At 71.5% G+C, this 212,433-nt stretch carries 193 protein-coding genes, 1 tRNA gene and 5 pseudogenes (1 of these 199 only partly in view); 125 read left to right on the plus strand and 74 right to left on the minus strand.

Annotation, left to right across the window (positions count from 1 at the left end; all coding sequences use genetic code 11):
• The 3 genes from murA to purD all read right to left on the minus strand — a co-directional run.
• On the minus strand, positions 1–956 hold the 5' portion of the coding sequence (gene murA / locus HHX41_RS06680; protein WP_182905198.1) for a UDP-N-acetylglucosamine 1-carboxyvinyltransferase. Its footprint begins 322 nt before the window's first position; the window shows 956 of its 1,278 coding nt (coding positions 1–956); its start codon is at positions 954–956; its stop codon lies beyond the left edge, outside the window.
• 177 nt (positions 957–1,133) lie between these two features.
• The gene (locus HHX41_RS06685; RefSeq protein WP_182905199.1) at positions 1,134–1,982 is read right to left on the minus strand and encodes a phosphoribosylaminoimidazolesuccinocarboxamide synthase; all 849 of its coding nucleotides are present in this window, start codon (positions 1,980–1,982) and stop codon (positions 1,134–1,136) included.
• A gap of 55 nt (positions 1,983–2,037) precedes the next feature.
• Positions 2,038–3,279 carry a phosphoribosylamine--glycine ligase gene (gene purD / locus HHX41_RS06690; RefSeq protein ID WP_182905200.1) on the minus strand — a complete coding sequence of 414 codons (1,242 nt, stop codon included), beginning with the start codon at positions 3,277–3,279 and terminating at the stop codon, positions 2,038–2,040.
• Positions 3,280–3,736: 457 nt separating this feature from the next.
• On the opposite strand from purD, the gene corA reads away from it, so the two are divergent.
• Entirely contained in the window at positions 3,737–4,855 is a 1,119-nt protein-coding gene (corA, locus tag HHX41_RS06695) for a magnesium/cobalt transporter CorA (RefSeq protein WP_169985607.1), read from the plus strand.
• 128 nt (positions 4,856–4,983) lie between these two features.
• On the opposite strand, the gene HHX41_RS06700 is transcribed toward corA, so the two are convergent.
• Entirely contained in the window at positions 4,984–5,367 is a 384-nt protein-coding gene (locus HHX41_RS06700; RefSeq protein WP_396794121.1) for a hypothetical protein, read from the minus strand.
• Positions 5,368–5,549: 182 nt separating this feature from the next.
• Between HHX41_RS06700 and sigJ the strand changes: the two genes are divergently transcribed.
• The 3 genes from sigJ (at position 5,550) to HHX41_RS06715 (ending at position 8,033) form a co-directional block, all read left to right on the plus strand.
• A complete protein-coding gene (gene sigJ, locus HHX41_RS06705) occupies positions 5,550–6,476 on the plus strand; it encodes an RNA polymerase sigma factor SigJ (RefSeq protein ID WP_182905201.1) in 927 nt (308 codons plus the stop codon).
• A gap of 145 nt (positions 6,477–6,621) precedes the next feature.
• Positions 6,622–7,818 (plus strand): cytochrome P450, encoded by a 1,197-nt coding sequence (locus tag HHX41_RS06710; protein WP_182905202.1) that lies wholly within the window; start codon positions 6,622–6,624, stop codon positions 7,816–7,818.
• Between the two features lie 20 nt (positions 7,819–7,838).
• Positions 7,839–8,033, plus strand: a complete 195-nt coding sequence (locus tag HHX41_RS06715; protein WP_182905203.1) for a ferredoxin — start codon at positions 7,839–7,841, stop codon at positions 8,031–8,033.
• A 188-nt stretch (positions 8,034–8,221) separates the two neighbouring features.
• Here HHX41_RS06715 and HHX41_RS06720 read toward each other — a convergent pair whose 3' ends face one another.
• From HHX41_RS06720 to fbaA, 4 genes are all read right to left on the minus strand, one after another.
• A complete protein-coding gene (locus HHX41_RS06720; RefSeq protein ID WP_182905204.1) occupies positions 8,222–9,148 on the minus strand; it encodes a glycerophosphodiester phosphodiesterase family protein in 927 nt (308 codons plus the stop codon).
• Positions 9,149–9,221: 73 nt separating this feature from the next.
• Positions 9,222–10,505 (minus strand): adenylosuccinate synthase, encoded by a 1,284-nt coding sequence (locus HHX41_RS06725; RefSeq protein ID WP_169985619.1) that lies wholly within the window; start codon positions 10,503–10,505, stop codon positions 9,222–9,224.
• 151 nt (positions 10,506–10,656) lie between these two features.
• On the minus strand, positions 10,657–11,079 hold the full coding sequence (locus HHX41_RS06730; RefSeq protein ID WP_169985621.1) for a DUF3151 domain-containing protein: 423 nt from the start codon (positions 11,077–11,079) through the stop codon (positions 10,657–10,659).
• A gap of 154 nt (positions 11,080–11,233) precedes the next feature.
• On the minus strand, positions 11,234–12,256 hold the full coding sequence (gene fbaA, locus HHX41_RS06735) for a class II fructose-bisphosphate aldolase (RefSeq protein ID WP_182905205.1): 1,023 nt from the start codon (positions 12,254–12,256) through the stop codon (positions 11,234–11,236).
• Between the two features lie 178 nt (positions 12,257–12,434).
• On the opposite strand from fbaA, the gene HHX41_RS06740 reads away from it, so the two are divergent.
• Positions 12,435–13,115 (plus strand): DedA family protein, encoded by a 681-nt coding sequence (locus HHX41_RS06740; RefSeq protein ID WP_310741802.1) that lies wholly within the window; start codon positions 12,435–12,437, stop codon positions 13,113–13,115.
• Positions 13,116–13,214: 99 nt separating this feature from the next.
• Complete coding sequence (locus tag HHX41_RS06745; protein WP_182905206.1) at positions 13,215–13,664, plus strand: hypothetical protein; 450 nt, start codon at positions 13,215–13,217, stop codon at positions 13,662–13,664.
• On the opposite strand, the gene HHX41_RS06750 is transcribed toward HHX41_RS06745, so the two are convergent.
• A complete protein-coding gene (locus tag HHX41_RS06750; protein WP_169985627.1) occupies positions 13,636–14,178 on the minus strand; it encodes an orotate phosphoribosyltransferase in 543 nt (180 codons plus the stop codon). The two genes, HHX41_RS06745 and HHX41_RS06750, sit on opposite strands and share 29 nt — an antisense overlap.
• A gap of 189 nt (positions 14,179–14,367) precedes the next feature.
• On the opposite strand from HHX41_RS06750, the gene HHX41_RS06755 reads away from it, so the two are divergent.
• Complete coding sequence (locus HHX41_RS06755; RefSeq protein WP_182905207.1) at positions 14,368–17,853, plus strand: sigma factor; 3,486 nt, start codon at positions 14,368–14,370, stop codon at positions 17,851–17,853.
• Positions 17,854–18,124: 271 nt separating this feature from the next.
• Positions 18,125–19,636 carry an NYN domain-containing protein gene (locus tag HHX41_RS06760; protein ID WP_182905208.1) on the plus strand — a complete coding sequence of 504 codons (1,512 nt, stop codon included), beginning with the start codon at positions 18,125–18,127 and terminating at the stop codon, positions 19,634–19,636.
• Positions 19,637–19,714: 78 nt separating this feature from the next.
• On the opposite strand, the gene HHX41_RS06765 is transcribed toward HHX41_RS06760, so the two are convergent.
• Together HHX41_RS06765 and HHX41_RS06770 are read right to left on the minus strand one after the other, a co-directional pair.
• Complete coding sequence (locus tag HHX41_RS06765; RefSeq protein ID WP_182905209.1) at positions 19,715–20,341, minus strand: two-component system response regulator; 627 nt, start codon at positions 20,339–20,341, stop codon at positions 19,715–19,717.
• Between the two features lie 3 nt (positions 20,342–20,344).
• Positions 20,345–24,556 carry a HAMP domain-containing protein gene (locus HHX41_RS06770; RefSeq protein WP_182905210.1) on the minus strand — a complete coding sequence of 1,404 codons (4,212 nt, stop codon included), beginning with the start codon at positions 24,554–24,556 and terminating at the stop codon, positions 20,345–20,347.
• Between the two features lie 268 nt (positions 24,557–24,824).
• On the opposite strand from HHX41_RS06770, the gene HHX41_RS06775 reads away from it, so the two are divergent.
• Positions 24,825–26,249, plus strand: a complete 1,425-nt coding sequence (locus HHX41_RS06775) for a PP2C family protein-serine/threonine phosphatase (protein WP_259400658.1) — start codon at positions 24,825–24,827, stop codon at positions 26,247–26,249.
• Positions 26,250–26,268: 19 nt separating this feature from the next.
• Here the strand turns inward: HHX41_RS06775 and HHX41_RS06780 are convergent.
• Positions 26,269–26,950 (minus strand): annotated as a pseudogene (locus HHX41_RS06780) (hypothetical protein); the annotation flags it as partial.
• Positions 26,951–27,490: 540 nt separating this feature from the next.
• Here HHX41_RS06780 and HHX41_RS06785 point away from each other — a divergent pair.
• From HHX41_RS06785 to HHX41_RS06800, 4 genes are all read left to right on the plus strand, one after another.
• Positions 27,491–27,898, plus strand: a complete 408-nt coding sequence (locus tag HHX41_RS06785) for a hypothetical protein (RefSeq protein ID WP_182905212.1) — start codon at positions 27,491–27,493, stop codon at positions 27,896–27,898.
• Positions 27,899–28,119: 221 nt separating this feature from the next.
• Positions 28,120–28,995, plus strand: coding sequence for a helix-turn-helix transcriptional regulator (locus HHX41_RS06790; protein ID WP_182905213.1), 876 nt, complete (start codon positions 28,120–28,122; stop codon positions 28,993–28,995).
• Between the two features lie 185 nt (positions 28,996–29,180).
• Positions 29,181–30,563, plus strand: a complete 1,383-nt coding sequence (locus tag HHX41_RS41610) for a GDSL-type esterase/lipase family protein (protein ID WP_182905214.1) — start codon at positions 29,181–29,183, stop codon at positions 30,561–30,563.
• Positions 30,560–32,590, plus strand: coding sequence for an FG-GAP-like repeat-containing protein (locus HHX41_RS06800; protein ID WP_182905215.1), 2,031 nt, complete (start codon positions 30,560–30,562; stop codon positions 32,588–32,590). Before HHX41_RS41610 ends, HHX41_RS06800 begins: the two co-directional genes overlap by 4 nt.
• 19 nt (positions 32,591–32,609) lie before the next feature.
• Here HHX41_RS06800 and HHX41_RS06805 read toward each other — a convergent pair whose 3' ends face one another.
• Positions 32,610–34,430, minus strand: a complete 1,821-nt coding sequence (locus HHX41_RS06805) for a prolyl oligopeptidase family serine peptidase (protein ID WP_182905216.1) — start codon at positions 34,428–34,430, stop codon at positions 32,610–32,612.
• A 110-nt stretch (positions 34,431–34,540) separates the two neighbouring features.
• The gene (locus HHX41_RS06810; protein ID WP_182905217.1) at positions 34,541–37,279 is read right to left on the minus strand and encodes a helix-turn-helix transcriptional regulator; all 2,739 of its coding nucleotides are present in this window, start codon (positions 37,277–37,279) and stop codon (positions 34,541–34,543) included.
• 136 nt (positions 37,280–37,415) lie between these two features.
• On the opposite strand from HHX41_RS06810, the gene HHX41_RS06815 reads away from it, so the two are divergent.
• Positions 37,416–38,144 carry an ABC transporter ATP-binding protein gene (locus tag HHX41_RS06815; RefSeq protein ID WP_182905218.1) on the plus strand — a complete coding sequence of 243 codons (729 nt, stop codon included), beginning with the start codon at positions 37,416–37,418 and terminating at the stop codon, positions 38,142–38,144.
• A complete protein-coding gene (locus HHX41_RS06820) occupies positions 38,138–40,597 on the plus strand; it encodes an FtsX-like permease family protein (protein WP_182905219.1) in 2,460 nt (819 codons plus the stop codon). The genes HHX41_RS06815 and HHX41_RS06820 overlap by 7 nt, the downstream gene beginning before the upstream one ends.
• 23 nt (positions 40,598–40,620) lie before the next feature.
• On the opposite strand, the gene HHX41_RS06825 is transcribed toward HHX41_RS06820, so the two are convergent.
• Positions 40,621–41,436: a putative RNA methyltransferase gene (locus tag HHX41_RS06825; RefSeq protein ID WP_182905220.1), complete on the minus strand. Its 816-nt coding sequence runs from the start codon at positions 41,434–41,436 to the stop codon at positions 40,621–40,623.
• A 118-nt stretch (positions 41,437–41,554) separates the two neighbouring features.
• Between HHX41_RS06825 and HHX41_RS06830 the strand changes: the two genes are divergently transcribed.
• From HHX41_RS06830 to HHX41_RS06845, 6 genes and pseudogenes are all read left to right on the plus strand, one after another.
• Positions 41,555–41,701, plus strand: a complete 147-nt coding sequence (locus HHX41_RS06830; protein WP_169985646.1) for a hypothetical protein — start codon at positions 41,555–41,557, stop codon at positions 41,699–41,701.
• A 298-nt stretch (positions 41,702–41,999) separates the two neighbouring features.
• Positions 42,000–42,347 (plus strand): annotated as a pseudogene (locus tag HHX41_RS42235) (FG-GAP repeat domain-containing protein); the annotation flags it as partial.
• Between the two features lie 112 nt (positions 42,348–42,459).
• Positions 42,460–42,645 (plus strand): annotated as a pseudogene (locus HHX41_RS42240) (FG-GAP-like repeat-containing protein); the annotation flags it as partial.
• 137 nt (positions 42,646–42,782) lie between these two features.
• The gene (locus HHX41_RS40245) at positions 42,783–43,511 is read left to right on the plus strand and encodes an MBL fold metallo-hydrolase (RefSeq protein ID WP_259400659.1); all 729 of its coding nucleotides are present in this window, start codon (positions 42,783–42,785) and stop codon (positions 43,509–43,511) included.
• A gap of 74 nt (positions 43,512–43,585) precedes the next feature.
• A complete protein-coding gene (locus HHX41_RS06840; RefSeq protein ID WP_310741803.1) occupies positions 43,586–43,861 on the plus strand; it encodes a DUF1778 domain-containing protein in 276 nt (91 codons plus the stop codon).
• A complete protein-coding gene (locus HHX41_RS06845; RefSeq protein WP_182905223.1) occupies positions 43,858–44,460 on the plus strand; it encodes a GNAT family N-acetyltransferase in 603 nt (200 codons plus the stop codon). The genes HHX41_RS06840 and HHX41_RS06845 overlap by 4 nt, the downstream gene beginning before the upstream one ends.
• 16 nt (positions 44,461–44,476) lie before the next feature.
• Here the strand turns inward: HHX41_RS06845 and HHX41_RS06850 are convergent, their stop codons facing one another.
• The 4 genes from HHX41_RS06850 to HHX41_RS06865 all read right to left on the minus strand — a co-directional run bounded on the left by HHX41_RS06850 (position 44,477) and on the right by HHX41_RS06865 (position 51,917).
• Positions 44,477–45,715: an MFS transporter gene (locus HHX41_RS06850; protein ID WP_310741804.1), complete on the minus strand. Its 1,239-nt coding sequence runs from the start codon at positions 45,713–45,715 to the stop codon at positions 44,477–44,479.
• Positions 45,716–45,808: 93 nt separating this feature from the next.
• The gene (gene fxsT / locus HHX41_RS41615; protein WP_182905224.1) at positions 45,809–49,039 is read right to left on the minus strand and encodes an FxSxx-COOH system tetratricopeptide repeat protein; all 3,231 of its coding nucleotides are present in this window, start codon (positions 49,037–49,039) and stop codon (positions 45,809–45,811) included.
• A 14-nt stretch (positions 49,040–49,053) separates the two neighbouring features.
• Entirely contained in the window at positions 49,054–49,527 is a 474-nt protein-coding gene (locus HHX41_RS06860) for a toll/interleukin-1 receptor domain-containing protein (protein ID WP_182905225.1), read from the minus strand.
• Between the two features lie 146 nt (positions 49,528–49,673).
• Entirely contained in the window at positions 49,674–51,917 is a 2,244-nt protein-coding gene (locus HHX41_RS06865) for an MMPL family transporter (protein WP_182905226.1), read from the minus strand.
• A 160-nt stretch (positions 51,918–52,077) separates the two neighbouring features.
• Here HHX41_RS06865 and HHX41_RS06870 point away from each other — a divergent pair, with 160 nt between their 5' ends.
• The 3 genes from HHX41_RS06870 to HHX41_RS06880 all read left to right on the plus strand — a co-directional run bounded on the left by HHX41_RS06870 (position 52,078) and on the right by HHX41_RS06880 (position 55,359).
• A complete protein-coding gene (locus HHX41_RS06870; RefSeq protein ID WP_182905227.1) occupies positions 52,078–52,551 on the plus strand; it encodes an NUDIX hydrolase in 474 nt (157 codons plus the stop codon).
• A 73-nt stretch (positions 52,552–52,624) separates the two neighbouring features.
• Entirely contained in the window at positions 52,625–52,849 is a 225-nt protein-coding gene (locus tag HHX41_RS06875; RefSeq protein ID WP_169985661.1) for a hypothetical protein, read from the plus strand.
• Between the two features lie 107 nt (positions 52,850–52,956).
• Entirely contained in the window at positions 52,957–55,359 is a 2,403-nt protein-coding gene (locus HHX41_RS06880; protein ID WP_259400660.1) for a LuxR C-terminal-related transcriptional regulator, read from the plus strand.
• On the opposite strand, the gene HHX41_RS06885 is transcribed toward HHX41_RS06880, so the two are convergent.
• Positions 55,322–55,870, minus strand: coding sequence for an ATP-binding protein (locus tag HHX41_RS06885; RefSeq protein WP_182905229.1), 549 nt, complete (start codon positions 55,868–55,870; stop codon positions 55,322–55,324). The two genes, HHX41_RS06880 and HHX41_RS06885, sit on opposite strands and share 38 nt — an antisense overlap.
• A 91-nt stretch (positions 55,871–55,961) precedes the next feature.
• Entirely contained in the window at positions 55,962–56,153 is a 192-nt protein-coding gene (locus HHX41_RS06890; protein WP_169985668.1) for a DUF5999 family protein, read from the minus strand.
• Between the two features lie 259 nt (positions 56,154–56,412).
• On the opposite strand from HHX41_RS06890, the gene HHX41_RS06895 reads away from it, so the two are divergent.
• Both HHX41_RS06895 and HHX41_RS06900 read left to right on the plus strand, forming a co-directional pair.
• Positions 56,413–56,874, plus strand: a complete 462-nt coding sequence (locus HHX41_RS06895; RefSeq protein ID WP_182905230.1) for a PPOX class F420-dependent oxidoreductase — start codon at positions 56,413–56,415, stop codon at positions 56,872–56,874.
• Positions 56,875–56,879: 5 nt separating this feature from the next.
• Complete coding sequence (locus tag HHX41_RS06900) at positions 56,880–58,046, plus strand: MFS transporter (protein WP_220503764.1); 1,167 nt, start codon at positions 56,880–56,882, stop codon at positions 58,044–58,046.
• Between the two features lies 1 nt (position 58,047).
• Here HHX41_RS06900 and HHX41_RS06905 read toward each other — a convergent pair whose 3' ends face one another.
• A complete protein-coding gene (locus tag HHX41_RS06905; protein WP_310741805.1) occupies positions 58,048–58,875 on the minus strand; it encodes an AraC family transcriptional regulator in 828 nt (275 codons plus the stop codon).
• 95 nt (positions 58,876–58,970) lie between these two features.
• Here HHX41_RS06905 and HHX41_RS06910 point away from each other — a divergent pair, with 95 nt between their 5' ends.
• Positions 58,971–59,381: a DUF2000 family protein gene (locus tag HHX41_RS06910; RefSeq protein WP_182905231.1), complete on the plus strand. Its 411-nt coding sequence runs from the start codon at positions 58,971–58,973 to the stop codon at positions 59,379–59,381.
• Here the strand turns inward: HHX41_RS06910 and HHX41_RS06915 are convergent.
• Positions 59,365–60,018 carry a GNAT family N-acetyltransferase gene (locus HHX41_RS06915; protein WP_182905232.1) on the minus strand — a complete coding sequence of 218 codons (654 nt, stop codon included), beginning with the start codon at positions 60,016–60,018 and terminating at the stop codon, positions 59,365–59,367. The two genes, HHX41_RS06910 and HHX41_RS06915, sit on opposite strands and share 17 nt — an antisense overlap.
• A 160-nt stretch (positions 60,019–60,178) precedes the next feature.
• Between HHX41_RS06915 and HHX41_RS06920 the strand changes: the two genes are divergently transcribed.
• The 8 genes from HHX41_RS06920 (at position 60,179) to HHX41_RS06955 (ending at position 70,423) form a co-directional block, all read left to right on the plus strand.
• The gene (locus HHX41_RS06920) at positions 60,179–61,039 is read left to right on the plus strand and encodes a GNAT family N-acetyltransferase (protein WP_182905233.1); all 861 of its coding nucleotides are present in this window, start codon (positions 60,179–60,181) and stop codon (positions 61,037–61,039) included.
• A gap of 186 nt (positions 61,040–61,225) precedes the next feature.
• Positions 61,226–62,842 (plus strand): class I adenylate-forming enzyme family protein, encoded by a 1,617-nt coding sequence (locus tag HHX41_RS06925; RefSeq protein WP_182905234.1) that lies wholly within the window; start codon positions 61,226–61,228, stop codon positions 62,840–62,842.
• Between the two features lie 65 nt (positions 62,843–62,907).
• On the plus strand, positions 62,908–64,476 hold the full coding sequence (locus tag HHX41_RS06930; protein ID WP_220503765.1) for an NAD(P)-binding domain-containing protein: 1,569 nt from the start codon (positions 62,908–62,910) through the stop codon (positions 64,474–64,476).
• Positions 64,477–64,481: 5 nt separating this feature from the next.
• Positions 64,482–65,525, plus strand: a complete 1,044-nt coding sequence (locus HHX41_RS06935) for an alpha-hydroxy acid oxidase (protein WP_220503766.1) — start codon at positions 64,482–64,484, stop codon at positions 65,523–65,525.
• A complete protein-coding gene (locus HHX41_RS06940; protein WP_182905235.1) occupies positions 65,519–66,874 on the plus strand; it encodes a cytochrome P450 in 1,356 nt (451 codons plus the stop codon). The genes HHX41_RS06935 and HHX41_RS06940 overlap by 7 nt, the downstream gene beginning before the upstream one ends.
• 69 nt (positions 66,875–66,943) lie before the next feature.
• The gene (locus tag HHX41_RS06945; protein WP_182905236.1) at positions 66,944–68,266 is read left to right on the plus strand and encodes a cation:proton antiporter; all 1,323 of its coding nucleotides are present in this window, start codon (positions 66,944–66,946) and stop codon (positions 68,264–68,266) included.
• Positions 68,267–68,366: 100 nt separating this feature from the next.
• A complete protein-coding gene (locus HHX41_RS06950; RefSeq protein ID WP_220503767.1) occupies positions 68,367–69,056 on the plus strand; it encodes a response regulator transcription factor in 690 nt (229 codons plus the stop codon).
• Positions 69,053–70,423, plus strand: coding sequence for a HAMP domain-containing sensor histidine kinase (locus tag HHX41_RS06955; RefSeq protein ID WP_182905237.1), 1,371 nt, complete (start codon positions 69,053–69,055; stop codon positions 70,421–70,423). Before HHX41_RS06950 ends, HHX41_RS06955 begins: the two co-directional genes overlap by 4 nt.
• Here the strand turns inward: HHX41_RS06955 and HHX41_RS06960 are convergent.
• Complete coding sequence (locus tag HHX41_RS06960; protein ID WP_310741806.1) at positions 70,401–71,021, minus strand: TetR/AcrR family transcriptional regulator; 621 nt, start codon at positions 71,019–71,021, stop codon at positions 70,401–70,403. The two genes, HHX41_RS06955 and HHX41_RS06960, sit on opposite strands and share 23 nt — an antisense overlap.
• Before the next feature lie 86 nt (positions 71,022–71,107).
• On the opposite strand from HHX41_RS06960, the gene HHX41_RS06965 reads away from it, so the two are divergent.
• Entirely contained in the window at positions 71,108–71,566 is a 459-nt protein-coding gene (locus HHX41_RS06965) for a nuclear transport factor 2 family protein (protein ID WP_182905238.1), read from the plus strand.
• 15 nt (positions 71,567–71,581) lie between these two features.
• Here HHX41_RS06965 and HHX41_RS06970 read toward each other — a convergent pair whose 3' ends face one another.
• Entirely contained in the window at positions 71,582–72,682 is a 1,101-nt protein-coding gene (locus HHX41_RS06970; protein WP_220503768.1) for a ThiF family adenylyltransferase, read from the minus strand.
• A gap of 144 nt (positions 72,683–72,826) precedes the next feature.
• Here HHX41_RS06970 and HHX41_RS06975 point away from each other — a divergent pair, with 144 nt between their 5' ends.
• From HHX41_RS06975 to HHX41_RS06995, 5 genes are read left to right on the plus strand one after another with little or no spacing between them, the layout of a single operon-like run.
• Positions 72,827–73,330 (plus strand): hypothetical protein, encoded by a 504-nt coding sequence (locus HHX41_RS06975; protein ID WP_182905240.1) that lies wholly within the window; start codon positions 72,827–72,829, stop codon positions 73,328–73,330.
• A complete protein-coding gene (locus tag HHX41_RS06980) occupies positions 73,330–74,757 on the plus strand; it encodes a hypothetical protein (RefSeq protein WP_182905241.1) in 1,428 nt (475 codons plus the stop codon). Before HHX41_RS06975 ends, HHX41_RS06980 begins: the two co-directional genes overlap by 1 nt.
• Positions 74,754–76,412, plus strand: a complete 1,659-nt coding sequence (locus HHX41_RS06985; RefSeq protein ID WP_310741807.1) for a VWA domain-containing protein — start codon at positions 74,754–74,756, stop codon at positions 76,410–76,412. Before HHX41_RS06980 ends, HHX41_RS06985 begins: the two co-directional genes overlap by 4 nt.
• 13 nt (positions 76,413–76,425) lie before the next feature.
• Complete coding sequence (locus HHX41_RS06990; protein ID WP_182905242.1) at positions 76,426–77,541, plus strand: AAA family ATPase; 1,116 nt, start codon at positions 76,426–76,428, stop codon at positions 77,539–77,541.
• Positions 77,538–80,345, plus strand: a complete 2,808-nt coding sequence (locus HHX41_RS06995) for a DUF5682 family protein (protein ID WP_182905243.1) — start codon at positions 77,538–77,540, stop codon at positions 80,343–80,345. The genes HHX41_RS06990 and HHX41_RS06995 overlap by 4 nt, the downstream gene beginning before the upstream one ends.
• Positions 80,346–80,361: 16 nt before the next feature.
• Here HHX41_RS06995 and HHX41_RS07000 read toward each other — a convergent pair whose 3' ends face one another.
• The 3 genes from HHX41_RS07000 to HHX41_RS07010 form a co-directional block, all read right to left on the minus strand.
• Complete coding sequence (locus HHX41_RS07000) at positions 80,362–81,231, minus strand: arginase family protein (RefSeq protein WP_182905244.1); 870 nt, start codon at positions 81,229–81,231, stop codon at positions 80,362–80,364.
• 134 nt (positions 81,232–81,365) lie between these two features.
• On the minus strand, positions 81,366–81,842 hold the full coding sequence (locus HHX41_RS07005) for a hypothetical protein (RefSeq protein WP_169985697.1): 477 nt from the start codon (positions 81,840–81,842) through the stop codon (positions 81,366–81,368).
• A 396-nt stretch (positions 81,843–82,238) separates the two neighbouring features.
• On the minus strand, positions 82,239–83,258 hold the full coding sequence (locus HHX41_RS07010; RefSeq protein ID WP_182905245.1) for a hypothetical protein: 1,020 nt from the start codon (positions 83,256–83,258) through the stop codon (positions 82,239–82,241).
• A gap of 649 nt (positions 83,259–83,907) precedes the next feature.
• Here HHX41_RS07010 and HHX41_RS07015 point away from each other — a divergent pair.
• Positions 83,908–84,384 (plus strand): hypothetical protein, encoded by a 477-nt coding sequence (locus tag HHX41_RS07015; RefSeq protein WP_182905246.1) that lies wholly within the window; start codon positions 83,908–83,910, stop codon positions 84,382–84,384.
• A 135-nt stretch (positions 84,385–84,519) separates the two neighbouring features.
• Positions 84,520–84,888: a hypothetical protein gene (locus HHX41_RS07020; protein WP_182905247.1), complete on the plus strand. Its 369-nt coding sequence runs from the start codon at positions 84,520–84,522 to the stop codon at positions 84,886–84,888.
• Between the two features lie 148 nt (positions 84,889–85,036).
• Here HHX41_RS07020 and HHX41_RS07025 read toward each other — a convergent pair whose 3' ends face one another.
• The 5 genes from HHX41_RS07025 to HHX41_RS07045 all read right to left on the minus strand — a co-directional run bounded on the left by HHX41_RS07025 (position 85,037) and on the right by HHX41_RS07045 (position 88,673).
• Positions 85,037–85,339, minus strand: a complete 303-nt coding sequence (locus HHX41_RS07025; RefSeq protein ID WP_182905248.1) for a hypothetical protein — start codon at positions 85,337–85,339, stop codon at positions 85,037–85,039.
• A 476-nt stretch (positions 85,340–85,815) separates the two neighbouring features.
• Positions 85,816–86,142 (minus strand): hypothetical protein, encoded by a 327-nt coding sequence (locus HHX41_RS07030; protein WP_182905249.1) that lies wholly within the window; start codon positions 86,140–86,142, stop codon positions 85,816–85,818.
• Between the two features lie 316 nt (positions 86,143–86,458).
• Complete coding sequence (locus tag HHX41_RS07035) at positions 86,459–87,430, minus strand: sporulation protein (protein ID WP_182905250.1); 972 nt, start codon at positions 87,428–87,430, stop codon at positions 86,459–86,461.
• Between the two features lie 215 nt (positions 87,431–87,645).
• Positions 87,646–88,308 (minus strand): DedA family protein, encoded by a 663-nt coding sequence (locus HHX41_RS07040; protein WP_182905251.1) that lies wholly within the window; start codon positions 88,306–88,308, stop codon positions 87,646–87,648.
• A gap of 44 nt (positions 88,309–88,352) precedes the next feature.
• Complete coding sequence (locus HHX41_RS07045) at positions 88,353–88,673, minus strand: neutral zinc metallopeptidase (RefSeq protein WP_259400662.1); 321 nt, start codon at positions 88,671–88,673, stop codon at positions 88,353–88,355.
• Between the two features lie 271 nt (positions 88,674–88,944).
• On the opposite strand from HHX41_RS07045, the gene HHX41_RS41620 reads away from it, so the two are divergent.
• Complete coding sequence (locus tag HHX41_RS41620) at positions 88,945–92,889, plus strand: metallophosphoesterase (RefSeq protein WP_182905252.1); 3,945 nt, start codon at positions 88,945–88,947, stop codon at positions 92,887–92,889.
• A gap of 142 nt (positions 92,890–93,031) precedes the next feature.
• On the plus strand, positions 93,032–94,156 hold the full coding sequence (locus tag HHX41_RS07055) for a HupE/UreJ family protein (protein WP_182905253.1): 1,125 nt from the start codon (positions 93,032–93,034) through the stop codon (positions 94,154–94,156).
• Between the two features lie 63 nt (positions 94,157–94,219).
• Here the strand turns inward: HHX41_RS07055 and HHX41_RS07060 are convergent, their stop codons facing one another.
• Positions 94,220–95,206 (minus strand): PLP-dependent cysteine synthase family protein, encoded by a 987-nt coding sequence (locus HHX41_RS07060; RefSeq protein ID WP_220503769.1) that lies wholly within the window; start codon positions 95,204–95,206, stop codon positions 94,220–94,222.
• 87 nt (positions 95,207–95,293) lie between these two features.
• Here HHX41_RS07060 and HHX41_RS07065 point away from each other — a divergent pair, with 87 nt between their 5' ends.
• From HHX41_RS07065 to HHX41_RS07110, 10 genes are all read left to right on the plus strand, one after another.
• A complete protein-coding gene (locus tag HHX41_RS07065; protein WP_182905254.1) occupies positions 95,294–95,971 on the plus strand; it encodes a winged helix-turn-helix transcriptional regulator in 678 nt (225 codons plus the stop codon).
• 132 nt (positions 95,972–96,103) lie between these two features.
• Positions 96,104–96,922, plus strand: coding sequence for a class I SAM-dependent methyltransferase (locus HHX41_RS07070; protein WP_182905255.1), 819 nt, complete (start codon positions 96,104–96,106; stop codon positions 96,920–96,922).
• 81 nt (positions 96,923–97,003) lie between these two features.
• Positions 97,004–98,791: a BTAD domain-containing putative transcriptional regulator gene (locus HHX41_RS07075; RefSeq protein WP_182905256.1), complete on the plus strand. Its 1,788-nt coding sequence runs from the start codon at positions 97,004–97,006 to the stop codon at positions 98,789–98,791.
• A 117-nt stretch (positions 98,792–98,908) separates the two neighbouring features.
• Positions 98,909–99,406, plus strand: a complete 498-nt coding sequence (locus HHX41_RS07080; protein ID WP_182905257.1) for a hypothetical protein — start codon at positions 98,909–98,911, stop codon at positions 99,404–99,406.
• A 124-nt stretch (positions 99,407–99,530) separates the two neighbouring features.
• Positions 99,531–100,127 carry a class I SAM-dependent methyltransferase gene (locus HHX41_RS07085; RefSeq protein ID WP_169989062.1) on the plus strand — a complete coding sequence of 199 codons (597 nt, stop codon included), beginning with the start codon at positions 99,531–99,533 and terminating at the stop codon, positions 100,125–100,127.
• A gap of 81 nt (positions 100,128–100,208) precedes the next feature.
• The gene (locus tag HHX41_RS07090) at positions 100,209–100,619 is read left to right on the plus strand and encodes a molybdopterin-binding protein (RefSeq protein WP_182905258.1); all 411 of its coding nucleotides are present in this window, start codon (positions 100,209–100,211) and stop codon (positions 100,617–100,619) included.
• Between the two features lie 8 nt (positions 100,620–100,627).
• Positions 100,628–101,407 carry a molybdate ABC transporter substrate-binding protein gene (gene modA, locus HHX41_RS07095; RefSeq protein WP_182905259.1) on the plus strand — a complete coding sequence of 260 codons (780 nt, stop codon included), beginning with the start codon at positions 100,628–100,630 and terminating at the stop codon, positions 101,405–101,407.
• 35 nt (positions 101,408–101,442) lie between these two features.
• A complete protein-coding gene (gene modB, locus HHX41_RS07100) occupies positions 101,443–102,213 on the plus strand; it encodes a molybdate ABC transporter permease subunit (RefSeq protein WP_182905260.1) in 771 nt (256 codons plus the stop codon).
• Complete coding sequence (locus HHX41_RS07105) at positions 102,210–103,241, plus strand: ABC transporter ATP-binding protein (protein ID WP_182905261.1); 1,032 nt, start codon at positions 102,210–102,212, stop codon at positions 103,239–103,241. Before modB ends, HHX41_RS07105 begins: the two co-directional genes overlap by 4 nt.
• A gap of 74 nt (positions 103,242–103,315) precedes the next feature.
• Entirely contained in the window at positions 103,316–104,176 is an 861-nt protein-coding gene (locus tag HHX41_RS07110) for a TIGR03619 family F420-dependent LLM class oxidoreductase (protein ID WP_182905262.1), read from the plus strand.
• Positions 104,177–104,238: 62 nt separating this feature from the next.
• On the opposite strand, the gene HHX41_RS07115 is transcribed toward HHX41_RS07110, so the two are convergent.
• Positions 104,239–105,288, minus strand: a complete 1,050-nt coding sequence (locus HHX41_RS07115; RefSeq protein ID WP_182905263.1) for a helix-turn-helix transcriptional regulator — start codon at positions 105,286–105,288, stop codon at positions 104,239–104,241.
• A 174-nt stretch (positions 105,289–105,462) separates the two neighbouring features.
• Between HHX41_RS07115 and HHX41_RS07120 the strand changes: the two genes are divergently transcribed.
• The 3 genes from HHX41_RS07120 to HHX41_RS07130 all read left to right on the plus strand — a co-directional run bounded on the left by HHX41_RS07120 (position 105,463) and on the right by HHX41_RS07130 (position 107,459).
• A complete protein-coding gene (locus HHX41_RS07120) occupies positions 105,463–105,924 on the plus strand; it encodes a cupin domain-containing protein (protein ID WP_169989068.1) in 462 nt (153 codons plus the stop codon).
• Positions 105,925–105,988: 64 nt separating this feature from the next.
• Positions 105,989–106,918, plus strand: coding sequence for an AfsR/SARP family transcriptional regulator (locus HHX41_RS07125; RefSeq protein WP_182905264.1), 930 nt, complete (start codon positions 105,989–105,991; stop codon positions 106,916–106,918).
• A 4-nt stretch (positions 106,919–106,922) separates the two neighbouring features.
• Positions 106,923–107,459, plus strand: a complete 537-nt coding sequence (locus HHX41_RS07130; RefSeq protein WP_310741810.1) for a cupin domain-containing protein — start codon at positions 106,923–106,925, stop codon at positions 107,457–107,459.
• Here HHX41_RS07130 and HHX41_RS07135 read toward each other — a convergent pair.
• Positions 107,410–108,054, minus strand: a complete 645-nt coding sequence (locus HHX41_RS07135; protein WP_220503770.1) for a helix-turn-helix domain-containing protein — start codon at positions 108,052–108,054, stop codon at positions 107,410–107,412. The two genes, HHX41_RS07130 and HHX41_RS07135, sit on opposite strands and share 50 nt — an antisense overlap.
• A gap of 129 nt (positions 108,055–108,183) precedes the next feature.
• Here HHX41_RS07135 and HHX41_RS07140 point away from each other — a divergent pair, with 129 nt between their 5' ends.
• The 8 genes and pseudogenes from HHX41_RS07140 to HHX41_RS39625 all read left to right on the plus strand — a co-directional run.
• The gene (locus tag HHX41_RS07140) at positions 108,184–109,335 is read left to right on the plus strand and encodes an acyl-CoA dehydrogenase family protein (protein ID WP_182905267.1); all 1,152 of its coding nucleotides are present in this window, start codon (positions 108,184–108,186) and stop codon (positions 109,333–109,335) included.
• 884 nt (positions 109,336–110,219) lie between these two features.
• On the plus strand, positions 110,220–111,299 hold the full coding sequence (locus HHX41_RS07145) for a DUF418 domain-containing protein (RefSeq protein ID WP_182905268.1): 1,080 nt from the start codon (positions 110,220–110,222) through the stop codon (positions 111,297–111,299).
• 228 nt (positions 111,300–111,527) lie between these two features.
• A complete protein-coding gene (locus tag HHX41_RS07150; protein ID WP_259400664.1) occupies positions 111,528–112,367 on the plus strand; it encodes an ABC transporter ATP-binding protein in 840 nt (279 codons plus the stop codon).
• Positions 112,355–113,374: an ABC transporter permease subunit gene (locus HHX41_RS07155; RefSeq protein ID WP_182905270.1), complete on the plus strand. Its 1,020-nt coding sequence runs from the start codon at positions 112,355–112,357 to the stop codon at positions 113,372–113,374. The genes HHX41_RS07150 and HHX41_RS07155 overlap by 13 nt, the downstream gene beginning before the upstream one ends.
• A gap of 176 nt (positions 113,375–113,550) precedes the next feature.
• Entirely contained in the window at positions 113,551–114,699 is a 1,149-nt protein-coding gene (locus HHX41_RS07160; protein ID WP_310741811.1) for a histidine kinase, read from the plus strand.
• Complete coding sequence (locus HHX41_RS07165) at positions 114,696–115,352, plus strand: response regulator transcription factor (RefSeq protein ID WP_182905272.1); 657 nt, start codon at positions 114,696–114,698, stop codon at positions 115,350–115,352. The genes HHX41_RS07160 and HHX41_RS07165 overlap by 4 nt, the downstream gene beginning before the upstream one ends.
• Before the next feature lie 666 nt (positions 115,353–116,018).
• Positions 116,019–117,500: an RICIN domain-containing protein gene (locus tag HHX41_RS07170; protein ID WP_220503771.1), complete on the plus strand. Its 1,482-nt coding sequence runs from the start codon at positions 116,019–116,021 to the stop codon at positions 117,498–117,500.
• Positions 117,501–117,768: 268 nt separating this feature from the next.
• Positions 117,769–118,285 (plus strand): annotated as a pseudogene (locus HHX41_RS39625) (IS5 family transposase); the annotation flags it as partial.
• Here the strand turns inward: HHX41_RS39625 and HHX41_RS07180 are convergent.
• The 4 genes from HHX41_RS07180 to HHX41_RS07195 form a co-directional block, all read right to left on the minus strand.
• Positions 118,257–118,958, minus strand: a complete 702-nt coding sequence (locus tag HHX41_RS07180) for a transposase family protein (RefSeq protein WP_310741812.1) — start codon at positions 118,956–118,958, stop codon at positions 118,257–118,259. The pseudogene HHX41_RS39625 and the gene HHX41_RS07180 overlap by 29 nt on opposite strands.
• 564 nt (positions 118,959–119,522) lie before the next feature.
• Positions 119,523–120,977 (minus strand): hypothetical protein, encoded by a 1,455-nt coding sequence (locus tag HHX41_RS07185; protein ID WP_182905274.1) that lies wholly within the window; start codon positions 120,975–120,977, stop codon positions 119,523–119,525.
• Positions 120,974–121,810, minus strand: coding sequence for an undecaprenyl-diphosphate phosphatase (locus tag HHX41_RS07190; RefSeq protein WP_182905275.1), 837 nt, complete (start codon positions 121,808–121,810; stop codon positions 120,974–120,976). The genes HHX41_RS07185 and HHX41_RS07190 overlap by 4 nt, the downstream gene beginning before the upstream one ends.
• A 124-nt stretch (positions 121,811–121,934) precedes the next feature.
• Entirely contained in the window at positions 121,935–122,591 is a 657-nt protein-coding gene (locus HHX41_RS07195; RefSeq protein WP_182905276.1) for a DedA family protein, read from the minus strand.
• A 130-nt stretch (positions 122,592–122,721) separates the two neighbouring features.
• Here HHX41_RS07195 and HHX41_RS07200 point away from each other — a divergent pair, with 130 nt between their 5' ends.
• The 3 genes from HHX41_RS07200 to HHX41_RS07210 are packed head-to-tail and all read left to right on the plus strand — an operon-like array spanning position 122,722 to position 124,785.
• Positions 122,722–123,111 (plus strand): BlaI/MecI/CopY family transcriptional regulator, encoded by a 390-nt coding sequence (locus tag HHX41_RS07200; RefSeq protein ID WP_182905277.1) that lies wholly within the window; start codon positions 122,722–122,724, stop codon positions 123,109–123,111.
• Positions 123,112–123,120: 9 nt separating this feature from the next.
• Positions 123,121–124,056, plus strand: a complete 936-nt coding sequence (locus HHX41_RS07205; protein WP_182905278.1) for a M56 family metallopeptidase — start codon at positions 123,121–123,123, stop codon at positions 124,054–124,056.
• Between the two features lie 30 nt (positions 124,057–124,086).
• Positions 124,087–124,785, plus strand: coding sequence for a response regulator transcription factor (locus HHX41_RS07210; RefSeq protein WP_182905279.1), 699 nt, complete (start codon positions 124,087–124,089; stop codon positions 124,783–124,785).
• On the opposite strand, the gene HHX41_RS07215 is transcribed toward HHX41_RS07210, so the two are convergent.
• Positions 124,730–125,995: a HAMP domain-containing sensor histidine kinase gene (locus HHX41_RS07215; RefSeq protein ID WP_182905280.1), complete on the minus strand. Its 1,266-nt coding sequence runs from the start codon at positions 125,993–125,995 to the stop codon at positions 124,730–124,732. The genes HHX41_RS07210 and HHX41_RS07215 overlap by 56 nt on opposite strands.
• Before the next feature lie 67 nt (positions 125,996–126,062).
• Here HHX41_RS07215 and HHX41_RS07220 point away from each other — a divergent pair, with 67 nt between their 5' ends.
• From HHX41_RS07220 to HHX41_RS07245, 6 genes and pseudogenes are all read left to right on the plus strand, one after another.
• Positions 126,063–127,274 (plus strand): MFS transporter, encoded by a 1,212-nt coding sequence (locus HHX41_RS07220; protein WP_182905281.1) that lies wholly within the window; start codon positions 126,063–126,065, stop codon positions 127,272–127,274.
• Between the two features lie 245 nt (positions 127,275–127,519).
• On the plus strand, positions 127,520–128,782 hold the full coding sequence (locus HHX41_RS07225; protein WP_220503774.1) for a hypothetical protein: 1,263 nt from the start codon (positions 127,520–127,522) through the stop codon (positions 128,780–128,782).
• A 1-nt stretch (position 128,783) separates the two neighbouring features.
• A pseudogene (locus HHX41_RS07230) lies at positions 128,784–129,600 on the plus strand (transposase).
• Between the two features lie 10 nt (positions 129,601–129,610).
• Complete coding sequence (locus HHX41_RS42245) at positions 129,611–129,961, plus strand: XF1762 family protein (RefSeq protein ID WP_396794173.1); 351 nt, start codon at positions 129,611–129,613, stop codon at positions 129,959–129,961.
• Positions 129,958–130,176 (plus strand): site-specific DNA-methyltransferase, encoded by a 219-nt coding sequence (locus tag HHX41_RS40265; RefSeq protein ID WP_182905380.1) that lies wholly within the window; start codon positions 129,958–129,960, stop codon positions 130,174–130,176. Before HHX41_RS42245 ends, HHX41_RS40265 begins: the two co-directional genes overlap by 4 nt.
• A 53-nt stretch (positions 130,177–130,229) precedes the next feature.
• Entirely contained in the window at positions 130,230–131,033 is an 804-nt protein-coding gene (locus HHX41_RS07245) for an integrase core domain-containing protein (RefSeq protein ID WP_310741827.1), read from the plus strand.
• A gap of 33 nt (positions 131,034–131,066) precedes the next feature.
• On the opposite strand, the gene HHX41_RS07250 is transcribed toward HHX41_RS07245, so the two are convergent.
• A tRNA-Pro gene (locus HHX41_RS07250) sits at positions 131,067–131,143 on the minus strand.
• Positions 131,144–131,178: 35 nt separating this feature from the next.
• Positions 131,179–132,111: a metallophosphoesterase gene (locus tag HHX41_RS07255; RefSeq protein WP_182905284.1), complete on the minus strand. Its 933-nt coding sequence runs from the start codon at positions 132,109–132,111 to the stop codon at positions 131,179–131,181.
• Positions 132,112–132,191: 80 nt separating this feature from the next.
• Between HHX41_RS07255 and HHX41_RS07260 the strand changes: the two genes are divergently transcribed.
• Positions 132,192–132,647, plus strand: coding sequence for a GatB/YqeY domain-containing protein (locus HHX41_RS07260; protein ID WP_182905285.1), 456 nt, complete (start codon positions 132,192–132,194; stop codon positions 132,645–132,647).
• Positions 132,648–132,734: 87 nt separating this feature from the next.
• On the opposite strand, the gene HHX41_RS07265 is transcribed toward HHX41_RS07260, so the two are convergent.
• Positions 132,735–134,984, minus strand: a complete 2,250-nt coding sequence (locus HHX41_RS07265; protein WP_310741813.1) for a transglycosylase domain-containing protein — start codon at positions 134,982–134,984, stop codon at positions 132,735–132,737.
• 258 nt (positions 134,985–135,242) lie between these two features.
• Here HHX41_RS07265 and HHX41_RS07270 point away from each other — a divergent pair, with 258 nt between their 5' ends.
• The gene (locus HHX41_RS07270) at positions 135,243–135,539 is read left to right on the plus strand and encodes a WhiB family transcriptional regulator (RefSeq protein WP_030506755.1); all 297 of its coding nucleotides are present in this window, start codon (positions 135,243–135,245) and stop codon (positions 135,537–135,539) included.
• 47 nt (positions 135,540–135,586) lie between these two features.
• Here HHX41_RS07270 and HHX41_RS07275 read toward each other — a convergent pair whose 3' ends face one another.
• Both HHX41_RS07275 and HHX41_RS07280 read right to left on the minus strand, forming a co-directional pair.
• On the minus strand, positions 135,587–136,726 hold the full coding sequence (locus tag HHX41_RS07275) for an ArsA family ATPase (protein WP_169980815.1): 1,140 nt from the start codon (positions 136,724–136,726) through the stop codon (positions 135,587–135,589).
• Positions 136,727–136,778: 52 nt separating this feature from the next.
• Positions 136,779–137,819, minus strand: a complete 1,041-nt coding sequence (locus tag HHX41_RS07280) for an ArsA-related P-loop ATPase (protein WP_310741814.1) — start codon at positions 137,817–137,819, stop codon at positions 136,779–136,781.
• Positions 137,820–138,006: 187 nt separating this feature from the next.
• On the opposite strand from HHX41_RS07280, the gene HHX41_RS07285 reads away from it, so the two are divergent.
• The 4 genes from HHX41_RS07285 to HHX41_RS07300 all read left to right on the plus strand — a co-directional run bounded on the left by HHX41_RS07285 (position 138,007) and on the right by HHX41_RS07300 (position 140,327).
• Positions 138,007–138,159 (plus strand): DUF4177 domain-containing protein, encoded by a 153-nt coding sequence (locus HHX41_RS07285; RefSeq protein WP_143737071.1) that lies wholly within the window; start codon positions 138,007–138,009, stop codon positions 138,157–138,159.
• Entirely contained in the window at positions 138,159–138,620 is a 462-nt protein-coding gene (locus tag HHX41_RS07290) for a RidA family protein (protein ID WP_182905286.1), read from the plus strand. The genes HHX41_RS07285 and HHX41_RS07290 overlap by 1 nt, the downstream gene beginning before the upstream one ends.
• A gap of 94 nt (positions 138,621–138,714) precedes the next feature.
• The gene (locus tag HHX41_RS07295; protein ID WP_182905287.1) at positions 138,715–139,539 is read left to right on the plus strand and encodes an NUDIX domain-containing protein; all 825 of its coding nucleotides are present in this window, start codon (positions 138,715–138,717) and stop codon (positions 139,537–139,539) included.
• On the plus strand, positions 139,536–140,327 hold the full coding sequence (locus HHX41_RS07300) for an MBL fold metallo-hydrolase (protein ID WP_310741815.1): 792 nt from the start codon (positions 139,536–139,538) through the stop codon (positions 140,325–140,327). The genes HHX41_RS07295 and HHX41_RS07300 overlap by 4 nt, the downstream gene beginning before the upstream one ends.
• Before the next feature lie 28 nt (positions 140,328–140,355).
• Here HHX41_RS07300 and HHX41_RS07305 read toward each other — a convergent pair whose 3' ends face one another.
• Positions 140,356–141,036 (minus strand): Crp/Fnr family transcriptional regulator, encoded by a 681-nt coding sequence (locus tag HHX41_RS07305; RefSeq protein WP_169980823.1) that lies wholly within the window; start codon positions 141,034–141,036, stop codon positions 140,356–140,358.
• A gap of 352 nt (positions 141,037–141,388) precedes the next feature.
• Here HHX41_RS07305 and nth point away from each other — a divergent pair, with 352 nt between their 5' ends.
• The 3 genes from nth to HHX41_RS07320 all read left to right on the plus strand — a co-directional run bounded on the left by nth (position 141,389) and on the right by HHX41_RS07320 (position 144,158).
• On the plus strand, positions 141,389–142,126 hold the full coding sequence (gene nth / locus HHX41_RS07310; protein WP_182905288.1) for an endonuclease III: 738 nt from the start codon (positions 141,389–141,391) through the stop codon (positions 142,124–142,126).
• Between the two features lie 78 nt (positions 142,127–142,204).
• The gene (locus HHX41_RS07315) at positions 142,205–142,879 is read left to right on the plus strand and encodes a CoA pyrophosphatase (RefSeq protein ID WP_169981489.1); all 675 of its coding nucleotides are present in this window, start codon (positions 142,205–142,207) and stop codon (positions 142,877–142,879) included.
• An 88-nt stretch (positions 142,880–142,967) separates the two neighbouring features.
• Complete coding sequence (locus HHX41_RS07320; protein WP_169980827.1) at positions 142,968–144,158, plus strand: MarP family serine protease; 1,191 nt, start codon at positions 142,968–142,970, stop codon at positions 144,156–144,158.
• Positions 144,159–144,169: 11 nt separating this feature from the next.
• On the opposite strand, the gene HHX41_RS07325 is transcribed toward HHX41_RS07320, so the two are convergent.
• From HHX41_RS07325 to acs, 4 genes are all read right to left on the minus strand, one after another.
• Positions 144,170–144,652 (minus strand): DUF309 domain-containing protein, encoded by a 483-nt coding sequence (locus tag HHX41_RS07325; RefSeq protein WP_182905289.1) that lies wholly within the window; start codon positions 144,650–144,652, stop codon positions 144,170–144,172.
• A 263-nt stretch (positions 144,653–144,915) separates the two neighbouring features.
• Positions 144,916–145,836, minus strand: coding sequence for an alpha/beta fold hydrolase (locus HHX41_RS07330; RefSeq protein WP_182905290.1), 921 nt, complete (start codon positions 145,834–145,836; stop codon positions 144,916–144,918).
• Positions 145,826–146,323 (minus strand): phage holin family protein, encoded by a 498-nt coding sequence (locus HHX41_RS07335; protein WP_182905291.1) that lies wholly within the window; start codon positions 146,321–146,323, stop codon positions 145,826–145,828. Before HHX41_RS07335 ends, HHX41_RS07330 begins: the two co-directional genes overlap by 11 nt.
• A gap of 259 nt (positions 146,324–146,582) precedes the next feature.
• The gene (gene acs, locus HHX41_RS07340) at positions 146,583–148,559 is read right to left on the minus strand and encodes an acetate--CoA ligase (RefSeq protein ID WP_182905292.1); all 1,977 of its coding nucleotides are present in this window, start codon (positions 148,557–148,559) and stop codon (positions 146,583–146,585) included.
• Between the two features lie 260 nt (positions 148,560–148,819).
• Between acs and HHX41_RS07345 the strand changes: the two genes are divergently transcribed.
• The 10 genes from HHX41_RS07345 (at position 148,820) to HHX41_RS07390 (ending at position 158,593) form a co-directional block, all read left to right on the plus strand.
• Positions 148,820–149,596 carry a Fic family protein gene (locus HHX41_RS07345; protein ID WP_182905293.1) on the plus strand — a complete coding sequence of 259 codons (777 nt, stop codon included), beginning with the start codon at positions 148,820–148,822 and terminating at the stop codon, positions 149,594–149,596.
• Between the two features lie 925 nt (positions 149,597–150,521).
• The gene (ssd, locus tag HHX41_RS07350; protein WP_169980839.1) at positions 150,522–151,607 is read left to right on the plus strand and encodes a septum site-determining protein Ssd; all 1,086 of its coding nucleotides are present in this window, start codon (positions 150,522–150,524) and stop codon (positions 151,605–151,607) included.
• Positions 151,604–152,782, plus strand: coding sequence for a TadA family conjugal transfer-associated ATPase (locus HHX41_RS07355; RefSeq protein WP_182905294.1), 1,179 nt, complete (start codon positions 151,604–151,606; stop codon positions 152,780–152,782). Before ssd ends, HHX41_RS07355 begins: the two co-directional genes overlap by 4 nt.
• Entirely contained in the window at positions 152,779–153,528 is a 750-nt protein-coding gene (locus HHX41_RS07360) for a type II secretion system F family protein (protein WP_259400773.1), read from the plus strand. The genes HHX41_RS07355 and HHX41_RS07360 overlap by 4 nt, the downstream gene beginning before the upstream one ends.
• Before the next feature lie 24 nt (positions 153,529–153,552).
• Positions 153,553–154,311, plus strand: a complete 759-nt coding sequence (locus HHX41_RS07365) for a type II secretion system F family protein (protein ID WP_182905295.1) — start codon at positions 153,553–153,555, stop codon at positions 154,309–154,311.
• Between the two features lie 234 nt (positions 154,312–154,545).
• Positions 154,546–155,124 carry a DUF4244 domain-containing protein gene (locus tag HHX41_RS40270; RefSeq protein ID WP_259400666.1) on the plus strand — a complete coding sequence of 193 codons (579 nt, stop codon included), beginning with the start codon at positions 154,546–154,548 and terminating at the stop codon, positions 155,122–155,124.
• An 80-nt stretch (positions 155,125–155,204) separates the two neighbouring features.
• Positions 155,205–155,618, plus strand: coding sequence for a TadE family type IV pilus minor pilin (locus HHX41_RS07375; protein WP_310741817.1), 414 nt, complete (start codon positions 155,205–155,207; stop codon positions 155,616–155,618).
• 142 nt (positions 155,619–155,760) lie between these two features.
• The gene (locus HHX41_RS07380) at positions 155,761–156,150 is read left to right on the plus strand and encodes an Rv3654c family TadE-like protein (protein ID WP_259400667.1); all 390 of its coding nucleotides are present in this window, start codon (positions 155,761–155,763) and stop codon (positions 156,148–156,150) included.
• An 11-nt stretch (positions 156,151–156,161) separates the two neighbouring features.
• Entirely contained in the window at positions 156,162–156,518 is a 357-nt protein-coding gene (locus tag HHX41_RS07385; protein ID WP_182905298.1) for a hypothetical protein, read from the plus strand.
• 191 nt (positions 156,519–156,709) lie between these two features.
• Entirely contained in the window at positions 156,710–158,593 is a 1,884-nt protein-coding gene (locus HHX41_RS07390; RefSeq protein WP_182905299.1) for a hypothetical protein, read from the plus strand.
• Positions 158,594–158,679: 86 nt separating this feature from the next.
• On the opposite strand, the gene HHX41_RS07395 is transcribed toward HHX41_RS07390, so the two are convergent.
• Complete coding sequence (locus tag HHX41_RS07395; RefSeq protein ID WP_310741818.1) at positions 158,680–161,118, minus strand: DEAD/DEAH box helicase; 2,439 nt, start codon at positions 161,116–161,118, stop codon at positions 158,680–158,682.
• Between the two features lie 403 nt (positions 161,119–161,521).
• On the opposite strand from HHX41_RS07395, the gene HHX41_RS07400 reads away from it, so the two are divergent.
• The 5 genes from HHX41_RS07400 (at position 161,522) to HHX41_RS41625 (ending at position 167,916) form a co-directional block, all read left to right on the plus strand.
• Positions 161,522–161,872 (plus strand): STAS domain-containing protein, encoded by a 351-nt coding sequence (locus HHX41_RS07400; protein WP_030506779.1) that lies wholly within the window; start codon positions 161,522–161,524, stop codon positions 161,870–161,872.
• A 19-nt stretch (positions 161,873–161,891) separates the two neighbouring features.
• The gene (locus HHX41_RS07405; protein ID WP_169980855.1) at positions 161,892–162,320 is read left to right on the plus strand and encodes an ATP-binding protein; all 429 of its coding nucleotides are present in this window, start codon (positions 161,892–161,894) and stop codon (positions 162,318–162,320) included.
• Between the two features lie 439 nt (positions 162,321–162,759).
• Complete coding sequence (locus HHX41_RS07410; RefSeq protein WP_182905301.1) at positions 162,760–165,099, plus strand: sodium-translocating pyrophosphatase; 2,340 nt, start codon at positions 162,760–162,762, stop codon at positions 165,097–165,099.
• Positions 165,100–165,267: 168 nt separating this feature from the next.
• On the plus strand, positions 165,268–165,741 hold the full coding sequence (locus HHX41_RS07415; protein WP_169980859.1) for a histidine phosphatase family protein: 474 nt from the start codon (positions 165,268–165,270) through the stop codon (positions 165,739–165,741).
• Positions 165,742–165,792: 51 nt separating this feature from the next.
• Positions 165,793–167,916 carry an FUSC family protein gene (locus tag HHX41_RS41625; RefSeq protein WP_182905302.1) on the plus strand — a complete coding sequence of 708 codons (2,124 nt, stop codon included), beginning with the start codon at positions 165,793–165,795 and terminating at the stop codon, positions 167,914–167,916.
• A gap of 32 nt (positions 167,917–167,948) precedes the next feature.
• On the opposite strand, the gene serB is transcribed toward HHX41_RS41625, so the two are convergent.
• Complete coding sequence (serB, locus tag HHX41_RS07425; protein ID WP_310741819.1) at positions 167,949–169,172, minus strand: phosphoserine phosphatase SerB; 1,224 nt, start codon at positions 169,170–169,172, stop codon at positions 167,949–167,951.
• Between the two features lie 188 nt (positions 169,173–169,360).
• Here serB and HHX41_RS07430 point away from each other — a divergent pair, with 188 nt between their 5' ends.
• Positions 169,361–170,095, plus strand: coding sequence for a GNAT family N-acetyltransferase (locus tag HHX41_RS07430; RefSeq protein WP_182905303.1), 735 nt, complete (start codon positions 169,361–169,363; stop codon positions 170,093–170,095).
• Positions 170,092–171,018: a lysophospholipid acyltransferase family protein gene (locus tag HHX41_RS07435; RefSeq protein WP_220503776.1), complete on the plus strand. Its 927-nt coding sequence runs from the start codon at positions 170,092–170,094 to the stop codon at positions 171,016–171,018. The genes HHX41_RS07430 and HHX41_RS07435 overlap by 4 nt, the downstream gene beginning before the upstream one ends.
• A 124-nt stretch (positions 171,019–171,142) precedes the next feature.
• On the opposite strand, the gene HHX41_RS07440 is transcribed toward HHX41_RS07435, so the two are convergent.
• The 3 genes from HHX41_RS07440 to HHX41_RS07450 are packed head-to-tail and all read right to left on the minus strand — an operon-like array spanning position 171,143 to position 173,651.
• Positions 171,143–171,772: an alpha-2-macroglobulin family protein gene (locus HHX41_RS07440; protein ID WP_182905304.1), complete on the minus strand. Its 630-nt coding sequence runs from the start codon at positions 171,770–171,772 to the stop codon at positions 171,143–171,145.
• A complete protein-coding gene (locus HHX41_RS07445; RefSeq protein WP_182905305.1) occupies positions 171,772–172,992 on the minus strand; it encodes an S-adenosylmethionine:tRNA ribosyltransferase-isomerase in 1,221 nt (406 codons plus the stop codon). Before HHX41_RS07445 ends, HHX41_RS07440 begins: the two co-directional genes overlap by 1 nt.
• The gene (locus HHX41_RS07450; RefSeq protein ID WP_169980869.1) at positions 172,989–173,651 is read right to left on the minus strand and encodes an SDR family oxidoreductase; all 663 of its coding nucleotides are present in this window, start codon (positions 173,649–173,651) and stop codon (positions 172,989–172,991) included. The genes HHX41_RS07445 and HHX41_RS07450 overlap by 4 nt, the downstream gene beginning before the upstream one ends.
• 124 nt (positions 173,652–173,775) lie before the next feature.
• On the opposite strand from HHX41_RS07450, the gene HHX41_RS07455 reads away from it, so the two are divergent.
• Both HHX41_RS07455 and HHX41_RS07460 read left to right on the plus strand, forming a co-directional pair.
• The gene (locus tag HHX41_RS07455; protein ID WP_310741820.1) at positions 173,776–174,990 is read left to right on the plus strand and encodes a GAF domain-containing sensor histidine kinase; all 1,215 of its coding nucleotides are present in this window, start codon (positions 173,776–173,778) and stop codon (positions 174,988–174,990) included.
• Positions 174,987–175,607, plus strand: coding sequence for a response regulator transcription factor (locus tag HHX41_RS07460; RefSeq protein WP_310741821.1), 621 nt, complete (start codon positions 174,987–174,989; stop codon positions 175,605–175,607). Before HHX41_RS07455 ends, HHX41_RS07460 begins: the two co-directional genes overlap by 4 nt.
• A gap of 30 nt (positions 175,608–175,637) precedes the next feature.
• On the opposite strand, the gene HHX41_RS07465 is transcribed toward HHX41_RS07460, so the two are convergent.
• Positions 175,638–176,903: an amidohydrolase family protein gene (locus tag HHX41_RS07465; RefSeq protein WP_182905306.1), complete on the minus strand. Its 1,266-nt coding sequence runs from the start codon at positions 176,901–176,903 to the stop codon at positions 175,638–175,640.
• Positions 176,904–177,081: 178 nt separating this feature from the next.
• Here HHX41_RS07465 and HHX41_RS07470 point away from each other — a divergent pair, with 178 nt between their 5' ends.
• A complete protein-coding gene (locus HHX41_RS07470; protein ID WP_169980875.1) occupies positions 177,082–177,552 on the plus strand; it encodes a MarR family winged helix-turn-helix transcriptional regulator in 471 nt (156 codons plus the stop codon).
• A 123-nt stretch (positions 177,553–177,675) separates the two neighbouring features.
• Here the strand turns inward: HHX41_RS07470 and HHX41_RS07475 are convergent, their stop codons facing one another.
• The gene (locus tag HHX41_RS07475) at positions 177,676–178,407 is read right to left on the minus strand and encodes a hypothetical protein (RefSeq protein ID WP_310741822.1); all 732 of its coding nucleotides are present in this window, start codon (positions 178,405–178,407) and stop codon (positions 177,676–177,678) included.
• Between the two features lie 64 nt (positions 178,408–178,471).
• On the opposite strand from HHX41_RS07475, the gene HHX41_RS07480 reads away from it, so the two are divergent.
• From HHX41_RS07480 to HHX41_RS07490, 3 genes are read left to right on the plus strand one after another with little or no spacing between them, the layout of a single operon-like run.
• On the plus strand, positions 178,472–179,260 hold the full coding sequence (locus HHX41_RS07480; protein WP_169980879.1) for an ABC transporter ATP-binding protein: 789 nt from the start codon (positions 178,472–178,474) through the stop codon (positions 179,258–179,260).
• Between the two features lie 59 nt (positions 179,261–179,319).
• Entirely contained in the window at positions 179,320–180,069 is a 750-nt protein-coding gene (locus HHX41_RS07485; protein WP_169980881.1) for a sulfite exporter TauE/SafE family protein, read from the plus strand.
• 6 nt (positions 180,070–180,075) lie between these two features.
• The gene (locus HHX41_RS07490; protein ID WP_205830246.1) at positions 180,076–180,321 is read left to right on the plus strand and encodes a hypothetical protein; all 246 of its coding nucleotides are present in this window, start codon (positions 180,076–180,078) and stop codon (positions 180,319–180,321) included.
• 82 nt (positions 180,322–180,403) lie between these two features.
• Here HHX41_RS07490 and HHX41_RS07495 read toward each other — a convergent pair whose 3' ends face one another.
• The 3 genes from HHX41_RS07495 to HHX41_RS07505 all read right to left on the minus strand — a co-directional run bounded on the left by HHX41_RS07495 (position 180,404) and on the right by HHX41_RS07505 (position 182,344).
• Positions 180,404–181,312 (minus strand): Rieske (2Fe-2S) protein, encoded by a 909-nt coding sequence (locus HHX41_RS07495; protein ID WP_169980883.1) that lies wholly within the window; start codon positions 181,310–181,312, stop codon positions 180,404–180,406.
• A gap of 124 nt (positions 181,313–181,436) precedes the next feature.
• A complete protein-coding gene (locus HHX41_RS07500) occupies positions 181,437–181,988 on the minus strand; it encodes an HD family hydrolase (RefSeq protein ID WP_182905378.1) in 552 nt (183 codons plus the stop codon).
• A 149-nt stretch (positions 181,989–182,137) separates the two neighbouring features.
• The gene (locus HHX41_RS07505) at positions 182,138–182,344 is read right to left on the minus strand and encodes a hypothetical protein (RefSeq protein WP_169980885.1); all 207 of its coding nucleotides are present in this window, start codon (positions 182,342–182,344) and stop codon (positions 182,138–182,140) included.
• A 539-nt stretch (positions 182,345–182,883) separates the two neighbouring features.
• On the opposite strand from HHX41_RS07505, the gene HHX41_RS07510 reads away from it, so the two are divergent.
• A complete protein-coding gene (locus tag HHX41_RS07510) occupies positions 182,884–183,741 on the plus strand; it encodes a helix-turn-helix transcriptional regulator (protein ID WP_182905307.1) in 858 nt (285 codons plus the stop codon).
• 63 nt (positions 183,742–183,804) lie between these two features.
• Positions 183,805–184,011, plus strand: a complete 207-nt coding sequence (locus HHX41_RS07515) for a DUF397 domain-containing protein (protein ID WP_030506801.1) — start codon at positions 183,805–183,807, stop codon at positions 184,009–184,011.
• Between the two features lie 155 nt (positions 184,012–184,166).
• On the opposite strand, the gene HHX41_RS07520 is transcribed toward HHX41_RS07515, so the two are convergent.
• Together HHX41_RS07520 and HHX41_RS07525 are read right to left on the minus strand one after the other, a co-directional pair.
• A complete protein-coding gene (locus HHX41_RS07520) occupies positions 184,167–185,615 on the minus strand; it encodes a catalase (RefSeq protein WP_182905308.1) in 1,449 nt (482 codons plus the stop codon).
• A gap of 110 nt (positions 185,616–185,725) precedes the next feature.
• Entirely contained in the window at positions 185,726–186,178 is a 453-nt protein-coding gene (locus HHX41_RS07525; RefSeq protein WP_182905309.1) for a Fur family transcriptional regulator, read from the minus strand.
• Positions 186,179–186,287: 109 nt separating this feature from the next.
• Here HHX41_RS07525 and HHX41_RS07530 point away from each other — a divergent pair, with 109 nt between their 5' ends.
• Both HHX41_RS07530 and HHX41_RS07535 read left to right on the plus strand, forming a co-directional pair.
• Positions 186,288–187,379 carry a CapA family protein gene (locus HHX41_RS07530; RefSeq protein WP_310741824.1) on the plus strand — a complete coding sequence of 364 codons (1,092 nt, stop codon included), beginning with the start codon at positions 186,288–186,290 and terminating at the stop codon, positions 187,377–187,379.
• 212 nt (positions 187,380–187,591) lie between these two features.
• Positions 187,592–188,242 carry a TetR family transcriptional regulator gene (locus tag HHX41_RS07535; protein ID WP_169981498.1) on the plus strand — a complete coding sequence of 217 codons (651 nt, stop codon included), beginning with the start codon at positions 187,592–187,594 and terminating at the stop codon, positions 188,240–188,242.
• A gap of 37 nt (positions 188,243–188,279) precedes the next feature.
• Here the strand turns inward: HHX41_RS07535 and HHX41_RS07540 are convergent, their stop codons facing one another.
• Positions 188,280–188,675, minus strand: coding sequence for a hypothetical protein (locus HHX41_RS07540; protein WP_182905311.1), 396 nt, complete (start codon positions 188,673–188,675; stop codon positions 188,280–188,282).
• 172 nt (positions 188,676–188,847) lie between these two features.
• Here HHX41_RS07540 and HHX41_RS07545 point away from each other — a divergent pair, with 172 nt between their 5' ends.
• Entirely contained in the window at positions 188,848–189,378 is a 531-nt protein-coding gene (locus HHX41_RS07545; protein WP_169981500.1) for a hypothetical protein, read from the plus strand.
• A gap of 276 nt (positions 189,379–189,654) precedes the next feature.
• Here HHX41_RS07545 and HHX41_RS07550 read toward each other — a convergent pair whose 3' ends face one another.
• The 8 genes from HHX41_RS07550 to HHX41_RS07585 all read right to left on the minus strand — a co-directional run bounded on the left by HHX41_RS07550 (position 189,655) and on the right by HHX41_RS07585 (position 199,038).
• Positions 189,655–190,926: a hypothetical protein gene (locus tag HHX41_RS07550; RefSeq protein ID WP_182905312.1), complete on the minus strand. Its 1,272-nt coding sequence runs from the start codon at positions 190,924–190,926 to the stop codon at positions 189,655–189,657.
• A gap of 97 nt (positions 190,927–191,023) precedes the next feature.
• Positions 191,024–193,615: an ATP-dependent chaperone ClpB gene (gene clpB / locus HHX41_RS07555; RefSeq protein WP_169980898.1), complete on the minus strand. Its 2,592-nt coding sequence runs from the start codon at positions 193,613–193,615 to the stop codon at positions 191,024–191,026.
• A 23-nt stretch (positions 193,616–193,638) separates the two neighbouring features.
• The gene (locus HHX41_RS07560) at positions 193,639–193,986 is read right to left on the minus strand and encodes a heat shock protein transcriptional repressor HspR (protein ID WP_142563365.1); all 348 of its coding nucleotides are present in this window, start codon (positions 193,984–193,986) and stop codon (positions 193,639–193,641) included.
• 4 nt (positions 193,987–193,990) lie between these two features.
• Entirely contained in the window at positions 193,991–195,169 is a 1,179-nt protein-coding gene (gene dnaJ / locus HHX41_RS07565; protein ID WP_169980900.1) for a molecular chaperone DnaJ, read from the minus strand.
• 126 nt (positions 195,170–195,295) lie between these two features.
• A complete protein-coding gene (grpE, locus tag HHX41_RS07570) occupies positions 195,296–195,937 on the minus strand; it encodes a nucleotide exchange factor GrpE (RefSeq protein WP_182905313.1) in 642 nt (213 codons plus the stop codon).
• The gene (gene dnaK, locus HHX41_RS07575) at positions 195,934–197,796 is read right to left on the minus strand and encodes a molecular chaperone DnaK (protein WP_182905314.1); all 1,863 of its coding nucleotides are present in this window, start codon (positions 197,794–197,796) and stop codon (positions 195,934–195,936) included. The genes grpE and dnaK overlap by 4 nt, the downstream gene beginning before the upstream one ends.
• 193 nt (positions 197,797–197,989) lie before the next feature.
• On the minus strand, positions 197,990–198,457 hold the full coding sequence (locus HHX41_RS07580) for a hypothetical protein (protein ID WP_182905315.1): 468 nt from the start codon (positions 198,455–198,457) through the stop codon (positions 197,990–197,992).
• Positions 198,458–198,528: 71 nt separating this feature from the next.
• Complete coding sequence (locus HHX41_RS07585) at positions 198,529–199,038, minus strand: GNAT family N-acetyltransferase (RefSeq protein WP_182905316.1); 510 nt, start codon at positions 199,036–199,038, stop codon at positions 198,529–198,531.
• Positions 199,039–199,158: 120 nt separating this feature from the next.
• Between HHX41_RS07585 and HHX41_RS07590 the strand changes: the two genes are divergently transcribed.
• The 13 genes from HHX41_RS07590 to HHX41_RS07650 all read left to right on the plus strand — a co-directional run bounded on the left by HHX41_RS07590 (position 199,159) and on the right by HHX41_RS07650 (position 210,892).
• Entirely contained in the window at positions 199,159–199,887 is a 729-nt protein-coding gene (locus HHX41_RS07590; protein WP_249349805.1) for an ABC transporter ATP-binding protein, read from the plus strand.
• Entirely contained in the window at positions 199,884–200,618 is a 735-nt protein-coding gene (locus HHX41_RS07595; RefSeq protein ID WP_169980909.1) for an ABC transporter permease, read from the plus strand. The genes HHX41_RS07590 and HHX41_RS07595 overlap by 4 nt, the downstream gene beginning before the upstream one ends.
• Before the next feature lie 97 nt (positions 200,619–200,715).
• Positions 200,716–201,510: a pyrroline-5-carboxylate reductase gene (gene proC, locus HHX41_RS07600; RefSeq protein WP_169980911.1), complete on the plus strand. Its 795-nt coding sequence runs from the start codon at positions 200,716–200,718 to the stop codon at positions 201,508–201,510.
• 70 nt (positions 201,511–201,580) lie between these two features.
• Entirely contained in the window at positions 201,581–202,975 is a 1,395-nt protein-coding gene (locus HHX41_RS07605; protein WP_259400777.1) for an efflux RND transporter periplasmic adaptor subunit, read from the plus strand.
• The gene (locus HHX41_RS07610; protein WP_182905318.1) at positions 202,972–203,706 is read left to right on the plus strand and encodes an ABC transporter ATP-binding protein; all 735 of its coding nucleotides are present in this window, start codon (positions 202,972–202,974) and stop codon (positions 203,704–203,706) included. Before HHX41_RS07605 ends, HHX41_RS07610 begins: the two co-directional genes overlap by 4 nt.
• Entirely contained in the window at positions 203,703–204,887 is a 1,185-nt protein-coding gene (locus HHX41_RS07615) for an ABC transporter permease (RefSeq protein ID WP_169980917.1), read from the plus strand. Before HHX41_RS07610 ends, HHX41_RS07615 begins: the two co-directional genes overlap by 4 nt.
• Before the next feature lie 103 nt (positions 204,888–204,990).
• A complete protein-coding gene (locus HHX41_RS07620) occupies positions 204,991–206,154 on the plus strand; it encodes an acetoin utilization protein AcuC (protein WP_182905319.1) in 1,164 nt (387 codons plus the stop codon).
• A gap of 45 nt (positions 206,155–206,199) precedes the next feature.
• Positions 206,200–206,979, plus strand: coding sequence for a phosphatase (locus HHX41_RS07625; RefSeq protein ID WP_169980921.1), 780 nt, complete (start codon positions 206,200–206,202; stop codon positions 206,977–206,979).
• A 312-nt stretch (positions 206,980–207,291) separates the two neighbouring features.
• Positions 207,292–207,495 (plus strand): helix-turn-helix domain-containing protein, encoded by a 204-nt coding sequence (locus HHX41_RS07630; RefSeq protein ID WP_030456159.1) that lies wholly within the window; start codon positions 207,292–207,294, stop codon positions 207,493–207,495.
• Between the two features lie 155 nt (positions 207,496–207,650).
• Positions 207,651–207,749 carry a 30S ribosomal protein bS22 gene (locus HHX41_RS07635; protein WP_018654693.1) on the plus strand — a complete coding sequence of 33 codons (99 nt, stop codon included), beginning with the start codon at positions 207,651–207,653 and terminating at the stop codon, positions 207,747–207,749.
• Between the two features lie 71 nt (positions 207,750–207,820).
• Positions 207,821–208,864 (plus strand): NAD-dependent epimerase/dehydratase family protein, encoded by a 1,044-nt coding sequence (locus HHX41_RS07640; RefSeq protein WP_182905320.1) that lies wholly within the window; start codon positions 207,821–207,823, stop codon positions 208,862–208,864.
• Entirely contained in the window at positions 208,864–209,754 is an 891-nt protein-coding gene (locus HHX41_RS07645; RefSeq protein WP_182905321.1) for a lysophospholipid acyltransferase family protein, read from the plus strand. Before HHX41_RS07640 ends, HHX41_RS07645 begins: the two co-directional genes overlap by 1 nt.
• 115 nt (positions 209,755–209,869) lie before the next feature.
• Positions 209,870–210,892: an alpha/beta fold hydrolase gene (locus tag HHX41_RS07650; protein WP_169980927.1), complete on the plus strand. Its 1,023-nt coding sequence runs from the start codon at positions 209,870–209,872 to the stop codon at positions 210,890–210,892.
• Positions 210,893–210,955: 63 nt separating this feature from the next.
• Here HHX41_RS07650 and HHX41_RS07655 read toward each other — a convergent pair whose 3' ends face one another.
• Positions 210,956–211,825: an HAD family phosphatase gene (locus HHX41_RS07655; RefSeq protein WP_169980930.1), complete on the minus strand. Its 870-nt coding sequence runs from the start codon at positions 211,823–211,825 to the stop codon at positions 210,956–210,958.
• A gap of 66 nt (positions 211,826–211,891) precedes the next feature.
• A partial coding sequence (locus tag HHX41_RS07660) for a DUF5667 domain-containing protein (RefSeq protein WP_182905322.1) occupies positions 211,892–212,433 on the minus strand: 542 nt, incomplete at its 5' end.

Here is a 212,433-nt window from a genome sequence, read left to right on the forward strand (position 1 = left end):
GCGAGGCAGGCGACGGTCATCAGCGGCGACTGCAGGTCGGTCGCGAAGCCGGGGTAGGTGTCGGTGATGACGTTGATCGGGCGCAGCGGGCGGTTGCGGCGCACCTGCAGTACGGCGCCGTGCTGCTCGAATTCGACGCCCATCTGCTCCAGCTTCCACCGAACCACGCCGAGGTGCTCCAGCGATGCGCCGACCAGGCTCACGTCGCCGCCCGTGATCGCCGCGGCCATCGCGAACACGCCCGCGTCGAGCCGGTCCGGCATGACCGTGTGCTCGACCGCGGTCAGCTCGTCCACGCCCTCGACCGTGATGAAGCCCGTGCCGCCGCCGCGGATACGCGCGCCCATCCGGCTCAGCATCGTGATGACGTCGAGCACCTCGGGTTCGAGGGCCGCGTTCTCGATGACGGTGGTGCCCCGCGCCAGCGCGGCGGCCATGATCAGGTTCTCGGTGCCGGTGTGCGACGGGGTGTCGAGGTAGAGCGGAGCGCCGACCAGGCCGCCGGCCTTGATGTGGATGACCGACTCGCCCTCGTCCACCATCGCGCCCAGGCGCTTGTAGCCCAGGTAGTGGAAGTCGAGGTTGCGGCTGCCGAGGTTGCACCCGCCGATGCCCTCGATGATCGCCTCGCCGAGGCGGTGGAGCAGCGCGGGGACGAACAGCACCGACCCCCGGAACCGGCGGGCGATTTCCGCGGGCAGGACCGGGCTGGTCAGGCGGGAGGCGTCGATGACGAGCGTCCGCTCGCTCTCGTGGAACTCCACCTTCGCGCCCACGGCCTGGGCGAGTTCGACGGCCCGGCGCACGTCCTCGATGACGGGCACGTTCCGGAGCACCGTGCGGCCCTCGGACGCGAGCAGCGCCGCCCCGATCATGGGCAGTACGGCGTTCTTCGCGCCCTGGATGAAGGCGGTTCCACGCAGTACATTGCCACCGCGCACGCGGTAACGGACCATGGGTTCGACTCCTATGTATGGGGGAAAGGCGGGGGACTCCCGTCAGCCGGCGGCCGAGTCGTCGGCGAGGACGATCGGCCTAGAGTAGCCGCTGTGCCGGGAGTTTCGGGGGTGGAACTACCCCCGGAACACGCGGGGGAACGGGTCACTTGAGACTACTTGTGTGACCTGTGTGATTCAGCCGCGGAAGCGCTCTCCGGTGAGCCGTTCGTACGCCTCGACGTAGCGGCTGCGGGTGCGCTCGACGATCTCGTCGGGCAGCGGCGGGGGCGCCTCGCCGGACGACCTGTCCCAGCCCGACTCGGGGGACAGCAGCCAGTCTCTGACGAACTGCTTGTCGAACGACGGCTGGGAGCGGCCCGGCTCCCACTGGTCGAGGGGCCAGAAGCGGGAGGAGTCCGGCGTCAGCACCTCGTCTCCCAGCGTCAGCACGCCGTCGGCGTCGAAACCCAGCTCGATTTTGGTGTCGGCCAGAATGATGCCGCGTTCCAATGCGATCTCGGCCCCGCGGCTGTAGACGTCGAGGGTGATCCGGCGCAGCCGCTCGGCCACGTCCCCGCCGACCTCCGCCACGACCTCGTCGTACGTCATGGGCTCGTCGTGCTCGCCCATCGGGGCCTTGGAAGACGGTGTGAAGATCGGCTCGGGCAGCCGCGAGCCGTCGGTGAGCCCTTCCGGGAGCCGCACGCCGGAGACGACGCCCTCCCTGCGGTAGTCCACCAGGCCCGAGCCGGTGAGGTAGCCGCGCGCCACGCACTCGACCGGCACCATCCGCAGTCTGCGGCACAGCACTCCGCGACCGGCGAACTCCGCCGGGACGTCGGTCGAGACCACGTGGTGCGGAACGACGTCCTTGAGCTGCTCGAACCACCACAGCGACAACCGGGTGAGGATCTCTCCCTTGTCGGGGATGCCGGGTTCGAGCACGTAGTCGAAGGCCGAAATGCGGTCGGACGCGACCATCAGCAGCAGCCCGTCGGGCATCTCGTAGAGGTCGCGTACCTTGCCGGAGTGCAGGTGCTTCACAGTCCCATCTTCCCAGCTCTCCCACCCGTGTTGAGCAGGGGGGAGAGCCGGGGTGTCAGGACGACGCGGCGGCGAGCGCGATGTCGGAGCGGTGGTGGGAGCCGCGCAGCGTGATCTGCTCCAGGGCCTCGTACGCCCGCGCCCTGGCCTGGGCGACGTCCGCGCCCGTGCCGACCACGTTGAGGACCCGTCCGCCGTTGGACACCAGCCGGTTCTCCGCGTCGAGGGACGTGCCCGCGTGCAGCGCGTACGCGCCCTCGACCGTGACCGGCAGCCCCGCGATCGGGTCGCCCTTCACCGGGTCGGCCGGGTAGTTCTCCGCGGCGAGCACCACGGTCACGGCGGCGCCGTCACGCCACCGCAGCGGCGGGTGCCCGGCGAGCGTGCCGGTCGCGCACGCCAGCAGCAGCCCGCCGAGCGGGGTCTCCAGCCGGTCGAGCACGACCTGGGTCTCCGGGTCGCCGAACCGCGCGTTGAACTCGATCACCCGGGGACCGGCCGAGGTCAGCGCCAGCCCGGCGTACAGCACTCCCGCGTACGGCATGCCGCGCCGGGACATCTCGGCCACGGTCGGGCGCACGATCTCTTCCATGACCCGCTCGGACAGGTCCTCGGGCGCCCAGGACAGGGGGGTGTAGGCCCCCATGCCGCCGGTGTTGGGGCCCTTGTCGCCGTCGTAGGCCCGCTTGAAATCCTGGGCCGGCTGCAGCGCCACGGCGTCCGTGCCGTCGCACAGCGCGAACAGCGACACCTCGGGGCCGTCGAGGTACTCCTCGATGACGACCCGCCCGCACGCCCTGGCGTGCTCCAGGGCCTCCTCGCGGCTGTCGGTCACGACCACGCCCTTGCCCGCGGCCAGGCCGTCGTCCTTCACGACGTACGGCGCGCCGAACGCGTCGAGCGCCGCCGCGGCCTCGTCCTCCGTGGTGCAGGTGTACGCGCGCGCGGTCGGCACTCCGGCGGCGGTCATCACGTCCTTCGCGAACGCCTTGGATCCCTCGATCTCCGCCGCCCGCGCCGACGGCCCGAAGCAGGCGATCCCGGCCTCCCTGACGGCGTCGGCGACGCCGGCGACCAGCGGCGCCTCGGGACCGATCACGACGAGGTCGGCGCCCAGCCGCTCCGCGAGCGCGGTCACCGCCGCGCCGTCGGTCGCCGTGACCTGGTGCAGGGTGGCCACGTCGGCGATGCCGGCGTTGCCGGGAGCACAGTGGACCTCTTCGACGGCGGGGTCGAGCCGCAGGGCCCGGCACAGAGCGTGCTCGCGGCCCCCGGAACCGATGACAAGTACGCGCACCCGTCCATTGTCGCAGTGTTTCCCGCCTCGCTTCGCTCGGCTGCTCGGGCGCCTTGAGGTCACCTCAGTCCAGACCACGGTCGCGCCCCTCGCGGCTCCCGCGGGCGCCTCAGGGTTGTCTTGAGTGGGGTGGTTCAAGTGGGGATACACACCGATGGCTAGTTTGCTCGGGTTGTTTTTGGCAAGAAGTGCATGATCGACGGCACTTGACGCGGGTACTCTGGAAAAGCCGCCGAGCGGCAATGTGGTAAGTTAGCCAGGCTTCACGCTGTCTCGTGGCGATTGGAGGTGGTCTGGGATGAATTCTGGTGATCCCGTCAGTACGTGCTCGCGCACGTACGTCGTGCGCATTCCCGACCACTCCGAAACTGAAGCCCGAGGGGCAGCTCACGCCTGTATGAAGGGGTGACATCACGTCGCGCGTAGAGCGTGCCGGCTCGGGCGGGAAGGGACCGCCATGCGCTCCTCTCTGCTCTTTCCCCGCATCAACAGGCACACCCGTGTGCTGCCCACGCACATCGGCGCCGCGTCGATGAACGCCGAGCCCGTCGTCCGCTGCGTGCCGCCGAGCAACTCGCTCGTCGAGTTCGGCGCCTATGTCGCAGGCAAGAAGGTCGCCGCCGGTGGCATACCGGAGGCCGTGCGGCTGGTCCGCGAGCACAACGAGGCCAACGAGATGCCCGACGCGTACGTCTGGGTCGGTCTGCACGAGCCCGCCGCGCCCGAGGTCGAGTGGCTGGCGGAGGTGTTCGGCCTGCACCCGCTCGCCGTCGAGGACGCCATCAAGGCCCACCAGCGGCCCAAGGTGGAGCGGTACGGCGACTCGCTGTTCGTGGTGCTCAAGACCGTCGAGTTCCTCGACCACGAGGTGTCGACGGCGAGCAGCGAGATCATCGGCACCGGCGAGATCATGGCGTTCGTCGGGCCCGACTTCGTGGTGACCGTACGGCACGGCCGCTACTGCCCGCTGGGCGAGATCCGCGAGAAGCTCGAGTCGAAGCAGAAGCTGATCAACCGCGGCCCGACGGGTGTCCTGCACGCCATCGCCGACCACGTCGTGGACAGGTACCTGCAGGTGGCCGACCTCATGCAGGCCGAGCTCGAAGAGGTCGAGGCGGCCGTCTTCGCCGAGGTCAGCTCCCGCGACATCAACAGGATCTACCAGCTCAAGCGCGAGATGCTGGAGCTCAAGCGGGCGGTCGGACCGCTCCAGACCCCCTTCAACGCCCTTCCCCAGCGGCGCAGCATCCCCTCCGAGATGCGTGAGTACTTCCGCGACGTCGGCGACCACCTGTCCCGCGTGTGCGAGCAGGTCCAGGCGTCCAACGAGCTGTCCGACTCGATCCTCCAGGCCGCGCTGGCGCGCTCCAACGCCCTCGCGAACGAGGACATGCGCAAGATCTCCTCATGGGTGGCGATCATCTCGGTCCCCACGATGATCGCCGGGATCTACGGGATGAACTTCGACCACATGCCCGAGATCAAGTCCGTGTACGGCTACCCCGTCGTGCTCGGCGTGATGGTCGTCGCGTGCACGCTCCTGCACCGCGCCTTCCGCCGTAACGGCTGGCTCTGACCGCCCTTCCCCCGGGGACGCGCCCGGAGGCGTGCCGTCAGCCTCGGCCGCCGCCCACGCGCGTCCCGGTGGGCGTCTCCCCCTCTCCAGGACGCGCCTGTGCCGGATCAGGCATCGGCAAGTGCCGATCAGGCGGCGCGGCCGCCCTTCAGCAAGGCCGCGGTGCGGGCGACGCGGCGGGCCTGGTGACGGGCCGCCTGCAAGGACACCTCGCCGGGTGCGCCCTCACCGGACACGTGAGAGGTGCCGTACGGATTGCCTGACTTGAACTGGACGGGGTCGGTGTAGCCGGGGGGCACGATGACGCCGCCCCAGTGGTAGAACGTGTTCCCCAACGCCAGGAGGGTGGATTCCTGTCCGCCGTGGGCGGTGCTGGAGGCGGTGAAGGCCGAGTACACCTTGTCCGCGAGCTTGCCCTGGTACCACAGGGGGCCGCAGCCGCACGTGTGCGCCGGTCTTCTCCGCGCCCTCGGCGGCGGCTCGCGCCAAGGCGTGCACGGTGCCCGTGGCACTGTAGTAAATGATCGCGACGTTCACGGGCTCCATGATCGGTTTCCTCTCCACCGGGGTCGGTCTCAGCGGTACGACGACACACCCCCTCGCTATGTGAGGCGACGCCGCGACCTCACAGTTGGGCCGGACGTCTCGTCGAACCCAGTGAGGACGGATGCGACCAAGGGGGGCCGGAGACACCATGACGATCCAGTCCGAGCCGGAAGGGCTCGACCCGAGCCTGGGCGTGATCATGAACGAGCGGCGCAGGCTGATCAACCTCGCGTATCGGCTCCTCGGCTCCCTGGCCGACGCCGAGGACGTCGTGCAGGAGACCTACGCCCGCTGGTACGCCATGTCGCGGCAGCGGCAGGAGGCCGTCGAGTCCCCCGGCGGCTGGCTGACGACGGTCGCCAGTCGCATCTGCCTCGACCTGCTCGGCTCGGCACGGGCCCGGCGGGAGCGCTACGTGGGGGAATGGATTCCCGAGCCGCTGCCCGAGCCCGCGGAGTGGACCGACGGGCGGCCGGGCATCACCGCCGACCCGGCCGACCGGGTCACCCTGGACGAGTCGGTCAGTATGGCGTTCCTCGTCGTGCTCGACTCGATGACCCCGGCCGAGCGGGTCGCGTTCGTCCTGCACGACGTCTTCCGCTACTCCTTCGCCGAGGTGGCCGAGATCGTCGGCCGCACCCCGGCGGCCTGCCGCCAGCTGGCCTCCTCGGCCCGCCGCCGCATCCGTGACGCACAGGCCCCCGCGACCCCGGCGGCCCGGCGCGCCGGCATCGTGAGGGACTTCAAGCAGGCGTGGGAGGCCGGGGACATCGACGCCCTCATCGGCCTTCTCGCCCCCGGCGCCACGGCGACCGGCGACGGCGGCGGACTCGTCGGCGCCGAGCCCCGTCCGGTCGAGGGCGCCGAGCGGATCGCCCGGTTCTTCGTGGATCGGGCCAGTGCGGTGCCCGGGGTGACGATCCTGGAGTGCACGGTCAACGGCCAGCCCGGTCTGGTGGCCCGGCAGGAGGGCGTCACCGTGTCGGTGATGGCGTTCGATATCGCAGGCGACCGGATCACGCACATCTGGGCGATCCTCAACCCCGACAAGCTCCGGCCGTGGACGACGCGCTGACAACCAGCGGTATTCGCCTCAACACGTACGCTTCATGACCGCAATCATGAGCAATCGGTCATTGCGGTATGTCAGATGATGTTGTTAGGTGGGGGGAGCGGGCCGCTCGACACATCGACCGTTTCCACTCTCGCAGGAGCGTGTCATGACAGAGGCGACACCCCGGTTGGCGACTTTCCCCCTGGCGCGCGAACGTGCCTTCGATCCACCGGACGAACTGGCGCGCCGCCGCGACGAGGCGCCGGTCCAGCGGATGACGTACGCGGACGGGCACGAGGGCTGGCTGGTGACCGGCTACGCCGAGGCACGCGCGATCCTGGCCGACAACCGCTTCAGCACCCGCCCCGAACTGCTGCACTCGCCGATCCCCCAGCGCGGCGAGTTCAACAAGGAGCCGCTGACCCCGGGGTTCTTCCTGCGCATGGATCCCCCCGAGCACACCCGCTACCGCCGCCTCCTGACCGGCCAGTTCACCGTACGGCGGATGAAGCAGCTCGAACCGAGGATTCACGAGATCACCGAGAGCCGGCTCGACGCGATGGAGCGCGAGGGCGCCCCCTCCGACCTCGTCGAGTCCTTCGCACTGCCCATCCCCTCGCTGGTGATCTGCGAGATGCTCGGCGTGCCGTACGAGGACCGGGAGAAGTTCCAGCGCGACTCGGCGGTGCTGGTGAACCTGGACTCGTCGATGGAGGACGTCCGGGCGGCGGTGCAGGATCTGCTCTCCTACCTGCACGGCCTCGTCGCGTTGAAGGCGAAGGAGCCGGACGACGACATGCTGAGCGGTCTGGTCATGGGCGGGGAGCTGACGACCGAGGAGCTCGGCGGCGTGGCGCTGCTGCTGCTCATCGCAGGGCACGAGACGACCGCGAACATGCTCGGCCTCGGCACGTTCGCGCTGCTGACCAACCCCGGACAGCTCGCCGTCGTGCGGGACGACCCGGCCGCCGTCGACAACGCGGTGGAGGAACTGCTGCGCCACCTCAGCATCGTGCACATAGGGCCGACCCGTACGGCCCTGGAGGACGTGGAGATCGGCGGCGCCCTGATCAGGGCGGGCGAGTCGGTGACGCTGTCCCTGGGGGCGGCGAACCGCGATCCCGGGCGGTTCGAGGGCGGTGACAACCTCGACGTGACCCGGCCGGCGCACGGGCACCTGAGCTTCGGGCACGGCATCCACCAGTGCCTGGGCCAGCAACTCGCCCGGATCGAGATGCGCATCGCCTATCCCGCTCTGCTGCGCCGCTTCCCCAACCTGCGCCTGGCCGTGCCGGCGCGGGAGGTGCCGCTGCGGTCCAAAATGGCGATCTACGGTGTGCACCGCCTGCCGGTGCTCTGGTGAGGAAAGTCGCTGGGGGAACGATGAAGATCAAGGCGGACGCCGGCCGGTGTGTCGGTGCGGGGATGTGCGCGCTCACGCTGCCCCAGGTGTTCGACCAGAGCGAGGACGACGGGACGGTCGTGGTGCTCGACGCCGAGCCCCCGGCCGCCCTCGGGCCCGCCGTGAACAGGGCCGTCCAGCTCTGCCCGTCCGGCGCGCTCTCCGTGGAGGAGTGACCGTGGAGGAGTGAACGCGCGCGACACGCCGGCCCGGGTGACGCTCAGCGACTTGACGCGCACGGTCCGATGCTGTTGGCTGGTAATCGGCTGTGCAAGCCATTCTTGTGGGTGACCCTGGAGCCCCGTCCCGGCCGTCGAAGGCCCGGGCGGGGCTCTTCCCCTGTCCGGCCGCGGAGGGCTGGGCCTCAGGCTCCCACTGTCCTCAGCGGGGTCACGGGATCGGGCAGCGACAGGCCGCGGGCCTTCCACAGGCGGCGCATGCGGTCGGGGTAGTCGGTGACGATGCCGGCCACGCCCATGTCGATCAGGCGGGCGGCCTCGTCGGGCTCGTTGACCGTCCACACCACGACCGGCAGGCCCTGCCGGGCCGCCCCGGCCATCAGCGCCTCGTCGACGAGCACGCGGTCGGGGGACAGCGTCGTCGCCCCCACCGCCGCGGCCGCCGCCGCGAGGTCGCCGCCGGCCTCGCCGAGGCGGATGCCGTTCATCCAGGCGGGAGTCATCGTGTCGCGCTCGACCAGGGCGTAGCGCCGCTCGACCATCGGCCTGGCGATCTCCAGGACGCGCCAGTCGAAGCTGAGCAGGGACGCCCTCGACAGCCGGTCGTGCCGGTCGAGTTCGTGCACGACCTCCTCGACGAACCGGCGCGGGTCGGCGCACAGGTCGGGACGGGTGGGATCGGACTTCAGCTCGACGTGGAGGCGCACGTGATCCGCGCCGAGCGCGCCGATCAGGCCGAGCACCGCTCCGAGCGTCGGCATCCGGGTGTCCGGCAGCGGCACCTGCGTGAGCGCGAAGCGGTCGTCCGGCCGCTCCGGCAGGCGTACGCCGACGTCGAGGGTCCGCAACTGGGGCAGTGCGAGCGCGATGATCGGCTTGCCGACGTAGGGGAACATCTCGTCCCCCGGCGCGGCCATCCCGGTGTCGGCGCTGGTCACCGGGGACACGTGCAGGTCGTGGGTGAGCACGAGCTGCCCGTCCGCGGACATGGCGACGTCGAACTCCAGCGCGTCGACCCCCAGCTCCAGCGCGAAGGCCAGGCCGGGCAGGGTGTTCTCGGGCCTCAGGCCCCGGGCTCCACGATGCCCGTGCAGCTCAACGTATCCATGCACAGCGGCGTACCTTACCGCCTCGCCCGTCCGCGGCCCGGAACCCTCCGATTCCGGGCGCGTACGCCACGAATCATCAGATGAGGGAACGGATCTGGATGGTCTGGGTCCGGCCCGGGCCGACGCCGATGGCGGAGATCGGGGCGCCGCTCATCTCCTCCAGCGCCCTGACGTACGCCTGCGCGTTCGGCGGCAGGTCGTCGAACGTCTTGGCGCTGGTGATGTCCTCCTGCCAGCCGGGCAGCTCCTCGTAGACCGGCGTGGCGTGGTGGAACTCGGTCTGCGTCATCGGGATCTCGTCGTGGCGGACGCCGTCGACGTCGTAGGCGACGCAGACCGGGATCCGCTCCAGCCCGGACAGCACGTCGAGCTTGGTCAGGAAGAAGTCGGTCACGCCGTTGATCCGGGTGGCGTACCGCGCGATGACCGCGTCGAACCAGCCGCAGCGGCGGTTGCGGCCGGTGGTCACGCCGTACTCGCCGCCGGTCTGGCGCAGCCAGTCGCCCTGCTCGTCCAGCAGTTCGGTCGGGAACGGCCCGGAGCCCACACGGGTCGTGTACGCCTTCAGGATGCCGATGATCCTGGTCAGGCGGGTCGGCGGGATGCCCGAGCCGGCGCAGGCGCCGCCCGAGGTGGGCGAGCTGGAGGTGACGAAGGGGTAGGTGCCGTGGTCGATGTCGAGCAGCGTGCCCTGCCCGCCCTCCAGCAGCACGACCTTGTCCTGGTCGAGCGCCCGCGAGAGCACGAGCGAGGTGTCGGCGATGTGCGGGCGCAGCCGCTCGGCGTAGCCGAGGTACTCCTCCAGCACCTTCGCCGGGTCGAGCCCACGGCGGTTGTAGATCTTGGTGAGGATCTGGTTCTTCTCGCCCACCGCGGCCTCGATCTTCTTGCCGAGGATGCCGGGGTCGAGCAGGTCCTGCACCCGGATGCCCATGCGGTAGATCTTGTCGCCGTACGCCGGGCCGATGCCGCGGCCGGTTGTGCCGATCTTGGCCTTGCCGAGGAAGCGCTCGCTGACCTTGTCGATGGCCTTGTGCTGCGGCATGATCAGGTGCGCGTTGGCGGAGATCAGCAGCCGCTCGCAGGAGATGCCCCGCTCGGCCAGCCCGTCGATCTCGCTCAGCAGCACGCCGGGGTCGACGACCACCCCGTTGCCGATGACCGGCACCACGTCGGGCGACAGCACACCCGTCGGGAGCAGGTGCAACGCGTACTTCTGGTCGCCGATGACGACGGTGTGGCCCGCGTTGTTGCCACCCTGGTAACGCACGACGTAGTCGACGTCACCACCCAGCAGGTCGGTGGCCTTCCCCTTGCCCTCATCGCCCCACTGGGCGCCAACGAGAACGACAGCCGGCATGGTCTAACTCCCGCACCAAGACGAAAGCCCCTGACGCAAGCGCGCAGGGGCCTCTTGCACACAGAGACTACCCGAGGGGCATGCCGCGGGTGAACGCGGTCTTAACTCGCGAGACGGGGACCGCGGCCGGGGCTCCGTGTACGGAAGTCCGTCAGTGATTGGCCGTCAGCGCCTCCGCGGCGGCCGTGCTGCTGTCACGCAGGAACTGGGCGCAGCGCTCGGCCTCGTCCCTCTCGCCGATGGCGTTCGCGGCCCGGGCGAGGGCGTTCAGGCAACGCAGGAACCCCTGGTTCGGCTCGTGCTCCCAGGGGATCGGCCCGTGGCCCTTCCAACCGGCCCGGCGGAGCTGGTCGAGCCCTCGGTGGTAGCCGGTACGCGCGAAGGCGTACGAGGTGACGGCGTGGCCCGCCGCGAAGTAGTCGTCCGCCAGGGCGCCCCAGGCCGCGGAGTAGGCGGGGAAGCGCGCGGCCACGTCGGCCGCCTTGGCACCCGACTCGAGCATCTGCCGCGCCTCGGGGTTGTCCGGCAGCAGGGTGGGCGGCGGGCCGGCAAGGAGGTTCTCGTGCGTTTCCATGTGGACAGTTCTACCTGCCGAACACGCACAGGGGTATGGGCCGCCCGGCGGGAACGGAGATCGATACAAGAATGGATCTTCCGTTCCCGCCTTTTCCCTGGTCCTGCGTCCGGGGCGGGTGGCACGGTCCCCGGCCGTACGGCCGGGGAGGGCGTCACTTGAGCTTGGTGCCCGCGGACTTGAGCTGCTGGCACGCCTCGACGATGCGCGCGGCCATGCCGGCCTCGGCCGACTTGCCGTACGCGCGCGGGTCGTAGGCCTTCTTGTTGCCGACCTCGCCGTCGACCTTCAGCACGCCGTCGTAGTTGCGGAAGATGTGGTCCACGATCGGGCGGGTGAAGGCGTACTGCGTGTCGGTGTCGATGTTCATCTTCACCACGCCGTACGAGATCGACTCGCGGATCTCCTCCAGGGTGGAGCCGGAGCCGCCGTGGAAGACCAGCGAGAACGGCTTCTCCTTGCCGTACTTGGCGCCGACGGCGTCCTGGATCTCCTTGAGCACGCTCGGGCGCAGCTTGACGTGGCCCGGCTTGTACACGCCGTGGACGTTGCCGAACGTGGCGGCCACGATGTAGCGGCCGCGCTCGCCCAGGCCGAGGGTCTCGGCGACGGCCAGCGCGTCCTCCGGCGTCGTGTAGAGCTTCTCGTTGATCTCGCCGACGATGCCGTCCTCCTCACCGCCGACGACGCCGATCTCGATCTCGAGGACGACCTTGGCGGCGGCGGTCTTGTCGAGCAGCTCGGAGGCGATCTGGAGGTTCTCGTCCAGCGGCACGGCGGAGCCGTCCCACATGTGCGACTGGAACAGCGGGTCCTGGCCGCGCGCGACGCGCTCGGCGGAGATCTCCAGCAGCGGGCGGACGAACGAGCCGAGCTTGTCCTTCGGGCAGTGGTCGGTGTGCAGCGCCACCGTCACCGGGTACTTCTCGGCGACCACGCGGGCGAACTCGGCGAACGCCACCGACCCGGTGACCATGTCCTTCACGGTGGTGCCGGAGAGGAACTCCGCGCCACCGGTCGACACCTGGATGATCCCGTCGCTTTCCGCCTCCGCGAAGCCGCGCAGCGCGGCGTGCAGGGTCTGCGACGAGGTCACGTTGATCGCCGGGTACGCGAAGCCGCCCTCTTTGGCGCGGTCGAGCATCTCGGCGTAGACCTCTGGAGTCGCGATAGGCATGCGAAGTCATCTCCTTCTGACGGTATGCGGCGTGGCAAGTATCCCGAAGGCCGGGCCGATCGGGAAAGCCGGGCCGGTTCACGGCGCCGGGAAAGCCGCGGTCATTCCGCGATTCACGGTTTTCCACAGCTCTGCCGCTTCTCAGTCTCATCTCATCGGGGACAGGTAGGCTCGCCCCGTGGACGTGCTCTTGGACCTTATTGACCCGAAGTGGTGGCTGAGCATGCTCGGCGCCTTCGCGACGATCGGCGTCATCGCCATCGTATTCGCAGAGACGGGGCTGCTCGTCGGGTTCTTCCTGCCCGGCGACTCGCTGCTGGTGACCGCTGGAATTTTCAGCACCGCGGCCGCGGCGCACGGATTCGGGATCGCGCCCCTGTCGCTGCCCACCCTGCTGATCGGCGCGCCGCTGGCGGCGGTCGCGGGGGCGCAGCTGGGCCACTTCCTGGGGGCGAAGGTCGGCAGGAGGATGTTCGACAAGCCCGACTCGCGGTTGTTCAAGAGGGAGCACGTCGAGAAGGCGGAGTACTACTTCGAGAAGTTCGGCCCCGCCAAGGCCGTGGTCGCCGCGCGGTTCATGCCGATCGTCCGCACCTTCATGAACCCGGTGGCCGGCGTCCTGGAGATGGACGCGCGACGGTTCTTCGTCTGGAATGTCGTCGGCGGCGTCGTCTGGGTCGAGGCGCTGCTGCTGCTCGGTTATTTCCTGGGCAGCAAGGTCGAGGGCATCGACAGGTTCATCCTTCCCGGTGTCTTCGTCATCGTCCTGCTGTCGGTCATCCCGATCGTGCGCGAGGTGATGAAGAACCGCCGGGCCGCCACCGCCGTCCCCAAGGGCCGCCACCACGCCGACCGGTGACGTCGCTCCTCGCAGGCGGGTGACCTGCGGGAAGTGCTAACGCACAAGAAGTGACCGACGAGTACTGAGATATGCCTCACAACCGCTACTCTCCCGGTTGTGGGACGCCACAGGTCTGATCCCCTCGGTATAGCCAGGCTGGCGCTGGTCGGCCTGGCGGTCGTGCTGCTGCTCGCCGTCGTCGTGATCGGCGCGAGGGCGCTGCTGTCCACGCTCGGATCGGAGGAGCCCGCGGCCGGCGCGTCCTCCACCCCGTCGGCGCAGCCCTCCGCCGAGCCTTCCGCGGAGCCCTCCGCGCCCCGCGTGCCCACCGTGCGCGTGGTGTGCCAGTCCGACCGGTGCCCCGTGTTCGTCCGGGTGCCCGGCGGCGACGTGCTCATCGACCGGGACCTGGCCCGGGGCGAGCAGGCGTCCTACTTCCAGCCCGAGCTCGACGTCGTCCTCGACGACGCGAGCACGGTTCAGGTCTTCGAGAACGGAACCGCCAGATCCCCCGGGCCGCCCGGCGAGCGGCAGGCGTTCAGTGTGAAGCGATCCCCAAGTCAGTGAGGGAGTAGGCGGAGCGATACGGCACACCGGTGGCGGCCAGCGCCTCGTCGCCGCCCCGGTGCACGATCGTCGCGATGCCCACGACCTGGGCGCCGGCCTCGCGCAGCGCCTCCACGGCGGTGAGCACGGACCCGCCCGTCGTGGTCGTGTCCTCCACCGCCAGCACCCGGCGTCCGGCGACGTCGGGGCCCTCGATCCTGCGCTGCAGGCCGTGCGCCTTGCCCGCCTTGCGCACCACGAACGCGTCGAGCGTGCGTCCGCGGGCCGCCGCGGCGTGCAGCATCGCCGTCGCCACCGGATCGGCGCCCAGCGTGAGACCGCCGACCGCCTCGTAGCCCAGGTCCTCGGTCAGATCCAGCATCACGCGGCCCACGAGCGGCGCCGCCACCCCGTCCAGGGTGATGCGGCGCAGGTCGACGTACCAGTCGGCCTCCTTGCCGGAGGACAGCACGACCCGGCCGTGCACGATGCCCTTGTTCTTGATCTCGTCCAGCAGTCTCTCGCGGTCACTCATGAGGCTCAGCGTACGGCCGGTCACGCCGTGCGGGCCGTACGGGTCCGGCGGCCGGACGGCGGCGTGCGACGACTACGGAGAGTAAAGAGGTCTCAGCGGTTTAGCCAGGACACGGACTGCGGAATGTATCGCCGTGCAACTCATCGTAATCGCGAGGTCGCAATGCGTAGAGAAGTCCGGCATACCGACATGGAACTGCTCGAGGCCGTGCGGGGAGGGGACACGGCGGCCTTCGGGACGCTCTACCGGCGGCATTCGGTCGCCGCGCGGTCGCTGGCGCGGCGGATCGCGCAGAGCGAGGACGCGGTGGAGGACCTCCTCGCCGAGACCTTCGCGAGGGTCCTGGAGGTGGTGCGGCGGGGCGACGGCCCCGCGTCCGCGTTCCGGCCCTATCTCCTCGGGTCGCTGCGTCGCTACGCCGCCACCGGAGTGGTCGACCTGGCCGACGGTGACTCCCTCTACGTGGATCCAGAACTCGCCGGGCTGGAGCGCTCGCCGCTCGCCCGGGCGTACCGCTCGTTGCCGGAGCGCTGGCGCGCGCTGCTGTGGCACGTGGAGATCGAGGGCGGCGGTCCCGCCGACGCGGGCCCGCTGGTCGGCCTGTCGGGCAGGGCCGCGGCCGACCTCACCCGGAGGGCCCGCCGGGGCCTGCGGGAGGCGTACGTGCGGCTGCACCTGGAGGACGGTCCCCGGGCCGAGTGCCGGCCGATCGTGTCGATGATCCTTCGTTATCTCGAGAGCGGTCTGCCCAAGGGGGAGGCCGCCGCGGTCGACGCCCACGTGGCCGAGTGCATCGACTGCCGGTCGGTCTTCCTCCAGCTGGTCGATCTCACCCAGGAGTTGCGGGCCGTCGTCGGCCAGCTGGTCGCCGGGCCGGCCGTGGACGACTACCTCGCCGATCTCGCCACCGCCACCACCGCGCGCTCGCGGTCGTACGGCGGGGCACGGGCGCGGCTGGAGGCGGCCCGCCACCACGTGGGGATGGTGAAAAGCCGTGCGGACCGCCGCATGAGGAGAGTCCTGCGGGGCGCGCGGGACCGGCCCGCGGGGCGGGCGCACGCGCTGCTCCGAGAGGCGTACGGCAGGGCGCGGACGACGGCCCGGCGTCTGTACGGGAAGGCGGGCGCGCTGCCGGGGGCGGCATACGGCGGGACGCGGACGACGATCCGGCGCGTGTACGGGAAGGCCGGCGCGCTGCCGAGGGCGGCGTACGTCCGGGTGCGGGCGGCGCTGGCGCGGCTGTCGGCACTGGTGCGGAGCATGCCGACGCCGCATCGGGCGGTGCTGGGAGGCATCGCCGTGGCCGGCCTCGCGACCGCCGCCTTCCTGCTCGTCGCCCAGCCGATGGAGACGCTGTCCGCGGGCCGCTCCGGGGAACGGGCCCTGGACCGTCCGCGGCCCGCGGACGGCGCCGCCTCTTCGCGGACCGCCGCCGGTGACACCGAATCCGCGGGGACTCCGTTTCCGTACGACCGGCCGAGGCCGCACCCGAGGACGTCCGGGAGCGCCGCCGACCAGCCGGGCGCGGGCATCGCCCTCGGCATGCCCGAGATCACCGGCAGGGCCGGCCCGGGCACCGATCGGCGGTCACCGCGCGAGGAGACCACGGGAACGCCGCCCGCCTCCGGCCACGCGGGTGAGGATCGCCCCGGCCGCGAGGGCGGAGAGCACGCGGCTGCCGGCGCAGACGGCGGGGGACGGGCGAACCGGCGTCCGGCGAGCGGCCGCCCGGTGCGGGAGCCCAGGACGGTCACGGCCCTCCCGCGCCGCGAGCAGGGTTCCGGCCACGCGGACGCTGCGCGGGGTCCGGTTCCCGAACGGCAACGGGTGCGGGGTCAGCTCTCCCGGCATCCCTACCAGGAACATCCCGAGCAGGCCCGTGCCCAGGCCGGCACCCGGGCTGAGGCGCAGGGCGGCGCGCGGGCGGGGTCGCGGCAGGAGCCGGGGGCGACTCGTGACCGGCGCGAGCCACAGGCCCGCCACGCCGCCACACGGCGCACCCCGCTCGCACGGCCGGGCGGCTCGCAGGCCGGGGAGCGTGCCCGATCGACGGGCCGGAGCGACACCGGCGCCCAGAAGGCCGCAGGCAGCCTGGGAAAGGCGAAGGGAGCAGGGAGCCCGGGGAAGGCGAAGGGAGCAGGGAGCCCGGGGAAGGCGAAGGGAGCAGGGAGCCCGGGGAAGGCGAAGGGAGCAGGGAGCCCCGGGAAGGCGAAGGAGGCGCTCGCCGTCGCCGTCGATCCGCTCGGCGCCCTGCTGCGCGGCCAGCCCGGGCTCGTCGCCGTACGGCTGCGCAACGCGGGCGACGCCGCCACCGGTGACGTCACCGCGACGGTGACCTTGCCACCCGGCGTCCGCTACCTGGACCAGGACGGGCGCGGCGGGCGGGGCCACGAGGCGAAGCCGGGCGCCCTCGGGCAGAACCACCCGCGGCAGGACGGCGTGCGGGAGGACGGCGCGGCGAGTGACAGCGCCGATCAGGAGCGCGCGGCGGGTGGGGGCGCGGACCCAGCCCAGAACGAGGCGATGCGGAACGACGCGCGGCAGGACGGCGTGCGGAAGGACGGCGCGGCGCGTGACAGCGCCGATCAGGAGCGCGCGGCGGGTAGGGGTGCGGGCGACGCGCGGACGCGGAGCGGAGCGGGCGACGGCTGGTCGTGTGAGGCGTCGGGACGTCTGGTGCGGTGTGCTCGGGGACCGCTCGCCGCCGGTGAGGTCACGGCGATCTTCCTGAAGGTGGCGGTGGCCGCGGACGCGCCCACGGGACGGGCGTTCACGGTGCGGGTGCGGGCGGGGCGGCTGGAGAGCACCGCCCAATCGACCGTGGGAGTGCGCGCCTCGGGCGCGGCGGCGCGCTTCGCCGCGGACGGCCGCCTCGCCGCCCGGGTCGTCGGCAACGTGCTCGTGGGCTCCGCCGCGTCGTCCGGCCCCTGCGGAGCCGCCTCGGGCGGCCGCGGCCGGAGCCCGGGCGTCAGCGTGCCGGTCGATCTCGACAGGGACCCCTCGACGGGCACGTCCAGTTGCGCCGATCTCGACCTGCCGGCCGGAGGCCACGTGCTGTGGGCGGGCCTCTACTGGGCGGGCGGCGGCCGGGGGGCGGTTCCCGCGCAGGACATCCGGGTGCGCGCTCCGGGAAGGCCCGGATACGCGACCCTGCACGCCGCCGAGGTCGCCCGGCGGGACCTGCCGAGCGGTTCCGGTTATCAGGCGTTCGCCGAGGTGACCTCTCTCGTCCGTGCGGCGGGCGGGGGCCGCTGGTGGGTCGCGGGCGCCCCGGCGCGTGCGGGTACGGTCCGGCACTCCGCCTGGGGCCTGGTGGTGATGGCCGCGGACGTGCGGCAGCCGTACACGCGGGCGGTGGTGCTGGACGCCGCGGCGGTGATCGGGAACGAGGAGAGGGCCCTGCGGCTCCCCCTCGACGGCCTCGCCCCGGACGGCGCGCCCGCGCGGATCGATCTGATGGTCTGGAACGGCGAGGGGGTCAGGGCGGGCGTCGTCACCATGGGGGATCGTGAGGACCGGCGCGGTTCGGGCGTCCTGGGCCGCGCGGATCCCGGAGGTGTCGCGGTCGACACGCTCCACGCCCTCCTGGGACCCCACCCCGCGCTCCAACTGGCCACCAGACGCGACCCCGTCTTCTTCGGCGTCGCGGTCGTGAGCGCACGGACGTGGTCTTGACATCCCCTGACTGGGATGCCCGACCGTCACCGTCCGGCGTGTTCACGGGCTCCGCGGCCCGTATCCGTCCAAGGGCGGTCGTGCGATAACAAATTGGTGGGAGGCGATACCTGGACAAACTGGTACGGTCGGCGTGAACGCTTCCGACCCCAGGGGTGTTGGCGTCCCGATCCCCCCACCAGGCGGGCGAGGGCTGAATCGCCGGGAATCAGCCTCGCGGGAACACACGCTTGACTACCCTGAGAGGGCCACGTAGGAAGGGCGGTGTCGCGTGGATCGCTGCGCGCTGTTCGTTGACGCCGGCTACTTGCTGGCAGACGGCGCGATGGCCGTCCATGGGACCCGCCATCGCGAGGCCGTCTCCTGGGACTATCCGAGCCTGCTGCAGTTCCTGACGACCTTGTCAAGAGAGCGGACGGGCCTGCCGCTTCTGCGCTGCTACTGGTACGAGGCGACCGTCGAGGGCCGCCGTACGCCGGAGCACGACGTGCTGGCGGACATCCCCGGGCTCAAGCTCCGTCTCGGCCGCATCCGGCCGGGCCGCAGGGAAGGCGTGGACGCCCAGGTTCACCGTGACCTCATGACGCTGGCGCGCAACAACGCGGTCTGCGACGCGGTCGTGGTCAGCGGCGACGAGGACCTCACCCAGGTGGTGAGCGACGCGCAGGACCTCGGCATCCGCGTCACCGTCATGCAGATCGCCACCGACGGCGCATGGTCGGCGGCGCGCACCCTGCGGCAGGAGTGCGACGACCTCATCGAGATCGGGAGCGGCCATCTCCGGCCGTTCGTCACGATGCTCACCGGGGCGGACCCGAGCCCCGGCGTCGGCAACGGCCAGTCCCACGGCAACGGCCTCGTCCCCCACGGCGGAAACGGCTCGCTGTCCAACGGGACCCACCTCAACGGTTCCCACCAGAACGGGACACCCTCGCAGGGTAGCCACGCCACCGGCCTGCACGGTGGGGCGGTGACGGGAGCGCACGGCACCCCGCCGCAGGACCACCTGAGCGCTTCCGGAGCGGCCTCGAACGCCACCCAACCGCACCCCACGGGGACACACACGGGGACACCGGGCACGGGAAGCCACAGCGCCGGGTCGCACGGCGTGGGCAGCCACGGCAGCGGCGCCCACGGCAGTGACTCCCACGGCGCCGGCTCTCAAGGCATCGGCTCCCAGGGCGCGGGCGCACACGGGACGGGTGCACACAGCGGCGGGCGGTCCTCCGCCGCCCACGCGCGTCCGGCTCTTCCGGCGCAGCCGTCCCCGCCGGCCTACAACGGGTACTCGCCGGAGTCCCAGCAGCCGCCCGCCCAGCCCGCTCCGCCGCGCCAGGCTCAGCCGTCCGTGAGCACACCGCTGCCGGCTCCCCGGGCGTCCACCCCGCCGTCGCCGCCCCCGGGGGCACAGCCGCCGCCGAGCAGCCCGGTGCAGAGCCAGCAGTACGGCTCCGGCCACGCCGCCTACTCTCCCTCACAGCTGGGGCCGTACACGGGCCCGCAGCCCGCTCCGGTGCCCGTGCAGACCGGAGGCACCACGACGCTCGCCGAGGCGGTCAAGGCGGCGCACAAGGAGGGGCACGACTTCGGCGAGTCGGTCGCCCGCGACGCCCCCGCGCTGTGGCTGGAGGCCGTGCTCGCCCGCAAGCCCCGGATGCCGTCCGACCTCGAGGCCCGCCTCCTGCAGGGGTCCTCGCTGCCGATCGACTTCCTGCTGCACGACGAGGTCAGGCACGCCCTGCGCCGCGGCTTCTGGGACGCCCTCGAGCGCGCCCGCCGCTGACCCGGCGGCTGTCCTTGCCAGGGCGGCCCATGGCGCGGCGCACCCCGCGCCCGTACGTCAGGTCACGGCACGTGTGGCTCAGCCGAGGGCGTCGAAGCCGGCCCGGAGCTGGGCGACGCGTTCGGTCAGTTCGGCGACCGCGCCGTTGAGGGGCGCGTCGGCGGACTTGTCCGCCAGTTCGCGCACCCGCCGCAGCTCGTCCTCGACGGCGGTGACGCGGCCGGCCAGCTCGGCCAGTACGGAGGCGTGGTCGCCGCCGTCCGGCAACTCGTTCGACAGGCGTTCGCGCAGCAGTGCCGCCTGCTCGGAGAGCCGCCGGTTCATCGTGTAGAGCTCCACGAACACGGCGACCTTGGCGCGCAGCACCCAGGGGTCGAACGGCTTGGTGAGGTAGTCGACCGCCCCGGCGGCGTACCCACGGAAGGCGTAGTCGGGGGCGCTGTCGACCACGGTCAGGAAGATGATCGGGATGTTCCTGGTGCGCTCTCTCCGCTTGATGTGCGCGGCGGTCTCGAAGCCGTCCATGCCCGGCATGCGTACGTCGAGCAGGATGAGGGCGAAGTCGGTCGACAGGAGGGCTTTCAGCGCCTCCTCCCCGGACCGGGCCCGTATGGGCACGACGTCCAGCGAGCTGAGGATCGCCTCCAGAGCGATCAGGTTCTCCTCGCGGTCGTCGACCAGCAGGACCCTGGCGCGGTCAGCCATCGATCACGTCTCCTGGGCGTCTCGGGACTCCGGGGCCGGCACGCCCCTCGTTCGTTCTGTGCCCCCGCCGCGGCCGCGCATGAGCCATCCGCGCAGCCGCTCGAGCAGCCGGTCGACGTCGACGGGCTTGGGCACGTAGTCGGACGCGCCGGACGCGATGCTCTTCTCGCGGTCGCCCCGCATGACCTTCGCCGTCAGCGCGATGATCGGCAGGTCGGCGAACTGCGGCATCGTGCGGATCGCCGAGGTCGTGGCCCAGCCGTCCATCTCGGGCATCATGATGTCCATCAGCACGAGCGCCACGTCCTCGTTGCGTTCGAGCTGCTCGATGCCCTCGCGGCCGTTCTCGGCGTACACGACGGTCGAGCCGTGCCGCTCCAGCACGCTGGTCAGCGCGAAGACGTTGCGGATGTCGTCGTCCACGATGAGGATCTTGGCCCCGGTCAGCGGGTCGTCCCCCTGCCAGTCATGGCCGTCCACCAGCGGCGTGTACTGCGGGACCGGCAGGTCGGTCGGGAGCGGGATCTCCGGGAGGATGTCCTTGATGTGCAGGTCGGGCACCTCGTCCTCGCGTCCCTCCGGTTCGGTGGGCGTGGCGATCGCTCCGCCGTCGGGTGCGGCGAGCGGCCCCGAGTAGTTCGGGGGCAGGTACAGCGTGAACGTGCTGCCCTCTCCGGGGACGCTCTGGACGTGGATCTCGCCGCCGAGCAGGCGGGCGATCTCCCGGCAGATCGACAGGCCGAGGCCGGTGCCGCCGTACTTGCGGCTGGTCGTGCCGTCGGCCTGGCGGAACTGCTCGAAGATCACTTCCAGCTTGTCCGGCGCGATGCCGATGCCGGTGTCCACGACCCTGAAGGCCAGCATGTCCTCCGGCGAGCCCTGCAGCTTCTCGTCCACGTAGGGGACGTCGACGGGTGCGCGGGTCACCTCCAGCCTGACCTCGCCCTCGTGGGTGAACTTCACCGCGTTGGACAGCAGGTTGCGCAGCACCTGCTGCAGCCGCTGCTCGTCGCTGCGCAGCTCGTGCGGCACGGAGGGGTCGACCTGGACCGCGAACGACAGGCCCTTGTCCTGCGCGAGCGGGGCGAAGGTCGCCTCCATGTAGTCGACCAGCGCGGACAGCGACATCCCCTGCGGATGGATGTCCATCCGGCCCGCCTCGACCTTGGACAGGTCGAGGATGTCGTTGATCAACTGCAGCAGTGCCGAACCGGCGTCGTGGATCGTCCGGGCGAACTCGACCTGCTGCGGCGTGAGGTTGCCCTCGGTGTTCTCCGTCAGCAGCTTGGCGAGCACGAGCAGGCTGTTGAGCGGGGTGCGCAGCTCGTGGGACATGTTCGCGAGGAACTCGGACTTGTAGCGCGAGGAGACCGCGAGCTGCTCGGCCCGTTCCTCCAGCGTCCGCCGGGCCTGCTCGATCTGGAAGTTCTGGATTTCGATGGCGCGGTTCTGCTTGGCCAGCAGCGCCGCCTTGTCCTCCAGCTCGGCGTTGGACCGGCGCAGCTCCTCCTGCTGGCGCTGGAGCTCGTCGGAGCGCTCCTGCAGCTCGATCGCGAGCCGCTGTGACTCGGTGAGCAGGTCCTCGGTCCGGGAGTTGGCCATGATCGTATTGATCGTGACGCCGATGGTCTCGACGAGCTGGGTGAGGAACGCCAGGTGGACCTCGCTGAACTGCCGGAACGAGGCCATCTCGAGGACGCCGAGCACCTTGTTCTCGAAGAGGATCGGCAGCACGACGATCTGGGCCGGGTTCGACCGGCTGAGCCCGGTCTCGACCGTGATCGAGTCGACCGGCACGTTCTCCAGGATGATCTGGTCGGCCTCCAGCGCGGCTTGACCGATGATGCCCTCGCCCAGTTCGAAGCTCGGCTTGGGAGCCGAACCGGGCTGGATGCCGTACCCGGCGATGAGGTTGAGCCGGCCGTCGTCGTACAGGTAACAGGCGCCGTGGCTGGCCGAGACGAGCGGGGTGAGCTCGCTCATGATCAGCCGGGCGACCTCCATCAGGTCGCGGTGGCCCTGCATCAGGCGGGAGATCCTGGCCAGGTTGGACTTGAGCCAGTCCTGCTCCTGGTTGGTCTTGGTCGTCTCGCGCAGGGTGGCGACCATCGTGTTGATGTTGTCCTTGAGCTGGGCCAGCTCGCCCGGCGCCTCCACGGTGATCGACCGGGTGAGGTCGCCCCTGGCGACCGCGCTGGTCACCTCGGCGATCGCGCGGACCTGGGTGGTCAGGTTGCCGGCCAGCTCGTTAACGCTCTCGGTGAGCCGCTTCCAGGTGCCCTCGACACCTTCGACCCGGGCCTGGCCGCCGAGCTGGCCCTCCGAGCCGACCTCGCGGGCGACGCGGGTCACCTCGGAGGCGAAGGACGACAGCTGGTCGACCATGGTGTTCATGGTGCTCTTGAGCTCGAGGATCTCGCCCTGGGCGTCGACGTCGATCTTGCGGGTCAGGTCGCCGTTGGCGACGGCGGTGGTGACCTGGGCGATGTTGCGCACCTGGTAGGTGAAGTTGTTCGCCATCGAGTTGACGTTGTCGGTGAGGTCCTTCCAGACGCCCGACACGCCGGGGACGCGCGCCTGGCCGCCCAGGCGTCCCTCGGTGCCGACCTCGCGGGCGACGCGGGTCACCTCGTCGGCGAAGGCGGACAGCTGGTCCACCATCGTGTTCATCGTGTCCTTGAGCTCCAGGATCTCGCCCTGGGCGTCCACGGTGATCTTCTTGGACAGGTTGCCCTGCGCCACGGCGGTGGAGACGACGGCGATCTGACGAATCTGCGACGTCAGGTTGTTGGCCATGAAGTTGACGTTGTCGGTGAGGTCCTTCCAGATGCCCGACACGCCGCGCACCTGCGCCTGGCCGCCCAGGCGTCCTTCGGTGCCGACCTCGCGGGCGACGCGGGTCACCTCGGAGGCGAAGGACGACAGCTGGTCGACCATGGTGTTCATGGTGCTCTTGAGCTCGAGCATCTCGCCCTGGGCGTCGACGTCGATCTTGCGGGTGAAGTCGCCGTTGGCGACGGCGGTGGTGACCTGGGCGATGTTGCGCACCTGGTAGGTCAGGTTGTTCGCCATCGAGTTGACGTTGTCGGTGAGGTCCTTCCAGACGCCCGACACGCCCTTCACCTCGGCGCGGCCGCCCAGCTTGCCCTCGGTGCCGACCTCGCGGGCCACGCGGGTGACCTCGTCGGCGAACGCCGAGAGCTGGTCGACCATCGTGTTGAGGGTCTCCTTGAGCTCCAGGATCTCGCCCTGGGCGTCCACCGTGATCTTCCTGGACAGGTCGCCCTTCGCCACGGCGGTGGAGACGACGGCGATCTGCCGCACCTGCGAGGTGAGGTTGTTGGCCATGAAGTTGACGTTGTCGGTGAGGTCCTTCCAGACGCCCGACACGCCGCGCACCTGCGCCTGGCCGCCCAGCTTGCCCTCGGTGCCCACCTCGCGGGCCACCCGGGTGACCTCCTCGGCGAACGCCGAGAGCTGGTCGACCATCGTGTTGACGGTGTGCTTCAGCTCCAGCATCTCGCCGACGGCGTCGACGGTGACCTTGCGGCTCAGGTCGCCGAGGGCGACCGCGGTCGTCACCTCGGCGATGTCGCGGACCTGCGCGGAGACGCGGTCGGACATCGTGTTGACGGCCTCGGTGAGATCGCGCCAGCTGCCCGACATGCCGCGCAGGTTGGCCCGGCCGCCCAGACGGCCCTCGGTGCCGACCTCGCGGGCCACGTGAGTCACCTCGGAGGTGAACAGCGAGAGCTGGTCGACCATGCCGTTGATGGCCTTGCCCAGCCGCCGCACCTCGCCCCGCGCCGCGCGGTTCACGTCGATCCGGCGGGACAGGTCGCCCTTGGCGACGGCGTCGATGACGTCCGCGGCGCCGCTGACCGGCGTCACGATGGCGTCGATGAGGTCGTTGACCGAGCCCACGCTCTCCGCCCACGCGCCGACGCCCGGCCCCGGGCTCAGCCGTTCGGTGAAACGGCCCTCCTTGACGATCTCACGGCGCACCCGGGCCAGCTCGTTGGCCAGGTGCTCGCGCCGGTCCGCCACCTCGTTCAGCAGCAGCCGGATCTCACTGAGGATTCCCGGCGGGGCGTGGGACACGCGTCGACGGAAGTCGCCGTCCCGCCATGTGATGAGCGTCTCCAGGAAGGGGACGAGGTCGGATTCGCGGTAGACCCGTTCGGTCCCGGCCAGCTCGGCGTTGGCGGGCGACATTTAGCCTCCTTTACCCCGATCGGGGCTGACGCGACCAAGGCATATGGCCTCATACGGCCTGTCCAGCCGCGGACTCCATGCCAGTCTGTCACGTTCGGCGGGATGCGGGGCCCCCTTGCTTGACCCGAGGTCAGCCGGAAGTGTGGTAAGCACAATGGTGGTGACAACTACCCCTCGAGCCGTTCTGGCGGCGTCCTTCACGCCGGGCCAGACGGCCGTACCCGAAGCGAAGCGGTTCACGCGCGAAGTGATGACAGCGTGGGCCGCCATGTCGGTGTACCCCGAGGCCGAGCGCCTGGTGGGGGAACTCGTCGTGGAGGCGGCGGGCGCGCCCTTCGAGGTCGTGTGGCTCCACCACGGCGAGTCCATCCAGGTGGAGGTCAGGGAGAAGGCGGACGGCCAGGATTTCGGGCCGCCGGCCGACGTCGTCACCTGGGGTGTCACGTTCACCTCGTCGCTGCGCACCCGCTGGGCCCGTCTGGAGCTGCCGGGCGGGGAGCCGGTGCAGAGCGACGAGTGGCTGCTCGAGGCCGCGCACGGCCCGGGCTGGCTGGGCTTCCTCGCGGACGCGAGCGACCTGCTCGCGGGCACGCTCAACCCGGAGATGGTCCCGGCGATCGTCGCGCAGATCGTGGTGCCGCGCCTGGCGAGCTGGTGCGCCGTCTACACCGCGCAGGACGGGTCGGGGGAACTGCGGCCCGCCTATCTCTGGCACGCGGACGAGACCCAGATCGACGCCATGCGCGACGAACTGGAGGAGATCTCGCTGCCCGCGGACGACGACCCCGCTGTGCTGCCGATGAGCGAATGGCAGGCGCTGGCGTACCCGCTGACCGCGCGGGGGCGGCGGCTCGGTGTGATGTGCCTGGGCCGGCGCGACCGCTTCCCCGACGAGGCCATGCAGATCGCCGAGGACCTCAGCCGCCGCGCGGCGCTGGCGCTCGACAACGCGCGCCTGTACGCCCAGCAGGCGGCGGCCAACCGGGCGCTCCAGCGCAGCCTCCTGCCGCCCGACGAGCCCACCACCCCGGGGCTCGACTTCCACGTGATCTACGAGCCGGCGGGGGAGAACAACGAGGTCGGCGGCGACTTCTACGACCTGTTCCCGATCGCGGAAGGAGTCTGGCGCTTCGCGATCGGCGACGTCTGCGGCACCGGGCCGGAGGCCGCCGCGGTCACCGGGCTGGCCCGTCACACGCTCCGGCTGCTCGCCCGCGAGGGGTACGGCGTGGCCGCCGTCGTGGGCCGGCTCAACCAGGCCATCCTGGAGGAGGGGGAGCGCGCCCGCTTCCTGACCCTGCTGCACGGCCAGATCACGGTCATGCCGGAGGGCCTCGACATCCGTCTCGTCTCCGCCGGGCATCCGGAGGCCCTGCGGCTGCGGCCGAACGGCGACGTCGAGGTCGTCGCCTCGCCGCAGTCGCTGCTCGGGGTGTTCCCCGAGGTGAAGTTCCAGGAGGACAGCCTGCGGCTCACTCCGGGCGACGTGCTGCTGGGCGTGACCGACGGGGTCACCGAGCGGCGGTCGGGCAACCGGCTGCTCGACGACGACGGCGGCCTGGCCAAGCTCCTGGCCGAGTGCGTGGACCTGTCCGCCCGCGCGGTGGCCGAGCGCATCCGCCGCGCCGTACAGGACTTCGCGCCCGTGCCGAGCGCCGACGACCTGGCCATCCTCGTCCTGCGCGCACCCTAGGGCGCGTATTTGGTTGTGATCAAGGGGTGGCGCGGGCGAGGTCTTTGATCCAGATCATCGCGGCGCGGAGGTGGAGGCCGGCGAGGTAACTCGCAGGGGTCTTGTCGTAGCGGGTGGCGATGCCTCGCCAGGCCTTCAGCTTGTCGATCAGGCGCTCGACGGTGTTCCTCTCCTTGTACAGGTCGGCGTCGTGGCTGACGGGCCGGCCGCCCTTGCTGCCCTTCTTCTTCCGGTTCGCGGCCTGGTCCCTCTTTTCTGGGATGACCGCCTTGATACGCCGTTTCCTGCCAACGGGCGGCACTTGCGGTCGGCGGCAAGGTGGACCTTGCTGGTCTGCCCGCCCCTGGAGCGTCCGAGCAGGGCAGCTTTCAAACGGAGCTTGCGCCGTTACCGGACGCGTCGCCGTTCTTCTGCCCCGGCGTCGTTTGCGGCGTTGTGCTCCTGATGTCCTTCCGACTCGCCCCCTTGTGCTCTTCGACGGCCTTCTCCAGGACGGCGACAAGGTCTCCACCCAGGTGCATCCCGGCGGCGTCGTGATGAGCCCGGGCGGTGGTGGAGTCCACGCTTACCAGGGACAAGTCCACCTCCCCGCGGGTGGCGGCTTCCGCGATCGCCCCTTCCAGCAAGGCCTCGAAGACGCCGGCGTCTCTCCACTGCCGGAAGCGGTTGTGGACGGTCGGCCAGCTGCAGAACCACCTGGGCGGCCCCACCGGGCTGAACGCCGGCACCGTACGGGCGTTGCTGCAGGCCGGGGCGGTGCTGGTGGCCACCATCTGGCCCGACCGCTACCACGCCTTCACCGCCCTGCCCCAGCCCGGTCAGGCCGATCCGTACGCCACCGAGCGGAAATTGCTGGGCCTGGCCGACGTGGTGCACCTGGACGCCGCATTCACCCCCGCCGAGCGGGAACGCGCACGGGCGGCCGCGCGGGCGGGGGGACGCCCGTATCGCCCTGGCGTTGCAGTCGGCCGGCTACGGGCTGACGCAGGTGATCGCCGCCGCGCCGCACCTGGTCGCCCGCTGGCAGGAGGCCGGGCCGTACGCCGCCGCGGTGCTGAACGCCGCTATCGACGCCACCCGCCTGGGCGTGCGCTCCCCGCTCAGCGCCGAGCTGCTGCGGGCGGCCGCCCCCGGTTACTGCACCCCTCGGCCAATGGGCCGCCACCCCCGCGAACTGGTTCGACGCCGCCCTGGCCTACGCCACCGAAATCCTGCACGGCGCCACCGCCGCGCTCGCCCCTGTGGCCACGGCCGCGATGGAGATGGGCCAGGCCGCCGGCTACCAGGTCGCCGACTACCTTCAGCAGCACGCTGGGGCCCGGCGCCGCATGGTCAAGGTGCCGGCCACCTGCTGGCAGGCCCTCTGCGACCACCTCACTTACCCGGACGACCAGCGGCGCGCTGGAAACGCCGCCATGGACCGGCTGCTCTACCGCTACGCCGAACCCCCTCCTCAGCGATGCCGCCGACATCGGCGACAGGCTAGCCGCCTCTCGGTTGGTGGGCTGTTGGCCGAGCAGGGGCGGGTGGAGGAGGCGCTGGCGGTGCTGCCGGTGCGGGCCGATGCCAGCAAGGTTCAGGGGCTTGACCCTCCGCACGATCGGCCGGCCGGGCTCCTGGGGCTTCCGGACTCGGCCGGTGAAACGTGACGTAGCTGAGCGACGTGCGCGTCGGAGATCCCCGGACACCAGCTCGACCTGCCGGCACGTTCGACGAGGGCGGCCCGCAGCCTGGAACGGCGATTGACAGGACGTCCCGGAGGGCGTCGGTTCCGGGGTCGAGGCGTTCGTCGTTGCCGGTCAGGGACCATGCCTGCCTGGGCATGACAGGACCACCCGGATTCGGGTGTTTGCCGTATACCGTCGCATACGTGGTCCGTGATCGAACTCAGTTGGCGGCCTTCCTGCGCTCGCGACGGGACCGGCTCACCCCTGGGCAGGCCGGCATCAGCCCGCTGCCCGGCGAGCGCCGGGTGCCGGGCCTGCGCCGGGGGGAACTGGCCATGCTCGCCGGGATCAGTGCCGACTACTACAGCCGACTGGAGCAGGGCCGCCAGGCCAACATCTCCCGCGAGGTGCTCGACGCGTTGGCCGGGGCACTACGCCTGGACGAGGTCGAGCGCGCCCACCTGTACGACCTCGCCGCGCCCGGGTCACCCCGCGGGCGGTCGACCGCCTATCGCGCGCAACGGCCGGATCCTGGCTTGCTCCGGGTGATCAGCATGCTCGACCACCTGCCCGCCCTCGTGATCGGACGACGCGGGATCGTGCTGGCGCGGAACGCCTTGTTCTGCGCCGTCTACGGGCACCCCATGGAGCCGGGGACGTCCTACACCCGATACCTGCTGCTCGACCCGGACGCACGCGAACGCATCGTCGACTGGGCTGCCGCTGCCCACGCGGCCGTCGCCGGTCTGCGTCGCGAGGCCGCACGGCACCCGCAGGACCGCCGCCTGCGGCACGACATCGCCGAGCTCCGCCGAGCCGATCCGAACGTCGCGCGCTGGTGGGACGACCATCCCGTCGGCGAGTACTCCTCGGCCCCACGCCGCATCCGGCACCCGGTCGGGGGTGATCTCACGTTCGATGTCGAGTTGCTGGTCGCGCCGCAGGTAACCGATCAGCACATCGTTCTCTACACCGTCGAGCCGCACTCCCGGACAGCGCGCACCCTGCCGCTGCTCGCCGCCTGGGGCGCGGAACCTGCGGCACGGGTCGTGACCACCGAGAACACCGGCGAGCCGTGAGCAGCCGGAGCTGAACCACCACTCCCGTCGCGGTTGCCCACCCCCTTGTCCGCCTGCGGGGTACTGCTCGCGTCGCGACCTGCCTGCCGGGCTCGACGGGCTGCACGTTGAAGGACCGCCGTCCGCTTCCTGAGCCATCCGCAGTGCCTTGGAAAGGCCTCCGTCCACCTGGAAGGACCACGACCGTGCAGCGGTGGAGAACTGGTCACCTCGTCGCCCTACTGCTCTGCCTCGCCGTGGCCGTCGCCGGTCCGGCCCGGCCGACCGTCGCCGCCGCCGCCGCTGCCGGGCAGTGCGCCCGGATCACCTCGCCGTTCGCCGGCTCGCCCGCCGGGGACGGGGGCTTGACGCTGCGGGTCGGCTGCGCGAGCGAGGCGGGAAGCCTCCGGTCGCTGGCCGGCAACGACAACGACCTCGTCGCGGCGCTCGACTTCGACACCAGCGAGCGACCGGAGCAGTGGCAGACGCTGATCAACCAACAGGTCGCCGCCGTCCGCGCGGACCAGACGGGCGGGCTCTCGCTGGGCCAGTCGCTGGTCAAGCAGAGCCGGGTGAACGGTCCGGGCCTCTATCAGGCCCCGGACAACGGCGTCGACTACAACGGGAGCATCCAGGTCGTCGGTTCGAGCATCGTGATCGTGGTGCCCGCGGGCGACATCGCCGTCTCCGGGGTCTGGGACGGTGTCTGGAGGAAGTTCCTGGTCGGCATGGTCAATCTCGCCGTCGCCGTCAGCGTCAGCGCGCTCTGCCTGATTTTTTCCGCCCCGGAGGCGCCCGTCACCGCGCCGTTGTGCGCCGCCCTCGGCGCCGGTTTCGGCGCGGCCTTCGGGGAGCTCCTCAGCGCCCGTCTGGACGACGTCCCCATCGACGGGACCGTCTGGGGCAACGCGTTGGGCGCCGCGCTCGCGGCCGCCATCGCCGTTGGGACCCTCGGCTTAGCGGTCACCTTTCTCACCAGTGCCGGCCGCCAACTGGCCAGCTCCCTCCATGCGACCGTGAAGAGCTGGGCGCCCCAGATCGGCACCTCGATCGTGGACAAGCTCAAGGAAGTGATCAACGAGGGCACGATCGGCATCATCAAGAGGACGCTCGAACGGCACATGCGCGGGCTCCAGCCGTCCGGAGCGTCGCTGCGGGTGATGGCCTTGGGTGATTCGATCACCGCGGGGGTCGGCAGCACGGCGATGAACGGTTACCGCGTACCGCTCCAGGATCGGTTGCGGGCGGCCGGCGTGACGTTCGACTTCGTGGGCTCCCAGGCGAACGGCGTGTCCACCGCGGACGTCCAGCACGAGGGTCACTCCGGCTGGCGGATCGACGAGATCGCCGCGCGCCTGCCGGACTGGCTGAGCACCTACCGCCCCGAGCTCGTCACGCTGCACCTCGGCACCAACGACATGATCCAGGACTACCAGACCTCCGGCGCGGTGGAGCGCCTCGGCGGGGTGATCGACCAGATCTTCGCCGGGGACCCGGGGGTGACCGTGGTCGTCTCGTCGCTGGTGCCCTCGCGCACCGCCGCGATCGACGCCCGGATCCGGCAGTTCAACCAGAACTCGGCGGCATGATCCAGCGCCGGATCGACAACGGCCGGCACCTCATCTACCTCAGCATGGCGATGGTCACCACCGCCGACATCGCGGACGACGTTCATCCCAACGACGCCGGGTACGCCAAGATGGCGAGGACGTTCAGCCTCGGCATCCTCAGCGCCTTTTACCGGGGCTGGCTCGACGACGACATCGCCATGCCCGAGACGGCCACGTGCACCCCCGGCGACGCCGGTGGGGGCGGACCCCGGCGAGCAGGTTTCGCGGATCTCAACGGTGACGGCAAGGACGACTACGTGGCCGTCGACCCCGCCACCGGGTCGATGCGTACCTGGTTGAACGTCGGCGCCGACCGTGACGGCGACCACTGGATCGGCTGCGGGATCACGGCGTCGGGCACCGGCACAGGGGTCGCCCTGGACGGCCGGGTCGTCGAGCTCGCGGATCTCAACGGCGACGGCAAGGACGACTACCTGGCCGTCGACCCGGCGACGGGCAACGTGCACGGCTGGCTCAACAACGGCGCCCACCAGTCCGGTGACCACTGGATCGACCGGGGCGTGATCGCCTCCGGCACCGGAACCGGCGTGGGGAAGGGCGCCCGTGAGGTCCAGTTCGCCGATATCGACGGCGACGGCCGGGACGACTACCTGGCCGTCGATCCGGCGACCGGCAACGTGCACGGCTGGCTCAACAACGGCGCGGAGAACGGCGGCGACCGGTGGATCGACCGGGGCGTGATCGCCTCCGGTACCGGAACCGGCGTGGGAAAGGGCGCCCGTGAGGTGCAGTTCGCCGACCTCAACGGGGACAGGCGGGTGGAGTACCTGGCCGTCGACCCCGCCACCGGCTCGACGCACGCCTGGCTCAACAACGGCGCCGAGCGGGGCGGCGACCAGTGGATCGACCAGGGCATCGTCGCCTCGGGCACGAACACCGGGGTGAGCCGGACCGGCCGGAGCGTCCGGTTCGGTGACCTCAACGGCGACCACCTCGCCGACTACCTCGCCCTCGACGAGACCAACGGCGCGACGCACGGCTGGCTCAACGTCGGGGCCCACGTCTCGGGCGACCACTGGCTCTACCGCGGGGTGATCGCTTCCGGCACGAACACCGGCGTCGGCCTGATCGGCACCGTGCCGCCGTCGGTGAAGCTGGGGTTCGCCACCGCCGCGTTCGCCGACCTCAACGGCGACGGCCGGGACGACTACCTCGCCGTGGACGGGAGCGGCACCGTGGCGGCCTGGCTCAACGACGGCGCCGATCAGGGCGGCAATCACTGGGCAAGCCGGGGGATCATCGCCTCGGGCATCGGTACCGGAGTAGCGCCCGGCGGCCGCGTGGTGCGGTGGGCCGACCTCGACGGCGACGGCAGGGACGACTACATCGCGGTCGACCCCGGCACCGGCCTAGCCCAGGGCTGGATCAACAACGGCGCGGACACCACCGGGGACCACTGGATCGACCGCGGGATCATCGCCTCCGGGACCGGAACCGGCGTCGGCAACGGCGTCCAGGTCTACTTCGCGGACATGGACGGCGACGGCCGCGACGACTACCTGGCGGTCGACCAGAGCTCCGGCTCGGCTCACCTGTGGCTCAACGTCGGCGCCGACCGGGCCGGCGACCGCTGGGTCGACCAGGGTGTGATCGCCTCCGGCACCGGCACCGGGGTCCGCACCGGTGGCCCGCAGGTCGCCTTCGCCGACCTCGACGGCGACGGCAAGGATGACTACCTCGCCGTCGACCCCGCCACCGGTGCGGCCCACGCCTGGCTCAACCGCGGCGCCCACACCACCGGCGACCACTGGCTCGACGGCGGGGTCGTCGCGTCCGGGACGAACACGGGGGTCGCCACCTCCGGTCGCCGCGCGTACTTGGCCGACCTGAACACCGACCGGCGAGCCGACTACCTGGCCGTGGATCCGAACAACGGCGACATCCGAGGGTGGCTCAATAACGGCGCCGTGACGGTCGGTGACCACTGGATCGGCCTGGGCACCATCGCCACCGGGAACGGCAGGAACGGCGGGGCAGGCAACTAGACCCCAGGTACGACAGATCCTAGGCACGACCCAGGGCGCGGGCGGCGAAGGCGATGGACGCGGCCATTCTGTGCACCCGCTCCTCGACGGCCGGCGTGCCCGGATCGGCGTCGTACCGGTACACGGCCGCCTCCCTGCCGTGGCCGGCCAGGGCCCGCACATAGCGCTCGACCTGCCGGGCCGGGCAGCGCCGGTCGTTCACCCCCGTGAGGATCAGCAGCGGCGCGGTCACCATGTCGGCGTACGTGATCGGGGAGGACGCGGCGTACCGTTCGGGCACCTCGTCCGGGGAACCGCCCAGCAGCGCCCGGTGCACCGCGCGCATGCATTCGGCCTCGTCCTCGTACGCCGCCGCGTGGTCGGCGATGGGGGCAGCGGCGATCCCCGCCGTCCACGACTTCGGCTGGGTGCCGAGCGCCAGCAGGGTCAGGTAGCCGCCCCACGCCGTGCCGGCGAGCACGAGGCGGTCCGGGTCGGCGATGCGGCGCTCCACCGCCCAGTCGCGCACCGCCGCCACGTCGGCCAGCTCGATGTGGCCGATGTCGCCGCGCAGCGCGTCGCGCCAGGCGGAGCCGTAGCCGGCCGACCCCCGGTGGTTCACCCGGATCACGGCGAAACCGCTGTCGACCCACGCCGCGACCTGCGGCTGGAACGAGTCGTCGTCCTGGCCGCCCGTGCCGCCGCCGAACCCCGGCAGCGTGCTGCGCAGCAGGAACACCGTCGGGTACGGCGCGGCCACCCGCTCGGGCCGGGAGACGAGGGCGTGGATGCGCCCGCCCGGGCCCTCCACGTCGATGTCCTCCAGCGGCACGGACGGCGGCGGCGTGCGCCCGGGGCTGAAGACCACGTGGCCGTTGCTCGACCTGACGACCGGCGGGTGGGCGGCGCTCGACCAGGCGTACTCGACGGTGCCGTCGGGGCGCGGCGCCGCCGCCTCGATCACCCCGTGCGGGCTCTGGATCGGGGTGAGGCCGCCGCCGGCGAGGTCGTAGCGCAGCAGTTCCGTGCGTCCCCGCTGGTTGTGGATGATGAGCAGGGCCCGGCCGTCGTCGTACCAGTCCGCGGAGATCTCGCCGCGCACCCGCAGCCAGATCTCCCGCTGCTCGCCGGTCACCGGGTCCCACACGAGCGGTTCGCGGCGGCCCCGGCGCTCGTGCAGGACGAGCAGGCGCCGGTCGCCGGGGACGGGGGCGAACCTGCAGCCGGTCACGCCTCTGCCCGGTCCGTCGTTCAGCTCGGCGACCGTCGAGCCGTTCGCCCTGATGACCCGTACGGCCGGGTGCAGGGCGTCGCCGTGCTCGCTGTGGTTGACGGCGATGAGCGAGCCGTCGAGGGACATGTCCGCGACCGCGGCGTACTCGTCGTGGCGATACAACGTGACCGGCTCGCTCCCGGGCCGGGCCAGCAGGATCTCGAAGCCGTCCCGGGAGGAACGGCCGACGGCCGCGGCGCCGTCCGAGGCGAGCGCGAGCCCGCACGGGTGGCCGGGCGGTATGGCCAGGGGCTCGTCCGGGCCGCCGTGGAACGGCTGACGCGACCACACGCCGTATCCGTCGCCCCGCCCGTCGCCGTCCGTGTGGCCGTCGCGGCCTGTGTCGCCGTCCGTGTCGCCGAACCACCAGATCCACCGGCCGGCGGGGTCGATCGCGCCGTACCGGGTGCCGCGGGCGCGGTCGGTGACCTGGCGGATCTGCCCGCTCGACCGGTCCCAGGCGTAGATCTCCCACGCGCCGGAGGCGTTGCCGCGGTAGACGGCGCGGTGCGGCGCCTGACGCGCCCACGTGGGCAGGGTCACCCGCGGTGCCCGGAACCTGGCCTGCCAGCGTTCCTCGGCCTTCATGCCGGCCCTCCCCTGCGCTCCTACGGGGTCGGGTTCAGTATGTCCCGCGAGAGATGCAAATGACCGACAAATAGGTGATGTCGGGACACAAGTTGGCGCGGGCGGGCGGGTCAGGACAGGTCCAGACCGGCGAGCTGGGCGCGGCTGGCCACGTTCAGCTTCGGAAACGCCCGGTAGAGGTGATAGCTGACGGTCTTCGGGCTGAGGAACAGCCGCGCGCCGATCTCCCGGTTGGTCAGGCCCTTGGCGGCCAGCCGTACGATCTGCAGCTCCTGCGGCGACAGGGCGGACAGCGCCTCCCCGCGCGCGGCCGGGGAGCCGGTGTCTCCGGTGGCGCGCAGTTCGGTGCTCGCGCGTTCGGCCCACGGACGGGCGCCCAGCCGCTCGAAGGTCTCCCACGCGGCCCGCAGATGCGGCCGGGCACTGCCCTTGTCGCGCTCCCTGCGCAGGCGCTCCCCGAAGGCGAGCCTGGTGCGGGCCGCCTCCCAGGGGCGGCCGCTGCCGGCGTGCAGCCGTACGGCGGTGCGGAAGTGCTCGTGCGCCCGCTCCCCGTCGGGCTCGACCAGGGCGCGGCAACGGTGCAGGACGGCCAGCGCCCAGTCCTGCCCCGAGGCCGTCGCCCACTCCTCGAACCGGCACAGGGGCTCGTGCGCGGGCAGCCCGAGCCGTACGGCCGCCTCGATCTGGTCGGGAGCGAAGTAGACGGCCTGGATCTGATGGCGCACCGGGCCGGTCATGGCGGCGTCGAGCCGGTCCAGCGCCTCGGCGAACCGGCCCCGGCCGAGGTCGAGCAGGGCCGGCGCCCACTCGGCCCAGGCGAGGCCGTTGACGATGTGGTTGGCGTCGAAGCGGTCGCGGCAGCGGGCGGCGAGCTCGGCGCATCGGTCCGCCTCACCCCGTACGGCCGCGAGCCACGCCAGCGTGCCCTCCAGGTAGCCCGCCCGGTTGCGCTGCCCGGTGTCGGAGATGAGCCGCAGGCCCTCGGCCGCGGTGGCCTCGGCGTCCCTGAACCTGCCCAGGTACAGCTCGGCGGCGGCGAGCGTGACGTGGACCAGCGGGAGCTTGCCGACGTCTCCGGCGGCCCGGCACTCCTCCGCCATCGCGGCCGAGATGTCGTGCCCGGTCCGGAAGTCGCCGACGAGCGGAGCCACGAAGGCCGCGTTGATCCGGAAGGTGTGCGCCCCGGAGGTGATCCGGCCGCCGCTGGCGACCATGTCGCGCATGATGGGCACCCCCTGCGCCGGCCCCTGCCGCAGCAGCACGGCCGCGCCGGTCACGGCCTGGACGGCGGGGTCGAGGCCGTCCTCCGGGCGCAGGCCGAGCCCGTGCAGGCGTGCGGCCGCCTCGGCGACCCTGTCCGGATCGCTGAGCTGCCAGGCGTTGCGCGCGGCGTCGGTCAGCATGAGCCCGGCCGCGATCCGGTCCTGACGCGTCTGCCCGCCGGGGCCCTCCTCGTCCGTCCCGGCGAGCGCGGCCAGCTCCTCCGCGCCCTGCATGAGCAGGTCGTGGGCCAGGTAGGGGGCGCCTTCGTCGAACGCGATCCGGGCGCGCAGCTCACAGAGCCGGGCGCGGGAACGGGGGCCGGTGACCAGCTCGGCGGCGCGCTCGACCAGGTGCTTGGCCCGGTCGGCCTGGCCCGCGTCGGCGGCGGCGACGGCGGCCGCGGTCAGCCGCCCCGCCTTGAGCGCGCGGTCCTCGGTGAGCTCGGCGGCCCGTTCGAGTGCGGCGCAGGCAGCCGCGTTGCCGTCGCGGTCCCGGGCGCGCCGCGCGGCCTGCTCCAGCGCCAGTGCCGCCGTCTCGTCGGGGCCGGTGGCGGCGGCGGCCAGGTGCCAGGCCCGCCGGTCCGGCTGGTGCTCAAGCAGCCGCGCCAGGACCGCGTGGACCTCCAGCCGCAGGTCGTAGGTGCCGTGCCGGAAGGCCGCCGCGCGCATGAGCGGGTGGGTGAAGGCCACCCGCCCGCCGTCGATCCTGATCAGGCCGGACTTCTCGGCCACGCCCAGGGCGGCGGGCGCGATCCCCAGCTCACGCCCCGCCCGTACGATCACGTCCAGGTCGCCGCCGTCGGTCAGCGCGGTGAGCAGCAGCGCCCGCTGGGCGTCCGGGGGCAGTCCGGCGATGCGGATCGCGTACGCCTGCTGGATGCGGTCGGGCAGCGGCAGCGGGCTCCGGTCGTAGGCGGGCGGGGCCGTACGCGGGAGTTCGAGCAGGGCGAGCGGATTGCCGCAGCTCTCCTCGATGAGGCGGTCGCGGGTGCCGGGAGCGAGGCCGGGGGCCGCGTGGTCGAGCAGCGCGGCGGCGCTGCCGGCGTCGATGCCCGGCAACCGGTGCTCGGGCAGGCCGGAGGGGTCGAAGCCGTCACGCGCGGCGAAGATCATGACGATGCCCTCGGCGTGCAGCCGGTGGGCCGCGAACCGCAGCGCCTGCGCCGACTCCTGGTCGAGCCACTGCGCGTCGTCCACCAGGCACAGCAGCGGCCCGCCCTCGGCCAGCTCCGCCAGCAGCGACAGCACGGCCAGGCCCGCCAGGAGCCGGTTGGTCACCGGGGCCAGGCCGAAGGCGCCGCGCAGGGCGGCGGCCTGCGGTGCGGGCAGCGCGTCGAGCCGGTCGAGCCCGTGCCAGAGCAGCAGGTGGAGCGAGGCGAACGGGATCTCCGCCTCGGTCTCGACGCCGACGCCGCGCAGCACGCGCATGTCGCGCGTGTCCCGGGCCCGGTCGGCGGCGTACGCCAGCAGCGACGTCTTGCCGATGCCCGGCTCGCCCCGGACCACGAGCACGCCGGACCGTCCGGCACGCGCCCGGTCGAGCAGACCGTCGATCACCGCTTGATCGGTCGCACGCCCCCACAGCACGCCGGAATCCTAGTGGCCCTGATCATCACGCCCGGCCCGACGGCCCGAGGGCCGGTGCGGCCGGTGGCCCTTCCGGTGACGGCACCGGTCATGTGTCCGATACCCCCCGGACATCGGCGTTCCTAGCGTTCTCAGGGTGGACAACACCCAAGCGGTCGATCTCATCGGGGTCACCAAACACTACGCACACGGCGTCACGGCGCTGGACGACGTCACGATCGGGTTCGGCACCGGCACGTTCACGGCCGTGATGGGGCCCTCGGGGTCGGGCAAGTCGACGCTGCTGCAGTGCGCGGCCGGGCTGGACCGGCCCAACGCGGGCCGGGTGGTCGTGGACGGCCGCGACCTGGCCGCACTCGGCGACCGGAAGCTGACGCTGCTGCGCAGAGACCGGATCGGCTTCGTGTTCCAGTCGTTCAACCTGCTGCCCTCGCTCACCGCGGAGCAGAACGTGGGCCTGCCGCTGCGGCTGGCCGGGCGGCGCCTCGACCGGGAGCTGGTGGGGCAGAGCCTGACCGCCGTGGGCCTGGCCGAGCGCGCCGGGCACCGGCCCGCCGAGCTGTCGGGCGGGCAGCAGCAGCGGGTGGCCATCGCGCGGGCGCTGGTCACCCGCCCCGCCGTGCTCTTCGCCGACGAGCCGACCGGGGCCCTCGACGCCAACACCAGCCGCGACGTGCTGCGCCTGCTGCGCACGCTGGTGGACCGGCAGGCCCAGACCATCGTCATGGTCACCCACGACGCCGTGGCGGCCTCGTACGCCGACCGGGTCGTGTTCCTGGCCGACGGCCGTGTGTACGGCGAGCTGCACGAGCCCACCGCCGAGCTGGTCGCCACCCGGATGCTGCAGCTGGAGGCGTCGTGCTGAGGATCGCCTGGTCCACGCTGCGTACGCGCTGGGTCTCCTTCGCGGGCACGTTCGCCGCGCTGGCGCTGGGCGCCGCGCTGATCGCCGCGCTCGGTCAGGTGCTGGCCTCCGGGATCACCTCACCGCCGCGGGGGCCGCAGCGGTACGCCGCCGCACCCGTCGTGGTCGTGCCCGACGACCGCCTCACCGTGGACACCTGGCGGGGCGGCAGCAGCGCGCCCCTGGCCGAGCCGCGCGGCCTCGCGGACGACATCGTCGCCCGTTTCCCCGGCGCGGTGGTGGACCGGGTCTTCCCGGCGCGGCTCTCGGACGGGCCGCCGGCGGTGGGCAGGCCCTGGTCGGCCGCCCGTACGGCCCCGCAGCCGCTCGTCGCGGGCCGCGCACCGTCGGGGGACGGCGAGATCGCGATCAGCGCGGGGACGCGGCCCGGGCGGCGGGGGTCCGCCGCGGCGCGGGCGCTGGTCGGGACGCGGGTGCCCGTGGTCACCGCGACCGGGATCGAGACGTACCGGGTCGTGGGCGTCACGGAGGCGGGGCCGCAACCCACGGTGTTCTTCGCCGACGCGCACGCCGCCCGGCTGTCGCCGCGCGTGGACGCGCTCGCGCTGTGGCGGCCCGCCGCCGAGGTGACGAAGGCGGTCGCGGGGGCGGCGCGGGTGCTGAGCGGGCAGGATCGGGCGCTGGCCGATCCGTTCCGTGAGGCCGACGAGCGGGCGCGCAACAACGCCAACACGATCGCCGGCATCGCCGCCGGGTTCGCCGCCTTCATCGCGATCTTCGTGGTCTCGTCCACGTTCGCGTTCGCGGTGGGGCAGCGGCGGCGCGAGTTCGCCCTGCTGCGGACCATCGGCGCGACCGCGCGCCAGGTCAGACGGATGATGTACGGCGAGGCCGCCCTCGTCGCGGTGGCCGCCTCCGCGGTGGGCGCGTTCCTCGGCCCGCAGGCCACCGGGCCGATCCTCGACCGGCTGACCGCGCTCGGGATGGCGCCGGAATGGCTGGTGCCGTCCGAGTCGTCCGTACCGGCCTGGGTGGCCTTCGGCACCGGAGTGCTGGTCGCCCTGACCGGGGTGGCCGCGGCCGCGCGGCGGGCCGGGCGGGTGCGGCCCGCCGAGGCGCTGCGCGAGGCGGCGGTCGAACCCCGTGCGATGACCTGGGGCAGGTGGATCGCCGGGCTGGGCCTGCTGGGCACGGCACTGGTCGGCATGGCGGTGAACGCGATCGGCGACCCGGCGTCGGCCACGAACAACAAGACCTTCATGCCGATCGTCATGCTGCTCATCGCCGCGCTGGGCCTGCTCGCGCCGGTCTTCGCGCGGCCCGTCACCCGCCTGCTCGTGGCGCCGCTTGAGCGGCTGCGCGGCGCCGGTGGCGTCGTGGTCGCGGGAGGGACGGCGGCCTCGCCCGGGCGCACCGCCGCCACGGCCGCGCCCGTCCTGGTCACCGTGGCGCTGGCGGCCTCGCTGCTGGGCGGGGCCGCGATGACCGACGCCGCCAAGGCCGCCCTGCAGACCCGGCCGGTACGCGCCGACTACCTGGTGCTCCCCGAGGGGGACTCCGGACTGGACCGGCAGCTCGTCCAGCGGCTGCGGGCCGTTCCCGGTGTGATCGTCGCCACCGAGACCGAGACCAGCGTGTACACACTCGAAGGCGACACCCAGCTCATCCGCAGGCCCGCTCAGGCCGTCGAACCCGCCACGCTCTCCACGGCGTTGTCGGTCTCGCTGGTCGCCGGATCGGCGGCCGGACTCCGCGACGACACGATCGTCGTCTCCCGGACCTGGGAGCTGAGCCTGGGGCAACGGGTGCGCATGTGGCGCGCCGACGGCAGCCCGGTCATGCTGACGGTGGCCGGTGTGCTCGGGGACGACTCGCCCGCCGACGCCTACGTCACGCCCGCCCACGCCTTCTCCGCGCTGCCCTCCGTCGCGTACGTGACGCCACGTCCCGGAGCCTCGGCCCCGGCCGTACGGGCCGCGCTGGAGGATGCCGTACGCGGCCACAACGCCCGCGCGGTGAGCAGGGCCGAGTGGGCGCGGGAGTCCGGCGACCGGCGGGCCTCGGCCAGCCGGCTCGGCCTGCTGGCCGTGCTCGGGATCATGCTCTGCTACACCGTGATCGCGCTGGTCAACACGCTGCTGATGGCGGCCTCCGACCGGGCGGCGGAGCGCGGCGGCCTGCGGCTGCTGGGCGCGACGCGGGCGCAGGTGCTGCGGTACGTCGTGGCGGAGGCGCTGGCGGTGATGGCCGTCGGCGTGGTGCTGGGGTTCGCGGCCACGGCACTCGGCCTGCTGGGGCTGGAGGCGGCCCTGCTGCGCCTGGCCGGTCCGTTCGCCTTCGCTGTGCCCTGGAAGCCGGTCGTCGCGGTGATCGCGATCTGCTTCCTACTCGGGGCGGTCGCCGCGGTCACCCCCGCGATCCGCACCAGGGGTGTGGCCGTCCCGCGGTCGTGACCCGCGCGCGCTCTGGGGCGTGGTCAGGTGGGCAGGGCCCAGCGGGTGATGTGGAAGGACGCGGTCACCGGCACCGGGTCGGGCAACGCACCGATCTTCGCGGCCAGTTCCTCCGGGCGCGTGTGCCAGGCGCTCGGGCCCATGCCGACCACCGCCTCGACCTCGTCGTGGCGCAGCGAGAGCGCGATCTCCTCGGTCTCCTCCCCGGTGCGGGCGAACCGGCCGCCCAGGGTGTCCTCCAGGCGGCGGTCCTTGTCCTCGTCCACGCTCAGCAGGCCGAGCCGTTCGACGAGTGGGCTCAGGTGGCCGGGGCCGGGCGTGACGACGACCAGGGAACCGCCCGGCCGCAGCACCCGGGCGAACTCCTCCGCGTTGCGCGGCGCGAAGACGTTGAGCAGCACGTCCACGCGGTGGTCGGCGACGGGGATCGGCCGCCACACGTCCGCGACCACGGCACCGATGCGGGGATGCGCACGGGCGGCCCGCTTCAGCGCGTGCTTGGACACGTCGAGCGCGATGCCCACCGCGGCGTCGCCGAGCGCCGCGGCCAGGTAGTAGCCGGTGCCCGCGCCGGCGTCGGCGACCACGGCGGCGCCCTCGCACAGCCGGGCGAGGCGGCCGGCCAGCGGGGCGTAGTGGCCCGCCTCCAGGAAGCCCGCCCGCGCGGCCACCATGGCGGGCGTGTCGGCCGTGCCGGCCGGGCGGGTGAGCATGTTCACGTATCCCTGCCGCGCCACGTCGAAGGAGTGGCCGCGCGCGCATCTGACCGACCCGTCGGCCAGATGGATCGCCGTCCCGCAGGCCGGGCAGACGAGATGGTCGATGACGTCGGCGAGCACCCGTCCATCATCCACCCCGACCGGGAGTGCGAACCGGCGACAAGTCGACTGCAGGAGTACGGCAAGCCGCCGGAGCTTCCATGGACACGCAAGGAACTCTTCGAGGGGGGAGACCGAGATGACCCGCACCCGCCGCCGCTGCCCGCGCTGCCGTACCGAGCTCGACGAGGGCCCGATCCTCTACCGCTGCGCCCACTGCGAGCGCGCCGTCTACGCCGCCGACCTCGACGTCGACTATGCCCCCGTCCCGGCCGCCGCCCGCTGAACCACGAGGTCGGGCCGGGCGTCCAACAGCCATGAGGTGTCCCGGTCGTACCGCCTCACGGGCGGGCGTCGCGCTGGCCGTCGCGCTCGTTCTCGCTGCGTGCGGCGCTGCCGGCGAGGTACCTCCGCCGCCCCGCGTCGGCGGGGCCGGCGCCTCCGACTCCGCCCCGACCGGCGCCGGGCCGGCCTCCGCCCGGATGGCGCCGGTGACGGCCGACGCGGAAGGCGTGCCGTACGGCGCGGGGAGCGCGCTGCCGGACGACGTCAACGGTGACGGCTATGTGGATGCGGTGATCACGATGGAGACGTCGCCGCAGGTCCCCGTCCTCGCCGTCCTGTACGGCTCGCGCGGCGGCCTCGACGCGGGGCGGCGGACGGTGGTGCGGTTCGGCGGGCAGGAGCTGTTCGACTTCGCGGGACCGCGTCTCCGACGGCCGGACACCGCCGACCTCGACGGCGACGGATACGCCGACATCCCGGTCATACTCCGAGCAGGGCTGCGGATCGTCTGGGGCGGCCCGGCCGGCCCGGCGGGCGAACTGTCCCCCGTGGTGCCGGTGCCCGACGTGGGAAGGATCAAATCGGACTGGCCCGCCATCGGGGACTTCGACGGCGACGGGCACGCCGACCTGGCGCTCGCCGCACCGCACTTGGAAGTCTCCGACATCGGCTATCGGCGCGACGTCCGCGGTCACGGTCTACCACGGGCGGGCGCCGCAGGCCCCGGTCGCGATCGGCGTTCCCGGCATCCACGGCAAGCTGGTCGCCGGGGACGTCGACGGGGACGGCCGGGACGACCTTCTGCTCCAGGGCGGCGGCCGGGTCGAACTGCTCGAGAACGGCCTGACCGCCCGGCGTGGGCTCGGCCCGTTCTCGTGCCACGAGGTCAAGGGGGGCTGGCCGGGAGCGCTGCGCGCCGGCGACTACGACCGGGACGGGCGGGACGAGGTGCTCGTCACCTGCTGGACGACCGGCTTCGGCCCCGATCCGCACCGCCTGTGGGTGTGGGAGCAGGGCGGCCGGGTGACCTTCGTGGACACCACGGGCTTCGCCGGCTGATTAGGTTCTTCTATCGTGGGGCGATGCCGCATGAGCCGAGAATCGTGTCCGGTGTCGAGATCGTCCCGCTCTGCGATGCCGTCGGCCCGATGAAGGAACCGGTCCGCAAGCCGCTGCCCGAGATGTTTCCCGGCGCCACGTTCGCACCTGGCGAGGAGTGGGTGCTGCACTTCCACTGCTACCTGCTGCGCGCGGCGGGCCGTACGGTCCTGGTGGACACCGGGATCGGCGGCGCGCACTCGCTCGCCACCTGGGCGCCGCTGCCCGGACGGATCGGCGCGGAACTGGCCGCCGCCGGGGCCGCCCCGGCCGACGTGGACGTGGTCGTGCTGACCCATCTGCACAGCGACCACGCGGGCGGCGCGGTCGTGGACGGCGTTCCCGCCTTCCCCGGCGCCCGCTACGTGCTGCAGCGGTCGGAGGTCGAGTGGGCCTCCGCCCCGGTGCGCGAGCTGATCCTCGATCCCCTGCGGGACAGGCTCCACGTCGTGGACGGCGACGCCGAACCCGTGCCGGGGGTCCGGGTGCTGCACGCGCCGGGCCACACGCCGGGCCACCAGTGCGTCGAGGTGGGGGATGTGGTCATGAGCGGCGACGCCGTGCTCCACCCCGTCCAGCTCGCCGATCCCGCGATCCCCTACGTGTACGACGAGGACCCCGGCCTCGCCGTACGGACGCGTGAGGACATCCTCGCCCGGGCCGGCGTCCTCGCCCCTTCCCACTTCCCCACCCCTTTCATAAACCTCAAGTAATCGACTGCCTACTCTTCAGCCATATTCTTGTCATGCTCTTGGCTACGGGTGCACAACGTACGTACGCTCTGGTCGTGGGTGGCAAGGATGAGCGCATCAACCTGCGCGTGGACGCGGAGACCAAGCGGCTGCTGGAGAATGCGAGCGAGGTGGCCGGGGACACCGTCTCCTCGTTCGTCCTCGGTGCGGCGACTGCAGCGGCCCGCGAGTTGCTGGTGGATCGCACGGTGTTCCACCTCGACGAAGAGCAGTGGCAGGCCTTCGACGCGGCCCTGTCCCGGGAGCCTCGGGACGTGCCGGGGCTCGCCGAACTTATGAGAACCTCAACGGTTCTGGACGAAGGCCCGTGAAGCTGTCTCCGGTTGCTCCCGTCACGAGGGGCGACGATCTTGACGGCTTCGACTGCGGTTCTCCCGCCCAGAGCGAGTGGCTGGCGCGTCATGCGCTGCAGGCGCACGCGAGCGGGGGATGTCGCGTCTACGTCGTCTGCGACATGGGGTCCGGCAAGGTGGTGGGCTACTACGCGCTCGCGGCCGGGAGCGTCACTCTGGGCGAGGCTCCCGCACGGCTGCTCAAGGGGGCCGGTCGTCACGCACAACCCGTGGTCATCCTGGCCCGGCTAAGCGTTGACAGAGCCGCACAGGGCATCGGGCTGGGACGGGCTCTCGTCGTGGACGCCTTCCGGAGGGTGGCTCGGGTGGCCGACCAGATCGGCGTCCGGGCCATGCTCATCCATTGCGAGAGCGAGGCGGCGCGGGCCTTCTATCTGCGGCTCGCCGCGTTCGAGCAGAGCCCGAGCGACCCGCTGCACCTCCTGCTGCTGATGAAGGACCTGCAACGGGCACTCCCTGGCGGTGCGTGGGATGACGTGATCGGTACGATCCCCGGCTTCACGGAAGCGGTTGACGTGCAGAGCAGCCGCGACAGCTGGCAGTCGAACACCTTCTGAGGTAGGCGGGCTCCGCTCAGGCGGGAGCCGGAGCCGGGGCAGGGGTGGGGTGAACCGCGGCGCGGCGGCGGGCGCGGGTTCTGTATCGGACGACCTGTACGGCCCCGAGCAGCCAGATCGGATACTGCACGGCGAACGCCCAGCGGAAGTCGCCCTGCAGGTCCATGACGACCCCGACGAGCGCGATCAGGGACATCGAGGTGGCGAAGCCGCCGCCGTTGACGATGCCGGTGGCGACGCCGATGCGCTCGGCCGGGTTGAACGTGCGGGCGTAGTCGAAGCCGATGACCGAGCCCGGCCCGTTCGTCGCGAGGGCCAGCATGAGCAGCCCGAGCGTCCACAGCGGGGCATGTCCACCGGGCCACAGCAGCACGAGCGTCCACGCGCCGGCCGTGACGCCGATGACCGTGAGCACCATCCACGAGCGGCGCAGCGGGAAACGCCCGGCCAAGTAGCCGAGCAGCGGCCCGCACGCCATCGCGAGCAGCGTCAGCGCGGTCAGCAGCACCCCGGCCGTACGCGGGGACAGGCCCTGCCCCTGCACGAGGAAGGGATAGCCCCACAGGATCGTGAAGGCCGCGGACGAGCACTGGGTGGCGGCGTGGGTCCACATCCCGAGGCGGGTGCCGGGCTCGGCCCACGCGGCCCGCACTCCGGACGCCGCCGGTAGGCGTTCGGGCCTGCGGTCGCGGAGCCCGGCGGCGACGACGGCCAGCGCCACCACTCCCAGGCCCGCCGCCCACAGGAAGGTCGGCGTCCAGCCGTACGCGTGCAGGGAGCTGATCAGCGGCACGGCCGACACGACCGCGCCGAACTGGCCGATGAGGCCGGTGAGCTGCACGATCAGCGGGTTGCGGCGGGGCGGGAACCAGACGTTGACCACCCGGATCACGCTGATGAACGTCATGGCGTCACCGCAGCCGACCAGCACTCTCCCGGCGGCGGCCGACGCCAGGCCGGTGGAGACGGCGAACAGGAACTGGCCGAGGGCCATGACCGCCGCGCCGATGAGCAGCATGCGCTTGGACCCCAGGCGGTCGACAAGGACGCCGACGGGGATCTGCATGGCCGCGTAGACGAGCAGTTGCAGCATCGCGAGCGTGGACAGCGCCGCCGATCCGACCCCGAACCTCGTCGCCGCGTCGATCCCCGTCACGCCGAGCGACTGCCGGTGGAAGACCGCGACCATGTACGCGAGCACACCGGCGGTCCAGTAGATCAGAGGTTTGCGGCTGTTCTCGCCCGTCTGCACCACGTGCACACATTTTACCGTTATGTACTTCTTGCCCCTTGCGTGCCCCTATCCCTCGGGATCGGCAGGTGGGAGACGACGAGGTGATCGGGGCGGTTACCTCTTGCGTTTGGAAGGGCGGCGTCCGGCCGGCTTACCGCCGCCGAAGAACGCCTTCACGCGCTCTCTGATGCTTTTCTGCTCCCCGGTGAGCCGGTTCGACGGCTCCTTGGTGATCCAGGACAGGTTCTCGATGGCGATCGCCTTCCTCCTGGCCGCCTCGTGCCGTGCGTTGTGCAGGGACACCAGCCTCCAGGCGAGCCAAGTAGTGATCGTGTGCTTCTTGCCGAACGTCCGTTCGCTGGTGGCAAGGGCCGTCACGAGCAGAGAGCGCGCTTGCGGTTTCTCGCCTTGCTCCCAAAGAGTGGCGGCGAGGTTGGCCATCGCCCTGAGCGTGTCGGGATGGTGGTCGCCGAGGAGTCGGCGGCGGGCGTCGAGGACCTGTTTGTTGAGGGTGTGGGCCTGGTTGAGTTCGCCTTGGTCGCGGAGGGTGGCGGCGAGGTTGGCCATTGCGTTGAGGGTGTCGGGGTGGTGGTCGCCGAGGAGTTGGCGTCGGGCGTCGAGGACCTGTTCGTTGAGGGTGTGGGCCTGCTCGAGATGCCCTTGATTGCGAAGGGTGTTGGCGAGGTTGGCCATGGCGGTGAGCGTTTCAGGGTGGTGGTCGCCGAGGAGTTGTCGGCAGGCGTCGAGGACCTGTTCGTTGAGGGCCCGTGCTTGGTCAAGTTCGCCTTGGGCGTAGAGGGTGGCGGCGAGGTTGGCCATGGCGGTGAGGGTCTGGGGGTGGTGGTCGCCGATGAGTTGTCGGCAGGCGTCGAGGACCTGTTTGTTGAGGGCGCGTGCTTGGTCAAGTTCGCCTTGGGCGTAGAGGGTGGCGGCGAGGTTGGCCATCGCGGTGAGGGTGCCGGGGTGGTGGTCGCCGAGGAGTTGTCGGCGGGCATCGAGGACCTGTTGTTCGAGGGCGTGGGCCTGGTCGAGATGCCCCCGTGCGTAGAGGGTGGCGGCGAGGTTGGCCATCGCGTCGAGGGTGTCGGGGTGGTAGTCGCCGAGGAGTCGGCGGCGGGCGTCGAGGACCTGTTCGCTGAGGGCGTGGGCCTGGTCGAGTTCGCCTTGGTCGCGGAGGGTGGTGGCGAGGTTGGCCATCGCGTTCAGGGTGTCGGGGTGGTGGTCGCCGAGGAGTCGGCGGCGGGCGTCCAGCACCTGCTCTTCCAGGTGGCGAGCCTCTTCGTACTGGCCGGCTCCAGACAGGAGGGTCGCCTGATAGGCGATGGCGGTGATGGTTTCGAGGTCCTCCGCGCCAAGTGTCGCGGTGAACTCGTGGACAAGGCGGTCGTGTGATCGCTTGGCCTGTGTCAGGTGACCTTGGCGATAAAGCGCCTCGACCAGGTCCCGGCCACTCCGGAGAGTGTCGATGTGGTCAGGCCCGAGCGTGCGGTGCCGGGCCTCGTAGACCTCCTCCTGGGCCTCCAGGGCCGCGGCGAACCGGCCCTGCGCCAGCAGGAGCAGACCGTGGGTGTTGCGGCAGCGGAGATACTCTGGCCCATCCGGCAGTCGCCCGGCCACGGCCAGGGCGTCCCCGATCACCGACTCCGAATGATCCAACCGCCCGCGCTGCAGCAGATATCGGGCGACCCGTTCCAGCAGGCCGGTCGTTTCCACCGGTGCGACGTCGAGCCGCATGGTGTGCTGGGCGGCGGCGACGGCGTGGGCGAGCATGGCCTCGCAGTCGGGCCAGATCTTCGGATCACGGACGTCGTCGGGGAACGCCGCGGCGACGGTGGCGAGCGCGAGCCCTGCCCAGCGCGGCTCCTCCTCGCCGAGGTCCGTGCGGGTGACCGCCTGCACCATACGGTGGAGGGACAGCAGGCCGTCTTCGGTGTCGGCCAGCGAGTATTGACCCATGACTCGCGTCACATCGTGGCGGCGTAAGGGGTCGGCCAGGGCCTCGGCGAGGTCGGCGGGCATGTCCGGCACCGGGGCGAGCCGGGACAGCGGGATGGCCTCGGCCCCGAGGAACGCGGCGAGGCGAAGCAGGGCGACCGCGGCGACGGACTGGGATGCCAGCCGTTCGAAGGACACCCGCCAGGTCGAGGCGATCGTCGCCTCGTTGTCCCCGTCCCGGCCCCGCGTGAACAGTTCCGGCGACTGCCGCTGCAATTGGGCGAGGTAGTCGGCCGCCGACATGCCTTCGGCGATGACGCCGGCCGCCTGGGCCAGCGCGAGAGGCAGGCCGCCCAGGGCCTCCGCCAGCTCTCGCGCCGTGTCCGCGTTGGTGACCTTGCCCTTCCGCTGCAGGTATTCCACAGCGGCCGCGGTCGGCAGGACCTCCAGGTGCCGCGTCTCCGCATGCCGCCAATTGCGCAACTGGGAAGTGATCAGCACGTGGCCCGTGAGCCGGTCCGGGAGAAGCGGGAAAATCTGCTCCGGGTCCTCGGCATTGTCGAAGATCAGCAACCAGTCGCCCCGGCGGCGCAGCGTCTGGCGGAGCGCCGGGATCGCCTGGTCGTCCTGGTCGAACGGCAGGCCCAGCTCCTTGGCGAGCTCCGCGTAGTCCCCTCGCAGGGTCGTCGGGTCCTCGGCCCGCACCCACCACACCACGTCGTAGGCATTGCCGTACCGGCAGGCGTATTGGATGGCGAGCTGGGTCTTGCCCAGCCCGCCGAGCCCGGTGATCGCTTGGATCGCGGAGGTCGGGCGGTTCGCGCGGAAGGCGCGGTACAGGTCCGTGAGCTCGTCGTCACGCCCGACGAAGTCCGGGTTCGGGCGTTGCCCGCGCAGTTGCCACGCCTCCGGGGCGGCGGCGGGGAACCGGACTTGTTTCCCGGCGGCCTTCCGCCCGGCGCCGGGAAAGCCGCCGCTCGCCACACGCTCCGCGCGGTCGGCCACTCCGGCCAGCAGGCGCCGCCGTGCCTCGTCCCCGCCGTCCTCGCCGCTCACGTCGCGCAGGTCGATCGGCACGTACGCCGCCAGCAGCGGCGGCCTCTCACACTCGGCCAGGAGGACGGGGATCAGGGCCCGGTCCTTGCCCTCCACCTCCTGTAGCTGGGCGGCGGCCTGCGCGGCCGCTTGGACGGCCTCGCCGGCGTCCGACAGCAGGCAGAGCGTGTGACGGCTCTTGGCCAGGGCCTCATCGAGCTTCGCGAGCAGGTTGTGCCCGGGCCGGAAGTCCCACGACTTGAGGACCACGCCGTAGCCGGCGCCTTCCAGCTCTTCCGCGATCCACTCCGCCCACGGCACGTCGGCGTCCGCGTGACAGATGAAGAAGTCCGCGGTGTGGTCGTCGTCCCGCACGTGACCTCCGAGACTCACCGGCGTGCGCCGCCCGGGAATCCGGGTGCGCGTGGCGTTCGGCTCACGGAGGGAGAGACACCGGCCAGGAGACGGTTCCGCGCCTCGGCCTCCTCGACTTCCACCAGGTCGATGTAGACCAGCGGCCCGAGCAACGGGGCGACATCGCATTCGGCCACCCGCACCGGTATGAATCCGCGTTCTTTGCCGAGCAGCGTCTGACGATAGGCCGCGGTCCATTCGGCCTGGGTGAAGATGGAGCTCAGGTAATGGGGAGACAGCACGCCCAGAACGTGGCGGCAGCCGGACAACGCCTTATCCATGCCCGCCATGAAGTTGTCCCCGGGCCGGAAGTCCCAGGCCTGGATGGTCGTGGTGTAGCCGGCGTCCTCAAGGGTGCGCGCGATCCAGGTCGCCCAGGCTTCGTCCTTGCCGTTATAGGTGACGAAGAAGTCCTTTTCCCTGTTTTCGGTCGGGCCGTTCTCCGTCATGACGCCTCCGTCGCTGCCCTGTTATCAAGCGCCCCCGTCGCCGGTAATTTACCGGGAATTTCGCGCGAGAACGGTCCACACGAAAGAGCCCGATGAACGGCGATACGCCGGAACGGCAGGATCACCGTTCCGGCGCACACCGGGTGTCAGACGAGGGCGGGAACCCGCTCCTCGGGGGCCTCCTCGGGCTCGTCGTCGCCGTGCGACAACCGGGGCAGCCAGTCCAGCCAGCGCGGCAGGTACCAGTTCCGGTCGCCGAGCAGCTTCATCGTCGCGGGCAGCAGCACCGCGCGGACGATCGTCGCGTCGATGAGCACGGCGGCCGCCAGGCCGACGCCCAGCTGCATGAACGTCAGCAGCGACAGCGTGGCGAACGTCGCGAACACCGCCACCATGATGAGCGCGGCGCTGGTCACCACGGCCGCGGTGCTCCTGATCCCGAACGACACGGCGTCCTCGGCGCTCATGCCCTTGTCGTACGCCTCCCTGATCCGGCTGAGGATGAAGACGTGGTAGTCCATCGACAGCCCGAAGAGGATCACGAACAGGAACAGCGGCAGCCAGTTGGTGATCGCGCCCGTCGAGTGGAAGCCCAGCAGGCTCTCGCCGTACCCCTTCTGGAAGACGAGCACGAGCACGCCGTACGCCGCGGCGACGGACAGCAGGTTGAGCACGATGGCCTTGACCGCCACGACCACCGAGCGGAACGAGACCAGCAGCAGCACGAACGCCAGCAGCAGCACGAACCCGAACACCAGCGGGATGCGGCTGGTGAGTTGCTCGTTGAAGTCCATCGAGCCGGCCGTGTTGCCGGTGACGTGGGCGCCGGGCAGCGTGGCCGGCACGACCTTCTCCCGCAGGGTGCGGATCGCGTGCTCGGAGACCTCGTCCGCGCCGGTGCCCTTGATGCCGATACTGATTCTCGCGACCGTCTTGTCCGGGTTGACGGCGACGGCGAAGGGCTCGTTGGCCTCACCCGTGGCCAGCGCCTGCCGTTTGAAGTCCTCGATCTTGGCGGTGAAGGCCGGCGTCGTCACGTCGGCCGCCTTCACCACGACCACCGCCGGCTCGTTGCCGCCGGGGAACGCCTTGTCGATCCGCTTGAACGTCTCGGCGATCTGGTAGTCGCCCTGGAGGTCGTCGATGGTCTGGGTGCCGGTCTTCAGGCTGAAGGCCGGGACGGCCAGGGCGGCGAGCAGCCCGCCCGCGAGGACGACGGAGATGAGCGGGTGCCGCAACACCGGCCGCAGGATCGCGCCCCACACGCGGCTCTCACCGCCGCGCACTCCGAGGATCCGCCGCCAGGTGAGCCGGCCGCCGGTGAGGACGCGCGCCGTGCCGTGGATCAGCCGGGCGTCGATCTTCTCGCCGATCAGCGAGAGCAGGGCGGGCAGCACGGTCAGCGAACCCACGACGGCAGTGAGCACCACGAGGATCGTGCCCTCGGCGAAGCCCATGAAGATGCCGTTGCCGGTGAGAAACATGCCCGCCATGGCCACGATGACGGTGATGCCGGAGATCAGCACGGCGCGTCCCGACGTGGCCGCGGCGATCTCGATGGACCGCTTCTTGTCGCGGCCCTTCGCCCGTTCCTCCCTCTCGCGCATGATGTAGAAGAGCGAGTAGTCGACGCCGACGGCCAGGCCGATCAGCAGCATGACGTTGGTGGTGGCCGAGTCGACGTGCAGAAGATGGCTGGTGAAGGCCAGCAGGCCGGTGGCCGCGAAGATCGCCGTCATCGCCAGCGCGACCGGGACGACCGCCGCGAGGAGCGCGCCGAACGCCGCGAGCAGGATGCCGATCGTGATGGGCAGCGAGAGCTGCTCGGCGCGGACGAAGTCCGCGTCGATCGCCTCGCCGATCAGCTTCTCGGAGCTGGCGGCGCCGGCCTCCTCCACGCGCAGGTCAGGGTGTGCCCCCTGCACCCTGGCCACCGCGTCGAGCACGGGCTGGATCCGCTCCTCCGCCGTGCCGCCGTCGCCCTTCATATCGAACTGGACCAGCGTCGTCCGCCGGTCCTGCGTCACCGGCGAGGGCTCCTTGTCGTACGGCGTGCGCACGTGCTCGACCTGGCCGGTGGCCTCCACGGCCTTCTTGACGTCCTCGACGGCCCGGCGGAAGGCCGGGTCCGCCACCGTCAGCGTCCCCGTACGCGACTGGACCAGCACCACCTCGCCGGCCACGTCCGGGAACCGCGCGCCGTCGAGGATCTGCCCGGCCTGGCGCGAGTCGCCGTTCGCGGACTCGTAGCCGCGCATTTCGGTGGTGCCCACGGCGTTGCCCCCGACCGTCGCGACGGCGACGAAGGCGACCCAGATGAGCAGCGCCCACCACCGATGGCGTGCGCTCCAGCCGCCGATGGTGGCGGCGATGTTCCTGCGGCGTCCCATGACCTCCCCTTTTACGTCTGCTTCGACGGTAGGAGCCGATCAAGGGCGGCACATCGGACGCGCAGACCAGATCGCGCGTACTGCTCGGGGCGTACACCCCTCATCCCCGCGATCTAGGGGACATCCCCTACTAGGCTCAGGGCATGAGATCGGAGCTGCGATGATTCCCGCGGACGCCTTCTACGCGGGGCAGTTCAAGGTGGCCGCCGCGGCGGCCGGTTTCATCACCGACTCCTCGGACCGGGTCCTGCTCGTCAAGCCGGGTTACCGCGACCACTGGGGCTGGCCGGGCGGCCACGTCGACGAGGGCGAGTCACCCGAGGCGGCCTGCGGCCGGGAGCTGGCCGAGGAGCTGGGCCTCACCCGGCCGGTGGGTCGTCTGCTCGTGGTCCAGTGGGTGCCGCCGCTGGACGACCGGCCGATCCCGCTGGTCCACTTCCTGTTCGACTGCGGGACGTTCCGGGACGGCACGGGCGTGGTCCTGCAGCAGGAGGAGCTGGACGACTACGGGTTCTTCACCGCCGCGCAGGCCGCTTCCCTCATGCCGGCCTATCTGGTGGCCCGGCTCACGGCCGCCCAGCGGGCCCGCGACACCGGCGAAACCGTCTACCTCCCTGCCGCCGTCGCCGAATAGTTTCCCGTCCTCGTGGAATGTGGTGGACGAACGCGCCAACACGAACGCGAGTGACCGAACGGGATGGTGAGGCATGGACGACTCTGAGCTCGGCAAGGAGCTCGAGGAGGTGGACGCCCAGATCGAGCGCCTGCGCAAGGAGGCCGCGCAGATGCGCGAGGAGATCGGGCAGAGCTGGGACGCGCCGACGGACATGGCGGAGAGATCCACACTGCTGACCAACGTCGAGCAGCAGGAGGCGCTCATCGACGACCTGCAGGTCAGGCGCGAGCAGATCCTGCGCCGTATGAAGGGCTGAGCTCCACCGGGGCGCTCCGGAAGGTCCGGGGCGCGGTTTGTACGGTGGTATGTGCCACAGCGTCGTGGCGCACCGGACGACGGGGGCGGCGTGGGCTCATGACCGCTATGCGAACGAGGGGTGCCGGAGGGGAACCGGCCGGGCTGCCCGCCGAGGTGACCAGCTTCGTCGGGCGCCGGCACGAGCTGGCCGAGCTCAAACGCCTGCTGGGGACCTCGCACGTGGTCACCGTGGTCGGGGCGGGCGGGGTGGGCAAGACCCGCCTCGCGCTGCGGGCGGCCGAGGATGTCCGCAGGAGCTTCCCCGGCGGCGTACGGCTGGTCGAGCTGGCCGCGCTCGAAGATCCCGCCCTGCTCGTGCAGGCCGTGGGCGAGGCGCTGTCGGTCACCGACTACTCGACCCGGCCGCCGCTGGACGTGCTGGTCGAACGCCTGCGGGACCGGCAGACCCTGATCGTGCTGGACACCTGTGAGCACGTCCTCGCCGAGTGCGCGACGCTCGTGGACACGCTGGTCCGCGCGCTTCCCGGCCTTCGCGTCCTCGCCACGAGCAGGCAGGCGCTCGGCATCGACGGCGAGCAGATCGTCGAGCTGGCGCCGCTGTCGACGCCCGCCCCGGACGGCGACTTCGCGGTGCCGCTCGCCGAGTCGGACGCGGTCCGCCTGTTCGCGGAGCGGGCCGTGGCGGTGGTGCCCGAGTTCGAGGTGACCGAGGAGAACGAGGAGGTGGTGGCCGAGATCTGCCGCCGGCTGGACGGCCTGCCCCTGGCGATCGAGATGGCCGTCGTACGGCTGCGCGCCCTGTCGGTGCGGCAGGTGCTGGAGCGGCTGGACGACCGGTTCCGGCTGCTGACCGGGGGATCGCGGGCCGCACTGCCCCGGCAGCGTACGCTGCGCGCGCTGTTCGAGTGGAGCTACGAGCTGTGCACCGAGCAGGAACGCCTGATGTGGCAGCGTGTCTCGGTCTTCGCCGGGGGCCTGGACCTGGAGGCCGCCGAGCACGTGTGCGCGGGCGACGGCATCGCGCACGAGGACGTGCTCGAACTCGTCGCGGGGCTGGTCGACAAGTCGGTGCTGCTGCGGCGGGAGTCCGAGGGGGTCGTCCGCTACCGCCTGCTCGACACCGTCCAGCGGTTCGGCCGTGAGCTGCTCGCCGCGTCCGGGGACGAGGCGACGCTGCACCGGCGGCACCGTGACTACTACCGGAAGATCACGTCACGGGCCTGGGCCGAGCTGTTCGGCGCCACCCAGCAGGCGTGGGTGGAGCGCCTGCGGCGGGACCACGCCAACCTCCGCAAGGCGCTGGACTGGTCGCTGCGCGAGCCCGGGGAGGCGGAGACGGGCCTCGCGATGACCGCGGAGCTGCTCTACCACTGGAGCGGCTACCACCTGTCGGAGGGGTCCGGCTGGTTCGACCGGAGCCTGGCCGCCGCGACCGAACCCGGCGAGGTGCGCGCCCACGCGCTGTGGGCGGGCGCCTGGGTCGCCCTGCTCCGGGACGACCACACCACCGCGCTCGCGCGGCTGAAGGAGGCCACGGCGATCGCCGAACGGCTCGGGCTGCGGGTGACGCACGGCTACATCGCGTTCCTGTCCGGCATGGCCGCCGTCTGCGGGGGCGACCTGGAGACCGGCATGCGGCGGTACGAGGAGGCCGCGGCCGCCCATCGCGCCGTCGGCAACCCCATCGGCCTGGCGCTGGCCCTCAACCGGCTCGCCCTGGCCAACGCGTTCCTGGGCCGGCCGGTCGCCCGCGACCTCGCCGAGGAGTGCATGGCCCTGTGCGACCTGTACGGCGAGGGCTGGCACCGGGCGTACGCGCTGCTGGCGCTGGCGATCGACGCCTGGCGCGGGGGCGACACGCGCGCGGCCTGCGAGATGAACAACGAGAGCCTGCGCTACAACACGGCCGTGGGCGACCAGCTCGGGATGGGGATGAACCTGGAGGTCCACGCCTGGTCGGCCGCGGGCGAGCACAGGTACGAGCGGGCGGCCCGGCTGCTCGGCGTCGTACGGACCTCCTGGCGGGCCGCCGGCGCGCGGCTGGGGGAGTTCCGCTACATGAGCGGCTGTCACGACGACTGCGTCGCGGCCGCGTGCGAGGCGCTGGGCGAGCGCGCCTTCCAGGCCGAGACGGCCCGGGGCGCGGCCCTGACGCGGGAAGAGGCCCTGGCCTACGCGCTGCGGGAACGCGCACCCGCCGCCCACGAGCCCGCGCCGTTCGAGGGCCGGATCGCACCGCTGACGCGGCGGGAGACGGAGATCGCGCACCTCGTCGCCGAGGGACTGAGCAACAAGGACATCGCCGGCCGGCTGGTCATCTCCCAGCGCACCGCGGAGGGCCACATCGAGCACATCCTCGACAAGCTCGGGTTCAAGTCCCGCGCCCAGGTGGCCGCCTGGATCAAGGAGCGGCTGAGCGAGCGGCCCGAAGGCCCGGCCGCGGACAGGGCGGACGGCGCGGACGGACCGGTCAACGAAGGGCGTACGCCGGCAACTCGAACCACATGATCTTGCCCCGGCGAGTGCGCTCCGCGCCCCAGCAGCAGGCCAGCGAGTCGAGCAGCAGCAGTCCGCGGCCGTTCTCGTCACCGGCGCAGGGCCGGGCCATCTCGGGGAGCGCGCCGTCGCAGTCCTCCACCTCGCAGCGCAGCAGCCCCTCGACGGCCGACAGCCGTACGACGAGGTCGCCGCAGCAGGTGTGGCACAGCACATTGGTGACCAGCTCGCTCACCAGCAGCTCCGCCGTGTCGGACAGCTTCTCCATGTCCCATGCGCGCAGGCGGTCGCGGGTCAGCCGCCGGGCCCGCCCGACGGAGGTGGGGTGGGCGGGCAGCCGCCAGGACGCCGCCTCGACGTCGGGCTCGTCCACGAGCCGGATCGTGAGTTCGCCGACCCGCTGCCGCAGCGTGTCCCAGCGATGGCGGACCGTGGAGTGCCGGCGGGGCGGGGTGGCGGGCGCGTCGTCGCTCTGCGAGAGCGACCGTGGTTCGTCCCGGACGGGACAGTAGATCAGGCTCATACCTCCTCCTCGCCTTCATTCCGGAGCTCGGTCGTACGGGAGGCGCGCGGTCCGACACCTCGCCGCGCGCTGTGCTGCCTGGTCCGCTCGCTCATGCGGCACACCCCAGAGACGCGCGGGCGGGGATGCTGCGACCGTCCGGCATGAGCTCGCCGCTGTCGTCGAAGAGCACCACGCCGTTGCAGAGCAGGCCCCATCCCTGCTCCGGGTGGAAGGCGACCAGGCAGGCGGCGTCGCGGTCGGGCGCGTCCGCCGGCGGGCACTGCGGGTGGTGCTGGCACATGATCGGTCCCCCTGACTCTCATGCACTCTTTGAGACGTTTTCAGACTGCCTTCTCGCTCCTTGGGGTCAGGAGGGGGAAAACACCCGTATCGATACCTGTTCGAGGGATACGTAGAGAGTGGGTGGAGGCCAGGTAGACGGCGGGTAAACCCTCACCCGTGCAGGGAGATCACGCCCTGGCCCGGCCTCCCCGCGGACCTCGGGGGGAGAGGGCCGCACCTCCCGCGGGCGAGTCCTGGATGGTCATTAGAGTTGTCGCATGAGTCCGAGGATCGCGACCGCCGAGAAGGTGTCCCGTGAGCAGTTGCTCGACTTCGTCCGTGATCGCCACCGGGCGATCCTGATCACGGCGAGACGTGACGGCGGCCCGCAGGCGTCCCCCGTGTCGTGCGGAGTCGACGCCGAGGGCCGCATCGTCGTGTCGACCTACCCCGAACGCGCCAAGACCCGCAACGCCCGCCGCGACCCCCGGGTGAGCGTGATCGTGCTGTCCGACGACTTCGACGGGCCGTGGGTGCAGGTGGACGGCACCGCCGAGGTGCTCGACCTGCCGGAGGCCCTGGAGCCGCTGGTCGAGTACTACCGGTCGATCTCCGGCGAGCACCCCGACTGGGAGGAGTACCGCGCGGCCATGGTCCGCCAGGGCAAGTCGCTGGTGCGGATCACCCCGACGTCCTGGGGGCCGGTCGCCACCGGCGGGTTCCCGCCGCGCCTGGCCTGACGCACTTGAGCGGCGCGCGCCTGTGGCCGTTGTACGCCGCAGGGTTCACCACGGCCTTCGGCGCCCACGGCATCGCCGCGAACCTCGCGGTGACGGGTGACGGCGCGGGCGTGTCCCTGCTGCGGCTGGGCGTGCTGCTCGCCCTGTACGACGGCGCCGAGGTCGTGCTCAAACCGGTGTTCGGCACGCTGGCCGACCGGATCGGGCCGCGCCCGGTGCTCGTGGGCGGCCTCGTCGCGTTCGTTCTCGCGTCGGGCGCGTACGCACTGGCCGCCGGGCCGGACGGCGCCGCGGAGACCTGGTGGCTCCTCGCGGCGAGGCTGGGGCAGGGCGCGGCGGCCTCGGCGTTCTCACCCTCGGCGTCCGCGCTGGTCGCGCGCCTGACGCCCGAGAGCGCGCGGGGCCGGGCCTTCGGCTCGTACGGCTTCTACAAGAGCATCGGCTACACCCTCGGACCGCTCCTCGGCGGGGCGGTCGTCGTGGCCGGCGGCCTTCGGTCGCTGTTCGCGGTCATGGCCGTGCTCGCCGCCGCGGTGGCCTGCTGGGCGGCTCTCGCGGTGCCCCGGGTGCCCCCGCTGCCGCGTACCAGGCAGACCGTGGGCGACCTCGCCAGGCGGCTCGCCGATCACGGGTTCCTGCGGCCGGTGACGGCCCTGGCGGCGGGGACGGCGGCGCTGTCGGTAGGGGTCGGCTTCCTACCGGTCTCCGGCCGGGCGGACGGGCTCGGGCCCGTCGCGACCGGTGCGGCCGTCTCCCTGCTGGCCGCGTGCGCCGCCGTCGCCCAGCCCCTCGCGGGCCGGGCGCTCGACGCGGGAAGAATCACCGCGGTCCGCGGCCTGGCCGCCGGGCTGCTGCTCTGCGCGGCGGCCTTCGCGCTCGCGGCCGTCCCGGGCGTGGCTCCGCTGGTCCTCGCGGCGGCGACGGCGGGCGTGGGGATCGGGCTGGTCACCCCGCTCGGATTCACCGTGCTGGCGGGCGGCACACCGCCCGAACGTATGGGCCAGACCATGGGGAGCGCCGAGGTGGGCCGGGAGATCGGCGACGCGGGCGGCCCGCTCCTCGTCGGGGCGGTCGCGACCGCGCTGTCCCTGACCTCGGGTTACCTGCTGCTCGCCGTCCTGCTTGCCGCCAGTGCCGGGTACGCGGGCAGGCGGGGGCGCGAAGCGGCCTGAGTCAGGCCCGTACGGCCGCCCGGTAATCTCCCGGGTTTACGCCGTAACAGCGGGCGAACCACCGGGTGAGGTGGCTCTGGTCGGCGAATCCCGCATCCGCCGCCGCCTCGCTCAGTGAACGGCCCTGGGCGATCAGCCGCCGGGCCGTACGCAACCGGAGCAGGCGCTGGTAGTCGCTGGGCGCCATGCCGTACACGGCACGGAAGGCGCGGTAGACCGCGAACCTGCTGCGCCCGGTCACGGCGGCGAGGTCGTCGGCGGTGACCTCGGCGAGGGGGGCGTCCCGCAGGCGGCTGCGCACCCGCTCGGCGATGCGGCGGGCGTCCGCGGAGGTGGCCTCCAACGCCCGCACCGGCCGGGTGGCGGCCCGCCGGACGATCGAGGAGACGACGGCGGTCAGCAGCTCGTCCCGCCGGAGGGAGCCGGCGCCCGCGAGCAGGGCCGTGTGCAGCGCCCTGAGCCCGGCCGCGAGCTCCGCGTCGCGCACGATGGGGTGAGGAAACAAGGGCGGTCCCGTTTCCCGCCCGGCCAGGTCGCCCAGCACGGCGGTGACGAGCTCCGGCCCGATGTGAATGATCCGGTAGGTGAACCCGAGGGCGTCGGCGGCATGACCGTCGTGCGGGTCGTCCGGATTGAACGCCATGACCGTGCCCGTCACGCTGGTATGCGCCGCCCCGCGGCAGGTGAACGCCTGGTTGCCCTCCTCGGTGACGCCGAAGGAGTACGTCTCGTGGCTGTGCCGGTGGTAGACGTGCCGGGCGAAGTGGGCGTGCATGGCCTCCAGCGACCGGTCGGGAGAGCGCCAGTAGCGGGACCAGTCCTGTGCCACGGCACTATTGTGCGCGGATCGGCGGCCGCTTGCCCGACCCGGATGGCGCACGAGCGTACAAGACGGTCCGTGCGCCGGGAGGCAGCCTGATGCCCATGCGTTTCGACACCAAAATCGGCATCGTGGTCCGGGAGGACCTGGCCGCGTGGCAGAAGCTCAACGTGACGGCGTTCCTGGCCAGTGCGGTCGTGGGGGGAGTCCCCGAGGTGACCGGGGAGCCGTACGAGGACGGCTCGGGCACCTCCTACCTGCCGATGTTCCGCCAGCCCGTGCTCGTCTACGCCGCAGACCCCGCCGGGCTGGCCCGGGCGCGCGCCCGTGCCGTCGAGCGTGGGCTCGCCGTGGCCGTCTACATCGAGGAGATGTTCGAGACCGGCAACGACGTGGACAACCGGGCCGCCGTACGGGCCGTCACGGCCGAGGAGATGCCGCTCGTCGGGCTGGCCGTGTACGGCCTCAGGAACGCGGCGGACAAGGTGCTCAAAGGGCTCACCCTGCATCCGTGATCCTCTTCGGAACTCCGAACAGGGGCAGGCAGGGTTCGAGGCCGTGGATCTCGAACCCGTCGAGGGGCGTCCACTCGTCACGCGACAGCCGCAGCCGCCGCTGCAGCGCGGCCTCGCCCCTGCGCTTCTCCACGGCGAGTCCGTCCTCCCTGTAGCCGAGCCGCCGGGAGATCGCCAGAGACCGTGGATTGTCGACGAAGGCGGACGACGTCGCGTACCGGGCGCCGAGCCCGGCGAAGGCGAGGTGCAGGACGGCCGCGCGCATCTCGGTCCCGATGCCCCTGCCCTGGAAGCGCAGGCCGATCCAGGAACCGGTGGCGACCTCCCGGGTGACCGCGAAGTCGCGGGCCCGCATCTCCTGCACGCCGACCACGCGGCCCTCCCACACGGTGACGAAGGAGCAGCTCCAGTCGTCGGGAGACCAGGTGCCCCACTGCCGGAAGTGGATCTGGACGGTCGAGCGGGCGCGTTCGTGTGGCGGGGAGTCCGTCCACGGCACGCCGAACGGCATCTCTGCGGGGTCGTGGACGCCCTCGGCCGCGCGGTCGGCGAGCTCGTCCAGGTCGTCCAGGCCGGGCAGGCGCAGCTCCAGCCGGGGCGTCGTCAGTCTGAGCGCGAAGAGCGGCCAATGTCGCATGGCACGATCCTGGCAAGATCCGGAGCGTGCCGGACACCGGTTTTCCCCGGCGCCGTGGCCAGGGGGAAAACCGGTATCCCCAGGGTGGGGGATGCGGTTAGCCTCGAAGGCCGCCACGAGCGCCTGGGCCGTGAACCGGCGCGGACAAGGACACGCACGTATGCCTGACCCGCTCACCACACCGGCCGCCGAGCTTCCGGTCCGCCGGCTCGGACCCGAGGACCTGGATCGGTGCCTCGCCCTGAGCCAGGACAGGGCCTGGGCCCGGGAGGAGCGCAAGTGGCTGTTCCTCCTGGAGAACGCCGAGGTCTACGCGATCGACGCCCCGTCGGGAGAGCTGGCGGGCACGGTCACGCTGACCCGGTACGGCACGGCCGCGGCGGGCATCGGCATGATGCTCGTCGCCACCCGGTACGGCGGACGCGGGCTCGGCCGCCGGCTGATGACGCATGTGCTCGACACGGCCGGTGACGCGACCGTCTTCCTCTGGGCCACCGAACTCGGCCGGCCGCTGTACGAGAAGCTCGGATTCGAGACGCTGGGCGTGACGGAGGCACGCGTGGGGCGCCTGCGCCCCGGGGACGATCCCGTTCTGTCGAGGCCGGCCGATCTCGACGCCGATCTCGACGCCCTGCTCGCGCTCGACGCGGAGGTCTTCGGCGCGGACCGGGCCGCACTGCTGGCGCGGCTGTTCGCCTTCGCCGAGGAGGTCAGGGTCGCCGAGGACGAGACGGGGCCGACCGGCTACGCCGTGTCGTGGCGCAGCATGAACACGCTGTTCATCGGGCCGGTGGTCGCCGACGGCGAGGCGGCCGCCCGCGCGCTCGTCACGGACCTCGCCCGCAACGCCGAGGGCCTGGTGCGGATCGAGGCCGAGCGCACCCGGCCGAGCCTGCTGGCCTGGCTCGGCGAGCGGGGTATGGCACAGGCGTTCTCGACGTCTTTCATGGTCCACGGCGGCAGGCCGCTCCCCGGCGACCGGACCCGCATGTTCGCTCCGATGATGCTCGCGATGGGCTGAACTCTGCAGCTCCCACCGGGTCGCTCCCACTGGGCCGCTCCCACGGGCGGCCCGCGGGCGCGTTCTGATCCGGCTCTGATCTGTGCCGCCTACGGTCGCGGCAGCCGGTGGGACACCGGCCGCCCGCGCCGCGGCGGGTCGTGTCGTCGCCGCGGGCGGGTGCCTCGCGAGACGAAGGAACCGGACATGGACGATCCCGTCACCCGCGCCACGCACCACGAGAGCGGCGAGCCTGCCGACCACGGCGGGCCCGAGCACGCCGCCGGCGCGTTCCCGCACGTGCTGCTGGAGGCGCTGCGCGACTCACCCGACACCGCCGCCTTCGAGCAGGGCGGCAGGATCGTCTCCAGGGGCGAGGTGCTGAAGCTCATCGGACGCATGGCCGGCGCGATGCGCGACGTGGGACTCGGCCCCGGCAGTGGCGTCGCCGTCCGCACCGGTCTGTCACCGGAAGGGTTCGCCGCCCAGATGGCCGCCCATGTGCTGGGCTGCCGCGTCGTGAGCGTGAAGCCCGGGTACACGCCCGGCCAGCTCGCCGATGTCCTCGGCGTGGGAGTCGACGCCGTGGTCCTCGACCGGTCGACGGCGACACCGGAACTGCTCCACGCCGCCGGGCCGGCCACGGTGCTGTCGCTGGGGCCCGCTCCCGGCGTGGCCGGGGCGGCCGACATCCTGGCCCATACCGGCGACGACGCCTATACCGGCGATGACCGCTTCCCCGCCGTCACGGCGCGCCCGGACGACGCGGCCCTGCTGACCTTCACCAGCGGCAGCACGGGCAGGCCGAAGGGCTGCGTGCTCACCTATCGGGCTCTGGCCGCGCACTGGTCCAGCCATCGCGGCTGGTCGTCGATCGCGCCCGGCTTCGACGAGTCCTTCCACCGCTACATGCTGTTCGGCACGCTGTCCAGCCTGGTGGTGCTGGATTTCCTGGCGCCGTGCCTGCTCGGCGGCGGCACCGCGGTGATCCCCGATGAGGACGGCCGGCCGCTGTTCCCGTACGCGATCGAGCGGCACCGGATCACCGGCGCGATCGTGACCGTGCCCCGGCTGTGTCAGATGCTCGACCTGCTCCGTGAGGAGCCGGTCGACGTCGGCAGCCTGCGCGCGCTGACGGTCTCCGGATCGTCCGTCAGCCCGCATCGGCTGCTCGAGGCGCTGGACCGGCTGGGCCCCGTCGTCTACGTGGGGTACGGCGCGACCGAGGCCGGGGTCATCTCCATGCTCCCTCCCGGGGAGGGCCGCGACGCGCCCACCTCGGTCGGACGCCCGCACCCCAGCGTCGAGATCAGCGTGCGCGACGAGGAGGGCCGCCCGGTCGCCACGGGACGCACCGGCGAGATCCACGTGCGCGGCCCCTTCCTGATGGCGGGCTACTGGAACCAGCCGGAGGAAACCCGCGACGTGCTGCGGGACGGCTGGCTGCGCACCCGCGATCTCGGGCACCTCGACGAGACCGGCCTGCTGTACCTGGCCGGCCGGACCAGGGACGTGATCATCGTGAACGCGATCGTCGTCTACGCCGGGCCCATCGAGGGGGCGCTGGCCGGCCACCCCGACGTGGCCGAGGCGTACGTGACCGGCGCGCCGGACGAGCGGACCGGAGAGGCCGTCCACGCGTTCGTGGTCCCCGCTCCGGGCCGCACTCCGGACCACGCTGCCCTGGCAGAGCTGGTACGCGCCGAGCTCGGCGCGGACAGCGTCCCCCGGACGATCACGACGGTCGCCTCCGTGCCGGTCGCGCCGAGCGGAAAACCGGACAAGCGTGCCCTGCTGGAGCGGCATCTGTCCACGGCGCTCTGATCCATCTCTGAGAATCGCCCGCCAACACTGGTGAAACTTCAACCATCCCAGTGAGGGAGGCGTCAGTGCCGGACAACATCCTGGACTACCTGGTGGTCGGCGCCGGACCGGCGGGCCTGCAGATGGGCCACTTCCTGCACCGGGCGGGGCGCGCCTACCGGATCCTCGAGGCGGCGCCCGAGCCCGGCGCGTTCTTCCGGACCTTCCCCCGCCATCGCACGCTCATCTCCATCAACAAGAAGCACACCGGATGGGACGACCCGGAGCTCAACCTCCGGATGGACTGGAACTCGCTGCTCTCGGACGACCCCCGTCTCCTGTTCACCCGCTACAGCGACCGTTACTTCCCCGCCGCCGAGGACTTCGTCCGCTACATCGAGGACTTCGTCGCCTTGCAGGGCCTGCACGTCACGTACGACGCGCGGGTCGCGGAGGTCGCGCGCCCGGACGCCGAAGGCCCCTTCCTCGCGACCGACGAGTACGGCCGGACGTACCGGGCGCGGCGGGTGATCGTCGCGACGGGGGTCTCCCGGCCCAACGTCCCGCCCATCCCCGGCATCGAGACCGCCGAGCAGTACAGCACCCACTCGACCGATCCCGCGGACTACACGGACATGCGGGTGCTCGTCATCGGCAAGGCCAACTCGGCCTTCGAGACCGCCGACAACCTCATCGAGACCGCCGCGGTCGTCCACGTGGCCGGACCGCACCCGGTGCGCCTGGCCTGGCGGACCCACTTCGTCGGGCACCTGCGCGCGGTCAACAACAACTTCCTCGACACCTACCAGCTCAAACTGCAGAACGCCGTGCTGGACGGCGACGTCAGGCGCATCGAGCGCCGGGCCGACGGCTCCTACCTGGTGACGGTGGCCTTCGTCCGGGCCGACGAGGTCACCAAGGACATCCCGTACGACCGGGTGATCGTCTGCACCGGCTTCCGGTTCGACGCCTCCATCTTCTCGCCCGAGTGCCGTCCCGATCTGGCGATCGGGGACAGGTTCCCCGCCCTGACCCCGGCGTACGAGTCGGTCAACGTGCCAGACCTCCACTTCGCCGGGACGATCACCCAGTCGCTCGACTTCAAGCGCGGCACCAACGGGTTCATCCACGGTTTCCGGTACGGCGTACGCGCCCTGCACCGCATGCTGGAGAACAGGCATCACGGCGTCCCCTGGCCGGGCCGCGACCTCCCCGCGGATCCGGACGCGCTCGCGGCGGCCGTGCTCGAACGGGTCAACCGCAGCTCGGCGCTGTGGCAGCAGTTCGGGGTGCTGGCCGACGTGATCGTCCCGGACGGGCTCGGCGGCATGCGCTACCTGGAGGAGCTGCCGATCGACCTGCAGGGTCCGCCGATCGGCGACGCGGGCCACTTCGCGATCACCCTGGAGTACGGCCCGCACCACGACCAGGTCGACCCCTTCGATCTCTCGGTGGGGCGGATCAGGCAGAGCGACGCGGAGCGTGCGCACGAGGGCCACTACCTCCACCCCGTCGTACGCCGCTATCGGGGCGGTGTCGTGGAGGCCGTCCACCACGTCACCGAGAACCTGGAGAACGACTGGACCTCGGATGAGGTGCACCTGCGCCCGCTCCGGGATTTCTTCACGCGTCAGAGCCTCCCGGTCTCGGTGTGACGGCCGTGCTGACGACCATCCGGGAGTTCGAGGCGGCGGCCCGCGACCGGCTGGACCCCGCCCACTACGACTACATCGCCGGCGGGGCCGGCGACGAGGTCACCGTGAAGGCCAACGAGGCGGCGTTCGCCCGGCTCGCGCTGCTGCCGCGGGTCCTTCGCGGCGCGGGGAGTCCGCGGATCGGGGTCACCCTGCTGGGCAGCCGCGCGGAGATGCCGGTGCTGGTGGCGCCGACCGCGTTCCACCGGCTCGCCGACCCCGAGGGGGAGAAGGCCACGGCCCGCGCGGCGGCCGCCGCGGGGACCATCATGATCGTGAGCATGGCCGCCACCGTCGCCGTCGAGGACGTCGCGGCCGCGGCGCCGGGCGCCACCCTGTGGTTCCAGCTCTACGTCCAGCCCGACATGGCCTTTACCGAGGCGATCGTCCGGCGCGCCGAGGCGGCCGGGTGCGCGGCGCTGGTCGTCACCGTGGACTCCCCCGCCCGTGGCCGCAGGGATCGGGATGTGCGCCGCGGCTTCGACGATCTGCCCGAGGGCATGCGCTGCGAGAACCTGCGCGACGGCGACGCCGAGTCGGTGCGGCCGATCGTCATGTCGCCCGCGATCTCCTGGGAGCACGTCGACTCGCTGAGGCGGATGACGCGGCTGCCGATCGTGCTCAAGGGCGTCACGCACCCCGCCGACGCGCGCCTCGCCCTGGACCACGGCGTGGCGGCGCTGTACGTCTCCAACCACGGCGGGCGGCAGCTCGACACCGTCCCGGCCACCGTCGACCTGCTGCCGGAGATCGTGGCCGTCGTCGGCGGGGCCGTACCGGTGCTGGTGGACGGAGGGATCCGGCGCGGCACCGACGTGGTCAAGGCGCTGGCGCTCGGCGCGTCCGCCGTCGCGGTCGGCCGTCCGGTGGTCTGGGGCCTGGCGGCGGACGGCGAGTGCGGCGTGGCCCGCGTGCTCGGGCTGCTGCGGGACGAGGTCGAGCACGCGCTCACTCTGTGCGGCCTGGCCTCGCCGCACGACCTGGAGCCGGGGCTGGTGCGGCGATGCTGACGGCGGTGTGGGTGGCGCTGTGGGTGGCTGGGGCCATCGTCGTGATCAGCCTGCCCCGGTGGCTCCCCGGGCGCGTCGTCGCGCTGCGCGGGTGGGTGTTCACGAGGATCAACGGCGAGGAGAGCATCGCGGTCCCCGGCGACCTCGTCGGCGTCGACCGGTTCAGGGAGATCTACTCCCACCCGGCGGCCTCCGGCCGCAGCGAAGGAGCCGTCCTGTCCGACCTGTTCTGGTACTGGCTGTCGCCCGGGCCCGAGATGCACCAGGAGCACCTGGAGGCGGGGGAGCGGTACGACGCCGTCGCCCTGGCCACCCGCCGCATCCTGTCCCTGCCGCGGGCGCAGGTGGAGGAGCTCACCCGCCGGTGCGTCCGCCGGGCACTGGAGGGCGGGCGCGGGCTGGTCCGGCTGCGCGATCTGATGATGCCGGCCTGGGCCGAGTTCTCCTACGAGCTCGTCTTCGGCGAGCCGTGCCCGCCGCAGGTCCGTGACCTCATCGTCGGCAACGCGGACGACGTCGTGACCGCGCTCAAGTGCTGTGGCCTGCGGCACATGGACCGGCGCGACCGGCTGACCGCCTATCTCGTCGAGTCGCTGCCCAGGGTGAGGCACGAGCTCCCGGCGGGCCTGACACCCCGGGAGCAGGCGCTGTATCTCCATGGGGCCTTCTTCACCACCGCTGTCGTGCAGATGTCGGAGGCCATGGCTCACGTGCTGATGGCCCTGGCCCAGCATCCGGACGTACAGGACAGGGCGCGGAGCGGCGACGACCACTACCTCGACCAGGTGATCGCGGAGACGCTGCGGCTCTACCCGCTCTTCGGCATCGCCCACCGCGTCACCAAAGGCGACATCCCCCTGGGCGAGGGGGTCGCCATCCCGGCCGGCTCGGTGCTGTGCTTCGACTACCCCGCGTTCCACCGCTCGGGCTTCCCCGATCCGGAGCGCTTCGATCCCGGCCGCTTCGCCCCCGGGCACACCCCGGTCAGGGAGCTCAACCACATCCCGTTCGGCATGCCGGCGAACCGTCCCTGCCCGGCGTGGCGGCTCGCGCCGCTCGCCATGCGGGTCGCGACGCGGGAGGTCCTGCGGGCGTACGCGCTCGACACCACCGCGGGGCACACCCGGTCGCTGCCCAACCGGGGACCGTGCCTCCTCACCCCGCCGGCCGCAGGGCGCGGGCCGGGACGGCGCCTGACGCTGCTGTCCATGCGCCTGCGGGACGGCTGGGAGGACGTCTGGCGCAGCCTCGTGCAGCTCGTCCTCGGCACGTACATGGTGTGGGACGCGCGTCGGCTGCGTCTGTGCGAGCGCCACTTCACCCGCGACGCCCGTCCCGAGGGCACGTAGACGACCGGCCGATCCCAGGCCCGACCACGAGCGGAGGCACATGCCATGCCCGTTCCGGCCCTCCTTTCAGTGGAGGCGCACACTGCCGACCCCAACCTGGAGCTGGCCCTCAGGGTGTTGCCGGCCCTGGCCGTCATCCTGCTGGCCGCGGCGCTGTGCGGCCGGCTGGCCACCCTGGTGATGCAGCCGCGCGTCGTCGGCGAGATGGTCGCCGGCGTCCTGCTCGGGCCGACGCTCCTCGGCGCGCTGTTCCCCGGCGCCCAGGCGGCCCTGTTCCCCGCCGAGGTCAGACCGGTCCTGTACGTGCTCAGCACCCTCGGCCTGACGTTGTACATGTTCCTGGTCGGGGCCGGAATGGACCACGACGCCCGGGCGCCGGGCGAGCTGCGCAAGGCGAGCGTGCTGGCGGCGTCGGGGATCGGCTCACCGCTGGTCCTCGGCGGCGCCGCCGGTCTCGTCCTGTGGGACCGCCTCTCCCGGCCGGACGTCGGCCGGATCGAGTTCGCCCTGTTCCTCGGGGGAGCGCTGTCGCTGACCGCGTTCCCCATGCTCGCCAGGATCCTGTACGAACGCGGGCTGCAGAACACCCGCATCGGCCGGATCGCCCTGCTCGCCGCCTCCATCGACGACGCCGTGGCCTGGTGCCTGCTCGCCGCGTTGTCGGCGGCGCACCTGGGCGGCGGTCCCGGCGACACGCTGCGCACCATCGCCCTGGCAGGGGTGTTCGCGGCGGTGATGCTCGGGGTGGTGGCTCCGCTGCTGCGCCCTCTGGGCCGCCGCGTCGCGCGTACCGGGCGCCTCGGCGCCGGCGCCGTGTACGTGATCGTGCTGGTGCCGCTCGCGGCCGGGTGGATCACCGACGCGATCGGCGTCTACTCGGTGTTCGGCGGCTTCGTCGCCGGGTTGTCCATGCCGCGCGAGCCGGCGTTCCGCGCCGCGCTGCACGACCGGATGATGGATGTCGTATCGACCCTGCTGCTGCCCGTCTTCTTCGCGTTCTCGGGGCTGAACACCCATCTCGGCGGCATCGCCGGGGGCTCCGCGCTCCTGGCGTTCGCGCTGATTCTGACCCTGGCCTTCTGCGGGAAGTACTTCGGCTGCTCGCTGGCGACACGGGCGCTGGGATTCGGCTGGCGCGAATCCTGGGCCATGGGCGCGATGATGAACGCCCGCGGACTGATGATCCTCATCTTCATCAACATCGGCCTGGCGCAGGGGATGATCACGCAGGAGCTCTTCGCGATGCTCGTCCTCGTGGCCGTGCTCACCACCGCGGGGGCCCTGCCGCTGTACAAACTGGCGCTGCCGGAGCGCCACGAGCGAGCCGATGCGGGCAGCGTGGGTAGTGCGGCCCGGATGGGGGCGGCGGCGGGAGAAACCGGTTTCATTTAATTTCACCGGAGAGTCGGACATTCGTGGAATAGAGGGCGATTTCCCTGGAGTGGAATTCCGAAGTCTGGATATCTCCTGATATCGGTGACACGGTTGGTCGGTGGCACGGATACCGGGGACATCCGAACCGCGCTCCCGGCGCCTGCTGCTCGTGGAGGACGACCGCGAGCTGGGAGACATGCTGGTCGAGGTGTTCACCGACCAGGGCTACACGGTCGACCTGGCGCTGGAGGGCCAGCGGGGCCTGCACCTGGCGCTGACCCGCGGCTACGACGCGATGGTCATCGATCGCGGGCTGCCCGTGGTCGACGGGCTCGATCTGCTGCGGCGGCTGCGCCGCCAGGCGGTCACCGTGCCGGTGCTGATGCTCACCGCCTTCGGCGCTCTCGCCGACCGGGTGACCGGACTCGACGCGGGCGCGGAGGACTACCTGGTCAAGCCGTTCGAGATCGACGAGCTGCTGGCCAGGGTGCGCGCCCTGCACCGCAGGAACCTGGACCAGGCGACGCTGCTGCCGCTCGGCGCCGGCTGGCTCGACTCCGCGTCCTGCGTCGTACGGCTGCCGTCCGGCGAGCAGGTGACACTGTCCGGCCAGGAGTGCCGGCTGCTCCACGCGCTGGCGGCCCGCCCCCGGCAGGTGCACACGCGCACCTCGCTGCGGCAGCGGGTCTTCGACGGCGCCAGGACCGAGTCGATCGTGGACACCTACGTCTACTACCTGCGCACCAAGCTGGGGCCCGGCGTCGTCCGTACCGTGCGGGGCGTGGGGTACCGCCTGGGTGAGCTGTGAAGACGACACGGTCCTCCGACCCGGAGCGGCGCCTGCTCATCCTGACCCGCCGCCGGATCACCGCGCAGGTGGCGGCCGTGTTCACGCTGGCGATCACCCTCCTGGGCACGCTGGTCTACTGCGTGGTGGCCGACGCGCAGGACGCCACCGCCCGGCGCGATCTGGCCGTGGCCGCGATGTCGGCCCCGATGGACCACCCGCCGCCCTGCGTATGGCTGTTCGAACTCCGGGCGGACACCGTGCGGAGATCCCCGGGGGCGCCGGAGGGCCTGCCGGTGCGCGAGACACTCGACCGGGTCGCCGCCGACGGCCGCACCCGGGTCGACGTCGCGGAAGTCGGCGGCCACACGTACCTGGTCCGTACGCAGCGGCGCGGCGACGTGCCCCTGCAGGCGGTGATGGACCTGTATTACCCCGTCACCGAGCGGCAGCGGCTGCTGCGCACGCTCTGCGCGGCCGAGGTCGCGGCCCTGCTGGTGGCGTTGCTGATCGGTCAGGTCCTCGCCCGCCGGGCGATCGCGCCGCTGGGCGAGGCCCTCGACCGGCAGCGCCGGTTCACCGCCGACGTCAGCCACGAACTGCGCAGCCCGCTGACCCGGCTGCACGTCCGTGCGCAGCTCGCCGCCCGGCGCCTGAGACGGGAGCCCGATCCTCTTCTCGTCGTGGGCGACGTCGACCGGCTGGTCACCGGCATCGGGCAGCTGGGCGAGGTGATCGAGGACCTGTTGCTGTCGACCCAGCTCAGGCAGAGCCGCCGGCCGTTCGGGCCCGCGGACCTGGCCGCCCTGGCGGAGGAGGCGGCCGACGCCGAGGCGGCCCGCGCCGGGCAGCGCGGGGTGACCATCGACCTGCGGCGGGATCCCGGCGATCACGTCGTGTGCGGAGCGCCGTCCGCGCTGCGCCGGGTGATCTCCGCGCTCCTCGACAACGCACTGCGCCACACCTCCACGGGCGGCCACATCTGGGTGAGCGTGTGTTCGGGGCCGCAGACCGTTCAGCTCAGTGTGCGGGACGACGGCGTGGGGCTGGACCCGCGTGACGGCGAGCGCCTGTTGGTCAGGCATGTCGGCGCGCCCCACACCGGAGGTCTCGGCATCGGCCTGGCTCTCGTGAGCGAGGTGATGAACGCGCACGGCGGCGCGATCGACGTGGACGGGCGGCCGGGAGCCGGAGCCACCTTCACCATCCGTCTCCCTCGGGCGGCGCCGGACCCCGCTCCGCACCTGTCCCGGATCGGTCTTCCTGCCCCGGCGGCCGCGGAGCGAGACGAACAGAACGCCGGAGGCGACCGCCTCCGGCCCCGGCGACGCCTGCCTGTAGTCCTCCGCGGATGGCGGAGCGTGCTCACGAGGGCCAATGCGCGGTGAGGGGATGATCGGGCGCGGCCGCGGCGTCGAGCAGCGCACGGGCGGCGGACCGGGCCCGCTCCGCGGGGTCGGCGGCCGTGCCCATGGCGGCGGCGACGATGGCCCCCTCCACCAGCAGCAGAAGCTGGTCGGCGAGCAGGTCCGGATCGGCGGCCCCCGCCTCGGCCGTGAGCGTGCGAAGCCTTCCCCGCAGCGCGTTCTTGTGCGCCCGCGCCGCCGCCACGACGGGCGGTGACGCCGGGCCGAGCTCGCCGAAGGCGTTGACGAACGCACAGCCGCGGAAGTCGGCCGTGCCGAACCACTCGGCGAGGAAGCCGAAGACGGCGAGCACGCGCTCGCGGGGCTCCCCGACACTGCCGAGATGGTCGGACAGAGCGTCGTTCCACCGTCGGTCGCGATGTTCCAGGTACGCCTCCACCAGCGCGTCCTTGGACGCGTAGCACTGGTAGAGCCGCTTGAGCGAGACCCCCGCGGCGTCGCGGACCTGGTCCATGCCCACGGCCTGGATGCCCCGCGCGTAGAACAACCGCTCGGCGGCGTCCAGGATGCGCCGGCGCGCCTCTTCTCCGTCCATCCGCACCCGTCGGGTCCCGTCCACCCGCCCCCTCCTCACCGAGGAAAACGCTCGTTCTCTACGATACGTAGGGAGAACGATCGTTCTCCCGTGTTGGAAGGACAGCCACGATGAGCACACGCCCGCCGCTTCCGCCGTTCACCGAGGAGACCGCCAGGCAGAAGGTCCAGGCCGCCGAGGACGCCTGGAACACCAGAGACCCGGAACGCGTCGCGCTCGCGTACACCGAGGACTCGGTGTGGCGCAACCGATCGGAGTTCCTGACCGGACGGGAGGAGATCGTCGCCTTCCTGCGCCGCAAGTGGGAGCGCGAGCAGGACTACGCCCTGCGCAAGGACCTGTGGACGTTCGGCGGCGACCGCATCGCCGTACGGTTCCAGTACGAGTGGCAGGACGCCGACGGCCGGTGGTGGCGCAGCTACGGCAACGAGCTGTGGGAGTTCACCGCCGAGGGCCTGATGAGCCGCAGGGAGGCGAGCATCAACGACATGCCGATCGAGGAGAGCGAGCGGCGCATCCGCGGGCCGCGCCCCGAGTCCGAACGCGGCGCCGGCCTTCCGCTCGCCTGACCGTGGCCCGGGCGTTTACCTGGCCATGCTGCCGAGGGATCCGGCGCGGAGCGCGTCCGGCGAGCAGGCGGGGCAGTCCGGCGCCCCGGGATGACGCGTGTAGACGTGCTGGTCCGGGGCCGCGAGGTTGATCCCGGTGACGTAGCTGCCCGAGGTCGCCGGGATCCCGGTCAGGAACGCGACGACCGCCTGGGCGGTCAGATGGCCCGACACCCCGGCGGAGGGCGCGATGGCGCCCGGCCCGCCGAGGTCGACGGGGATTCCGGGCGCGAGAGGGGCGTCGACGCTCGCGGTCAGGCACTCGTAGCACGGGCCGCCGGGGGTGAAGGCCGCCACGCTCACCAGCGGGCCGTTGTAGCCGCCGAGCGCCCACGGGATCTTCTCCGACAGACAGGCCCGGTTGGCCCAGACGCGGATGCCGCCCCTGCCCGCGGGCTCGTCGGCGCACATCGCCACCGCGTCGAACCCGCGTACGAGGTCGAGCATGTCCTCCTCGCACTCGACCGGCCGGGCCTCCGCGGTGACGCGGACGGAGGAGTTGACCTCGGCGAGCCGGGCGGCGGCCACGTCCACCTTGGGACTGCCGATGTCGGACTCCCGGTAGAGGGCCTGGCGGGTCAGGTCGGGCAGCTCGACCGGGTCGCGGTCGACGCAGTGGATCTCGCCGACGCCGCACGCGGCGAGCGCCCAGGCCGTGTGGCTGCCGGTCCCGCCCAGGCCGAGGACGAGCACACGGGAGCGCTTGAGGCGGACCTGCGCCTCCCAGCCGCGCTCGGGGCGGGTGGGATCGACGTCGCGGAAGAACGCCGCGTTGCGCGAGTAGCGTTCGAGTTCCCGCAGGCTGAGCTCCTCGGGCCGCGGGCCGGCGGCGTCCTCCACACACCCCGAGCTCAGCAGGAGGTCGACGACGTCGGCCGCCTCGGCCTCGGTCAGCCCCGGGAACGCGCGATGCAGGCGGGCGACGACCTCCTCCGGGGTCCTCGTGCCGTCCATCGCGTTCAGGGCCGCCCAGGCGTGGCCGTCCGGATCGCTGATCTCCGCTGTCACGCCGTTGACCGACCCGCCTATCCGGATCCGGTCGTTGCCGTACCTGTGGGGGCGGTGCTGGGCTTTCACGCGGGGCAACCGCAAGGGGACCTCTCGGCATCGCGAGCGGGACAAGAATCGACAGGTGGATCTTTCTGTAAGTGTCCGTCTATGTCAAGACTCTGGATGGGCGGCCGAGCCGTTTTGTCGTACGGCTCGGATACGTTCCGGATCATGACAGAGCGTTCCCCCGACGGCGCGACCGTGTGGGCGCGAAACAGCAGGCTGCGGGTGGTGCCGCCGGTCCAGCCGCGCAAGCTGGCGAAGGTCCCCTTCGTCGAGCTGGCGGACGGCAGGCTGCAGGGCGTGGTGTCGAGCGGTTCGGACATCGGCCGGGTCTACGTCTCCTCCATCGCCGCCGGCACCCACAACTACAACTGCAGCACCAACAACAACCGCCCCTGCGGCGGCCTGTACGGCGCGCCGTGCAAGCACCTGCGCGCCCTGGTCGCCGAGGCCGTCCTGCAGTACGGCGCCGACCGCGTGTCCCGTTATCTGCGGGCGGAGGTCCCCGAGGGCGCGGAGCTGGCCGACTGCCTGCGCGGCATCCATGAGCCCGCCCCCGCCGCGGTCGTGTTCAGCCGGTTCCTGCGTCACCTGGCCTACCTGGAGGTGCCCGACACCACCATGCCGATCCCGGAGCTGCACTGGTTCCCGGCCACGGGGACGGTGCGCTGATGCTCGCCGTACAGCTCGCCGCCCTGCTCGGCGACTCCGATGCCGCCGGCGAGGGAGCCGGAGAGGCGCTCGCACTGCTGGACGGCTTCGACGACGCCCTGGTGCACGGCCTCGCCCGGCTCGCCGACGAGCGCGCTGGCGCGGTGACCGCGCTGGCCGCGGCGTTCGCGGCCACTCCCCTCGGTGCTCGGCTGGCGGAGGCCGCCGACGCGGTCGTGTCCGGCTCGATCACCCAGGAGCACCTGACGATCCTGGCCGGCGGCCGGATCGCGTTGTCCGGCGCCGTCCACGACGCCCTGCTCACGAGCCTGGACACGGCTCTGGGCCGGGAGCGCGCGGAATGGACGTCCACATCCGGGGGCCCCGCGTCCGGCGACTCCGGCGCTCAGCCCGCCGGCAACGCGCTCGAGGGCGTCCGCTCCTGGCTGCGCGAGCTGGCGATCACCGGCTGGCGCGGCGTCGACCACGACCTCGTCTCCGCGGCGGACCAGGTCATCGAGGCACTGCTCGGCGCACCGGCGCTGCGCAGGCTCGCGGTGCTGCTGGACGGTTTCGCCGCGGAACTGCGCGCGTCCTGCCCGATCGGCTCCGCGGAGCACCTGCCCGTGCGGCGCTGGGCCGACCTGTGGACCCGGGCCGTGCTGCTGTCGCAGGACGGCGTACTGACCGGCGAGCCCGGCCCCGCCGCCACGGTGTCGGGACGGCTGCTGGTGCTCGGCGTCGACGTGCACGAACACGGCACCGCCGTCCAGTTCCAGGTGCACGCCGTCCTGGAACCCGCCGACGGAGGCCGGTCCCGGCTGGTGCGCACCTCCGTCACGGTGGCCAAGGTCGACACCATCGTCGGGCCCGCGCTGTGGAAGCTGCCGCAGCGCCACAAGGTGCTGCTGGCCGCGCTGGCGGACCGCCGCTGCATCGAGATCGCGGACGTGCCCCTGCTCGACAGCGGCGACCTCGTCTGGGACGACGACCGCGCCTTCGTGAGCAAGCCCGCCGACCCGCTGGCCACCGCCCGGCTGTGCCTGCCCGGCGCGCTCGGCCCGGCGGTGCCGCCGCTCGACCGGGCACCGGTACGCATCGCCGAGCCCGTGCTGGTGGAGGGCTACAAGGTCACCGGGGACGGCTCCTTCGACCTCGGCGGCGCCGTCATCGTCGTGGACACCGAACGGCTGCCCGACTGCGGCCCGCTCACGCCCAAGCTGGTGGCGGCCTCGTCGGCGTGCGTGGGGCTGCTCCGGTGGGACGGCGGCCGCTGGACGCTGCAACCGCTGGCCGTGCAGGTGAAGGTCAAGCGCGAGACCGTGGTGGTCGCCACCGGTGACTGGGCGCTCGGCCCCACCGACCCCAAGGCGGCCAAGGCCGAGGCCAAAGCCGCGGACGCGGTGGCCGTGCTGCGGGAGCGAGCCGGGCGGTTGCTGCGACGATGAGCGACGACATCTCCACGAGCGCCCAGGCGATGGGCGACGACATCTCCACGGACGCCCACCCGCCGACGGGCGGGGACGCCACCGCGCACCCCGGTCCTGCGGCGTCCGCGCCGCCTGCCGTTTCCGCGGCCGTTTCCGTGGCCGTTTCCGTGGCCGTTTCCGCGGCCGGTTCCCCTGCCGGGGACGGCGGACCGACGAACGCCGACAGGAACCGGCGTCAGCTGCTCTACTGGCGGCTGCTGGCCCGGCTGTTCGATCACGAGGAGCAGCCGGCGCTGGAGACCGCGAGCGTCGCGGTCGTCGGCGACCTGGGCCTGCCCGCCGGGCTGCTCGACCCTGCCGTGTCGGTCGACTCGCTGGTGCAGCGTTTCCCCGAACTGGCCGCCGAGTTCGAGACCCTGCTCACGCCGGACGAGCACGCGCCGGGCGGCGAGGTGCGCCGGGCGGCGCTCGTCTCGAAGCTGCTGCTCAACGCCTTCGCCACCGGCGCGGGTGACGTCAGCGCCACCCAGCTCGCGACCTGGCAGCAGGACGCCGCCTGGCTCAAGCGGGCCCTGTGCGCGGGGCCGGCACCCGGATCGGGAGCGGGCACGGCACCCGGATCGGGAACGGGCGCGCAAACGGGTGCCGGAGAGCCGGGCGGCGCGTCCGGGGCGCAGGCCGGGACCGGACCGGATGCCGGACCGCACACCGGGCCGGCGGCCGGGTTCGGGCAGGGGCCCGGCGGCGGGACCGGCCGTGAGATCGGCGCCGGGGTCGGCGGCGACCTGGCCAAGGTGCTGGCCGACATCGAGGCCGGGCTGGTCAGCCGCATGCGGCTGCGCGAGGTTCTGGCGGATCCGGCCCTGGCGCGGCAGCTCACGCCCAGCATGTCGCTGGTCGAGCAGTTGCTGCGCGACAAGGCCAACCTGTCGGGCGTGGCGCTGGCCAACGCCAAGGCGCTGATCCGCAGGTATGTCGACGAGGTCGCCGAGGTGCTGCGCACGCAGGTCGAGAAGGCCGGCGCGGGGACGATCGACCGGTCGGTGCCGCCCAAACGGGTGTTCCGCAACCTGGACATCGAACGGACGATCTGGAAGAACCTCACCAACTGGAACCCGGAGGACCAGCGGCTCTACGTCGACCGGCTCTACTACCGGCACACCGCCCGCCGGACCACCCCGGCCCGGCTGATCGTCGTGGTGGACCAGTCGGGGTCGATGGTCGACTCCATGGTCAACTGCACGATCCTTGCGTCGATCTTCGCCGGGCTGCCCAAGGTGGACGTCCACCTGATCGCGTACGACACGCGGGCGATCGACCTCACGCCGTGGGTGCACGACCCGTTCGAGGTGCTGCTGCGCACGAATCTGGGCGGCGGCAACGACGGCCCCGTCGCGATGGCCATGGCCCAGCCGAAGATCGCCGACCCGCGCAACACGGTGATGGTGTGGATCTCGGACTTCTACGAGTTCGACCGGTCCCAGCCGTTGTTCGACGGCATCCAGGCGGTGCACCGCTCCGGGGTCAGGTTCATCCCGGTCGGCTCGGTGAACAGCTCGGGTCACCAGAGCGTGAACCCCTGGTTCCGGCAGAAGCTCAAGGACCTGGGCACGCCGGTGATCTCGGGCCACATCCGCAAGCTCGTGTTCGAACTCAAGAACTTCCTCGCCTAGGAGACCCCTTCACATGACCAACGAGATGCTCCGCGCGCCCGCCGAGGTGAAGTACGCCGAGGAGCTCGACTGGCTGGAGTCCGTCGACGACGGCCCCAAGCCGTTCTCCTGGCGGCTCAGCCCCCGGATGGTCCGGCTGTTCGTGCTGGGCAGCGAACGGTCCGACGGCCTCGACCGCGAGATTCCGCAGAAGTGGTTCGGCGACCGGAGCTTCGTCGAGCGCAGCATCGTGACGCTCGCCTCCGACCGCGGCCTGCTGCTGATCGGCGACCCCGGCACCGGCAAGAGCTGGCTGGCCGAACTGCTGTCCGCCGCCATCTGCCGCGACTCCACCCTGGTCGTGCAGGGAACGGCGGGCACCACCGAGGACCACATCAAGTATTCGTGGAACGTCTCGATGGTGATCGCCAAGGGCCAGTCCCGCGAGTCGATGATCCCCTCGCCGATCATGACGGCGATGGAACAGGGCATGATCGGCCGATTCGAGGAGCTGACCCGCGCCACCAGCGACGTGCAGGACGCCCTGATCTCGATCCTGTCGGAGAAGTACGTCTCCATTCCCGAGCTCGACACCGACAACACCGTGTTCGCCAAGCCCGGATTCTCGATCATCGCCACCGCCAACAGCCGCGACCGGGGCGTCAACGACCTGTCCTCGGCGCTGAAACGGCGGTTCAACTTCGTCCGCATCCCCGTGGTGACGAGCAAGGCCAGCGAGGCGGAGATCGTCCGTTTCCGCACCATCGAACTGCTGCGCCGGCACCGCATCGAGCTGGACGTGCCACCGGCGCTGCTGGACATCCTGCTGCAGAGCTTCGCCGACCTGCGCACCGCGGCGGCCTCGGCCACGAGCGAGGACGAGAAGCTGGAGTCGGCCCTGTCCACCGCCGAGCAGATCGGCGTGCTGGAGGACGCCATCCTGCACAGCCACTTCTTCGGCGACCGCACGCTGCGCGCCGAGACGCTGGCCGGCGCCCTGGTGGGCTCCCTGGCCAGGCGCGCCCCCGAAGACCTGGCCATCCTCAACAAGTACTGGCACGGGGTGGTCGAACCACGCAGCAGGAACGACGGAGGCGAGTGGACGCGGTTCCTCGACGGCGGCCGTCAGGCGATCTCGACGCTGTCATGAGCACCTTCGACGCCCTGCGCGGGCAGCTTCTCGACGCCGCCGAGGCCTTTTCCGGCGGCGGGGACGTCCTGGCCGGCATCCTGTCCGGCATGGTCGACGACGTCGACCGCATGCTGCGCGAGGAGCTGGAGATCTTCCCGGTCTGCCACCACTCGCCGGCCTCCGCCCTGGCCATGACCCGGCGACTGCGCGACAAGCGGCCCAAGGTCGTCTACCTGGAGCTGTGCGAGGACATGCGCCCGCTCCTCGACGAGCTGCGCAACTGCAGGCTGCCGGTGGCGCTGCAGGCGTTCGCCACCCAGCTGGACGGGTTCCCGGCCGGCTCCGGACCGCTCAGCGTGATCGCGCCGGTCACGGAGGCGTCGGCGGAGTACCAGGCGATCGCGTATGCGCTCGACACCCCCGGCGTCGAGATCGTGCTGGTCGACCGCTCGGTGGACCACGTCTTCCAGTGGCTGCCGCAGGAGACGGATGGTCCGGATCCGCACGAGCAGGCCGCGCAGGGCGACGAGGCGGCACTGCACAGTGACGATGTGGCGCTGCACGGTGACGCCGTCGGCGTCGAGATCGGCGACCTGCGGCCGCGCTTCGCCGAGCTGGAGAAGCACCTGCTGCACCACGGCAAGGTGCGGCACTGGTCGGAGTGGTGGGACCAGTACGTCGAACAGCCGCTGACCGGAGCGGACTACGACACCTACCGCCAGGCGATGGCGCTGATCGGCAGCCTGTTCCGGCGGCTCCGCCCCGACGGGCACGGCCGCCTGGCCGTCGACGAGGAACGCGAGCGCTACATGTGGACGCGCATCCGCGAGCACCTCGCCGAGTCGGGCGCGGACCCCGCCGACTGCCTGTACGTGTGCGGAGCCTTCCATGCCGTCAGCACGGTCGCGGAGTTCGGCCTGCGGTCCGAGGCGCCGCCGTACACCATCGCCCCGCGTACGGGCACCCGATGGCTGCACGGGCTGATCCCCTCCAGCCACTCGGCGATCGAGGCGCAGTTCGGCCTGGCCCAGGGCTCGGTGTCCATCGCCGCCGCCACGTGGGCCAAGGCGGTCAGGCGCGGGGGCGTCACCCCGTACCGGCTGGAGGGGCAGCAGGGCGGCCGGGCCAAGCAGGGCGGCAAGCGGGGCGGCAGTGCCGCACCGCCCGTCGCGGCCGAGCCGGCGGCCGACCGGCTGTCGGGGTTCCTCGCCGCCCCGCCCGCGCTCGACGGCCTGGACGAGGACGAACTGCGCGGATGGTGCGTCGACATCGTGCGGCTGGCCCGCCGCAACGGCTATCTGGCCAGTACGGCCGACGCCATCGCCGTGTTCGAGACGTCGATCCTGCTCGCGGGGTTGCGCGGCCGGGCCAGGCCCACGCCGTACGACTTCGCCGACGCGGCCGTGACCTGCATCGAGAAGGACGCCGTGCCAGGCCGCCGGGACGTCCGGCGCCTGTGCGAGATCCTCCTGGGCGGCGACAAGATCGGGATGGTCGGCTACGACGCGCTGCCCCCGCTGGCCCGCGACGTGTACGACCGGCTGGAGCCCCTCGGGCTGGACCTGACCAGGCGCACGCAGCAGCGGGTGCTGCTCGACCTCAGGGCGGACCCGGAGCTGGAGCCGTGCTCGGACCTGCTGTGGACGCTGCGCCACCTGCTGCCCGACGGTGCGCTCCGGCCGATCATGGGGGCACGCCGCCTCGGCGAGCGGCCGATCCAGGAGAGCTGGGACGTGGCGCTCGGCCGGCACCAGCGGGAGATCGTCGAGCTGGGCTACGAGGGCGTCACGGTCGAGCAGGTGCTGGAGCAGCGGCTGCGCCGCATGGCGTGGGATCCCCAGGCCACCGCCGGGGCGGCGCTCGCGGCCGTCGAGGACGCCATCCTCTATGTGGGCGGCCGGCGCCTGCCCGGCGAACTCGGCGCCTGCGCGGTCGAACTGCTGGCCGCCGAGCGCACCGTGGACGACGCTCCCGAGGTGCTGCGCCGCATCAGGCGGCTGCTGACCTACTACCGGGCGAGCGAACCGGAGCTGCCCGCCTGGTGCGAGGACTTCGTCACAGCCGGGTACTCGCACTACTGCACGCTGCTGCCCACCGCTTTCGCGGACGATGAGACCGGCGTACGCCAGGTCGGGGCGATGCTCGGCTTCCTGTTCACACTGGAGAGCCTCGCGCTGTCGCTGGGCTGCGACCGGGCTCAGCTCGAACTGGCCGTACGGCAGTCGCATCCACGGGACCCGGCCAAGGTTGCGTTGCTGTGGGCCGCCCAGACGCAGCTGGGCCTGCTGACCAGGGAAGAGCTGCGCGCCCGCTGTGACGAGCTGCTGGCCAACCCACTCGTCGTGCCGGCGTATCCGCTCTATGTGAGCGGATTCGTCCAGGCGCTCGAACCCGTGCCCGGCCTCGCGCCGTTCGTGGTCGAGGCGCTGTCGAAGGCCTTCGCGCGACTGCCCGACCCGGTTCTGCTGCCGTGGCTGCCGACGTTGATCTGCACCTTGCGGCAGCACGCGCCCGAGCTGGTCCCCGTCCTCGTCCGCGAGGCCGGGCGGACCTTCCCCGGCGCGCTGGCCGAGCTGGACGCCTGGACCCCGCCCTGGGAACGGCCGGCCGCGCCGGTCCGAGCGGCCCGGGCGGCAGCCGCGCCGAGCGGGCCGGTGTCCACGCTGCTGGCCCGGCACCCGGGGGCGTGCGACGCCGTCGCCGTGCTGCTCGGCTGTACGGCGGAGTGGGGGAGCACCGGGCACGGAAACGGCGAGGTGGCGGCCCTGCTCGACCGGCATCCGGCGACGACCGGCGCGGTCGCCGCGCTGCTCGGCGCGTGAGCCTGCACCCGCGCCTTCACCCGGTGGCGGCGTCGGCGAGCAGGGCGGGGACAAGCGAGGCGAGGACGGCCTGGTCCTCCTCCCGGCGGGGGGCGTACTCGGTGATCCCCAGGCCGGCCAGGGGAAAGCGGGCCGTCAGCGCGCGTACGGCGTCCCGCAGTGCCGCGACGGACAGACCGCCGGCCTCGGGACAGCTGAGCGACCCGAACTCCTCCGGGTCGAGAACGTCGAGGTCGATGTGGATGTAGACGGCGGTGCCCCCGGCGGCGACGGCCGGGACCAGGACGCCGGGATCGGCCGTCAGTTCGGCCACGGTGTGCCGGGCGAGGCCCGCGTCGGCGGCGTAGGCCAGCTCCGCCGGGTCCAGCGCGCGAACTCCGGCGAGGATCACCTGCCGGGGGTGCAGGGCCCGCGGTGGAACCAGATCGGGGTGCCCTTCGCCCAGCAGGGTGCGCAGGACCATGCCGTGGAAGGCATGCGAGGGTGAGGATCCGGGCGTGTTGAGATCGCCGTGGGCGTCGAACCAGACGACGGTCAGCCCGTCGCCGTGTCGCTCCAGGGCGGCCGACACCGGCTCCACCTGCACGCCGCAGTCGCCGCCGACCGTGACGACCGTGGCCGTGCCGCACTCGCCGAGCGCGGCGCGGGTGCGGGCGGCGACGGTGTTGAGGACGTCCAGGGCCCGGACTCCGTCCCGCTCGGTGCCCGCGGTGTCCGGGACGGGCACCCGCACGACCCTGACGGACGGCCCGGTGGGCGGTTCGGTGGGCGGCTCGCTGGATGTCAGCAGAGAGGCCAGCCGTTCGGCGCCGAGGGACAGGAGCCGTGCGTCCTCGACGCTCGACCCCTGCCATTGGGGCACCTGAAGCACCGCGGTCGGAAGCACCGTCTGATCATTCCATGCCCACGCCTGCCCGGGCGGGGCCCGTACGCGTCGCGCTCGGACGGGGGTGCCGTGCGCGTCGTGGTGGGCCCGTCATGCCGGGTCCGTTGTGGTCGGGTCCTCGCCGGTGGTGTTCCTCACCCAGTGGTTCTGGGGCGCCGGCGGAACCGGCAGGCCGACGGCGTACGCCGGTCCTCCAGTGCCTCCAGCACGGCGTCGATCCGTTGCCGGCACTCGTACGGCTTGGCGTGCCGCCGGCTCCCGGTCCGTCTGCCTCCGGTCGTGTCGGCCGGGGCGTCGGTCTTCAGGCCGCACTGCCAGTACCACTTCTGCAGGCCGTGCAGCACGCATACGTAAAGAGTGTCGATCTCGTTGGAACAGTGTGCCGCGTACGCCGTGATCTGGTCCCAATTGGCGACGAGGGGCGTGGTGGTGGAGCCTCCGGCGCGGACGTGCGTCAGCACGTACAGGCGCGTGTGCTGGTCGAACTCGGCTTCGACGACGTCGCTGAGCAGGCGCGGCTGCCGCCGGATCAGGCCGGCGCGGGACGGGGGCCAGGACGAGAACGTGAGCAGGCTCAGCAGCGCCACCTCGATGCACCAGTCCAGAGTCATCGGGGCTTCCCTTCGTCGGAGGCCGTACCGGGATTCGTCCCCGAGGCGGGGGCTCGGTCGCGCCGTCGCCGGGGTGACGTGACCGGGACGCGGGTACGGTCCACGGGTGAGACGGAACAAAGGAGAGCGGCTGCGACGATGCCGGTCGCAGCCGCTCTCTCGCGGCGCGTTTCCATCCGCGCCCCTGCCCCAGGTAGCGGGGCGTGGATGTCAACGATCATCCGGTGTCCCGGAAGGCAGCTCCGCCGCGAACCGGACGAGGGACGTCCACTAGCTACCCCCACGCCCCTCGCCTTTCTCGGGGATGGCGCGCATCCGCCGAGAGCATTTCGGTGCTGTCGTCGCCGGCGCTGTGGGATGTCCGTTCACCGCGCCGGCTGACACCAGGGCGAGCGGTTAGCGGTGCCCCCAGCCGCCCTGACCCGGACCGCCGGAGCCGCCGGGACCGCCGTGGCCGCCCCAGCTACCGCCCCCCGGGCCGCCCTGACCCGGGCCGCCCTGACCCGGGCCGCCGTGGCCGCCCTGGCCGGGGCCGCCGGGACCGCCCTGACCCGGACCGCCGGGACCGCCCTGACCCGGACCGCCAGGGCCGCCGTGACCGGGGCCGCCGGGACCGCCCTGGCCGGGACCGCCGGAGCCCCCGGGACCGCCGTGGCCCCAGCCGCCGGTGTTGCCGTGGCCCCAGCCACCGTGGTCACCGCCGCGGCCCCAGCGGCCCCAGCCGTCCCAGTTGCCCCAGCTGCCGCGTCCCCAGCGGCCGCCCCAGGAGCTGCCGCCCCAGTTGTGGCCCGGGTTCCCGAAGACACGGCCGGGAAGGCCGTACCAGCGGCCGGGCAGGCCGAGGGACGTGTCGCACCCCCAGCTACCGGGCAGGGGCAGCCAGCGGCCGCTGACGAAGTAGACGGGCCGGGTCAGGCCCGTTCCGCAGGACGGCGAGACGTAGACGCCGCCGTTGATGACGTACTGGCAGCTGGGGAGCATGTAGGTGCGGCCGGCCACGATGTACTCGTGGACGCCGTCCCCGAGCTGGTAGCCGGGGAGGCCGTACCAGCGGCCGGGCAGGCCGCTGACGGCCTGATCGCACCACTCGCCCGGCAGGGCGTAGGTGCGGCCGCTCAGGATGTACACCGGCCGGGTCAGGCCCGCCCCGCAGGACGGCGAGACGTAGACGCCGCCGTTGACGACGTACTGGCAGCTGGGGAGGATGTACGTCTTGCCCTTCAGGACGAAATGGTGGACGCGGATGTCCGCGCGCGGATCCGGTCCTCGCCTGGGGGTGTCGATCGGGCGGGAGATGCTGCTCGTCGCCTGCGAGGCCGTGCTCGCCGCGCTCGCGGCTCCGGTGGCCAGCACCGCGGGGGTGACGATTGCAGCGGTGGCGAGTGCCCCCGTGAGGAGGGCTTTCTTCATCGTCAAGAGACGATTCCTTTCATGAGGTGGTGCTGCTGTCGGATCGAACACACATCCCGGCAGCCGGCGGTGTGGTGACGGCGTAGCGGGATGCGCAGGACCGCAGTCGAGGCGATTCGAGTCGGACTCCCCGTGAGAGCCTCCGCGGAGGATCAGGTGATCCCGGATCGGAGACAGGTAACGGGATCACGAGCCCTCATCAGTGTCAGCAAATTTTGACGACACTGAAGGCCGGAACAGGTCGAGAGTCCGCACCCCCGCTGCCGCCGCGATGGCGTCCGCCGTGGTGCGGCGGCACGTGCCTCGTTTGAGCAGACCGTCGATGCACTGTCTGGTAAGTGCTGCCCGGCGAGCGAAATCGGCCACGCTGTGACTGTGGCCGACCATCAAGGCGCGCAAGAGTGCCACGCTCCGAAGGTGCATCTGCGGCTTTCCCGCCATAGCGAACCTCTCCGATGGAAACTGCATCATCAGATTCTGCTGACGTCTCGACTGCAGGTCGCACTCTAATCCGACCGAGCGCACGGCCGCACGTGAAACGGAAGGTTCCAGCGAATAAATCTTGTGCGCGATGGCTTTATATGACGCATCTTGTTGACACAACTGATCCCATGCTTCGTCGAGGTTTGCTCCCTGTCGTCAGGATCTAGCGGGCATGATGGTGGCGATCGCGGACAGAAAGATTCGAGGAGCTGACAACCGAATGCCGTCGCAGCGCGTGACACCCGACCAGCCCCCCACCCCCCTGAGCGACTGCATCCGCGAGTATGTGGCGGACAAGGGGATGAGCATCCGTACGCTCGCACTGAGGTCAGTGAGCGGAAGCGCAGGTCAGTGCCTCACCGCTCAGTGGATTACCGATGTGCTGAGTGGCCGGGTGTCGCGGATGCCTGATCTCTGGCGCCTGGAGGCTCTCGCGGCCGGCCTCGAAATGGACCCGGACAGCGTCAAGGCACTGGCGATCAGCCAGTGGATCGGGTGGGACATCGCCGACATCCGGACCGGAGTCGGAGAACGCCTGATCTTTCGCGTGCCCAAGGGGTATACGAGCGAACAGTCAGCACGCCTTGCCGATCAACTCATGCAGGCGATCAATGGCGCGCCGGCCGATCCGGAAAGGGAGGAAACGTGATGTTCCGGATGTACGGTCGCCTTCGGTGGGGTTGATGCGTCAAACTTTCCTGGCAACGAGCAGCGAAACGATCGGGGACGTGATTGCCAGAAAGGATATGGTGGATGATACGTGTCATCGCCGTCGCAACCATCAGTGGAATTCCGTCGCGCCCAGTTGTTGCATAGCTCCCCGGCAGTAATCCTTCATGCACTTCAGGAAAACCGGATCATCGCCTATGTCGACGAGAGGCAGTTCGCCCCCGAGCTGACGATCCCCATGGACGAGATCGGCACGGCGACGCTGAAGCTGCTCCAGCCGGTCGAGGACGCGGGCCCGATGCCGGCGCTTCGCGTCCGCGTCAGAAGAAGCGGAGATCTCGGCCATGAGCTCGCCGTGGCCGAGTTCGCGACAGACGAAATCACAGTCGGCGTCGAGAAGACGCTCATCACCGAGGAGCTCGCCGCCTGCCTGAGTGACGCCGGCACCGCGGTCACCCGCGCCTTCGTCCGGCGTACGACGTGAGCCCCGGCAAGCCGATGCCCTGCCGGGCTGACGTACCGGACCGGAAAGGAGCGGGTGCCGTCCTCGGCCGATGGGCAACGGCCGAAGGCGGCGTGAAGGCGTCGGCGCGGGTTCGCGGGCCGGCCGCCGGTGAGGCGGAAGGAGACGGCTAGAAGCCGGGTTCGTGCGGGCGGGGACGCGCGGTGGGAGGCCGCGTGCGCCTGGACGAACGGGCGGGTCCATGGTGCCGCGCCCGCATCGGCAGTGCCTTCCCACCGCGCATCGAGCGGGCGTCGTGCTCGGTCGGCGGTGGCGCGGGCTTCGACGGAGCGGTCTCGGGCGGGATCGCACCATCGGGGGTGGTCGTGGCCACGATGCCGCCGGGCGGAGGCGTGCCCGGCGCCGGACCGGCGGCGTCGGTGCTCGCCCAGACGCTCGCGGCGGCCAGGACCGCGACCCCGGTCACGACCACGGAACGGATCAGCTTGGGGCGGGGCAGGGAGCGATGCCGCCCGGGCGCCGGAGACGGGGAGGGCTCGGGCTCCGGCTCGTGCCGGCTGAGAGGTTCGTCACCGGTGCCGCGGTGTCGTCCGGGGGGAGAGGGCACGTACGGCGGCGGCTTGGGCCCGGCCGCGCGGACGGGACCGTAAGGGGCTCGCCTGGTGGGACCGTAGGGGGCTCGCCTGGTGGGACGGTGTGGGCGAGGTCTGTCCTGGCCGTTCATCACGCGCTCCGGATCCGAGGAAGTCGTGTTGTGCGCGAAGAGAGACGCAATGACTACGAACGGTATCCGAGATCTGGCGATCCTGGTCGGCTTTGGCCCCAGGTTGTCAGCAGAATCTGCTGACAACCTGGGGTTTTAAAATCCCCCGCCGAGCCCATGCTCGATCGAGGGTCGTGCTCGCGATGCTCGGGGGCCTTCTCTCATGGCGCCCCTATCGTGATGGATCAGTCGCAGGGGGTGGCGTAGTAGTCGGCCGCGCAGTCGTCGTAGAGGCTGTCCACGACGACCACCGGGGTGCTCCAGTAGCCCAGCGGGCGGCTCCAGTAGCCGAGTGGGCGGCTCCAGTAGCCGTTGCCCCAGCGGTAGCCCGCGGGGCGACCCCACCCGTGTCCCCAGTCGTGTCCCCAGCCGGCGGCGTGAGCCGGCAGGCCGGCCTGTGCGGTCGTGGCCGTCTGCCGCGGGGCGGCCGTCTCGGCCGAGGCCGCGATCGGCGCCATGACGACGAGTCCGGCGGCGCAGGCCGCGCCGGCCAGGAGCAGTCGCTGAATCATGCGTAACCTCCTGTTGCTTCGAAGTCACTCAATGTGACCGCTGACACGGTACAACGCCGTCGATCACGTTCATGGACGGCGACACATCAAGCGACGGCAATGTCGCGAGCGGTGCCGACACGTCTCCCCGCCCTCCCGACGGGTGTTCCGTGCGTGTCCCCGGTGTGCGTACGCGTCGAACGCCCGGTCCGGGCTCCCGGCCGTGGTCTCCTGTCCCGGAGACCACGGCCGGCAGCTGCTTCATAACGAGGGCCCGCCATCTACCCGTGACGCACGCGACGGCGTCGCGGGCGGCGGACAGGTGGCGGGGCGGAACCTACCAGTCGCCGTCCCCGCCCTCGTCCTCGTCGCCCTCGAAGATCTCTTCGACGATCTCGCCCGCCACCAGGCCGCCGACCACTCCGGCGGCGCCGGCCGCGGCCACCGCGCCCCAGCCCGGGCCGCTGTGGTGCTCGTGGTGGCCTCCGTGGAAATGAGGTTCGTGCCCGTGCTCGTAACCGCCGTGGCCGCCGTACGGTGCCCCGTACTGGGCCAGCCCGGTGAGCCAGCGGTCGATCTCCCCGGCCCAGTCCATGCGTGCCGCGTCCTCGTGACTGACACGGAAGCGGCCGATGGCGTCGACGGAGTGGTGGCCCGCGCGCTTGTCGGCCTCCAGGATCACCTCCAGACCGGCGGGGTCGGCCACGAAGGTGAGCTCGACCTCCCCCACAACGCCGGCCTGCCGCGGCGGCGGGTAGAACTCGATCTCCTGGTAGAACGGCAGTTCCTGGCGCACGCCGTGCAGGTGGCCCGCCTCCAGGTCGGCCGACTTGAAGGCGAAGCCGAGCTGGAGGAACGCCTCCAGGACGCGCAGCTGGGAGGGGAGCGGCTCGACGGCGACGGGGTCGAGGTCGCCCTTGTCGACGGCCTTGGCGATGGCCACCTCGGTGCGTACGCCGAGCGCCATGCCGGTCAGGTGCTGCCCGCCGATCTCGCTGATCGGGGCCTCCCACGGCACCGGGATCTGGAAGGCGATGCTCCGGTTCTCGCCCTCGCGCAGGGTGAACGGACCGGAAACCCGGGCACGGGAGAACTCGCCGAGCCCCGCGCTCTCGCCGTCGCCGTGCTCGAGCTCCACCCCGGCGACGAGGCCCAAAGTGACCTCCTCGATCTCGGCGTCGAAGTCGCCGCCGGACAGTCTCACCTCGCCCGTGAGCACGCCGCCCGGCCGGACCCGCGGAGTGGTCAGTACGGTGTCCACCGAGGGGGCGCCCACCCCGAGAGCGCCCAGCATCCGCTTGAAGACCACGTGTTTCTCCCTGTAGACGGTCGATGAGGTGTGTCAGCCGCCCACCTGAACGATCAAGCCCCGGGGTTGGGTTCCGCCGGCTGGTAAAGATCGCGCTTCCGTCGGTCAACGGTCCGGTGGGGCAGCGCTGTCACGCGACGGCCGCCGGGGTCGCGTCACACCCGAACGAGGGCGGGCCACCAGGGTCGCGCACACCCGAACGAGGGCGGCCGCCCTCACCGGCGGCCGGAGGGTGTGGTCCTCGCGCGGCCCGGGCGGCGTGCGACCGGCGGGCGCGGCCGGGTCAGCCGGTGGACGCCCAGGCCGACGGCGGCCAGGACGACCAGCCCGGCCACCGCCAGGAGGCCGGCCCGATTGGAGACCTGCTCCACCAGCCCGTACGAGCCTCCCGCGGCGTACCCGAGCCCCACGGTGCCCGCCCCCCAGGCCAGGCCGCCGGGCACCTCGAAGGCGAGGAATCTGGCGTACGGCAGGCGTCCCATGCCGGCCAGCATGGGGATCAGGGCGCGCAGCAGACCGACCCATCGGCCGAGGAGGACGGCCCAGCCGCCGCGCCGCCGCAGGTAGTCCTCGGTGCGGTCCCAGCGCTCCGCGCACACCCGGCGGCCCAGCCGGCTGTCGCGCACGCGAGGCCCCAGCCGCCGGCCGATCCGGTAACTGATCGAATCCCCGGCGATCGCGCCCACACCGGCCACGGCCATCATGAGCGGCAGACTCACGTGCCCAGTGAAGGCGAGGAAGCCGGCCATCAGCAAGGTGAGCTCGCCCGGCACCACGAGCCCGAGGAGCGCCGCCGTTTCCGCGCAGGCCATCAGCCCGACCACCAGGTAGGCCCACGGGCCCGCCATCGCCATGAACTGGTGCAGCCCCTGTGTCATCGGTTGCCCCCCGCCGCCGCGACGACTCCTCCCCACAATGCACGTCACACCGGGAACGTCAGTAGCTCACGGCGGGAAAACCTCGGTAAGCGTCGCGCCCGCGGAGAAAACGTCAGATGGTGCCGGAGAATGTGTCGCACCGGGCGGGGGCGCCGGTCTTGTATCCCGTGGTGAACCCACTTCACCCGCTGCCGTGAGCTCCCGCGCGTCCACCCCTCAGGCTCCACCCTGCCCTGGGTGCGCTCCCGGATCCTGTCGTCGCCCACCGCCGCCGCGGCGTCCAGAGCCTCCTGGATGGATGTCCGCCGTGGTGCCCCGACGGTCGCCGTTCGCTCATCCGGCGCTCCTCCGGTAGACAGCCCCATTTGGACATATAGGGATAAATCCGTACAAACTTTGGCAAGGTTGTGTGCTTTGCGGAATTGCGGGCCCTGCGACCCAGTCGTTCCGATTTGTAACGGATGACCAGAATGAGGCGATAGTTCGCCTTTGCTTCAGTCTCTTCACGCACCTCGTTCACTCACGAGATCCACTGTGACCGCTCGAGACCGCGTCGCTTTATCGGCGCTTTATGCAACGTGATGGAAGGGACTGCACCTGATGCAGCCAGTGGCAGCGAGAAAGCTGCTGGGAGGCGTGAGCAGGCGAGGGCGTCTCGCCGTGGCCGCCGTGATCGCCATGGTCGCGACGCTGCTCGTCAGCGGCGTCGTGACGGCGGCGCACGCCGACCCGGACCCGCAGGTAGCGGGTCGTGGACGCCCCAGCCCGACGCCGACCGGTTCCCCCACCCCGCCCACCCTCAGCCCCGCCGGCGGCTCGTACATCGAGGGCACGGTCAAGGTCACGGCGGTCCCGGCCGCGGCCGGTGACAGCGTGACCGAGCTCGCCGTCGACGGCACCGCTCTGAACGCGACCCGTACGGTGGGCGTGTCGAAGCTCCGTTTCGACGTCGGCTCGAACTCGACGGAGGCGCGATACCACAACTACGTGCTGGTCAACGGCGTCTACCGCAGCGACATCGGCGACCACGTGAGCGAGCGGGCGACCATCGAGATCCCGAACGAACACCTCGTCAAGGGCGAGAACACCATCGAGATCTTCGCCGGGACGATCCAGAGCTCGTGCGGCACCAACTTCGACGACTTCGTCCTGTCCGACGTGGGCCTCGAACTGCTCGGTGAGGTCGCGGACGGGGAGGACAACCCCTACACCCTGTCCTTCGGCGACGGCAACTGCGGCTCGAACACCGCGCTGCTCAAGCAGGCCACGCTGAAGTTCTTCGTCAAGGGCGACCCCCAGAGCACCACGGGTCTCGCGGCGGACCTGGACACCACGACGCTGGCCAACGGCGAGCATGCCATCGCCGCCAAGGCCGCGTCCGGGGCCACGGTCAAGCACACCGTGACCGTGAACAACGCGCCGGCCGGGGCGCCCCGGCTGCTGCCGACGGACGGCACGCTGGTGGCACGCACCACGCCGATCCACGCGACCGTGCCGGCCGCCGGTGCGGGCGGCGTCTCGTCCCTCACCGTCGACGGCGCGGAGCCCGCCACGAAGGCCACCCTGGGCAACGGCGCGGCCACGTTCAGCTTCGACGTGGGCGCGGACGCGATCGAGGACAAGTACGACGACTTCCTGCTCGTCAACGGCAAGCGTGTCGACCTGGGCGGCACCTGGGCCGGCAGGCGTGTCACGGTCGCCGTGCCCGCCCGGTTCCTGGTGCCCGGCGACAACACGGTCAAGGTCGTGACCGGCGACTGGAAGGCGTCCTGCGGCGCCGACCGCGACGACTTCACCATCGCGAACCTCGACCTCGCCCTCGACGGCGCCACCGTGAAAGGTCAGGACATCAAGCCGTCCTACGACCTGGGCGACGGCACCTGCGGCAGCAGCCAGACCGCCCTCCGCGAGGTCGAACTGCGCTACACGATCGACGCCCCGGCGGTGCACGTCGTCCGGACGCTCGGCTCGGGTGACGCGACCCTCAGCTTCACCGTCGGCACCAACTCGATCGAGGCGCGCTACCAGAACTACCTGCTCGTGAACGGGCGGAAGGTCGTGCTCGACGGCGACTTCGTGAGCCGGCGGGTCGACTTCACCTTCCCCAACGAGTACCTCGTGCCCGGCTGGAACACGATCGACTTCGTGGCCGGCACCTATCCGACGTCATGCGGCAACAACCGCGACGACTTCGCGATCTCGAACATCGCCCTCACCCCGGTGCGGGGCACGGCGACCGGTCAGATGCTCAAGAGCTCCTACAGCATGGGCGACGGCAACTGCGGCGACAACGTGAACCTGCTGACCGAGATCGACCTCGAGTTCCTCGTGGACGCCCCCGCCGGCGGCCTGAGCGCGGATCTCGACACCACCGCGATCAAGGACGGCAAGCACACCATCGCCGCGACCTCGACCACGGGCGAGACCGCCACCCGTACGCTGATCACCGACAACTCGGCGCCCAAGGTCGCCACGAGCGTCCCCGCCGCGGGCGAGAAGATCACCGCCTCCGTCGTGCTGGACGTCAAGCTGGAGGACGCCTCCGGCGTGGTGTCCGGGCCGGACGTCACACTCGACGGGCAGCCGATCGCGCTGGGCGCCCAGGTGGGCCCCGGACTGCGGCCCGGTTCGCACACCCTCGCCGTGACCGCCGCGGACTCGCTCGGCAACACCGCCGCCCGGGAGATCTCGTTCGAGTCCGCCGGCATCCCGGACGCACCCGCCCAGCTCACCCCGGCGTCCGGAGCCGTCGACGTGTCGGGCTCCGTCACGCTGTCGGCGAAGGTCGCCGAGCCCGGCGGCGGCGAGGTCAAGGCGACGTTCTCCGAAGCCGACATCCTGACCCCGAACCAGGCGTTCCAGGGCGTGGCCGAGACCGTCCCCACGACCCTGAAGGCGCCCGGTGAGAAGAAGGTCAAGGCCGCGGGGCTGGAGCCCGCCGACGGCGCGACGCTCGACGCGCCCGCCGGCCGGGACGTCACCTACCAGCGGTACGACATCCAGGTGAAGGGCCACGTGGACGCGCCGGTCCTGCGCTGGGAGGGCGTCATCGACCCCGAGCGCCTGGTGTCGCTGCGGGCGTGGAACACCAGGACCCGGGCCTGGGACCTGCTCACGAGCTCCCGCGGCGCCGCCGAGGGCCAGACCGCGCTCACCGCCGTCGTCGGCGATCAGTATGTCGACGGCCAGCAGGTCCACGTGATGGTGACGGGAGAGGACCCGTTCGCCGACGACATCGACCCCGGCGACCCGAACGGCTTCGCCGACCCCTCCACGTACGACTTCTCGATCGTCCACTTCACCGACACGCAGTACCTGTCGGAGGGCGCGGTGGAGCAGGAGACCGCCGAGGAGCGCGCGGTGTGGGAGTCCGCGTACGCCGGGATCGTCGACTGGATCAAGGACAACAAGGACCAGCGCAAGATCTCGTACGTCGCGCACACCGGCGACATCATCGAGAACAACATCCGCAAGCCCGCGGACGAGGCCGCGCGGCGGCAGGTCGTCGGCGAGTTCGAGGTGTCGTCCAAGCAGCAGCGCGTCCTGGACGAGGCGAAGATCCCGAACGGCGTGATCGCGGGCAACCACGACAACCAGTCGGGCACCGAGGACGGGCCGGGGGCGATCTACAACGCGTACTACGGCCCCGGCCGCTACCAGACGGCGGCGCAGGGCTGGCAGCACGCCGAGTACGGCGGGCCGTGGAAGGAGGGCGACAACCAGAACCACTACGACCTGTTCTCGGCCGGCGGGCTGGACTTCGTCGTGGTCGGCCTGTCGTACGGCGTCACGCGGGAGGAGGCCGAGTGGGCGGACTCCGTCTTCAAGCGGTTCCCCGACCGCAACGGCATCCTGCTCTCGCACGACTACCTCGTGCCGAGCACCAACCCCGACGGACGCGGCGCGGCATTCTCGGCGCCGGACGGCTCGATGCTCTACAAGACGGTGGTCGAGAAGAACCCGAATGTCTTCCTGATCCTCGCCGGGCACGAGCACGGCGTGGCCACCAACGTGAAGCCGAAGGTCGGCCAGGTCGGCAAGGGCGTCGTCGAACTGCTGGCGGACTACCAGTTCTACACGGTCTCGGCTGACCGCCTCGGGCTCACCCAGGTCGGCGGATACAACCCGGACGACCAGCTCCAGTTCGGCGCGAGCTTCTTCCGGCTGCTGCAGTTCGACGTCAAGCGGGCCGAGCTGACGGTGGACACCTACTCACCGCTGCTGAACGACTTCGGCGCGGGTGAGTTCGACCCGCTGCGCCGTTACGACGGCCGCGAGGACAACATGGTGCTGCCGGTCGATCTCACCACGCGTACGACGAGCTTCACGACCGACTCGCTGGCGATCTACAAGCCCACCCGGGTCGTCGGCACGAGCACGGTCCCGTCGGGTCAGGTGGCCTCGGTGACCTGGGAGCGTCTCAAGGGCGACACGGCATACGCCTGGTTCGTCACCGCACGCTCCACCGGCGGCGGCGTGACCGCCTCCGAGCCGAGCGTCTTCGTCACGAAGGACGAGCACGGCCGCCCCGGTAAGTGGGGACCGGACTCGCCCCTCTACCGCTGGTTCCAGCGCAGGTAACCGTCATCGCCGCCCCGGACCCCCGCGTCGACGCGGAGCGTCCGGGGCGGCCTCTCCCCCCGAACTCGGACCCGCTCGAACTCGGACCCCTCGAATCCCGGACCCCCGAAACCCGGACCTCCTCGAACCTGGAGAACGCGACATGTCTCGCAGGCTGTCCGCCGCCGTCCTCGCTCTCGCCTTCGCCCTCGGCGGGCTGATGGCGTTCTCCGCTCCGGCGGCGGCGCACGACGCGACCACCAAGGCGCACGCCACGGTGACCGGAACGGGCGCGGACGTCAGAGTCGTGCTCGACCTGGAGTACGACCTCCTCATGAAGTCGGCCTGGCTTTACGCCGAGGCGTACGACGCGAAGGAGCGGGCCGAGCAACTCCGCCAGCTCAAGAAGAACCACGCCGCCGTCGCCGACTACGTCACGCGCCGCTTCGCCGTGGCGTACGGCGACACGCACTGCACGCCCACCCAGGTGGGCGACGCGGGCGTGCGCGACCGCGGCAAGGTGGCGTACGCGGTGGTGACCCTCGACTACCACTGCGCGGGCGACGGCGGGGGAGGGCACGCGATCTCCAGTGCGCTCTTCCCCGACGCGGAGAGCTTCGTGCACAGCACGGAGACGATCGTCGGCTACACACTCGACGGCACGACGGGCTCCGCGGTGCTGACCGCAGGGAACCCGACGCTGCGAGTCGGCGAGCACCGGGCCTCGCACCAGATCGGGGAGTTCTTCCTGCTCGGCGCCGAGCACCTGCTGTCCGGCCTCGACCACATCTTGTTCCTGCTCGCCCTCCTCATCGGCGCGCGCCGCCTGCGCGACGTCGTCGTCACGGCCTCCGCGTTCACGGCCGCCCACAGCATCACGTTCCTCCTGGCGGCGCTGGGGATCGTGAACGTTCCCGCGGTGCTCGTCGAGCCGGTCATCGCGGTATCGATCATCGTCGTGGCCGTCGCCAACCTCCTGGGCCGCGATGAGGACAAACTGGGCAAGTGGCGGCTGCCGATCGTCTTCGCCTTCGGCCTGGTTCACGGGCTCGGCTTCGCGAGCGCGCTGGACATCGACGAGAAGGGGTCGTGGGAGCTGCTCCTGTCGCTGCTGAGCTTCAACGTCGGCATCGAGGCGACCCAGTTGCTGATCACCGCGGTGTTCTTCCCGCTGCTGGTGCTGCTGCGCCGTACGTCCGCGGTGCGCTGGGTGACCGCCGCCATGTCGGTCCCCATCGTGGCCGTCAGCCTCTACTGGTGCGTCGACCGCATCCCGCTGTCGCTCTGACGGTAGCGACCCGGATTCGGCTCGGGGCGCGTCATGCGTCAACACGTGGGCGACCATGGTGGTTCATCGGGGGAGGTGGTGCGGCCGGCGACGGTACACGCCGGTGCTGAGGTATTTCAGCCCCGAGTCCACCAGCAGGGTCACGATCCTGGCGGTCGGCCCGAGGCGTTGTCCGACCTGGATCGCGGCGAGGACGTTCGCGCCGGACGAGGTCCCGGTGAACAACCCCTCCTCCCGAGCCAGACGCCGTGCCATCTCCTCGGCGTCGCCGGTGGCGATCGGGACGATCTCGTCCACGAGGGCGGGATCCCACATAGGCGGCAGGTAGCCGATGCCGATGCCTTCGATGCGGTGGGCGCCCGGCCGGCCCCCGGACAGCACGGCGGATTCGGCCGGTTCGACGGCGATGACCCGGAGCCCCGGATAGCGGCGCTTGAGGGGAGCCGTCGCCCCGCGCAGCGAGGCCGCCGTACCGATCGACTGGATGAAAACGTCGACGCGCCCGCCCGTCTGCTCCCAGATCTCCTCGCCCATCGGGTGGTAGCCGGCGATGCTGTCGGCGTTGTTGAGCTGATCGGTCCAGTAGGCGCCCGGCCGGCGGCTGAGCTCCCTGGCGGTGTCGATCATGCTCAGGATCAGTGCCTTCGTGATCATTCCTCCCTCACTGGGGATGAGGGTGAGCTCCGCGCCGAACGCCGCCATCTGGATGAGCTTGTCCTCGCTGAAGGCGTCGGAACTGACGATCCGCAGGCGATATCCCTTCGCCGCGCAGACCAGGGCGAGAGAAGCGCCGGTGCTGCCGCCGGTGTATTCGACAACGGTGTCGCCGGGCGTCAGCCGCCCGTCGTTCTCGGCCCTGGCGATCATCGACTGCGCCATGCGGTCTTTCATGCTGCCGGTCGGATTCTGGCCCTCGACCTTGACGAAGATCTCCGCACACCCGGGTGGCGCGACCCTGCGCAGCCTCACGAGCGGAGTGTTTCCGATCGTCTCCAATACGTCGCCGCTGATGCCCATGATGCCGCCGGTCCTTTCGATGCCCGCATTCACGGCTTCGATCGTCGAACCGGTCGTGCCGGCGTCACCAGTTCAAAATTTGAACCCGCTTATCCCGCCCTTCGCGCCTACCATGCAGCAGTGAACGGATATGGCCAGTTCTGCGCGGTCGCGCGTGCTCTGGAACTGCTGGGCGAGCGGTGGACACTGCTGATCGTGCGGGAGTTGCTGCTCGGCGCGTCAACCTTCACCGACATCCGCCGCGGCCTGCCCCGCATTCCGCGAGCGACCCTGTCCGCGCGACTACGCGCACTACGCGCGGCAGGCCTTGTCGACAACGATTACCGGCTCACGGAGGCGGGCACCGCCCTGGCTCCGGTGGTGCGGGAGCTGGCACGATGGGCGGTCGCCACCGACAGCGCGGCCCTGACCGAGGACGATCTCGACACAGCCGCGCTGACCTGGGACATGCAACGCCGGGTGGACGCCGCCGCCCTGCCCGAGCGCACCGTCGTACTCGCGATCGAGTTCACCGACCGTCCGCCGGCCGACCGCAGATACTGGCTGCATCTGTCCCGGGTGAGCGTCAACCTGTGCCGGCAGGACACGGGAGCTCCCGTCGATGTCTGGCTCACATCCCCGACGGAAGCGGCGACCCGGTGGTGGCTCGGTGATCTCTCCTGGGCCGAGCTATTGCGGCAGCCGGGAGTACGCGTGCACGGTGACCGAGCCCTGGAGCGCCAGATGCACCGCTGGTTCAAACGCTATGTGTTCACTCCCGAAGCCCTCGGCCTGGAGCAGCCCTCCCCTTCCCGCTGATCGTGGCGGCGGCCGATGCCCGGTAAGCGATCGCAGGCGTGGGCCGGATCGTCACACGGACCGTCACACGGCCCGCGTGTTCGCTGAGGTCAACGGTCGCCGACGGCGGCGACGCGGTCCAAGGAGGATCTGATGACGAGCACGACGGTCGATTTCGCATCGATCAAGCAGGCGCAGCGGACGGGCTGGCAGACCGGCGACTACACGCGGGTCGGCCACACTCTGCAGATCATGGCCGAGCTGCTGGTGGAGTCGGCAGACGTACGGGCCGGGCAGCGGGTGCTGGATGTCGCCTGCGGACAGGGCAACGCGGCGATCGCGGCAGCCCTGCGGTTCGCCGAGGCCACGGGCCTCGACTACGCCGCCAACCTGCTGGAGGTGGGCCGGAGGCGGGCGGCGGTCGAGCAGGTGCCGGTGACCTTCGTCGACGGCGACGCGGAGAACATGCCGTTCCCCGACGGCTCCTTCGACCTGTCGCTGAGCACCGTGGGCGTCATGTTCGCGCCGAATCACCAACAGGCAGCGGACGAGCTGGTGCGGGTGACGGCAGTGGGGGGCAAGATCGCACTCGCCTGCTGGACCCCGACCAGCATGGTCGGTCAGATGTTCAAGACAGTGGCGAAGTGGGCGCCGCCGCCGTCCGGGGTACGTCCGCCGGCCCTGTGGGGCACCCAGGAACACCTCGACGAGCTCTTCGGGGAACGCGTGGAGTGGATCGGCTTCGCCAAGCGGGAGTATGTGTTCCGGTATCACTCGCCCGAGCACTTCTCGGAGTGGTTCCGTGAGTTCTACGGGCCCATCACCAGGTTGGCCGGCACGCTGTCGGAGAAGGATCTGGACCAGTTCTCCGGAGACCTCGCCCAGGTCGCCCTGCACCACAACCGCGTCTCCGACGGGACACTGGTCGCTCCCGCGGAGTACCTCGAAGTGGTCGGCGTTCGCAGGAGCTGATTCGACTCAAGACGTCGGCCTGATGCCTCCCCCGGGGCGTGAATCACAAGCGGAGGGTGCCGCATGTTGATGATCCGGCTAGTGGGGCCACCGGCTGTCGAACGGGACGGCGCGGCGGTCCGTCCCCCCAGAGGCCGTAAGACATGGGCGCTGCTCGCCTACCTGCTGCTGGCCGAGCGTCCACCGAGCCGTAAACGTGTGGCCGAGCTGCTTTTCTGCGACGCCAACGACCCGTTGGGAGCGCTGCGGTGGACGCTCGCCGAGCTACGCCGGGCTTTCGGCGACGTGATCAGCGGCGATCCCCTTGTCACCCGGCTCGTTGACGACGTGAGGGTCGACCTTGACCTGCTCACCGACGAACACGCCGACCCGGCGTCGCTGTTGCTGTTCAACGGTGAGCTCCTCGAAGGTGCCGAGCCTGCGTCGAGCCCGGAGTTCGATTCGTGGTTGTCGGTGGAGCGGCACCGCGTCTCGGCACTGGTGGAGGGGCGGCTGCGGCAGGTCGCGGTCGGCCTGCTGGCAGCGGGGCGAGCGGGTGAGGCGATTCCCTACGCCTCGCGCGCCGTGGCGTACAACCCGCTGGAGGAAGGCAACCACGAGTTGCTGGTCCGAACCTTGACGGTGGCGGGAGATCGAAGCGCGGCCCTGCGCCAGATCGCGGTATGCGAGGACATCCTGCGACGCGAACTCGGAATCGAGGCCTCCCCGGCGCTTCGGGAGGCGGCGACCGCGGTCCCGGGTTCTCCGATGGCGCTGCCGTTGAGCGGCCGGGCCGCGGCCTCCAGCCAGCTCGACGCCGGCCGGGCCGCCATCGTGGCCGGGGCGGTCGACGCCGGCCTCCAGTGCCTGCGACGGGCCGTGGCCGAAGCGGCTCGCTGCCGGGATGCCGCCCTGCAGGGGCGTGCGCTGGCAGCCCTGGGAGGTGCGCTGGTCCACGCGGCGCGGGGCCGAGACGAGGAAGGGACGGTCGTCCTCCAGGAGGCGATACTGCTGGCCACCGGCGCGGGCGACCGCGCCACCGCGGTGACCGCGCATCGCGAACTGGGCTTCGTCGAGGTCCAGGCGGGTCGGCTGAAGACCGCTGACGCCTGGCTTGCGAAGGCCCAGGCGCTCGCCGAGACCGACGAGGAGCTCGCCGCGATCCTCGGGGTTCGTGGCATGAACGCCTCCGACCGCGGTGACTACCCGGCCGCCTTCCAGGCTTTGCGTGAGTCGGTGGAGCGGGCCACCGGCTGCGGTGACGACCGTCAGCAGGCGTGGTCGTTGTCGATCCTGGCGCGTGCGCACCTTCTGCGCGCTGAGTACAGCCTGGCCACCGCCGCGCTGACACGCTCCCTGGATTTGGTCCGGCAACAGCGCTGGATGGCGTTCCTTCCCTGGCCGCAGGCCCTGCGCGGCGAAGTCGACACCTGCCTCGGCGACGTCGGCGGCGCAGCCGATCGGCTCGAACAAGCCTGGGCGCTGGCCTGCCAGGTCAACGACCCGTGCTGGGAGAGCATGGCTGCCCGCGGTCTCGCCGTGCTCAACGCCGGCAGGGGCGACCACGTAACCGCCACCAAATGGTTCGCCGAGGCGACGTCCCGGTCCACCCGGATGCCCGACCGCTACCAATGGGTGCACGCCTACGTGCTGGACGCCGCGATCACCGCGGCCCTGGACCACGGCGCGACGGATCGAGCCAGGCGACTGGCCGAGACCCTGGCCTCGCTGGCCGCCCGGTGCGACATGCGCGAACTCGTGGTGCGTGCCCACGTCCACCGATACCGGCTCGGCGACCGGACGGCGCTCACAGCCGCCCGACTGCTCGGCGCGGACATCGACAATCCCGCGTTGACCCGGCTGCTCGACGATCCCGCGTCGACACGATGAGGCGGACGACGAGATCGCGAGTCCGGTCCGACGGCGCGGGTGTCACGCCCCATCAGTTGAAAAGCCCGAGAGGCCGGAGTGCGGCGCGGGCAACGTGAACGAACACGGGAGACGAACATGAAGGCATCAAGGGGAAGACTCGTCCGGCTTGCCGCGTCCGCCACGGCGTCGGCACTGAGCCTGGCACTGCTGCCCACGACACAGGCGAGCGCCGCCCAGGCCGGTCGCTGCGAGCTGACGTGGCGCTACCCCAAGAGCTACTCGAAGGAATACGTGGAACTGACCGTCCGCTGCCTTCCCAACAACGCCGGTGACACCATATGGAAGGTCAACCTCTGGGCGGACGACACGGTCGGCGACGACCTCATCGTCTCCTACCCGGCCCAGTGTGCATTCCCCGTCCCGTATCCGGTCACGAAGGAGATCAAGTGGACCGTTTACGCGGAGTACTTGGACGAAGACCTTCTCGACCGTGACGAGGTGTACCTCGGGGTGTGGTTCAGGAACGCCGGCGGCAACACGTACGGAATCCAGACGAACACGATTGCGGGTTGGTGGGGTAAAGCCGTCGACACCGGCTTCGGGCCGCCGAAACGGACGACGCTCGGCTGCTAGAGGGAGGGTCCCGCGATCTTGCGTACGGGCTCGCGATCATCGCCGTGCTTCTACGGGCGGTGGCGGGGAGGGAGTTCGTGGTCGAATCGTTCATCCACCTCCTTCGGCAGAGGAGACGAAGACGATGAACGATCGATCCCTTGAGGAGACCAGGGAGTTCTTCGCCGCGAAGGCGGCCACCTGGGAGGAGAAGTATCCCGACGACGGCCCGGCCTTCGCCGCCGCGATCGCCGAGATGGCCCTGCCGGCCGGAGGGCTGGCCCTCGACGCCGGCTGTGGAACGGCCCGCGCCTTCCCCCTGCTGCGGAAAGCGGTCGGGGCGGCAGGGCGCGTGGTGGGCGTCGACGTCACCCCGGAGATGATCCTGTCGGCCCGCGAACGGGGGCGGGGCGACCACGGCCGGCTGCTGGTCGCCGACGTCGGGCGGCTTCCGCTCCGCGACGGCGTGGCCGACGGCGTGCTGGCGTCCGGGCTGATCTCCCATGTCCTCCAGCCGGTCACCGTGCTGTCCGAGCTGGCCCGGGTGACCCGGCCCGGCGGAAGGCTGGCGCTGTTCCACCCCGTGGGCCGGGCGGTGCTCGCGGCGCGGCGCGGCCGCGCCCTGACCGCCGGCGACGTACGGGCCCAGCACAACCTCCGTCCCCTGTTGGACACCGCCGGGTGGACCCTGGTCGACTACCACGACACCGATGAGCGTTATCTTGCGCTTGCTCGCAGATGAGAGATGGAAACGGACTATGGCAGTGCTTTTGCGAGCAAACAAAGGTCGCCAGGTTGGCGACTGCGGCGTAAGGTGGTGCCGGTGACGATGTTCCGGATCAGCGAAGCCGCCGCGGTGCTCGGGGTCAGCGCCGACACCGTACGGCGTCTCGTCGACGGAGGGCGGCTCGCCGCGCACCGCGACGAGAACGGCCACCGCCTGATCGCCGGCACCGACCTCGCCGCGTTCGCCCGGGCGCAGACCGAGGCGGACGAGCGCACCGGGGTCTCCTCGGCGCGCAACCGCCTACGCGGGATCGTGACCGAGGTGATCAGGGACGCGGTGATGGCCCAGGTGGAGATCGCCGCCGGGCCGTTCCGCGTGGTCTCGCTGATGAGCCGTCAGGCGGCCGACGAGCTCGGCCTGGAGCCGGGGGTGATGGCGGTGGCCGTCGTCAAGTCCACCAACGTCGTCGTCGAGATCCCCGGCCACGCGCGCGTCGCGAGTCAGTAGAAGGAGCTGTGGTGCTCACACGTCTGTCCCTGGCCGCAGTCCTCGCCTCGGTGTTATGCCTGACGGCCTGCGGCTCCTCCTCGGGTACGGCCGCTCCCGCGTCCGCAGGTGGGGGTTCGCCCTCGCTGACGGTGTTCGCCGCGGCGTCCCTGACCGAGACGTTCACCGAGCTGGGCAGGCAGTTCGAGAGCACCCACTCCGGCACGAAGGTCACCTTCAACTTCGGCTCCAGCGCGACGCTGGCACAACAGGTCACGCAGGGCGCTCCCGCCGACATCTTCGCCGCCGCGAGCCCGGCCACGATGAAGACGGTCACCGACGCCGGGCTGGCCTCCGCGCCCACCGTGTTCGTCAGGAACACGCTCCAGATCGCCGTCCCCGAGGACAATCCGGCCAAGGTCGCGTCGCTCGAGGACCTGACCGACCCGAAGGTCAAGGTCGCCCTGTGCGCCGAGCAGGTGCCCTGCGGCGCCGCGGCGGTCAAGGCCCTCGACGCGGCCGGCGTCAAGGTCACCCCCGTCACCCTGGAGCAGGACGTCAAGGCGACGCTCACCAAGGTCAGGCTCGGTGAGGTCGACGCGGCGCTCGTCTACCGCACCGACGTGATCGCCTCCGGTGGGAAGGTCAGGGGCATCGACTTCCCCGAGGCCGGTCAAGCGGTCAACGACTACCCGATCGCGGCGCTCACCAAGGCGCCCGCACCCGACCTGGCCAGGCAGTTCGTCGATCTCGTGCTGTCGCAGCAGGGCAGGGACGTGCTGACCAAGGCCGGTTTCCAGGCGCCGTGACCGGGCCCGTACGAGTGCGGGGCCCACGGGCGCGCATGCCGTGGCCGCTTCTGGTGCCCGCGCTCGTGGGCCTGGCCTTCCTGGTCCTCCCTCTGGCCGGGCTGCTGGCCCGCGCCCCCTGGCAGTCCCTGCCCCAGCGGCTGGCCGAGCCGCTGGTGCTGGAGGCTCTGCGGCTCTCCCTGGTGACCGCGACCATCGCGACCGCGGTCTGCCTGCTGCTCGGCGTGCCGCTGGCCTGGCTGCTGGCCCGTACGACCCTGCCGGGCAGGCGCGTGCTGCGGGCCCTGGTCACCGTGCCGCTCGTCCTGCCACCGGTCGTCGGCGGCGTCGCGTTGCTGCTGGTGCTCGGCCGCCGCGGGCTCGCCGGGCAGTGGCTGTACGACGCCTTCGGCGTCTCCCTGCCCTTCACCACCACGGGAGTCGTCGTCGCCGAGGCGTTCGTCGCCATGCCGTTCCTCGTCATCGCCGTGGAAGGGGCGCTGCGCGCGGCCGACCAGCGCTACGAGGAGGCCGCCGCGACCCTGGGAGCCTCCCGCTGGACGGTCTTCCGCCGCGTCACCCTGCCCATGGTCGCCCCCGGCGTGCTGGCGGGGGCCGTCCTGTGCTGGGCCCGCGCACTCGGCGAGTTCGGCGCGACCATCACCTTCGCCGGCAACTTCCCCGGCCGGACGCAGACCATGCCGCTGGCCGTCTACCTGGCGCTGGAGACCGATCCGGACGCCGCCATCGTGCTCAGCCTGGTGCTGCTCGCGGTCTCGGTGATCGTGCTGGCCGGGCTGCGCGACCGTTGGACAGGTACGGCATGAGTCTGCACGCCCACCTTGTCGTCGAGCGTCCCGGCTTCCGCCTGGACGTCGAACTGCGGGCGGCGGCGGGCGAAGTGGTCGCGCTGCTCGGCCCCAACGGCGCGGGCAAGACGACCGCGCTGCGCGGCCTCGCCGGGCTCACCCCCCTGAACGGCGGACGCGTCGAACTGGACGGCGCGCAGGTGCACCGGCTGCCGCCGGAACGCCGCCGGATCGGCGTCGTCTTCCAGGACTACCTGCTGTTCCCGCACCTGTCCGCCCTCGACAACGTCGCCTTCGGGCCGCGGTGCCAGGGTCTCCGCAGGGCCGCCGCCCGCCGCGTCGCCGCCGACCTGCTCGACCGTGTCGGCCTCGCCGGCCACGCCCACGCCCGGCCCGCGCACCTGTCCGGAGGGCAGGCGCAGCGCGTCGCACTCGCCCGCGCGCTGGCCGTACGGCCCCGACTGCTGCTGCTGGACGAGCCGCTGGCCGCCCTCGACGCCCACACCCGTCTGGAGATCCGCGCCGAACTCCGCCGTCACCTGGCCGCCTTCGACGGCGCGACCGTCCTGGTCACCCACGACCCGCTCGACGCGATGGTCCTGGCCCACCGGCTCGTGGTCGTCGAGAACGGCGCCGTCGTGCAGACCGGCACCCCGGGCGAGATCGCCCGCCATCCGCGTACGGACTACGTCGCCCGCCTCGTCGGGCTCAACCTCTACCGGGGCGAGGCCGACGGAAACCACGTCGCCGTGGGCGAGGTGCGCTTCAGCAGCGCCGAACGCCTGGCCGGGCCCGCTTTCGTCGCCTTCCCGCCGTCCGCGGTCGCCCTCTACCGGACCCGTCCCGACGGCAGCCCCCGCAACCTGTGGAAGGCCACCATCGACGGCATCGAACGGCACGGCGACAACGTCCGCGTCCACCTCCACGGGCCGATCGCGCTGGCCGCCGACGTCACCCCGTCGGCCGCCGCCGACCTCGATCTCACCCCCGGCCAGGAGGTCTGGGCCGCGGTCAAGGCCACAGAGACCCACGTCTACCCGGCCTGAGCCGGCTCCGCCCTTGCCTTGACGCCTGCGGCAAGGTTCTAGCGTGATCGCGAACACCGGCCCGAGGAGCCTCGATGAAATTCGCGATCGCCTGTTCCACCGCCGGCGGGCTCGACCCCGACAGGCTCGTGACCTATGCCCGCCATGCCGAGGACTGCGGCTTCGAGGGGCTGTACCTGCCGGAGCACATCGTGCTGTATCCCGGCGCCGCGATCGGCTCCTTCGAGATCCCGCCGACGCTGCCCTATCCCGATCCGCTCGACTGCCTGAACTTCGTCGCGGCGGCCACGCGACGCCTCCTGCTCGGCTCGGCCGTGCTGCTGCTGCCGTACCACCACCCGGTGGTCCTGGCCAAGCGCCTGGCGACCATCGACGTGCTGTCCAAGGGACGGATGCGGCTGCTGACCGTGGGGCTGGGCACCCTGCCCGGCGAGGCCGAGGCGGCGGGGGTCGACTTCGGCACCCGCGGACGCCGTGCCGACGAGGCCATCGACGTGCTGCGGCTGCTGTGGGAGGGGGACGAGAAAGGCGTCAGCTTCAGCGGCGAGTTCTTCGGCTTCGACGACGTGTGCAGCTATCCCAAGCCCTATGACGTCACCCATTTGCCGATCCACGTGGGCGGATCGAGCCGGGCCGCCGCGCGCCGCGCCGGGCGGCGCGGCGACGGCTACTTCCCCGGCGGCGCGCTCACGCCGGAGGAACGCGCCGTCCAGTGGGAACTGGCCCGGACGGCGGCCGCCGAGGCCGGTCGCGATCCCGATGCGCTGGAGTACACGCGCTGGGGGTCGATCGACATGTCCCCGGAACGCGTCGAGACGTACGCCGCGCAGGGCGTGACCCGCATCGTCGTCAGCCCCTCTGCCACGGAACCGGAGCGGCAGCGGGATGAGATGTCCGCGTTCGCCCAGCGGTTCGGCCTACCACGTACGGCCTGAAGGGGGAGAGGCCGGTCACGCGTGCGCGTGGTCGCGTCGTGTGCCCGGCTTCTGCCCCTCGATCAGGAACCGCGGAGACGACCGACGAGCTGGTTGCGGCTGCGCACGCCGACCTTCGCGAAGATCGATTTGAGGTAGTCCTGAACGGTGTAGGCCGACAGATGCAACCGATCGGCGATCTCGGCGGTGGAGCGGCCGGTGAGGACCTCCTCGCACACCTCTCGCTCCCGCGGGGTCAGGGCGTAGGAGGTCAGTACGATGCCGATCACCTCGTCGGCGGCCACCGGTTCGACGGTGATGAGCACCCGTTCGGCCGGCGAGTCCAGGGCCATCAACCGCGCGGCGCGGAGCGCGACCCAGGTTCCCGAGATGTCACGCATGCGGGCGTACGCCGTGCCCGTAGGGGAACCGGGCAGCGTGGCGGCCACCGCGTGCAGTGCGACGTCGAGCCAGCCGGGGCGTGTCGCCTGCCAGGTCTCCAGCCATTCGAGGGCGGCGGGCGTGGCGCCCTTGAACTCGCCGCCGGCACCGAGCACGATCACGACCGGCCCGCCGGAGCCCGCACTGGTGCCGGGCATCCTGCTCCTGTTCGCCGTCCGCAGCGCTATGCCAATGAGCGGAGCGGCCGAGGCCAGGAAGTCCGCCTCGGCCGTGGAGAAGTCGGGTCCGTCAGGGCCGCGCATCAGGCCGGCGACCCCCCAGCAGGCACCGTCGCTGACGAAGGACGCGCGCAGATCGAAGGCCACCCCGATGGACTTGTAGAGCTCGTTGAAACGCCGACTGCGCATGACCTCGCCGAACGGCAGGTCGGAGAGCCGGGAGACGGTGACCTGGCTTCGCGCCAGGTCGGCGAAGCTGTTTCCGTCAGAAGGACCGTACTCGATCTCGGCGAACAGCGCCTCCTGCTGTCTGGAGGGGTTGAGGTCGACCGTCACAGAACCGGTGGGGAGCATGGTCTGGGGGTCCACAGCCGCCCAGCAGGTGGCGTCGTACGGCACGACCCTGCCGACCACGTCGACCGCCTCCTGCTGGACGTCGGCTGGGCTCAGGCCGGTCGCCGCGAGGGCGGACAAGGCGCGCCTGGCCTCGTGGGCCCGTGCCTGGTTCACCATGGTCCCAAGTATCGAAGAGTCCGCCGCCGGCCACCATCCCAGATTCCTGGGGGTGCCGGCCGGGCGAGATCACCCTTCGCGTGGGATGGAGCGCAACCGCACCTGGTTCTTAACGTGAGAGCGCAATGCGGTAGCAGCAGGGACCGCAACCCCAATGCCACGGAAGGAGATTCGATGTCCCAGCAGGTTCACCACAGCCTTGCCGGCGAGGGCAGGGAGCTGTTCACGGTCGACAGCACCGCGACGGTGAAGGTCGGCGCGGAGCACACCGATGGTGAGTACGAGTTGTTCGAGATCGACGGCGAGCGAGGTAGCTTCGTCCCGCCGCACCGGCACCCCTGGCCCGAGTCGTACTACATGCTGCACGGCAGGATGTCGGTTCAGGTGGGCTCCAAGCGGTACGAGATAGGCCCCGGCGAGTCGATCACGGTCCCCACCGGTGCCGTGCACACCATCGAGGTGCGCAGCAAGGCCGCGAAGTTCCTGGCTTTCAGCCTGACCGACGGCACCGGAAAGCTCTTCGCCGACCTCGACGCGAACGTTCCCCCTGGGCGCGCGATGGAGGAACTGGCTCCGCTCATCACCGAGATCGCTGAGCGGAACCGGACCACCTTCATCGGCCGTCCCGCGCAATAGCCCTCTCATTCAGGCCGGCCGAGGAGGCCCCGGCCAGGGGCTTCCGTCATTCATGGAGGACATCATGGACTTCCGGCTACTCGGTGAGACGGCGGTGCTGGCGGACGACGGCACGTCACTCGATCTCGGCCACAGAAAGCAGCGTGTGGTGCTCGGCGCGCTGATGCTCAGGGCAGACAAGACCATCGACATCGAGCAGCTCATCGACGCGATCTGGCCGGAGACCGCGAACAGGCGCGTCGCCGTGTGCAGCCTGCACGCGTACGTGTCCAAGCTGCGCCGGATCCTCGAGCCGGGTACGGAGCGACGCGGCGACTACGAGATCATCGCCAGGCGTCCGAAGGGCTACCGCCTGACCGTCCGGCAGGAGTGCCTGGACATCGGACGGGTGCACATCCTGGCGCGGGAGGGCCGCAGGCTCTTCGCCGCGGGCCACAGCGCGCAGGCGTCGGCCGAGCTGCGTAAGGCACTCGCCGAGTGGCGCGGTGAGCCGCTGGAGGATTTTCCCGACGGGCCATGGATCCGCGACGAGGCGCACTACCTGGCCGAGTTGCACAGGGGCCTCATCGAGGACGCGGCGGAGGCGGATCTGGCACAGGGGCTCGGCCCTGCGCTGGTCCCCGAACTGGGACGGCTGCTGGCGGCCTTCCCGCACCGGGAACGGCTGCGTGCGCTCACCGCGCACGCGCTCTACCAGGCGGGCCGGCAGGCGGACGCGCTGTCCCTCATCGCCGAAGGACGCAGGCAGATGGTCGAGGCCTTCGGGCTCGACCCCGATGCCCGCATCCGCCTGATGGAGGATCGGATCCTGCGCCAGGATCCCTCGCTCACCCCGCGGCAGGTAGTGCGGCTGCACGGCAACAGCCGTGCGAGGGTGCGGCGTCAGGCGACCACCAGGCTCACTCCGAAGGTGTCGGCGACATCGCCACAGACGGACACTCTGCCAACGAGGAAAGGGGCGCTGTCATATGTCACTACCTGTTCCATCCCATGATGTCGTGGTGGTACGAGAGGCGGAGACCGAGATCCTCACAGTCGCCCAGGTGACCGGGCGACTGTATGCCGACAGCAGTCAGGTTGGGGGAGCTCTCAGCGCTCAGCGGATCACCCTCGGGCAGGGAGCCTCGGGAGCGTCGCCGCACCATCACACCAGGGCCAGCGAGCTCTTCTACGTCCTGCAGGGGGCGGCCGAGATCCTCACCGGAGATCGCGTCCTCACGGCGGAGCAGGGAGACCTGGTCGTGGTCCCACCCCGCGCCGTCCATGCCTTCGCCGCCGCCCCCGGAACCGAGGCCGATCTGCTGATCGTCGTCACGCCCGGAATCGAGCGCTTCGAGTACTTCCGCCAACTGCAGCGCGTCGCCAAGGGCGAGGCCGCCTTGGAGAGCATCCTCGACACCCAGGACCTCTACGACAACCACTTCGACGAAAACCAGGTCTGGCAGCAGCACCTGCTCCGGCGCGCACGACCCTTCCCTGTGTCCGTCAGCTCACGCGGTGCGGACGAGGGACCTGGGCGAATGTCGAGAGCCTGAACCACCGTGGCAGAGCGCGGCGTAGCGCCTCCGGGCCGTGCACCTCGACAGCGCCGGAGCGGAGGGCGTCGGACCAGGTGAGATCGCCACGCCAGATCTCGGTCATCCGCCGCAGGCCCACGGTCACCTGCACCGTCAGCGGATAGCCGGGATCGTCGTCGCATACGTCGACATCGCCGGGAGTGATGACCATCCACCAGTCGCGGGTGTGCACCGGGGCGTCGGGAAAGGTGAACTGCACCACCGTCCGCTGTTCGGGGATGACGTCGTGGTCGACGTTTCGGTGCATGTCCCACAGCAGCAGATGTGGATCGAGGTCCTCGTCGCCGAGCTCCGGAATCCAGCGGATGCCCCAGGCGCCCAGTGCCTCCACTATCGGCTGCAGTTCCTGCCCGGCCGGGGTGAGCAGGTAACGCACCCGGTTGCCGTCGGGACGGCGCTCCAGAACACCGGCCCGCTCCAGCCGGTTGAGCCGCCTCGACAGCAGAGAGGGGGACATCCTCGGCACCCCGCGGCGCAGCTCGTTGAAGTGCCGGCTTCCGGTGACCAGCTCCCGGATGATGAGGAGCGTCCAGCGCTCGTCGAGTAGCTCCATCGCCTTCGCGACAGGACAGAATTGTCCGTACGAGGATCCCACGCCGATCAGCGTAACCCTGAGACGAAATCACCAGGTGGTACAAATCTCGTACTAGGGGAGGGCGTCCGGCGTTCTTACTGTCGATTCATGACGTTCACGATCAACCCGATTCAGCACGACGCCGACGTGGTCGCACTGGCCGCCGAGGTCGGCCTGAAATGCGCGCCGAGCGAGGCGGAACACGACCTGAACGCGTCCTTCGTCGCCGAGGGCTACCGGGCGATGCAGGATCGCGGTTACCTGCGGCTGGCCGTACCCACGGAATTCGGCGGCCTGGGTGCCGCACTGCGTCAGGTGGTGCTGGCCGAGGGCGAGCTCGCCCGTCATGCCGGATCGGCCGCGCTGGCCTCCGCCATGCACCTCTACATGACCCTCGTCCAGTGCTGGCGGCACCGCCGGGGCGCGCCGGACGCCGAAGGCGCGTTGCGCCGGATCGCCGCCGACGGCCTGATCATGGCCACCAGCGGTGGATCGGACTGGGTGTGCCCGACGACGACGGCCGTCGAGGTCGACGGCGGGTACCGGTTCACCGGACGGAAGTCGTTCTGCTCGCAGGCGCCGGTCGCCCACGTCATCTCCACCTCGGCCGTGCTCGGGGAGCCCGGACCCGACGCCGAGGTGCTGCACGCGGGAGTACCTCTGTCCAGCCCCGGCGTGTCGCTGGTCGAGACCTGGGACACGCTCGGCATGCGTGGCACCGGCAGCCATGATCTCGTGTTCGACGACGTGTTCGTTCCGGCGGACAAGATCCTCGGTCGCCGGCCGTACGGAAAGCTCGCGGGCCCGCTGCTGGTCGCCGCCATCCACTTCGCGCCCGTCGTGAGCGCGGTGTATCTGGGCATAGCGCGGGGGGCGTACGACGAGGCGCTCCGCGTCCTCGGCGCGCGTGCCGGAGACCCGGCTCCGGCGGTGGTACGTCAGCTGGGAGAGATGGACGCCCGCCTGCGGGTGGCCTGGTGGGCGCTGCTCGCCGCCGTCGAAGAAGTCGGGGACGATCCGCCGGCGGACGAGCCGACCTTGATCACGCTGATGGTGGCCAAGCGGCACGCCGTGTGTGAGGCGAAGGCCATCGTCGACCTCGCCCTTGACGTCGTGGGAGGTTCCGCCTTCTTCCGAACCTCTCCCTTGGAACGGGCATACCGGGACGTTCGCGGCGGTCCGTTCCACCCCCTCACGCCCGAGGCGACCTTGGCTCTGGCCGGCACCGCCGCACTGGCCGACGCGCGGCGTACATCGTGATCGTTGTCCTTCTCGCCGAGATCACACGGCCCTGCCGGTTGCGGCCGGCGGTCCACCGATCAGGGTCTTGACCTGCAACTTCCGAGTCGGAGGTGGCGCGATGAGGGGGAACATGTACCGGCAGGCCTCGCGCTCAAGTGGGTGCGTGGCCTGTCGGCTGAATGCTCTTGGTAGCGGTGGAGCGGCATGCGTTCGCTCATCCCGATGAACCGATACTCCGGATCGCGTCGGTGCGTCATGATCGGATGCGATGAGCAGCAGTGGAGGGGACTCCGATCCTGCCACGGCCTCCGTCTACGCCGAGATCGCTCATCGCCTCGGCTGGCTGGAGCTGGATCGGGCGCTGCCGGCGGCGGAGTTCCAGCGGTTGAGCGCCCACATCGGCGAGTGGGTGGCGCGGGACCGCACGTTGTCCGAGGTTCTTGAGACGTTCGGGCCCCCGTCGCTGTGGGTCGGCGGAACCAACCCGTTCTACTCCAAGACCCTCGCCTACGTCACCGCCGATCGCGACGACGACGTGATCTGCCTTCACCTGTGGAACGCCTTCGCGAACACCGCACCCGACACCGGTTTGCGGGGCGTCCACCCCGAACCGGTGGTGCGCGCCGTACGTCATCGGCCAGGCCCTTTTCCCGGCGCCTTCTCCTTCACGCCCGAGGGCCTGCGCCGCAGGCCCGGCGCCGACCAGCACAGTCCGCTCAGGCCGGCCGCTGGATCTTTCACGGTGACCGCGCCCGATACGCCTCCGGGGTGTCCGGCGGCCGTCCAGATGCCGTCAGGTAACCGTCCTCGCCGACGAGTCGGCCGGAAGTACGATCTCGGGCGCTGCGGACCCTGCTTTCGACCGATGCCGTCCCCCTGGGGGCCCTGCAGGATGAGGCCCCATGCCACGCGAAGAACTCCCCCAGGATTCGCCGCCCAAGGGCCCGGCCCGCCATCCCGGTCATCGTCTTCCATACGAAGGGCCCGCCTCCGCCGATCGGCCCCAGGCCGCTGCGCTCTCCTCGGGCCGGCCCCGGATCATCGCGCTCGACGTACTGCGCGGGTTCACGCTGTGCGAGATCCTGCTCGCCAACATCCAGCTGATAGCCAACGGCGGCACCGCCGTTGCGACGCAGCCCATGGGGAACTGGGACCCCTGGCTCGGGCTCCCGATCTTTTCCCTGTTGTTCGGCATCGGGTTCTCGCTGTTGCTGGACTCCGCCGCGAACCGCGTCCTCCGGCCACGGCTGGTCCTGCTGCGCCGGCTTCTGGCGCTGCTCGCGATCGGGCTGGTGCATATGTTGCTGTGGCCGGGTGAAATCCTGACCAAGTACGCCATCGTCGGCATGCTGGTGTTGCTGCCCTCGAGCTGGCTGCCGCGGTGGGCCGTGGCCGGCCTCTCCGCCGTGCTCGTGACGGTGGCGATGATCGGCGGGGGTGGGCCCCTGCTGATCGCCGGACTGTTCCTGCTGGGCTCGGCACTGGTCCGATACGGGGTGATCGAGCAGATCGAGCAGTCCACCCGAGGGCCGGTCCTGCTGGGCCTGGTCTTCGCGGCGGGACTCGCCTCTGCCCTGTGGGTACAGGCGAGCATGCGGGCCGTAGGGGCCACGACGCAGCTGCCTTTCATGTCTACTCTGGCTGATCTGCTACTCGCCGGTGTGTATGTGTGCGTCCTGTTGATCCTGCTCAGAACGCCGCTGCGACCGGCGCTGCAGTTCGTCTTCGCGCCACTGGGCCGGATGGCACTGACCAATTATCTGACCGCCACACTCCTCGTGCTGGCGGCCGGTCGCGTCCTCGGCCTGCCGATCGGCCAATCGTTGCCGGCGGCGTTCCAGGCCGCGGGAATCATTCTCACGGCCCAGTGGCTGATGTCCACTCTCTGGCTTCGCCGCTACCGCCAGGGCCCCGTCGAGTGGCTCTGGCGCTGGGCCACCTGGGCCCACCGCCCGCCCCTCAACCGGGGCAGGACCCCATGAGCTCGGCTTCATCTGCCGGGACGACTCCGAACGATCAGCAGGACGGCGGTCCGACGCAGGGTCTGGCATCGAACCAGCCGTAAGTACGATCGCCGACGGTGCGAATCGTGCCTTCGGCTGGTGACCCGGGGTGGCGCCGCTCTCGACGATGGATCCATGTCGGAAGAGGAATCCGTCCCTGTGCTGCGAGCCGAGGGATTGACGAAAAGGTACGGCCGCCGGGAGGCGTTGAGCGGGGTCGATCTGAACGTTCCGGCCGGTCGCGTCGTCGGTCTGGTCGGCCCGAACGGGGCCGGCAAATCGACGCTGCTGAATCTGGCCTGCGGGCTGCAGGAGCCGACGTCGGGCTCGTTGCGCGTTCTGGGGTCCCGTCCGGCGGCGAGTGCCGCGCACCTGGCCCGGGTGGGGTTCGTGGCGCAGAACACACCGGTATATCCGTCGTTCAGCGTGGCCGACCACCTTCGTCTGGGCGCGCGCCTGAACCCGTCGTGGGACCAGGGCCTGGCCGAGCGGCGCATCACGCAGGTCGGGCTCGACCCGGGCCAGAAGGCGGGACGGCTGTCGGGCGGTCAGCGCGCACAGCTGGCGCTGACGATCGCCGCCGCCAAGCGCCCCGAGCTGTTGATCTTCGACGAGCCGGCCGCCGCGCTGGACCCGCTGGCCCGCCAGGGGTTCCTGGTGAGCCTGCTGGAGTTCGTCGCCGAACTCGGCGCCAGCGCGGTGCTGTCATCGCATCTGCTCAGTGATATCGAGCAGGCATGCGACCACCTCATCGTGCTGTGCGACTCGCGGATCCAGGTCGCCGGCGAGGTCCGGGACCTGCTGGCCGCCCACCACCGGCTGGTCGCGCCCCGCGGCGAGCTCGACCGGCTGCCCGCCGGGGTCGAGGTCATTCGTACCGAGCACCACGCCCGGTCCAGCAGCGCCGTGGTGCGCACCGACCTCCCGCCGTCGGAGATCCCGTTCCGGGCCGAGCCGGTCACGCTCGAAGAGCTGGTGCTCGGTTACATGTGGCGGGCGACCGCGCCCGTCGCCGTGGCCGGGGAGGAGGCGCGATGTTCTGGTTGAACTGGCGGCAGTTTCGTCTCCAGGCGCTCGTCGGCGCCCTGGGGCTCGCCCTGGTCGCCGTGTACCTGCTGTACCTGGGCATGGACATCCGGGACGCCTACGACGCCTACCGGTCCCGGTGCACCGGCCCCGCCGGCTGCGCGCAGGCCGGCAGCCAGTTCCAAAGCGCCTACAAGAACACGCTGCTGTTTCTCGCCGGCGGTCTCGGGCTGATCCCCGTCATCATCGGGATGTTCTGGGGTGCGCCGCTGATCGCGCGGGAACTGGAACTCGGCACCCATCGGCTGGTGTGGAACCAGAGTGTGACCCGCCGCCGCTGGCTCATCGGCAGGATGGCGTTCGTCGGCGTGGCCGCGATGGTCCTGACGGGCCTGATCGCCCTGCTGCTCACCTGGGCGGCCTCCCCGTACGACCATGTCGCCTCCGACCGGTTCGGCACGGTGGAGTTCGGTGCCCGCAACATCGCTCCGATCGGCTACGCCTTCCTCGCCTTCGCCCTCGGCACCATCGTCGGCCTGCTGGTGCGCCGGACGCTGCCGGCGATGGCCATCACGGGCGTGGTCTTCCTCGTCGTCCAGTTCGCCGTGCCGAACCTGGTGCGGCCGCATCTCATGGCGCCGGAGACGGCGTCCCTGCCGATGACCGCGCAGGCCATCAATCAGGCCAAGAACTTGGGCAGCATCACCGGCGCCCCGGTCATCGGCGGCCTGCGGGTTCCCGGCGCCCCCGACGCGTGGATCAGCCAGACCAGCCCTATGCGCACCGCCGACGGGCGAACGGTGGACGAGAGCACGTTCAACGAATGCCTCAACGCCCCGTCCAAGACGGGCGCCGGCGGCACGTTCGGTGACGCCGCGGTGTGCCTGTCCGAACTCGACCTGCACGTTGACATCGAGTACCAGGCCGCCAGCCGGTACTGGTCGTTCCAACTGGCCGAAACCGGGCTCTATCTGCTGGCGGGCGCGCTCCTCACCGCCATCGCTGTGCGGCGCGTCAGACGCGCCTGACGCGATCAGGCTCTCTGATTCTCGTCCCGGCTGCCGATTCCGAAACGAGGTCCCTCATGCCGCTTGCGGGCGCCGCCCGGCCGGCCTTAGCAGAAGAGATGGAACGCAACCGCGACGTGCCAGGCGCCGTCCTGCAGGACAGCGTGGCCGGACGGCGCGTCGATAGGCTGACCGGCGTGACCGTTGCCGAGGGATGGGGCCGGGTAGCCTCCGTGGCCGGGCTCGGCGCCGTTCTGCTGGCGGCGATCGCGGTGCAGGCCGCCGCCATCGCACAGAGCTGGGGCTCCTGGTACTGGACGCCGGGCAGCGTCTGCGCGGCGGTGGTGTGCGTGCCGGCGTTGCTGGGGCTGCGCCGGCCGCTCTGGCCGGCGGTCGCGGGGCTCGGCGCCGCGGTGGCGGCCATCGTGGCCACCCGCGTGGCCGGCCCTGACCTTCCCGCCGAACCCAGCCCGGCCATGACCCTGGGGTTGGCGGTGCTGACCGGCTCCGCGCTCCGGGCCCTTGCGCCGGTACCGGCCGGTGCCATCGCGGCCGCCGGGCCTGTCGTGATCATCGCCGGTCAGCTCGCCGCCGGGCCGCCGTCCGCCGGTCTCCCGGCGGTGACGGCACTGGACGGCTTGGTCTGGCTGGCCGGCGTCGGGGCCGGGCTGACGCTGCGGACGTTGGACGCGCGAGCGTCGGCCGCCGCCGAACGGGTGCGCCGGGCCGAACGGCTGGAGCTGGCCCGGGAACTGCACGACGTCGTGGCCCACCACATCACCGGCATGGTCGTCCAGGCGCAGGGCGTCCAGGTGGTCGCGCGACGGAACCCCGAGCAGGTGACCGATTACCTCAGCGAGATGGAGACCGCCGGCATCGAGGCCCTGGCCGCGATGCGCCGCGTCGTCGGGCTGCTGCGCGACGCCGACGACGCCGCACCGGCGTCCCCCGGGCCGGAGCGGCTCGGCGCGCTGATCGAGCGTTTCGGCAGGAAGGGCCCGGCGGTGCGGCTGAGCCTGCCGGACGGGGATGCCACGTGGCCGCCGGAGGTGACCAGCACCGTCTACCGCATCGTCCAGGAGGCGCTGACCAACGTGCTGCGGCACGCGCCCAGGGCCCGCTCCGTCACGGTCACCGTCGAGCAGAACCCGCAGGACGTCACCGTCGAGGTCACCGACGACGCCCCGGCGGCCCCGGCCAGGCCCGGTCATCGCGGCGGCTACGGTCTGATCGGCATGCGCGAACGCGTCGAGACGCTCGGCGGCTCGCTGCGCGCCGGACCACGGCCCGGTGCCGGCTGGTCGGTGCGGGCGACCCTGCCCGCCCCCACCAGGAAGCCACGATGACGATCTCAGTCCTGCTCGCCGACGACCAGTCGATGATCCGCCGAGGGCTGCGGCTGATTCTGGAGGACCAGCCCGACATCACGGTCGTCGGGGAGGCGCCCGATGGGGCCGAGGCGGTCGCCATGGCCCGGCGGCTGCGCCCCGACGTGTGCCTGGTGGACATCAGGATGCCGCTGCTCGACGGCATCGAGGTGACCCGCGCGCTGGCCGGCCCGCAGGTGCCCGACCCGATGCGGGTCGTCGTGGTCACCACCTTCGACCTCGACGAGTACGTGTACGGGGCCCTGCGAAGCGGTGCGGCGGGGTTCGTCCTCAAAGACGCCGGGCCGGCCCTGCTCGTCGAGGCGGTCCGCGCCGCCCACAACGGCGAAGCACTGGTCTCGCCGTCGGTCACCGTCCGGCTGCTGCGGCACCTGACGGCCGCCTCGTCACCGTCGCGCGCCGCGCAGCCCCCGCCGCTGTCGGACCGCGAACTCCAGGTCGTCCGGGCCCTCGCGCGCGGCCGGACCAACCAGGAGATCGCCGCAGAGCTGCTCATCTCGCTGAGCACCGTCAAGAGCCACCTGTCGGCCATCCAGACCAAACTCGGAGCCCGCAACCGGGTCGGAATCGTCACCTGGGCATGGGAGAACGGGCTCGTCGACACCGGATGACGCGGCACCGGCCAGTACACATGCGGGAAGCAGCGAGCGTAGAACTGGATGCTGCCGCGGGTGTAGATCGTGTTTTCGGCTGGACCGAGAGTAAGCAGCATGCCGCGCAGCGGCGGAGCCGCGCCGGGACGGAACAGTTGGGCGTCCTCGCCGTCGGTTGTAACAGAGCCATCGTCACTGGCCCGCCGTGGCCATGCCCCTCGGGTCACAGTTCGAAATCGGGAGCCTCGAACGGTGTGGCGGTGGCGACGCGGCTGAACGCGCCGTCGGCCTGGTAGGCCACCGGCCCCGGGCGGCAGGCGATCCTGTTCGTACCCTGCACCGACCGGGCCGCGATCGGAGAGCGGAACGCGTGGCCGAGGCGCGGTGGAGTTGCAATCGGCACCATCGGGGCGTTGGCGCGACCAGGAAGTCTGCCTGAAATTTACAGCGCTGCCCGTCCCGGACCAGCGGTTCGAGCAAGCCGTCCCCCCTTTCTGTTGACGCAATCCCGCCTCCTCTCTAGCGTGAGGCCTCCGTGAGTGATCGGCATTTATTTGTTAGCGCTAACAATATGCACAAGTGCAAGTTTGACCCAGCAATTTACATCTAGTGATGGGACATTTCATGGCACTGAGCATGGCGTCTGATGATTACTCATCAAGACCATCGCGGAGCATCCGGTCGTTGCGCCAGTTGCTGATCGCCCTTGTGCTGACCGCGCTCACCGCGGTGGCAGCCCTCGTACCCGCGCCGTCGGCCAATGCCGCCACCAGCCAATTCCGAGGCATGAACTGGGCCGTGCTGGGTGACAACTTCAGCACCGGCACGCTCGTCGTGCAGGGCCTGAGCCAGTCCGACAGCAACGCGACAGTACGGGCCAAGGCCAACTCGCTCTACGACCACATGGAATACATCATGGGGGTCAACACGGTCCGGTTGCCTATCAACACCCACACTGTGGCCAACACGACCTGGTGGAACTCCTACCGCGGCGCCATCGACGCCGCCATCGACCGTGGATTCAAGGTCATCCTGGCCTATTGGGAGGACGGTGCCGCCTCCGGCGGCAGGATCACGAACCTCGCCGCGTGGAACGCGATGTGGTCCAGTGTGATCAGCACGTACGGCTCGAACGGCAACGTCTACTTCGAGCCGATGAACGAGCCGCACGGCTACTCGTCGGCGGAGTGGCGCAATGTAGCAGCGAACTGGCTCAGCACTCACACCTCGGCGGCACCCGGCCGGGTACTCATCGGCGGCACCGGCTTCAGCCAGGACCTCCGGGACATCTGCAACGACAGCCGCTTCAACTCGACGCTGCTGTCCTTCCACTACTACGCCTTCTTCTACAGCGCGATGACCTACGACGCCTTCCGAAGCCACATCCAGACGCTTCTGGGCAACTGCGCCTCCCGCGCGATCGCGACGGAATTCGGCGCGCCGATGTCCACCGGCCTCAACTACGCCGACCCGAACAGCACCGACAACTTCGTGCGCTACCTCCGCGCCATGGCCCAGGTGATGCGTGACAACCAGATGGGCGGCACCTACTGGCCGGCCCTCGGCGGCAAGATAACCGCAGGCCTCGGCTACGACCACTACTCGATGTGGGCCCTCGGCGGCAGCGGCACCAACCTCACCTTGGCCGTCCGCAACCAATCCGGCGCCGACCGGGTCCGCTACGGCTGGGGCGACACCGTCCGCGACTCCACCCCCACCCCCACGCCCACCCCCACGCCAGAGCCGGAAACGTTCTACCGGATCAACGCGCGCCACAGCGGCAAGGCCATGGACGTCCAACAAGCGAGCACCAACAACAGCGCGCGCATCGACCAGTACACCTACGGCGGCAACGTGTGGCAACAGTGGCGCTTCCAGGACGCCGGCAGCGGCTACTGGCGCATCATCAGCCGCCACAGCGGAAAGTGCCTCGACGTGACGAGCGCCTCAACCGCCGACGGTGCCGAACTCATCCAGTACACCTGTGGCACCGGCACCAATCAGCAGTTCCAGATGGTCGCCAACGGTAGCTACTTTCAGCTCCGGGCACGACACAGCGGCAAATGCGTGGACGTACCGTCCGCATCGACCGCGGATGGCGTGATCATCAAGCAGTATCCGTGCAACACCGGCGCCAACCAGCAGTGGTCGCGCACGGCCGTCTAACGGTCGTCTCGACGTAACCGCAGATCCGCGGTACATCCCTCCCCGGTGCCGATCTCGTGCTGTGTGCTCGGTGCCGGGGATCCGGATTCCGGCGTTGAGTGGTCGGCCCGAGGTGCGGTGTCGGTCCTGCCGCCGGTCCTTCTCCCCGGGCCGCCGTCCCAAATCGGACGTGCGATTCTCACCACCGCGCGGCCGAGGCAGTCCACGCGATCGGGGCCGCGGGCCGGAAGGCGGCCTAAAGATCCGGCCTCTGTGTGTTGCAACCGCCATCGAACCCAGACCGGCGAGACAGTCGGATGCTAGGCGGCCCTCCGACGAGTTATGGACGGTTATCGAGCCATTGCTGCTGCCCAAGCACCAGCGTCGGAGCCGCTATCCGGGTCGTAAGCGGCTGGATGATCGCCAGGTGCTGCAGGGCATCTTGTTCGCCCTGCACACCGGGATCGCCTGGGAGCACCTGCCGCAGGAACTGGGCTACGGATCGGGCATGACCTGCTGGCGACGCCTCGCCGAGTGGCAGAAGGCCGGGTCTGGCAGCGCCTGCACGAGGTCCTACTCGATCGCCTGCGCGCCGCCGATGCAGTCGACTTCTCCCGCGCTGTCGTGGACTCCTCCCACGTCAGAGCGCTAAAAGGGGGGCGCAGACCGGCCCGAGCCCGGTCGACCGAGGCCGCCCGGGCAGCAAGCGCCACCTGATCACCGACGCCACCGGCATCCCGCTCGCCTTCACCCTGACCGGCGTCAACCGCAACGACGTCACCCAACTCGTGCCGCTGCTGGAGGCCGGGCGGCGCCGTCGGCGTAGCAGCCGGCCCGGTCCCGGCAGACGATTGTCACGCCGGGACGATCGCGCAGCCAGGCGGCAAGCGCGTCGGCTGAGCGTTCGGGCAGCACGTCGACCGGGCGGCTGGTGGTGATGTCGATCAGGATCGTGCAGTAGGTGTGGCCGCGGCGCAGGGCGAAGTCGTCCACGCCCAGCACCTGGGGTCCTTCGGTGGGTTCGGGGTCGGGCAGGGATCGGATCAGCCGGATCAGTGTCATCCGGTTCACTGCGGCGGCCAGGCGGCAGGTGAGCCGGGAACCCGCCCGGCGGCCCAGGGCCAGGGCGATCGTCTGCAGCAGCGTGCGGAGCGGGACGCTGTAGCGGCCGTAGCGGATGGTCAGCCCGGGCGCCTGCTCGGCGAACGTCTTCGCGACGCAGTCGTCGTTGTCGCACCGAAACCGCCGTACCCGCAGGTGGAGCACCGTCTCCTGGCCGCCGACCGCGGTGTGGCACACCCGCCGCCGCTCGTAGCTGCTGTGCACGCGCTGGGAGACCATTCCGCACCGCGAGCACGCCGCCTGCGAAGCGCGGCTCCTGGCCCGGATCCGTACCGACCTGCCCGACCGGCACACCCCGTCAATCTGCAGGCCGGACAGATGGGGAAAGAGGACCGAGAGCAACTCAGAGAACGTCACCCAGCATGATCAGCAACACCGGAAGCCGAGCACCGGAAGATCGCAGAATCAGTGCCAGAGCCAGAATTCGAGCGTCGTTGACAACGATGCACGCATCCGGAGAAACGTGTCCCGACTACATAGTCGAAGGCAGGAATGACAAGAAGACAATCGCCAACGAGCGCGAGGGCCTGAACAGCGTCTGGAGAATCACCGGCTGATGATTTCGCCGGTGCCGATCCAGACCGCGCGGGCATTCATCGCCTGGACCCAGCCCGGCTACGCGCGAGGTGCTGGCCGAGATGAACGAGTGTTCAGTGAACTGCATCGTCACCAGCCCGCCCTGCTGCAGCGGAACAGATCTGATCACTCCACTCGGCTTTGCCGCACTGTCCCCCGCCACTCCCGCCGAACGGCTCGACAGGACCATGGGTGCCGCCGAACTCGGTGACGCGGGCGGCCCGCTGCGGTCGGTGCCGTCGCTATCCTCGCGCATGGCTGCACCGCGCTCGCCCTCCTGCTGGTCTTCGGCTCGGTGCTGATTCATCTCGCGTCGCGCCGCATCCGGCTGGACGCCGTAGGAGGTTAAGGCAGGTAGGCGGTGTAGCCGGTGCCCCGGAGCCGGTGGGCCCTCCACGCGTGGGCGTAATCGGGAGGTCCGGACCTTGTTTTGGCGAGGGCGGCGGTGGGTTCGGTGGCGGCACGGCGCAGCAGGGCGGCTTCGGTGGTGTTGTGGTTGTTGCCGCTGACGTCTGCGGAGGCGCAGCCGGCGTAGTAGCCGATCGGCTGGGAGTGGCTGCCGGTGACCAGGCAGGGCGGACGCAGGCCGAGACCCCGCAGGGCGTCGGCGACCGCCCGGTAGCGGTCGGCGGTGGCCCGCGCACCGGCGGCCGTCTCCTGGAGGACCTCGTACTGGACTGTCAGGTGCGCGACGAGCAGCACGGCAAGAACGCCCGCGACGGCGGCACGCGCGGGGACTGGGCGGACGGCTCGCACCATGCCCGCCGCCAGCGTGGCGACGGGCAGGGCAAGCAGGGCGTAAACGGGCAGGAAGAAGCGCGGCGCGGAGTAGTCGATGAGGACGAGGTAGGGGACGCTCAGCGCGGCGGCGCAGGCGACGGGCAGCACGGTTTCCGCAGGCCGCCCGGTGCGCAGGGCCACCGCGCATGCTGTCAGCGCGAGCACGGGAAGGGCCAGCCACCACAGCGTGAGCGCCGGGTGGGTCAGTGGGAGGGTGCAGGGGCGGCACAGCAGGGGTCCGTTGAGGCTGCGCCAGGCGTCGCCACCGGCCCAGCGCAGGCCCATGCCGCCTTCGGTGGCGCTGGAGGCGTGCAGGCGGGCGCCGACGCCGCCCCACCGCATGTACGCTTCGGCGATCCACTGGGCGCTGCCGGCGGCGAGCCCACCCGCGACGGCGAGGGCGGGGGCCGGGCGCCGCCATGCGGGCACCATGGCGCAGGCGGCCAGCAGCGGCGCCGCGAGCCAGGCGCCGTCGGAGAAGCGGAAGAAAGTGGCTGCCGCGACGGTGGCGCCGAGGCCCACAAGCACCGCCCATGACGCACCGGGCCTGGCCCGCAGGAACCAGCCGGTCGCCGCCACCGCCGACAGCGCCACCCACAGGTTGGGCATGGCCTGTGGTCCGTACAGCACGGTGACCCACAGGCCCGCGAACAGCAGCGCGGCGAGGGCGGTCCGGCCCGGTCCGAGCAGCGGCCGCCAGACGTGGTACGTCGCGTAGAGCGCGGCGGCCGACAGCAGCGCCAGCACGATCCGGATCGTGGCGGTGGAGCCGGTGACCGCGATGATCGGAGCCACCAGGAAGCTGATGCCTCGCGAGCGGGGCGCGCTGAAGTAGGCGGCCGGATTGCGGGGATCGACCTGGGACAGGTACACCGTCTCGTCCCAGCCGAGGCCGAGGTGAGGAGCGGCGAGAGCCAGCTGGGCCACCGCGAAGCCGGCGGCCACCAGGGCCAGCCAGGGGAACCGCGCGCGCGGCCGGCCCCGTCCCTCACGCGGCGGTTCGGCGGCCCGGGGGGTCATGCGGTGATCACTCCGGCGCCCAGCATTGCGAAGAGCAGCGCCCCGACGGCGATCCGGTAGACCACGAAGGCGTTGAAGGAGTGCCGGGCGACGTACCGCAGCAGCCAGGCGATGGAGGCGTAGGCGACGACGAAGGACACGGCGGTGCCCACCATGAGCGGTGCGACGCCGACTCCGGCGCCGACGGCATCCTTGAGCTCGTACAGACCGGCCCCCGTCAAAGCGGGGATGCCGAGGAGGAACGACAGCCGGGTGGCCGCGACCCGGTCCAGGTCCAGGAGGAGTGCGGTGGACATCGTCGCTCCGGAGCGGGAGAAGCCGGGGAACAGCAGGGCGAGAATCTGCGAGGAGCCCACCAGCATGGCGTCCTTGAGGCCGACGTCGGCCTCGCCGCGCTTGTGGCGGCCCATCCGGTCAGCGAGCCACATCACCGCGCTGCCGGCCAGCAGCGAGCCGGCCACCACCCACAGCGAGGCGAGCGGGCCCTCGATGAGCGGCTTTGCGGCGAGCCCCACGACCACGATCGGGATCGTGGCGAAGATCACCCACCAAGCGAAGGCGTAGTCGCGGTTGTGCCGCTCCTCGCGCCGCACCAGTCCGCGGAACCAGGCGGAGACGATGCGGACGATGTCGGAAAAGAAGTAGACCAGCGCGGCGGCGATCGCGCCGACCTGGATCACGGCGGTGAAGGCGACCACCGAGGCGTCGTCCACAGGGATTCCCATGAGGCCCTCGGTGATCTTCAGGTGGCCGGTGGAGGAGACCGGCAGGAACTCGGTCACCCCCTCGACGACACCGAGCACCACGGCCTGCACGACACTGATGTCACTCATCGGCGGTCCGACTCTTTCTCAGGGGCAGGGATAAGGCGGGACCGATCGAACTCACCCGGTGAGCGCCGTCGTGTCGCGAGCGGAGATCCCCATCGCCTGGCCGGGGAGAGTTCGACGACGCACGTCATGGGACGTCCTCACGGACCGGCTCCGCCGAACGGCGGGTACGGCGGCGGGCCCGCAGCGCCTCCAGAGCCGGTGGCAGCAGCGAGACGGCGACGATCACGCCGATCAGGGGCAACAGGTAGCGGTCGACGTTGGGGACACTGGCCCCTAAGGCGTATCCGGCGAGTACGAGGCCGGCCGTCCACACCAGCCCGCCGAGCACCTGCCAGAGGGTGAAGGTGCGCGCCGGGACGGCGACCACCCCGGCGAGCGGGTTGAGCACGGTTCGCACCAGGGGGATGAACCGGGCGAGGAAAACCGCCTTCCCGTGCCCGTAGCGGCCGAGCAGGACCTCGGCCCGTGCCGCGCCGCGCAGCAGATGCTGGTTCCGGGTACGGCCCAGCAGAGCCGGGCCCACCCGGCGGCCGATCACGTAGCCGGTCTGCGCGCCGAGCAGCGCCCCCAAGGCTGCGGCGATCAGCACCGCGGGCAGGGAAAGGCGGACGCCGCCGACCGTGGTGGCGCACAGCAGACCCGCGGTGAACAGCAGCGAGTCTCCGGGCAGGAAGAACCCGATCAGCAGGCCGGTCTCGGCGAACAGCACCACGAACACGCCCGCGGCGCCGAATGCCGTCAGCAGCGAGGTGGCGTCCAGCGGATTGAACCCGGTTGACACCCGGCGATCCTTTCCCGGCCTGCACCTGTCCTCCGGGACAGGTGCGTGGCACACTCGGAACACGGCATCTTTTACACCGCCGTAGAAGTTCTACACGACTGTAGAAGACGGACAGGGGAAACGACAACCCATGAGCGCCACTCCACAAGGGCGAGGCCCCAAGCGCGCCAACGGCGAACGTGAGGCCGAGATCCTCGATGTACTGCTGCGAGCGGACACGGCGCTGACCCCTGGAGAGGTCGCCGAGCGTCTCGGCGGCGAGCCGACCTACAGCACCGTGGTGACCATCCTCACCCGGTTGTACGCCAAGCAGTTGCTCGTCCGGCATTCGCGCGGCCGGGCCTACGCTTATGCCCCCGTCACCGACGAGGATGGGTTCGCCGCCCGCCGTATGCGCAGCGTCCTTGAGGAACGGCCCGACCGGCAGGCCGTGCTCGCCCGCTTCGCCGACGGGTTGTCCCCCTCCGACGCCGACCTCCTGCGTCGGCTGCTCGGGTCCGACCCGCACCAGGACCAGTAGAGGATCCGGATGCGCATCGCGGTCTACCTTCCGCTGCTGCTGTCGCTGCTCGCTCCCCTCGGCGCGCGCGTCATGTCAGAACGGTGCGAGCCCCGGCTGGCCACCTGGCTGCTCACCGTCTCGGCACTGGTGCTGGGCGCGGCGAGCACCTTGTCGCTGGGCCTGCTTGCCATCACCGGACTGATCCGCGTCCCCCTGCTGGCCGACCTCGGGCATTGGTCGGTCCACGCTGTCCAGCGGGACGACCCGACCCACCTGTGGGTCGCCATGATCGCGGGCCTCCTGCTCGGCGGTGCCGTACTCGCCGTCGGCCGCATGCTGTGGACCCGGGCCCGCTCCCTGGCCGCCGCGGCCCAGCAGGCCGCCTGCATGCCCGCCCACGACGGCCTGGTCGTGATCGAGGACGATACTCCCGACGCGTACGCTCTGCCGGGGCTGCCCGGACGCGTCGTGGTGTCCACCGGCATGCTGCACCTGCTGGACGACGGCGAACACGACATCCTGCTCGCCCACGAACGGGCCCACCTGGCGGCCCATCACTATCTCTTCGTCGCCCTCGCCGGGCTGGGCGCCGCCGCCAACCCCCTCCTGCGCCCCCTCGCCGCCGCCGTGACCTACACCGTCGAACGGTGGGCCGACGAACGCGCCGCCGCCGCGACCGGTGACCGCGTCCGGGTCGCCCGCACCGTCGGCAAAGCCGCCCTGGCCGCCCCTCATACCCCTGGTGGTCGTCTTCCGGGCCACGCCCTGGGCATCCTCGGCCATCGCGGCCTGCCGCGGGGCGCCGGGCCGGTGCCCCGCCGGGTCGCCGCCCTGCTCGCACCGCCCCTGCGGCACCGTCCCGAGATCGCCGTCGCCGCGGGTGCGGTGCTCGCCGTCGTCGCCTGCTCCATCGCCGACGCCACCCGCGACCTACACCTGTTGCTGGAGCTCATCGGCGTGTGACGGCGGCCGAGTCGGTGAGAGGCTGAGTGCATGGCGCGGGTGCTTGTGGTGGAGGACGATCCGGTGATCGGGCCGGAGCTGGAGGCGGCGCTGACCGTCGCGGGTTACCGGACCGACCTCGCGGCCACGGGGGCGAAGGCGCTCGATTCGGGCAGGGCGGTCATGCCCGATCTGGTGCTGCTGGACCTGGGACTGCCGGACGATGACGGTGTCACCGTGTGCCGCCGGTTGCGGGCGGTTCTGCCGCAGGCGGTGATCGTGGTGCTGACGGCGCGCACCGAGGAGTTCGAGGTGGTCGTGGCACTCGACGCGGGGGCGGACGACTATCTGACCAAGCCGTTCCGGCTGACCGAGCTGCTGGCCAGGCTACGTGCCCACTTGCGTCGCCAGGCGACGCCTCGGGACGAGGATCGGACCTTGACGGTGGGGCGGCTCAGTCTCGACCTGCCGGCTCGCAGGGCGTACGTCGCGGGCGACGAGGTGGCGCTGCGGCCCAAGGAGTTCGACCTGCTGGCGGCGCTGGCGTCCCGCGCCGGTGAGGTCGTCTCCCGCGAGGAGTTGATGGACGAGGTGTGGGACGTCAACTGGTTCGGGCCGACCAAGACGCTCGACGTGCACGTGTTCGCGCTCCGCCGCAAACTCATCGACCACGGCGAGGATCCGCAGCGGATCGTTACGGTACGGGGCCGGGGCTACCGTTACGAGCTGCCGGAGACAGCAGAAGACTGAAGACCGGCGGAACGGTCCTGCGCAGCACCAGCCGGCCCGCCTCGGCCTCGGCCAGCGAGCGGGCCAGCGCCAGGCCGATGCCGTGCCCGTCGGCCGCGCGCCGAGCGAACACGTCCACACCCTCGGGAACTCCCGGCCCGCGGTCGGCGACCTCGATCGCGATGCCGTTGGCAAGGTCCGCCGCCTCGACGGTGACCTCACCCTCACCGTGGACCAAGGCGTTGTCGAGCAGCACACGCAGGATCTGCCGCACCGCTGCGGTGGAGGCGGCGACGGGCGGCAGGTCATCCGGCACGCTGACCGTCAGACGGCGCTCCTGAGCGGCGAGCGGGCCCTGCCAGCACTCCCTGACTTCATCGATCACGGCGGGTACGTCGAGCGGCGCCAACCCGGTCCGGTTGTCACGAGTGAGCCGTACGAGGTCGTCGATCACGGTCTGCAGCCGCTCACCTCGCCCGAGCGCGGTGTGGACGGCGTCGGCGAGGGCGGCGTCCGGCCGGGCCAGGGCCGCCTCCAGCCCGAGCATCATCCCGGTGAGCTGAGTGCGGAGCTGGTGGGAGACGTTGGCGCTGAAGGCGCGCTCACGATCGAGCACGTCCCCGAGCCGGCGGGCGGTGGCTTCCAGCGCGAGCCCGGCCTGGTCGGCCTCCCGCACATTGGATCGCGGCGCCCGGATCGTGAAGTCACCGTCGCCGAGGGCCTGCGCGGAGCGGGTCAGGTCTTCCAGCGGCGCGGCGAGCCTCGCCGACTGACGCCGTGCGAACGCGACGGCCAACCCGATCACGAGTATCGCCAGCCCGGCCATGATGAGCCACGCGATGTGCGTCTTGCCGGCCACCGTGTCGTACGAGGTGGCGATCCTGACGACCCCCGGCGTCTCGTCGGACGGAATGGGCGCGGTGGCGGTGAGGTAGCCACCCTCGGCACCCTCTATGAGCGGCGACCGGGCAGGGCCCGAGCCGAGGAGCCGCCGTCCGTCTGTGGTGTAGACGCCGACGGTCAGGTCGCGGGGAAGATCGGTGGGGAGCGAGATCGGGGCGGCGTTGGAGAAGGTGGAGGCCACCCACGTCGCCTCCATTTCCAGTGACTCGATCGCTCCGTCGTGGTAGAGCCGGGCGACGGCCACGGCCAGCGGCACCGCGAACAGGGAGACGGCCAGCACGGCCACCCCCGTGATCGTGGTGAGCAGACGGCTGCGCAACGACCTCATCCGGCCATAGTGGCCCCTTGAAGGTAAGCGGGACGCTAACCGAGCGGTAGGTAACCTGCTCGTCGCTATGAGTGACAGCAATCTCGTCCGGCTCCTGCTGACCAGCCAGTTCGCCATCAAGTTCGGCTTCACCCTGCTAATGCCTTACCTCGCGGGGCATCTCACGCACGGCCTCGGCCTGACCGCGTCGGCGGTCGGACTGATCCTCGGGATCCGCAACGCGAGCCAGCGCGGGCTGGCGCTGGTCGGCGGGCAGCTGGCCGACCGGTTCGGGTGCCGGGCCGCCGTCGTGGCCGGGTGCGGGCTGAGGTCGGTCGGGTTCGGACTACTCGCGTTCGCCGACAGGGTGCCGGCGCTGGTGCTGGCCTCGGCGGCGACCGGTTTCGCGGGCGCGCTGTTCGACCCGGGCATCCGCACCATGCTGGCGACGGTCGCCGGTGACCGCAGGACCATCCTGTTCGGCCGTTTCAACGTGGCCGGGCAGGCCGGGCTGCTGCTCGGCCCGCTGGCCGGGCTGGTGCTGGCCGCGCTGGACTTCCGCCTGGTCGCGCTCGTCGCCGCCGCGGTGTTCGCCGTCCTCGCCATGGGCCAGGCAGTCACGCTTCCCGCCGTCGCCGCCACGGCCCCCGGGGAGGACCGCGCCGGATGGCGGAGGGTCCTGCGGAATCGCTACTTCATCGTCTTCTCCCTCGCCATGGCCGGGTCGTACCTGCTGCCGTTCCAGATCTACGTCACGGTGCCGCTGGTCATGGGCCGCACGCTCGGGCCCGAGCAGGACTTCGGGATGGGTGAGCTGTTCGCGCTGTCGGCGGTGCTGGCGATCGCGTTGCAGGGGCGGGTGGGCGCGTGGGCGGCCAAGCGGTGGTCACCGCCACACTGTCTGGCGGCCGGTCTCGTGGTGATGGCGCTGGCGTTCGTGCCTCTGGTCGCGTTTCCGCAGCCCGTCGTGCCCTCCGTACTCACCGAGGAGGTGGCCGAACATCTCGCGATGTTGCCGATGCTCGCCGGCGCGGCGCTGCTGGCCGTGGGGACGATGCTGATCTGCCCGTTCGAGATGGACGTCATCGTACGGCTGTCGCGTGGGCGTCTCGTCGCCACGCACTACGGCCTCTATTCGACCTTGTCCGGCGTCGCGACCGCCGTGGGCAACCTGCTCACCGGTCTGATGTGGGAATCCCCGCACCGGTGGCTGCCGTGGACGGCCTTCGTGGCGCTGGGATGCGGGTGCGCCCTGGGAGTGGCCCTCCTCAACCGCCGACGACTGCTGACGCCGGCCTGACGGCACCCTTGAGGATAAGAACGCGGCTCATCTCGCGCTAAGCGGGCGTTAATCATCGCCCTCCTACCGTTGCCTCATGCTCACCGGGAGAAGCACGAGGCGGCTTCCACTCACTTACTACTACTCGCGCGAGTGGGCGAGTCCTGCTGGGTGCGGTGCCAACGAACCTCGCCGATGACGGCGTCCCTTTTCCTGTCTGGAGTGTGCGCATGGTAGCCACATCTGCTCCCCCTCGGCTGCGACAAATGGCGAACAAGGTGCCCCTGGTCACCGCGACCTTCTGGGTGATTAAGATCCTTTCGACGACGGTCGGGGAGACGTTCGCGGACTACCTGTCGGTCAATGTCGGGCTGGGCCCGGTAGTGACCGACGGTCTGGTGTTCGTCGTCCTGGCAGCGGCCCTGGTGCTGCAGGCCTCTACCCGCCGCCACACCCCGTGGATCTATTGGCTGTCCGTGGTGCTGGTGAGCATCTCGGGTACGCAGATCACCGACTTCCTCACCGACACCCTCGGGGTCAGCCTTTATGTCAGCACGGCGTTGTTCGCGGTGCTCCTCGCCGTGGTTTTCACCGTCTGGTACCGGCAGGAGATGACCCTGTCGATCACGGCGATCAACACGCCTCGGCGGGAGGCGTTCTACTGGGGCGCCATTCTGACCACCTTCGCGTTGGGCACCGCGGCCGGTGACCTGTCCACCGAGGCGTTGAGTCTCGGGTTCCGCAACGGTGCACTGATCTTCGGCGGCGCCTTCCTCGTCACGCTGGTGCTGTGGCGGATCGAGGCCTGGCAGGTGGCCGCGTTCTGGGCCGCCTATATCCTCACTCGCCCGCTGGGCGCCGCCGTCGGTGATCTGCTCACCCAGGACCATCCGCTCGGTGGTTTGGGTCTCGGCGCCACCCGGACCAGCGTGTTGTTCTTCGCCATTATCGTCGTGCTTGTCGTGCGCGAGCAGGTGGCCACGACCACGGCCCGCCGCGCGGGCGCGCACTCCGCGGATACCGAGGGTAAGTCGGGCCGGGCGAGCCTGGGCCGGCCGTCGGACCTGGTGTGGGCTGCCGCCGGCATTGCCGCCGTCGTCGGGATCGGCAGTTGGCTGTCGGCCGGGGCCGCCGGCCAGACTTCCGGCTCAAGGGAGGCGGCGACCGGATCGGCTGACTCCGCTGGCGCGGCGGCAGGGGACTCGACGGCGGCGGGGGCCACGAAAGCACGACATGTGGTGTCGGCGAAGCTCGGGGATCTGTCCTCCTTCGCGGTCATCATCGACGATGTCAACGCGCTGACCGCCACGGGCGACCTCGCCGGCGCGAAGGCGCGGATCAAAGACCTCGAGGTGGCCTGGGACGCCGCGGAGGCAGGCCTCAAGCCCCGCTCCCCGCAGGATTGGCACGCCTTGGACGACGCGATCGACGGGGCACTGACCGCACTACGCGCAGGCAACCCGGCCCAGGCACGGTGTGTCGCGGCGCTGCAAACCCTTGAGAAGACCTTGAACCAACAGCAGAGCTGAAGTGCGCCCCGGCAACACGCCACCGCACTCAACCGGCCTGCCGATCGGCAGGTAAGGCCCCTACTCCGAGCGGCTGCGGCAGCAGTTCGAGGGCGTGATCTGGCGGTTCAAGACGGGCGGGCAGTGGTGGGAGATGCCCGGGGAGTTCGGCGCTTGGCCGACCGTCCACAACCGCTTCCGGCAGTGGAGAGACGCCGGCGTCTTCGAAGCCTTGCTGGAAGGGGCGATCGCGGAAGCCGCCACCCGCGGGGAGGTGGACTTGTCCCTGGTCAGCGTGGACTCCACCACCGCCCGGGCTCATCACGACGCCGCCGGGATGCACCTGGGCGGAGACCTTGTCGCCGTCCTGGAGAAGGCCGTCGAAGAGCACAAGGGGGCGAGTCGGAAGGACATCAGGAGCACAACGCCGCAAACGACGCCGGGGCAGAAGAACGGCGACGCGTCCGGTACCGGCGCAAGCTCCGTTTGAAAGCTGCCCTGCTCGGACGCTCCAGGGGCGGGCAGACCAGCAAGGTCCACCTTGCCGCCGACCGCAAGTGCCGCCCGTTGGCAGGAAACGGCGTATCAAGGCGGTCATCCCAGAAAAGAGGGACCAGGCCGCGAACCGGAAGAAGAAGGGCAGCAAGGGCGGCCGGCCTGTCAGCCACGACGCCGACCTGTACAAGGAGAGGAACACCGTCGAGCGCCTGATCGACAAGCTGAAGGCCTGGCGAGGCATCGCCACCCGCTACGACAAGACCCCTGCGAGTTACCTCGCCGGCCTCCACCTCCGCGCCGCGATGATCTGGATCAAAGACCTCGCCCGCGCCACCCCTTGATCACAACCAAATACGCGCCCTAGGTGTCCAGACCGGTGACGGCACGCTCGTTGGTGTCGCGCTCATCGGCTGGCCCACCGTCTGGGCCTTCGACGGCGGCGACACCGCCGAGGTCCTCGCCCTGGCCACCGACGGCACATCCGACGCCAGTGGAGTGCTGCTCGGTGCCGTCTGGCCCCTGGTTCGCGAGATGGGTTACCGGTGTCTGATCGCCTACACCCGCATCGACGACCCCGGCACCGACCTGTGGGACGCCGGATTCCGCGTCGTCCCCAGGCCCATCGGCTGGCACACCCGCAGTCGAGCCGGTGACGTCGCCCGCGTCCTGTGGGCGATCCGGGACGCCGGGGGCCGCCGATGAGCGAGCTGCGCGAGCCGTACTGGCACGACGAGCACGCGGCGCTCTACCACGGGGACGCGCGCGAGGTGCTGGCCGAGATGGACGAGGGCTCGGTGGACTGCATCGTCACCAGCCCGCCGTACTGGGGCCTTCGGCACTACTGCGAGGGCCAGTACGGGCAGGAGCCCACGCCGGAGGCGTACGTGGAGCCCGGGCGACGATCAGCCGCTACCTGACCCGCGCCGGGCTGGTCACCCCCGAGCCGAACAAGCGACCACGATCGTCCTACATCCGCTTCCAAGCCGAGCAGCCGAACGAGACCTGGCAAGCCGACTTCACCCACTACCGCCTCGCCGACGGCACCGACACCGAGATCCTCACCTGGCTGGACGACCACTCCCGCTACGCCCTGTCGGTGACCGCCCACCCCCGTGTAACCGGCCCGATCGTGCGCGACACCTTCCGCCACGCGGTGGCCGCCCACGGCGTGCCCGCCTCCACCCTCACCGACAACGGCATGGTGTTCACCACCCGCCTGGCCGGCCGCCGCAGCGGCCGCAACGCCTTCGAACACGAACTGCGCCGCCTGCACGTCACCCAGAAGAACTCCACCCCCAACCACCCCACCACCTGCGGAAAAGTCGAACGGTTCCAGCAGACGATGAAGAAGTGGCTGCGCGCCCAGCCCGACCAGCCCGCAACCGTCACCGACCTACAGACCCTCATCGACTGCTTCGTCGACGTCTACAACCACCACCGCCCCCACCGATCGTTGCCCCACCGCGCCACGCCCGCCGCGGCCTACAACACCCGGCCCAAGGCCCAACTGGCCGGCAGCCGCGACGGCGACACCCACACCCGGGTCCGACACGACCGCGTCGACCACACCGGCGTCGTCACCCTGCGGATCGGCGGCCGGCTCCACCACATCGGCATCGGACGAACCCACGCCCGAACCCACGTCATCCTGCTCGTCGACGATCTCCACGTCCGCGTGGTCAACGCCACCACCGGAGAGCTCCTCCGCGAGCTGATCATCGATCCCACCCGCGACTACCAACCCCAGTACACAAAGAAACCCCCGAACCCGTAGGTTCGAGGGTTTCCGATGTCTTGCGACATCACATGGTCGGGGTGGCGGGATTTGAACCCACGGCCTCTTCGTCCCGAACGAAGCGCGCTGCCAAGCTGCGCTACACCCCGGTCGCTTGGACTTTTCGTCCTGCGCCTCGGCAAGTCTAGCGGACTTTGCGGCTGCTTGTGCCATCCGGCGTGACGGGGCGGCGAGGAACGAGCGTCAGCAGGGTCGCCTCGGGCGGGCAGGCGAAGCGCGCGGGCGCGTAGGGCGAGGTGCCGAGGCCGGCGGAGACGTGCAGCCAGGCGCTCTCGTGCCTGCTCAGCCCCTTGACCCGGGCGCGGTCGATGCCGCAGTTGGTCACCAGGGCGCCGTAGAAGGGGATGCACAGCTGCCCGCCGTGGGTGTGCCCGGCCAGCAGCAGTTGGTACCCGTCCTCGGCGAACCGCGACATGTTGCGTGGTTCGGGCGAGTGCATGACGCCGAGGCGCAGGTCGGCGTCGGCGGGTGCCTGGCCGGCGATCTCGTCGTACCGGTCCCGGTCGATGTGGGAGTCGTGGATGCCGCCCACGTGGACGTCGAGGTCGGCCACCTTGAGGCGGGCCGTCGCGTTGTTCATGTCCAGCCAGCCGGCCTCCCGCATCGCGGCGCCCAGCTCCTCCCACGGCAGGTTCGGCACGTGCTGCCGTGAGTCCCCCTTGGAGGTGCGCCACAGGTAGCGGGCGGGGTTCTTCGGCCGGGGGGCGTAGAGGTCGTTGGAGCCGTAGACGAACAGGCCCGGCCGCTCGAGCAACGGCTCCACGGCGTACATGTACGACTCGACGGCGTCGGGGTGCGCCAGCGTGTCGCCGGTGTTCACGACGAGGTCGGGGTTGAGCGCGGCCAGCGACCGCACCCACTTGATCAGCCGGTGGCGGCGGGGCGTGAGATGCAGGTCGGAGATCTGCAGGATACGGACCGGCCGCTGGCCCGGCGCCAGGACGGGGACGTCGAAGCGGCGCAGCCGGAACCAGTTCCGCTCGAGTACGGCGGCGTAACCGACACCGGCGACGCCGAGGCCGAGGACGGACAGGGGAACCGCGGCTGCTTTCCTCACACAGCCATGATGCCCGACGTACGGCCCGCCTCCCGCATAACCTGGCGAAGACCGGGGCCCGGGCACGGCAAGATGGACGCATGAGTGCGTTGAAGGACAAGCTGAAGGCCGACCTCGCGGCCTCGATGAAGGCCCGTGACGAGGTACGGGTCCGGACGATCCGGATGGCCCTGGCCGCCGTCAACGTCGAGGAGGTCGCGGGCAAGGAGGCACGCGAGCTCTCCGACGACGAGGTGATCAAGGTGCTGACCCGCGAGGCCAAGAAGCGCCGGGAGGCCTCCGAGGCGTTCGCGGGCGCCGGGCGGACCGAGCAGGCCCAGGCGGAGCTGGACGAGCAGGCGGTCCTCGATGAGTACCTCCCCGCCCAGTTGAGCGACGACGAGCTGAACGCGCTCGTCGACGAGGCGGTCGCCGAGAGCGGCGCGCAGGGCCCCAAGGCCATGGGTCAGGTCATGAAGATCCTGAACCCGAAGGTCGCGGGCCGCGCCGAGGGCGGCCGCGTCGCCCAGGCCGTACGCGCCCGTCTGTCCGCGTAGCCGTCCGGACGCTGAGACAGTAGCGGGTCCGGGCGCTGAGACGCCGAAGGGCCGCTCCCCGGTGAGGGAGCGGCCCTTCGGAGGGAATCAGCCGAAGGGGTCGAACGGCGAGCCGCCACCACCCGGACCGTGGCCGCCGCCGCGCCCGCCACCGGGACCGTCGCCACCGCGCCCGCCACCGGGACCACCGCCACCGTCACCACGGCCGTCGCCGTCGCCCCGGTCGGACTTCGGCTTCGGCGGGGGCGCGCACTGGTGGGCGCAGCCGCCGAACCTCGACATGTCCGGCTTCACGAACGACGTGGGATCGACGCCCTTGAGCGCCGCCAGGAAGGTGGCCTTCCAGATCGGACCGGGGACGGTGGCGCCGAAGACCGAGCCGTACGTCCGGCCTGCCATCACCTGTCCAGGGAGCGGGTACCGCATCGGGCCGCGCGGGTCGCCGAGGCTGACCGCGCCCGCGAGGTCGGGAGTGAACCCGGCGAACCAGACGGTGCGGGACTGGTCGCCGGTACCGGTCTTGCCGGCGGCGTCCCGGCCGATGCCGCCGACGCCCGACATGGTGCCCTTGGTGAACACGCCCGACATGATGTAGGTGGCGGCGTCCGCGATCTCGGCCTCGATGGCCTGCTTGCAGGACGGCTTGAACGAGGTCACCTTGTTGTAGCGGTCGGTGATCTCCGTGATCGCCATGGGCTTGCAGTACTTCCCGCGTGCCCCGATGGCCGCGTACGCGCTGGCCACGGTCACCGGATCCATCTCGTTGAAGCCGAGCGTGAACGTCTGGAACTCGCGCAGTTTCGCGCCGTCGGCCCGCTTGATGCCGAGGTCCTTGGCGGTCTTCACGACGTCGCAGAGCCCCACTCTCTGCTCCAGGGCCATGAAGAAGGTGTTCACCGACTTCAAGGTGCCGGTCTGCAGGGTCAGGAACCCGCCGCTGCCGCCCTCGGAGTTGTGCTGGACGCCCCGGGGGTCACCGACCAGGTTGCCGTCGCAGTCCTTGAAGGCCGAGGGACCGCTGGCCTGGAAGGTCGCGCCGGTGCCGATGCCGTCGTTGATCTTCCATCCCTCCTTCAGGGCGGTGATCAGCGTGAACACCTTGAAGGTCGATCCTGCCTGGAAGCCCGCGCCGCCGCCGTGCTGCGCGTCGGCCACGACGTTGATCGACATCTCGTTCTTCTTCTTGCTGGTGCCGAACTTCCGGCTGGCGGCCATCGCTCTGATGGCACCCGTGCCCGGTTCGACCAGAGCCTCGGAGGCGACCGGCTTGTCGGACGGGTGGACGTACTTCTTGATCGCCGTCTCGGCGGCCTTCTGCATCTTCCGGTTCAGCGTGGTGCGGATCGTCAGGCCGCCGCGGGCCAGGAAGTCCTGACGGGCCTTCTTGGTCTTGCCGAACTGCGTGTCGTTGAGGATCTCGTTGCGCACGTACAGGCAGAAGTACGGGTAGTCGCTCTCCTCGCAGCCGCCGGGGATCTCCTTGTCCTTCCACCCCAGCTTCTTCTTCTTGGCCGCGTCGCGCTCGGCGTCGGTGATGATGTCCAGCTGGGCCATGCGGTCGAGCACGACGTTGCGCCGGGCCAGCAGCCGGTCCCGGAACGTCTTGCCCCGGTTGGGGTCGGTGGCGTTCGGGTCCTGGACGGCTCCCGCCAGCGTCGCGGACTCGGCCAGGTTCAGCTCCGAGGCGTGCTTGCCGAAGAACCGCTTGGACGCCGCCTCGATGCCGTACGCGCTGGCGCCGAAGTAGGCGATGTTGAGATACCGGTTGAGGATCTCGTCCTTGCTGTACTTCTGCTCCATCGACATCGCGTAGCGGATCTCGTTGAGCTTGCGCCCGACGGTCGGCGCGACGGCGGCGGCCTTCTCCTCGTCGGTCTCCGCCTTGTTGAACAGGACCTGCTTCACGTACTGCTGGGTGATGGACGAGCCGCCCTGGGTCACCCCGCCGGTCGTGAGGTTCTTGACCAGCGCGCGGGTGGTGCCCTCGACGTCGAGCGGGCCGTGCTCGTAGAAGCGGAAGTCCTCGATCGCCACGATCGCCTGACGCATGATCGGCGCGATGCGGTCCATCGAGACCGATTCCCGGTTCTCGAAGTAGAACTGGGCGATCTGCTTGCCGTCCGCGTCGAGCAGGACCGTCTTCTCGGGCAGCGGCGGTTCGTCGAGGTCCGCCGGCTTGAGGCTCAGGGTCTCGATGCTCGATTTGACCGTGACGCCGGCCCCGCCGACGGCGGGTAGTGCAATCGCCGCCGCCAGCACTCCCGCGACGCCCGAGGCGCCGACAAGACGCAGGGCCGCACCTGTCCGGGATGCCAGAGTTTTGCCGTGAGCTTGCACGGAACCAAGGGTACGTCCGTTTGGCGGCTCTCCCGGCATCGACCTCACGGAACGGCATTACCCCCGCGAGGGGGGGACTAGTCATTCCCGGCCACATGGCCTGACTTGACCATGCACGAATTTGGTCCCCCCGGGGTATGTCGGTTCGATCGTTTCCTTGCGTACTTTCTCCTCTGCGGCTACTGCAACCAGGAGGCCCGACGCCCGCGCCCGTCGGCCGAAACGACGACTGACCACCTAAGGGGAGTGGGGTCGAACATGTGGATCACGGATTGGACCTCCCGTGCCGCCTGCCGAGGTGCGGATCCTGACGCACTCTTCGTGCAAGGCGCCGCCCAGAACCGGGCCAAGCTCATCTGTCGTGGATGCCCCGTCCGTACCGAATGCCTCGCCGATGCGCTGGACAACCGCATCGAGTTCGGGGTGTGGGGCGGTATGACGGAGAGGGAACGGCGCGCGCTGCTCAGGCGCAGGCCGGACGTGGAGTCCTGGCGAGACCTGCTGGAGTCCGCCAAGGAAGAGTACGAGCGGACGAACGAGCTGATCGCCGGCTGAGCCGGCGCGGCGTCCCGCTGTGGAGCGGGACGCCGGACGACACGTCTTCAGGACGCGAGGAGTTGCCCGATCTGGCGCAGTCCCGCCAGATCGTGCACGTCCTCGGGCATCGCGGGCACCTGTGCGATGGGCACCGTCGGATGGGCCGAGGTGAAGTGCTCCTGCTGGCGCTGCTCCCGGGCGGCGAGCTGCATCCTTCCGGCGTGCAGCCGCAGCACGGCGGCGGTCAGCTCGTGCTCGCCCCTGGCGTCGAGATCCTCGGCGGCGGCGGAGCTGCGCGCCGCCGACAGCGACGGCGCCAGCGGACGGTGCACGCGGTTGACGACGAGCCCGGCCAGCGGCATGCGCTCGTCGGCCAGCCGCTCCACGAAGTAGGACGCCTCGCGCATCGCGTCGCGCTCCGGCGCGGCGACGACGACGAACGCGGTGCCGGGTGCCTGGAGCAGCCGGTACGTCTGTTCGGCGCGCTGCCGGAAGCCGCCGAACACCGCGTCGAGCGCGGTGACGAACATCTGGATGTCCCGCAGCACCTGGGCCCCGATCACCTTGGTCAGGATGCCGGCGACCATCCCGAAGCCGGCGTTGAGCAGCTTGAACGCGCTGCGCCCGCCGACCTTGGCCGGTGCCGTGAGGATGCGGATCAACCTGCCGTCGAGGAACCGGCCGAGGCGCTCGGGGGCGTCGAGGAAGTCGAGCGCCGACCGCGACGGCGGGGTGTCCACCACGATCAGGTCCCACTCGTCCGAGCGGCGCAGCTGGCCCAGCTTCTCCATGGCCATGTACTCCTGCGTGCCGGAGAAGCTGGACGACAACGACTGGTAGAAGGGGTTCGTCAGGATCTGCCGGGCCCGCTCGGGGTCGGCGTGGGCCTCGATGATCTCGTCGAAGGTCCGCTTCATGTCGAGCATCATCGCGTGCAGCTCGCCGCCGGCCTCCCCGGCGCCGTCGACGCCGTGGACCCGCCGTGGGGTGTTGTCGAGCTCGGTCAGGCCCATCGCCTGGGCGAGCCGCCTGGCGGGGTCCACGGTCAGGACGACCACCGAGCGGCCCCGCTCGGCGGCGCGCAGCCCGAGGGCCGCGGCCGTCGTGGTCTTGCCGACACCGCCCGAGCCGCAGCACACGATGATCCGGGTGTCCGGATCATCCAAGATCGCGTCGATGTCCAGCGCGGGCGCCGTCCTCGTCACAGCTCAGCCTCTCACTCGATGCACTCGATCAGCAGGTCACGCCGCGCACAGTTCACGTGACACACTGGGCCCGCAGCGCGTCGGCCAGCTCGTAGAGCCCGGCCAGGTCGGCGCCGTCGGGCAGCAGCGGCAGGTCGTACCGCGGCACGTCGGCCTCCTCCAGCGCGCCGCGCTCCCGCTTCTCCAGCTCGGTCCGCAGAGCGTGCTCGCACACCTCCCGGGCGAGCGCCTCGGCGACCGCGGAGGCGTCGGCCCTGGCGTCCGTCAGCCCGGCCGCCTTGAGGCCGAGCGCGAGCTCGGCGGAGTCGAACCCGCCCCTGCAGGCCGCCGCAAGCACGCCCTCGGGCAGCCCGGCGGGGCGCACCATGTTGACGAACACGCCGCCGACAGGAAGCCCGGTCGTGCGCAGCTCCTCGATGCCGTCCAGCGTCTCCTGGACGGGCATCTCCTCCAGGAGCGTCACGAAGTGGACGGCCGTCTCCGGGGAGGCGAGGACGCCCCGCACCAGATCGGCGTGGTTCTTGATGGGTCCGACCCGGGCCAGCCCGGCGACCTCCTGCGTCACGTTGAGGAAGCGGGAGATCCGGCCGGTCGGGGGCGCGTCCATGACGACCGCGTCATACACCCTCCGGCCCAGCTTGTCGCGGCGCCGTACGGCCTCGCTGGTCTTGCCAGTGACCAGGACGTCCCGCAGGCCGGGAGCGATGGTCGTGGCGAAGTCGACCACGCCCATGCGGGTCAGCGCCTTGCCCACGCGCTTGATGCCGTAGAACATCTCGAGGTATTCGAGCATCGCCTCTTCGGGGTCGATGGCCAGCGCGTACACGTCGCCGCCGCCGGGCGCCACGGCGACCTTGCGCTCCTCGTACGGCAGCGGCGGCAGGTCGAACGCCTGCGCGATGCCCTGCCGTCCCTCGACCTCGACGAGCAGCACCTTGCGCCCGCCCGCCGCCAGGGCAAGCGCGAGCGCGGCGGCCACCGTGGTCTTCCCGGTGCCGCCCTTGCCGCTCACCACGTGCAGGCGCACGCCGTCCCAGTCGGTGTCACGGGCCTCCCCGTTGCTTCCGGCGCGACCGCCGGTCGGCTGACTCACCGTGCCTCCTCCGCGTCGGCGTGCCTGCTCCACTCGCCCACGTGAGGAAGGCTACCCAAGGGTTACCTGCCGATACGCGGCGGTCGTCCCCCGTCGCGACCGTTCGGGTAAGGGTTTGCCAACGGGCTCCCGCCCGAACCGCGTTCCTGGGCGCCCCGGGCGCGCCCCGCCTCGATAGCCTTTGGCCATGACCAAGTGGGAATACGTCACTGTGCCGCTGCTCACGCACGCGACGAAGCAAATTCTGGACAATTGGGGCGAAGACGGGTGGGAGCTCGTCTCGGTCATCCCGGGGCCCAACCCGGAGCAGTTGGTCGCCTACATGAAGCGGGCCAAGTGATGGCGACCCCGGAGGAGCGGCTCGCCGAGCTCGGGCTCACGCTGCCCGAGGTCGTGCCTCCGCTGGCCGCGTACGTGCCCGCCGTACGGACGGGCGACTACGTCTACACCTCCGGCCAGCTCCCGCTCGTGAATGGCGAGCTGGGCGTCGTCGGCAAGGTCGGCGCGGAGGTGTCGGCCGAGGAGGCCAAGGAACAGGCGCGCATCTGCGCCGTCAACGCCCTGGCGGCCATCAAGGCCCTGGTGGGCGACCTGTCGCAGGTCGTGCGGATCGTGAAGGTGGCCGGGTTCGTCGCGAGCGCTCCCGGCTTCACCGGGCAGCCGCAGGTCCTCAACGGCGCCAGCGAACTGCTCGGCGAGGTGTTCGGCGAGGCGGGCAGGCACGCGAGGAGCGCGGTCGGCGTGGCGGTCCTCCCGCTCGACGCCGCGGTCGAGGTGGAGGTCATCGCGGAGATCCGCTGACGGGGTCCGGCTCACCGGAACCGGGGTTTGCGGTCTCGCGAAGGCGTGGGGGAGCATGGGGCCGGTCGAACCGATGGTTGTTCTGGAGGGCCTCATGGGGTTTCCGCTGCCCGGCGAGGTCGGCGAGCGGGCGCGGGAGATCCTCGCCGGCCGCCTGGCCCCCGTCCCCGCCCGGGACGCGGCCACGGTGGTGTTGCTGCGTGACGATCCCCTGGAGGCGTACCTCCTCAGGCGCACGGCCACGATGGCCTTCGCGGCCGGCGCCTACGTGTTCCCCGGCGGATCGGTCGATCCGCGGGACGCCGACCACGCCGTGGCCTGGGCGGGCCCCTCGCCCGCCGAGTGGGGCGAGGTCTTCCGGGCCGACGAGAGCACGGCCCGGGGCCTCGTCTGCGCCGCCGTGCGCGAGACGTTCGAGGAGTCGGGCGTGCTCCTGGCCGGGCCGGGCCCGGACGCGGTGGTGACGGACACGACCGGACCCGACTGGGAGGCCGACCGCCTCGCGCTGATCGCGCGCACGCTGTCGTTCGCCGAGTTCCTCGACCGGCGCGGTCTCGTGCTCAGGGCCGACCTGCTCAAGGCGTGGGCGCACTGGATCACGCCGGTCGTGGAGCCCCGGCGCTTCGACACCCGCTTCTTCGTGGCGGCCCTGCCGCCCGGGCAGCGTACGCGTGACGTGGGCGGGGAGGCGTCGGGGGTCGCCTGGATGCGGCCGCGGGACGCGCTGGCCGCCGCGAGGGCGGGAACGGCGCACATGCTGCCGCCCACCTTCCGGACGCTGGCCGAGGTGGCGGCGTTCGAGTCGGTCGGCGACGTGCTCGCCTGTCCCCGGTCGATCACGACCGTCCTGCCGGAGCCCGCCGAGGTGGACGGGCGGATGGTGCTGATGTTCCCCGAGACAGGAGAGACGGGCGAGTGAGCGGTCTGCGCATCCCGGTGGAGGGACCGGACGGCTCCGGCACGGCGAGCGCCGTGAACGTGCTGGCGCCCAATCCGTCGCCGATGACCCTCGACGGCACGAACACGTGGATCGTCGGCGGGGAGCGGGCCGTGCTGGTCGTCGACCCCGGCCCGGACGACGAGGCCCACCTGCGGCGGGTCGCCGAGCGGGTGGACGGGCGCCGGGTGACCGCCGTCCTGCTGACGCACGGCCATCCCGACCACAGCGAGGGCGCGGGGACGCTCGCGCGGATGCTCGGCGCGCCGGTTCGGGCGCTCGACCCCCGGCACCGCCTGGGCGACGAGGGCCTGGTCGACGGCGACGTCGTCATGGCGGGCGACGTGGACGTGCGGGTCGTCGGCACGCCCGGGCACTCGTTCGACTCGCTGTGCTTCTGGCTGCCCGGCGACCGGGCGATGCTCACCGGCGACACCATCCTCGGCCGGGGCACGACCGTGATCGCCCCCGACGGGAACCTCGGCGACTACCTGCGCAGCCTCGACAGGCTGCGGCAGGGCGCCGAGATGCTGGAGGCCGCGGCGCTGCTGCCCGGCCACGGGCCCGTGCTGCCCGACCCGTCCGGGGTGCTCGACGCGTACATCGCCCACCGGCGTGAGCGGCTGGAGCAGATCCGCGAGGCGATCCGCGGTGGCGCCAGGGACGCCCGCGAGATCGTCGAGCTGGTCTACGCCGAGGTGGACCGGTCGCTGTGGCCGGCCGCCGAGATGTCGGTGGCGGCCCAGCTCGACTATCTCAAGACGCTCTAGCCTCGCCGAGCCGTCGCCCAGCCGTCGCTCAGCGGGAGCGGTTGTAGAGCCGCTCCCTGTCCATGATCACCACGGCCTTGGCCTCGATGCGCAGCCAGCCGCGCTGGGCGAAGTCGGCCAGGGCCTTGTTGACCGTCTCCCGTGAGGCGCCCACGAGCTGGGCGAGCTCCTCCTGGGTGAGGTCGTGGTGCACCCGGATGCCGTCGTCGGTCTTCTGCCCGAAACGGTCGGCCAGGTCGAGGAGCTGCTTGGCGACACGCCCCGGGACGTCGGTGAAGACGAGGTCCGCGAGCACGTCGTTCGTACGGCGCAGCCGCTGGGCCAGGGCGCGCAGCAGGTGGAGGGCGACCTCGGGCCGGCCGGTCAGCCACGGCCGAAGGTCGTCGTGGCCCAGCCCCGCCAGGCGCACTTCGGTCAGCGCGATCGCCGAGGCCGTGCGCGGGCGCGGGTCGAACAGCGACAGCTCGCCGAACATCTCGCCCGGGCCGAGCACGCTCAGCAGGTTCTCCCGGCCGTCGGGAGCGGTGCGCGCCAGCTTGATCTTGCCCTCGAGCACCACGTAGAGCCGGTCGCCCGTCTCGTTCTCACTGAAGAGGGTGCGGCCCTTGGGCAGCTCCACCTCGGTGATGCTCGCACGCAGAGCCGCGGCGCTCTCGCGGTCGAGCGCGGAGAACAGCGGCGCCTTGCTCAGTACTTCCTCGGTGCTCACGGTGCCTCCTTGCTGCGGGCGCGCTCGGTCGCCGGCTCCGTGCTAGCCATTGTGACCCACACCTTCCGCGACGCATTACGGGGTGTCCCGTTACGTGGCATGGGCGTCGGTCCCGGCTCGCAGCCGTGTGCGTGGTGCCTGGCGAAACAACACAATCTTGGCGGAAACCTATCCTTACGCCCGTTGCGCGCTCGACCGGCTCGGGCGGCCGGCCGTCCCCCTACGGGCTCAGTGTATTGCGCAGCGTAGGGACAAATCGGCAAATACAGGCCGCATATGTGGCATGTATGACAAGGCTCTCGTCGCGGTGGACGGGGAGGTGGGCGGTCGTCCGAGGCCCTACGCTTGCGGCATGGCGACGAACACGGCCGCTCCCCGACGGCGTCAGCGCCAGGCCGAGACCCGCCTGGGGCTCGTGCGGCGGGCGCGGCGGATCAACCGGATTCTGGCCGAGACCTACCCCGACGCCCATTGCGAACTCGACTTCGGCAACCCTCTGGAGTTGCTGGTCGCCACGATCCTCTCGGCGCAGTGCACGGACAAGAGAGTCAACATGGTCACTCCGGTGCTCTTCGCGAAGTACCGGACCGCGGCCGACTACGCCGGAGCCGATCGCGCCGAACTCGAGGAGATCATCAAATCGACCGGGTTCTTCCGGGCGAAGGCCAACAGCATCATCGGGATGGCGCAGGCCCTTTGTGAGCACCACAAGGGGGAGGTTCCGGGCAAGCTGGCCGACCTGGTCAAGCTCCCCGGCGTGGGCCGCAAGACCGCGAACGTCGTGCTCGGCAACGCCTTCGACGTCCCCGGCATCACCGTGGACACGCACTTCCAGCGGCTGACCAGGCGCTTCGGCTGGACGGCCGAGACCGATCCGGTGAAGATCGAGCACGAGGTCGGCGAGCTGATCCCCAAGTCCGAGTGGACGATGCTGTCGCATCGGCTGATCTGGCACGGCCGCCGCATCTGCCACGCGCGCAAGCCCGCCTGCGGCGTGTGCCCCCTCGCCGCGCTCTGCCCGTCGTACGGCACCGGCCCCACGGACCCGGACGAGGCGCGCAAGCTGGTGCGTCCGGGCCCGTTCTCGTGAATCCACGGTGATCGGGAAGCTCGGGCGTTCTTCCGTGGTTGTACGGCACGCCTGGGCCCGAGCGTGCCCAGCGTGACGATGCGGTGTGACGATGTGGAGGTGGTCGTGGCTCCCGCCTGGTTGACGGAGCTGGCCGCGAAGGCCGCGCACAGTCCTGTCCCCACCGGCTTGCGGCCGCCCGCCAACGGCTCCGGCCGCTCGGCCGCGGTGCTGTTGCTGTTCGGCGAGGGCCCGGAAGGGCCCGACATCCTGCTCATCCAGCGCAGTTCGAAGGGCCGTGTGCACGCCGGCCAGCCCGCGTTCCCCGGCGGCGGCGTCGACCCCGGTGACGACGGCCCGATCGGCGCCGCGCTGCGGGAGGCGCAGGAGGAGACCGGGCTCGACCCCGCGGGCGTCGAGGTCGTCGGGACCATGCCGGAGCTCTACGTGTGGCGCAGCGACAACCGGGTGACGCCCGTGCTCGCCTGGTGGCACACGCCCTGCGCCGTGCACGCCGCGTCTCCCGACGAGGTCGAGGCCGTCGAGCGGGTCCCGGTCGCGGAGCTGGTGGACCCGGCCAACCGGCTGCGGCTGCGCCACCCGCGCGGCATCGTCCCCTCCGTGGCGTTCCGCGTACGCGGCCTGCTCGTGTGGGGCTTCACCGCCGGGGTGCTGGACGGCGTGCTGACGGCGGCGGGCTTCGAGCGCCCCTGGGACCGCTCACGGGTCGAAGATCTTCCCCCCGAGGTCGTCAACCTGGCCGCGCGGGGCTGAGCCGGCGGGGTGCTCGTACGCCGCGTACGGCGACGAGACCCGGCAGACGCCCGCACACGACGACGGGCGTGCCTATACCGTGGAAACTGTGCGCGGCGATCTTCTGGATCTCATCCTGATCGGCCTGGTGGTGGCCTTCGCGGTGTCGGGCTACCGGCAGGGCTTCATCATCGGGGCCTTCAGCTTCTTCGGATTCGTCGGCGGCGCCATCCTGGGGTTGTTCATCGCGCCACCCCTGGCGGGAGCGATCGTCAGCGGCGACATCGAGCGGGCCCTGTTAGCCATCGTCATCGTCTTCCTGACGGCCACCGTCGGGCAGTTCGCGTCCTCCACCATCGGCGCCATGGCCCGTAGCCACGTCACGTGGGAGCCCGCCAAGGCGGTCGACGCCTTCGGCGGCTCGGTCGCCAGCGGCCTGTCGGTTCTGGCCATCGCCTGGCTGATCGGCTCCCTGATGGTCTCGATGAGCATCGGCCAGCCGCTGATCAAGGACCAGATCAACGGCTCGGTGATCTGGCAGAGCGTCGACGACGCCATCCCGGACGGCGTGGGAGCGCTGCAGAAGCAGTTCAGGGACTTCGTCAGCACCTCGGAGTGGCCGCAGGTCATCACCTCGATCGGCGGCCAGAACGTGCCGCCGCCGGACCAGAGCCTGATCAACGGAAGCCCTGCCCTCGTCCGGGCCCGCAGGGCGATCGTCAAGGTGCAGGGCACGGCCCCGAGCTGCCGCAAGCGCATCGAGGGGACCGGGTTCGTCTACGCACGACAGCGGATCATGACCAACGCCCACGTCGTCGCCGGGGTCACCGAGGGGCTGCACGTGACCGACTACGACGGCAACCAGTACGACGCCCGGGTCGTCCTCTACAACCCCGAGCGGGACATCGCTGTCCTGTTCGTCCCGGACCTCCCGATCGGCGCGCTGCGCTTCGACATGACCGCCGAGAAGGGCGACAGCGCGATCATCGCCGGTTACCCGAAGGGGCACCCCTTCACGCCGCTCGCCGCGCGCGTCAGGGTCAAGCAGCGCGCCGAGTCGTACGACATCTACAACAAGCGCAAGGTGGAGCGTGAGGTCTACGCGATCCGCGGCAAGGTCCAGCCGGGCAACTCGGGTGGGCCGCTGCTGAGCCCGGAGGGCCGGGTGCTCGGAGTGATCTTCGCCGCCGCGACGGACCAGCCGGAGACGGGCTTCGCCCTCACGGCGGAGGAGGTCATGCGCGACGCCACCGACGGCAGCGGCGCCGTCGCCCGTGTGGGCACGCAGGACTGCGACTGACGCGCGCCCGGCTACTCGCCGGGGGTCAGGCGGGCGAGGATGGCGGAGACGGCGGAGCCGGCGTCGGCGTTCCCCTCGTCGATGACGGCCGTGATCGCGTCGGCCTCCACGGCCAGGGCCCGCAGGTCGAGTCCGTATGGCCGGGTCGAGCCGTACGCGCCGAGCCGGGCGGATCCACGGGTCAGCAGGGCGGCGGCGCCGGCGAGGTTGCCGCGCTGGATGTGCGTGAGGCCGACGCATATCTGCGCGAGCCCCTGCCACAGCTCGCGTTCCTCGGCCGGGCCGGTCTTCCAGCGGGCCTCCAGCACCTCGTGGGCGTGGAAGGGCCGGCCCGCCGCGAGCAGCTTCCTGGCCTCCTCCAGCGCCTCCCCGGCGGTGGGGGCGTAGTCGTCCGGCACCCGGGGCACTCCCTCGGTGCCTCTGGGGAGCGGCCTGCCGTACTCGTCGCGAGGACGTGCATTGCGGGGGCGGCCCGCTTCGTCACGGTCACGCATGATCTCTCCGCAGTGCGCGTGGGCGGTTCAGGGCGGCCGAAGCGCCGTCGATCTCCTGGAGGACCATAGATCAACCAGGAAGTTGGGCCACTTCAGGGCACATTTCTACTATCTTCTTCAAGATCACGGGTGTCGATCCCGCAGCCGATCGCGGAGCCCGGTCGCGCCGGCCGGTCGTGCCAGCCGACCGTGGCGGCCGGTCGTGGCGGCCGGTCGTGTCAGCGGGGAGGCCGGCTACCGGAGGGCGGGCACCGGACGGCGCCTCAGCGGTCGGGTTCGGGGTCGGAGAGCCAGGAGATGATCTCGGCGTTGAACTGCTCGGGGCGCTCCTCGTGCGGGAAATGCCCGGCGCCCTCGATCAGCCGCCATCGGTACGGCGCGGCCACGAACCTGCTGGAGCCCTGGGCGGTCCGGGGCAGGACGCACGGGTCGAGCGCGCCGTGCAGTTGCAGCGTCGGCGCCTCGATCTCGGCGCGCATCTGCCGGGCATAGCGGAAGCCGTCCGGGCGGATCTGGGATCGGGCGAACCAGCGGTAGTACTCTAGCGCGCAGTGGGCGACCGTCGGGATCCGCATCGCCTCCCGGTACACCTGTGTCACGCCGTCGCCGGGCCACCGAGGCCCGGCCCACTTCTCGACGAGCCGGCCCACCGCCGCGCCGCCCTTGCGGGTCAGCTTCCGCTCCGGCAGGAAGGGCAGCTGGAATCCCAGGGCGTAGCGGCCGGCCTTGAGCTGCCCCAGCGGGTCGGTGAACAGCGCGGCGCGCAGGCGCAGCGGGTGCGGCGCCGACACCGCGACCAGCCGTCGCACCACCTTCGGGTCGAGGACGCCCATCGTCCAGCCCAGCAGACCGCCCCAGTCGTGGCCGACCACGACGGCGCTCGTCTCGCCGAGCGCGCGCACCAGGCCCGCCGCGTCCACGGCCAGCGTGGGCAGGTCGTAGCCGCGCGGCGGCTTGTCGCTGGCGCCGTATCCGCGCAGGTCGACGGCGACGGCCCGGTAGCCGGCCGCGGCCAGCGCCGGAAGCTGGTGCCGCCAGGTCCACCAGAACTGGGGGAATCCGTGCAGCAGCAGGACCAGCGGCCCGTCCCCGGCCTCGGCCACGTGGAACCGCACGCCGCCCGCGTGCACCGTCCGGTGCGTCCAGGGGCCGTCGACCTCGATCAGCGTCTCGTCAACCGGCATCGCTCACGGACTCCCGGTGGGCGCCCACCTGCCCGGCGGTCGGGCCGGTGTACGGCGGCGGCGCCGGGGCCGCGGGTCGCGCCGTGGGGGCCGGAATCGTCTCCGGCAGCTCCTCGGCCTCCTCCGGGCCCCCGAGGCCGCGCAGGCTCCGCCTGGTGCGCTTCATGCCGGTCAGCCCCTTGAGCCGCCGGTAGCCGATGAAGACCAGCAACCCGGCCGTCAGGAGGTAGAACACGGTGACGATCGTGAACGCGAGCCATGTGGCCAGCCCCACGGCCACGAGGGCGTACGCGATCGCGAAGGAGGCCAGGATCAGGCACAGGTGCCCGATGAAGGCCGCGGCGCCGAACAGCCCGGCGGCCATGCCGACCCGCTTCGCGTCGAACTTGAGCTCGGCCTTCGCCAGCTCGATCTCCGACCGTACGAGGGTCGAGATGTGATGGCTCGCCTGGGCGACCAGCGCACCGAGCGATTCGTCCTCGGGCATGAGCGATCTCCTATCTGCGACTATCAAACATCATCTCGTGCCCGTCCGCGCACGTGCACGCGAAGCCCCTCACCTGTGGATGACCGCAGTCCGGAGGCCGCACAGGCGGGGACCTGCCTACAGACGGCCGGAATATGACGCCCCAGGCGATCTGCCCGCTCCCCGCCGCGCCCGAACCCGCGGCGGGGAGCGGGCAGAGACGAGGAAGGCGCGGACGCCGTACGTCCACGCCTTCCTCAGGAGATCGGGCGGCTCGCGATCAGTCGTCGCTCTTGGCGCTGGGCAGCTTCTCCGCGATCAGGTTCATGACCGAGCTGTCGGTCAGCGTGGTGACGTCCCCGAGGGAGCGGTTCTCCGCCACGTCGCGCAGCAGCCGGCGCATGATCTTGCCGGAGCGGGTCTTCGGCAGCTCGGGCACGACCAGGATCTGCCGCGGCTTGGCGATCGGGCCGAGCGTCTTGGCCACGTGGGCGCGCAGCTCGGCGGCGATGTCGTCGCTCTCCTCCGCGCTGCCGCGCAGGATCACGAAGGCCACGATGGCCTGGCCGGTGAGGGGGTCGGTGGCGCCCACGACGGCCGCCTCGGCCACCTTCGGGTGGCTGACCAGCGCGCTCTCGACCTCGGTGGTGGAGATGTTGTGCCCGGAGACGAGCATGACGTCGTCCACCCGGCCGAGCAGCCACAGGTCGCCGTCCTCGTCGCGCTTGGCGCCGTCGCCGGGGAAGTACATCCCCTCGAACCGCGACCAGTAGGTGTCGACGTAGCGCTTGTCGTCGCCCCAGATCGTCCGGAGCATGGCCGGCCAGGGCTCGCGGACCACGAGGAACCCGCCGCCGCCGTTCGGCACCGAGTTGCCCTGGTCGTCGACCACGTCGGCCGAGATGCCGGGCAGCGGCTGCATGGCGGCGCCGGGCTTGGCGGCCGTGACGCCGGGAAGCGGGCTGATCATGATGCCGCCCGTCTCCGTCTGCCACCACGTGTCCACGACGGGGCAGCGGTTGGCGCCGATGTGCTCGCGGTACCAGACGTACGCCTCGGGGTTGATGGGCTCGCCGACCGACCCGAGCACCCGCAGGGACGACATGTCGTACTTCGCCGGGATGTCGTCGCCCCACTTCATGAACGTACGGATCGCGGTGGGGGCGGTGTAGAGGATCGTGACCTTGTACTTCTGCACGATTTCCCAGAAGCGCCCGCGGTGCGGGGTGTCCGGGGTGCCCTCGTAGATCACGCTGGTCGCGCCGTTGGCGAGCGGGCCGTACACGATGTAGGAGTGCCCGGTGACCCAGCCGATGTCGGCGGTGCACCAGTAGATGTCGGTCTCGGGCTTGAGGTCGAAGACCGCGTGGTGGGTCCAGGCGACCTGGGTGAGGTAGCCGCCGGTGGTGTGCAGGATGCCCTTGGGCTTCCCGGTCGTGCCGCTGGTGTAGAGGATGTACAGCGGGTCCTCGGCGTCGTGCGGCACCGGCTCGTGCTCGGCCGGCTGGCGGTCCACGAGGTCGTGCCACCAGACGTCCCGGTCGCTCCACGCGATGTCCTGGCCGGTCCTGCGCACCACGAGGACATGCTCGACGCCGGGGCACTCGGCGACCGCCTCGTCGACCGTCGGCTTGAGCGCGCTCGGCGCGCCGCGGCGGAAGCCGCCGTCGGCCGTGACGACGACCTTGGCGTCCGCGTCGTGGATGCGGCTCTTCAGGGCGGAGGCGGAGAAACCGCCGAAGACCACCGAGTGGATCGCCCCGATCCGGGCGCAGGCCAGCAGGGTGATGGGCAGCTCGGGGATCATCGGCATGTAGACCGCGACCCGGTCGCCCTTGCGCACCCCCAGCTCCTGCAGCGCGTGGGCCGCCTTCGCGACCTCCTTCTGCAGGTCGGCGTAGGTGATCGTACGGCTGTCGCCCTCGGGCTCGCCCTCCCAGTAGTAGGCGACCTTGTCGCCCCGGCCGGCCTCCACGTGGCGGTCGACGCAGTTGTAGGCGACGTTGAGCTTGCCGCCGATGAACCACTTGGCGAAGGGGGGCTCCCACTCCAGCGTGGTGTCCCAGCGCTCCGCCCACGTGAGCCGCTCCGCGGCGCGCTCCCAGAAGGCGAGCCGGTCCCGGGCGGCCTCCTCGTAGGCGTCCGCCGTGATGTTCGCGGCCGACGCCAGGTCCGCCGGGGGCTCGAACCGGCGCGTCTCGCTCAGCAGGTTCGACAGCGTCTCCTGGGTTTCCTGACCGGGGGTCTCGGTGGCCACTCCGTGCTCCTTCAGCGTCTAAAAAGGTTGTCTCTCGTTCGGCCGCCTCGGCCAAGCAGGGGTATGCGTGTCCCACTTCACCAGGCGAGCGGTGTCAAGTACAAGTAATCGGGGTGGGGGCGTTTTGTCCGGTTACCGGCCTTTGGCCTGCAAACTTAGCCGCAGGCGATGAGCCCGCCGAGACCGGAGTCGCCGTTGTGCGGTGAACGGCCGCACCTCCTCGGCGAACGACGTTCTACCGGCGGGTATGGTCGGGGGCTGTGAGCGATCCCCTGGCCGTGATCGCCGGGCTGCCCGGCGTGCCCGAGGCCGTACAGGAGGCCCGCGAGGCCGTCGACCGGCTCTATCGTCACCGGGTGCTGCGCCGGCGCAGTCCCGAGGTGTCGGCCGAGTCGGCCCTGCGTGGCGCGCGTGCCTCCGCCGCGATCGAGGGCGTGGACGTGCCGCTCGAGCCGCTGCGCATGGGCGAGGTGACCGACCCCGTCGTGCAGGGCGCGCTGCGCGCCTCGGCCGAACTCGGCCGGCTGGCCCCGACATGGCGGTCGGCGCCACGCCAGGTGCTCGCCCGGCTGCACGCGCTCGCGGCGGCGGGCCTGACCACCGAGCCCGGCAGGCCGCGCACCGCGCCCACGACCGCCGATCCGCTCGGGCTCGGCCCGGCGCCCGGACCGGAGGAGACCGCGGCGCGTATGTCGGCCCTCGCCGGGCTGGTCACGGCCTCCGCCGCGGCGCCCGCCCTCGTGCTCGCCGCGATCGTGCACGCGGAGCTGGCGGTGCTGCGTCCCTTCGGTGTGGCCGACGGCCTGGTCGCCCGTGCCGCCGAACGGCTCACGCTGGTCGACCTCGGTCTGGACCCCAAGTCGCTGGCCGCCGTCGAGGTGGGCCACGCCGACCTCGGCGACGCGTACGCCGAGAGCCTCAGGGCGTACCTCAAGGGCACGGGCGAGGGCGTCGGGACGTGGGTGCGGCACTGCGCCTCGGCGGTCGTCCTGGGCGTGCGCGAGACGACGGCGATCTGCGAGGCCATGTCCCGCTGACGCACCCACGCCGGCCGCCGGCTGCGGCAGGGCGTAGACAGCTGTGCGCGCTGCTGGGACAACCGTGGGCGGCGCCGGAGGCGCTGCCTGTGGACGGACAGCGTGGGCGGCGGCCGTGACGCGCAGGCTCTGTGGGTGCGCGCGTGCGGGTGTCTGGGGTGTGCGGCGGACAAAGCAGACGGCGTCCCTGGTGTGGGACGCCGCCGCCAGTACGTGTCACCGGGTTACCAAGCGTGCACCTGAATTTGTCGGAGCGGGTCAAGCCCGTCTCGACACGCCTCCCGCGGCTGGTCGCGCGTGGGTACCCGATGCCGTACGCGGACCCGCAGGTCCGTAATCCCTTTTTACGTCCGTTCCCCCGGGATGGAAACCCCCGGTTCCAAGAGCTTTAACGAGTCACCTGCGTCATTCCTGTACTTCTGTCCCCATTGATGCTGTATGTCGGCATGAAGGATGCGGTGGGTGACTCCCCGTGGCAGTCGTCTTCACCCGTTGCGACCGCGCCTGTCGACATGTCAGACTGACTTTTGGAAAAAGTTTTACTCAGATTGGGCGGGGTTCTCGACGTCCCTCTCGTGATCAGGCAGCATACGGTGTGTCTCTGATTCGGAACGGCGAGCGTCCCCGGGGGTATCTGACCCTTGCCATGCCCTGGTCTCTTGTTTAAAGCTTTCTTGTAATACGGGACCGGCTCTACCCCCCCAGAGCCGGACCGCTACGGCGACCCCCGCTATCCCCCCCGGCGGGGGTCGCCCCTTTTTCCTGATCTTCACGGCGGGCTTTGACGATCAGAGCGAGCCGCTCGGTCTTGTCCACAGGCGGGGTTCCGTCCACAGAATGTGGTTCGCCGCCCCGGGCCGGTGGCGGTCGCTCGCATTGTGGTCCTCCCGAACGCCGAGTCGTCCCGGACGACAGGGAGACACCGATGCCACGCCCACTGGCCATAACCGACGACCAGGAACTCCTCGACGATCTGCTCCGCATCGCCGCCGCCGCGGGCGTCGAACTCGACGTGGCCCACGCGGCCGCCCACGCCCGGCCGTACTGGACACGGGCGCCGCTGGTCGTGGTCGGCAGCGACCTGGCGGACGAGCTCGCCGCCACGGGTCCGCCGGCCCGGCGGAACGTGGTCGTCGTGACGCGGACGGCCGACGACCCCGACATGTGGCGCAGGTGCGTCGCCGTCGGGGCGCACACCGTACTGGAGTTGCCCGAGGCCGAGCGGCTTCTCGTGGAGGAGTTCGGCGACGCGGCCGAACCCGCCACCAGGGCGGGCACGGTCCTGTGCGTCGCCGCGGGGAAAGGAGGCGCCGGTGCCAGCGTCCTCGCGGCGTCCCTGGCGCTGACGGCGTCCCGCGCCGGGCTGCGAACGCTCCTCGTCGACGCCGATCCGCTCGGCGGAGGCATCGACGTGCTGCTCGGCCAGGAGGAGGCCCTGGGTGCCCGCTGGCCCGACGTCGTCGGAAGGGAGGGCAGGGTGAGCTTCGCCGCCCTGCAGGAGGCGCTGCCCACCTTCGGCGAACTGACCGTGCTGTCGGCGCATCGCGGCGAGCCGGTGCGGATACCCCGGGAGGCGATGCGCGTCGTGCTCGACGCCGCACGGCGCGGCTGCGACCTGGTCGTGGTCGACCTGCCGAGGCATGTCGGCGAAGGCGAGGCGGAGGCCCTCGCCAGGGCCGCCGCGACGATCGTCGTCGTTCCCGCAGACCTGCGGGGAGCGCTCGCGGCGGCCCAGACGGTGACGCTGCTCCGGCCGGGGACCGGCGACCTGCGCCTGGTGATGCGCGCGGGAACGCTCGATCCGGAGGTCGTCGCGGCCTCTTTGTCGGTCCCGTGCGCGGGCGTGCTCCCGGAGGTGCGCGGCCTCGTGGAGACGCTGGACCGGGGAGATCCGCCGCCGCTGCGCCGCTCCCCGCTGGGCCGCTTCTGCGGGGAACTGCTCGAGGCCCTGCTGGGCGGCTTCTCGACCGGCCTGACGGGCCGGCCATCCATGAGGGCGGACGGCTCATGACCCACGGAGGCCCGGTGACCGTTTCCGGCGTCGGCGCGGACCTGGTCGAGGCGGTCCGGGTACGGCTGTCGCAGACCGGCACCGCTCCCACCGCGGCTCAGGTGGCGGCGGCCCTGCGCGCGGAGCGTGCCGTGCTCGGCGACGCCGAGATCCTGGCCGTCGCACGCACGCTGCGCGCCCATCTCATCGGCGCGGGCCCTCTCGAGACCCTGCTGGCCGAGCCGGGCGTCACGGACGTCCTGGTCAACGGGCCGCGCGAGGTGTGGGTGGACGACGGGGACGGTCTGCGCAGGACGAACGTGACATTCCCGGGTGACGACGAGGTCCGCAGGCTCGCCCAGCGTCTGGCCGCGTCGGCCGGACGTCGCCTCGACGACGCCTGCCCCTATGTGGACGCCCGGCTCGCCGGCGGCGTGCGCCTGCATGCGGTGCTCCCGCCCATCGCCGCGGAGGGGACCTGCCTGTCCCTGCGGCTGCCCTCGCGCCGGGCGTTCACGGTGGAGGAGCTCGCCGCGGGGGACGGAGCCGCCGTGCTCCGCGCGATCATGGCGGCACGGCTGGCGTTCCTGGTCACCGGAGGAACCGGCACCGGCAAGACGACCATGTTGAGCGCCATGCTCTCCCTCGCGGGCCCGGCGGAGCGCCTGCTGCTGGTCGAGGACTCCGCCGAGCTGCACCCCCCGCACCCTCACGTCGTACGGCTCGAGGCCCGGCCGCCGAACCTGGAGGGCGCGGGCGGGGTCGGGCTGCGTGATCTCGTACGGCAGGCCCTTCGGATGCGGCCCGACCGCCTGGTGGTGGGCGAAGTGCGGGGAGCGGAGGTCGTCGACCTCCTGGCCGCGCTCAACACGGGCCACGAGGGGGGCTGCGGGACGCTGCACGCCAACAACGCCGCCGATGTGCCCGCGCGGCTGGAGGCCCTGGCCTGCGCCGCGGGCCTGTCACGGGAGGCGGTGCACAGCCAGATCGCCGCCGCGCTCGACCTCGTCATCCACCTCGTGCGGGAGGCCGGCGGTGGACGTCGTCGCGTGGCGGAGATCTGCGTGCTCGAACGCGGCCCGTCCGGTCTGGTGACGGCGCTTCCGGCCCTGACCTTCGACCCGCACGGCCGGGCGAGGCGGGGCCCGTCCTTCGACGTGCTGCGGGAACGGTGCGCGGGGTCGTGGCCCTCATGACGCCGCCGGGCGGGCATGTCATGGGGCTGGTCGCGGTGCTCGCCGCCGCCCTCGCCGCCTGGGTGTGGGCCGGGCCGGATTCCGGGACGACACGGCTCGCATCGCTCACCGGAACGAGGCGCGCAAGGGACCTGCGCAGGTTCTTGGCGGCGCTCACCCGCCGTCCACGACCCGGGGCGACAGCGGCGGCCTGGCGCGCGGCGTCCATCGAGCTGTGCCAGATCCTGGCCGCCGAGCTGTCGGCGGGCAGGCCTCCCGGCGACGCCCTCGTGCGGGCGGTCTCCTCGGTCAGCCTGCCGGACCCCGCCGCGCTCGCCCCGGTGGTCGCCGCCGCCCGGGACGGCGGCGACGTCGCCGCGGCCCTGTCGAACGCCGCACCCGCCCGTGGTGGTGAGGGCCTGGTCCGGCTGGCCGCGTGCTGGCGCGTGAGCGTAGCCGTGGGCGGCGGCCTGACCACGCTGGTGGAGCGGGTGTGCGTGTCCCTGCGGGAGGCGCAGGCCCACCGGGAGGAGGTGGCCGCACAGCTTTCCGGACCTCGGGCGACCGCCCGGATGCTCGCGGGCCTGCCCGTGCTCGGCCTGCTGATGGCCGCCGGACTCGGCATGAATCCGCTGGCGTTCCTGCTCGGCGGCCCGGCGGGGTTCGCCTGCCTGGTCGTCGGGCTCGCCCTCGACGCCGCCGGCGTCTGCTGGACACACAGGCTCGTCGCCCGGGCGGAGGAGCTGCCGGGATCCGCCACCCGATGAGCACGCCGGGAAGGGGTGCGAGACATGATCGCCGTGCTGGCCGGGGTCCTGACCACGCTGGCGGTGCTGACATGGCCGGCCGCCCGTTCGCCGGCCGCGCGCCTGAACGCCATCGCGTCGTCGGTGCCGTCCCCGCAAGCGCCGTCGCAGGGACCGCCGGGCCACACGCCGGTGGGTGCGAGCGCGTCGCGTCGGGGAGCGGCCATCGCGGCACCCGTGGGACTCGCGGTCCTCCTCCTTGTGGGAGGGCCGGTGGGAGCGCTTGCGGGGACGGCGACGGCCGTCGGCGTCTTCGTCGCCGTGCGCAGGCGGGAGCCCGCCGAAGTCAGGCGTCGCCGCGAACGTATCGGGGCCGACCTTCCGTTCGCCGTCGACCTGATCGTCGCCTGTCTGCGGGCCGGGCAGCCGATGAGCGGGGCCGTCGAAACGACCGCGGTCGCCATCGCGGGCCCTGTCGGCGACCGCCTCTCGTGGGCCGGTGCTCAGATGCGTTTGGGTGCTCCTCCGGAGGAGGCCTGGGCCGCCCTGGCCGACGAGCCCGCGCTCGCCGCCCTGGCCAGAACGATGGTCCGGGCCGCTCAGAGCGGTGCGCCCGTGGCCGACGTCCTCACGCGACTCGCCGATGACGCCCGGCGTACGGCTCGGGCGACTGCCTCGGCCGCGGCGCGAAGGGTGGGCGTGCATGCCGTCGCACCGCTTGGGCTCTGCTTCCTGCCTGCCTTCGTCTTCCTTGGGATCATTCCCATGGTCGCAGGACTGGCGGGCCAGATCCTCCTGCCGTGAACAACCTGTGGACAGTGTCATCCACACCTGTGGACAGCAGGCAGGATGAATGACCTGCAAGCTCCCATATCGCAGGTCGATGATCCACAGACGGGAGCGAGGTGGCTGTGGACAACCTCGTCGGCAGGACTCTCGTCCACAGAACCGCGCTCGGCTCGATTCCTGCCGTCCGCAATCCCGCAACCTGGCCCCAGCGCGGGCGGACGGGCCGCCCCGAGCGGGTCAGGAGGACCGATGAGCAAGCACGCCGCGACCGGCCGGAGGAAGCAGACGGGCACCCAGGCGGGCACCCAGGCGGGCACCCAGGCGGGCACCTCGACGGGCACCGTCCTCCAGCGGCGCGCCGGAGGCGCCGGAGGCCGGCACAGGGCACGTCCGGCGCGATGGGCGGCGCTCGCGCGTGCCGTGCGGAGGGCGCTGTCCAGCCGCTCAGGACGCGTGTCCGTGTTCGCCCGCTCCTGCCGGTGGGCAGGGTCAGGCGGCTCGCAGGGCCGGAGGTCGTCGATGCGGTTGATCCGCGGTGCCGTGCGGATGGCGTCCGTCGTGCAGATGGTCTGCCACGGTCCGCGGCGATCGTGTGCCGCGCTGCGGCGTTCCGCCGCCCGCATCTCGTGCCGTGCCCAGGAGCTGAGCATCCAGTGGACGGTGCGCGCGGGGACGAGGGCCGAGGCGGGCATGTCCACCGCGGAGTACGCCGTCGGCACGATCGCCGCCTGCGGGTTCGCCGCGCTGCTCTGGAAGGTGGTCACGAGCGCCGAGGTCAGGTCGATGCTCGCCGCGCTCATTCAGAAGGCCCTGAAATTGGCCGCCTGAGGCCACCGATGGTGCGCCGATGTGCCCGGGTGCCGCGACGTCGCGTGATCGACCTGTGGCGCCCGCGAGACCGAGGGTCAGTGACCGCGGAGACCGCCGTCGCCCTTCCCGCCCTCGTGCTGGTGCTGACCGCCGCTCTGTGGGCGGTGACGATCACGGGCGCCCAGCTGCGATGCGTCGACGCGGCCCGGGCCGGCGCACGCGCGGCGGCACGGGGCGAGGCCGCCGAGGAGGTGAGGACGGTGGTCCTGCGGTTGGCTCCCGAGGGCGCCACAGTGTCCATTCGCACGGGAGCCGACACCACCCGGGTGGAGGTTGTCGTCACCGTCAGCCCGCCGTTCAGGTCGCCGCTCCCGCCGGTTCGCCTCCGGGTCGCGGCCGTCTCCGCCACCGAACCCGGCGTCCTTGCGCCGCTCTCATCGGCCGCGCAGCCGGCCCGGTCTCCGAGTCACACAGGAGACCTCGTCGCTCCGAAACCGGCCGACCACGAATGAGGGACGCGCATCGGTCGGTCCCTGGGCCGGCGGGAGCGTGTGGGTGCGGGCGGCCTTGGGCCGTAGGAGCAGGGATGGCGGATCACTCCGGACAGCGAGGACGCGTGGATGACGCATTCGTCGCGGACATGGGGGCATGCGAATGAGGAGATTTGGGACCTTCGAGAACGGTGCGCGCTGCCTACGGGAGCGCGGCTCGGCGACCATCTGGACAATTGCGCTCATGACCGCCGTCTGGGCGGTGACGATGGTCGTCGTGCAGGTGGGCGTGGCCCGTGTAGCGCGGCACCGGGCGCAGAGCGCAGCCGATCTCGGCGCGCTCGGGGCCGCCCGCGTGGCACTGGCGACGCCGGACGAGGCGTGTGATCGGGCGGAGGCGATCGCGGCTGTCAACGGTGCGTCGTTGCGGTCGTGCTCGCTGTCGGACGGCGTCGCCGAGGTCACGGTGACGGTGCGATTCGCGGTCCCCCTCCTCGGTCCCGCGACGGCCGCCGCTTCCGCCAAGGCCGGTCCGGCCGGTGCGGTGGCATGAGGTGCGGTGGCATGAGGGGGCGATCGCACGACGAACAGTCGCCGGTGCACCAGCCTGCGGGCGCCCCGCCGGCGCATGAGCCCGCGGGCGCCCCGCCGGCGCATGAGCTCGTGGGCGCCCGGCTGGTGCACGAGCTCGTGGAAGCCGACCTCGTTCCGGCCTGGCTCGCGGACCGGCCGGCGTCCATGCGGATGGGCGTGGCCGCGAACCTGCCGGGGCTGCGCGCGGTGGCCGTGCCGACTTGTGGGGCGGGTTGGGTGCCGCAGACGGTGCAGACCATCGGTTCCCGAATCCGCGAGGATTTCTGCCTCACGGCGGCCGTCGTCGAAGCCGCTGTCCCGCCGCTGACACCCGTGGAGCGGTGGTGAGGCGCTACCAGCAGGAAAGGCATTTTGGAGCTTCCGTAATGTCGCACCACTTGTGTCGCAATAGAATCACGACTTCTTAGACATACGGTCCAAGAGTGGACGGTTGGCATAAAGTGCCGCGTACTTCTCAGTCGCCCTGCGCATCGGCACAGGCGGCCGGGGGCGGACGGTTCTCCACGAAGGGATGCGTCGTGACCAGGGTTCGCAGGCTGGGCACAACGGCGGTGATCGTTTCGACGGCTCTGGCATCCGCGCTGGTGGTCGGTGCCGCACCGGCGTACGCGGCCGACGCCGAGATCCTGTCGCCCGGAGACGGGGAGGTCCTCAAGTCGTCCCGGCCGGTGACCGTGTCCGCGAAGACGGACTGGTACCAGGTCAGCATGTCCCTGTACGTCGAGGGTCCGTCCGTGTCCCGGCAGAAGATCGCCTCCGGTGGCGCGAACCAGACGATCAGCGGATCCTTCGACCCCGGCGATGCCCCCAACGGCATGTTCACGGTCAGCCTGTTCGGTGAGGTCACGCACAAGACCTACGCCACTTCGACCTTCGTGCTCAGCCGTCCGCCGGAGGCGCCGTCCGGGGTCGAGGCACAGCTCAAAGGCCCCTCGACGCTACAGATCAGCTGGGCGAAGGGCGCCGAACCGGACCTGCGGTCCTACGAGATCACCTCGGTCAAGGCCGGCAAGTCCGGCTCCGTCTCCGCCGACTCCGCCTGCTCGGGTTCGACCTGTCAGGCGAGCCTCGCGCTCCCGGCCGGTCTGGGCGGGCGGAAGGTGGACGTCTCCGTCCGGGCGTTCCGATCGGACGGCCTCGGCGGCACGGTCGGATCTCAGCGCTCCTCGGCGCCTGAGGTGTCCGTTCCCGCCCCGAAGGCCCCCCCGAGCCCCTCGCCGACGCCGTCGAAGAAGCCGGACCAGTCGGCCGCCAAGCCGCCCGTCGCCACGACCCCGAAGGCGCACCGGCCCACGGCGGCGCCGAAGCCGGAACCGGCACTGCCCGAGGACACCACGCTGCCCGAGGACACGGAACTGCCGAAGGACACCGAGCTCACGCTGCCGGAGGCGAACGGCGGCAGCGACCAGACCGAGCCGGTGGTCGTCCCGGAGAAGACCGACGATCCGAAGATGACGGCCCAGTCATCCTTCCTGCCGCTCGGCGGGCTCAATTTCGGCGTGTACGTCGCGCTGGCCGTCGTCCTGCTGCTCACGGGCGCGAACCTGGGCGCCTGGCTGCGGCGCAAGGGCCTGACCGGGGACACCGCGGGCAACGGGCGGCCCGGAGATTCGGGGGCACATCCGATGACCGGAGAGACGAGCGCCTCGCCGGAGGCCGCCACGGTCGTCGGCGGCGCGGCCGCGCTCGGCGGCACCGCCGCGGCGAAGGCCCGGGGGACCACGGTCGTACGACGTCCCTCCGTCATCCTGGCCAGGCCCAAGGCCCGCGAGAATGCCCCGGAGACGGAGATCGACACCGGGGCGGGAGCGGGCGACGTCGCCTCGACGACGGCGAGCACGACGGCGAGCACGACCGCGAGCACGGGCACGGACGCGGGCCAGGAGGCCACGCTGTCCGATCAGGAGCCGGCCCACCCTCTCGCCCGGCCGGACCAGCAGGAGCCGCTGCCGGCTACCACCGAGGTCATGGCCGGTGAACCGGCCGCGGCCGAGGCGACTTCGGCCACTCCCACAGCCGAGGACCAGACCTCCGGCCCCTCGGCCGACGGCGCCCACTCCGCCGCAGCGGGTGTGGTCTTCCCCGGACCGCTGTCCGGGGACCTTCCGGCATCGGCCGTCCTCGCCGAAGGCGAACCGCCCGTGCGGTCCGCGCTGGGCCGGCTGGCATCGCTTCCTCCGTTGACGGCCTCGCTGGGCGGTGCCGGTCAGGCGGCCTCCGCCCACGTGCCGCTGTCCTCGGCCGGACGGCCCGGCCAGATGCCGGTGGTCCCGGCGACGGCGGTGCCCGCGGGCGCGGCGGTCAGCGGCCAGATGCCGGAACGGCCTCTCCGCCAGCCCGAGCCGGACGTCTGGACGGAGGACGACGACAGCCTCTACTCGGGCCGCCATCGCGATCCCTGACGGTCGCCCAGTCCCTGTTCCCGCCTCTCCGGCCACGCCGGAAGCGGGAGCCGCCGCCGAGGCCTGACCTGACGCGCACCCCGGGCTCAGGCGCCCAGGAGGATGTCGAGGAGGCGGATCGCCCCGGCCTTGTCGAGGGGTTCGTTGCCGTTGCCGCACTTGGGCGACTGGATGCAGGACGGGCAGCCGCGCTCGCATTCGCACGAGGCGATCGCCTCCCGCGTCGCCGTGAGCCAGTCCGGCGCCCGGCTGTACCCGCGCTCGGCGAAGCCCGCGCCGCCGTCGTGGCCGTCGTAGACGAAGACCGTGAGCAGGCCCGTGTCGGGGTGGAGTTCGGTGGACACGCCCCCGATGTCCCAGCGGTCGCAGGTCGCGAACAGCGGCAGCAGGCCGATCGAGGCGTGTTCGGCCGCGTGGGCGGCCCCGCCGAGATCCACCGCGTCCCCCGGCTGCGCCAGGCAGGCGAGGGCGGGGGCGGGCAGGGTCCACCACACCGCGCGCGTGCACAGCGTGCGCGGCGGCAGGTCGAGCGGCTCCTCGCCGACGACCTCGCCGGTCTGGGTGCGCCGTTTGAGGTAAGAGACGACCTGGCGGGTGACCTCCACCGAGCCGAAGTGGAGGGTGCCGGGCCCGAAGGGCCGCGAACGCAGCGACTCCATCACCCGGATGTCGGTGACGTCCCGCGCGAAGGTCGCGTAGTCCGGTTCGGCGGCCGCGACCAGGGCGACCCCCGCGTCCAGATCGAGCACGTCGACCACGAACGTCTCGCTCTGGTGCAGGTAGACGGCTCCCGGATGGACCATGGTGTGCGCCGACGGCTCGTCGACCGTGCCCAGCAGGCGGCCGGTCGACGCCTCGACGACCTGGACGGGCGCGCCGCCCGATCCGCGGATGTCCGCCAGGTCGGCCGCGTGGTCGCGGCTCGTCCAGAACCACCCGGTGGGCCGCCTGCGCAGTAGTCCGCGGCTCACGAGGTCGTCGAGCGCGTCCCGCGCCGCCGGGCCGAAGATCTCCAGGTCGTCCTCGGTCAGCGGGATCTCCGCGGCGGCCGCGCACAGGTGGGGCGCCAGCACGTAGGGGTTGTCGGGATCGAGGACGATGGCCTCCACCGGCTGCCCGAACACGGCTTCCGGGTGATGGACGATGTAGGTGTCCAGCGGGTCGTCGCGGGCGATCAGCACGGCCAGCGCGTCCTGGCCCGCGCGGCCGGCCCGGCCCGCCTGCTGCCACAGTGAGGCGCGGGTGCCGGGCCACCCGGCGATGAGGACCGCGTCGAGCCCCGAGACGTCGACGCCGAGTTCGAGCGCGCTGGTGGTGGCCAGGCAGGTCAGCTCGCCCGACCGGAGGGCCTTTTCGAGCACCCGCCGGTCGTCGGCCAGGTAGCCGGCCCGGTAAGCCGCCACCCGATCCGCCAGCCGGTTTCTCTCACGACCGGTCCGGCCTCCCACGCCGGCCGCGGCCGCGTCCGCGCTTCCGGCGGCTTCCGCGGGAGACGGCCCGCGCGCTCCGTCGAGACCTCCGCCGAAAGGCTCACCGAGAGCTCCGCCGGACGGAACACCATGGGCGCCGCCGGAAGGTTCACCGAAACCTCCGCCGGAAAGTTCACCGGGACCTCCGCCGGAAGGCTCGCCGAGCGCCTCGCCGGACAGCTCACCGAGGGCTCCACTGGAGGTCTTTCCGAGGATCCCTCCGGCAGCCGCTCCGTGAGGCCCGTCGCCGTTCGGGCCGCTCATCTCGTCCGGCAGGTCCCCGGCGTCCTCGCCGTACGGCGCGGGCCCCGCGTCGAGGAGGGCCTCGACCTCCTCCAGCGTGCGGCGGGCGGTGAGGGCCACGGTCTCCGCGGCCCGGCGGGAGCGGACGAACGCGAGAGTGCGCACATCCTCGATCACGAGGTCCGCCAGAAGGTCGGCCGCCTCCGCCGTGGCGGTGCGGCGGACCGGGGCCCCGCTCTCCCCGCGTAAATCGGTCAGAGGCGGCTCCCACAGCGCGAAGGTGGTCGAACCCCTGGGAGAGGCGTCCGCGGTCACCTCGGCCATCTCAAGGCCGGTCAGGCGCATTCCCGCGGCTGCGGGGTCGCTGGCGGTGGCCGACGCCAGCAGGAACACGGGGGAGGAGCCGTACCTGGCGCAGACCCGGCGCAGCCGGCGCAGGATCTGGGCGACGTGGGAGCCGAAGACACCCCGGTAGCCGTGGCACTCGTCGACGACCACCAGCCGCAGCCGTCGCCAGAAGGACGACCACGACGAGTGGCGAGGCAGAATCGACCTGTGCAGCATGTCCGGGTTGGTCAGCACGTAGTTGGCGTTCTGGCGGATCCACCGGCGTTCCTCGTGCGGTGTGTCCCCGTCGTACGTCGCCGCGCGCACCTGCGTCAGCCGCAGCTTCCGCAGCGCTCTGAGCTGGTCGGCGGCGAGCGCCTTGGTCGGGGTGAGGTACAGCACCGTCCCGCCGGTGAAGATCTCCGCGACGGCCGGGACCAGGTAGGCCAGCGATTTTCCGGACGCGGTCCCTGTGGCAATGATCACGTTTTGGCCACGTTTAACCAGCTCGGCGGCCTCAAGCTGGTGTTCCCACAGGCCGGTGACCCCCTGCAGACGCAGTCGCGAGACCAGCAGCTCAGGGGCCCATTCCGGCCATCTCGCCGCACTCGCCTGACGTGCTGGAACATGCTCCACATGCGTCACGCGCCCCCGGCGTGCGGGAACCGCGAGCAGACGGGTGAGAAGGTCGCCTGTTCGGGCAGAGGACGAAGAAGTCGGAGTCACTGGTTTCCAGTTTGGCATCTGCGGGGAGAGTCGCCCGGAGTCGTGATTTCGTATAGACACGGAGTCGTAGCGTGGTTGAATGCCGCGCATCGGGTCGTGCCTCTGGACTACCAGGATGCATGACCTGTATCGAGACCTACGCAAGTAAGGCGCTGGAGGATCTGTGGATCTGAAGTTGGACCACCATTCCGAGGACAATCTCACCATCGTCGATGTCGAGGGTGAGATCGACGTCTACACCGCGCCCAGACTGCGTGAGCTGCTGATCGACCTGGTCAACAAGGGCAACTTCCACCTGCTCGTGAACATGGAGAAGGTGGACTTCCTCGACTCGACGGGCCTTGGCGTGCTGGTCGGCGGCCTCAAGCGGGTGCGGGCGCACGACGGCTCCCTGGAGCTCGTCTGCACGCAGGAGCGCATTCTGAAGATCTTCCGGATCACCGGCTTGACGAAGGTCTTCGGGATCTACGCCTCCGTCGAGGAGGCCAAGGAAGCCCACGGCCGGGACAAGTGACGGCCGGGGATTCAGCAACATGGCCACCGTCGAGCTGACGTTCAGCGCTCTGCCCGCCCACGTGCGCACTGCCCGGCTGGTCGCCACGGCCATCGCCCGGCGTACGGGAGTGGCGGAGGCGATCTTGGACGAGGTGCGGCTCGCCGTCGGAGAGGCGTGCTCGCGGGCTGTGGAGGCACACCGCCTCCACTGCCCGGGGGAGCCGGTACGCATCGAGTTACGCGATGACGCGGGGCGTTTCGAGGTGACGGTCACCGACGCCGCCCCGAGCGAGGATGTGACGCCCCAGGTGCTGGAGGCGAGCGGCAGCCTCATGCCCGAGATCGACAATCTGGGCATCGCGGTCATCGCGGGGCTGGCCGACGACGTCGAGGTGCTTCCCGGGCCGAAGGGCATGCGCATCCGCATGAGCTGGCCCGCGTCGTCCAACGGCGTCGCCGCCCTCTGACCGCCGGGACCTCCGGCGGACCTCCGGGGCCCCCGCGGGCCTTCGGAGACCTCGAAGACCTTCGAACAGATCGAGTGTCGCCCCCGGCGTGACACTCGATCTTTTGCTATGTCCATCCGCATATCGGATGACCGAAACCTGCTATCGGGGAGTACCGTAACTCGGGCGACCCCTGTCGCCGCACTCCTGACTCCGCTGGTCAAAGCACCTTGATAGCGGTGCAAATGTTCGTCCATTACCGGGCGCCGCCTCGATTGCGGGGCACGAGGGCCTTCATATCCGCGGCATCGCTGCGTAGACTCCCGGCACCGGCCAAGGTATTGCGGATGCAACCGGAAGCGGCACTTGCCAACCGCCCGGAAGTGCGCCGCACGGCCAGTGGGTTCGTTCAGCGCCGCCCGGGCAGGAGGACCGAAACCCGTCTGGCCGAGGAGGACGGATGTCTGCCTATTACGCCGCTGCCGCTGACGAAGGCGCAGCGGTAGCTCTGAACGGTTCCCATCTCACCCTTGTCATAGTCGTCGCCGTCGTGGCGCTGCTCGCTCTGGCCGTCGCGGGCGGACTGGTGCGGGAGGTGCTCGCCGCGGGGCAGGGCACCGAGCGAATGCAGAACATCGCGAGGGCCGTGCAACAGGGCGCCGCCGCCTATCTCGCGCGGCAGTTCCGGACGCTCGCGATATTCGTCGTCATCATTCCGTTCCTGCTGCTGCTTCTTCCGGCCGGCTCGACCGGCGAGAGAATCGGCAGGTCGGTCTTCTTCGTCGTCGGGGCGGTGTTCTCCGCGCTGACGGGTTTCATCGGCATGTGGCTCGCCGTACGCGGGAACGTCCGCGTCGCGTCCGCCGCCCGTGAGTCGGGCGAGAAGACCGCGATGCGCATCGCGTTCCGCACGGGCGGCGTCGCCGGCATGTTCACAGTCGGCCTCGGCCTGCTGGGCGCCGCGATCGTCGTGCTCGTCTACAAGGGCGACGCGCCGAACGTCCTCGAGGGGTTCGGCTTCGGCGCGGCGCTGCTCGCGATGTTCATGCGTGTCGGCGGCGGCATCTTCACCAAGGCCGCCGACGTCGGCGCCGACCTGGTGGGCAAGGTCGAGCAGGGCATTCCCGAGGACGACCCGCGCAACGCCGCCACCATCGCCGACAACGTGGGCGACAACGTGGGCGACTGCGCCGGCATGGCGGCCGACCTGTTCGAGTCGTACGCCGTCACCCTGGTCGCGAGCCTGATCCTGGGCAAGGCCGCCTTCGGCACCGAGGGCCTGGTCTTCCCGCTGATCGTCCCGATGATCGGTGTGATCACCGCGGTCATCGGCATCTTCACCACCGCGCCTCGCGGGCGGGACCGTTCCGGCATGGCCGCCATCAACCGCGGCTTCTTCATCTCCGCCGCCATCTCCGCCGTGCTGGTGGCCGTCGCGGCGTTCGCGTACCTCCCGTCGAGCTTCGCCCAGCTGTCCGGCGCGTCCGCGGACGTCGCCGCGCTGACCGCCGACCCGCGCCTGATCGCCATCGGCGCGGTGCTCGTCGGACTGGTCCTGGCCAGCGCCATCCAGATTCTCACCGGCTATTTCACCGAGACCAACCGGCGCCCGGTCCGGGAGATCGGCGAGAGTTCGCTCACCGGTCCCGCCACCGTCATCCTGTCCGGCATCTCGGTCGGCCTGGAGTCCGCGGTCTACTCGGCGCTGCTGATCGGCGGCGCGGTCTACGGCGCCTTCCTGCTCGGCTTCGGCAACGTGACCGTGGCGCTGTTCGCCGTGGCCCTCGCCGGCACCGGCCTGCTGACCACGGTCGGCGTGATCGTGTCGATGGACACCTTCGGCCCGGTCTCCGACAACGCCCAGGGCATCGCCGAGATGTCGGGCGACGTCGAGGGCGAGGGTGCCCGCGTGCTCACCTCCCTGGACGCGGTCGGCAACACCACCAAGGCCATCACCAAGGGCATCGCGATCGCGACCGCCGTGCTCGCGGCGACCGCGCTGTTCGGCTCGTTCCGCACCGCGGTCGAGAGCGAGCTAGCCAAGGCCTCACAGGGCGTGAAGGACGCCCTCGGGTCGTTCGCGAACTTCAGCCTGTCGGTGGACGCCCCGAACGCGCTGGTCGGCCTCATCATCGGCGCGGCCGTGGTGTTCCTCTTCTCCGGCCTCGCGATCAGCGCGGTCGGCCGCGCGGCGGGCCGGGTCGTGTACGAGGTGCGCGAGCAGTTCCGCACCAAGCCGGGGATCATGGACGGCAGCGAGGTGCCGGACTACGGCCGCGTGGTCGACATCTGCACCCGCGACTCGCTGCGCGAGCTCGCGACCCCCGGCCTGCTCGCCGTGCTGACCCCGATCGCGGTCGGCTTCGCGCTCGGATACGCGCCGCTCGGCGCCTACCTGGCCGGCGCCATCGCGGCGGGAACGCTGATGGCGGTGTTCCTCGCCAACTCCGGTGGCGCCTGGGACAACGCCAAGAAGCTCGTCGAGGACGGCCACCACGGCGGCAAGGGGTCGGACGCGCACGCCGCCACCGTGATCGGCGACACCGTCGGCGACCCGTTCAAGGACACCGCCGGCCCGGCCATCAACCCGCTGATCAAGGTGATGAACCTGGTCGCGCTGCTGATCGCCCCGGCCGTCGTCGCGTACGCCGACAACGTCGCGGTCCGCGTCACCGCGACGGTCGTCGCCGTGGCGGTCGTCGTCGGCGCCGTGGTCGTCTCCAAGCGCCGCGCCTCGGGCATCGCCCCGACCGGCGAGGCCGACCAGGCCTCCCGCGCCACGGAGCCCGTCGCCCACTGACGCGGCACCCACGCGGCCCGAAGGTCCCCTGCTCCTGGAGCGGGGGACCTTCTCCATACACTGAGCACTTATGGACAAGCCGAACGGGGGCAGGACGCTGGCGCTGATCCTGCTGACCATGACGGCGATGATCGCCGTGATCGTGGGCCTCGCCATCTGGGCCATGCCATGAGCGTCCGGACGCTCGTCGTGGTCAGGCACGCCGCGGCCGGCCACGCGCCCGGGCTTCCGGACAGCGAACGTCCGCTGACCTCCGGCGGCGAGCGGGACGCCCGGGCGATCGGGGAGGAGATCAGGCGGCTCGGCCCTGTGCTCTCCCCCGGGCTCGTCCTGTGCTCGCCCTCGGTGCGTACCCGCAGGACCGCGGAGTTGCTCGGCCTCGACGTCCCCGTCGAGATCGAACGCGACATCTACGAGGCGTACCCGGACGACCTGCTCGGCGTGCTGCGCCGTACGGACGGCGAGACCGCGTCGGTCGTGCTCGTCGGCCACAACCCGGGCGTGTACGAGCTCGTCGCCGCCCTGACGGACGTCAGGCTCGACGGCTTCCCGCCCGGCGCGTACGCGGTGATCGAGCTGGATGTGTCGTGGGAGGACGCCGCTCCCGGCACCGGACGCCTGGTGCGGACGAGCCGCCCCTGATAGCGCCCGGGGAATCCGGGTAGGAAGAACCGCCTGCCGCTCAGGAACGTCGTGCTCGCCAGGGCGCCGAGGCTGGAGGATCCGCGCCTCGCGCTCGGCTTCGGCCTGACCGGGGCCGCCTGCCTGGCGATCCCGCTGCTCACGGGCCTGCTCACCGGTCACCCGGCGGGCGGCGCGACCGTCGGTCTCGGCGCGTGGCTGGTCGCGGGGCGGGCCATCGGGAACCCCGCGGGCGTGCGCACGCCGTACCTGCTCGGGGTCGTGCTGTCGGTCGGCGTGGGGACGTCGCTGGGGGTCCTGCTGGCGGGCAGCGGCTGGCTCATGGTCGTCGTCGCCTCGGCCCTGGCCGGGCTGGGCGGCCTGGTGCGCCCGATCGGCGTCACCCCGGCACTCACACTGCTGCTGACCGCGGCCAACCCGCTGCCGCTCGACCCCGCGCCGCACACGGGCCTGCAACTGCTCGGCGGGCTGCTGGCGGCCGTGCTGCTCACCCTGCCCTGGCCGTGGCGGCGCACCCGCCCGATCGTCACGATGCTGGGCGAGGCGGCCGACACCCTGGCCGGGCTGGCCGAGGCGGTGGCCGACCCCGCGGTGGGTCAGGACGAGTGGGACGGGCGCCGCAGGACGGCCTCCGACGCGATCGCCGAGATCCGTACGGCCCGCGCCCGCCGCCTGCGGTGGGAGCGGTCGCGGGCGGCCGAGGACGTCGCGTTCGCGCTGCGCCGGGTGTTCCACGAGATCATCGCGCTGCGCGGGCTGTGCGGCACGCTGGCGCGGCGGGCGCCCGGGGCGGCGGACGAGGTGGGACTCGGCGACCTCGTGGACTCGCTGTCCGCGTCGCTGCGGGCCTACCTGGCGGAGTGCCCGCCCGAGCAGGTGCCGGTCGTGGACTTCGGCGACCGGGTGGACCGGCTGCGCGAGCGGGGCACGTGCGGCAAGCGCGAGATGGTCGTGCTCGTCCTTCTGCGGCAGATCGCGCACAGCGCCGGACGGATCCAGACGGCGCTCGACGGATCCGCCGAGGCGGCCCGCCGCCTGTGCGCGCCCGGCCTCGCCCCCGCTCTCGACATGGCCACCCTGGCGGTTCCCCCGCCGCTCGCCTTCGACGACCCGCGCGTGCGGCACGCCCTGCGGGTCCTGCTCGGCACCGCCTTCGCCTCGATCGTCATCGTGCTGTTCAAGCCCGCGTTCCCGCACTGGCTGGTGATCGCGGTGCTGGTCACCATCCAGCCGACGTACGGGGAGACGCGGGCCAGGGTGTGGTGGCGGGTGGGCGGCAGCACGGCCGGCGGGCTGGTCTCCGCCGCGATCCTGCACGCCGCGCCCGGCCATTGGCCGCTGGTCGCGCTGATCGGGGTGTCGGCCGCGCTGGCGTTCGGCCTGGCCCCGACGCACCACGCGTACTGGGCGACGTTCATGACGATGTGCGTGCTGCTGCTGCTCGACTTCCAGGTGCCGCAGACCGAGAAGATCGCCGAGTCGCGGGTGGTGCTGACCGTCGTCGGCGGCGTCATCGCCATCGCGTGCACGCGGCTGCTGTGGCCGCGGGGGGAGACGGACCGGCTGGCCGAGCGGGTCGGCCGGATGCTCGACTCGCACGCGGTGGTCGCCCGGGCGCTCGCGCAGCTGGCGCGGGGGAGGGCGGACGCCGAGCGGGCCGAGGAACGGATCAGGAAGGCCGCGGTGGACGCCGAGATGGTCGCCGCGGCGCTCGACTACATCGCGAAGGAGCCCGGGGGCGCGGCCCCCGGCGCCGTCGACGAGGCCCTGGAGGCCGCCCAGCGGGTCCGCGACGACCTCCTGACGCTGATCTCGGTGTTCCGTGACGAGCCGACCGGCGCCGGGCCGGTCCCCGACGTCCTGGACGCCGTGGCCGGACACCTGCGGGCCGCCGCGGAGGCCGTGCGGGGGCGGGAGCCGTACGAGGAACCGGCGGCGGACGTGGGCCGGGGGCTCGCGGACGACGCCGCGTGGGTCGGCGCCCAGGCCGAGCGCCGGCTCACGGAACTCGAGACGGACGCGGCCGAGCCGGGCCCGCGGGCGGCCGCGAGCGAGCCGGGTTCGGGGCGGGCGCTGCTGCGCACCGCCGCGGTCGACCAGGCGCTGCGCTCGCTGGACGCCGACGCCGTACGGCTGTGCGCGGCGTCGGCCGGGGCGTTCGCGGCCCCGCCGTGACCAATCCCGCCGCCGGCACGGGCGGCCCCTCCTCAGGTCAGGGCGGGCGGCATGCCGTCCTCGGCGTCGGCCGCCTCGACCTCCTCGCGGGAGATGCCGAGCAGGTAGAGGATCGAGTCGAGGTACGGCACGTTGACCGCGGTGTCGGCGGCCTGCCGCACGATCGGCTTGGCGTTGAAGGCGATGCCGAGCCCGGCGGCGGCGAACATGTCGAGGTCGTTCGCGCCGTCGCCGATCGCGACGGTCTGGCTCAGCGGGATGCCCGCCTCGGCGGCGAAGCGCTCCAGCGCGCGGGCCTTGCCCGGCCGGTCCACGATCTCGCCGACCACCCGGCCGGTGAGCCGGCCGTCCACGACCTCCAGGGTGTTGGCGGCCGAGTAGTCGATGCCGAGGTCGGCCACGAGGGAGTCGGTGATCTGGGTGAAGCCGCCGCTGACGATCGCAAAGCGGTAGTCCAGCCGCTTGAGGGTGCGCACCAGCGTGCGCGCGCCGGGGGTGAGGACGACCTCCTTGACGACCTTCTCGAAGACCTCCTCCGACAGCCCCTCGAGCAGCGCGACCCGCCTGACCAGCGACTCGGCGAAGTCGAGCTCGCCCCGCATGGCCTCGTCGGTGACCCGGGCGACCTCGTCGAGGCAGCCGGCGTGCCGCGCCAGCAGCTCGATGACCTCGTTCTGGATCAGGGTCGAGTCGACGTCCATCACGATGAGGCGCTTGGCGCGGCGGTGCAGGCCGGTGCGCTGCACGGCGACGTCCACCTGCTGGGCCGCCGCCTCGGCGGCGAGTTCCGCCCGCATCGCCTGGGGGTCGGCGCCGGACACGGCGAGCTCGATGCACGTCACCGGATAGCTCGACAGCCGTTCGATCCTGTCGATGTTGGCGCCGCTCGCCGCGATGCGGCCGGCGATCCCGGCCATGGCGGCGGGCAGCAGCGGCGCGCCCAGGACGGTGACGTGCAGCCGTCCGCGCCGTCGCTTCTCTTTGGAGGTCGTGCCGGTGGCGATCTCCAGGTCCATGTCGAGGTCGGCGGCGACCTGCTCGACGGCCGTCCACAGGCCGCCGATGGTGCTTCCGGTGCCGGACGGCGGTCCCCCGGCGTAGGCGACGAGTACGCCCAAAGTGAGGCGGCCACGGATGACGACCTGCTCCACGTCGGCCACGACGACCGGGAACCCGGCCAGCACGGCGAACAGCCGCGAGGTGACGCCCGGGCGATCAGGACCGGTCAGCGTGATCAGGAGCGTGCGCTGGTTCACGTTGTTTGAGGTTACTGCGCCGCTTGTCATGAGCGCGCACGAGGTTCACGATGCGGACGCCTTCATGCCCCCGCCCTGAGGGACCGCTGTCATTTCCGCATGTCGTCATGGTGGTGGGCCGCGGAGCGGGCCGGGAGAGACGGGACGCCTCACCGTGGCCGGCACCCCCGAGGAAGGACGCGACGCGCATGACGATCTCTCTGCAGTCCCAGCACTCCCTTGGCTCCGGCCGCTACACCGTCGGGCTCGCGGAGAGCGCCGCCGACCTGCGTGCCGCCCAGCGCCTGCGGTACGAGGTGTTCGCCGAGGAGATGGGGGCACGGCTCGACTCCCCGCTTAACGGGCTCGACGTCGAGCCGCTCGACGCGTACTGCGACCACCTCCTCGTCCGCGAGGGGGACACGGTGGTCGGCACCTACCGCCTGCTGCCGCCCCGCCGCAGCGACCGGCTCTACTCCGACTCCGAGTTCGACCTCGGCGCGCTGGAGGGCCTGCGCGGCGACCTGGTCGAGGCCGGGCGCACGTGCGTGCACCCGGACCACCGCGGCGGGACGGTCGTCGCCCTGATGTGGGCCGGGATCGCCCAGTACATGACCAGCCGCGGGCACGCCTGGCTGGCGGGCTGCTGCTCGGTGCCCCTGGACGACGGCGGCGTGACCGCGGCCGGGATCGTCGACCGGGTGCCGCTGGGGCCCGAGGAGCGCCGCGTGACGCCGCACACGCCCTGGCGCGACGCGGGGGTGCCGCGTTCCGACCGGTTCGTGCTGCCGCCGCTGCTGCGCGGCTACCTGCGTCTCGGCGCGTGGGTCTGCGGCGCCCCCGCGCACGATCCGGCGTTCGGCACCGCCGACTTCTTCGTGCTGCTCTCGGTGGCCGACGCCGACCCCCGCTACCTGCGGCGCTTCCTGGGACAGGCGCGGTGAGCGCCGTCACGCACCAGCCGGCGGCCTCCTCCGCCTGGCTGCCGGTCTCTCCCTGCGCGCCCGGCGCCTGCCTGCGCGCGCAGGCGCGTACGGCCGGCCCCCTGCGCCGGGCCGCCCGCCTGACGGGCGCGGTCGCCGTGCTGATCGCCGGCCTGCCGATCGCGCTCACGCTGGGGCGTACGGCACGGCGTGGGGCGGCCACCATGCTGTGGTCGCGGCTGCTGCTGCGGGCCCTCGGCGTGCGGCTCGTGACGCGCCGGGGGTTCTCCTTCATCGGGGGGTCGGCGCGGGCGCGGGCCGTGCCCGAGGAGGACGGGCCCGCCCTGCTCGTCGGCAACCACGTCTCCTGGCTCGATCCCCTGGTCATCACGGCGACCGTCGCCTGCCGCCCGCTGGCCAAGGCCGAGGTGGGCAGGTGGCCGATCGTCCGCACGCTCGCCGCCGGGGGCGGCGCGCTGTTCATCGACAGGGACAGGATGTCCGCCCTGCCGGGGGTCGTCGCGGACATGACCGCCGCGCTGCGGAGCGGCGAGAGCGTGGCCGCGTTCCCGGAGGGCACCACGTGGTGCGGACGGGAGATGGGCGGCTTCCGGCCCGCGGTGTTCCAGGCCGCGCTCGACGCGGGGGTGCCCGTACGGCCGGTGGCGCTGCGGTTCGTGGAGGGGACGGGCGACCGCGCGGCCCTGTCCACCCGGCCGTCGTACGTCGGGGACGACACGCTGCTCGCGTCCGTCCTGCGGATCGTCGCGACCAGGGACCTCGTCGCGGAGGTGACGCTCTTCCCCGCCGTACGGCTCGACCGTCCGGCCGTGTACGGCGAGCGCGCCCGCCGGGGGGAGGCACGTGCGGCGCTGGCGCGCATCGCCGAGGCTCAGGTCAGGACCGGGCTCACGGAACCGGAGGGGCAGGCCCTGGCGGCCTGAGACGGCAGGAGCGGCCCCCGGAAACGGCTCGCGCCCGACTGGCGAGGCCCGGAAAAGGCTCGCGCCCGCCCGGCGAGGCCGGACGGGCGCCATGGACAGGGGACTTTCCGCGTCGCGCGGGGGCTCAGCGGGTGATCGAGCTCTTCGTCTTCACCCAGCCGATGCTGTCGCCGAACTCGCTGAGCAGTTCCTTCGGGTCGGTGGTCAGCGACGTGTCGGTGACCGCCCCGCCGAAGTAACCGTAGAGCTTGCCGCTGGCCGACCCGCTCACCTGGGCCTTCGCCCAGAACGTGTAGCTCCTGCCCTTCTTCAGACCGGGCAGCACGCACAGCGCGCGGGTCCGCTCCCGCGTGCAGTGCTCGTTGTAGTTGGTGCCGCGCGGGACGTAGATCCGGGTCTTGGTGACGTTCTTGGGGAACTTGACCGCAAGGAAGATCTCGTCGGTTCTCGTCTTGAGCTTGTTGACGAGCGTGACCTTGAAGGACACCACGCGTCCGCGACGGACGCTGTAGGGATAGCTGACCTGGATGCGGACGGGCGCCGACGCCGCCTTGGCCGAGGCGGACGCCGTGGACGCCGTGGACGCCGTGGACGCGGTGACCGCGGTGGTCGCGGTGGACGCGGCGGAGGCGGGCAGGCCGGAGGCGACCAGCGCGCCCGCGGCCAGTGGCACGGCCAGCAGCGCGGTCGGCTTGCCGATGGGGGTACGCATGCGGAAAGCCTTGACGATCGAGATCACGGTTCGATCACGCATCACAGGATGAGATGGCTGTCGCCGAACTCGTGCCAGAGGTAGCCCTCGTCGATCGCCGCTTCGTACGCGCGGGCAAGGACGCCGGTCCCGGTGATCGCCGACAGCATCATCAGATGGCTGGAGCGGGGCTCGTGCAGGCCCGTGACCAGGCCGTCCACCGCTCGCACGCCTCCCTCCGGCGTGACGACGTGAGAGGTCCAGCCCGTCGCCGCCCGCACCGTTCCCGGGACGGCGGCGTCGAGGGCGGCGGTCTCCAGAGCCCGTACGACGGTCGTGCCGACGGCGATCACCCGGCCCCCGTGCTCGCGGGTGATGTTCACCTGCCGTGCCGTCCGCGGGGAGACCGAGAACCACTCGGGATAGGGCGGTTCGTCCTTCTCGGGAGACGCGACCCCGGTGTGCAGCGTGATCGGCGCGACGCCGATCCCCCGGCTGACCAGCGCGGTGACGAGTTCCGGGGTGAACGGCCGGCCCGCGCTGGGCATCTCCGCGCTGCCCGGCTCGACCCCGAAGACCGTCTGGTAGTCGGCGAGCGGCCAGTCGCGCCCCACGTAGCCGTACCGGATGGGCACGCCGTGCGCGGCGAGGTAGGAGAGCACGTCGCGGTCCAGCCGGGCGCGCCACAGGCGCGGCGTCTCCTGCGCCAGCAGGCGCAGCGTGGCGCCTCCCGGCAACGGCAGCCACTCTCCGGGCGCGGCGCCGGAGTAGGGCTCCGTCGCCGTCGCCGTACGGCGGCGCAGCTCGACCAGCCACTCGCCGGACGCGAGCCGGCCGGAGAAGTGGACGGCGAGCCGGTCCAGCCGCACCGCCGCGGGCAGGGTGGCGGAGTTGTTGACCACCAGCAGGTCGCCGGGGGACAGCAGCGACGGCAGGTCGGCGAAGACGTGGTGGGTGGCCTCGCCGGTGTCGCGGCGGGACACCAGCAGCCTGACCTCGTCGCGGCGCAGCCCGCGGGCCTCCGGTGGCTCGTGCGCCTCCAGCGGCGCCGTCAGTGCGAACTCGAACGATCCCCCCGGCCCGTACGGCCGGATTCCACCGGGGAGGGCTTCGGTCCGTGCGGGCGCCGGGCCGGCCTCGCCCGCCGGGCCGGGGCCGGCGGTCGCGGGGGAATCGGCCCGGCTCCGGGCGGCGGCGTGAGGACCGGGGCCGGCCTCGTCCCGGCGGGCGGCGTGAGGACCGGCGTCGTCCCGGCGGACGACGTGGGGGCCGGGGGTGGTCATTGCAGCTCTCCCCGGGTGAAGCGGCCGGGCGCGGGGCGGTCGCGCACGAGGCGCAGCAGCGCCGGGACCACGCTCTCGGGCGGCGGCGCGGCCCCGGCCTCCTCCGGGCCGACGGCGTCGGCCAGCATGCGGGTGCGCATCTCGCCGGGATCCACCCACCAGACCGCGACGTCGGGCTCCTCGGCGGCGAGGACGTTGGAGACCTGGTCGAGAGCGGCCTTGGTCGCGCCGTAGCCGCCCCAGCCCTCGTACGCCTCGACGGCGGCGTCGGACGAGACGTTGAGGATCGCGCCCCGCCGCTTGCGCAGCGCGGGCAGCGTCGCCTGCGCCAGCGCGAGCGGCGCGATCACGTTGGTCTCGAACAGCGCGCGCAGCGCGTCCAGCGGGTAGTCGGCGAGCCTGGGCATCGGGGCGGGCCCGAGCCCGCTGGCGTTGTTGACCAGGAGGTCGAGCTCGGGCACGGCCTCGGCGAGCCTGGCCACGTGCGCCGGGTCGGCGACGTCACCCGGGAAGGCCCGGGCGCCGAGGTCGAAGGCCGCGGACATCAGGTCCTCCTCGCCCCGGGCGGTGAGCAGGAGCGACCAGCCGTCGGCGGCGAGCGCCTTGGCGAGAGCGAGTCCCAGCCCGCGGGACGCTCCGGTGATGAGTGCGTGCTTCATGCGCTTCACGCTAGAAATCGGCACGTCAGGCGCACATCGGACGCAGGTCCGGCCGCCGCTCGGCATTTGGGACTAGGACCCGCGGCCGACGCGGGACGCCCGATTCGCGGCCTAGTCTGTGTCCGTGCCCCAGCCCGCCGACCCCGCTGCCGACCCTGCCGCCAGCCCTGCCGCCGGCCCTGCTGCCGTGTCCGCACGGGACCGCGACGCGGTGCTGCACGCGGTCAGCTCGGCCGTGCTCGCCGTCACCCGGCACCTGTCGGTCCGGGAGGTCCTCCAGGTGATCGTGCGGTCGGCGGCGCGGCTGCTCGACGCGAAGTACGCCGCGCTCGGCGTGCCCGACGACGACGGCGCGTTCGCCGAGTTCGTGGCCGAGGGCATCTCCGACGAGCAGTGGAAGGCCATCGGCCCGACCCCGCGCCAGCACGGCATGCTGGGCGCGATGCTGCGTGAGGGGGCACCGGTCCGGCTGGCCGACATCCGCAAGGACCCCAGGTTCGAGTGGTGGCCGAAGGCCCATCCGATCCTCAAGGAGTTCCTGGGCGTGCCGATCATGGACGGCGGCACGGTCCTCGGGATCATCTTCCTGTCCAACAAGCGGACGCCCGGCGGGTTCGGCGAGGCCGACGAGGAACTGCTGACGTTGTTCGCGGCGCACGCCGCCATCGCGATCATCAATGCCCGGCTCTACGAGCGGGGGCGCGAGCTCACGGTGATCGAGGAACGCACCCGCATGGCCCGCGAACTGCACGACGCCGTCAGCCAGAAGCTGTTCTCGCTGCGGCTGACCGCGCGGGCCGCCGCCGCGCTCGCCCGTACGGACCCCGAGCGGGCGGCCGAGGCGATCGACCGGGTCGAGCGGATGGCGGGAGAGGCCCTGACCGAGCTGCGCGCGGTGATCGTGGAGCTGCGCCCGCCCGAGCTGGACCGGCACGGCCTGGTGGAGAGCCTGCGCAAGCAGGTGGCCCTCCTCGACCGCCTGCACCCCATGACGGTCGCCTTCACGGCCGAGGGCGAGCCGCCCGGCGACTCCGGCTCCGATTCGGCGCCGGAGATCGAGGTCGCCGTGCTCCGGGTCGCCCAGGAGGCGCTGCACAACGCCGTACGGCACGCCCGGGCCGCCCGCATCGACGTACGGCTCGCGCACGAGGAGGCCGGGCTCGTGCTGGAGGTGAGCGACGACGGCGCGGGGTTCGACAGCACCGGGCTCGACGGTGCGGGAGTGCACGGCCTCGGTCTGCCGTCCATGAGCGACCGGGCGCAGGCCGTCGGCGGCAGGTTGTCGGTCTCCTCCGCGCCCGGCCGCGGCACGACCGTACGACTGGAGGTGCCCGCGTGATCCGCGTGCTCATCGCCGACGACCACCCCGTCGTACGGCAGGGCCTGCGCACGTTCCTGGAGATCCAGGAGGACATCAGCGTCGTGGGGGAGGCGGCCGACGGCGCCGAGGCCGTGACGATGACCGGCGAGCTCGCCCCCGACGTCCTGCTGCTCGACCTGAAGATGCCGGTGCTCGACGGCCTCGGCGCGCTCACGGAGCTGTCCGGCCGGGACGTGCGCGTGATCGTCCTCACGTCGGTGAGCGACCGCGGCGACGTGGCCCCCGCCATGCGGGCGGGCGCGGCCGGCTTCCTCTACAAGGACGTGGACCCCGGCGCCCTCGTCCAGGCGATCCGCGCCGTGCACGGCGGGCAGGTCCTGCTCGCACCGGAGGCCGCCGAGGCGATGCTGTCCGGCCCGGGCCGCGAGCAGAGCGGGGCGGCGGTCGCGCTGACCGACCGGGAGCGTGAGGTGCTGCGGCTGCTCGCCGCGGGCCGCTCGAACCGCGAGATCGCCCGCGAGCTGGTGGTGGCGGAGAAGACCGTCAAGACCCACGTCTCCAACGTGCTCATGAAGCTCGGCGTGCAGGACCGCACGCAGGCCGCGCTCTACGCCGTACGCCACGGCTTCGCCTGAGCGTGCGCCGGCTCACCCGGCTCACCCGGCTCAGCCGGCCAGCCGGGCGCCGCGCCGCCAGACGGCCCGGATGTTCAGGGTGTCGCCGATGTCGGTGGTGGGGTCGCCGTCGACGAGGAGAAGGTCGGCGCGCAGCCCCGGGGCGATGCGCCCGCGGTCGTCCAGCCGGAACCGCCGCGCGGTGGCGGCGGTCGCCGCGTTGAGCGCCGCGGACGGGGTGAGACCGGCGCGCACGAGATACCGCAGTTCGTGGTGCACGCTCGCGCCGTGGGCCAGCCCGCCGAGGAACGGCACGGGGATGGAGGTGTCGGTGCCGGCGAGGACGTCGACACCGGCCTCGTGCAGGGCCGCGACGGACGCCAGCACGTCGTCGAGCCTGCCCTGCGGGTAGCGGTCGAAGCTGCCGCGCAGTGTCTTGTCCCAGCGGTCGTCGAGACGGCCGCGCACCCGCGGGTCGTCGGCCAGTTCCTCGCCCGTCATTCCCATCAGCGAGGCGTTCAGGCAGACGCACGCGACGACGAAGGCGCCGGAGTCGGCGATCATCCGGATGATCTCGGGAGTGTGCGGGCGGTCCATGAACAGGTGGGCGAGGCCGTCCACGCCCGCCTCGATGGCCATGCGGGTGGCGTCGACGGTGAGGGCGTGGGCGATGGCGAGCATCCCGTGCCGGTGGGCCTCGGCGACGCCGGCGTTCAGTGTCGCCTGGTCGAGCATGGGCAGGCCCGGGTGTCCTTCGACGGTCCCGTCGTCGACCATGAACTTGATGTAGTCCGAGCCGGAGGCCACGAGGCGGGGGATCCAGGCCACCGCCTCCTCGGGGGTGGTCACCTGCGGCATCGGGGGAGGGCCCGCCTGCCGCCGGTCACCCGGCCCGCCGTTGCGCGTGGAGGCCCGGCGGCCGCCTTCGACGAAGGGGCGGATGTCGAAGTCCTCGGGGAACAGTTCGCTGGGATGCCCGCCCGGGGGTGTGAGACCGAAGCCGGCGGACCGGACGTCGGCGAGCGTGTCGTCGTTCTCGATGTGGGCGCGGCCGTGCCGGGTGTGCCCGCCCTGCATCTCGAGTTCCGTCGTCACACCGAACGTCAGGGCGAGCGCGAGGGAGTCCTCGCTGGTGTGGACGTGGGCGTCGATCAGGCCGGGGAGAAGGGTCGCCCCGGTGGCGTCGACGACCTCGGCGTCGGAGGGCGTGTCCCCGCCCACGGCGAGGATCCGTCCGTCGCCGACGAGCACCCCCGCCCGGCCGATCGGCCTCTCGCCGTCGAACACCCGGGCGTTGGCGATGACTGTTCTCTTCATGGTGGGGTCCAGCCTGTCGGGCCGATGCATAGGGCCCTATGTAAACATTTGCATAGGTGCCTATGCAACTGGCGCCGTACGGTGTCGGTAGCCTTCTGCACGGGCGCCGACGGGGGTCCCGCGTGGGACGCCGTCGTGTCCCATGCCGGACGGCCGGTCGAGCGGGAAAGAGGCGCCGATGGAGGGCGAGGGGGAGCGGTGGTCCCCGGAGCGCTATGTGGCGTTCTGGATCAACCACTCGTCGAGGAAGGTGATCCGCCTCCATGAGCTTCGGCTGCGTCCCCTGGGGCTGAGCATGGCCAACGCCGCCGTGCTCCTGATGCTGGCCGAGGGCGGCCCGCTGTCGCAGAAGGACCTGATCCGGCTGGCGCGGGTCGAACAGCCGACGATGGCCGAGATGCTGTCACGGATGGAGCGCGATGGCCTGGTGTGCCGGCAGCGCAATCCCCGCGACCGGCGGGGCAGCCTTTTCTCCGTCACCGACATGGCGCGGGGCCATCTCGATCTGGTGCGCGAGGCGCTGCTGCAGGGAGAACGGGACGTGCTGGCCGGTCTCACGGAGGAGGAGGCGGAGCAGCTGATCCGGCTGCTCCGGCGCGTGGCCGACAACGTGGACCGCGCGGCCGCTCCGCTCCAGCCGCCCCGATAGCCGCCGCCCGCGGCCGCCGACCCGCCGGCCCGGGCCGCGCCCATGCCGGCGCGTACGGTGACCGTCGTGCCTGGCCGTCCGCGAGGCGATCGCGAAGCGGTGAGCACGATCCGGGCGTGGGGGTCAGACCTGGGACTCGACGACGGCGTTGTGGGCGGCCACCCGGGCCCGGCGTACGGCCCGGTCGAGGTCGCGCAGGGCCTGGCCGCGGGCGCCGACCTGCCCCGAGGTGAGCCCCCGCTCGTCGGCGAGGCGGAGCGCGAGCGACAGCCGGGAGGCGAGGGCGCCGACCCGATGGGCCCTGCCCGGGTAGCCGGGCGCGAGGGCCTCGCCGGCGCGGTCGAGGGCATCCGGCGCGGGGAAACCCTGCGCGGGCCCGCCCACGCCCAGCAGCGCCTCCGTGGCGGCCATCATGGTGGTCCGCAGCGCCTGCTCCGCCTCGGCCAGCGACGGCACGTCGGGTGGGGCGGCCGACGTCTCGGTCACCGTCCAGCGGACCCCGGAGTACGACGAGCCACGCCGGTCGTCGGACGGCACGAGGCCGAGGCACCGACCGGACAGGACGGCCACGGCGGCCTGGCCCGCGTCGATGGCGGCGCCGTTGAAGACGGGCGGGCCGGTGAGCCCGAGCGGGTCGCCGGGAACGGGCAGGGCCAGCCGGAACGCGCGGAGCCCCTCGATCCGCCGGTCCACGAGGAAGGCCAGCAACGGAGTCTCGACGCTGTCCGCCGCCACCACCTGCGGCCCGGCCTCGCGCTCGACGCGGTCGAGGGCGTCCTCCAGGCTCACGTGTCCCCCCAGCCAGGCGTTGCCCCAGGCGACGAGCGTGGCGGAGATCGGTGAATCGGTGCGCACCCGATCCACGATATGTGGTCGGACTGCCATAGTTTTATCTCAGCGAACCACGGAGGGGGACCACATGGGCGGTCAGGTGCTTCAGCTTCAGGACGTGGCCGTCCGCAGGGACGGTGCCGCCCTGCTGCGCGGCATCGACTGGAGCGTCAGGGAGGACGAGCGCTGGGTGGTGATCGGGCCCAACGGCGCGGGGAAGACGACGTTGCTTCAGGTGGCCGCATCGCTGCTGTTCCCGTCCGAGGGCTCGGTCGAGATCCTCGGCGAGCGGCTCGGCCAGGCGGACGTGTTCGACCTGCGGCCCCGGATCGGCCTGGCCAGCGCGGCCCTGTCGGAGCGCATCCCGCCGGACGAGAAGGTCATCGACCTGGTGCTCACCGCGTCGTACGCGATCCTCGGCCGGTGGACGGAGGAGTACGACTCCCACGACGTCACCCGGGCGGTCGAGCTGATCGACCAGCTCGGCTGCGCCCACCTGATCCGGCGGCGCTTCGCGACGCTGTCGGAGGGCGAGCGCAAGCGGGTGCAGATCGCCCGGGCGCTCATGCCGGACCCCGAGCTGCTCCTGCTCGACGAGCCCGCCGCCGGGCTCGACGTGGCGGGCCGCGAGGATCTGGTACGCCGACTCGGCGCGCTGGCCACGGACCCGAAGTCCCCCACGATGGTGCTGGTCACCCACCACGTCGAGGAGATCCCGCCCGGGTTCACCCACGTGCTGCTGCTCAAGCACGGCTCGGTGGTCGCCCAGGGGCCGATCGACTCGGTCATGACGCCGGAGAACCTGTCCGCGACGTTCGGTGTGCGGTTGCACCTCGACCGCGGCCAGGAGGGCCGCTGGTACGCCCGTCCCCTCTGACCTCCTCGCGGAACCCGCCGCCTACCCTTGGCGGATAGCCGTACGAGGGAGTAGTGCGAGTGACGCCGTGGGAGGCGGCCGCGGTCTTCGCGGCCGGTGTCGGGGCCGGGGCCATCAACGCCGTCGTGGGATCGGGATCGCTCATCACGTTCCCCACGATGCTGGCCGTGGGCTTCCCGCCGATCGTCGCTAACGTGTCCAACAACGTCGGGCTCGTCCCCGGCGGCGTGACCGGGGTGCTCGGCTACCGCGCCGAGCTCAAGGGTCAGCGCGAGCGGCTGCTGCGGCTCGGCGTCGCGTCGGTGATCGGTTCGTTCGCCGGCGGCCTGCTCCTGTTGTGGCTGCCCGCGGAGGCGTTCAAGGTCATCGTCCCGGTGCTCATCGCGGTCGCCTGCCTCCTCGTGGTGTTCCAGCCGAGGATCAACGAGTGGCTCGCCGTACGGCGCAGGCCGCACCCCCACGGCGGGCCGTGGCTGTGGCTGGGCGTGCTCGGCGCCGGCATGTACGGCGGCTACTTCGGCGCCGCCCAGGGGATCGTGCTGATCGGCCTGCTCGGCAGCTTCCTCGACGAGGACCTGCAACGGGTGAACGCGGCCAAGAACCTGCTGTCGCTGCTGGTGAACGGCACCGCGGCGGTGCTGTTCACGTTCATCGCGCCGGTGGACTGGGCCGCCGTGCTGATGGTCGCGCTCGGCTCGGCCGTCGGCGGATTCCTCGGCGCCCGGGTGGGCCGTCGGCTGCCCGCGCCCTTGCTGCGGGGATTCATTGTTGTCGTCGGTGTCGTGGCGATAGTGAAGCTGGTGTCCTGAAAGGGTATGTCTGCCCTTGTGAAGGGCGACCGGGTGGAGATCGTCATCGATGCGGGGGGAACCCCGCGCACCTACGAGGTGGTCGCGACCAGGGCGGGCCGCCGGATCGAGATCACGACGGGCCGTGGAGTGGTCGAGGTCACCGAGGTCACGCGGGCGGGCACTCCCGTCCGCACCGCGAGGTTCATGTCCAACCGCGTCCTGGCGCTGGTGGAACATCCCGCCGACGACCGCGGCCCGGACACCGGCTGAGCCGCGTCCGGGCATGGTTGGGCATGGTCGGCGCACGGTCGGCGCGGTGCGGGGTGAGTGGCGCGAAGTCAGTGGCGCACGGTCACTCCGCGGGGCGGACCTGGATGACGCCGTCCTGCCGCAGCCGGGTCTGGAAGGCGGGCTGGCGCGACGTCGCGGGACCGTGCATGACCCGGCCGTCGGAGATGCGGAAGGCGCTGCCGTGCCATGGGCAGACGATGCAGGCCTCGCCCTCCTCCATCGCGACCCGGCCCTGGTGGAGGGGACCGGCGAGGTGGGAGCAGTTGTCCGCGAGCACGCTCACGTCGTCGCCGAGGCGCAGCACGAACAGGTCGATGTAGCCGAGCCGCCGCCGGACCGGCCGTCCGTTGGGCAGGTCCTTGAGTGCGCACAGGTCGTGCCAGCCGAGCGGCATCAGGTGGCTGACCGACTCCGCGTGGTTGGCCCCGGCCGCCTGGCGGTAGGACATGTGGCTGCCGAGGTGCGCGCCCGCCGAGGCCGCCGCGAGGCCCGCGTATCCCAGGGTGCGCCCGGCCCGTTCGCGTCCGCTCAACCGTAAGAGGAGAGAGCCGGCGTAACAGAGCGCCGCCGTGGCGTTGGTCATCGCGTGCACGAAACCCACGCGCTGCTGCTCCCGGTGGAGCGTGGACCAGTCGGTGAGCCCCGCCGCCACCGTGGGGACGGCGCTGGCCAGTCCCGCGAGGATCAGCGTCCGCGCCGCGCGTGGGCCGCTCTTGGTCATGTCCACCACACTGGCCGACAGCAGACAGCCGAAGGTCGTCACGGCGAGCGCCGGGTGCAGCGGGTGTCCCATGGGCACGCCGTGCAGGACGTCCCGCAGCTTGCCGGGGCCGAGTCTGCGGCGGACCTTCTTCGAGATGACGGCGATCGGCCGGTCGAGCGCGGTAGCCCGCTCGAGCCCGTCGAGGAGCTCCGCCGAAGGGACCCTCCGTGCCGTCTTGCCCGCACGCGGCCTGGTCGTCTCTTCCATGTTCGCCCCCTAACACGGGATCACGTACCCCCGCGTCACGGGTGTGAACATGGACAGGCATGAGACGGTATGTGCGAGTTTCGGGCTGAAGAGCGTGCGGCGGCCCTCGGCGTCGTCACCCCGATCAGGGCGCCAGATGACCCTGGGCGACCGAGGCGGCGACCAGCCCCGCGGCGTACTCGCCGAGCGTGGGCGACCCTTCCTCGATGAGCCGCACCTTCTCCATGACCTGGGCGGCCGTCACCTTGAAGAGAGACCAGGTGCCACCGTCGTTGTGGTGGTTCGCGATGATCGGAGCGAGCCGGTCGAGCGCCCTGGCGAACCTCGCCTCCGGTGTGCGCCGCTCCTCGAACTCGTCCCACAGCGTCCGCAGCCGCGTCCCCTGGTCCTCCGGGAGCAGCCCGAAGATGCGATCGGCCGCCGCGCGTTCGAGGGCGGCCTGCCCCTCGACGGCGGCGGGGTCGTAGATGAAGGTGTCACCGGCGTCGATCTCCACGATGTCGTGGACGAGCAGCATCGCGACCACTTTGGACATGTCGGTGCCCGGGGGCGCGTGCTCCGCCAGGGTCATCGCCATCATGGCCAGATGCCATGAGTGCTCCGCGTCGTTCTCCCGGCGCGAGCCGTCGATCAGCGAGTTCCGGCGGATGACGCGCTTCAGCTTGTCGATCTCCATGTGGAAGGCGAGCTGAGACTGCAGCCGTTCGTGGATGAGCGCGGTCGTCACCCGCGCAAGCCTAACCGGTCACGATCACCTTCCGCCTGATTCACGGGCGCGTGCCGCGCGGACGCGTCGGCGGCCGCTCCGTGAGCGCCGGCGGCGCGTCAGACGGTGAACAGGCGGCCGACCTCCTCCAGTTCGCGTACGAGGTCGAAGCGGGGGTCGCGGTAGTGCCGGGCGCCGAAGCCGGTGCGGCTGACGGTCCACCTCAGTTCGCGTGCCCACCTGTCCTGGTCGGCGCACAGTGCCAGGTCGGCCATCGTCATCCGGCTTCTGATCAGCGATAACCAGGCGGCACCGGGGGGATTCATGGAGCCCTCCTTTCGGACGGGTGCCAAGTGGAGATCTCGTCGTTCTCCGAATTCGTCGTACGGAGGGCGCGGCCCCTTCGCGGGAACGGCCCATCGGGTGATCGCTGTTCAGCAGACGCGAGCGCCGGCGACGCCGGCCGGATGTCGAAATCCCACTGGCCCGGATGCCTCCCGTTGTCACGCGCATCCGAAGCGGCCGGCGCCCCTCGCCGGGCGCGTGCCCCGGATGGGGAATCGGGTCTCGGAGTATTTCGCCGGCGATCGCCGGCGCCCCCACAATCCGGAAGACCCTTCCCGTATCGATCGTGGCTCAGGACGCATTCCCCTGCAATACTTGACGAAAAGAATTCCGCAAGAATCTTGTGCGGATGCGCTGCAAATCACGGTGCAACTTGCACGAGCGGGCGTTGTAATCTTCGGACAGGGCGCCCCTCACCCGTGCGCCCGATCCGCCAGGACGCGCCCACCATCCGTGCGTCCACCGGAACACCGGAATACCGGACTTACCGGACTTACCGGATGAAGGAGGTCGGCAGGGGATGCCCGAGCACGGCAGTCCCACCGTCCGCCGACGGCGCCTGGGGCAGGAACTACGCCGGTTGCGTGAGCGCGCCGATCTGACGGGCGACCAGGTCGCCGCCCGGCTCGGCTGGTCGGCAGCGAAGATCAGCAGAATAGAGACGGCGCGGACCTCGCCAAGAACGGCCGACGTTGAAGCGCTACTCGTGATCTACATGGTAGATTCCGGCCAACGCCAAGAGCTTCTCGCCCTGCACCGGGACGCGACCCGGAAGGGCTGGTGGGAGGATTACCGCGACTCCCTGCCCAAGGAATACACGACGTTCCTTGGCCTGGAGGCCGAAGCCACGACGGCACGCGACTGGGAACCCCAGGTGGTGCCGGGCCTGTTCCAGACAGAGGCCTACGTCCGAGCCATGATGGAGAGCGGACAGCGGAGCACCCTTGAGGCGCCGGGCAACGTCCGCAGCCGGATCGAGGTCCGGATGGCGCGCCAGCAGGCGGTTCTCAGGGCGGAGAGCCCGCTGGCCATCTCGGCCGTCTTGGAGGAGTCGGTCCTGCTGCGCCGGTTCGGTGACCACGAGGTGATGCGGGAACAGCTCAGGCGGCTGGTCGAGGTGTCGGAACTGCCGAACGTCGAGTTGCGGATCCTTCCGCTCGACGCGGACCACCCGATCAACACCGGGGCGTTCTGCCACCTCAAGCTGCCGGAGTTCCACGACGTGGTGTATTTGGAAGCGCTTCTGGGCGGGCGTCTGGTCGAGGACGAGGCGATCGTCTACCGGTACGAGGTGGCATTCGACTATCTGGAGACGAAGGCCCTCGATGTGGACGAATCCCGCCGGTTCTTGGAGAAAACTGTCCGTCACTGGCGATAGCCAGCTCTAGACCGCCCCGGAGACCCGCGCGACATGATTTCCGGGGGGAGAAAAACATTGTCCATGAACTCGATTGACCTGTCCGGTGCCGCCTGGTGGAAGAGCAGCCGGAGCTCTAACAACTGCCAGTGCGTCGAAGTCGCCGTTCTCCCCGACGGCCATGTGGGTGTTCGCGACAGCAAGAACCAGGACGGTCCCGCCCTCGTCTTCACCTCCGCGGAATGGGACGCGTTCATCGGCGGCGTGAAGGACGGCGAGTTCGACCTTTAGTCCTCGGGCCTGGCCGGCCATCTCGGCGGCCAGGCTTGCCTTTCCCGGCGCTGCTCTCACGCGTAACGCGAAGGCGTTCGACCTCGTCGGGAGGGGCGGATACGCGCGTACGGCCCGCGCCGGGAAGGCGCGAGCCGTACGCGAGGGGAAGGGGGTCAGGCGACGCCGAGCCCCTGGGCGACGCGCTGGCCGAGATCCTTGTGGACGTTGGTCCAGTACTCGACCACGCGCTTCTTCATGTCGGCGGTGACCTCGGGAGCCGAGGCGTGGCCGACGATGTTGCCCACCATGTGGTCGCGGTCGACGTCCGAGAGCACGTTCTCCCACAGCGCGCGCGGCTGGACGAAGTCGTCGTCGTCGCGGTGCCTGACATAGGCGCTCCGGACGATCTCACCGGCGATCTGGTAGTTCTCGCCCCGGTAGAGCGAGGGGTCGGCGGCCGGGCCGCCGAAGGAGTTCGGCGCGTACAGCGGGTCGCTCGGGCTGGCGAACGCCATCGCGCCGTCCTTGTTGTAGCTGTGGACGGGCGACTTGGGACGGTTCACCGGGAGCTGCAGGTAGTTGGCGCCGATGCGGTAGCGGTGGGTGTCCGGGTAGGAGAACAGCCGGCCCTGGAGCATCTTGTCCGGGGACGCGGCGATGCCCGGCACCAGGTTGGCGGGTTCGAAAGCGGCCTGCTCGATCTCCGCGAAGTAGTTCTCCGGGTTGCGGTTCAGCACGAACCGGCCGATCGTGATCTCCGGGTAGTCGGAGTGCGGCCAGACCTTGGTCAGGTCGAACGGGTTGAACCGGTAGTCCGCCGCGTCCTCGAACGGCATGATCTGGACGTTGACCTTCCACGCCGGGTGGTCGCCGTTCTTGATCGCCGTGTGGAGGTCGCGGATGTGGAAGTCCGGATCCTCCGCCGTCAGCGCCTTGGCCTCGGCGTCGGTGAAGTTCTCGATGCCCTGCTCGGTCTTGAAGTGGTACTTGACCCAGAACTTCTCGCCCGCGGCGTTGTACCAGAGGAAGGTGTGCGAGCCGAAGCCGTGCATGTGCCGCCAGGTGCGCGGCGTGCCCCGGTCGGTCATGAGGAACGACACCTGGTGGGCCGACTCCGGCGACAGCGTCCAGAAGTCCCACTGCATGTTGTGGTCGTGCAGGTGGTTGTCGGCGCGGCGCTTCTGGGTGTGGATGAAGTCGGAGAACTTCGAGGGGTCGCGGATGAAGAAGATCGGTGTGTTGTTGCCGACGAGGTCGTAGTTGCCGTCCTCGGTGTAGAACTTGAGCGCGAAGCCGCGGGGGTCGCGCGCCGTGTCGGCGCTGCCCAGCTCGCCGGCCACCGTGGAGAACCGCAGGAGCAGCTCGGTCTCCCCGCCCTTCTGGAACAGCGTGGCCTTGGTGTACTGGCTGACGTCCTCGGTGATCTTCAGCACGCCGTACGCGCCGCCGCCCTTGGCGTGCACCACGCGCTCGGGGACCCGCTCCCGGTTGAAGTGGGCCATCTTCTGGATCAGGTAGTGGTCCTGCAGCAGCAGAGGGCCGTTGGGGCCGACGGACAGCGAGAACTCGTCACTGGGGGCCGGGATCCCGGCGTCATCGGTGGTGATGGGCCTGTCGGTCATGGGGCTGTCCTCCGGGGTCGCTTTCATCGGGGCCATTCGAGAACGGCCACTTCTGTTGCGGTCACTTCTGCTGCGGTCATTTCGGCAACGGAGAGCAGGGACACGAGAGCTCAGACGTGAGCGGAGTCGGGCCGGGCGTCGCCGGCCTCGGCCCGGCACGGCGGGCACAGACCCCAGTAGATGACATCCGCCTCGTCCACCAGGTAACCGGCGTCCGACGCCGGCTCCAGGCACGGCGCGTGCCCCACCGCGCAGTCGACGTCCCTGACTCGTCCGCATTGGCGGCAGACGAGGTGGTGGTGGTTGTCGCCCACCCGCGCCTCGTACCGCGTCGGGCTGCCCGCGGGCTCGATGCGGCGGAGCAGTCCGCCGCGCTGCAACGCGTTCAGCGAGTCGTAGACGGCTTGCAGGGACACCTGCCCGACGCGTGCGCACACACCGCGATGGATGGCGTCCACGTCGAGGTGGTCGCCGTCGCTCACGGTCTGCATGATCGCCAGCCGGGCGGCGGTCACCCGCAGTCCGGCCTCGCGAAGGCGCCCGGCAGCGTCCACAGCCCCCACGCTAGCAGCAAAGTTGAATGACTCAAGTAAAGGAAGTATCCCAGTTACTTGCCCCACGATCTCCCATGGGTTCCCCGGATGTCGGCGGAAGATGGCATGCTCAGGTGCCGTGAGACGTCAGCCCCTCGCCCTGTCCCTGCTCGCACTCCTCGCGGCTCCCCTCCTCGTCGCGGGATGCAGCCCGGCCGAGAGCGAGCCCGTCCCCGAAGCGTCGCAACCGGAGACGGAGACCTCCACGCCATCTCCCAAACCGCCGCAGCGGCGGCCCTTCACCATCTCCTTCGCCGGCGACGTGCACTTCGAGGGGGTCCTGCGCAACCGGCTCAACGCCGACCCGCGTACGGCGCTCGGCCCGATCGCCGCCGTCCTGCGCAGGTCCAACCTCACGGCGCTCAACCTCGAGACGGCCATCACCACCGGCGGCACGCCCGCGCCGGGCAAGCAGTTCACCTTCCGGGCCCCGGCCACGGCGTTCACCGCGCTCAAGGCCGCCGGGGTGGACGTCGTCACGATGGCCAACAACCACGGCATGGACTACATGGAGAGCGGCCTGGCCGACACGCTCAAGGCGATCAAGTCCTCGAAGTTCCCCGTCATCGGCATCGGCGCGAACGAGACCGAGGCATACCGGCCCTACCGCAGGACGGTCAACGGCAACCGGGTGTCGATCATCGGCGCCACCCAGGTGCTCGACTCGCAGTTCATCCAGTCCTGGACGGCCGCCGGCGACAAGGGCGGGCTCGCCTCCGCCAAGAACGAGCCCCGCCTCGTCCGGGCCGTACGGCAGGCCCGCAAGAACTCCGACACCGTCATCGTGTTCCTGCACTGGGGCACGGAGCTGGTCAAGTGCCCGACACCGGTGCAGCGGAGCCTGGCGGACAAGCTCGTGGCCGCGGGGGCCGACGTGATCGTGGGCAGCCACGCGCACATCCTGCTGGGCGGCGGCTACTCCGGTCAGGCGTACGTGCAGTACGGCCTCGGCAACTTCGCCTTCTACAACTGGGGCCCGGACACCGGGGCGACCGGCGTGCTCACTTTGACGATCAACGGCAGGAAGGTGCTCAAGGACCAGTGGACCCCTGCCCGGATCAACGGCGGTGTGCCGATTCCCGCGACGGGCGGCGCCAAGCAGCAGGCACTCGGCGCCTACCGCGCGCTGCGCGGCTGCACCGGTCTGTCGGCGGCGCCTGCCGACTCCTGACGGCTGAGTCACCGGATTCTTGCCGCATTTCAGACGACTGGCCGATTAGCGCTGACCGTCGCGCGTGAAACAGGCAAGATGGGTGGGTGTCCAGCCGGTTCGTGAGGGAAGCAGGCGGTCCCGCCGTCGCCGTCGAGCACTGTGTCGTCGAGCACCGTGTCGTCGAGCACTGTGACGTCGTCGAGCAACGGAGCCGTGAGGGTGGTGAGGGGATGTCGCCGCGCTCGTCGCATCCCGATGAGCCGCTGCGGCGGCGTCCTTCGCAGCGTCGCAGTGCCCGCAGAGTGGAGCGGATGCTCGACGCCTGCGCCGAGTTGCTCGACGAGGGCGGGTACGACGCGCTGACGACCACCAGGGTGGCCGAGCGGGCCGGGGTGGCCATCGGTTCGGTCTACCAGTTCTTCCCCGACAAGCGGGCGCTCAGCCAGGCCCTGACCCGGCGCAACGTCGAGTCGTTCGTGGCGCGGGTCGGGCGCCGGTTCATGGTCGAGGACTACGCCGGCTGGTGGGAGGCCGTCGACGCCGTCATCGACGAGTACGTCGAGATGCACCGCAGCGTGCCCGGATTCCGCTCGCTGCACTTCGGCGAGGTCTTCGATCTCGGCCTCCTCGACTCCGTGGCCGACAACAACACCGTGATCGCCGGGCGGCTCCGCGCGCTTCTCCTCGCCGAATTCGGACTGGCGGACAGTGAAGAATTGGACCGTGCCATTCCCGTCGCCGTGGAGGCAGGGGACGCGGTGCTGAAGCTCGCCTTCCGGCACGACCCGAACGGCGACCCGGGAATCGTGGCCGAAGCCAAGCAACTGGTCCGCGGATACCTGTCCCGCCAGCTCGCCTCCGCCGTCTCGCGACGCGGGTGACGCCACGCGCGGGCGCGGCGCCGTCCGGCTCGGGGACTCAGTCGCGGGAATGGCGCGGCTCGGCCGGTGCCTGGGGGCCGGGTACGCCGCGGGGGACGTCGATCGAGGGCCACAGTCCCGGCGAGCCGCCCTGCACGTAGGCGGTGTTCTGCCACGACCTGGTGTGGGTGCGCGGCGGTATCGTCAGCTCCCGCTGGTCGTCCTCGTCCGTCTGGCTCGGCTGCCCCTTCTCCGTCTTGTCGGTACGGCACCCCAGCGCCGCCGCGGGCTCCATCCTGAGTTCCATCATCTGCAGCTTGGCCTGCAGCCGGGCCAGCTCGGCGCGGGCATGGTCGAGCGCCTCGTACTGCGCCGTGACGAAGCCGGCGAAACCCGGAACCACGGCGGCGAGCACCGTTGTGGAGGCGAGAGTCAGTATCACCCGCTTGGACATGCTGTAGCGCTCCTCGCCGAGCTTCGATTGGCACAGGCAGGGTGCGATATGCCCGACTATCTGCCGAGAAAAGCGCATAGTAGCCAAACGTGTACTAATTGTTGCTTCGGCAATGCCTGATGTTGCCCTGCGAAAACAGGCCGGGATCGGTAGCCTCGGCACTGTGGCACATGTGACAAATGAGCAGGTGGATCGACTGCTCGAACAGGCCCTGCTGCTCGATGACCACGGTGCCCTCGCCCGCCGCCTCGACGCGCTGGCCCAGGGGTACGAGTCCGGAGAGATGTCGAGGGCGGCGATCCTCGTGCTCGCCGCGGAGGAGTGGCGCCAGGCCGGTCAGCCCGCCACCGCCCTCGACCGCTACCAGAGCGCCATGGAGGACGGCGGGGAGGTGCCGGTGGACCCGCGTGCCGGGATCGCCGACACGCTGTTCGAGCTCGACCGGCCGGAGGAGGCCAGAGCCGTCATCGCCGTGATCCGGGCGGGTGGCTGTAGCCCGGCCACCGCGCTGACCGTGGCCGAGACGCTCGTGGCGTACGGCGACCTCGACGCGGCGCACGAGTGGGCCACCGACGGGATCCGGGCCTGTGGGGGCGCGGGATCGGGCATTCGCGACTCCCTGCTGCGCACCCGCTACCGCATCCGGGTCGACCTCGGCCTGCCCGAGGACGACCTCGACGCCCTCCTCGACGTCTCCCGCTGAGCCCCTCGGCACCATGCGAAAAGGGGCCGTGAACCACGGCCCCTCGAGTCTCGCTGTCTTGGCTGTCTTGGGTCTCGCTGTCTTCGGCATTCCGGCGGGTCGGTGCCGGGTGGGAGCCGCGTGGGGGCGGGGCGGCGCGGCTCAGCGCGGCCGGTGTGCGCCCCTCCGGCAGGTGCTCGTCTCCCGTCCCGGCGAACTCGTTCCTCGTACGGCCCGGCCGTCGAACCCGGGCCGCCGGCCGCCGTCTTCGCACGCCCGTCCGGGACGTACGGCGGGTTAGGGCAGGAGCTTCTTGCCGGTCGCGGCGGCCAGGTCGGTCACCGCGCGTGTGCCCGTCGCCTTGGTGAGGGCGGCCGGTGCGGTGATGTCGCCGTTCTGCCGGGCCGCGGCCGCCTTGGGGTACTCGCGCGGCTGCATCCGCGGTACGTGCCGGCCGTCCGCCGCGTCGGGCCGCACGACCGGAGCGGTCCCCTGCGCGCCGTCGTGCCGTTGCCGCCTGTCCTTGGCGCCCTTCTTGCGCTCGCCCTCCGGCAGGGAGGCGTTGCGCGTGCCGGCCACCGGCCGGCCGGTCTGACCCGCCTGGTTCGCGGCCTGCGCCGGCGGTACGAGCCCTGGCTTGTGGGGATGGTGTGCCTTGCGGTGGCGGCGGTCCCGCGCCGGGAAGGTCTGCGTGCTCTGCTCCTGGCCCGAGGCGGCGCTCTGCGAACTGTTGCTGGTGGAGACGCCCTCGGGCGCCGGAGCGCCCTGCGTGCCCTGGTTCTGCGCTCCTGGCTTCTGCGCTCCCGGCTTACGTGCCTCCGGCCTGTGCGGCGAGGTGTTCTGCGCACCCGGGTTCTGCGCCCCCTGGTTCTGCGCCCCCTGGTTCTGCGCCCCCGGGTTCTGCGGCAGCGTGCCGCGGGCCGAGTCGCCGCGGGACGCGGCGCCCGCCGGGTCGCCCTCCGGCTTCGGATGCCGGTGGCCCTTCTTCGGATGCCCCTGCGTGACGGGGTGCTCCCGCTCGTGGGCGGCCGGCGCGGTCCGCAGCGCCTGGGGCGCGCAGGCGTTCGCGGCGCTCGGCCTGGCCGGTGCGACGGCGAGGAGGGGCACGGTGCTCCTGGCCGGGAACAGGGTCTTGGCGTCCGCAGCGGGGACGGCAGGCGCGGCCTTGGCCGCCGCGGGGGCCGCGCCGGTCATCGCACCCGGCAGCATACGGGGACCCGGCACGGCCGGCAGGGTACGAGGGCCGGGCACGGCCGGCAGCGCCGCCGGGACGGGCCGCGTGGTCGTCGCGGGACCGGTAGGCAGGGAGTTGCGCCCCTGACCGGCGGCCGCTCCGGCAGCGTCGGCGATGCTCAGCACGCCGGCCGCCGGAGCGAGGGAGGTCAGCCCGCCCGTGACGTCACGGCCTGGGACGTCGCGGCCAGTGACGTCGCGGCTTTGAGTCCGGCAGGCGTCGGCCAGCGCGCCGTCCTTCGCCATCGCCGCGCCCCCGGTCAGCCAGCTCACTCCGGCCGTGACCGCCGCAAGCGCGACGCACCGCCCTCGAATACTTCGTGATGTCCTGGACATCCACGTCCCCCTGATCGCGTACGGTAGTCCGACGAACGCCGAACGTAGCAGCGAGGGAGAAGGGCGGGGCGCGCTTGCCCCAATGGTGGGGAAGACCTTACCGAACGGGCCGGATCGTCAGCGTGTCTCCTGCCTCGTCGAAGTCGACGATTACCTCGTCGCCGTCCCGGATGGTCCCCGACAGCAGCTCCTTGGCGAGCCGGTCGCCGATCGCCGACTGGATCAGACGGCGCAGCGGACGCGCACCGTACAACGGGTCGTAGCCGGTCAGCGCGAGCCAGTCGCGGGCCGCGGGCGTGACGGTCAGCGTGAGCCGCCGGTCGGACAGGCGCCGGGCGAGCCGGGTGACCTGCAGGTCCACGATCTGCGACAGCTCCTCGGTGCCCAGCGCGTCGAACACGATGATGTCGTCGAGCCGGTTGAGGAACTCGGGCTTGAACGAGGCCCGCACCGCGTTCATCACGGCGTCGCGCTTGGCATGGTTCTCCATCGTGGGATCCACGAGGAACTGCGAGCCGATGTTCGAGGTGAGAATCAGGATCGTGTTGCGGAAGTCGACCGTCCGGCCCTGCCCGTCGGTGAGCCGGCCGTCGTCGAGCACCTGGAGCAGGATGTCGAAGACCTCCGGGTGGGCCTTCTCGATCTCGTCGAGCAGCACCACGGTGTAGGGCCTGCGCCGCACGGCCTCGGTGAGCTGGCCGCCCTCCTCGTAGCCGACGTATCCGGGCGGCGCGCCGACCAGGCGGGCCACGCTGTGCTTCTCGCCGTACTCGCTCATGTCGATGCGGGTCATGGCCCGCTCGTCGTCGAACAGGAACTCGGCGAGCGCCTTGGCCAGCTCGGTCTTGCCGACGCCGGTGGGGCCGAGGAACAGGAACGAGCCGGTCGGCCGGTCGGGGTCGGAGATGCCGGCCCGGGCCCGCCGTACGGCGTCGGAGACGGCCTGGACCGCCTCGCTCTGGCCGATCAGGCGCCTGCCCAGCTCGTCCTCCATCCGCAGCAGCTTGGCGGTCTCGCCCTCCAGCAGCCGTCCCGCGGGAATGCCGGTCCACGAGGAGATGACCTCGGCGATGTCGTCGGGGCCGACCTCCTCCTTCACCATGGGCTCGGCCTCGGCCTCCGCCGTCTCGGCGGCCTTGGTGGCCTCCGCGAGCTCCTTCTCCAGGCGCGGGACGTCGCCGTACATGAGCCGGGACGCGGCCTCGAAGTCGCCGTCGCGCTGGGCCCGCTCGGCCGCGCCGCGCGCCTCGTCGAGCTGCTTCTTCAGCTCGCCGACCTTGTTGAGACCGGCCTTCTCCCGCTCCCACCGGCTGACCAGGGCGTTGAGGTCCTCCTGCCGGTTGGCCAGTTCCTCGCGGAGCTTCTCCAGGCGCTGGCGACTGGCCTCGTCGGTCTCCTTGGCGAGCGCGAGCTCCTCCATCTTGAGGCGGTCCACGCTCCGCTGGAGCTGGTCGATCTCCACCGGCCGAGAGTCGATCTCCATGCGCAGCCGCGACATCGACTCGTCCACCAGGTCGATCGCCTTGTCGGGGAGGAACCGCGCCGTGATGTACCGGTCGGAGAGCGTGGCGGCGGCGACCAGGGCGCTGTCGGAGATCTGCACCTGGTGGTGCGCCTCGTAGCGGCCCTTTAGCCCGCGCAGGATCGCGATCGTGTCCTCGACCGTCGGCTCGCCCACGTAGACCTGCTGGAACCGCCGCTCCAGGGCCGGGTCCTTCTCGATGCGCTCGCGGTACTCGTCGAGCGTGGTGGCGCCGATCATGCGCAACTCGCCGCGGGCCAGCATGGGCTTGAGCATGTTGCCGGCGTCCATCGCGCCCTCGGCGGCGCCCGCGCCGACCATCGTGTGCAGCTCGTCGATGAACGTCACGACCTGGCCGTTGCTCTCCTTGATCTCGTTGAGCACGGCCTTGAGGCGTTCCTCGAACTCGCCGCGATACTTCGCGCCCGCGACCATCGCGCCGAGGTCGAGCGCGACCAGGCGCTTGTTGCGCAGGCTCTCGGGCACGTCGCCGGCGACGATCCGCTGGGCGAGGCCCTCGACCACGGCGGTCTTGCCGACACCGGGCTCGCCGATCAGCACGGGGTTGTTCTTGGTGCGGCGCGACAGCACCTGGATGACCCGGCGGATCTCGCTGTCGCGGCCGATCACCGGGTCGAGCTTGCCGGACCGCGCCCGCTCGGTGAGGTCGACGCCGTACTTCTCCAGCGCCTGGAAGGTGTCTTCGGGGGTCTCGCTGGTCACCCTGGCGTGCCCGCGGACCTTCTCGAACGCCTCGAGCAGCGCGTCGGGGGTGGCGCCCGTGGCCTTCAGCAGATCGGCGACCGGCCCGCCGTCGGTGGCGAGCCCGACCAGCAGGTGCTCGGTCGAGACGTACTCGTCCTCGAGTTGCTTGGCCCGCTGGGCGGCTGTGTTGATCACGCTGTGCAGCTGACGGGAGCTGGACGGCGCGCTCACGGTGGAGCCCTGCGCCTTGGGCAGCCGGTCGAGCAGCTCCTCCGCCTGGGTGCGCAGCCGCCGGGGGTCCGCCCCCACGGCCTGCAGCAGCGACCCGGCGATGCCGCCGTTCTGCGCCAGCAGGGTTGTCAGCAGGTGGGCGGGCGCGACCTCGGGGTTGCCGTCCGCCGCGGCGCGCCGGACGGCCGCGGACAGGGCCTCCTGGCTCTTCTGCGTGAACTTGTAGTCCATATGTGAATGCCTCGATTCGCCGGTCAGGCAGGTGGCAGTTCGTAGCGGACCAGTGCCCGCAACATCGTGAGCTCACCCCTGAGCCGGGTGACCTCCTCGCGCAGGCGCATGTTCTCGGTTTCGAGTTCGAGGATGCGCTTGATGCCGGCGAGGTTGATGCCGTGCTCCTGGGAGAGCCGCTGGACCTCGCGCAGGAGCACGATGTCCCTTGTCGAGTACAGCCGCCCCCGCCCGGCCGTACGACCGGGGCTGACGAGCCCGAGCCGGTCGTACTGGCGGAGCGTCTGCGGGTGCAGCCCGGACAGCTGGGCGGCTACGGAGATCACATAAACAGGTGTGTCGTCGGAGATGTCGAAAAACCTGGCATCCATCGGCTCACTCGCTTCTGGCCTGCTTGATGAGCTCTTCGCGAAGGTCCGGGCCCTCCGTGGCGTTCCTGAACTCCTCGAGGGCCGCGCGAGCCTTGTCGTCGAGGTTCTGGGGCACCGCGACCTGCACGGTGACCAGCAGGTCGCCCTTCGTGCCGTCCTTGCGGGAGGCCCCCCTGCCGCGCACGCGGAACGTCCGCCCGTTGGGCGTCCCCTCGGGAATGCGCAGGGTCACCGGCATCCCCCGGAGGGTCGGCACCTTGATCTCGGCGCCGAGCGCGGCCTCGGGGAAGGTGACGGGGACCGTGACGGTCAGGTTCTCCCCGCTGCGCCCGAACACGGGGTGCGGCTTGACGTGGACCAGCACGTAGAGGTCGCCGGCCGGGCCGCCGTTCTCACCGGGCGCGCCCTTGCCCTTGATCCTGATGCGCTGGCCGTCGCCGACCCCGGCCGGGATGCGGGCCTGAATCGTACGGGTGCTCTTGCCGCGCCCGCTGCCGTCGCAGACGGGGCAGGGGTCGTCGACGACCAGGCCCCGGCCGCGGCAGTCGCGGCACGGCTCGGAGAAGGCGAAGTTGCCGAGGTTGCGGCTGGCCGCCCCGGTTCCCTCGCAGGTCGGGCAGACCCGTGGCGTGGTGCCCGCCTTCGCCCCCGTGCCGCCACAGGCGGTGCAGGCGGCCGAACTGGTGAGCCGGAGTGACACGGTCGTGCCGTCGACCGCCTCGCCGAAGGCGAGCGTCACCTCCGATTCGACGTCCTGGCCGCGCCGGGGCCGGGCATTGGTCGTGCGCGTGCCCGTGCCCGCGCCGCCCCGGTTGAACAGCCCCCCGAACAGGTCCCCGATCCGCTCGCCCGACCCCGAGCCGCCGAACAGGTCGCCGAGGTCGAAGTTGAAGCCGCCCCCGGCACCGCGCGGTCCGCCCGCCCCCGCGAAGCCGCCCACACCCGATCCGAACAGGGTGCGCGCCTCGTCGTACTCCTTACGCCGCTTGACGTCGGACAGCACGTCGTACGCCTCGGAGACCGCCTTGAACTTCTCCTCGGCCTCCTTGTTCCCCGGGTTGGCGTCGGGGTGGTACTGCCGGGCGAGCTTGCGGTACGCCTTCTTGATCTCCTCGGCGCTCGCGGTCTTGGGCACACCAAGGACGGCGTAGTAGTCCTTTTCCAAGTAGTCCTTGGTGCTCATCTATCGCTTCCTTCGCACGAAAGGGGGAGTCAATCAGTGGTCCCGCGGGCGATCCCGCGGCTGTCGTCGCGGGTGCCCTCGCGGGTCTCTCCCGATCTTCGCCGATCGGGAGAGACCTCCGCGGTTTCAGTTCTCGTCCGGCCCGCCGGACTCACCGGAGCCGGCCGCCGTCTCCTCCGGCGCCGCCTCCTCGCTCGGCTCGGCGACGGCCACGCGGGCGGCCCGCAGGATCCGGTCGTTGACCCGGTAGCCCGGCTGGAGGATCTCGACGCACGTCGGCTCGCTCACCTCCGCCGAGTAGCTGTGCATCAGCGCCTCGTGCACGGTGGGGTCGAAGGGGTCGCCCTTCGCGCCGTACGCGGTCAGGCCCAGCTTGCCGAGGGTCGCCTCCAGCGACTCGCTCACCTTCGCGAAGCCACCGGTCAGCTCGCCGTGGTCGCGTGCGCGACCGATGTCGTCAAGCACCGGCAGCAGTTCGGTGAGCACGTTCGCGACGGCCTGCTCCTTGACGGCGACCCGGTCGCGATCGACCCGCTTGCGGTAGTTGCTGTACTCCGCCTGGAGCCGCTGGAGGTCGGCGGTGCGCTCGGCGAGCAGGTCCCTGGCGGACCCCTCGGCGGGCGCCGTCGCCGTCTCCGCGCCGTGGTCCGCCGGGGGTGCCTCGGTGGCGTCCCCGGCGGAGTCACGGGCCTTGCCGGTCTCCGGGTCGATCTTGCGGTTGTCGCGGATCACCGGCTCCTCCTGGGCGCCGTTCTCACGCGGGCTCACTTGCGGCCGCCCTCCCGCTCGTCGTCGACGATCTCCGCCTCGACCACGTCCTCGTCGGCCTTCGCCTGCGCGCCCTCCGGGCCCGCGCCCGCGCCCGCCGCGGCGCCGGCCTGCGACTGGGCGTAGATCGCCGAGCCCATCTTCTGGCTGACGGTCGCGAGCTTCTCGGCGGCGGTGCGGATGGCGGGGACGTCGGTGCCCTCCAGCGCCTTCTTCAGCTCGGCGAGCGAGTCGTTGACCTCGGTCTTCACGTCGGCCGGGACCTTCTCGTCGTTCTCGCGGAGGAACTTCTCCGTCTGGTAGGCCAGCGCGTCCGCGTTGTTGCGGACCTCGGCCTCCTCGCGGCGGTTCTTGTCCTCCTCGGCGTAGGACTCCGCCTCGCGCATCATGCGCTCGATGTCGTCCTTGCCCAGAGCCGAGCCGCCGGTGATGGTCATCGACTGCTCCTTGCCCGTGCCGAGGTCCTTCGCCGAGACGTTCACGATGCCGTTGGCGTCGATGTCGAAGGTGACCTCGATCTGCGGGATGCCGCGCGGGGCCGGGGCGATGCCGGTCAGCTCGAAGGTGGCCAGCTTCTTGTTGTACGCCGCGATCTCACGCTCGCCCTGGTAGACCTGGATCTGCACCGACGGCTGGTTGTCCTCGGCCGTGGTGAAGACCTCCGAGCGCTTGGTCGGGATCGTCGTGTTGCGCTCGATGATCTTGGTGAAGATCCCGCCCTTGGTCTCGATGCCGAGGCTCAGCGGGGTGACGTCGAGCAGCAGGACGTCCTTGACCTCGCCCTTGAGGACGCCGGCCTGGAGCGCGGCGCCGATGGCGACGACCTCGTCCGGGTTCACGCCCTTGTTGGGCTCCTTGCCGCCGGTCAGCTCCTTGACCAGCTCGGACACGGCCGGCATACGGGTGGAGCCGCCGACCATGACCACGTGGGCGATGTCGGCGACCTTGATCCCCGCGTCCTTGATGACCTGGTTGAAGGGGCCCTTGCAGCGCTCGAGCAGGTCGGCGGTGATCCGCTGGAACTCCGCCCGGGTGAGCTTCTCCTCCAGGTGCAGCGGGCCCTCCGAGGAGGCGGTGATGTAGGGCAGGTTGATCGTGGTCTCGGTCTGGGCCGACAGCTCGATCTTGGCCTTCTCGGCCGCCTCGCGCAGGCGCTGGAGGGCCATCTTGTCCTTGGACAGGTCCACGCCGTGCGCGTTCTTGAAGCGGGTCACCAGTTCGTCGACGACCCTCTGGTCCCAGTCGTCGCCGCCCAGGTGGTTGTCACCGCTGGTGGCCTTGACCTCGACGAACCCGTGCCCGTCCTCCTGGCCGACGTCGAGCAGGGACACGTCGAAGGTGCCGCCGCCGAGGTCGAAGACCAGGATGGTCTGGTCCTTCTCCTTGTCCAGGCCGTAGGCCAGGGCCGCGGAGGTGGGCTCGTTGATGATGCGCAACACGTTGAGGCCCGCGATCTGGCCGGCCTCCTTGGTGGCCTGCCGCTGGGCGTCGTTGAAGTACGCCGGGACGGTGATCACCGCGTCGGTGATCTTCTCGCCCAGGTACGCCTCCGCGTCCTGCTTGAGCTTCTGCAGGACGAACGCGCTGATCTGCTGGGGCGTGAACTTCTTGCCGTCGATCTCGATCGACCAGTTCGTGCCCATGTGGCGCTTGACCGAGCGGATGGTCCTGTCGACGTTCGTCACCGCCTGCCGCTTGGCGACCTCGCCGACGAGAACCTCCCCGTTCTTCGCGAACGCGACCACGGACGGCGTGGTCCGCGAGCCCTGGGCGTTCGCGATGACCGTGGGCTCGCCGCCCTCGAGGATCGAGACGACGGAGTTGGTCGTCCCCAGGTCGATACCTACCGCACGTGCCATGAGTACGTCCTTGTAGTCAAAGTTGAGTCGGTCAGACTCAAATACTGGGCCCCCGGTCGGGGTTCTGTCAAACAGCTTGAGTCTATGAGGCTCAACCCTGGGACGCGCGGATTTCTTCCCATCATCGCGAACGCAGCGCGAGGCGTCCGCGCTGCTTCGCGGCAGGCGGCGCTCAGGTTGCCCGTCGCCCGGCCTAGTTGGCGCCGTCCACGACCTTCCGGCCGTCGAGGGGTGCCTTGAGCTGCACCTTCGTGGTCTTGAGTATCGCGATCGCGATGCACATGGCGTCGGGCGAGCGCCGGTCCTGCCCCTCGTACAGCGTCACGGTGACCTCGCGCGCCGTCTCGGTCACCTCGACGTGGTCGAGCACGTTGCAGGGCTCCACGCCCGACCACCACACCACGTCGAGGGACCGGCCGTCGGCGGCGGGAGTGGCGCTCTCCCACGGCACCTTGCGCGGGTTCAGGGTGGGCCCGGCCGGGGTCACGGGAGAGGGGGTGCCGCTCGGGGCGCCGGACGGCGAGGCGGGTGCGGGCGAGCCGTGGCCGGCCTCGGCACCGGTGGGGGAACCGTCCGGCTGTTCGGGTGAGGCCGAGGTGGAGGAGGTCCCCCCGCAGGCGACCGCCAGGAACAGGAGGGCCACGAGCCAGAGCTTTCTCATGCCCCTTACACGGTTGTAAAGAGCCTCCGGTTCACCCGCCGTCATCGCCCCGGGCATCGCCCGAGGCGCCCTCACAACGCGTCCCGGCGGCGCGTCAGCACGCGGGTGACGCTCCCGTCGTCTTCGGCGATGTCCCGGACGTGCTCGAAGCCGATCCTGTCCAGCACGGCCAGCGAGGCGGTGTTCGGCGCCGCCACGGTGGCGTACACCTCGGCGAGCCCCAGGACGTCGAAGCCGTAGGCGACGATCGCCCCGGCCAGCTCTCTCCCCAGGCCCGATCCCCACGTGTCGGGGGCCAGCGCGTAGATGATCTCGTAGCCTTCCGCCACGTCCGTCGGCTTGATCTCGGCGTGCCCGGCGAAGCGGCCGTTCCGGCGAACGGCCCAGACGTCGAACGACTCCTGGGCATAGACCTTTGTGAAGATCCGTCCGAACAGGGCGCGGTACTCCGCCTCGGCGGCGGGGCCGTCGCCCATCCACTGCGAAACCCTCCGGTCCTGGAACAGGGTGACGAAGTCTTCCTCGTCTTCGGGGGTGTACGGCTCCAGCAGCAGGCGCTCGGTACGCAGAGTCGGGGTCATAGGCCGCGAAGTTACCCATGTGCTGCTCTTCCGGACAATTCACTTTCGCCAGTGGCAGGGAATGCGGTCCTCAACCGGCCGCCATTGACGCGCCGTCCCCCCGGGGGCTAATTTCAACGCATGATGAATTTATCGGATCCCGCGATCGCCGTACGGGATCTGCGGGTGTCCAGGGGCGGGGTGGAGGTCCTGCACGGCCTCACCTTCGAAGTGCCCCGGGGGCAGGTCACCGGCCTGCTCGGGCCGAGTGGCTGCGGCAAGACGACGCTCATGCGGGCGATCGTGGGCGTCCAGATCGTCGGCGGCGGCGAGGTACGCGTGCTCGGCGAGCCGGCCGGAAGCGCGGGCCTGCGGCGCAGGATCGGCTACTCCACCCAGAGCCCGGCCGTCTACCGGGACCTGACCGTGCTGGAGAACCTGCGCTACTTCGCGGCCGTGCTCGGCGCCCCGAAGGACGACCCCGAGCGGGTCCTGACGGAGGTCGGGCTCGCCGGCGCCGCCCACCAGCTCGGGTCCACGCTCTCGGGCGGCCAGCTGGGCCGGGCCGGGCTCGCCGTCGCGCTGCTCGGCCGTCCGCAACTGCTCGTGCTCGACGAGCCGACGGTCGGGCTCGACCCCGTGCTGAGGCAGGAGCTGTGGACGCTCTTCCACCGCCTGGCCGGGGGCGGCACCACGATCCTGGTCTCCAGCCATGTCATGGACGAGGCCGCGCGGTGCGAGCGGCTGATCGTGCTGCGCCAGGGGGAGATCCTCGCCGACGACACCCCCGGCGGACTGCGCGCGCACACGCGAACGACGGACCTGGAGGAGGCGTTCCTGCGCCTGATCGAGGAGAGGGCGGCGGCATGAACGTCGCGATCACCCTCGCCACGGCACGGCGGATCACGACCCAGCTCCGCCATGACAGGCGCACGGTCGCGCTGATGGTGCTCGTGCCGACGCTGGTGATGATCCTGCTCTACTACGTGATGGACGACGAGCGGGCGTTCGGCCGCTGGGCGCCGATCCTGCTGTGCGTCTTCCCCTTCCTGGTGATGTTCCTCATCACCTCGATAGCCACCCTGCGCGAGCGCACGTCGGGCACGCTGGAGCGGCTCATGGCGATGCCGCTCGGCCGGCTCGACCTCCTCCTCGGGTACGGCCTCGCGTTCGGGCTGGCGGCGTGCGCCCAGGTGGCGCTGGCGCTGGCCGTCTCCCTCACCTGGCTGGGCCTGGACCTGCCGGGCGCGCTGTGGCCGCTGGTGCTCGTCGCGCTGCTCAACGCCCTGCTCGGCACCGCGCTCGGCCTGCTGTGCAGCGCGTTCGCCCGTACGGAGTTCCAGGCCGTGCAGTTCATGCCGATCGTCATGCTCCCCCAGATCCTGCTCGGGGGGATCCTCGTGCCGCGCGGGCAGATGGCGACCGTGCTCGAATGGATCTCCAACGTGCTGCCCATGTCGTACGCGATCGAGGCGATGGCGCACGCGGTCGCGGACGCCGATCCGGGCGGCGAGTTCTGGCGCGACGTCCTGGTGGTGGCGGGGTCGGCCGTGCTCGCCCTCCTGCTCGGCGCCGCCACGCTGCGACGCCGGACCCCCTGAGCGCGGGCCGGAGGTCGGCGGCCGGCGAGTTCGGCTCCGTCCCGCGAGGTCGGTAAGCTGCGTGGAGATCCCGGCGAAGCCCAGAAGAGGTGCAGGAATGATCGCGATTCTCGGGACCGGAAAGATGGGCGAGGCCCTGCTCTCCGGGCTGGTACGCGCCGGTCTGCGACCCGAGGAGATCGTGGCGACGGCCCGCAGGCCCGAGCGGGCCGATGCGCTGCGCGAGCGGTACGGCGTGCGGGTCGCGGGCAACGCCGAGGCCGCCAAGCTGGCCGAGACGCTGATCCTCGCGGTCAAGCCGCAGGACATGGACGCGCTGCTGACCGAGATCGCCCCGCACGTGGCCGCCGACCGGCTGGTGATCTCGGTGGCCGCCGGCATCACGACCGCGTTCGTGGAGGAGAGGCTCGGCGACGGCGTCGCGGTCGTGCGGGTCATGTCCAACACGCCCGTCCTGGTGGACGAGGCCATGAGCGTCATCTCGGCCGGGGCCCACGCCTCCGAGGAGCACCTCAAGCGCACCGAGGCGCTGCTCAGCCCGGTGGGCAAGGTGCTGCGCATCCCCGAGAAGCAGCAGGACGCGGCCACCGCGCTGTCCGGCAGCGGCCCGGCGTACTTCTTCTACCTGGTCGAGGCCATGGTCGACGCCGGGATCCTGCTGGGCATGCCGCGCGCCGCCGCTCTCGACATGGTCACCCAGTCGATCGTCGGTGCCGCGATCATGCTGCGCGACTCCGGGGAGCACCCGGTGATCCTGCGCGAGGCCGTGACCTCGCCCGGAGGCACCACGATCGCCGCCATCGCCGAACTGGAGCGCCACAAGGTGCGGGCCGCGTTCCTCGACGCGATCGAGGCCGCCTGCGAGCGCAGCCGCCGTCTCGCCGCCGGCTGACATACCGGATTTCGCGCCGGACCGGCATCTCCGGGACGGATGTTGACCATCGCTTTACGATTGGCCGGTGATGTCCCGTGGCGGGATCATCCCGCTTCTCGCCGTCCTGCTCGCCGCCGGGTGCTCGTCGCCGGAACCCCGGAGAACCCAGGTGGCGACGGTCACCAGGACCACCGTCAGCGAGGTCGTCGAGGCCCCGGCGACGGTGGGCGCGCGTGCGACGGCCACTCTGACCGCCCCCGCTCCGGGCACGGTCGCCCGCCTGTACGTCCAGGACGGCGACACGGTGAAGAAGGGCCAGATCCTCGCCAGGATCAGCTCTCCCCAGGCCAGGCAGCAGCTTTCCGCCGCCCGGAAGGCCGACCGGCAGGCCGCCCGTCCGGTCTCCTTCGGCGGCGCGGGCGGCGCTCCGGCGAGCGTACGGCTGCCGCGCCTGCGACTGCCGGCCTCGCTCGACGCCCACGTCTCCCAGTCCTTCGCCCGGGCGAGGAAGGCCGCCAGGTCGATCGGCGACCGCACGACCCGGGCCCGGCTGCTGGCCGCCATCGACGCCGCCGAGCAGCGTCAGCGAGCCCAGCGCCGGGCGCTGGGTGAGGTGCTCGACGGGCTCACCCGATCGATCGACCAGAGCCTGTCGCAGGTGAGCGGCCAGGTCAGCGCGGGGATGAGCGGGCTGAGCGCGTCGATGGCGTCGCTGCGGGCGGCGTCGAGGTCCCAGACCAGGGCGGCCGTGCGCGCGGCCGAGCAGACCGTGGACGCCCTGGTCGTCAGGGCCCCCTTCGGCGGGGTGGTCACGCTCGGTGGCGCGTCCTCCGCCGGGAGCGCGGCCGGCCTCGGCGCGCTGGTCTCGCAACTGCCGGCCGGGCTGGCGGGCCAGGCGGGAGCCGCGGCGGCCGCTCCCGCGGGCCGTTCCGGCGGGACGATCGCCACCGGCGTCCCGGTGGCCGCCGGAGACCCGATCGCCACGGTGACCGACGTGTCCGTGCTCACGTTGTCCGCCGACGTCGACGAGACCGACGTGCTGCTGGTCCGCGAGGGCACGCGGGCCGAGGCCGAGTTCGACGCGGTGACCGGCGCGACGTACACCGCCACCGTGACGGGCGTCGGGGTCACGCCCAAGGAGGGCGCGACGGGCGGCGTCAGCTATCCCGTACGGCTGCGCCTGGGCCGGGGCTCCTACGACGACGGCGGCGCGGCCCCCGCGCCCAAGCCGGGGATGAGCGCGGTCGTGCGGCTGGCCGTACGCCGGTCGGAGAACGCCACGGCCGTGCCCGCGTCGGCGATCGTGACGAGCGGCCGGGAGACGATCGTGTGGGCGGTGCGCGGCGGCAGGGCGGAACGGCGGGTCGTACGGCTGGGCGCGCAGGGCGACGCGGTCGTGGAGATCCTGAGCGGGGTGTCTCCGGGCGAGCAGGTGGTGGTCAGGGGCGCCGACGCCGTACGCCCCGGCCAGTCCCTGTCGTGAGCCGCGACGACGGCGCGGGAGCGCCGGCGTTCGAGGCGATCGGCCTCACCCGCTCCTACCGGCTGGACGGAGGAGTGCTGGTCGACGCGCTGCGCGGAGTGGACCTGCGCATCGGGCAGGGGGAGTTCGCGGCGATCGTGGGCCCGTCGGGGTCGGGCAAGTCGACACTCATGCACCTGCTCGGCTGCCTCGACCGGCCGACCTCGGGCACGTTGCGGGTGGACGGAGTCGACGTGGCGACGCTCGACGACGCCGGGCTGGCCGGCCTGCGCAACCGCACGATCGGCTTCGTGTTCCAGTCCTTCCACCTGCTGGCCCGCACGTCCGCCCTCGACAACGTGGCGCTGCCGCTGGTCTACCGGGGCGTGCCCAGGGCCGAGCGCAGGGAGCGGGCCCGGGCGGCGCTGGAGGCGGTCGGGCTCGGTCACCGGCTCACGCACCGGCCGTCCCAGATGTCCGGTGGCGAGCAGCAGCGGGTGGCGCTCGCCCGCGCGCTGGTGGGCGACCCGCGGGTGGTGCTCGCCGACGAGCCGACCGGCAACCTCGACACCCGCAACGGCGAGGAGGTGATGGGCCTGCTCGAACGGCTCAACGAGGGCGGCGTGGCCGTCGTCCTCGTCACCCACGACGCCGAGGTCGCCGCCCGGGCCCGCCGTCAGATCCGCGTACGGGACGGCAGGGTGGAGATGGACACAGCGGAGGCGGACACAGCGGAGGAGGCGGACGCGTGAGAACCGCCGAGGCGCTGCGGATGGCGGTGGAGGCGCTGCGGGTCAACCGGCTGCGCAGCATGCTGACCATGCTCGGCGTGATCATCGGCGTGCTCTCGGTCGTGATCCTCGTCGCCGTCGGCACCGGGGCAAAGAACGCCGTCGAAAGCGAGATCGCGGGGCTGGGCAGCAACATCATCCTCGTGGTCCCCGGACAGGTGGGGCTGGGCGCGGCCCCCACCCAGAGCCGTCTCGACCTGGCGGACGTCGCGTACGTGCGGCGCGTGGTCGGCGACCCGTCCAAGGTGACAGTGGCGGTGAACTCCGGCGAGCCGGTCCGGGTGGGGCGCGTGGAGGTGTTCGCCACGCTCACCGGGACCGACGAGAACATGCCGCACGTGTTCGACCGCCCACTGCGCCGGGGCCGCTACCTCACCGAGACCGACGTGGACACGCGGCGGCGGGTGGCGATCCTCGGCGCGGAGGTCGCGGCCAAGCTGTTCGGCGACGTCGACCCGATCGGCCGCCAGGTCACGATCGCCGGGGTGCGGTTCCGGGTGATCGGCGTCTACGAGACCGTCGGGTCGACGTTCGGGGTGGCGCGGGACCAGGAGGTGCACCTGCCGGTCACCACCGCCCAGCGGCTGATCGGACTGCCGAGGATCAACGGCATCGCCGTCGGCGCCTCCGGCCCGGACGAGATCGAACCGCTGCGGCAGCGGGTCGTGGCCGCCCTGGACGCCCGCTACCCGGGCGAGAAGTTCTCGGCCGTCACGCAGACGCAGCTTCTCGGCACGATCGGCACGGTCCTCGGCATGCTGACCGGCGTGCTGGCGGCCATCGCGGGGATCTCTCTGCTGGTCGGCGGCGTCGGCGTGTCCAACATCATGCTGGTCAGCGTCAGAGAGCGGACCAAGGAGATCGGCCTGCGCAAGGCGCTCGGCGCCCGCGGCCGCGACATCCTCGGTCAGTTCCTGATCGAGGCCGTGCTGCTGACCACGATCGGCGGCGTGATCGGCATCCTGACCGGCGTCGGCGGAGCGCTGCTGATCCGGACGGTCTCGCCGGTGCCCGCGTCGATCACCTGGTGGTCGATCGCGCTCGCCTTCGGGGTCTCCGCGGCCGTGGGCGTCTTCTTCGGCGTGGCCCCCGCCCGGCGCGCGGCCAGGCTCGACCCCGTCGTCGCCCTCCGCGCCGACTGATGCCGGCTGATGCCGAATGATGCCGGCTGACACGGACTGGCGTCGTCACGGCCCGCGACGCCCGTATCGACGTCCGCGACCAGCCGTGCGGTAGCGTCGCGGCATGAGTCAGGCGGTGCGGGTGGTTTGGGACGACGCTCTGGTTTCCTATGATTTCGGGCCCGGCCATCCGCTCGCGCCCGTACGCGTCGAGCTCACCATGGCACTCGCCCGCGACCTGGGCGTGCTCGACGCCGCGGAGATGACCCGCTGCGTTCCCGCGACCGAGGACGAGATCGCGCTGGTGCACAACCGGGACTACATCGAGGCGGTCAAGAACGTCTCCAAGGACGGCCGCCCGGACCTGCGCTACGGGCTCGGCACCGAGGACAATCCCGCCTTCGTGGGCGTCCACGAGGCCTCCGCCCTGGTCACGGGGGCGACGCTGGCCGCCGCCAGGGCGGTGTGGACGGGTGAGGCCGAGCACGCGGTCAACGTCGCAGGCGGGCTGCACCACGCCATGCCCGGCGCCGCCAGCGGCTTCTGCGTCTACAACGACCCGGCCGTCGCCATCGCGTGGCTGCTGTCGCAGGGCGCGACCAGGATCGCGTACGTGGACGTGGACGTGCACCACGGCGACGGCGTGCAGACGGCGTTCTACGACGACCCGAGGGTGCTCACGATCAGCCTGCACGAGAGCCCGCGCACGCTGTTCCCCGGCACCGGCTTCCCCCAGGAGACCGGCGCGGAGGGCACGGCGGTCAACGTCGCGCTGCCGGCCGGGTGCGGCGACGCCGGGTGGCTGCGCGCCTTCCACGCGGTGGTCCCGCCGCTGCTGCGGCATTTCCAGCCGCAGATCCTGGTCACCCAGCAGGGCTGCGACAGCCACGCCCTCGACCCGCTGGCCCACCTGATGCTCAGCCTCGACGGGCAGCGCACGGCGTACGCCGCGCTGCACCGGCTGGCCCACGAGACCGCCGGGGGCCGGTGGATCGCGGTGGGCGGCGGGGGATACGAGCTGGTCCAGGTCGTGCCGCGGGCGTGGACCCACCTGATCGCCGAGGCGGTGGGACGCCCCGTCGATCCGTCGACCGAGACCCCGGCGACCTGGCGGACCTTCGTGCGGGAGCGCACCGGGGAGATCCCGCCGCTGCGGATGACGGACGGACGGCATCCGCAATGGCGTGACATTTCGGAGGGGTACGATCCAGCCGACGCCGTCGACCGGGCCGTCATCGCGACCAGGAAGGCGGTGTTCCCCTTCCACGGGCTGGACCCCATGCCGTAGCCGTGGCGCCGGAATCACGCCGAGTCGAGGAGCGCTGTACCTGTCGTGACCCTTCCACCCTCCCGAGCCGAACTGCGCGAACACCTCGTCAGGACCGCCATCGCCGGTGACGTGGCGACCAGCCGCGAGAACAACCTCGATCACTACCGGTCGCTCGCGCTGCGCGACCCGCACTACCTCTTCGGGCTCAGCTTCGAGGGCGAGTGGTCCTATCACGAGGTGCTCGCGCTGATGGCCGAGAAGGCAGGGGTGGTCGCGGATCCCGGGCACCGCGAGGGCCCCGACACCATCGACCCCGAGCGGACCATCGACGCCGTCGAGGAGATGGGCGAGCGGATCGCGAAGGTGCTGCGGCGCGCCTCGCCCCGGATCGTGCTCGCCACCGGTCACCCGACCGGTCTGCTCACCATCCACCTCGCGCTGGCGCGGTTCCTCGCGGAGAACGGGGCGACCCTGCTCTTCCCGGCCGAGGGGTGGACGCACATCGGCGGCCTGGGCCGCCGCAGGCGGATCCGCTACCTGGACGGCGTGGCGATGCTGGAGGACCGGGGCACGTTCGTCCACACCCATGAGGCGGTGCCGATGGAGGCGATGCTGGCCGAGGAGCGGCCCGACTTCGTGATCGCCGATCACGGCTGGGCCGGGGCCGCGGGCGAGGCCGGGGTCGAGACCGTGGGTTTCGCCGACAGCAACGACCCGGCGCTGTTCGTGGGCGAGGCCGAGGGGAAGATCGCGGTCACCGTTCCCCTGGACGACAACGTGCTACCCCGCTTCTACGCTCCGTTGACGGCGTACCTGCTCGCCCGGGTCGCCCGCAGCCTCTGACTCCCCTTCCGGACCTCCCAAACCGGGCATTTCGCGCCCGCTTTTGCGCCTCTGTGCCGACCGTTTGCCAACTTTTTTCTGTGCCTGGGCGACTCTAATGGGAGAGAAGTTGGTCCGTTCCAAGGTTGAGGCGAGGGGCACGGTCCGGCTGCTGCCAGCGACTTTCCCGGTTTTGACGGCATACGGCTCTGATGGCTGATGAAATGAGGGGTTTGCCTAGTCGGAGTCCGGACTTACGCTGACGGCAGTACACGTGCGTGAGCAATGGCACCAGTGGGGATAACCCGGAAACACGTGCGGAAGAGGCGTCCGATGGGTGCAGGCGAAAGACCTCTCAGCGAGGTGAAGTTCTTGACGGTGGCCGAGGTGGCGACCGTCATGCGGGTGTCCAAGATGACCGTGTACCGGCTTGTGCACTCCGGTGAGTTACCGGCCATCCGTGTCGGCCGGTCCTTCAGGGTGCCCGAGCAGGCGGTCCACGACTACTTGCGGGACGCGTTCATCGAAGCAGGGTGAACCGCCCGGGAGGCCGCGCTTGACGGTGGCGTGGCCGACTCCCGGCCGATGCGGGGTCCCCCGGGGGAGCGATCTACCACGGATCGCCGGTAGTCTGTTGAGCCGGTGTGCGCTCGCGCGCCGGTTGGACAGTCACACCTTCACCTGGGGGTCCCGTGGGCTCTGTGATCAAGAAGCGCCGCAAGCGCATGGCCAAGAAGAAGCACCGCAAGCTGCTGAAGAAGACCCGTATCCAGCGGCGTAACAAGAAGTAGCCGAGACGGAGCGCGCACCGGTCCTCAGGGACCGGGCGACCGTGAACACGCACACCCCCGGCGAGGCCTCGATGACTCGTACTGTGCTGGTCACCGGCGTCTCCGGTCACGTCGGCGCTCGTGTGGCGATCGCGCTCGCGGCCGACCCGGAGATCGACCGGGTCATCGGCGTGGACACGGCACCGCCGCCATCCCCTGCCGGGGAGGACGGCGCGGTGCTCGGCCGCACCGAGTTCGTCCGGGTCGCGTTGCGCAGTCCCGACCTGGTCAAGGTCATCAGGGACGCCGACGTCGACACCGTCGTGCACCTCAGCCTGGTCAGCGGCCCCGGCGGCGGCCGGGCCGGTGACACCGGCGGCCGGCCGGCCATGAAGGAGCACAACGTCATCGGGACGATGCAGCTGCTCGCGGCGTGTCAGCGCTCCGCCACGGTGCGCCGGGTGGTCGTGCGGTCCACCACGGCCGTGTACGGCTCCTCGCCGCACGCTCCGGCCGTGTTCACCGAGGACACCATGCCGGTCGAGGTGTCCCATCACGGCTACGCCAGGGACGCCACAGAGGTGGAGACGTACGTGCGGGGCTTCGCCCGGCGCCGGCCCGACGTGACGACGACCACGCTGCGGTTCGCCAACCTCATGGGACCGGGCGTCGACTCGCCGCTGACGCGGTACTTCTCCCAGCCCGTGCTGCCGACCGTGCTCGGGTTCGACCCCCGGCTGCAGTTCGTCCACGAGGACGACGCGGTCGAGGTGCTGTGCCGTACGGCGCGGGCCGACCACGCCGGTGTGTTCAACGTCTCGGGCGACGGCGTTCTGCTGCTGTCGCAGTGCGCGCGGCGCACGGGCCGGCCGGTGGTCCCGATGCCGTCTCCCGCCTTCCGCCTCGTCAGCGGGGTCGCCAGGGGCGCACGGCTGGTGGACTTCTCGCCCGAGCAGCTGTCGCTCATGAGCCACGGCCGCGCGGTGGACACCACCAGGCTCGCCGCCGAGCTCGGCTGGCGGCCGAAGTACAGCACCGCGGCGGCGTTCGACGACTTCCTCCGCTCCCGCGGCGGCCCCGGCGAGCTGCCGCGCGCCGTGGTCGACTGGCTGGCCGATCTCCTGACGGGACGCTGATGGACGACTTCCGGGACCGGCACACGGCGGAGGGCGCGGCCGGAGGCACGGCCGACGGGCGGCTCGCCGAGCTGTTCGCCTTCCTGCGGCGCAGGATCACCGGCGAGTACGAGGTCGACGAGTTCGGCTACGACCCCGAGCTCAACGAGAGGGTGCTGCTGGAGGCGTTGCGCCCGCTCTACCGGCACTGGTTCAGGACCGAGGCCCTCGGCCTGGGCAACGTGCCGGCCGACAGCGGCGCGCTGATCGTGGCCAACCATTCCGGCACGTTGCCCGTGGACGCGCTGATGCTGCAGGTCGCGATGCACGACGAGCTGGGCAGGCCGCTGCGTCTGCTCGGCGCCCACCTGGTCTACCAGCTGCCCGTGCTCGGGCACCTGGCCCGCAAGTCCGGGCACACGCTCGCGTGCCCCGAGGACGCCGACCGGCTGCTGCGCAAGGGCGAGGTCGTCGGCGTCTTCCCCGAGGGATTCAAGGGCATCGGCAAGCCGTTCTCCGAGCGCTACCGGCTCCAGCGGTTCGGCCGGGGCGGGTTCGTCGCGTCGGCGATCAGGGCCGGGGTGCCGATCGTGCCGTGTGCCATCGTGGGGGCGGAGGAGATCTACCCCAAGATCGGTGACCTCCCGTCGCTCGCCCGGCTGCTCGGCCTGCCGTACCTGCCGATCACGCCGCTGTTCCCCTGGCTCGGGCCGCTCGGCCTGCTTCCGCTGCCGTCGAAGTGGCTGATCGAGTTCGGCGAGCCGATCCGGACCGACGAGTACGCCCCGGAGGAGGCCGACGACCCCATGCTGGTCTTCGACCTGACCGACCACGTCCGGGAGATCATGCAGGGGCAGCTCGACGCCCTGCGGCTGCGCCGGGGACCGGCGTTCCCCCCGATGGTGATGTGACAACAGAGGCTCCTGCCGCTTCGGCAAGGGCGTCTGACATCGCATAGGGACCGGGTCTAACAAAGCGACCTACTGGTCGGTATGGTGTGCTCACCCTCATCCCCGGAGGAGCACCATGAACAAGGGGCGGAAGGCCGCCCTCGCCGGGCTCGCCCTCGGCCTGGCGATCGGCACCGCGCGACGCGTCCAGACCAGACGGGCGAAGGCCGCACAGGCTCCGGACGGCGCGTCCGCGCGCCGGACGACGGTCACGACCGACGACGGGGTACGTCTGGCCGTCGAGATCGACGACCATCCCGATCCCCGGTGCGCCGTCGTCTTCGCGCACGGCTGGCTGATGAACCGGCACTGCTGGCAGCTCCAGCGCGAGGCCCTGGCGGGCCTGGGCACGCTCGTCTTCTACGACCAGCGCGGGCACGGCGACTCCTCGGCCGGGGCGCTGGAGACGTACACGATCGACCGGCTGGGCGACGACCTGGCCGCCGTCATCGAGGCCGCCGTGCCGGAGGGGCTGCCCGTCGTCCTCGTCGGCCACTCGATGGGCGGCATGACGATCATGGCGCTCGCGGGCCGGCATCCCGGCCTGACCGAGTCGCGGGTGGTGGGCGCGGCGCTGCTCAGCACCTCGTCCGGCGGGCTCGACACCAGCACCTTCGGTCTCCCGGGGCCGTTCGGGCGGCTGGCTCCCCGCGTCGCGACATCGGTGTTCGAGAACATGATGGCCCGTGCCGCGGTCATCGACGCGCGTCCCCGGTTGAAGGGCTGGACGAACCTGCCGGTGACCCGATACGTCGCCTTCGGCAGGGGAGCGAGCCGCCGGCACATCCGAGTGGTGAACGCGATGGCCACGGCGACGCCCACGGAGGTCATGGTCGGGTTCTTCCGGGACTTCCGGGTGCACGACAAGCACGCCGCGCTGAAGGCGCTGGAGACCGTGAAGACGCTCGTCATGGTGGGCGAGCGGGACCGGCTCACTCCGCTCGCCCACAGCCGCAGGATCGCCGAGGCGCTGCCGGGCGCCCGGTTCGTCCGCATCCCCGGCACCGGGCACATGATCGGCTACGAACGCCCCGAGCTGGTGAACCGGGAGCTGACCGCCCTGATCATGCGGGCCGTGGCGGACCGGCCCGTGGCCTGACCACCGCTCACGGCCGCCCTGAGGGGCGTGGGAGGATCCCCGCGGGGCACGCCGGGCGCGTGGTCAGACGACGGAGCGGTAGTGGCGGCGCAGCGCGATGCCGGCGGCGACGCCGCCCGCGATGGCCCCCGCGGTCGCGGCGATCGGCAGGCCGATCATCGTCGCCTTCCGGCCCGTGCGGAAGTCGCGGATGTCCCAGCCGTTCTCCCTGGCGTGCTCGCGCAGTTCGCTGTCCGGGTTGATCGCGTGCGCATGCCCTACCAGGGAGAGCATGGGCAGGTCGTTGGCCGAGTCGCTGTAGGCCGAGCAGCGCGCGAGGTCGAGACCCTCACGGCGCGCCAGCGCCCGGACGGCCTCGGCCTTGGCCGGGCCGTGCAGCAGGTCGCCCACGAGCCTGCCGGTGTAGGCGCCGTCGGCGGTCTCGGCGACGGTGCCGAGCGCGCCGGTGAGCCCGAGCCGCTGCGCGATGACCCGGGCCAGCTCGACCGGTGTGGCGGTGACCAGCCACACGCGCTGCCCGGCGTCGAGGTGCGCCTGGGCCAGCGCGCGGGTGCCCTGCCACACGCGGTCGGCCATCACGTCGTCGTAGATCTCCTCGCCCAGCCGGACGACCTCGTCCACCTTCAGCCCGGCGACGAAGGCGAGGGCCATCTCCTTGGCCTTCGCGATGTGCTCGGGGTTCTCGTTGCCCCGTACGCGAAACCACGCCTGCCCGAGCGCGAACTTCATGAGGTCACGGCTGGTGAACAGGCCGCGCGCCGCCAGTCCCCGGGCGAAGTGGTAGATCGAGGCGCCGCGCATCATCGTGTTGTCCACGTCGAAGAACGCCGCAGCCGTGAGGTCGGGGACGACCTCGGGGGCGGACACCGCCGCGGCGGCCGCCACCTCACCGGCGATTTCCGCCGCTTCCCGCCGTCGCAATAGCCGCCTCATGGCTCATCAGCTTAACCGCCGGACGGTGCCGGGAACGGGACCAGGGTGTGAGCGGGACATGACGTGTCAACGTCCGGAACCCGTGAACGAGTCGATATAACTCAGATACTGGTTCGCTTTATCGCGATTTTCCTGGTCGAGCTTCGGCAGCAGCGGCTCCACCAGATTGTGCTGTTCACGGGCGAACTTACGGGCATCGCCGGAGGTCTGTCCCCGCCGGGCCACGCGGCTGAGCGCGGCCCTGGTGGTCGTCTCCATGTCGTCGAGAGTCTGCGCGATCAGGCGGCGGCTGTCGGGGGCGGACGTGCCCACCAGCGAGGCGGTCTCGGCCGCCCGCTGCCGTGCCGCCACCATCTCCCGTTTCGCCAGCTCCTCCTCGCTGTACGCGAGGTCGAGCACCGTCGACTCCGCCAGCCTCTTCAGCGGGTACAGCACCTCGCCGGGCACCGAGTGGTAGGTCCGCACACCGGTGCCGAACATCCCCGCCAGCAGCACGCAGAACACCAGCAGGGGGCGCAGCCGTACGAGCGCGGACCGGCGGGGCCGCGGCCGCGGGGGCCCGGCGGCGGGCGGCGCCGCGTGCCTGCCCGCGGCGCGCTCGGCGGCGT

This window comes from Microbispora sp. H13382, from assembly GCF_014161445.1.
GTDB lineage: Bacteria > Actinomycetota > Actinomycetes > Streptosporangiales > Streptosporangiaceae > Microbispora.

Excerpts from the sequence above, each read along its gene's own strand:
- corA (WP_169985607.1), top strand. The coding sequence starts at position 3,737 with ATGCGCTCCTCTCTGCTCTTTCCCCGCATCAACAGGCACACCCGTGTG.
- sigJ (WP_182905201.1), top strand. The coding sequence starts at position 5,550 with ATGACGATCCAGTCCGAGCCGGAAGGGCTCGACCCGAGCCTGGGCGTG.
- HHX41_RS06710 (WP_182905202.1), top strand. The coding sequence starts at position 6,622 with ATGACAGAGGCGACACCCCGGTTGGCGACTTTCCCCCTGGCGCGCGAA.
- HHX41_RS06715 (WP_182905203.1), top strand. The coding sequence starts at position 7,839 with ATGAAGATCAAGGCGGACGCCGGCCGGTGTGTCGGTGCGGGGATGTGC.
- HHX41_RS06725 (WP_169985619.1), bottom strand. The coding sequence starts at position 10,505 with ATGCCGGCTGTCGTTCTCGTTGGCGCCCAGTGGGGCGATGAGGGCAAG.
- HHX41_RS06730 (WP_169985621.1), bottom strand. The coding sequence starts at position 11,079 with ATGGAAACGCACGAGAACCTCCTTGCCGGCCCGCCGCCCACCCTGCTG.
- fbaA (WP_182905205.1), bottom strand. The coding sequence starts at position 12,256 with ATGCCTATCGCGACTCCAGAGGTCTACGCCGAGATGCTCGACCGCGCC.
- HHX41_RS06750 (WP_169985627.1), bottom strand. The coding sequence starts at position 14,178 with ATGAGTGACCGCGAGAGACTGCTGGACGAGATCAAGAACAAGGGCATC.
- HHX41_RS06755 (WP_182905207.1), top strand. The coding sequence starts at position 14,368 with ATGGAACTGCTCGAGGCCGTGCGGGGAGGGGACACGGCGGCCTTCGGG.
- HHX41_RS06765 (WP_182905209.1), bottom strand. The coding sequence starts at position 20,341 with ATGGCTGACCGCGCCAGGGTCCTGCTGGTCGACGACCGCGAGGAGAAC.
- HHX41_RS06770 (WP_182905210.1), bottom strand. The coding sequence starts at position 24,556 with ATGTCGCCCGCCAACGCCGAGCTGGCCGGGACCGAACGGGTCTACCGC.
- HHX41_RS06775 (WP_259400658.1), top strand. The coding sequence starts at position 24,825 with ATGTCGGTGTACCCCGAGGCCGAGCGCCTGGTGGGGGAACTCGTCGTG.
- HHX41_RS06800 (WP_182905215.1), top strand. The coding sequence starts at position 30,560 with ATGATCCAGCGCCGGATCGACAACGGCCGGCACCTCATCTACCTCAGC.
- HHX41_RS06805 (WP_182905216.1), bottom strand. The coding sequence starts at position 34,430 with ATGAAGGCCGAGGAACGCTGGCAGGCCAGGTTCCGGGCACCGCGGGTG.
- HHX41_RS06830 (WP_169985646.1), top strand. The coding sequence starts at position 41,555 with ATGACCCGCACCCGCCGCCGCTGCCCGCGCTGCCGTACCGAGCTCGAC.
- HHX41_RS40245 (WP_259400659.1), top strand. The coding sequence starts at position 42,783 with ATGCCGCATGAGCCGAGAATCGTGTCCGGTGTCGAGATCGTCCCGCTC.
- HHX41_RS06860 (WP_182905225.1), bottom strand. The coding sequence starts at position 49,527 with ATGACGGAGAACGGCCCGACCGAAAACAGGGAAAAGGACTTCTTCGTC.
- HHX41_RS06865 (WP_182905226.1), bottom strand. The coding sequence starts at position 51,917 with ATGGGACGCCGCAGGAACATCGCCGCCACCATCGGCGGCTGGAGCGCA.
- HHX41_RS06870 (WP_182905227.1), top strand. The coding sequence starts at position 52,078 with ATGATTCCCGCGGACGCCTTCTACGCGGGGCAGTTCAAGGTGGCCGCC.
- HHX41_RS06875 (WP_169985661.1), top strand. The coding sequence starts at position 52,625 with ATGGACGACTCTGAGCTCGGCAAGGAGCTCGAGGAGGTGGACGCCCAG.
- HHX41_RS06880 (WP_259400660.1), top strand. The coding sequence starts at position 52,957 with ATGCGAACGAGGGGTGCCGGAGGGGAACCGGCCGGGCTGCCCGCCGAG.
- HHX41_RS06885 (WP_182905229.1), bottom strand. The coding sequence starts at position 55,870 with ATGAGCCTGATCTACTGTCCCGTCCGGGACGAACCACGGTCGCTCTCG.
- HHX41_RS06890 (WP_169985668.1), bottom strand. The coding sequence starts at position 56,153 with ATGTGCCAGCACCACCCGCAGTGCCCGCCGGCGGACGCGCCCGACCGC.
- HHX41_RS06895 (WP_182905230.1), top strand. The coding sequence starts at position 56,413 with ATGAGTCCGAGGATCGCGACCGCCGAGAAGGTGTCCCGTGAGCAGTTG.
- HHX41_RS06910 (WP_182905231.1), top strand. The coding sequence starts at position 58,971 with ATGCGTTTCGACACCAAAATCGGCATCGTGGTCCGGGAGGACCTGGCC.
- HHX41_RS06915 (WP_182905232.1), bottom strand. The coding sequence starts at position 60,018 with ATGCGACATTGGCCGCTCTTCGCGCTCAGACTGACGACGCCCCGGCTG.
- HHX41_RS06920 (WP_182905233.1), top strand. The coding sequence starts at position 60,179 with ATGCCTGACCCGCTCACCACACCGGCCGCCGAGCTTCCGGTCCGCCGG.
- HHX41_RS06925 (WP_182905234.1), top strand. The coding sequence starts at position 61,226 with ATGGACGATCCCGTCACCCGCGCCACGCACCACGAGAGCGGCGAGCCT.
- HHX41_RS06940 (WP_182905235.1), top strand. The coding sequence starts at position 65,519 with ATGCTGACGGCGGTGTGGGTGGCGCTGTGGGTGGCTGGGGCCATCGTC.
- HHX41_RS06965 (WP_182905238.1), top strand. The coding sequence starts at position 71,108 with ATGAGCACACGCCCGCCGCTTCCGCCGTTCACCGAGGAGACCGCCAGG.
- HHX41_RS06975 (WP_182905240.1), top strand. The coding sequence starts at position 72,827 with ATGACAGAGCGTTCCCCCGACGGCGCGACCGTGTGGGCGCGAAACAGC.
- HHX41_RS06980 (WP_182905241.1), top strand. The coding sequence starts at position 73,330 with ATGCTCGCCGTACAGCTCGCCGCCCTGCTCGGCGACTCCGATGCCGCC.
- HHX41_RS06985 (WP_310741807.1), top strand. The coding sequence starts at position 74,754 with ATGAGCGACGACATCTCCACGAGCGCCCAGGCGATGGGCGACGACATC.
- HHX41_RS06990 (WP_182905242.1), top strand. The coding sequence starts at position 76,426 with ATGACCAACGAGATGCTCCGCGCGCCCGCCGAGGTGAAGTACGCCGAG.
- HHX41_RS06995 (WP_182905243.1), top strand. The coding sequence starts at position 77,538 with ATGAGCACCTTCGACGCCCTGCGCGGGCAGCTTCTCGACGCCGCCGAG.
- HHX41_RS07005 (WP_169985697.1), bottom strand. The coding sequence starts at position 81,842 with ATGACTCTGGACTGGTGCATCGAGGTGGCGCTGCTGAGCCTGCTCACG.
- HHX41_RS07015 (WP_182905246.1), top strand. The coding sequence starts at position 83,908 with ATGATGGTGGCGATCGCGGACAGAAAGATTCGAGGAGCTGACAACCGA.
- HHX41_RS07030 (WP_182905249.1), bottom strand. The coding sequence starts at position 86,142 with ATGATTCAGCGACTGCTCCTGGCCGGCGCGGCCTGCGCCGCCGGACTC.
- HHX41_RS07040 (WP_182905251.1), bottom strand. The coding sequence starts at position 88,308 with ATGACACAGGGGCTGCACCAGTTCATGGCGATGGCGGGCCCGTGGGCC.
- HHX41_RS07045 (WP_259400662.1), bottom strand. The coding sequence starts at position 88,673 with ATGGGGCTGTCTACCGGAGGAGCGCCGGATGAGCGAACGGCGACCGTC.
- HHX41_RS07055 (WP_182905253.1), top strand. The coding sequence starts at position 93,032 with ATGTCTCGCAGGCTGTCCGCCGCCGTCCTCGCTCTCGCCTTCGCCCTC.
- HHX41_RS07070 (WP_182905255.1), top strand. The coding sequence starts at position 96,104 with ATGACGAGCACGACGGTCGATTTCGCATCGATCAAGCAGGCGCAGCGG.
- HHX41_RS07080 (WP_182905257.1), top strand. The coding sequence starts at position 98,909 with ATGAAGGCATCAAGGGGAAGACTCGTCCGGCTTGCCGCGTCCGCCACG.
- HHX41_RS07085 (WP_169989062.1), top strand. The coding sequence starts at position 99,531 with ATGAACGATCGATCCCTTGAGGAGACCAGGGAGTTCTTCGCCGCGAAG.
- modB (WP_182905260.1), top strand. The coding sequence starts at position 101,443 with ATGCCGTGGCCGCTTCTGGTGCCCGCGCTCGTGGGCCTGGCCTTCCTG.
- HHX41_RS07105 (WP_182905261.1), top strand. The coding sequence starts at position 102,210 with ATGAGTCTGCACGCCCACCTTGTCGTCGAGCGTCCCGGCTTCCGCCTG.
- HHX41_RS07110 (WP_182905262.1), top strand. The coding sequence starts at position 103,316 with ATGAAATTCGCGATCGCCTGTTCCACCGCCGGCGGGCTCGACCCCGAC.
- HHX41_RS07115 (WP_182905263.1), bottom strand. The coding sequence starts at position 105,288 with ATGGTGAACCAGGCACGGGCCCACGAGGCCAGGCGCGCCTTGTCCGCC.
- HHX41_RS07120 (WP_169989068.1), top strand. The coding sequence starts at position 105,463 with ATGTCCCAGCAGGTTCACCACAGCCTTGCCGGCGAGGGCAGGGAGCTG.
- HHX41_RS07125 (WP_182905264.1), top strand. The coding sequence starts at position 105,989 with ATGGACTTCCGGCTACTCGGTGAGACGGCGGTGCTGGCGGACGACGGC.
- HHX41_RS07135 (WP_220503770.1), bottom strand. The coding sequence starts at position 108,054 with ATGGAGCTACTCGACGAGCGCTGGACGCTCCTCATCATCCGGGAGCTG.
- HHX41_RS07140 (WP_182905267.1), top strand. The coding sequence starts at position 108,184 with ATGACGTTCACGATCAACCCGATTCAGCACGACGCCGACGTGGTCGCA.
- HHX41_RS07145 (WP_182905268.1), top strand. The coding sequence starts at position 110,220 with ATGCCACGCGAAGAACTCCCCCAGGATTCGCCGCCCAAGGGCCCGGCC.
- HHX41_RS07155 (WP_182905270.1), top strand. The coding sequence starts at position 112,355 with ATGTTCTGGTTGAACTGGCGGCAGTTTCGTCTCCAGGCGCTCGTCGGC.
- HHX41_RS07165 (WP_182905272.1), top strand. The coding sequence starts at position 114,696 with ATGACGATCTCAGTCCTGCTCGCCGACGACCAGTCGATGATCCGCCGA.
- HHX41_RS07185 (WP_182905274.1), bottom strand. The coding sequence starts at position 120,977 with ATGACCCCCCGGGCCGCCGAACCGCCGCGTGAGGGACGGGGCCGGCCG.
- HHX41_RS07190 (WP_182905275.1), bottom strand. The coding sequence starts at position 121,810 with ATGAGTGACATCAGTGTCGTGCAGGCCGTGGTGCTCGGTGTCGTCGAG.
- HHX41_RS07200 (WP_182905277.1), top strand. The coding sequence starts at position 122,722 with ATGAGCGCCACTCCACAAGGGCGAGGCCCCAAGCGCGCCAACGGCGAA.
- HHX41_RS07205 (WP_182905278.1), top strand. The coding sequence starts at position 123,121 with ATGCGCATCGCGGTCTACCTTCCGCTGCTGCTGTCGCTGCTCGCTCCC.
- HHX41_RS07210 (WP_182905279.1), top strand. The coding sequence starts at position 124,087 with ATGGCGCGGGTGCTTGTGGTGGAGGACGATCCGGTGATCGGGCCGGAG.
- HHX41_RS07215 (WP_182905280.1), bottom strand. The coding sequence starts at position 125,995 with ATGAGGTCGTTGCGCAGCCGTCTGCTCACCACGATCACGGGGGTGGCC.
- HHX41_RS07220 (WP_182905281.1), top strand. The coding sequence starts at position 126,063 with ATGAGTGACAGCAATCTCGTCCGGCTCCTGCTGACCAGCCAGTTCGCC.
- HHX41_RS07225 (WP_220503774.1), top strand. The coding sequence starts at position 127,520 with ATGGCGAACAAGGTGCCCCTGGTCACCGCGACCTTCTGGGTGATTAAG.
- HHX41_RS40265 (WP_182905380.1), top strand. The coding sequence starts at position 129,958 with ATGAGCGAGCTGCGCGAGCCGTACTGGCACGACGAGCACGCGGCGCTC.
- HHX41_RS07260 (WP_182905285.1), top strand. The coding sequence starts at position 132,192 with ATGAGTGCGTTGAAGGACAAGCTGAAGGCCGACCTCGCGGCCTCGATG.
- HHX41_RS07270 (WP_030506755.1), top strand. The coding sequence starts at position 135,243 with ATGTGGATCACGGATTGGACCTCCCGTGCCGCCTGCCGAGGTGCGGAT.
- HHX41_RS07285 (WP_143737071.1), top strand. The coding sequence starts at position 138,007 with ATGACCAAGTGGGAATACGTCACTGTGCCGCTGCTCACGCACGCGACG.
- HHX41_RS07290 (WP_182905286.1), top strand. The coding sequence starts at position 138,159 with ATGGCGACCCCGGAGGAGCGGCTCGCCGAGCTCGGGCTCACGCTGCCC.
- HHX41_RS07295 (WP_182905287.1), top strand. The coding sequence starts at position 138,715 with ATGGGGTTTCCGCTGCCCGGCGAGGTCGGCGAGCGGGCGCGGGAGATC.
- nth (WP_182905288.1), top strand. The coding sequence starts at position 141,389 with ATGGCGACGAACACGGCCGCTCCCCGACGGCGTCAGCGCCAGGCCGAG.
- HHX41_RS07315 (WP_169981489.1), top strand. The coding sequence starts at position 142,205 with ATGCGGTGTGACGATGTGGAGGTGGTCGTGGCTCCCGCCTGGTTGACG.
- HHX41_RS07325 (WP_182905289.1), bottom strand. The coding sequence starts at position 144,652 with ATGCGTGACCGTGACGAAGCGGGCCGCCCCCGCAATGCACGTCCTCGC.
- HHX41_RS07330 (WP_182905290.1), bottom strand. The coding sequence starts at position 145,836 with ATGCCGGTTGACGAGACGCTGATCGAGGTCGACGGCCCCTGGACGCAC.
- HHX41_RS07335 (WP_182905291.1), bottom strand. The coding sequence starts at position 146,323 with ATGCCCGAGGACGAATCGCTCGGTGCGCTGGTCGCCCAGGCGAGCCAT.
- ssd (WP_169980839.1), top strand. The coding sequence starts at position 150,522 with ATGCCACGCCCACTGGCCATAACCGACGACCAGGAACTCCTCGACGAT.
- HHX41_RS07355 (WP_182905294.1), top strand. The coding sequence starts at position 151,604 with ATGACCCACGGAGGCCCGGTGACCGTTTCCGGCGTCGGCGCGGACCTG.
- HHX41_RS07360 (WP_259400773.1), top strand. The coding sequence starts at position 152,779 with ATGACGCCGCCGGGCGGGCATGTCATGGGGCTGGTCGCGGTGCTCGCC.
- HHX41_RS07365 (WP_182905295.1), top strand. The coding sequence starts at position 153,553 with ATGATCGCCGTGCTGGCCGGGGTCCTGACCACGCTGGCGGTGCTGACA.
- HHX41_RS40270 (WP_259400666.1), top strand. The coding sequence starts at position 154,546 with ATGAGCAAGCACGCCGCGACCGGCCGGAGGAAGCAGACGGGCACCCAG.
- HHX41_RS07380 (WP_259400667.1), top strand. The coding sequence starts at position 155,761 with ATGAGGAGATTTGGGACCTTCGAGAACGGTGCGCGCTGCCTACGGGAG.
- HHX41_RS07385 (WP_182905298.1), top strand. The coding sequence starts at position 156,162 with ATGAGGGGGCGATCGCACGACGAACAGTCGCCGGTGCACCAGCCTGCG.
- HHX41_RS07405 (WP_169980855.1), top strand. The coding sequence starts at position 161,892 with ATGGCCACCGTCGAGCTGACGTTCAGCGCTCTGCCCGCCCACGTGCGC.
- HHX41_RS07410 (WP_182905301.1), top strand. The coding sequence starts at position 162,760 with ATGTCTGCCTATTACGCCGCTGCCGCTGACGAAGGCGCAGCGGTAGCT.
- HHX41_RS07415 (WP_169980859.1), top strand. The coding sequence starts at position 165,268 with ATGAGCGTCCGGACGCTCGTCGTGGTCAGGCACGCCGCGGCCGGCCAC.
- HHX41_RS07430 (WP_182905303.1), top strand. The coding sequence starts at position 169,361 with ATGACGATCTCTCTGCAGTCCCAGCACTCCCTTGGCTCCGGCCGCTAC.
- HHX41_RS07440 (WP_182905304.1), bottom strand. The coding sequence starts at position 171,772 with ATGCGTGATCGAACCGTGATCTCGATCGTCAAGGCTTTCCGCATGCGT.
- HHX41_RS07445 (WP_182905305.1), bottom strand. The coding sequence starts at position 172,992 with ATGACCACCCCCGGCCCCCACGTCGTCCGCCGGGACGACGCCGGTCCT.
- HHX41_RS07450 (WP_169980869.1), bottom strand. The coding sequence starts at position 173,651 with ATGAAGCACGCACTCATCACCGGAGCGTCCCGCGGGCTGGGACTCGCT.
- HHX41_RS07465 (WP_182905306.1), bottom strand. The coding sequence starts at position 176,903 with ATGAAGAGAACAGTCATCGCCAACGCCCGGGTGTTCGACGGCGAGAGG.
- HHX41_RS07470 (WP_169980875.1), top strand. The coding sequence starts at position 177,082 with ATGGAGGGCGAGGGGGAGCGGTGGTCCCCGGAGCGCTATGTGGCGTTC.
- HHX41_RS07480 (WP_169980879.1), top strand. The coding sequence starts at position 178,472 with ATGGGCGGTCAGGTGCTTCAGCTTCAGGACGTGGCCGTCCGCAGGGAC.
- HHX41_RS07490 (WP_205830246.1), top strand. The coding sequence starts at position 180,076 with ATGTCTGCCCTTGTGAAGGGCGACCGGGTGGAGATCGTCATCGATGCG.
- HHX41_RS07495 (WP_169980883.1), bottom strand. The coding sequence starts at position 181,312 with ATGGAAGAGACGACCAGGCCGCGTGCGGGCAAGACGGCACGGAGGGTC.
- HHX41_RS07500 (WP_182905378.1), bottom strand. The coding sequence starts at position 181,988 with ATGGAGATCGACAAGCTGAAGCGCGTCATCCGCCGGAACTCGCTGATC.
- HHX41_RS07505 (WP_169980885.1), bottom strand. The coding sequence starts at position 182,344 with ATGAATCCCCCCGGTGCCGCCTGGTTATCGCTGATCAGAAGCCGGATG.
- HHX41_RS07510 (WP_182905307.1), top strand. The coding sequence starts at position 182,884 with ATGCCCGAGCACGGCAGTCCCACCGTCCGCCGACGGCGCCTGGGGCAG.
- HHX41_RS07515 (WP_030506801.1), top strand. The coding sequence starts at position 183,805 with ATGAACTCGATTGACCTGTCCGGTGCCGCCTGGTGGAAGAGCAGCCGG.
- HHX41_RS07520 (WP_182905308.1), bottom strand. The coding sequence starts at position 185,615 with ATGACCGACAGGCCCATCACCACCGATGACGCCGGGATCCCGGCCCCC.
- HHX41_RS07535 (WP_169981498.1), top strand. The coding sequence starts at position 187,592 with ATGTCGCCGCGCTCGTCGCATCCCGATGAGCCGCTGCGGCGGCGTCCT.
- HHX41_RS07540 (WP_182905311.1), bottom strand. The coding sequence starts at position 188,675 with ATGTCCAAGCGGGTGATACTGACTCTCGCCTCCACAACGGTGCTCGCC.
- HHX41_RS07550 (WP_182905312.1), bottom strand. The coding sequence starts at position 190,926 with ATGTCCAGGACATCACGAAGTATTCGAGGGCGGTGCGTCGCGCTTGCG.
- clpB (WP_169980898.1), bottom strand. The coding sequence starts at position 193,615 with ATGGACTACAAGTTCACGCAGAAGAGCCAGGAGGCCCTGTCCGCGGCC.
- HHX41_RS07560 (WP_142563365.1), bottom strand. The coding sequence starts at position 193,986 with ATGGATGCCAGGTTTTTCGACATCTCCGACGACACACCTGTTTATGTG.
- dnaJ (WP_169980900.1), bottom strand. The coding sequence starts at position 195,169 with ATGAGCACCAAGGACTACTTGGAAAAGGACTACTACGCCGTCCTTGGT.
- dnaK (WP_182905314.1), bottom strand. The coding sequence starts at position 197,796 with ATGGCACGTGCGGTAGGTATCGACCTGGGGACGACCAACTCCGTCGTC.
- HHX41_RS07580 (WP_182905315.1), bottom strand. The coding sequence starts at position 198,457 with ATGAGAAAGCTCTGGCTCGTGGCCCTCCTGTTCCTGGCGGTCGCCTGC.
- HHX41_RS07585 (WP_182905316.1), bottom strand. The coding sequence starts at position 199,038 with ATGACCCCGACTCTGCGTACCGAGCGCCTGCTGCTGGAGCCGTACACC.
- HHX41_RS07590 (WP_249349805.1), top strand. The coding sequence starts at position 199,159 with ATGATGAATTTATCGGATCCCGCGATCGCCGTACGGGATCTGCGGGTG.
- HHX41_RS07595 (WP_169980909.1), top strand. The coding sequence starts at position 199,884 with ATGAACGTCGCGATCACCCTCGCCACGGCACGGCGGATCACGACCCAG.
- proC (WP_169980911.1), top strand. The coding sequence starts at position 200,716 with ATGATCGCGATTCTCGGGACCGGAAAGATGGGCGAGGCCCTGCTCTCC.
- HHX41_RS07605 (WP_259400777.1), top strand. The coding sequence starts at position 201,581 with ATGTCCCGTGGCGGGATCATCCCGCTTCTCGCCGTCCTGCTCGCCGCC.
- HHX41_RS07620 (WP_182905319.1), top strand. The coding sequence starts at position 204,991 with ATGAGTCAGGCGGTGCGGGTGGTTTGGGACGACGCTCTGGTTTCCTAT.
- HHX41_RS07630 (WP_030456159.1), top strand. The coding sequence starts at position 207,292 with ATGGGTGCAGGCGAAAGACCTCTCAGCGAGGTGAAGTTCTTGACGGTG.
- HHX41_RS07640 (WP_182905320.1), top strand. The coding sequence starts at position 207,821 with ATGACTCGTACTGTGCTGGTCACCGGCGTCTCCGGTCACGTCGGCGCT.
- HHX41_RS07645 (WP_182905321.1), top strand. The coding sequence starts at position 208,864 with ATGGACGACTTCCGGGACCGGCACACGGCGGAGGGCGCGGCCGGAGGC.
- HHX41_RS07650 (WP_169980927.1), top strand. The coding sequence starts at position 209,870 with ATGAACAAGGGGCGGAAGGCCGCCCTCGCCGGGCTCGCCCTCGGCCTG.
- HHX41_RS07655 (WP_169980930.1), bottom strand. The coding sequence starts at position 211,825 with ATGAGGCGGCTATTGCGACGGCGGGAAGCGGCGGAAATCGCCGGTGAG.